This is a genomic window from Seleniivibrio woodruffii (genome assembly GCF_004339245.1).
GTDB lineage: Bacteria > Chrysiogenota > Deferribacteres > Deferribacterales > Geovibrionaceae > Seleniivibrio > Seleniivibrio woodruffii.
This window is the reverse complement of record NZ_SMGG01000004.1, coordinates 1-230686: the sequence shown is the minus strand read 5'-3', so window position 1 is coordinate 230686 and position 230686 is coordinate 1. Positions and strand designations below refer to the sequence as shown.

Here is a 230686-nt window from a genome sequence, read left to right as displayed (position 1 = left end):
GGGGTAAATATACGAGGATGTCTGTCCGGTCTTTTTCAATGGGAATGTGGCAGAAGGTGGGCTGGAAACCATATCACCATCGCCACCGTCACAACCGAACAGTATCGGTAATGCTATTGTAAATATAACAAAAATCATCTTTCGCATATTATCTCCATAATCATCAAATAATAACTTTAAGATACACTTTCGACATATAGAAATTTCCTCCACAAAACTATAACACATATATGTTTTTATGCAATTTTCTTTGTGGCGTCCTCCCGTTAAATCAGGCATAAGACAGGTATTCCAAAAGTAATTTTTAGAACTGGGGATGGATTATAACATATTTAAGCCTCATAAAATTTTAGAATGACTCACGTCTCAAAATATGTGTTAAGATACGAGGACATCAAATAATACCAAGATATACTATGAAATCGTGTTGAAGACGGGGGAGAGATGGGCGTAAGTTTTGCCGACAAAAAGTTAGGGTTGTCACTTTCGGGCGGAGGCGTCAGGGCGATGGCATTTCACGCCGGAGTGCTTAAGTTTCTCGCAAAAAACGAAGTGCTAAAGAACGTCACAAACATTTCCTCCGTGTCCGGCGGGAGCCTTTTCACCGGACTTGTGTTCCACAACGCAGGCTACAAATGGCCGGACGGCAAGGCATATCTCATCCACGTTCTGCCGAAAATAAGGCGGATGCTTACCACAACATCCATCCAGACAGAGGGCATAAGGTCGCTTTTCACCCCTGAGAACTGGAAAAACTTTCTGCACAGAGGCGAAATTGTTGCCGACACAATTGAGGAGCTTTGGGGAATCCACACAACCCTGAAAGACCTGCCCACAAAGCCCGCATGGGCCATCAACGGAACAAACGGCGAAAACGGCAGGCGGTTCCGTTTTAAAAACGCAACAATGGGCGACTACAAAACAGGGTACACCGATGCGTCCGATTTTAAACTGGCAAAAGCAATGGCAGTTTCGGCGGCATTCCCAATCGGCATCGGCCCCATAGAGATAACCACCGGAAATTATGTCTGGGAGCGTGAAACAGCGTGGGGTTCCGGCGTAAAGGAAACAGTACCGCCAGTGTATGAATCTATACACATTTACGACGGCGGATTATACGACAATCTGGGTTCCGAAGCCTTCTACGAGGTCGGCGAACAGAAGATAAAGCCCCATGTGAAAGATCTGGATTTCCTGATAATCTCCGATGCTGGTCTGCCGTTCAGAGACACAGCCCTTATAAAACCCTTTTCTCTGGACAGGGCGGCGAAGCTTGTCAGCATTCTTATGGATCAGGACAGGTCACTGCGTGTCCGGTCATTCATGAACTATCTGAAAAACAATGAGAATGCCGGAATGTATCTGTCGCTGAGCGATCAGGTTCTGGAATCGGCAAAATCGACCATCCCTCCTGCGGATATAGCCACAGCCAGATATTATCCAACAACACTGGATCAGATGACCGAAAGGGATTTCGACACCCTTGTGGAGTGCGGATATCAGGTGGCGGCCTTCAACAGCAAATAGCCTCCCAGTAACCCTTTGCAAACAATCGGGAAAAAATTTACTTATTGAAAATATCTCCACACTTGACTAATATTTAGTAAATGCATTGGGGGTATTTGATGATATATTTCAAAAACAAAAACTACCTTTTCAATGAAATCAGGCCGCCTTTCACAAAGGAGGTCAAAAAGCGTCTGAGCGGTGTTCCCGATGAGCATATCTGCCATTGCCTGAGTTTTAACTCCATCCAGAAAATCGTCTGCCACAGCCTGAACGGCCGTCTGACCCACGAACTTCACAGGCTCTGGTCTGCCCTATCCAACAATGTAAACAGTGACAAGGTGTACGCCATAGTCGAAAAGATCGGCGAGGGATATTTCGCCGGAAAACCTCCCGGATATCTGATAGAGGCGGCGAACAGTCTTCTTGAACAGCTGAATTCGGCGGTGAACAACCTTCGGAAGGGGAATCCGGAGTGGAAGCAGAGGATAAGTGACTATTATGATCCGCAAAACTGGTATTACTACAACGGTGAGGCTATCACCGCCTCTTCACAGGGTTTCGGCAGAAACACCTGCATCTATTATCCGCCTGTGCCCGGCAGGCACGGATTCTATATTGAAGACAGCGACAAAAGCGGCACACAGCTATATAGGCTTAGAAACGAGCTGTCGTTCTACAGCGTCAGCGGGTTCGGCAGGCTGACAATAATTCAGGGGTCTTTCATGGTTAAAGATTCAGCCCTCAGCATCCTTTTCAGCTCGGACAATAATTTTCCGGTTCCGCAGGATATACGCTATACCAGCGAACCGATTTATTACCGATGCGACAGGGGTTGGGTTCAGTTGGACGAACCCTCGCCTTTATATCTGTCATAAGTTATTTTTTATAGACTATAAGCTCAAGACGGACGTCAATTTTGAATTTTACGCTTCTGTCCTCCTGAACGAACCGCTGAAGCTCCCGCTCAATATCGCCCCTCAGAGCGAAAACCTCGTTGGTCTCAAGCTCTTCAAAGCAGTAGCTTACGGCCTCTTCAAAACTCATATGCTTATATCGTTCCTCGTCATATATTTCCGAGTAATATCTGAAACCCTTTCCGTCCAGCCACTTCTTCATATTAAGTGAGTTATTGAACAGTACGGGCTTAATCTGACTCTTTTGTGCAATATATTTAACAGGTTCAACATCCCGCTTTCCGCCCCAGCCCAGATAGACCACCGCTTCGGACGCACTCTCATAAACCTTTTCATAATCCTCGAATGTCTGAACGGCGGGGGTCATGGTCGATACCGTGATGTCCCATCTCCTGCCATCCAGCGGGAACGTATCCCAGGGGCTGATGATGGTCTCAATGTTTTCGCAGCCGTTATCTGCGGCGTCCTCTTGCAGAATATCAAGCATCTCTTTTGAAATGTCGATTCCGGTGACCTTTGCCGCATCTTTCGCAATGCGGATGGTATACACTCCGGTTCCGCATCCGACATCCAGAACAGACCTGCCTCTGAAATCCACTCCGGCACTGTTTATGGAGCGGTATATCTGAGCCTCTATAACATCTTCGCTATTCTTATATCGGGGATATCCCGCCGCTTTTTTCTTCCATCTCTCCAGCATAAATTCATGGTCTCTGCCTGTGCCTTTTGCCATGGAAGCCCTCCTCAGACTAATCCTGTTTCCGTGTGTAGACCGCAAAAAACACTATTCCGCAGCAGAGAATTATTCCCGCCAGAACATACATTGCCTGAAAACCGATGAACCCGCTGATAACACCCAGAACAATCGCTCCGGTGGTTATCCCCACATCCATAAAAGAGGAGAAGAACGCAAGGGCACCAGCCCTTTCACGGGGTTCAGTTTTATCCACAACATAGGCTGTGAGCGCAGGCATGAATGCGCCGAAACCGAGTCCGAACAGACCGCCGATGAACCCCAGCATATACACATCAGAGAGCAGAGGCAGACATAAGGTCGCCACAGCGAGGATAACAAGGAAGGGTATCACCACTTTGCGGCGGCCGTATTTGTCAGACAGCTTGCCCGCCGTTATCCGGCTGACAAGGGTAAAAATTGCATAAACGGTAAAGAACATCCCGATATCCGTTATGCCCCTCTGGGGTGCATAAACGGGCAGAAAGGTCACCACTGTTCCGTATACTGTTGCGGCACTGAAAAATGTGATGGACGCCGCCAAAACGGGAGGCTTGAAACCCGCCTCAAAAATTCCGGCTTTTTTGCCGCCGTGAAGATCCGGCTTCTGCTCATCTATGAGCACCAGCGCAAGAAACGCCAGAAGAGCTGTCACGGCCGACAGGGTGAACAGGCGGTTAAAATCGTGTGTGGTCGAGATTATATGGCTGCCCCATGCGGGAAAGAGTGCCATGGCGAAGACGTTCGCAACACCGTAAACACCCATGACCTCACCTCTGCGGTCGGCAGGGGCAAGATCGGCAACGTAGGCCATTGCCGCCGCCAGATAGCATCCGTGGGCGACACCATGGAGAAGTCTGAGGCCGTAAAGCGGCATAACGCTCTGGGCTTGGCTATAAAAAACGAAAAGGAGCGAGAAAAGTCCCGCACCGAGCATTGCGAGCTTTTTCCGTCCGTAGTCATCCGCAAGTCGGCCGAAATACGGGCGAAGTATAACCGATGTCAGTGTAAAAAAACCGATAACTATGCCGATCTGTCCGGCGTTTCCGCCTATCTGGACAACATACTGGGGAATTGTGGGCAGAAGAAAATAGAAACTGCCGAAATACATAAATCCTGAGATGCATATAAGAACAAAGTTTTTTGATGTGAGTTTAAATTCATTCATGACAATAGAATATCCGAATTCATGCAAGTGTCAACGGTATAAGATAAAATCCTTTTAATGTTGATAATTGCCGGATCGGTGTTATGCTATTATAAATTCAGAGGAAACGATGCTGACAGATTTATTAGACGGTTTTATCCGGGAGATGGAGGCCTTCCTGAGCGGCTGGACACGCCACATGGAGGCCGCAGGCTACCTTGAACACACAACAGCGAAAAGAGACGACTGCATACGCAGTCTGCACGGCGTTATCGACCCCATGAAGAAGCATCTGGCGGAAGGAAAACCCGTGGACTTCTCATATATCATGAAAAACAGCAGGGACATGGCAGACAGCCTCATAATGATGGCCGAGCGCCACAAGGCCAGAGGCATCACCGCCGAAATGTTCTTCGGCTGTTTCAAGACACTGATACACTCTCTGGATGACATAATCCTCACATCCCCTCTTCCCTCTGATGAAAAACTGAAACTCTACATAGATTTCCGCAGGCTCCTCGACAGCATCGAATCCATAACCATTGCAAAATGGGACAGCCAGTCCAGAGATGAAAAAGTGAAGATGCTGGAAAAGACCGACCGTATCCTGACGCTGGCGAAAAACAAATATGAAAACATCTTTCAGGCCACCTCCGACATGGTTCTGGTTACCGATTCCGAAGGGCAGATTCTGGAGATGAACCAGTCCGCAGAGGAACGATTCGGAAAAAATGCCATAAATTCCGCCGTCTGGCCGACTCTTGGGATTCAGCCCATGCCGATGGAGGAGCTTTTAGAAAGGTATCCCGCCCACAGCCAGAACGAACTGCGCCTGCCGAACCTCTCTTCAATAGTGACCATCGGCATTGTGCCGCTGAAAAAAGTCTCTCTGGCATCAGCCGGATATGTGATAATCATGAACGACATAACCTGCATTGTCGAACAGCGGGCAAAGCTGGAACAGCTGGTCGGTGAACGCACAGCGGCACTGGCAAAGTCCGAGAACCTTTTCCGCTCACTTTTCAGCAGTGCGGGCGAAGGCATAATCCTTGCCGACCGCAACCTCTCCGTGACCCAGTCCAACGAGCGGGCGGACGAGATGTTCGGATTCGGATCCATAGGCCTTTCCGGCATAAACTGTTCGAAGGTATTTCACCCTGAAGGACTGAGAGCCATCAAGCACAGTTTCGCAGACCACGAGACGGGAACAATTGAGACCTTCTGCATGACCACCCAGAACAGCACATTCCCCGCCAGCATAACCATCAGCAGGCTGACTTTGGGCGATGAGCCGTATCTGCATCTTATAGTGAGGGACATAACCCATCAGAAGCAGATGGAGGAGAACATTCTCAAGGAAAAGGCTCTGGCGGAGGAAATGAACGTTACCCTGCGCAATGTGATGAAGACAATCGGCAAGGAGAAAGAGGAGATGGAAAGGAGCATCGCACAGCGTGTCACCACCCAGATAATGCCCTCACTCCAGAAGATAACCGCCGAAGACAACATAGAGATACGCAAGATGTACGCAAATATGCTGAAGGAACAGCTCTCGTCCCTGACGGGGATAGACGCTGCAAACAGTGCAAGCCTCATGAAACTCAGCAAATCCGAAATTCAGGTATGCCAGCTTATCCAGTCCGGCCACAGCAGCAAGGAGATAGGCGACATGATGAACATATCTTTCGAAACAGTCCAGACCCACCGCAAGAACATACGCAAAAAACTGGGGCTGAGCGGCAAAGATCTGAATCTTTTCTCTTTCCTCACCAACACCTGACCCCTGCCGTCACTCTGAGTATCAGCCAAAGGCTGAACGAAGAGTCTCATTCTTAGGAGATTCTTCGCCCTACAGGCTCAGAATGACTCTCTTATCGGGTATAAAAAAGTACCCGAAAATTACCCGTTACCTCACATTCACTACCCTATCCATACCTGCCTATAATAACGCACAAACATGACAAGAGGCTTCAATGTATAACGCAGAGAATACCCCGAAAGTGCTTGAGTACCTGCGTGACTTCTTTTATTTCGGAACGCAGGACAGAATGCAGAGGGCATATGAACAATTATGCTCGCTGAACGGCGACACAACGGCCGAAACAGACTGGGCAGAGGAGCAGTATTGCTTCAACAGGCTGTTCGTAGGCCCCGCATCGCCCCTTGCCCCCATTGTCGCATCCTTCTATCTGGAGGAGGACGGCGCCTATAACGGTCAGACCACAAAATGCGTCAGGGATATCTATCAGCTGATAGGGCTGGAACTGCCGGAGGATACATCCATCCCCGAAGACAGCCTCCCAATGGAGCTTGACGCATGCCGCTATCTCATCCTTATTTCCCGTGTAACGGACGAAGCCGTATCGGTTTACGGCTATTTTGTCCGCAACCACCTGAACGAATGGATTCACCTGTTCTTAGAAAAAACTGACAGACAGGAGAAGACACCGGCGGTGGAGTATATGCTTTTTATTTTAAAGCGGTGGGTAAAATCCGCCGTGAATGAGCTGATTGCTCAGGAGGTATAATTTTTATGGAAGGCAAACGCAAAAAGAACATTGCGGAAATATGCCCCGTTTCCAGACGAAACATACTGAAAGGTCTGGCTGCGGCGGGCGCACTGGCATCCATTCCCGCAGGGCTTTTCAAAGCCGAGGCATGGGAACGCACAAAGTTTCAGAGCGGGCTTAAAACATTCCGCAACGCCTGCCCCAGAAACTGCTATGACACATGCAGTATCAAAACCTACGTTAAAGACGGCGCAATAGAGTTTGTTGAAGGTGCGAAGGAATCAACCTTCACCGACGGCGCACTCTGCGTTAAAGGTTTTTCTTATCCCAGAAGGGTCTACAGCCCCGACCGGATAAAATATCCCATGATTCAGGATAAGCGGGGAAGCGGCAACTGGCGCAGAATAAGCTGGGACGAAGCACTGAACATAATTTCAGACAAGATACTTGAGATACAGAAAAAAGACGGTTCCCTTCTGGGAATGGCTCTGGATAAATATTCCGGCAACTTCGGCATAACCCACTACGGAGTTGAGGGTATGTTCTCCTCACTGGGCTACACCACCCGTTTCGTGGGCACGCCCTGCTGGCCTGCGGGAATCGACGCTCAGAACTTTGACATGGGCAACATGTGGTGCAACGACCCCGAAGACATGGTGAAGGCGAAATATATCATCGTGTGGGGCGCAAACCCCGCATGGAACTCCGTCCACTCCATGAAGTTTATCTACAAAGCTCAGGAGAACGGCGCAAAGCTCATCGTAATCGACCCTGTCCTCACCCAGACAGCGGCGAAAGCCGACACATACATCCGTGTTAAAACCGGACAGGACGGCGCACTGGCTCTGGGCATGGCGAAGCATATAGTTGAAAAAGGTCTGGTGGATAAAAAATTCCTCGCAGACAACACAAAAGGATATGAGGAGTTCAAGGCTTATCTGGACAAAAACGTCACGGTTAAGTGGGCGGCAAAAGTTTCCGGAGTCAGCGAAAAGGTCATCCGCACAGTTGCCGAGCAATACGCAAAGGCAGACCCCGCAACGATCTGGATTGGCTACGGAATGCAGAGGCACACAAACGGCGGAGCATCCGTCCGTGCCATCGACGCACTTGCGGCTCTCACAGGAAACATCGGCAAAGAGGGCGGCGGAGCAAGATACGGCCATCTTGCCACATGGGGTTTCAACTACAACGCCATGGTTCAGAAACAGCCCGCAGGCTCAAAAGGCTACACCGGCAAGGACAAGATAAAGAGTGAGTTTGCCAATGCGGAAGGCGAAGCGACTTCATACTCCGACAGAACAATAAACATCAACAAGATAGCGGAATCCATCCTCACGACTAACGAGCCTCCCATCCGTCTGCTGTGGGTTGCCTGCAAAAACCCCTTTGCGCAGGATTTCGACCGCAACAAGATGAAAAAAGCGTTCGACAAGCTTGAAATGGTGGTAACTGTCGACCAGTTCTTCAACGAAACAGTACAGAACTCCGACATAGTGCTCCCCTGCACAACCCTTTTTGAGGAATACACCGTCAACGTATCCTACTGGCACTACTGGCTCAGCATAAACGAAAAGGCCATCCCGAACCAGTATGAGGCAAAGTCCGACCTCGAAATTGCCGCCTTGCTCTCAGCGAAAATGAACTCGAAGGTTCAGGGCTCCTGCACCTTCCCCCAGATAACCGATACAAAGGTCTGGATGGAGAAGGAGTTCAACGACGGAATATACAAATTCTTCGGCATATCAAGCTGGGAAGAGCTGAAAAACGGCCCTAAAAAAGCCATTCTGTCCTCTTCCGCATCATGGAGCGACAAAAAATTCGCAACACCCTCCGGTAAATACGAATTTAAGTCCGATCTTGCCAAAGAATACGGACACACGGCTCTACCCGAATATAAAGAGGGAAGAAAGCCATATAACAAGTTCCGCATCCTTACGCCCCACACCCAGTTTGCCCTGCACTCGCAGTTCAATAACCTTGACTACATGCAGGAGTTCAACAAGGAACCGCTTGTCTACATCAACCCCGCCTCTGCCAAGGCAAAGGGCATAAAGGACGGCGACATGGTCAGAGTGTTCAACAAAACGGGCGAGGTTAAGGTCAAGGCCAGAACAACGGACAACATAGCCGCAGACGTGCTTCTTATGTATGAGGCATGGTACAAAGACAGCAGCTTCAACGTTCAGGAACTGGTGGACGACACATCCAGCGACATGGGAACATTCAAAACAGGTGCCCCCGGCGTGGCTATCCACGACCAGTTCGGCGACATAATGAAGATATAACAGGGGGACAAAATGAAAAAACAGCTCGCCTTTATGGTAAATTCCAAAAAATGTATAGGCTGCTACTCATGCGCCATGTCCTGCAAAAACCAGTATCATCAGGAGGTCGGCGTTGCATGGAGAAACCTTCAGCCGCTGGAGGCAAAGGACTATCCCCACAGGGATCGTGCCTTCTATTCACTCGCCTGCAACCACTGCGAAAAACCCGTCTGCGCTCAGGTATGCCCTGTTCAGGCACACGTTAAGCGTGAGAAGGACGGCATAGTGGTTCACTCATCCGATAAATGTATCTACTGCCGCCAGTGCATAGAAAACTGCCCCTACCATGCGGCAAAGGACAACGTTGTCCTTCAGCGTGCTGAAAAATGCAGCATGTGCGTCGAGCGAATCGATTCAGGGGAAAAACCCGCCTGCGTTCAGGGCTGTCCCGCCCATGCGCTGACCATTGTTGAGCTTTCCGAGGTGAAAAACGCCGTGCAGTATCCCAAAGGGTTCGGCAAATTCACAAAACTTAACCCGTCAACAAGGTTCGTCGAGGCGAAAGCCCCCGAACTGGTGCTGACTGACAAAGATATCTGATAGAACTGTGGGGCACGGCGGTTTTCCGTAAAACTGACTGCCGTGCCCTGTTTATAAAAGGTTTTCATGAGATTATTAATGATTTTTCTGTTTCTGACGGCATCCTTCATGGGCTCCTATGCGGAAGAGGCTTTTTCCGTACGCCTGAACGAGCCGTTCCGCATACATGCGGATGCCCCTGAACCAAAAACGGGGGGAGGAGATTTTTATATCGTCAGGATATCCCCTGCCGACGGAATGACAGCGAAGGAATCGATTCCGGATTCCACAGTCATATTTTCCAAAACCGGCATTTACCGCATAACCGCAACTGTCATGCACATGATGAAAAGCAGCTGCGGCGGAATGGAAACTGAAGTATTTTCGGAAAAAGTTTTCAGCATAACCGTCTCAGAATAGACTTTTAATAATCTTTCGTTAATTTCATTAGTAATTTCCAACACCAACAAATCTAGCTTTTCTTCAGATTCCGTGTTACAATCTCCTAACTAAAAGACAGGATAACATAAATGAAGCTCCTTTTCGGCAGTCTGAGATACAGAATTCTGGCGTTCACAGCCCTCCTTATGTCAGTCGCCGTTTTCATATTGATATTCAGCACCTACTCAAAACTTAAAAAAGACATCATAACCAAAAATCAGGAAGCGTTTGCCACTTTCGGACGCATATTTGACTCCCAGCAGGAGACAATGATCAAACAATATTCGCTGGGTCTGGATTCTCTGCTGGACAACCGGACCCTTGTTCAGACCTTTGCGGCCAGAGACAGAGCCGAGCTGGCAAAACTTGTGGACAACCTTTACGACACACGCCTGAAACATCTTTACGGAGTTGAACAGTTCCACTTTCATATCCCCCCCTGCGGTCAGCTTTTACAGAGCGCACAGCAAGGAAAATTACGGCGATAATCTGGAAAAACTCCGCAAAACGGTTGTAAAGGCAATGACGCTCAAGTCTATGGTGGCAGGAATTGAGGCCGGAAGGGGCGGGCTGGGTCTGCGGGTGGTCAAACCCGTATGGTATAACTTCGATATGGTCGGCACCGTTGAGTTCGGCGGGCGCATCGAAAACATTCTCAGAGCAACAAAGGCCAGCACAGACATCGAATATGCCACTGCCGTTTATAACCCCATTGTTGAAAAGGCGCGCGGACTGGTGGATGTTACAGAATGGATGCCCTACGGCAGCCTCACCGTTTACGACTTTTCATCAGAGGCCACCAGAAAGAACATCTCCTCCGGACTTATGGAAAAATCCGGAATAATCCATCTGGGCGATAAATATTACATGACATCAAAAATGCCTCTTTATGACTTCTCCTCCGAACAGATAGGGTATCTGTTCCTTATAAAGGACACCACCAGAGAGGTCAGCCAGATGCACTCCGAGGTTACGAAACAGGCGGGCATAATCATTGCCTACGGACTGTTTGCCCTTGCCCTTGTCTCCGGATACATGATCAAGGTTCTGTTCAGACCCATTGAAAAAATAGCAAAACACGTTTCCGAAAAAGAGATAACCCTCGAAACACCTCCCGTTCCGCTTAAATATTACGGAAAAAGCGAAATAAGCGTTCTTTCAGATGCCTACAACAATCTGAGCCAGAAACTTTTCAGCAACCTTCAGGAACTCAGCAAACAGATACATGCGGTTGAGGATGTTAACAAAAACCTCGAAACCGCCATCGGAACCCGCACCAGACAGCTTGAAGAGGCGAACGCACAGCTGGAATCCGCTCTGGACAACTACAGATACATAAACGATGTTAAAACCGAATTTCTCACAAACGTCAGCCACGAGATACGCACCCCTATGAACGCAATAATAGGCCTCAGCTATCTTGCGCTCCAGACCGGGCTTAACTCGAAACAATACGAATACATAAGCAAAATAAACTCCTCAGCAACGGTTCTGATGGAGATAATCAACGATATTCTGGACTACTCCAAGATTGAGGCAGGAAAACTGGAGCTGGAGAGCATCAGCTTCAACCTCTATGAGCTTCTGAAAAACGTTAAGGATATCCTTGAGGTTCAGGCCGAAAGGAAAAAAATATACTTTTCACTGGGCGTTGCGCCCGACGTTCCCGTATATGTCAAAGGCGACCCGATGAGACTGACTCAGGTTCTTTCGAATCTCGGTTCAAACGCAGTAAAATTCACCGATGAAGGCTATGTCAGCATTTTCGTTGAAAACATCGAGGCCGACATGGCATACAGCACCCTTAAATTCACCGTCAGAGACACGGGCATAGGTATTCCGCCGGAGAAAATTGGCAAGATATTCTCGTCCTACGAGCAGATATCCCAGAAGAACGCAAGAAAATACGGCGGTTCCGGACTGGGACTTTCAATATGTAAAAAAATTCTGGACAAAATGAGCGGAAGCATAAAGGTTGAAAGCGTTCTGGGACAGGGAAGCACCTTCACAGTAACAATCAGGGTCAAAAACACCGATGTCACCAGTGCGGAGGATCTTGGCGAGCGCACAGGAGTTCTGAAAGGCAAAAGAGTTCTGGTGGCAGAAAAATCCCCCAGAGAACAGGGAAGCATCTCATCGATATACAGGGAGCTGATGGCGGACGTTGTTCCTGCAGACAGCCATATCGCATTGATGCAGGTGCTTGGCAACAACATCAAAGAGGACGGAACCTGCGGGTTCGACCTGATAGTGTTAGAAAACTGGGTTCACGACATCCCTTCGCTCTCAGCATTTGATAACCTGAATACAGACCTTTCGGCAATGCCGCCTGTGATATACATCAGTAACGAAACGCCGCCGGAAACGGGGCTGAACGTCACCACTCTGGCAAAACCCGCCTCCCCCACCCTGCTTCTGAACACGGCTGTGACCATCATAACCGGAAATGAAGCCTATTCCGAACCGGAAGAGACAATCAGCGGCAGTGTTGCCGGACAGCAGATAAAGGCTCTGGTGGCGGATGACAACGGGCTGAACCGTGAGGTTGCAAAAGAGTTTCTTCTTCTGCTGGGTGTTGAAACGAAATTTGCCGAAAACGGCTCTGAAGCCCTCACAATTGCCAGAAAAGAACCGTTCGACATCATCTTTATGGACATAATGATGCCTGAACTTGACGGATACGCCGCATCCAGACTCATCAGAGAGGACGGAGCAAACGCAGACACACCCATCTATGCGATGACAGCCAGCGTTATGGACGAGGACAGGCTGAGGATAAAAACATCCCTGCTGAACGGCTTCATATCGAAACCGCTCAAAATAAACGAACTTTCAAAAGCCGTCACCGAGGCTCTGAGGATACGAGCCAGCAGAGGAACGGGATTCTATATGCACGATTCTTCCGGACATGTGGACTTCATTACCGGTCTTTCGCTTTTCGGCGGTAACGAGGAGCTTTACAAGCGGGCACTGAGAGAGTTCCTGCCTGCTGCGGCGACACTCAGAAACTCTCTGGAGTCTTCACAAGCACCGGATGAACTGAAACGCATCGCACTGTCCGCTGACTCCTATGCTGAAAATCTTGCCCTGAATCAGGTGTCGGAAGCGGTAAAAAATACCCTTAAAGCACTGGAAGACGACGACACAGCTTCTGTCAGAGCCGCCGTTAATGAACTTTCAGAACAGCTTATGAAAGCGGAAGAGGTCATAGCCAACAACCTGAAAACCGCCTGACCAAATGGCACACAGCTTGCTCCTGATCATATCAGTCCGATCAGGAGGAAAAAATGGACACAAAGCTTCTGACAGCCGCAACAGATGATGAACGAATCAAACAGCTCTCCGGCATTGCAAACCTCCACATCTCCATCGCAAGGGATCTCCTCGCCAGCGAACGGCCGCTGGACAGGGAAGAGATGGAAAGTCTTCTCAATCTGCTTATAACAGCAAACGAAGCAAAACGTCTCGCCCAGACACTGAGGAACGGTGCCGATGTCAGACAGAGCGCATAACTGAAAGCCCCGTCAGGTTTTTATATTTTCCGGCGGGGCTTAGTTTTTGTCATAACAATATTTTTTGCGTCTTTTATTAATCACATAAGACAGTGCTTGCTCTTTCCCGAATTATAATGTAGAGTTTTCCGCATCGCCAAAAATATATACGGAACTTTTGTGAAAGAAGACACACTGATTAAGCGTATTTTGCGGGAAAACAACGTGGTCACAGTCTTTCAGCCTGTGGTCAGTCTGAAAGAAATGCGCATTGTGGGCTTTGAAGCACTTTCCAGAGGTATCTGCTCGGAAACGGGCAACATTATCCAGCCTACTGCAATGTTTCAAATGGCCAGAGAAGAAAACTGCGATCTGGAACTGGACAGGCTCTGCCGCCGCACTGCAATGAAGGCCTACAAAACCATCCCCAACTATAATAAATATCTGCTGTTTCTGAACATCGACACCTGCGTAATAGACAAGAACGATACTGAATCAGCCAATTATACAAAAGCACTCACTGATGAGTTCGGCATCAACTATTCCTCCATCTCCCTTGAGATAGTGGAATCGAAGATTGAAAATAACCAGAACCTTGTCCACTTCGTGGATAACTATAAAAAACTCGGCTACTATGTCTCACTGGACGATTTCGGCGCAATGCACTCCAACATGAACCGCATAATCCTCTCCAAACCGAACATAATCAAAATCGACATGGGTCTCATCCGCAACATTCACGACAACTACTACCAGCAGTCGATAATCACATCCATCATAGACATAGCCAAAAAAACAGGCGCACTCACCCTTGCGGAAGGGCTTGAGAACATGGAAGACATAATGAAAAGCTACGAACTGGGCATAGACCTGTATCAGGGCTTTTTCTTCCACAGACCCTGCATCGACGTGGGCAGTGCGGCGGGATTCATTCAGGACAAAATAAACTACACCGTGGGCTATGTTAAAAACAAACTGGCCGAAAACGTCACCATCCGCAAGAACAGACACACCAACTTCGAAAACATAACCTCACTGCTGAAACACGAGGCAAAGGGAAGAAGTCTGGAAGCTTTCTATAAGGCTCTGGAGGCAAATGTCGGTTTTTTCCCTGAGATTGAAAGGATCTTTATTCTGGACAACACAGGCATACAAACGCTTCCCTCGGTGATAAATCCTTCGCATAAACTTAAAAAGACAAAATCTTTCAGCATGTTCCATGAAAACCACTCGGACCACTCGCTTAAAGACTACTATTATTACTTGAAAAAACTGGATGCCGGACGATATTTCACAGATACGTTCATTTCAAGCACATCGGGTAACATTCTGAGAACTATGTCCTGCACGGTTTCCGTTCGGGATGAAAATTTTATCCTTTGCATTGATTTTATAGACAGCGTTAAGTCATGAAAGCTACGGAGCAGCCATTGGAACAGGTTCAATTCGATATTGCGGAGATTGTGGAAAAGGAGCTCATACGCATTGAGTTTCAACCCATTCTCAGCCTAAAGCTCAAAAAGGCCGTCGGCGTTGAGGCTCTTTGCAGAGGGATCAACCCCGCCGACCGCACGGTGATATCACCGATCGCACTCTTTACCGAAGCAAAGAAACACAAAATGGTTCTCGCTCTGGACAGGCTCTGCCGCAAAAAAGCCATGATAGAGTTCTCAAAAATCCCCGACCACGACAACCTCGTCCTATTCCTTAACTTCGATGCCTCCGTTCTGGACAACGTTATCGACGAGGACAAATCATGGACAAAGATATACGCAGACGAAGCCGGACTGAAATATCAGAATATCGCCGTTGAGATCCTCGAATCGAAAATAGAGAACAACAGCAAGCTGGAAGCCATCACCGAGAAATTCTCATCGCTGGGAATGTTCGTGGTGCTGGACGACTTCGGAGCGCTCCACTCAAACCTGAACAGACTCGTAATATCCAAACCGGATATCATCAAAATAGACAGAAGCCTCATCCACAACGTAAGCCAGAGCTACTATCAGCAATCGATCATCAAATCAATCATCGATCTGGGCAAAAAAATAGGCTCGCTGACACTGGCAGAGGGAGTGGAATCAAAAGAAGACGTCATGAAATGCCACGAACTGGGCGCAGACCTGTTTCAGGGGTTTTTCTTCGCACGTCCCAAAAGCATATCCGATTTTCAGGAGTTCAGCTGCAAAACGCTGATGGACAACATTTCATTCGAAATAAAAGATTATATGGCGTTAAGCCTCGAACAGAAAAGGTTCCAGCACGCCAGCTTCGAAAGCATCCTCAACAGAATGCTTGACGAAGTGGTCAACTCCCAACCTTCGGAATTTCAGCAGATATCATGGGATTTCATCAAGACCCACAAAGATATAGAATGCGTATACTTCCTTAACGACGACGGTGTTCAGTTTGGCGATACCATCTGCGGATTTGATATCCCCGACAACGAACACAGCCTTTTCCATCCTTCAAAAACAGGAACCGACCACTCGCTTAAAGAATATTTCTATTTCATAAACAGCCTTAATCTTCTCTCTTACTACACAGACCCGTATATCTCTCTGGCAACGGGTATGCTCTGCCGAACCATGGCGAAAAGATTCGACTGCGGCGACAAAAACTTCATCCTCTGCATAGATTTCATCGACAGCAGAGCCTGCAATCTACTGTAGGTTTTTTATAGATTTGAGTCACTGCGAACCTGATTTGGCTGGTCATTCTATTCGACGATTACAGCCTTCGGCTGGTGACGAATAACGTTTCAGTCATTCTGAGCGTAGCGAAGAATCTCTTACGTCATTGCGAACCTGCATAGCAGGTGCGGCAATCTCAAACATACAAACATTCGTAGAACTTAGCTTAAATGCACACGCCACGTTATGAGACTGCCACGGGCTAAAGCCCTCGCAGAGACTGTTGTTTTGCATCCTATTCGACAATTAATTATGAGTGGTCATGCAGTGACGAATAACGTTTCAGTCATTCTGAGCGTAGCGAAGAATCTCTTACGTCATTGCGAACCTGCATAGCAGGTGCGGCAATCTCAAACATACAAACATTCGTAGAACTTAGCTTAAATGCACACGCCACGTTATGAGACTACCACGGGCTAAAGCCCTCGCAGAGACTGTTATTTTGCATCCTATTTGACAATTAATTATGAGTGGTCATGCAGTGACGAATAACGTTTCAGTCATTCTGAGCGTAGCGAAGAATCTCAGCCTTTTATAGAACAGGGCTCAGAGTCCGGCAGCCGCCTTCGAAAACCCTTATAAAGAAAGGACGCTTCCTGACCTTTTCCAGCGACACCCGCTCGGACAGTGACAGGTAGTTCTTTGTCAGCTCCACAACCTCCAGCGCAAAATCATCCGAATACGCCATCAGATTCAGCTCGAAATTCAGCCTGAAACTTCTGGTATCCATATTCGCCGACCCCACAGTGGCCCATTTGCCGTCGACGTTGATTATCTTCGCATGAACCATTTTGTCGGTGGCTTCGTAAATCTGCACCCCCGCCTCGATAAGCTCCTCATAATACGAGCGTCCGGCGGCGGCTATTATGGGATGGTTGTTTCTGCCCGGCACGATGATGCGGACATAGATGCCCTGCTTCGCCATATTTTTAAGAAGCTCCATCATGGGCTGATTGGGCACGAGATAAGGCGTTATTATGTCAACATACTGCTTCGCCTGCGTTATGGCGGCAAACAGCGAATCATAAATCATCGGCGTGCTCTGGTGCGGTCCTGAAGGGATCACATGCACGGTTCTGTCGCCGCAGTCAGTGCTGTATTCCAGCATGACGGCATCGGAGATATCCTCTCCGGTAGCGAACAGCCAGTCCTCGGCGAAAAAACCCGCAACGGAGTTCACCGCATTGCCTTCAAATCGCAAATGCGCATCCGCCCACTCCTTATACTCCTGACCGATGTTCATTCCGCCCGTATAGGCTATTTTACCGTCAATGACGACTATCTTCCTGTGGTTTCTGAAATTCAGTCTTGCAGCGGTTCGGAATCTGAAAGGGGAGTGGAACACAGCGGTCTTTATCCCCGCCGCCTGCATCTTTTTAAGCATCGGCGAGAACAGAAGCCCCATTGAACCCCAGCCGTCCACCATGAAATATATGCGCACACCCTCTTTTGCCTTTTTTTCAAGCAATGCCGCAAAGCGTCTGCCCACAACGTCGTCCCTGAAAAGATAGTATTCCATAAGGATGAAATCCTGAGCGTTCTGTATGTCCCTCTCAAGAAGAGCGTATTTTCTTATGGCTTCGCTTATCAGGTGCAGGTTGCGGCAGCGTACCGGCAGCATACCAGTTACACGGGTTATAAGTCTGCCGAGATCCCCGACATCCGTTTCACAGTTTTTGTCTCTGCATATGCTTCTGTCGATGAACGGATAGCGTTTCATCCTCTTTTCAACAATGTTGCGGAGTCTGGGGTTGCCGAAAATGATATAGGCCAGCGCACCGAAAAGCGGGAACAGGATAACCGCCAGAACCCACGAAAGGTTCCCTCTGGCCTCCCGCCTGCCCGAAAGGATAATGATGATGAGTACGAACGAGATAAGCTCTAAAATGTAGGTGACGATATTGTCATACTGAATGTACAATTCTGCACCCCTGCCAGATGCCCTTCTCTTCCATGTATGCCGTCAGCTTGCGGGTGAATCCGGATTTGTCCTCCGGCCACATGGGCGCTATCAGTGTTCCCTGTGCGGCATCCCCCACCAGTCTGGACACAACCATGTCAGGCTTCATGCGGCCAATGGCCTCGGCCAGAATCTCGATGTATGCCTGCTCACTGAGCAGATCGACCCTGCCGGCGTAATACATTTCCGCAAGGGGCGTATTGCGAACCACATGCAGATGGTGAAACTTTATGGAATCCACACCCAGCCCGACACAAAGATCCACAGAGCGCATCATGTCCTCACGGGTGTCCCCGGGAAGTCCGAAGATTATATGGGCGCAGGTTTTTATTCTGAAAGATTTCGTAAGCCTCACCGCCTCTGCAAAATCGGCGGCGGAGTGGCCTCTGTTTATCACCCTGAGAGTGTTGTCGTTGGCGGACTGAAGTCCGTATTCCAGCATGACCTCGTATTTTTTGTTCAGCTCTGCAAAATAGGCGAGTTTTTCGGCATCGATAACGTCCGGACGTGTGCCGATGTATATTGAGACTATACCTTCATCCACAAGGGCAAGCTCAACCCGCCGCCTGATGGTTTCGATATCTGCATAAGTGTTTGAGTATGATTGAAAATATACGATAAATCTTTCTATGCCCTGAGTGCGGAGTTTTGCCGTCCTCTCCCTCACCTGACAGGATATGTCGGACTCGGAAGCCATTACGAACGAATCTACATTGCAGTATATACAGCCGTCGGTGCCTTTAAGCCCGTCCCTGTTAGGGCAGGTGAACCCTGCGTCAACAGTGACCTTGCGCACTTTTTGGCCGAATCTCTCCTTCAGATAGTCGCTAAGAGAGTAAAAAAGTCTTTTTTTGTCCGTTTCCGTCATATTTAACTCTTTACTTTGTCGATAAAAATATAATATATCATAACAATAAGCTAAGTTACCACTTATTTAATTTTACTGGCAAACGCCCGGCCCGGAGACATAATGACTGAATTGCTATCCTTAAGCGCAGTACTGGTGTTTCTTGTCTTATCGCAACTTATCTCTGCGCTCCTTTTCACCCTCTATTTTATCAAACAAAAAAGAAAGATGGCCGAGGCCAACCGCAAGCTGAAGGCTGCGAACGCAAGGATACAGCAGTATTTAAGCGGGGTCGATGCATCAAACCTTATGTGTGTGATGGACACCACAGGTGTCATGAAATATATAAACCGTGCCTATCTGAACGCCGTGGGCTTCGAGTTCGACGAAATAGTAGGCAACCGATACGACATACTAACCCACCCTGACACCCCTCAGGAAACCTATGAAATAATGTTTCAGACTCTGCAGGAGGGTCAGATATGGTCGGGTATGCTGATGAACAAGGCCAAAGACGGACACACTGTCTATCTGGAATCCTCCGTTGTTCCCATAAAAGACGACAACAACCGCATAACCGAATATCTCTCAATCCGCAAAGACCTGACAGAGCTCTTCAAACAGCAGGAACAGATACGCAAGCAGTACACCGATCCGCTGACAGGCTTCCCCAACAGAACAAAGATGCGTCTGGATATCGAAAAGATAAAAGAACCTGCTCTGGCCATAATAAACATTGATGCTTTCAGCACCATAAACACTTTCTACGGGCTTGAGGCGGGGGACGAGATCCTCAAGGATTTTGCAAAACTGCTTAAAAGCCGTATGGATTTCTCCATGACCGCCTACAGGCTCAGCGGCGACGAGTTTGCTGTTCTGGCGGACAACATTGAAAATGTTGAAGAGTTCAATCACATAATCCGTCAGATAATGCACTATATAACCGAGTACCGCTTCACCCATAAAGGAAACGAGATCACCCTCAGCCTGACATGCGGAACCGCTCTGGGACACGACAACCCGCTGGTCAAAGCGGGAATGGCTCTGAAACAGGCCAGAAAGAACAAACGAAGCCTGACCACCTATTCCGAGGTGCATCAGGTGGCCGAGCAGATGCGTGAGACAATACAATACACGACCGCACTGCGTGACGCTGTTAAGCTGGACAGGGTCGTACCCCACTTTCAGCCCATAGCCGAGACAAGCACAGGCAGGATATTCAAACATGAAGCACTCATCCGCATTCAGGATGAAAACGGCAAGTTCATCCCGCCGCTGTGCTTTCTGGAGCTTTCAAAACAGCTTAAAATGTACAACGACCTCTCTTCCATAATGCTGACAAAGACACTGGAAAAGATTAAGGATAACGACAAGCGCATCTCGTTCAACTTCGACAAAGAGGATGTGCTGAACACGAAAATTCACCAGAAACTGTTCTCCGCCATCAGGCAATACAGTCTTCAGGGGCGGATAACCATTGAGATAACCGAATCCGAGGGTATGGACAACCTCAGCGAACTTGCGGCGTTCGTCAGTCAGGCGAAGCAGGAGGGCTGCCTCATCGCCATCGATGATTTCGGCACGGGCTATTCCAACTTCATGTACATCCTGTCGCTCCAGCCGGATTTCCTTAAAATAGACGGTTCCATCACACGCCAGATCCTTGAGTCAAAGCGTGCCCGCCTGCTTACGGAGACCATAGTCAGCATGTGCAACAGAGCGGGAATTAAGACCATCGGCGAATTTGTTTCATCCGAGGAGATATACACCCTGATGAAAAATATGGGCGTGGACTACGTTCAGGGGTATTATTTCGGTAAGCCGGAAGTGGAACTGCTGTAACAAATAGTCACTCTATTCGACAATTAATCAGAAATGGACTCATACAGCCTTCGGCTAGTGAGCAATAGCGAAGAGTCTCACGATTGAGATTCTTCGGCTAAAGCCTCAGAATGACGCTTATACGTCCCACATCCTATACAGCCGTCTCATTCTTCAATAATTGCTATTCCTTTCCTTGTATTTATCGGCGATATGTTTTAAATTGTTTTTACGAACATAAATTTTCAGGTGACGCTATGATAAAGAAAGAGCTTCTTGATGTTTTGGCATGTCCGAAATGCAAGCAGAAAGTCAGAGAATCGAAAGACGGGAAATACATAGTCTGCGACACATGCAAACTGCTGTACGACATCCGTGAGGATATCCCCGTTATGCTCATTGACGAAGCAAAACAGGTGGAAGACACAGGCGGATACTGATATGGAGATACTAAGCTCCGCACAGATGGCCGAGGCCGACAGCTTTACCATTAACACCATAGGGATACCCTCTGCGGTGCTGATGGAGAATGCGGCGGGGGCTTTCGTCCGCATACTGCTTGAGAAACAGCCGGAAATGACATCGGCGGCGGTGGTCTGCGGATGCGGAAATAACGGCGGCGACGGACTGGCGGCGGCGAGACATCTCACCAACGCAGGAATACATACCGACGTATATCTTGCCTGCGACCCCGAAAAACTTAAAGGGGACGCACTCACCAACCTGAACATACTGAAAAACTATCCTATAAACGTTTTCACGGTCACAGAAGACGAAATACCCTCATTCGAGGGATATGACGTCACGGTGGACGCACTGTTCGGCACAGGGCTGAAACGCCCTCTGGAAGGCTTCTATGAGGAGCTGGTCTACAGCATGAACCTTTCCGCCGAATATATCGCATCCGTTGACATCCCCAGCGGACTTTCAGGCGACTCATGGCTTGTCGAAGGCACGGCCGCTGATGCCGACCTTACGGTAACATTCGCCCGTCCGAAATATCCCCATGTGATGTATCCCGCCCGAAAGCTCTGCGGCGAGGTTATCATTGCGGATATATCCATCCCCGATTTCGCAATTTCGGGCTGCGACACATTCCTTTTAACACCGGACAACCTGCCCGCCATCACCCCCAGGGAACCGGACAGCCACAAAGGGCATTTCGGTCATGCGGTGGTCATAGGCGGAAGTGCCGGCAAATCCGGCGCAGTGCTCATGGCATCCCGTGCATGTGCAGTCTGCGGTGCGGGGCTGACAACCTCGGCAGTTCCGGCAGGCATACTTGCCGCCGCCGAGAACGCCAACCCTGAAATAATGACTTTCCCTGTGGGGATTTCCGGCATCTTCACCGCCAACGGTGCGGACAGACTGGCGGAGTTTCTGAAAGGCAAAACAGTTGCCTCAATAGGCATGGGAATCGGTACGAACCCTGAAACGGCAGAGTTCCTTGACCATATAATCGAGAATACAGACCTTCCGCTGTTAATAGATGCAGACGGAATAAACCTGCTTCAGCAGAAGCATTATAAAAAACTCTCAGGCAGATGCGCCATAACTCCCCACATAGGCGAGTTTGCAAGGCTCCTGAAGCTTACGACCGATGAAGTGAACAGAGACAGGCTTAATCTGGCAAGAAAATTCGCCTCCGAAACGGGAATAATCCTTGTGCAGAAATCCGCCGACACCCTAATTGCCCTGCCCAACGGACTTGTTTTTGTCGACATCTCCGGCTCACCCGCTCTCAGCAAGGGCGGCAGCGGCGACTGTCTGACAGGGCTTATAACAGGCTTTGCGGCGCAGGGATTCGATCTGGATTTCGCATGCATGCTGGGCAGTTTCACCCTCGGCCGTGCGGCGGAACTGGTGCTTGAGACCATGAACGAAAAGACCGTGCTCACCACGGACATAATAAACACTGTCGGGAAAGTGCTGGATGAACTGGAACAGAATTCTTGAGAGCGAAGAGGACACAAAAAAGTTTGCCGAAGAGGCGGCGGAGTTTCTGAAAGGAAAGGTCGTTCTGCTGAACGGAACTCTTGGCGCAGGCAAAACCTTTTTTGTAAAGTGCATTGCGGAGCATTTCAACTGCACGCCCGCATCCAGTCCGACCTTCACCCTGCACCAGCAGTATGACGGCGACATAACCATCCGCCATTTCGACCTTTACAGGCTGAACAGCTTCCACGAGCTTGAGAACATCGACTTCTTCGGCATACTGGAATCCGGTGACACATGCTTTGTTGAATGGGCGGAAAAATTTAATCTGCACGATGAGCTTGAAAAATATATTGAAATAAATATAACTGTACTGGACACAAACAAAAGAGAAATTACGGCGGTGCTGAATTGTTGATGAAACCTGAAATCTGCCCCTTCTGCGGCGAAAAAAGACTCGAAGAACTCGAACCCACCGAAATAATGGTGGATAACTCCCTCTGGGTGATACACCACTATGAGTGCCAGTTCTGCACGGAGGTCTTCGACAAGATAATCCCCGAAGGCGAGCTGGAATACGATATAGATGAAGAGGCCGACATTTACGGTGACACTGATGAAAAAAGATTCCGCAACTGACCTGTTGGGCAGTCTTTCGGAGGACGAGCTTCAGCGCATCGTCATGCTGAAAAGCGGACTTGAGGATCTGAACCTCATACTTCAGGAGATTGAGGATACCTACAACAGGCTTGCCGAAATAGGAATTAGCGAATACGAGAAGAAAAACCAGAAGCTGAGACTGCTTACACTGGAAAAATATCTTCTCGACCTGAACGAAAAGGTCAATTCCGCCATGGGCAAACCGGACGAAAAATCTAAACTTTCATAATAAACGGAGACACTTCCCAATGCAGAAAGAATACCCTACACGAATTAATCCTTCTGAATTTGAAGCTGAACTATACGGCGAGTGGAGCGAAAAAGGCTATTTTCATGCTGACGAACACAGCAAAAAACCGCCCTATTCCATAGTCATTCCGCCCCCCAACGTAACAGGTTCTCTGCACATGGGACACGCCCTGAACAACACCCTGCAGGACATAATGATCCGCTTCCACAAGCTGAACGGCTATGAAACCATGTGGATGCCCGGAACAGACCACGCAGGAATCGCCACACAGAACGTTGTCGAGCGTCTTCTGGCCTCCGAGGGCACAAGCCGTCATGAACTGGGACGTGAAAAGTTCATAGAAAGGGTCTGGGAATGGAAAGCCCAGTCCGGCGGAACCATCATCAATCAGCTGAAACGCCTCGGCTGTGCATGCGACTGGGAGAGAGAACGCTTCACAATGGACGAAGGCCTCAGCCGTGCAGTCCGCAAGGTGTTCGTATCGCTCTACAAAGAGGGGCTTATCTACCGATCCGACTATATTGTCAACTGGTGCCCCAGATGCCACACAGCCCTCTCCGACCTCGAAGTTGAACACGAGGAGATCGACGGCGCATTTTACCACATCTACTACCCCGTTAAGGGAACAGATATAAAACTTGAGGTTGCGACAACCCGTCCCGAAACAATGCTGGGCGACACGGCCGTTGCCGTTCACCCTGAGGACGAAAGATATAAGCACCTCATCGGCAAGACAGTTGTTCTGCCCATCCTCAACCGTGAGATACCCATCATCGGTGATGAATACGTCGACATGGATTTCGGAACAGGCTGTCTGAAAGTGACACCCGCCCACGACCCCAACGACTTCCTGCTGGGCATGAAGCACAACCTTGAGAACGTCAGCGTCATGGACGAGAACGCCGTAATCAACGAGAACGGCGGCGAGTTCTGCGGTCTGGACAGGTTCGAAGCACGCAAACAGGTGGTCGTAAGACTTGCCGAGCTTGGCCTCTTCGTTGCAAAAAAGACCCACCAGCACAAGGTCGGACACTGCTACAGATGCAAAACCGTCATCGAACCCAGAATAAGCCTCCAGTGGTTTCTGAACATAAAAGAGATGTCCAATGCCGCAGTGAACGCCGTTCAGTCCGGTCAGATAGTTATCAAGCCCGAAACATGGCACAAGACGTTCTACAACTGGATGAACGACATCCGTGACTGGTGCATCTCCAGACAGATATGGTGGGGACACCGTATTCCCGCATGGTACTGCAAATGCGGAGAGATAATGGTCGAGGAGGAGACTCCCGAAAAATGCTCACGCTGCGGCAGCACAAACCTTGAGCAGGAGACGGACGTTCTGGACACATGGTTCTCGTCCGGTCTGTGGCCGTTCTCCACACAGGGCTGGCCGGAGAACACCGACACACTGCAAAAGTTCTACCCCACATCCACCCTCATCACAGGATTTGACATTCTGTTCTTCTGGGTGGCAAGAATGATGATGTTCGGCCTCAAATTCATGGACAAGGAACCTTTTAAAGAGGTCTACCTCCACGCTCTCATCCGTGACAAAGACGGCCAGAAAATGAGTAAATCCAAGGGGAACGTTATCGACCCCCTCACAATGATAGACAAATACGGAGCGGACGCATTCCGCTTCACCCTTGCGGCCTTTGCGGCACAGGGCAGAGATATCAAACTGGACGAAGCCAGAATCGACGGCTACCGCAGTTTTGTGAACAAGATATGGAACGCATCCCGTTTCATCCTAACAGGCTACAACGGTCAGAAATTCACAGCCGACACCAGGCTCTCACTTGAGGACAAGTGGATCCTGCAGAACCTGAAAGAGACCGAAGAAAAGGTTTCGAAAGCCGTTAAGAACTACGACTTCAACGAGGCGGCACTGGCTGTTTACCATTTCTTCTGGCATAAGTTCTGCGACTGGTACATCGAGCTTATCAAGCCCAGAATATACGACGAGACCAAGCGTGACGATGCATACGCAGTTGCGGCATACGTTATAGAAAAATCTCTGGTGCTTATGCACCCCTTCATGCCGTTTGTGACAGAGTACATCTACAAGCTAGTAACTGACAAAGAATCCATCATGCTCGCTGACTGGGAAAAATTCGACTTCGCCTATTCCGAAGAAATGACGGAGATGGAGGAGATAATCGAGCTTATCGGGCTTATCAGAAACATCAGGGGCGAATACAACGTATCCATGTCCAAACAGCTGAAAGCCTATGTCAAGACCGACAGAGAGCTGACCAAGACGGCATTCGCAAAATACAGGGATATGGTCATGAACCTTGCAAGGCTTGAGGTTCTGGAAATGACCGATTCCGCAGTGCCCAACGCATCGCAGAACATTGCGCCCTCTTTCGAGGTATACGTTTCCCTTGAGGGGCTTGTGGATGTTGAAGCAGAGATCCAGAAACTTGAAAAAGAGCTGGTGAAGCTGGAAAAAGACCACAGCATCTACGGCGGCAAACTGAAAAACGAAAACTATCTGAAAAACGCCCGTCCAGAGGTCGTTGAGAAGGATAAAGAGAAATTTGCCGAGATTGATGATAAACTTAATAAAGTTAAAGAGACAATAGAGAGGCTGAAAGGACAATGCTGAGAGAAAAACTCGTAAGGCTCGCTCTGGAAGAGGACATCGGCACAGGCGACCTGACAGCGAAGGCTTTCCGTGACTACGAAAAACTGAGCGCCTTTGCATATCTGGCAAAAGAGGACTTCATACTCTGCGGAACCAAGACCGCCCGCATTGTGTTCAATGAGCTGAACGCAGGCATCAACACCATCTTTTACAAAAAAGACGGCGACCTTGTGCAGAAAGGCGAAATATTCGGCGAGGTCAACGGTCCCGTATACTCGATCCTCTCCGGCGAAAGGACATCTCTGAACTTCCTCCAGAGGCTTTCGGGCATAGCCACCAACACGGCGGCATATGTTAAGGAGCTTGAGGGAACAAACATAAAGATTCTGGACACCAGAAAGACCACACCCGGCTGGCGGGTTATGGAGAAATACGCTGTTCTCATCGGCGGCGGAAACAACCACCGAATGGGGCTTTTCGACGGCGTAATGCTTAAGGACAACCATGTGGATGCGGCGGGAGGGATCACTCCTGCGGTGAACCTTGTCCGCAGAAACATCCCCAGCACGGTAAAGATCGAGGTCGAGGTGCGCAACCTCGCCGAAGCCAAGGAAGCGGCCGAGGCCGGAGCGGACATAATCATGCTCGATAACTTCAAGCTGGAGGATATGCCTGCGGCAATAGAGGTTATCGCTAAACGTGCAAAAATAGAGATTTCAGGCGGCATCACAAAGGAAAAACTGAAAAACTTCCGCCATCTGGACATAGACTATATTTCCGTAGGCGCACTGACACATCAGGCAGTCAGCGTCGACATGAGTCTTAAAATCAGAAAATGAAATGCTGTCAGAAGATAAGGAAGCTGTTTAACAAAAAGAGCGGGATGGTTTTTGTGGCTGTGGCTGTCAGCTTTTTCATGCTGTACTACTACCGCTCAAACCCTAACGCACTGAAAGTCGGCACACAGGCGCCGGATGTCGCTTTCGAAACCATGGACGGACAAAAGTTTTCTTTAAGCGAATATAAAATGCCTGTGATGCTGGTGTTTTTTAACACGCAAACATTTTTGTCCAGCGGCATATACACTGAGCTGTATCTCAGAAACGTTCCATATCTGAAAGGCATCGACAAAGCCAACCGTGCGAAACTGATCATTGTTACGGACGGAGAGCAGAAAAAAGATATTATACGAGAAAAATTATCCGACTCTCGCTATAAAGTTCTTGAAAATTATATATACTTAAGTAATATTAAACAGGCGGTAAAAGATTACGGGCTGAGTATCTGGCCGCACTTCTTTCTCATTGATACAAATAAACAAATTCTCTATGAGGCCAAGGTTCCTTCACCTGGTATAGTGGACGATATTTTAGACAGGAGTCAGTAATGCAGAACTTTTTCAACGTACAGGACATTCAGGACGAATACGATCTGGTGATATTGGGTGCAGGCCCTGCGGGACTGACAGCCGGAATGTATGCATCCAGAGACAAGCTGAAAGTTCTGATACTGGAAAAACAATTCCCCGGCGGCTACGTTGCCATAACAGAATGGGTTGAAAACTACCCCGGTTTCCACGACGGCATAATGGGCGCTGATCTGTCTGAAAAATTCTTTAACCACGCTGTAAAGTTCGGAGTTCTCGTGCGCAACGGAAACTGCACAAAGGTTGAACTGGACGGCGACTATAAACTCATCCACGTTGAAAACCGTGCAACCCCCGTTAAGACCAAAGCACTCATAATAGGCTTCGGCTGCGAACCCAAAAGGCTTGACGTTCCCGGCGAAAGCAGATTCTACGGCAGAGGAGTCTCCTTCTGCGCAACCTGCGACGGCTCATTCTATAAAGACAGGGTTGTTGCAAGCGTCGGCGGCGGCGAATCCGCCATCGAAGAGGGTGAATACCTCACACGCTTCGCCTCAAAAGTATACATCATCCACAGACGTGACGAGTTCCGTGCATCGAAACTTGCAATGGAGCGTGCCAGAGCTAACCCCAAAATGGAGTTTATTACCAACTCAGTTGTGGACACCGTAAACGGCGAAACGAAAGTCACCGGAGTCACCCTTAAAAACGTTTTAACAGGCGAAAAGAGCGAACTTACCATCGACGGTCTGTTTGTATTCATAGGCCACACAGCCAAAACCGAACTGGTGAAAGATCTGGTTAAGACAGATGAATGGGGCTTCATCGTTGCAGATGAATCCACCAGAACATCCGTTCCCGGCATTTTTGTTGCCGGAGACGTTCGCACAAAAGAATACAAGCAGATAACCACCGCAGTTGCCGACGGCACTGTTGCGGCCAAGAACGCTGAAAAATACATCAACGAAACATTTTCGAAGGCTTAAGTGAGTAAACTGCCCCCCGTAACCTTTGTTCCGACACCCATAGGCAATCTGGGAGACATCACCCTGCGCAGTCTGGAGGCTCTGAAGGAGTGCGACGTTATCTTTGCTGAGGATACCCGCACGGCAAAATCCCTTCTGAGCGCACTTGACATAAAAAAGCCTGTGGAATCCTACCACAAGGATAACGAAGCGCAGGCATCATCCAGAATCCTGCACACTGTGGAGAGCGGAAAAACCGTCTGCGTCATATCCGAAGCGGGCACTCCCTGCATCAGCGATCCGGGCAATACGCTCACATCGGTTCTTGTGCGTGAGAACGTAAAATTTCAGGCACTGCCCGGAGCCACGGCATTTGTCCCTGCGCTGATGATGTCGGGCTTTGACATATCCGACTTCCATTTCCACGGCTTCCTGCCTCACAAGCCCACTGAACGCCTCAGAGAGGCCGAATCCCTCACTGTATACAACACGGTAATCGCTTTTTATGAATCACCCCACCGAATAGAGGACACGCTGAAAACACTGCTCAAGGTTTTCCCCGCTCCCGTCTTCTGTGCAAGGGAGATAACCAAGATGTTCGAATCTTCATATTTCATTCATACAGAAGCGGATATCGAACAGATAGTTAAAAAGGGCGAGTTTGTTGTTGCCGTGAATAACAGAAAAGCTAAAGCCGAAGAAACACCGTCTGACTGCGGCGACACAGCTAAAAAGCTTATCAAGGCGGGATATGGCTCAAAGGACGTGGTCAACATCCTGAAAGCACTGGGATATAAAAGAAACGACGCTTACTCAGCGGTACAGGAGATTATAGAGTCCTGACCCGATAAAGAACAAAGAACCCGCCGCCATCAGAGCCACCAGAAACATCTTCTTATTCCTGACCGTCTTAGGGGTGATCTTGTCCAGCGAAGGCTTAACGCTTTCGGGCACACTGTCTTTAAGCATGTTCAGAAAATCTTCAAAGTTACCGTAAAGCGATGATATGAAAACAAACTTGTTGGGATCGGAAAGGATAAGTATCACCCTCCAGCGGAGGTTGACTATGCCTATCTCCTCCAGATCTGAAAGGCGGATGCTCTTGTCGCCCATAAGGTTTTTAAGGCGCAGTTCGCCATCTTCAACACTGAATCTGCTCACAAGCATGCTGACCAGATTATACAGCAGAAAAACCGTCACCACGGCGCAGATAGCTGATGCTCCGCCGGACGTATCCTTAACAAGGAATGAATATGAAAAGAACAGAGACGAAACAAAAAGAAATATCATTCCGTACACAAGTTTTCTGCTTATCTTATAAACCGTCAATGCTTATCTCCAGCGGAAGGTCATAGAGGAAATCCCTCTTCTGCTTCTCTATATCATTGATTATGTTCAGTGTCATTTCAAAATTTTCGCTCCGCAGGGCGTAAATAAGTTTATATTCCTTTCCTGTCAGCTCGTTGGGGTAACTTTTAATATAGTTGTTCACCGTATCCAGAAGCCTGCGGCCGTTATAGTTCAGCACAAAATACATCATCTTGTACATGTCGGTGTATCTGTCCGATGCTTTCAGGTTAGCCAGCGAGGTGTAAGACGCTTCGGCGTTCACAAAATCCTCTATCCAGAGGAAATAGTAGAGTGACGCCTTGTAAAGCTCTTTATATCGGATATCTATGGAACTCATCTGCTGGAGATATCTGAGAGCGGAAGCTCTGTCCTTTGCCAGAATGCTGTAATAAACCATTTCCTTAAGGGCGGCGTTGTCGTCCTTATATTCGTTGAAGTTCAGCTGAACGGGCTTTTTGCCCCTCTTAAGCAGCGCATAGGACTTCATGAACTTATAGGCTCTGTCGTTAAGCAATCCGGTATCAACGCTGAAGTTCTTGCCCTCTTCCGTTGCGGTGAGATCCCAGATTACCCTGCCTCTGTATATGCTCTTTCTGTTCTTAAGAGGATCAAGAGCGGCATGCCCCTTTCCGGAAAGGAAATCTGCAATGGCGTATACGTTGTTAAAGTATGAGTTCTGCCCTTTGTGCGGCGCAAGATCCTCTTTCACCTTGCTGTAAAGCCCCAGTCCGGTCTCGGCCAGCAGAGCCGAATAGAGTATCGGTTCCGGCAGATTCCGTTTATCCTCAACAGCCTGAACAGCCCTGTCTCTGACTATGTTGTAATAGTCGGAAGGCTTTGTTGTTTTGGTCAGGGTTCTCATTGTTACAGCCAGACCGAGATATGCAGGGAAATGATAGTTGTTCTGTAAAACCGCCATATCGAAATATTTCGATGCCGACTCCATATCCCCCAGGTTGAGCTTTGCAAGTCCCATGTTGTAAAGCGTATACGGGTTATTGTTCAGCATTTCGTTTGCCTTTTCGAACTTGTCGTAGGCCTCGTTAAACCTGTATGCGAACATATCCGCAACGCCTGTGTTGTTCATCCTTATCCCCTCGGAAAACTCCACCGAACGCTCAAGCTCACGCAGTGCGCTGAGTTTTTCGTTCTCCTGAAGCAGCTTGTAGCCCATTGCAACAAAGCTCATCATCTCCGAAGGTTCTATGAAAAGAGGATAGAGCATCAGCGAAAGCATCTGCTCGTATGTGCCGTCAAATCTGTATGAAAAATCTATTTCTTCGATTCTGGGTGTCAGGTGAAAGCGCACGTTCGTATTTCTTGTGAATGAGGTTTCACGCTGAGCCTGTTCCGCCACTGTCTCTTTCAGTCCGGCGACGTTGTTCGTGCTGAAATATACGGCTGTTCTGTACCAGAAATATTCAGGACGGGATTTATTAATCTTTTTAGCATAGACAAGCACGTTGTCATACTTTTTGTATTTCATGTTTATATACGACTGGTAGACGTAATAGTCGTTGTCGGTTTCAGGCGGAACCTTATCAATGAACTGTCTGGCGGGAACCATCTTGTCCTTGAAAATATAATAGGCCACCCTTGCAAGATCCAGAAACGGGGAGGAGCGGTCGGAAAGAAGATCCGCCTCAAGCTCGCCCAGAGGCTCGTAGTATATTATCTTGTGCTTTATGACCATATACAGCATATCGTCTGTCTGAAAACGCTGATAGGCGGCCATTGCCATCCTGCCGGCATCGGCTATCTCGCCCATGCCGAGCTGTATTTCATACTTTAGTCTGTAGTATTCCGATTTATCGGGAAAATCGTTTATCAGCGAGGTTATCTCAGTGTTGGCATCCCTGAAATCGCTGTTCAGGTAATAGGCCCGGGCAAGCCTGTATCTGTAGTCTTCGGCCGGATCCTTACGGATAAGCTCTTTCAGAAGCGCTATTGCGCTTTTGTAGTCGGTAAGTGCCGCATAGTTGAGAGCGGCAAGATTAATTGCTTCCTCCGTGCGGTACATCTCCATGGCTTTCAGGGCGTTCGCAAGTCCCTGAGCGTACATACCTTCGTTATAGTACGCACTGCCGAGGTTATAATAGTCGGTGTAGTCCTTGTCGGCCAGATTTTCAAGAATGGCTATGCCGTTCTTATATTCGCCCACCGTCATCAGGAAATAGGCATAGTTTGACCGGACGTATTTTGAGTTCTCGCCCTTTTTAATTGCCTCCTGAAAATAGGTGGCGGCGAGAGCTGTCTGCCCCCGCTTAAGGTAGATGTTCCCCATGTTCACAAGCATCTTTGCTGTGCTGCTGTTGTTGTCCTTCAGCAGGGTTTTGACGATCTTTTCCGCTTCGGCCAGCTTGTCGGTTTGAATGAGCACCACGGCAAGGTTCATATATGCTTCTTTAAAGGCCGGATTCTCTTTAACAGCCTGTCTGAACGATTCCTCACTCTTCTCAATGTCACCCAGAAGATAATAGCTGACACCCATATTATAGAAAGCAATGGAACGGTTCTGAGCCAGCGCTTCGCTGTAAAAGTCTATTGCATTTGAAAATTCTCCCTTAAGGAAGAATTCGTTACCTTTGGTTATATTTTCATTGGAGTTGATTATGGGGGAGACGATCGGTTTTGCATCCGTCAGCTTCTCTTCCAACTGGGGCTGAGGCTTATCCTGCTTCGAACAGGAGAACATCAGCACAGACAGGAACACCACAGTAAGGATGAGCATCCTGTATGGCAGACGCAGACGTGTCAGTTTAAATTTTTCTCTGCTCATATCCGGCGGCATAATCCTTTATCCCTCCGGCACGGGTTTTTATATATGGACAAATTCCGACTCCATTCGGAAAAAAACTTCCTTTGGACATTAATCGGCAGTTCTGCCCAAAAGTTGATATATTTAAGCCCGCTTAGTGCGGGCTTAAACGATATATTTTATAACTTATTTCTGTGCTTCGTCAATGGCTTCGTTTGCGAGCCTGTCCGCTGTTTTGTTCAGCTCACGCCGGACGTGGGTGAAAGTGACCTTTTTTCCTGCAAGAATGGAATCCAGCTGCTGTTTAAGCATTATCATATCGGGGTGCTTGACCCTGTATATGCCTGTCATCTGCTTAACGATCAGTTCGGAATCCATAAAGAAGTTTATCTCATGGGCATCCGCAACCATAGGGCATTTAGCCGCCTCTATGACCGCTGTGTACTCTGCAAAGTTATTGGTGGCTGTGCCCAGATATTTTTTTCCGGTAAAAATTTCGACACCGTCCGCATAAACTGCGAAACCGCAGGCGGCAGGCCCGGGATTTCCCCGGGATGCGCCGTCTGTGTATATATCAATTTTCGGCATTATTATCTTCGGGCAGGGCGTAAAGGAAGCGCTGGCAGTTGGGGCACTGGAGAAGCTCTTTATCCTTTTTTACCTCAACATAAAGCTGGGGCGGAATTTTTATGCAGCATCCGGTGCATGTTTCGTTTTCAACACGAACCACTGCGAGGTTGTTTCTCGCATCCCTGATCCTCTCATATTTTGAGAGCATGGGCTTTTTGACGACTTTAACAGCCACTTCTCTGGCCGCTTTGTCCGCTGAGAGTCCGCTGATAAGCTCTGAGTTTTCCTCGTCCTTCTGGGTTCTGGTTGACTCAAGCTCCTGTTTCATCTTCTCAAGCTGATCGATCACCGACTGGTTTTCGGCTTTGTATTTGTCAACAGCCTCAGTCAGTTCGATGAGTTTGAGCTCTGACTCATACACGTTCTTTTTAAGAGTGTCCATCTCTTTCAGCACAGCTTCATATTCCTTGTTGTTCTTCACTTCGGGAAGTTTTTTCTGTGCTTTGTCAAGCAGAGCCTTACCCTCTTCGTAAGCTGCTTCCACCTGAATTTTGGCGGCGAGATCTTTCTCATACTTCCTGTTGAACTCGTCGAAAGCCGCCTGTGCCTTATCAAGCTCGTTCTGCGCCTTCTTAACATATTCGGGCTGACCTGCCAGCTTTGCCTCCGCATCGGCTATCAGGTTGTCCAGACGCTGAATCTCGATAAGCTGCGAAATTATCTCCAACATTTACCTTACCTCCAGTTTATGATAGGCGGTTGTTCGTCTATCAGCACTGTATTTATATTAAATTCGTTACCTATTTTTTCTGCCAGATATTTCATGAAGATGCGCTCTGTATGGAAGTGACCCGCATCGACAATAACGATGCCCGCCTCCTGAGCGTCCAGAGCCTCGTGGTGTTTCATATCCCCTGTAACCAGCACATCTGCCCTTCCAACGCATTTTTTCCACATGGAGGCTCCGCTGCCTGTCACGACAGCAAAACGCTTCACACGGGCGGAAAGATCAGCTGTGTTGATGCGCAGGGTGTCCGAACCCAGTGCAAAACGCACTTTGTCAAGAAAACCAGAAAGGGGCATGGGGGTTTCGAAGGAGGCGATGCGCCCCAGACCGTATTCTGCGCCGCCCTCAAGTGGGTAGACGTCGTATGCGACCTCTTCGTAGGGGTGTGCCTCAACGACTTTGTTTATGAGATTTTTTACTTTTGATTTTTCAATGATGGTTTCGATGCGGTGCTCGGCGACCTCTTCAATCTCGCCCAGGCTGCCCATGAACGGCTTTGCCCCTTCGCAGGGCTTGAATCTTCCCGTGCCCTCAGCCGAGAAAGACACGTCGGAGTAGTTGCCAATGTTGCCCGCACCCGCCTCAGCCATGGCCTTTCTGACCTGCTGCGAATGCGTCACCGGCACAAAGACGATGAACTTGACCATTTCCTTGTGCCCCTCTGTAACAAAAATCTCCTCAACTTTTCCGTTGAGCAGAGAACAGAGGTGGTCGTTAAGGCTGTAATCAGCAAGGTCTAGACTGGTGTGATGAGAGAGTATGGAAAGCCCGTTCTGTATGGCTTTAATGACTTTTCTGTCGAAAGGTCTGTCGAAGCAGAGGCTTTTCAGAGAGCCAAAAAAAAGGGGGTGATGAGTTATCAGAACCTCACACCCCTCTTCTATTGCTTTGTTTATAACTTTGTCGGTCGGGTCAAGTGCGAATGCGGCTTTAGTGATTTCCCTGTCGTCAGGTACTATCTGGTTCCCGCTGTTGTCCCAATCGTATTGGCGACTCTTGTCAGCGATAGCCTTCTCCAAGTAATTTCGTAAATCTCTTACTTTTGTCACTTACCTTTCCCGTTTTATTTAAAAGAATGGGCCAAGCTGGACTCGAACCAGCGACCTACCGGTTATGAGCCGGTGGCTCTAGCCAACTGAGCTATTGGCCCTTGCAGAGTTGATGTTTTTACTCGTAAATTACGAGTTTGTCAACACTTTTATTCGGTAAAAGTTTTTAAAATTCTGCTTCTTGTGGGGTGGCGGAGTTTCCTCAATGCTTTTGCTTCGATCTGTCTGATACGTTCGCGTGTGACATTGAACTTCTTACCTACCTCTTCAAGTGTATGGTCGGAGTCGCAGTTTATTCCGAAGCGCAGTTTAAGCACTTCCGATTCTCTGTGGCTCAGGGTTTCCAGAATCTGCTGAGTGTGCTCCTTCAGTTTCAGGTATGTAACCTCTTCTGAGGGGTTCTTAGCGGATTTATCCTCGATAAAGTCGCCAAGGCTCGAATCCTCGTCCTCACCTATGGGTGTTTCAAGGGATACGGGTTCTTTAGCGATCTTCATGACCTTTTTAATTTTCTCCACAGGAATATCCATTTTAAGGGATATCTCCTCGGGTGTGGGTTCACGACCCATATCCTGCTGGAGCTGACGGGTAATCTTCATCATCTTGTTGATGGTTTCGATCATGTGCACGGGAATCCTGATGGTTCTGGCCTGATCGGCAATGGCTCTTGTTATGGCCTGACGGATCCACCATGTTGCATAAGTGGAGAATTTATAGCCCCTCTTATACTCGAACTTCTCAACTGCTTTCATAAGGCCGATGTTCCCTTCCTGAATAAGGTCGAGGAACTGAAGACCTCTGTTGGTATATTTTTTGGCGATGGACACAACCAGACGCAGGTTGGCCTCGATAAGTTTAGACTTGGCGGACTCTGTCTCAGACTCGCCCATAATCAGGCTGTCATGAATAACGTCCAGCTCGGCCTTGTCAAACCCGAGGTTGCTCATTGATGCGTCAAAATTCTTCTTCGCCGCTTTAAACTTTTTAAGGATGGTCGCAATGTCGTTTGCGCCCATACCTCTTGCCTCGCAGGCTCCCTTTATCCTGTCTTCGCAGACCTGCGAAAGATCCTGATAGTCGGTGAGCTTAACAACACGGCAGAGCTTCTCAAGCTCCCTTGTGCTGTCGATGATGGCTGAGTAGGCTGATTTTATATCTCCTGCAATATTGCAGATCTTGGAATAATTTACTTTAATTTCAAGGAGTTTTCCGGTGATCTCGTCCACCGTTTCGTGCATGGTCTGCTTAAGGGTGAGAACCTCGTCCAGACCCAGCTTGTTCTCTTTAATTCTGTCATTGATTATGATGTTCTGCTTAAGCTTTGCGGCTATATCTTCAAGGATGGTGATATACTGCTCTTTGATCTGGAGCTCTTTTTCGTCCGCAGCTGAAACCGAGTTGATGTCTTCGGCCTCGGGAGTTTCCTCTTCGGTCTCCTCCTCTTCCTCAGGCTCGATAAAATCTTCTTCTCCTTCCTCTTCTTCCTCTCTCTCTTCGACCGTGTCCAGATCATCATCGATGTTTCTTATGATGTCCGCATCCGGCTCATCCATATCGACATGCTCGGGTTCCAGCTCGTCCTCTATATCTATAATGTCTTTAAGCCTCATGCTGTCGTTTTTGATGCCTTCGGCTATTTCCATTATTTTAGCTGCTGTTTTCGGGTAGAGAAGTACGGCACGCAGAACCTTTCTCTGCCCGTCTTCTATCTCTTTGGCGACTTCTATCTCCTCGTCACGGTTAAGCAGGGGGATGTTTCCCATCTCCTTAAGGTAGAGTCTGACAGGGTCATCGGTGCTGATTGTCTCTTCGCCAACGTCTTTAAGCAGCCCGAAAGACTCTTCATCGTCATCGTCAACATCATCATCGGCGGTGAAAAGACCGGGCTTGTCCACTTTGCTGTCGATAACATCGATCTTAAGCTGCGCCAGCAGCATCATGATCTCGTCGATAAGCTCAGTGGTAAGTATATCATCCGGCAGGTTTTCATTGATCTCATCAAAGGTCAGGAAGCCTTTTTCCTTTCCCAGTGCGATAATGTTTTTGACTTCAGGGCTTTTTATCTTTCTCGACATCAGGCTCAATCCTCCGAATTCCTTTTGTGCATCATACGGCGTGCCTGTTCGAACCTTTTAATGGCCAGTTCACGCGCATCCGCCCCGCCATCCGACTGTTGAATAGCTTTAGACAGGGTGTCCATAACTGAATTGGAAATCAGCTTTTCTCTGGCAGCTGCCGCCAGTCTGTAGATATCGGTTTCCGGCATTTTGATAACGGCTTCCGATAGTTCGCTGCCCACATCAGGTGAGCACAAAAGGACACTGATATTATCACCATCACGCAAAACATCAAGAACTTTCTTATAAATCTCAGCCAGTTTTTTATCGTTAAAAAACTCGGGCAGAATATTTTCCGTCTGCATAAGAGCTACGTCTTCCGGAAGTTTGAAAAGTGTGGCGATAAACTCGCGTTCATAAATGTATGTTGTGCCTCGGTCCGTGTTTCGCACAGGCCGCTTGCTAACTATTTTTAAACTATTATTTGCCGCAGAAAGGTCAATATCCTTTTTTAATATTTCTTTTCCCACGTTAAATATTTCCGCCAGTTTATCGGCGTAATGCTCTTTTCTGTAAGGGCTTTTCACCTTAACCAGAAGCTGTTTCATCCTTTCCAGCGCCCTGAGGCTTGAGTTCATATCCCCTGCCGCCTCAGCCAGAGTTTCCGCTGTAAAAACAAAAAGATCCTTTCGTGTCTCCAGAAGCTTCCCGAAGCCTTCGGCTCCTTCCCTGTCGAGGAAGGTGTCGGGGTCGTCATCCTTGGGCAGGAATATCACCGACGGAAAACTGTCCGCAGCAACAAAGACATCAAGGCTTTTCAGAGCCGAGTTGTATCCGGCATCGTCGCCGTCATACAACATATATATATCATCGGTAAAACGCTTGAGCAGTGCCACATGGTCGGATGTCAATGCGGTGCCCATGGTGGCGACACTGTTTCCGAACCCTTTGTCGTGCAGGCGCATAACATCGAAATAACCTTCGACTATAAGCACATGCCCTTTTTTGCGGATATGTTCCTTCGCATGATCGAGGTTGAAAAGCACCTTTCTTTTCTTAAATATCTCCGTTTCGGGAGAGTTTATATATTTGGGCATCTGCCCCGAAATAGTTCTGCCGGAAAAAGCGATTGTCCGCCCGCTGACTCCCCTGACAGGGATCATGACCCTGTCGAAGAACATCAGGCGCATGCCGAACTGCCCCTCTTTGAACAGTCCTGAGTTGATCAGAACGCTTTTGTCATACTTGCGGACGTATTTCTCCGTGTCGAACTTCTGGGGGAACCATCCCACCATGAACTTTTCAAGGAGCGAGTCGGAAAAGTTTCTGCTTTTAAGATACGTCAGAGCCTCTTTTCCTATGCCGGAATAGAGATTCCTGCGGGAATCGAGCACCAGTTCCTCATGGAGTGCGGCGATGTCCTTTGCCGTCTGGCTGACCTCCGCCCCCTCATACTCCATCTCAACGCCGTATCTGTCTGCCAGAAAACGGACGGCTTCAGGAAATGGAAGGCTGTAGTAGTTCATCACAAAAGATATTATGTTTCCGCCGGTTCCGCAGCCAAAACAATGGTAAAAACCTTTGTCGGGATGCACGTTGAACGACGGTGTCTTCTCCGAATGGAAAGGACACAGCCCCTTGAAGCTGTTTCCAAGCTTTTTCAGGGGCACAACATCATTTATGATCTCGTAAATATCGCTGGCTTCTAAAATTTCATCTATTTTTGACGATGGTATTTTCATAGGTTAAAAAGAATAAGCTCCGTATACATACTTATATTTTATAGACAAAGAACCAAATATCAAATATATTTTGCCCATGCTGTCAATTAATAATTTATCGGTGGAACTGAAAACAAAGGACAATCCTTTCATCATTCTGCGGGATATCAGCTTTTCCCTGAAAAAAGGGGAAATACTGGGAATCGCCGGAGAATCGGGAAGCGGGAAGACCATTCTGGCCAAAACCATCCTGAATCTCATCAGAAAACCTGTGGTTAAAACCGCAGGAACCATCTCGCTTGACGGCAGAGAACTCGTCACCGAAAAAGATTTTGCATCTGTGCGTGGAAACAGGATATCAATGATATTCCAGAACCCCACAGGCTCACTGAACCCCGTGTTCACCATCGGTCAGCAGATCACAGAGGCGATCCTCACCCACAATCCAAAAATGTCAAAGGCCGAAGCCAGACAGAAGGCCATTGAACTGCTCACAGAGGTTGAGATACCCCACCCTGCCGAGCGCATGAACTCATATCCGCACCAGCTTTCGGGCGGAATGAACCAGAGGGCGATGATTGCTATTGCCCTGTCGTGCGACCCCGAAGTGCTCATTGCGGACGAACCCACAACCGCACTTGATGTCACCATTCAGCAGCAGATACTTAACCTTATAAAAAAGCTGAACCGTGAGAAAAATCTCTCTGTGATATTCATAACCCACGATCTGGGACTGCTCACCAGAATTGCAGACGAGAGCTTCATCATGTACGCCGGGGAGATTATGGAGCGGCTCACGGGAACAGACCTGCAGGCCGGAAACATACGCCATCCGTACACGAAGGCACTGAGGGAATGCGTGCCCGCCATAGGCGAGACAAGAGAATACCTGAATACCATCAAAGGCACAATAACTTTCAACAGCGCGGAGTTCGACTCAAAGTGCATTTTTGCCGAAAGATGCGGAAGAAGAACCGACAGATGCCTGACGGAAAAGCCCGTTTTCGGGAACGGCTTTTCATGCCATAACCCTTACTAGACCTTTATACTCTTCCATTTTCCGCTTCTGAAACGCACCAGAAGTATACCCGCCCGCACAACGGATTCTATCATGGCCACCAGATATACCCATACCGAGTTTGTGACATAGAATGTCAGTATCCATGCAGGAAGAATGCGAAGTCCCCAGAGGGAGACGGTGTTAATATAAAAGGTCACGTTAGTATCGCCCGCACCACGCAGACTGCCCGAAACAACAAAACACACGGCCAGAGGAACCTGCGAGATACCCATTATCCGCAGATACCACACTGCGTTCTCTATGGTGGCCTCATTATCGGTGAACATTCTCGCCAGACCATGAGGAAACACAGCCATAAGAAGCCCAAGCACACCCATTATAACCGATGCGGAAATGACGGCGGCCGTCGCATCCTTCTCAGCCTCATCCGGCTTTCCTGCTCCGATGCCCTGCCCCACCAGAGCCATACTGGCAAAGATGAACCCTACTCCGGGCATGAACGCAAGCCCTTCGATACGCAGTCCCACCTGATAGCCCGCCAGAGCGTCAACTCCGAACTTAGCCACCAGTGCCGACAGAACAATATACGAAGGATGCGCCACAATACGTTCCAGCCACGCCGGAACAGCAACCTTTATCCCTCTGATAAGCAGGGTAAGATCCCACTTTGAAACAATTCTGATTTCGCTGAATGTCAGGTAATACCAGATATACACGGCAAGCTGACAATAGATGGTTATGGCGGTGGCAAGCGCCGCACCCTGAACACCCATTTCAGGAAAACCGAATTTTCCGAAGATGAGCACCCAGTCCAGAACAACATTTATCAGGTTGCCGAATATGCTGATATAAAAAGGAACTTTCGTCTGACCTATGGCGTTCAGGCCGCTGAAAAGCACGCCCTGAATGAAAAGTGCAGGCATTGCGTATGAATAGGTTGAAAGATAGATTGCACCGTCACGCACAACCTCGGCATCCGTACCCAGAATTTCGAAAAGAAACGGCGAATGGAAAACGCAGAAATACATCAGCGGCAGAGAGATAACGAACGAGAACAGAAACATCATATAAACTGTCTGCCCGGCTCTGTCCATCTCCTTTGAGCCGTAAAAACGGGACACAAGAACGTTGGTTCCCACATACACTATCGACATGAACGCATACAGCATTGTCGTGTACTGCATGCTGACACCAACCGAAGCAAGGCTCACCGAGGAAATACGCCCCACGAAAAGCATATCCACCATAGACTGAACAATGTTCATAAAGTTGTGAAACACCGCGGGCATGGAGATTGCGAGCACCCTGCGGTACCTGTCATTAAGACGAATCATAAATTGTTAATACTCCGGTATTTTTGCATTCATGCGATAAAATATACTCTAATACCTGTGAAAGTTTATTGCAATAAATCAGTTTTGGTTTTACAATAAGTGCAAATAAAATGGTATTTCACTGAATAGGTTTTCTAAAATGATTAGCAAACTCTTTAATAAAAAACCTGCTGGGGAAAAAGCAAAAGACCCCATATCTATCTATGTTAATAAGCTGTGCGATAATTTCGCTAAAAATATAACACTGGATGAAAGGATTGAAGATACTGTTTTCTCCGTGGTAGACACGGAGACCACAGGACTCGACCTTGCAACGGCAAAAATAATCAACGTTGCCGCAGTAAAAGTTCAGAACTTCAAAATCATCGATTTCTATAACTCATTCATAAATCCCGAAATTGACATCCCAGCAGAATCAATCAAATGGCACAACATAACAAACGAAATGGTAGAGGATAAACCTACAGCGGGAGAGGTTCTGCCGGATTTCATAAATTTTGTGGGCAGTTCGGTTATAGTCGGCCACCATATCAACTTCGACATAAAGATGATCAATAAAGAGCTTAACGAGTGCTACGGCTGTTCCATGAACAACCAGTGGCTGGACACAATGTTCATATACTCCAGAGCCATACGCAAAAAAGAGGAGCACGTCAGTCTCGATTTTCTCCTTTCTAAATATCAGGTTGTCTGCAACGGCCGCCACACGGCACTGGGCGACGCACTGGCAACTGCCGAGGTTTTTGCCAAGATGATGAGCCAGTCGAAATCCGAGTTCCCGTCTTTGCGAAAACTCATAGACAGCCAACGACTTATAACGGGGTAAAATAAATTTACAGTTAACCTTGCCATTGACTGTCAGGTTTATATCCTGTATGTTTCAGCTATGGGTGATTTCAGACTTAACGTTCTAAAAGAAATTCTGAACAGTTACGAAAAATTCTTTATCCATCTTATGCCGCATCCTCAGCTGATAATCGGCTCCAGAGGGCTTGTGGGCGAAGAGAAAAAGAACGGCATCGTGCTGGTTTTCAGCTCATATTCATACGACAAACTGAGCATGGAAGACGATTCTGTAACCGTTAATATGAAATTTTCAGGAAGCTGGGAGAGCCTTTATATTCCGGTGGACGCCATAAGCGCAATATTCAACGACCCCGTCAAACCGGAGTTCATGTTCAGCTTTAAACCGCAGAACAGAAAATCCGCCCCGCAGCCTGTGGAAAAAGAGACTTCTGACGATGAATCGGAAGACACGGAAACCTCATCAGGCGGTAGCAACGTTATCCAGTTCAAAAGAAAGAACTGATCAATAAAGAAACCCGCCAACAGTTCACGTCACTGCGAGGGCGACAGCCCGTGGCAGTCTTCAAATCAGCTTTACGACTACACTTAGATTTCTATCCGGTCTTCATATGGAAGATTGCTTTAGCTCGCAGCAAGCTGCTTCGTACAGCCTTCGGCTAGTGTCATGATATTCCTCGCAAAGACGAATTTACGTCACTGCGAGGGCTTTAGCCCGTGGCAGTCTCATCACTCTGAAATATCAAACACACCTATATCCCGGTCTCCTCTATTTCAGGACTGACGTTCTTATACTGCGGCATTACCATACCAACGGTCGCATTGATGTAGGTCGGGTCGGCCACGGTGTATTTTTTGCCTTTGTATGTGAGAACCGCTCCTGTGGACTTATCGCCGAGGTCAACAGCAGTTGCGACGTGGTCGGGAAAGTTCAGCATGACCACATCCCTTTTAAGCAGTTTCTCCACCAGATAGGCAAACAGAACGCTTCTGTCCTCGCAGTCACTGTAGGGATAATAGATAACTTCCTGTGCAAAGAAGAATTTCTCTTTTCCGAACTGCTGATCGTCGGTTTTATAGTTAAACGCAGTCTGGACGAAGCGAAGAAGAATGTTAACCGCTTCATCGGTGCTCTTTCCGTCCACTATCTTTTCCAGTGACGGAAGAACAGTTTTATCCACCCACATCGGCACACCTGCTGAGGTATAAACCGCCAGATCGGTCTGCGGGAAAGCAGTGTAATAGGATATGTCATATTTGTTTGCCACGGCTTTGACCGTGTATTTTTCTTTGTTATATTCGAAGCTCAGGTCCCTGTCGAAGCGTGCAAAAGAGAGCTTGGGCTGTTTCATCCTCATAAAACTGACGGATTTCACAGCGTCGGGATAGTTTCCTTTGTAGGTATAGACAGGTTCTGACGAGGTGTTTTTCTTTTCCAGTGTGTCCACAACGTAGTATCGCTGGTTGTCGAAAGTGTAGAACGAAACTCCGTAGAGTCTTGTGTCCATTGGCATCATTATTCTGGTCTCACCGGATTTGGTGTAGCCCAGTTTGGTGCTGTATCCGCTCTTATTCAGGAAGAACCACGCTAGCATCTTCTGCTCGGTGGAATCGAACCTGAGTTTTGAGGTGAATCTGTCCACCATCATAACGTAGCCCCAGTCGCCCAGATCGTTCTTTTTTGCGGCTGACTGCATATAGGCCACTGATTTTTTATAGTCTGCGGCGGCAACGGTCTCCCACCATTTTGCGATATTATCCGATGAAAGTGGTTTCTGGACGTTGGCTTTCAGTCTTTTGTCATAGGGAATCTTAAGGGCAAGGCCGTAGAACGCCAGATCGACAACCTCTCCTTCATCCGCAGGGACAAAGAAGGGCTTCGGCTCAGGTATCTCTCCGGTGAAAGAGGGCTGAGGCTCTTTGGGTGCTATCGGTTCCTCTTTGGGTTTGGTGACGGGTTTCGGCTGTTCTTTCACAGGCTCTGGCTTCGGCTGCTCCTTAACAGGTTCAGGCTTTGGCTGTTCCTTAACGGGTTCGGGTTTCGGAACAGGCACAACAACGGGAGCGGGTGCAGGCTTAGGCACAATCTTTACAGGTTCAGGCTTTGTTTCCGGTTTCGCCACCGGCTGTTTCACAGGTTTCGGGTCTTCATAGGGCTTCTGAGGCTTCTGCCCTTTATATTCCTGCCACTGCTGTTTCAGAAAGTCCGAGAACTGCCTGTCGATTTCATCGACATAGGCCTTATACTGTCCCATGACAGACTTTTTATAGTCTTCAAAACTGTCTGCGCTGTAAGCTGAAAAAGTGAAAATAAGTGAAATGGTTAAAGCTGTAAACCCCTTCATATCCGTCTCCCTTGGTTTATATATTCAATAATACAACTTAGAGAGACGGGATACGAGGGAAAAGTAACATTTATCCGTTAATTAAAATGAACTTCGATGATTTCGTATTCGATATCGCCGCCGGGAGCCTGAACTATAACGTCATCTCCGGCCTTTTTGTTCACCAGCGCACGGGCGAGGGGCGACATGATCGATACGGTTCCTTTTGAGATATTCGCCTCGTCTGGACCGACGATCTTATATTTTTTCTTTTCGGATGTTTCAACATTTTCAATTACGACAGTTGCTCCGAAAACGATCTTCTCGCCTGAAAGTGAAGACGTATCTATGACCTGAAATCTGCCCATCTTGCTTTCCAGTTCGGCAATGCGGGCTTCTATCATACCCTGACGCTCTTTGGCGGCATCGTATTCGGCATTTTCACTGAGGTCGCCATGGCTTCTGGCCTCTTCGATTGCCAGCACGATCTCTTTCCTGTCCACAGACTTAAGCCGCTCCAACTCTTTTTTAAGCGTTGCATACCCTTCAGTAGTGATCGGGATCCTATCCATCCTTTTCCTCCGAGACTTTCCTACCGGTTACGAAGCTGTTAATATACCCGTCCTTGAGTCTTATTTCAAGCTCATCTTGAAGAGTGACGTCAAAAACGCTTTTAACTGCTCTTTTGTTCAGACTCACACGGGCATAGCCCTTTTCCAGCAGATTGTCCGGATTAAGAGCCGCCAGCTTTGCCATAAGCGGTTCAAGTCTTGCTTTGTTTTCCGCCGTTCTCTTTTCGGCCGATGTGACCAAACGGTCGTTAAGCCTTTCAACGGCGTTCATGTATCTTTCTGCCCTGCGCATAGGCGAGAGCACGGAAATCCTCGCATTCAGCCTGTCGGCTCTGGCCGACGACTGTGAGACATTCTTAAGTGTCTGCTCCCGCATAACAGACAAAAGACCGTCCAGTTTCCTGCGGTCTTTCTCGGTCCTTGCGGATGGCGACAATGACTGTAGTATACCAGTCATTTCTGATAAATGTGTACCTTTTTGTCTTATAATCTCTCTGAAGTCAGAAAAAAGCGATTTTTCCAGAAACGCCAGTCTCTGCCTGTCTCTGTTTATTCTGTGCGAAGGCGATGAAGCAATGACCGAAGCCTGAAGCATATCAAGCCTTTGCACCTGCTGATAGAATCTGTTGAGCACCAGTTCGCTGATGCGTTTTTTATGGTTCTCAATATCCCTGACAGAGCTGACATAACCCGCAGAAAGCTGAGCTGCCGCCGCCGTGGGTGTTGCCACACGGAGATCCGCCGCAAAGTCGCATATGGAAAAATCCCTTTCGTGGCCGATTGCGCTGACAGTGGGAACGGCACAGGCCGAAAGTGCTCTGGCCACAGCCTCTTCGTTGAAAACCGCCAGATCCTCCAGCGAACCTCCGCCACGCATAAGCACCAGAACGTCATACCTTCCGGTCATTGCGCCTGCGGTGTTCAGAGCCTTTACAATGGGTGCGATTGCGTCCTTGCCCTGCACAGGCACAGACCACACATCCACAGCGAAAACCCCGCCCATATTCTTCATCGTCACCAGAAAATCCTTTATGGCCGCCCCTGTGGCAGATGTAACCACAGCCGCCCTCTTCGGCAGCATGGGGATCGGCCTTTTGCGCTCCTCGTCAAAAAGCCCTTCGGCCTCCAGCTTGCGCTTAACCTCTTCAAACAGCTTCCAGAAAAGCCCCACCGAGTCATAGTCCATCCGCTTCACCAGAAGCTGATAGTTTCCGCCCGCCTCATACACAGTCAGTTCGCCGATGGCCTCGACACTGTCGCCGTTCTTGGGATTGTAGTCCCGCATTGTTGCGGCGGAACCCTTGAACATGACGCATTTTATCTGGGACTTTTCGTCCTTCAGAACAAAATACAGGTGTCCGGCGGGAGAAACGGAAAAACTGGATATCTCGCCTTTAACGGCTATGTTGTCTTTGAAAGTACCCTCAAGGAGCTGTTTGACAGTCCTTGTAAGTTCCGTGACGGTGAACTTGTTCATTTGGGTTTGTCAGACTTCTTTTTGGCACTGTCTTCTATTATGTATAGGTCTTCGTCCGTTTTTTTCATATTAAGGTCTTTTTTGATGAGCATTTCGAGGTATTCCTTGTCTTTGCGCACCAGATTCAGCTCATCATTGAGCTGTTTAACCTTTTTTTCGGTCTCCGCAATCCGTGTTTCATAAGACGCACGGATAGCCGCCAGCTCCCTGTATTTCAGGATGCCGTTGTGTCCGAAGACCATGTAAAATATAAGAACGCCGATAATTATTATAAAAACTATATTAGTCTTCATTGAAACGCCTGTCAGGCTGAACCTTTTCCTGAATTATACCACAGGTTGAAGGCATGCCCACACGTTCTTCCAGAATTTTTCTGGCTTTTTCGAAAAAGCCCAGAACCGAATCAAACTGGTAATCCTGAAACGTCCACTCAAGGGGTATGTATTTCCCTTTTCTGCGGTAAAGCTGCAGATCGCCGTATATGTTGTCACGCAGGTAGATCCTGTGGGTAAAGTTCTTTGTGCTGGCGGCAACGACCTTTTCCATGGCAACATAGCCTGGGTCGATGTTTATCACCCGCTTTCCGTTAACAGCCGCCCTGTCCTCAATATTCACGGCATGAATCTTGTAGTCCGGCAGATTGTCCGGATGCTCCACAAGCTCATACAGCGCAAAATATTTGGCAAGGTTTGCGCCCATCTCTGGCTCATAGTATGACGTATGAGAAAAGTCGAATTCAGCCGACTTGACAATAGGTTCACCGAAAATTGGCAGCGCAGTCTCATCAGGATTCTTCACATAGTCCTTGTTGTAAAGAATCGCATTGAAGTATATGACCTTTCCGGTCTGTCTGAAGCCGCCGCCTGTGACCATCAGTTCATTTCAAGTTCGAGGATTTCCTCAGAGGGTTCTATCGTGGAGATAGCGTGTTTGTAGATCATTTTCTGAGATTCGTCTTTCATAATAATCACAAAGTTGTCGAACCCCTTGATAACGCCTTCGATTTTGACACCGTTGACGAGGTATACGGTCATAGGTATACGCTTTTTTCTGAGGTGGTTCAGAAACACATCTTGAATATTGATTTTTTTGCTCATTAAGAGCCCCCTAACAACACAATAATAAGAAATTCGTACAGACAATATACAGCAGTTTAGCCAAACTGCATTTCTATTTCAAGTGAAAATACTTTCAGTCAGTATTTTTATGATATCCGGATCACCCATATCGATGTGAACGGTCTCGTCCATATGGCGAAACCACGTCTGTTGACGTTTTGCGAAGTTTCGTGTGGCGGTCTGAATCCGCTCGATGCAGGAGTTCACATCCCTCCCCTCTCTGATGCATGCGGCAATCTCCCTGTAGCCTATCGCCTTGAAGGAGTCCATGGATTCGTCATAGCCCATATCCAGAAGTTTTTTGACTTCGGCGGGCCAGCCTGTTCTGAACATCTCAAGCACACGCAGATTTATCCTGTCGTAAATCTTCTGCCTGTCACCGCCTATCACAAATATATTGTATTTATATGCAGGATTGCGGTGATATTTCTTCTGGGCTTCCTTAACGTTCATTCCAAGCTGACGGTTCAGTTCCAGTCCGCGGATTATGCGTGTTCTGTCCGCAGGCTTGACGTTGGCGGCAAACTCCGGATCAATGTCGGTGAGTTCCCCATGCAGAGCCTCGTATCCTTTGACTTCGGCGTCCGCTTCCAACTCGGCTCTTAAGCCCTTGTCCCTGTCGGGAGCGTCAAAAATGCCTTTCTGAAGGGATTCTATATACATTCCCGTTCCGCCCGCTATCACGGGTATCTTGCCCCTTGAGAGCACGTCGGCGATTATCCGCTCCGCCTGTTCAAAGAAGATACCTGCCGAGTAGGTCTCGTCAGGGTTCATGACGTCTATGAGGTGGTGGGGTACGGACTCAAGCTCCTCACGGGAGGCCTTGGCAGTGCCTATGTCCATGTGTCTGTAGACCTGATATGCATCGGCACTGATGATCTCTATGGGGTGGTCTTTGGCAAGCCCCAGAACGGCGGCTGTTTTGCCGGATGCCGTGGGACCTGTTACGACGGGTATTCTCATCTGTCAAATTTCCTGAACAGCCATGCCCTGTCCATTTTGAACACTATGGGACGTCCGTGGGGGCATGTGTAGGGATTTGATGTGCGGAAAAGGTCGTCCACTATCTTGCGCATCTCGTGCATCTCCAGCTTCTGCCCCGCCTTGACGGCATTCTTGCAGCTCATGACTATAACACGGTAGTCCACACTGCTGTCCTTGCGGTGCTCAATCATATCCGCCAGAATCTCCCGAACCTCTTTTCCGATGTCACGGTTCAGAACGTCCGAAGGCACACGGCTTATCTTAAGGCTTGTTCCGCCGAAAGGCTCAATGTCGTATCCGAAGGCGGAGAGGACTTCCGCTCCTGTCTCAATTATGTCCGCCTCATCCTCTGTAACGTCTATCAGGATAGGTTCGTACAGAACAATGGAAGGCACGGAGACTGTCTTTTCCTCAAGGTATTTTTCATAAAGCACCCGCTCGTGGGCAACGTGCTGATCTATGAAAAACGCCTCTTCGCCCTTTTCGCACACTATCACAGTGTCGAAAAGCTGACCTGCGACACGCACCCTTGCCTCTTCGGGCACATCAGGGATTCTGACGGCATCCTCGGCACGGGGCGTATAATGCACGGTCTCAAGCTCTTTTGCCATGTCGAAACTGCGCACTGCATCTTTGGTGTATGTTTTTTCGTTATATTTTGATTCGTAAACGGTTACGGGCTTATAAACCGGTTCGGGGGCACGCATCTGCTCGCCTGTCTCTCTGCCCGCATCTTCCAGAATCATTTTGACGGAGTTGTGGACAAAGCTGAAAATCTCTCTGGAATCAAGCAGTTTCACAACGGATTTCGTGGGATGCACGTTCACATCCACCTTTTCCGGATCGATTTGCAGTGAGATCGCAGCGGCGGGGAATTTTCCTTCGGGAATCAGCCTGTGATAGGCTGTGACCACCGCCTGAGTGAGTGAAGCATCCTTCACCACACGGCCGTTTATGCCGATTATTATCATATCCTTGCGAAATTTATGCACCGAAGGCAGCGTTACGGCGGCCTTTACGCTCATGTCTTCAAATTCGTTCTCTCCGGTGACAACGTCCGTCTCCTGAAAGACCTTCTTCGCACGTTTGCACATGTCTTCGGTCTTGTCGGCGGAGTAGACACGCTTGCCGTTGATATCAAGCTCCACAGCAATGTGGGGGTTGATAACGGAGAACTGCCGCACAAAACGGGCTATCTCCTTTTCTTCGGTCTGATAGTTTTTGAAAAATTTCAGACGGGCAGGAACGTTGGCAAAAAGGGCTTTCGCCTCAACCCTCGTCCCCTCCTGCATTGGCGCAGGGAGAATGTCGGACTTTTCGCCGTATCTGATGCGCAGTTCTGCGCCTATGTAGCCTTTGCGGAATGAGCGGATGGTGAAGTCGGATACGGAGGATATTGCCGCCAGTGCCTCGCCACGGAATCCGAAGGTCGACACACGGTAGACATCGTCCGCCGTTGATATTTTGCTGGTGGCAAAGCGTTCCACAGCCAGCGGGAGGTCATCGGGAATGATGCCTTTTCCGTTGTCTGTAACGCTAACAAGACCGACCCCGCCGTTCTCCACAACCACGGACAGCCTGTCCGCACCTGCATCGGCAGAGTTCTCCATCAGCTCTTTTATGACGTTGTATGGACGCTCAACGACTTCGCCGGCGGCAACCTTGTTGGCCACATCCTCGCAAAGTCTTCTGATTTCGTTCATAACTACTCGGCGAAAACGCCCATGTTGCGGAACTTCTGATATCTGTCCTCGAACAGCTGTTCGGGGGTCATTTTTTTCAGTTCCTCAAGGTTTCTGACTATGAAATCCTTAACCTTGACCGCTGTTGCGGGATGGTTTCTGTGGGCACCGCCCATGGGTTCTTCGATTATCTCATCGATGATGTTCAGCTCTTTCAGGTCTTTGGAGGTGAGCTTGAGAGCTTCCGCCGCACGGCCTGCATAGGATGCGTCCTTCCAGAGGATGGATGCGCAGCCTTCGGGGCTGATAACAGCGTAAACAGAGTGCTCAAGCATGCCCACACGGTTGCCCATTGCAATTGCAAGCGCACCGCCGGAACCGCCTTCGCCTGCGATAACGGTTATCATGGGTACTTTTATTTCAGCCATGACCATAAGGCTTTTGGCGATAGCCTCGGCCTGTCCCCTCTCCTCTGCACCGATTCCGGGATATGCTCCGGGGGTGTCTACAAAGGTGATCACTGGGCGCTTGAACCTGTCGGCCATCTCAAAAAGTCTCTGAGACTTTCTGTAGCCTTCGGGGTTAACCATGCCGAAGTTTCTGTGAATGTTCTCTTTTGTGTTGCGTCCTTTCTGGTGTCCGATAACCATCACGGGTTCGCCGTTCAGCTTCGCCATTCCGCAAATGAGAGCGGGATCGTCACGAAACTGTCTGTCGCCGTGAAGCTCTGTGAAATCGGTAAAGATGTTCTGAATGTAATCCAGTGTGTAGGGTCTGTCGGGGTGGCGAGCCACCATGACCTTCTGCTGTGGAGTAAGACGCTTATATATGTTTGCTCTGACTTTTGCCAGTTTGTCCTCAAGACTTGCGATCTCTTTGTTCATCTGATCGCCGTTCAGTCCGGGGAGGTTGCGAAGCTCGTCGAGCTGTGCTTCTATCTCGACTATGGGAGCTTCAAAATCAAGAACGGTTGCCATTGTTCACCTCATGACTTTCATTGGTTGTGCATCATAACTTTTAAGCGGGGCAATATCAAGAAATAAAATATAAGATATTAGTGGAGAGGGGGAAAACTATTCTTTCCTGTCATCGCGAACCATTTACGGGTGAAGCGATCTTCCAACTCCGGATTGTCGATAAACCTGAGTTCGTTGAGAGCTAAACATGGAAGACTGCCACGGGCTTTCAGCCCTCGCAGTGACGTGAAGTAGAAAATTGGTGTTTAGAACCGAGCAGTTCAAGGCGGAAGGCAAAAAATATGCGCAGTGTACGAAAACGAAGGTACATGAGCAATATTTTTTGGATTCCAACGAAAAAATGCGAAGTGTTATAAACGCCAACAGTAAAAACAAAAGAGCCCGCCAAAAGGCGGGCTCGAAGTTACTATTTCATGTCCTTGATGGCCATTCCATACATATCAGGATTAAACCCGCCAACACCCTTTCCGTTGAAGAAAATGTGAGGAGTTCCGGTTATTCCGAGAGATGCGGCATATTTAGCCTGCGCATCGATCTTGGCGGCAACTTCCTTAGAGTTGGCCACGGATTTGAATTTCGCAGGGTTGCCGGATTTTGCGGCGAACATGTCGATTATCTGAGCATCTGTTTTGGAATCAGTCGCCTGATCCGTTGCATAAAGATCATCGGAGAAATCTTTGCCTACAGCGAGTCCGGCCTCAAAAACTTTTGCATAAACAACAGCTTTGGGGTGGATCGCCAGAGGCAGGGAGATCATGTATACGGCGGCGTCAGTTTTTGACTGAGCGAGCATGCCTTTCAGGATCTCGTGAGCCTTGCGGCAGTAGGGACACTGGAAGTCGCTGACGACAACGATGGTGTTCTTGGCACCCTTTTTGCCATCGAACAGTGTGGCCTTGGAGAGGTCTATATTGGTTTTGGGAGTTGCCTCGTAAACCAGAGAATCTTTTATGCTTACGTTGTTGGCGGAAGATACTATCTCGGGGATTATGTATTTGCCGTCAGTAAACATATACTGTTCCTGACTCCTTTTGTTCTTGGTGTCCGTGATTGAAATTTTGATGAAATACAGGCCGGCGGGTTCGTTCAGTTTTTTGACAACTGTAACCGTGGGCACAAGGTTTGTGAGCTTCTGGCTTCTGAAGAAATTCTTCATATTGCTTTCAAGGTCGTTCTTGATATCGGCGGCGAAAGCGTTCAGAGACAGAGCCAGTAAAAGGACTGTCAATACAGCCGTGATTCTTTTCATTTTTTCCTCCGAAATGGAATGCAGGGAATATACACCCGCAGAATAAGACAGAGCAACACATTTTTTAGTTCATTTGTTCCATCTATGCTTGATTAATAATATATTTGGTGTTAAAAATTGCCTTCAATTCTTTCTTTCGAATCTCAAGGAGTTTTTTGATGGATTACAAAGATACCCTGAATCTCCCCCAGACCGATTTTCCCATGAAAGCCAGCCTCACAGTTAAAGAACCTGAAAGGCTGAAAAAATGGGCGGATGAGAAGGCATATGAGAAAATGCTGGCTTCAAGGGACAGAAACAACCCCTACATACTCCACGACGGCCCCCCCTATGCAAACGGTGAGATCCACATCGGCCACGCTCTGAACAAGATTCTGAAAGATATTATCGTTAAAATGAAATCCTTCGAAGGATACTATACTCCCTACGTTCCCGGCTGGGACTGCCACGGCCTGCCCATCGAACTTCAGGTGGACAAGAAGCTGGGCAGCAAAAAGCACGAGATGTCCAAATCCGAGATACGCAAGGAGTGCCGCAAATACGCCGACAGGTTCATCGACCTCCAGAGACAGGGCTTCATCCGTCTGGGCGGTTTCGGCGACTGGTACAATCCTTATATTACTATGGACTATAAATACGAGGCAAAAACCCTTCAGGAGCTTTACCGTTTCTTCGACAACGGCGGAGTCTTCAAAGGTCTTAAGCCCGTTTACTGGTGTACGTCCTGCGTAACGGCTCTTGCCGAGGCGGAGGTTGAGTACGACAACCACACGTCAACGTCAGTTTTCGTAAAATTCCCCATGCAGAACCAGTCCAAAGGCAAGTTCGGTCTTGCTGACGGCGACAAAGTATCAGCGGTTATCTGGACAACTACTCCCTGGACGCTCCCTGCGAACCTCGGAATCTGCGCCAACGCCGATATCGAATACTCCATAATCAAGGTCACAGACACCTGCAACAAGAACCTCTCTGCGGGTGAATATCTTATAGTTGCTACCGACCTTGTGAACTCTCTGAACGAGACATTCCACATCCACGGATTTGAAACATATAAAGTGTTCAAAGGTGCAGAGCTTGAATACGTTGAGTTCAAGCACGCATTCTATGACAGACTGTCCCTTGGAACTCTTGGCGACCACGTCACCCTTGATGCCGGTACGGGACTGGTACACACAGCCCCCGGCCACGGTCAGGAGGACTACGAGGTCGGTCTGCGCTACGGACTTGAAATTCTGAACCCCGTGGACGACAGAGGATGCTACAAGCGCAACGTTGAGATATTCGCAGAGCAGAGCATATACAAAGCGGGCAAATTAATCGTTGAAATGATGGACGAGCAGGGAAGCCTCCTTCAGAGCGGTGAGATAAACCACTCATATCCCCACTGCTGGAGATGCAAACACCCCGTTATCTTCCGTGCAACACCCCAGTGGTTCATCGGCATGGAAAACAACGACCTCCGCAAAAAGACCCTTTCCGAGATAAAAAAGGTGCGCTGGACACCCGCATGGGGTGAAAACCGCATCACAGCAATGATAGAAAATCGTCCTGACTGGTGTATCTCACGCCAGAGAACATGGGGCGTGCCCATTGCCGTTTTCCTCTGTGAGGACTGCGACAGCGTGGTTATAAACAAACAGATTCAGGAGCGTGTACTTGATGCATTCCGTGAGGAGGGAGCTGACGCATGGTTCGACCATGACAACTCGGCATTCATACCCGAGGGAACAAAATGTCCCGGCTGCGGCGGCACACACTTCAAAAAAGAGACGGACATCCTTGACGTATGGTTCGATTCAGGCACATCACACTCGGCAGTTCTCGAAGAGAGGGGCGAGCTTTCATGGCCTGCGGATATGTATCTTGAGGGTTCCGACCAGCACAGAGGCTGGTTCCACAGCTCGATCCTTGAGAGTGTCGGCACAAGGGGCATCGCACCCTATAAAGAGGTGCTGACCCACGGATTCGTTGTTGACGGCAAAGGACGCAAAATGTCCAAGTCTGTGGGCAACGTTGTATCCCCCAGCGAAATAATCAACAAATACGGCGCAGAAGTTCTGAGACTCTGGGTTTCCGCAGAGGACTACTCCGAAGACATCAGAATCTCTGACGACATCATAAACCGTCTGGTTGAATCCTACAGAAAAATACGCAACACAGCACGCTATCTGCTGGGCAACCTGTACGACTTCAACCCCGACACCGACATGGTGGAATTTAAAGAGATGCTCGACCTCGACCGCTTCGCCCTTGCCAGATGGCAGTCGGTGAAGAAACGTATATTCGAAGCATACGACAGATATCAGCTCCACGTCTTCTACCACTCGTTCCTGAACTTCTGCATAAACGACCTGTCCTCCTTCTATCTTGATATCCTGAAGGACAGACTCTATGCCTACAAACCCGCATCCCGTGAAAGACGCTCCGCTCAGACCGCAATGTACATCATCCTTAAAGAGATGTCCGTGGTGATGGCTCCGGTGCTGTCGTTCACAGCTGACGAGATATACGAATACATGCCCGCATCATCCTCCAAAAAGGAGAACATCTTCATGGAGCTGTTCGCTCCGGCGGAAGACTATGACGATGCGGAAAATATCGCCAAGTGGACCAAAATTCTTGAAGTGCGCAAAGAGGCTACCAAAGCACTTGAAGTGGCGAGAGCCGCCAAGATAATCGGTCATCCGCTGGACGCAGATATTGTGATAGGCGTGGACGATGACACTAAGAAATTCCTCGTTGCAGACGAAGGCATCGAAAGAATATTCATAGTGTCCGAGGTCAGCTTTGCAGACCCCGCCGCAATGACCGACTGCCATGTTTCCGAGGACGGAAAGGTGAAAGTGAAGGTTATTCCTTCCGAAAACGGCAAATGCGAAAGATGCTGGACAAAATCGTCCACCATCGGACACGACGCAAGCCACCCCACCCTTTGCAAAAGATGTGCAGAGGCACTGGCATAATGAAAAAATTAATGCTGGCAATGGCCGCAGCCATAGTTGTTCTGGATCAGGTGACCAAAGCGTACATCGTTAAAAACTTTATGCTCCATGAAGGCCGCCCCGTCATAGACGGCTTTTTCGACATAACCTATGTGCTGAACCCCGGTGCGGCGTTCGGCTTTCTGGGAACCCTGAACGAGGCCTACAGAAAGCTGTTCTTCATAGCCGTGACTATTCTGGCAATAGCATGCGTCACTTACCTGCTGGTCAAAGAAAAAGAGATGAAACTGAGACTTTTTTCATATACTCTTGTGTTGGCGGGCGCAGTGGGCAACTTCATCGACAGGCTCTTTGTGGGCAAAGTTGTGGACTTTCTGCTGTTTTATTACAAACACTGGCAGTGGCCGGCGTTCAATGTCGCGGATATTGCAATATCCACCGGTATCGGACTTCTGCTGCTGGACTATATATTCATAAAGAGGAGCACCAATGAGAATAATGCCTAAAACCGCTCTCATCAGCGTTTCCGACAAGAGCGGCATCGTAGACTTTGCAAAGGGTCTCAAAAAACACGGCGTAAAGATCATTTCCACGGGAGGAACCGCAAAACTGCTCGCAGACAGCGGTGTGGAAATTATCGAGATTTCAGAATTTACCGGATTTCCCGAAATGCTGGACGGCAGAGTGAAAACACTGCACCCCAGAGTTCACGGCGGTATCCTGAACATCCGTGACAACGCAAACCATCAGGCGACAATGAAAGAGTACGATCTGGAAGACATCGACATGGTGGTTGTGAACCTCTATCCTTTCGAAGCCACAGTGGCAAAAGGCGCAGAACACGATGAAGTTGTGGAAAACATCGACATCGGCGGCCCCTCAATGATCCGCTCCGCAGCGAAAAACCACAAGTTTGTTGCAGTTGTTGTGGACAACAACGACTTCGGCAGAATCCTTTCCGAAATGGACAACGGCGGCACGGAGCTTGACACCCGTGTTGACCTTGCCAGAAAAGCATACTCGCACACAGGCGTTTATGACTCCATAATCGCTTCATACTTCAATAAAAAACTCGGTGTTAAATTCCCCGAAGAGATAGCTATCCCCGCACGCAAGAAACAGCCAATGCGCTACGGCGAAAACCCCCATCAGGATTCCGCCTTCTACGTTAAGCCCCTTGTGAACGAAGTCAGCGTTGCCACAGGCAAACAGCTTCAGGGTAAAGAGCTCTCCTTCAACAACATAGTGGACATCCACGCCACGCTTGAACTTGTGAAAGAGTTCAAAGAACCCGCCGTAGCCATCATCAAGCACACAAACCCCTGCGGCTGTGCAACAGGCGACAACATCTATGACGCATACCTGAAAGCCCTTGAGTGCGACCCTGTGTCCGCTTTCGGCGGCATCGTGGGCGTCAACCGTGAGGTGGACAAACAGCTTGCGGAGAAACTGGGCGAACTCTTCCTCGAAGTTGTTCTGGCTCCCTCTTTCTCAGACGAGGCAAAGGCTGTTTTCGAAGCCAAAAAGAACCTCAGACTCATCGAACTGGGCGATATCTACGGTCAGCGTGACCTTGAGCTTGATATCAAAAACGTTACAGGCGGCATCCTGCTTCAGGATCGTGACCTTCACGAGATCGAAGACATCAGAAGCCTTCCCGTGCCCACCAAAAGAAAGCCCACAGACTTCGAATACAAGGCGATGGACTTCGCCTGGAAAGTGGCGAAACACGTTAAATCCAACGCCATCGTTTACACTACCGACGACCGCACCATCGGCGTGGGCGCAGGCCAGATGAGCCGTGTGGATTCCTCCAAAATAGCCGCAAGCAAGGCCAGAGCAGAGCTGAAAGGCACTGTTATGTCCTCCGATGCGTTCTTCCCCTTCAGAGACAGTATCGACGAAGCGGCAGGAAGAGGCATCACTGCGATAATCTCTCCCGGAGGATCGATCAGGGATGAGGAAGTTATCAAAGCCGCAGACGAACACGGCATCGCCATGGTGTTCACCGGCGTGAGACACTTCAAGCACTAAGAATTTGATAATGAGACTGCCACAGCCCTCAAGGGCTTCGCAGTGACGTAACTTTTGGCGTCATTGCGAGGAGCGCAGCGACGCGGCAATCTCATCAAAATTTAATGGAAATCCCCATTAGTCCCCCTTTGTAAAAGGGGGAGATAAAAACCTCCCTCCTTTGCCAAAGGAGTGTCGGGGTGGATTTTCTTATAGAATTAATGAATTTTTCAAAAAAATCCTCGCATACGAACCTAATAGCGGGGATTTTTTGTATAGCATAAGGAGATGACGATGAAAGTCCTTGTAATCGGCTCAGGCGGCAGAGAACACGCCCTTTGCTGGAAGATAGCACAAAGCCCCCTCGTGGCAAAAATTTATGCCGCACCGGGCAACGGCGGAACTCACCTTGAGAACAAGACAGTGAACATCGCCATAGAAGCGACCGACATTAAAAAACTGCTGGATTTCGCACTCACCGAAAAGATAGACCTTACAATCGTCGGCCCCGAAGATCCGCTGGCGGCAGGAATAGTTGACGTTTTTCAGGATAACGGCCTGAGAGTTTTCGGCCCCTGCAAAGCTGCGGCACAGCTTGAGGCCAGCAAAGCCTTCGCAAAGGATATCATGATCAAAGCGGGAATCCCCACTGCGGCCTATGGAGAATTTACCGACTATGAATCTGCAAAGGCCTACGTCCATCAGCACGGCGCACCCATAGTTGTCAAGGCCGACGGACTTGCGGCAGGGAAAGGCGTAACCGTTGCCATGACATTCGAAGAGGCTCTGAAAGCCCTTGAAGAGATATTCATAGACAGCGTGTTCGGCGAAGCCGGAAACAAGGTGGTCATCGAAGAATTTCTTCAGGGCGAAGAGGCTTCATACCTCGCATTCACCGATGGAAAAACAGTTCTGCCCATGGTCACAAGTCAGGATCATAAAGCTGTTTACGACAACGACAAAGGCCCCAACACAGGCGGAATGGGCGCATACTCCCCTGCCCCTGTGGTCAGCCCGGAGCTGTTCGACAGGGTGACAAAGGAGATAGCCTATCCCCTCATAAAGACGATGGCAAAAGACGGCATAGTCTTCAAAGGCATCATCTATGCAGGGCTTATGATACATAACAACCAGCCCAAGGTGCTTGAGTTCAACGCCCGTTTCGGCGACCCCGAAACACAGCCTGTGCTCTCACGCCTTAAATCCGACATCATCCCCGTGTTTCTGGCATGTACCGATCAGACACTGGACAAGGTCGAGATCGAATGGAGCGACAACCCCACAGTGTGCGTGGTTATGGCATCCGGCGGCTACCCCAGAGACTACAAAAAGGGGTATGAGATTTCCGGAATAGCTGAAGCCGACAAAGTCATAGGCGTAAAGGTTTTCCATGCCGGAACAGCCGACAAAGACGGAAAAACTGTCAACACTGGCGGCAGGGTTCTGGGTGTGACAGCCATAGGCGACACTCTGGAAGAAACCATCAAAACGGCTTACAAGGCTGTTGAGAAAATAAACTGGACTGACGTACACTACAGAAAAGATATCGGAGCTAAGGCTCTCAGGAGGCTTAAAGGTGAGTAAAGTCGGAATCATAATGGGAAGCAAGAACGATTTTGAGATAGCCAGAGAGGCGGTCGAAATACTCAAAGAATTCGGCATCGAGTTCGAAGTCATCGTTTCCAGTGCCCACAGAACCCCCGAACGCACACTTGAGTGGGCAAAAACAGCCGAAGACAGAGGTCTGGACGCAATAATAGCCCTCGCAGGCGCAGCGGCACACCTTGCGGGTGTGGTTGCCAGCGAAACAAACCTTCCCATCATCGCAGTGCCCGTTTCAGCGACTTCGCTGAACGGTCTGGATGCTCTGCTCTCAATGGTTCAGATGCCCGGCGGAATCCCCGTTGCAACAATGGCCATAGGCAAGGCAGGCGCAAAGAACGCAGGTATCTTCGCAGGCCAGATAATCGCCCGCTCCAACAAGGAAGTGGCAAAAAAAGTCGCCAAATATAAAGAAGATATGAAAGAAAAAGTCTATAAGGACAACGAAGCGGTTCAGGAAATGCTGTGATGCTCATAGCTCCGCTGCGCAACCTTTCAGAAATATTCAGGCAGGCTCTCCGTCAGGGGGAGCCTGTTATCTTCCCCACAGACACCATCTACGGGATAGGTGCTCCCCTCTCCGACAAAAAAGCCAACGAAAAGATATTCGAGATAAAAGGACGCGACAGGACAAAACCTTTTCCTGTGCTCATATCATCTTTCAGTCAGGCGGAAGAGCTTGCTCATTTCGACGAACATCAAAAAAAAATTATGGATTTTTTGTGGAGCAAGGGTTCTTTTACCATAATTCTTAAGGCCGGAAAAGGGGTCGAAGGGCTATATACCCTTGATGGAAACATAGCTCTCAGGGTTCCTTTTATGCCTGTTTTAAGACAGATTATTGACAAAACAGGCGCCATCAGTGCCACTAGTGCCAACCTTTCAGGTGTGGAATACTGCGGTGACTTCAAAACAATTCTCAATACTTTCAAAGACTTGGTTCATTACTACTCTTTTCAGGACATAACAGGACAAAACTCATCCGTTATAATCGATCTGACACATCCCAAGCCGATCCTCATAAGGGGAGTTTTCGACATAGAGACTTTATCCCGTATCTGAAAATGTTGTAAATACACAACATCCGATATTGACACTTTTCTTTGAGCAGATTAGTATTATCCAACTTTTTTAGAGAGGAGACATCATGAAAAAAGTAATCATTGCGATGATGGTTGTATTCACATTCGCACTTGTTGCCTACGCAGCAGGTCCTGCAACTATCGATCTGGCAAAAGAGTGGAGCACGCCTACAACTAAGAAGGCTGTTATGTTCCCTCACGACAAGCACCAGGCTAAGCTGAAGTGCGTTGACTGCCACATGACAGAGAAAGGGGGCACTCTGAAAAACCAGAAAACAGGCGCAGCATTTGAGCCTGCTAAACTTGGCATTAAAGGCATGAAAAACCCTGCACACGACGAGTTCTGCTGGGAATGCCACACTGCTAAAAGCGTACCCCAAGGTAAATCCTGCACAAAATGCCACAAGTAATCTGATTACTTGAGCATAAGGGCAAAAATTAACCCCGCCATAGTGCGGGGTTTTTTTTGATTTTATAATACTTTTTGTCACTGCGAAGCCCTCACAGGGCTGTGGCAGTCTCATAACATCAGCTTACGACAGGCTGAGTTCTATTCTTAACCGTAAATGATACGAAGACCTATAATGCTTTCTCTATCTCGGCTATCTGCTCGCTGATGGCAGGTTCGTCTGCCCAGTGGAGTGCTTTTTCCAGAAGCTCCTTCGCTTTTGAAAGGTGGTTCTGTCTGTCCTCTCCTGCGGTTTCGTTTGCTTTTTCAATGCTCGTTCTGGCTGCTGAAAACAGCGACCAGAGCATAAAGCGAACCTGACGCACCTTGTCCATCTTAACCGATATACGGAACAGAAAGAACGCCGCAACGAGGTACGGTGCCCAGATATACCATTTAAAGGGCTGATACAGCAGATATACTGTAATAATAGTCACCAGCGACATCGCCAGCGCAATGTAAAGCCCGGGAACGCCAATATAAAAAACCGGCTCCTTTCCGTCCTTAAATTTTACCGAACGAAACAGCCTCTGGTTTGAATATCTTTTTTTGTAAATCTCATGTATCTGCTCGAAACTGTCTGCAATAACTACCTTTTCCATCTCATTTCCTTAAATATTTTATGTATCAGTTTTTACAGGAAAATGCATTTTAACACAATATTTTTAAAACAAATGTAATAAATATGCTATAATATATCGTTATAGTTATTTATATGTTTTATTGGATATAGAAAAACTACGGAGTATCAATGGGTATCAAGATCAAGCTAATTATGTCCTATCTTCTTGTTTCGGCTTTCATTGTTGTCCTGTCCCTCTCTTTCATATTTTCAAGCAGCAAGGTGAACGGGTTCATAAACACAAATCTCAGTTCGATCCTGACTGACAAAGAGGCATCGGGAATAATCAACAATGAATTCAAGAACGTGGTTATCGCTCTTAAAAGTGCGGTCAATTCAAACTCAATAAAAGAGATAGAACAGTATGAAAGGCAGACGGCGGAGAGTTTTGAAAAAATAAACACCGCCGTGGACAAGGTTGAGGACTCAAGAGACATTTCGAACATGAGCCGTGACCTCAAGTCAAAGACCGAAAAATTCCTCAAAACAAAAAAGGAATACATAAAAGTTCATGAAGAGATGATGATCCTGTTCGACGACATGGACTCATTTTTCCGCAGGCAGAAAGGATTCATCACCGTCAGTCAGGCAGAACTCAAAAAATCCGGAGGATCCGGACTGCCCTATCTGGAAAGGATGATGGAGGAACCCCTCGGAATCAAAATATACATATCCGAGCTGATGTATTCCGAGGATGATGTCGCCGTTGAAGAGGGTATCTACTCACTGATGAACTACAACAAGGCGCTGGTTCAGAAGACAAACACAATGATGTCCCTTACGAATAACGCTTTTGTTAAGGAAAGGATGCAGCTTCTGCTGAAGGCCTGCAAAGAGCTTGACGAAGCGGCACTTCAGATGAAGGAGATCCGTGTGAATGCGCTTAACCTCGAAGGCAGTCTTTTCACTCAGATAAAGGACATGGAAAAGACAGTGGCCGAAACCGAGGCTCTGCTGACAAAACTGGAGGCATCCGCATCAAAACAGATGGACACCGGTATTAAAGAGGTGAACAGCATCTCCAGCAAAGTCACAAGCACGACGTTTGTAATGGTGGGCGTTATACTCATTCTGGCGGTCATTGTGGGCATCTTCTCTGCAACCAAGATAACAACCCCTCTGGTGAGCATTATGAAGGTCTCAGAGTGCATTAAGCAGGGTGATCTGACCTGCGCTGACATCCCGAAAACGTCACAGGACGAGTTCGGCGAACTGACAGATTCAATTAACAGCATGAAGGGCAACCTTTATGAACTGGTTCAGAACATAAAGAACGGAACTGACTACCTGAACACAACCAGCGACCAGACCGTCACCATGATGAAGCAGATGCACGAGAACCTGAACAGCACGTCCATTGAGATGGCATCGGTGGCATCGGCGGCAGAGGAGCTTTCAGCCTCCACATCAAACATCATCGACAGTGTCGAAAACGGCATAAGCGAGGTAAACAGCGCAAAGAAGATGGTTGTTGAAGGCAACTCAAGACTCCAGCAGTCCATAGGACAGGTGAACAGCGTGGCGGCGAATCTGGCGGGTGTTTCGGCAAACCTGACCGACCTCAAAAACGCCAGCCAGCAGATAACCAACATCGTCAGTATCATTGTCGACATCGCCGAACAGACCAACCTTCTGGCTCTGAACGCCGCCATAGAGGCCGCAAGAGCCGGCGAAGCGGGCAGAGGATTTGCCGTTGTGGCGGACGAGGTGCGCAAACTGGCGGAAAAGACCAGCACATCCACTCAGGAGATATCCGGAATGGTGGGCACAATACAGAGCAACGTCACAGACGTTGTCAACCGCATAAACAGCGGCATTGACGAAGTTAAGCAGAGCTCGGACTCCATAAACTATGTGGGCGAAGGATTTGCAGAGGCAGTGAGCCAGATGCAGAGGGCGGCGGCCAGCGTCGAACCCATCCTCACCATCATAGAGCAGCAGTCCGAAGCCATAACAAACATAACCTCCACCGTGACCAATGTTAGTATTGCATCTGCGGATAATAAAGTTATAGTAGATGAGGTGAGCGAGTTCTCCAACCGTATCGGTGACCTTGCGCACCAACTCAAGGACAATACTGCCAGATTCAAGGTGTAGGTTTGAAAGAAAGCATCATACAGCTTAACAATTTAACAAAACATTACAGGGCCTTTGAGGGTATCTTCAAAGGCTCTTCTACTATCATCAAGGCCGTGGACAACATCAGCCTGACAATCGAAAAAGGACGCTCACTGGGAATAGTGGGCGAATCGGGAAGCGGAAAGACCACTCTGGCCAAGATAATCACAGGAATTATCCATCAGGATTCAGGCGAAGCTCTTTACAAGGGCAGAGATATCCGCACACTTGGAAAAGACTATCAGGACTACCGTAAAAACGTTCAGATGGTGTTTCAGGATCCATACCTGAGCCTGAACCCCAAACTCACCGTATTTTCGTCCATGAAGGACGCAATAATCAAATACTCAGGCAAAAAGGACGTCAGAAGCTACTGCGAAGAATGCCTGAAAATGGTAGGACTTGAAAGCGAGCATCTGGACAGATATCCCCACGAGTTTTCAGGCGGCCAGAGGCAAAGGCTCTCAATCGCCCGTGCGCTGTCGCTGAACCCTGAGATAATCGTTGCGGACGAACCCGTCAGTTCACTGGACGTTTCCGTTCAGTCACAGATTCTCAACCTGATGAAAAAATTAAAACTTGAAAACAACCTGACCTTTATTCTAATATCACATGACCTTGCCGTGGTCTCCTTCCTGTGCGACGACATTCTTGTAATGAACATGGGAGAGGCTGTGGAATACGGAACTGCCGCAGAGGTTCTGGGCAATCCGAAACAGGAATATACTAAGCGGCTCATTGCCGCCAGCAAGGGTGAATGATGCTGAACGTTTATAATACGCTCACCGGACAGAAAGAAGTCTTCAAACCTATCAGCGGGAACAGGGTAAAAATATACGTCTGCGGCGTGACCGTATACGACTATTGCCATATCGGCCATGCCAGAAGCGCAACCGTTTTCGATGTTATCCGCCGCTACCTTATGCACAAAGGTTTTGAGGTCACTTTCGTCAAAAACTTCACCGACATCGACGACAAGATAATCAAACGGAGCAACGAACAGGGAATCCTCTGGACGGAGCTTACGGACAAATTCATAAAAGAGCACGATGCAGATATGGATGCACTGAACATCCTGCGCCCCGACCACACTCCCAAGGCCACTGACTATATCGGCGGCATGATAAAAATGTGCGAAACCCTCATTGAAAAAGGGTTTGCATACGAGTCAAACGGCGACATCTACTACCGTGTGCAGAAGTTTGAGGAATACGGCAAACTCTCCCACCGCAAACTGGACGACATGATGGCCGGAGCACGCATCGAGGTGAACGACAACAAGGAGAATCCTTTCGACTTCGTTCTCTGGAAAGCGTCCAAGCCCGGTGAACCCAGCTGGGAAAGCCCATGGGGAGCCGGACGCCCCGGATGGCACATCGAATGCAGCGTCATGAGCGAGGATACCCTCGGTCTGCCTTTCGACATCCACGGAGGCGGACGTGACCTTGTGTTCCCCCACCACGAAAACGAAATAGCCCAGTCCGAAGCGGCCTGCGGATGCGAGTTTTCAAAATACTGGATACACAACGGCTTTGTTAACGTCAATCAGGAGAAGATGTCAAAATCCCTCGGCAACTTCTTCACCATAAGAACCGTTCTGGACGAGTTCAACCCCGAGATAGTGCGCTTCTTCCTTATGACAACGCACTACAGAAGCTCGCTGGATTTCTCACAGGATCACCTTCTGGAGGCCGAAAGGTCGCTGGACAGAATATACACCATGCTCGATGAACTGAACCGCTTCAACGCCGGAAAAAAGGGAACTGACGTTTCCGCAGAGGCTATGAAGGTTTCGGATATCTTCATGGAAAAATTCGAAGCGGCGATGGACGACGATTTCAATACACCGGAGGTTCTGGCGGCACTCTTTGAGGCCGTTCGTGAGTTCAACAGACTTATGGCCGCTAAACCTGAAAAAGAGAGTTTTGCTGTGCTGAAAGAAGCCTGCGAAAAGGTTTTCGCTGTGACAGCCTCAGTGCTGGGCATAATCAGATATACCCCCACAGAGTGGTTCAGGCTGAACCTCTCCATCAGCGAAGACGAGCTGAATGCATACATCGCCCAGAGGACGGAAGCAAAAAAAGAGAAGGATTTCGCCAGAGCTGACGAGATCCGCAATACCCTGAAAGAAAAGGGCATCGAGCTTCTGGACACCATCGAAGGCACAATTTACAGAGCCAAGAAGATACGGAATATATAACTGTCATTGTGAACCGGAGCGTGGAAGACTGCTCCGGTTCGCAGTAACGACATCAGTCATTCTGAGTGCAACGAAGAATCTCTGTTTGCTGAAATGAGACCCTTCGGCTTCGCCTCAGGGTGACGCTTTATCTTTTTTTATGCAAAATGAGGTATGAGACTGCCACACCTGCTCCGCAGGTTCGCAGTGACGACTTGTGCTATGTTAAGAATCTGGTGTTTATAACCAAGCAGTTCGAGGCGGAAGGAAAAAAATCACCTGAGTGTACATAGAAGTACATGATGGGGATTTTTTGACTAACAACGAAGAAATGCGAAGTTTTATAAACGCCATAAATTAAAAAAGGCGAACTTTTCAGTTCGCCTTTTCTATATTTAAGAACCTACAGGGGATATACAAAGAGTTTTCACTCGAAGAGAGTCGTATTTAACGGTACAAAAGATCCCAATCGAACCTTTGTTACCTTCGTCTTATATTTGAAAGATAGTTGGAATAAAAAATAGTTCAATAAGATTGTTGAAATTATTTCAATTCATTCAACTTTTCGATGAAGATGTATACTTCCTGAGGGATATCAATACCTTGAGGATTAACAGGCCCCAGTATCCGGCGTTTGTTTATGCCCGCCTTGGACATATCGCACAGATAAACTGGTTTCTGCCTGCCTGTTTTGTCGCAAAAAATCATAACGATTGGTTCAGTGGGTCTGGAATGGTTTATTTTTGTGACCACGCCTAGCTCGTTGTTGTCCATCAGAACCAGCGAGCCGACCGGATATATTCCGACGTTCATCACAAAGAAGTCGAATATCTTGCGGTTTATGTGGCTGTCTGTCCATTTCAGCATCAGCCTGAGGGCGGATGAAGGTTCCATCCCCTTGTGATAGCATCTGTCGCTGGTGATGGCATCATAAATGTCCACCACAGCCCCTATTTTACCCTCTATTGAGAGCTGTTCGTCTTTAAGTCCGTTAGGATACCCCGAACCGTCAAAGCGCTCGTGGTGCTCTATGGTCATTCTGAGCATGGATTCGTCCACACCCTGCCCTTTCAAAAAGTCATATCCCCGTATAACGTGGGATTTCATCAGGGAAAATTCCTGTTCTGTGAGTCTGCCCGGCTTGTTCAGAACATCATCAGGAACCAGCATCTTGCCCACGTCGTGCATAAGCCCCGCCTGAGCGATGCGCTCAATCTCTTTTTTGTTCATACCCAGATGGGACGCAAGGCAGGATGCAAAAATACTTACGTTCATCGAGTGCAGGAATGTATAGTCGTCATGGTGTTTGAGTTTTGCAATGCTTGAAAGAACGCCCTTGTTGCGGACAGTGACCTCGGCAATATTTGATGCAACGTTCTTTGCGGCGGAGTGGCTGAACATCTTTCCGGCCTTAACGTCGTCCAGAAGGGTTTTGAGAACCTTCACCGACTCGGAATAGATCACCTTGCCGTTTTTGACCTCGTCCAGATTGATATAGTTTGGTGCTCTTGACAAGTGCTCGGCAATGACCAGTTCGGCCTTGTCCGTGAAAAGATCCTGAATAGCCTCTTCCTCGGCGGTCATTTCTATGAAAACATGGCCGATTCCGTGCTTTTTCAGTTTATCTATAATGGAGTTATCTTTGATGACAAACTTATGGACCAACAGATCCGTTTCGAGCCAGTTTCTGTCCAGTTTGACAACCTTATCGCCAACCTTAAGGTCGCCGACGGAAACCTTTCTCATAAAACCTCGGAAAGTACTTGTGTCTATTATTTCTGAGAGGAGTTGAACTGTTCCTTAATGAACTGCCATCCGTTATAGACGTGCTTTTCAACAACTTTCTCAACCTTTTCCGGGTCACGCATTTCGAAAGCTTTCAGCAGGTCGTTGTGTTCATCGCTGACCTCCTGCGTTCTCCCCTCGATGGAGAAAGAGAATACGGTGGCACGTTTAAACTGTTGCTGAAGCCCTTCGAGCATCTTAATAAGCCTGTCATTTCCGCATTTATAAATGAATATTCTGTGGAAGTCGTAGTTCCAGTGGATCATCTGGGAAACGGCACGGGAAGTGCCGGAGTCCATTTTTTTAACCAGCTCACGCATCTTGTCCAGATCGTGACTGTCCAGATTGTTCACAGCCAGCTTGGAAGCCAGCGGCTCAAGCTTCATTTTAATAACGAAGATATCGTCGATATCCTTGGCCGTCAATGTTGTGACAACCGCACCCCTGCGGGGGATAATCTCTATGAAGCCTTCCATTTCAAGGAGTCTGAGAGCCTCTCTGATGGGGGTTCTGGAGATTCCGAGCATTTCTGAAAGTTTCGGTTCAACAAGTCTTTCGCCGGGTTTAAGCTGCCCTTTGATTATGTTGTTTCTTATTGTGGAAGCTATCTTTTCGCTGAGCGGGGTATTGTCGATGTTTATGTCTTTAACAGCCACTTTTTCCTCTTTGTGTTATCAGCGGTTGTTTATCCGCTGTTTCAGATATTCCCATCCGCTGTTGATATGCTCACGGACGGTTTTTTCCGCCAGATCCGGGTCTCTGGAGATGAAGGCGTCGATTATCTTTTTATGTTCCTTAACGGCATTTGCCGCCCTGCCCGCATCGGACATCAGCATGCTTTTAAGCCGCTGGAAGTTTTTGGACATGCCGTCAAGGATATCCACCAGTTTTTCGTTGCCGGATGCGGCAATGAAAACGTTGTGGAAGTCAATATTGTCTTTATGGTGTTCGTCAGGCACCCCGGGGTTCTTTTCGGAATAGTCTCTGAATTTTTTGTTAATGCTGATGAGTATTTCAATCTGATCATCGGTAAGGTTAACTGTGGCCTGTCTTGCGGCGAGGCCTTCAAGGTTTGCCTTTATTGCGTAGAGGTCGTCTATGTCTTTGATGGTAAGCTCTTTAACAACAGCTCCTCTTCTGGGTACGATCTCTATGAAACCTTCACCCTCAAGCTGTCTGAGAGCTTCTCTTATGGGAGTTCTGGATATGCCGAGAGTCTTTGCGAGCTTCGGCTCGACCAATCTTTCACCGTTGCGGTAAACGCCTCTGATAATATCCGTTCTAATTATATCGGCAATCTTTTCCCGCAGCGGCTTGCTTTCAATAAAGACATCCTGATTCAAGCAGCCAACCCCTTAGCAGTATACTATGTTTTTAAAAAAGTACACAGTATACAGTATACAATTACCCGAATATAACTGTTTTTTTTGAGCCAGTCAACGGCTAATAGATGTGATGCGAAATTAAAACAGGAACGAATGTTCATGACAAAAAAAGGAAAGAAGACCCGTAAGCCGGATTCTGTTCTAACGGTCATTTATCCAGCCCCGCAATTGCTCACGGGGTCAAGCTGCCCACCCGCAGACAAAGAACGGGCCGTTCTTAACTGTCTGCCTATTTGGCATTGCACCGGATGGGGTTTGCCCTGCCGCCTGCGTTGCCGCAGGCGCGGTGGTCTCTTACACCGCCGTTTCACCCTTACCGCACTTTCGTGCGGCGGTCTGTTCTCTGTGGCACTGTCCCTGTTTCGCAACAGGCCGACGTTATCGGCCATCCCGCCCTTCGGTGTCCGGACTTTCCTCCCGCACAATGTGCCGGCGACCGTCCGGTCTTCTTTCATTTGATATAGATACAGACTTAATCCGTATTTTTCAATAGTTTTAATGGCTCAGCTGATTGAGCTTAGAAAGCCAGAAGGCATAGTCCGATGCCGCAACCCTGCTCTCCCAGAAACCTGCCGCCATTGCGGCAATTATCAGCACCACGGCAACAGCAAAAACTGCCATTGAAAGATGCTTCGCCTTGATATCCTTTTTGCAGGTCTGCAGACATTTTTCGTTATGGCGAACCGCAAGGCAGTCGTGACAGCCTATGCAGTCGGGGTTCATCATGATGTTCACCTTGTGCACCTGAATGTCCATGGGGCATGCCTTGGTACATTTCATACAGTTCACGCATGCATCCTTGTCCCTTTTGATTATAAGGGGCGAAACCGCAGAGAAGATTGAAAGGAAAACTCCGTAAGGGCAAAGGTATTTACACCAGAACCCCTTGAACACCAGAGTAAGTCCGATGGCGGCGATAACGAAGATTATCGTTCCCTGACCGGGACTTACAAAGAAATCCAGCATTTTTGCATCGGCAACGAAGTTATAGGGCGCGTTAAGGAAGGCGGTTATTGCCTCCACAGGCATTTTTATCACTATAAAATAGAGGAAGAATCCCGCTCCGGCGTATTTTATAACTGATACCGCATAGCCCGCATAACGGTTCATCCCCTTGTTGCGCCCGATTAGAGAAACAACCTCGGAAAAGAACCCCACAGGGCAGATATAGCCGCAGAAGGAGCGGCGGAAAAGAAAACTGACCAGAATGAATATCAGCAGAAGGCTTAAGCCCGCAGGGTGTATCCAGTCCCAGTTTCCGGTGAATATGAATCTTTTGAGAGCCATGATTGCGCTGATTGGCAGAAAAGCCTCGACCCCGCCCGGCTTGACAACGCTGAAATCCCCGGCCTGAACCGCTTTAAGGAACTTTACGAACGCAAAACCCAGATAAACCGAGCATATAAGGAAAAAAGCCTGAATGAAACGTCTGTTTCTCATGTGTTCCCCCTGAACCACTGTAAAAGAATAAAAATGATGAGTAATTGAGCTGAATCAAAAAAGAGCTTCGATTATCCTGTCGGGTCTGTTTGTGGTCAGACTGTCCACGCCCATGTCACGGAAAGAGACCGCATCCTCCTCGCTGTCCACTGTCCAGACGTTAAGATGGAGGTCTTTGAGCCTTTTTCTCATGGATGAAACATGAAGCAGTTCCGCCCGTGTGGAAAAACCGTCCAGATTCGCATCAGTCACCATTTTTGCAGTGCGGTTATACATCTCAGGGTGAAGTTCGATGTTGTAGCCGAACTCGCCTATCCAGAGCACTCTGCATCCGGAAAGGGCTTTTCTGGCCTCAACACAGACATCGTAGCTGAAACTGAACACCACCGCACTCTCTACATGACCGGGGTACTCCTGTAAAAGTTCTGAAAGGTAAGGAATTATTTCTCTGCCGCATTTAACCTCTATAAAAATGTCTTTGCTGGCGGGCATCATCTGAAAAACCTCTTCCAGAACGGGAACGTGTTCGCCTTTGAATTTTGAAGACTTCCAGCTTCCGGCATCGCATGCCCTTATCTGGTCGTAAAAGGACATATCAGCACGCATAAGCATGTCCGAGGTTCTGGCAGTGGTGACATCGTGCAGAGCGATGATGCGCTTGTCAGCAGTAAGCCGCACATCCAGTTCAACGCCGTCTGCGCCCTCGTCCAGAGCCAGTCTGAAAGCCGCAAGTGTGTTCTCCGGGGCGGCAAAGGATGCGCCCCTGTGCGCTATTATCTTCATAATCCTGATTATATCCTATTTTTTACCGGAATACCATAGTTCAGCCCTTGAAATAACTGGATTTATCGCCAATTTTGGGATAGAACAATCGCTGCAAATACAATTGAGGGAAACAAAATGCGTTTTCTGTTAACAATTTTTATACTTACAATATCTTTCATATCCTACGCCGCACCAACACCCCCCAAAAGGGAATTTACAAAACCCGCAGGCTATGAGCGCACAGCGGAGATGTACAGATCATACGGAATGAACGATTTCGGACGCATCCTGATGCTCGGAGACTCCATCACCCATGGAGCCTACTGGAATGAGCTGATGAAGCGCAGCGATGTAATCAACAGAGGAATACCCGGCGACACGACCTTCTGGATGCTTGAGCGTCTGGACTATGTCACCACCGGAAAAATGGAAAAGGCATTTATTCTGGCGGGCATAAACGATATCTCCAAATATCAGCTCCCCGCCTCGATATTCGGCAGATACACGAAAATAATCGACTATCTCACAGCAAGAGGCATCAAGCCCCACGTTCAGTCCGTTATCTATCTGGGCAAGCTGAACCCGAAATATGAGGTTTACAACGTCAGGATAAAAGAACTGAACGGAATGCTGAAAGAATATGCTGACAAGAACGGCTATGCGTTCATCGACCTGAATCCAGTTCTTTCCCCCGACGGCTTTCTGAAAGACGAATACACCTACGACGGCACACACCTTACAGCCACCGGCTACGGTCTCTGGAGAGATATCCTCGCTCCCTACATGACCGATGCTGCCGCTGTGCCTGCTCCTGCGGAAACAGTACCCGCTGAGACCCAGCCCGCAGTTCCGGCAGTGCCTGAGCAGACCGCTCCCGCAGTTGTTCCCGCACCTGCGGCACCTGCCCCCGACAAAGTTATCCTTCCCGCACAGTAAATTCCACAGGGCGGCCTCGGCCGCCATTTTTATATGGTATCATCCTTTATGCTCAACAGACGCAGATTCTTAAAACTATCAGCCACAGCTCTCGCCGCCGCATCAGCGGGATGCCTCTCCGGCAAACTGCCTGCTGAAAAAAAACTGCCGGAATCGAAACTCCCGTCAGAGAATGCGTGGCGGTTCGGCATAATCGCCGACACCCAGTGGGAGGCGGACGACAACGGCTTCAACCCCGCATCCTGCGCAGTTGAGATACTGAATGCCGTCTATGCGGAGTTCATAAAGCATAATGTCGAGTTCGCATTTCACATGGGCGATATGACCGACGACGGCAAAGATCCTTTCGCAGTATACAACAGAGCCACGGAAAAATATGACGTTTACGGTCCCGCAGACGCCATGGGCATTGTCGCCCGATATACCCAGCAGCTGTACAACAGAGGAATAGGTTTTTTCCCGCTCAGAGGAAACCACGAGAACTCTGAGATATGCGCCCTTGAGTTCAGAAATTTCTTTCCGCAGACACAGAACGGCATACACAACAGCACAGAGGCGCAAAGAGCCGCATATGCCGTTTTTAATCCGGATGCCAAGCGTCTGCCGGACATAAAACGCACGAGCAAACCCTTCTCTATGGGAACAAATTTTTCATCCCCTTCGGACGACCTGAAAGGGTTTTCATACAGCTTTGACCACAAAAACGTTCGGTTCGTAATTCCGGATATCTTCACCCTGCCCGACGGCACAAAAAGAACCATCCGCAGTCAGCAGGACTGGATAACCGACAGGCTCAAGACCAGAGAGACTGAACACGCAATAGTCCTCACCCATAAAGGACTTCTGACCCAGCGCAACAGGGACTGCATTTTCGGGGCGGAAACCTCAAAAACAACTCCCGGACAGGACGAGTTCATAACCTCGCTGTCACAGAACGGAGTAAGATATCTCATCTGCGGACACGACCACATGTATGACAGAAGCCATGTTTATACCCACGACGGAGGATCCGCAAAGGTCACTCAGATAATTGCAGGTTCTGACAGCTCAAAGTTCTACATTCCCAGAGTGCCCTCCAACGACGAAACCTACAGCGAAGGCAGACGCCAGAAGCTGATAAGTCAGGAACTGTTCGCCATCAGCTATATAATCGTCACGGTGGACGGGGAACACGTTACTTTCGACTACTACTCATCCCCCTGCTACACAGGGGACACCATAGTCAACACCCCGTACCTGAATTTCAGCAGACAGGACACTTTCGGATACAGCCTGAACGGCAGAAATTTTTTAGTGCCATACGGAGCGGAGTATTCCGTAACAGAGCTTACGAGCGCAGGCGGAACTACGGCAAAAATACTCGGCGGCATAAACGGCAACGAAGGCAAAGACCTTTCTGGCCGCAGATTCAACGTTGAGGTCTGCACAGGATTTTATCCGAAGGACGGTGCAACGGCCGGAGACATCCTGACCCTGACGGGGATGGACTACACCCTCGGCAGCGGCTTCACCGATATATTCACCCTATCAATGACCTATGATTCCGGCAGCCCTGTTCTGGCCGGACTGAACGAAAAAGGTCAATGGCAGAACGCTGTGGATTTCAGCTCCGGCGGGGTAGGCCAGTTTATCAGAGGTGCATGGAAACCCGAATATCCTCTGGGCACATATGGAATAGACACATCCTCAAAGACCGTCTGGGCGGTCATCAACACCAACGGCTTTTTCGCTCCCGTCAATTTCTGATTTTTCATTCTTGACACGCAGGACCCTTTTAACTAACGTATGAATATATATTCATTCGTTTGAGGGTAATATGGAAGACAGAGAGTTTATCTGCGAAAAAAACTGCGGCCACGACGAGACCGCAGTGTGTCTGGCAAAGTCCGCAATGCTTCCTGAAAACGACATCCAGCGGCTGGCGGAGATGTTCAAGATACTTGGTGACCCCACCCGCATAAAGATCCTCCATGCGCTCACAGGGCGGGAGCTTTGCGTGTGCGACATAGCGGAGACGCTGGGCATGGGGCAGTCGGCGATATCTCATCAGCTCCGGATGCTGAAAGGCTACAGGCTGGTGAAATACCGCAAAGAGGGAAAAGAGGTAATCTATTCTCTGGACGATGCACACATTCTGGGACTTCTATGCATGGGTCTGGATCACATAAATCATTCATAGGGGAGAGAGATGAGCGAAAAACAGGCATGCGGATGCTGCTGTTGTCCGCAGAAGGAAGAGATTCAGGAGACCGTTCCGGCCGGAGGCGAACAGGCTGTGTTCCGTGTTCAGGGACTTGACTGTGCCGACTGCGCCGCAAAGGTCGAGAACATCATAAAACAGATGGAGGGTGTGCTCTATGCACGTCTGAGCTTTGCCTCGGCAACACTCACCGTCCGCCACAACACCGACCCCGCAAAGATAATCCGTGCCGTTAAGCAGGCGGGCTATTCCGCAGTTCCCGCCGATGTTCAGACAGAAGAGAAGCAATCGTGGCTGAAAGACAGAAAAACTGTCGGAACCATAACATCGGGAATTTTTCTCGCAGCGGGTTTTCTGCTGGGTATGGCAGGAAACGAAGCAACATCCAATGCACTCTATGCGGCGGCCATGATAACCGGCGGCTGGAATGTTGCTCTCAGCGGACTTTACAGCCTGAAAAAGAGAACGATGGACACCAATTTTCTGATGCTCATTGCGGCCATAGGCGCAGGAGCCATCGGCGAGTGGAGCGAAGGTGCCGCCGTTGTTTTCCTTTTTTCGCTGGGCAACGCACTTCAGGCATACACAATGGACAAGACCAGAAGATCCATCCGCTCGCTCATGGAAAAAGCACCTAATGAGGCTCTGGTCATGCGGGATGGAACTGAAAAGATACTCAATGTAAATGAAATATCCATCGGAGATACCATCCTCGTTAAACCCGGGGAGAAGATAGCCATGGACGGCGAAGTGGTGAACGGGTTTTCCGCTGTAAATCAGGCCTCCATAACAGGAGAGTCCGTACCCACCGAAAAACAGACGGGGGACACGGTTTACGCCGGAACGCTCAACACCACAGGCGCACTGACCATAAGAGTCAGCAGACCCGCATCGGACTCCACAATCAGCCGTATCATGAGTATGGTTGAGGAGGCACAGGCACAGAAAGCACCCATGCAGTCGCTGGTGGACAGATTCGCCGCATGGTATACCCCTGCGGTGGTGGTCTCCGCTGTACTTCTGACCGCAGTTCCCGTTCTGGTATTCGGTCAGAGTTTCGATGAATGGTTTTACAAGGCACTGGTGCTTCTGGTGATCTCGTGCCCCTGTGCACTGGTGATATCCACCCCTGTGTCGATTGTTTCTGCCATAGGCAACGCATCCAGAAGGGGTGTGCTTATCAAGGGCGGAGTGTTCCTTGAGCAGATGAGCAGAATCAGAGCCATAGCTTTCGATAAAACCGGAACGCTGACATCTGGCAGACCCGTCATTACCGACGTTCACGCAGACAGGGTTTCAGAAAAGGAACTTCTGACACTGGCGGCATCGGTCGAGAGATTCTCCGAGCATCCTCTGGCTCATTCCATAGCAAACTCTGTGGAAAGATCAGAACTTCTGCCAACTGAAAATTTTGAAGCGATACCTGGCAAAGGAGCGAAAGCCTTAGTTGAAGGCAGAACAGTCTATGTGGGTAACAAAAGGCTGTTCGGTGAATCGGCATTTGCCATGGATGAGCTTGAAAAGCAGGGCAAGACAGTTGTTTATGTGGGTACTGACGAAGGTATTCTGGGACACATCGCCCTTGCGGACGTTCTGCGGGACGGAAGCCATGAGGCTGTGAAAGCTCTGAAAGAGAGCGGGATTGAATGTGTTGCCATGCTCACCGGAGACAACAGGCGTGCGGCGGATATGATAGCCTCCAAACTGGAGCTGGATGAGTGTTTCAGCGAGCTTCTGCCGGAAGACAAAACAGCGGCACTGAAACCTCTTGCCGATAAATACGGACGTGTGGCCATGGTTGGTGACGGGGTGAACGATGCCCCTGCCCTCGCACTGGCGGATATAGGCATTGCCATGGGTGCGGCAGGAACTGATGCCGCTCTGGAAACAGCGGACATAGCCCTTATGTCGGACGACATAGGCAAACTGCCCTATCTTATGAAACTGAGCCGCAAGACCGTGGCGGTCATAAAGCAGAACATAACATTCTCGGTTGCCGTTAAGGCTCTGTTCATCGCAGGCACATTCGCAGGGATAACCAACCTCTGGCTGGCAGTGTTTGCAGACACCGGAGCTTCAATTCTCGTTACGCTGAACGGGATGAGGCTGATAAAAGAGATTAAATAAACATCTTAATTATATAACTTTTTAGAACCGAACAGTTTAAGGCGGAAGGCGGAAAATATGCGCAGTGTACATAGAAGTACATGAGCAGGATTTTCTGCCTTCCAACGCAAAAATGTGATGTGTTATAAAAAGTTAAAGCAGTGTGCCGCCGGATGCTTCGATCCGCATACCGTTGATCCACCGAGCCTCCGGTGACAGCAACGCCGCAGCCGCTCCGCCGATATCATCCGGCAGACCGACCCTGCCCAGTGCGGTCATTGAGGCTATGAGTTTGTTCACCTGTTCGTTGTCTCGAACCACCCCGCCGCCGAAATCCGTCTCTATTGCTCCGGGAGCCAGAGCAACAACGCTGATGCCCCTTGCGCCCAGTTCTTTCGCCATATATCTGGTCAGGGTATCCACAGCGGCTTTAAGGCTTCCGTATACGCTGTAGCCGGGCATACAGAATCTTGCCAGACCTGACGAAAGGTTCATTATCCTGCCTCCGTCCTTTATCAGCGGCAGAAGTTTCTGCGTAAGAAAAACAGGTGCCTTCAGGTGGATGTTCACCAGCAGGTCGAACTGCTCCTCCGTGGTCTCCGTGAACGGTGCATTAATGCCTATTCCGGCGTTGTTCACCAGATTGTCGAAGGTTTCACTGTCAAACCCCTTAAGCGCATCTTTAACATCATCCGCAAACGCCTGAAACGTTGCGCTCTTTGAAACGTCCAGCTGCAAAGCCGCCGCCTTTCTTCCTTTATTCAGGATCTCAGCGACAACCGCTTCCGCCTCGTCCTTTCTGCTGTTATAAGTCAGAATTATGTCGTGACCTCTGTCCGCCAGAGTCAGCGCCATGTTTTTTCCAAGCCCTCTGCTTCCGCCTGTTATGAGTGTTATCATCTGATTCCTCCTTGGTTCATTCCGTCCGTTGTAACAATAATACCTGCACGCATTTGAGGAAATACACAGACCTGCCGCATTATTGCCCAAAACTGCGGCGCATGCATTTTTATGTTTTATTATTTGCGTTTAAGAATATACTGTAATCAAACACAGGAGAGCATATGAAAACTGATGCCCTGAAACAGATATCACATATAATTGACAAATACTCCGATAAAGAGGGAGTCGCAAACACAGCGATAGACTGCCTGCATTTTTATAAGGTTACCACAGCCGGAGTGCGGACGGCTTCGGTCTATACCCCATGTGTGTGCTTCATTGTGCAGGGGAGCAAGGAGATGACCCTTGAAAATGAGGTTTATAAATACTCCGAGCTGAACTATCTGGCCGTTTCCGTCGAACTCCCCGCAACAGGGTGCGTTGTTACGGCGAAACCGGAAAAACCTTATATGTGCGTTCAGGTGGACATAGACCCCATCCAGATAAGCGACATAATCAGCAAAAGCGGAATAGAGATTGTGCCGGAAACGGCAACCGACAGGGGCGTTTTTGTGGGGGAGATGGACGAAGGGATAACCGACAGCGTTCTGCGGCTGGTGAAACTTCTGGACAGCCCTCAGGATGCGCAGTTTCTGGCTCCTCTGGTCACTGCTGAGCTTTTCTACAGGCTTCTGACAAGTCCCAACGGACGCAGGATAGCCAAGCTGGCTGTTGCAGGCGGGAACATGCAGAAGATAGCCGAGGTCATCAAAAACCTAAAAACCAATCTGAGCAAATCATTTTCCGTTGAAGAGCTGGCGCAGATGGCAAACATGAGCCAATCCACATTTCATCATCACTTCAAAGAGGTCACCGCCATGAGTCCTTTACAGTTTCAGAAGAAGCTGAGGCTCACAGAGGCCAGACGGATAATGATAGCAGAGACTGCTGATGCCGCCAGCACGGCATACAGAGTGGGCTATGAAAGCCCTTCGCAGTTCAGCAGGGAATATTCAAGAATGTTCGGCGCACCGCCTGCGGCAGATGCGGCAAGGATGCGTGCGGGACTGACGGCATAAAAAAAGCCTCCCTTTCGGGAGGCTTTGCATTTTCTGTTATCTCAGCTGAGCGTTAAACTCTTTCGTGAGATTATCTATCATCTTCTGAAGCTGACCGTTGGTCTCCTCGTCCGTCAGGGTTCTGTCGGAGGCGGTGAAATACACACGATAGGTGCGGCTCTCCCTGCCCTCTTCAATTCCCTTGCCCGAGTAGACATCGAACAGGAACGCATCTTCCGCCAGTTTGCTTGTGCCTTTGATGCAGTTTATCATATCAACTGATGCTGTGGAGCAGTCCACGACAACGGATATATCCTTGTAAACAGAGGGGAACTTGCTGAACTCCGCAAACTTGTACTGGAAAGTGGCGTTTGCAATCAGCTCTGGCATATCGACCTCGAACAGCACCACGTTCTCACGAACGTCCGCCTCGTCGGCCACTGCGGGGTGAAGCTCACCTATGAAGCCGATGGACTTGCCGTCCACCATAACCTCAGCCGCTTTGCCGGGATGCAGGAAGTGTCTGTCGCTTCTGACATATTCCGCCTTAATCTTATATCCGTTCAGCACGTTTTCAAGCACTCCTTTAAGAGCGAAGAAAGGCTCGACGGGTGCGGGAGCTGCCCAGCTCATAGGCCAGAACTGTCCGGCAACGGCCGCCGCAAACTTCATGCGCTGTTCGGGAAGTTTTTCATCGGTTTTGATAAACGATGATGCAAACTCAAAGAACTTCGCCTGTTTGAAACCGTTGTTAAGGTTAAATTTTATTGTGGCAAGCAGTCCGGGGAACACTTGGGTTCTCATGGTGTTCATGTCCTCTGAAATAGGGTTCAGAAGTTTGACAAACTTGGCTTCATCATCAAACAGCTTTAAAAAATCGTCCTTCATGAAGGAGTAGTTAACTGCCTCATTGAATCCCAGAGTCTTCATCTGGTTTGCGATGTCACGTCTTGCCGTGAGCAGTCTGCTCATGGGTTTTGAGTCGGCATCTATGCGGGGCAGTGTCGTGGGGATGTTGTCGTAGCCGTACATCCTCGCAACTTCTTCCGCTATATCCTGATTTGTAGAAATATCCACTCTGTACGAAGGTGCGGTGACAGTTATTGCGGTGCCGTTCACTTCGGGGTTAAGGTGCAGGTCGGACAGGATTTTCACTATCTGCTCATGGGACACAGAGGTACCCAGATAGCTGTTTATCCACTCGGTTGTGACTGTGACCTTAGCAGGCACAGGCTCTGTGTATTCGCCCAGTTTGCCCTTGCAGACCTTACCTCCGGCAACCTCCTGAAGAAGGTATGCGCCGTAGTCAACCATTTTAACGGGGTTGGCGGGATCTGCTCCCCTTTCATATCTGTATGCCGCATCGGAATTCATTCCGAGTTTTCTGGCAGTTTTTCTTGTCTGTTTCGGCTCGAAATATGCACACTCAAGGAAAACGTCCTTAGTGTCGTCATGGATTCCCGAATGCTCGCCGCCCATTACTCCGCCGAGAGCCAGAATCTTTTTCTCGTCAGTTATCAGGAGCATCTCATCGGTGAAGGTACGCTCTTTTTCATCCAGCATAAGGAGCTTTTCGCCCGCTTTTGCGTTGCGGACGATTATCTTGCCCTCGATCTCACGCAGGTCGAAAGTGTGCTGAGGCTGGCCGTATTCGAACATCACATAGTTAGTGACGTCAACCACGTTGTTTATGGGGCGGATGCCCACCGCACGCAGACGGTTCTGCATCCACACGGGCGAGGGAGCGATGGTAACATCCCTGATGACCCTTGCCATGTATGTGGGGCATGCCTCTTTATTTTCCAGAACAACGCCGCCGTAGTTTTCAGCTTTGTCGTCGGTCTCTTTCAGTTCAAAGGTTCTCTCTTTCAGCTTAAGGCCGTAGATTGCCGCTATCTCTCTTGCATAGCCTACCATGCTGAGGCAGTCAGCCCTGTTGGGGGTGATGCCTATTTCCATTACGGTGTCGGGCAGTCCGAGATAGTCGTTCACATCCGAACCCGCCTCAAGGCTGTCGGGGAGTATCATGATTCCGTCGTGGTTGTCGGAAATACCTATCTCGTCCTCAGCGCAGATCATTCCGCAGGACTCGGTGCCTCTTATCTTTGCCTTCTTGATTTTTATGCCGTTGGGAAGCTCTGCGCCCACCATAGCAAAGACAACTGTCTGTCCTGCTCTGACGTTAGGTGCGCCGCAAACCACCTGATGCTCCTCTGCGCCTGTGGAAACAACACAAAGGGACAGTTTGTCCGCATCGGGATGCTTTTCGCATTTAAGAACTTTTCCGACTACGACGTTGTTAAGGCGAGCCTTCGTTTCGACGGATTCAACCTCAAGACCTGCCATGGTAAGTTTTGCGGCAAGCTCCTGCATGTCGATTCCGGTGGTATCTACAAATTCATTTATCCAATTGATGCTTATCTTCATTTTGTACCTCCGCCTTAAAACTGCCTTAAGAATTTCAGGTTGTTTTCAAAGAATGAGCGAAGGTCGCCGATGCCGTATTTCAGCATGGTGATACGCTCGATGCCCATTCCGAAGGCGAAGCCTCTGTATATGTCGGTGTCGTAACCTGCGTGTTTGAACACTTCGTTGTTCACCATTCCGCAGCCAAGGATCTCAAGCCAGCCTGTGCCTTTACACACTCGGCATCCCTTGCATCCGCAGATAACGCAACCCATGTCAACCTCTGCGCTGGGCTCGGTGAACGGGAAGAAGCTGGGACGGAAACGAACGGGAATATCTTTTCCGAACATGCGCTGGATGAACTCTGTCAGCGTTCCTTTAAGGTCGCCGAAGGTCACATCTTTATCAACCAGAAGCCCCTCAACCTGATGGAACATCGGAGTGTGTGTCAGGTCATAGTCGCATCTGTAAACTTTGCCGGGAGCGATGATTTTAATAGGCGGCTGCTGGGACTGCATAGTTCTTGCCTGAACAGGTGAAGTATGTGTGCGCAGCAGAATATCCTCTGATATATAGAAGGTATCCTGCATGTCCCTTGCGGGGTGTTCTTTGGGGATGTTCAGCATTTCGAAGTTAAACAGGTCAAGCTCCGCTTCGGGGCCCACTGCCACTTCGAAACCCATTGAAGTAAATATATTAACTATTTCATAGTAAACGGACATGATGGGGTGAATGCTTCCGCTGTTCATGGGCAGACCGGACATGGTTATGTCCAGTGATTCGCCTGTAAGCTTTGCGGAAAGCTCCGCCTGAGCCAGTTTTTTCTCCTGAACTTCATACTGCGACTCAAAAGAGCTGCGAAGTTCGCCGATCATCATTCCGAACTCTTTTTTCTGATCGTTGGGAACGTCTTTAAGCTGTTTGCTCAGTTCGCTGATGATTCCTTTTTTGCCGAGGTATTTGACCTTTACCTCATAAAGCTGCTGGGTGGAGGAAGCCTGCGCTATCTCCTGTTCGAATTGCCTGATGGTCTGTAAATCGACTTGCATGTATATTCTCCGATTGCACTCCATATACATCGCACTACTGCGTCAGAATTTCAAAAATATTTATCATGTACACATCACCGTACACTCAAAACATTTTTTAAATTCTTCCTTGTCCTGCTCGTATCTGAAGCGCAAGTTGAATAAGATTACTTTTTTATACAGCCCCAAGCCCTCTTGAGGCTGTATAAAAAAGGGGAGCTTTTGGCTCCCCCTGTTTAGCTTAATCAGGCTTTAACCTGCTTGCAAAGCTGCTCGAATTCGGCGGGGCTTTTAACCGCCATGTCGGCAAGGACTTTTCTGTCCAGCTCGATACCGAGTTTTTTCAGGCCGCCCATAAACACACTGTAGCTGAGTCCGTGTTGGCGAACTGCGGCATTGATACGGATGATCCACAGTTTTCTGAAATCACGTTTCTTAAGCTTTCTGCCTGCGAAGGCAAAGTTGAGCGCACGCTCTACTGCCTCACGGCTCTTTTTGTAGACATTGTTAATCTGTCCTCTGAAACCTTTGGAGCGTTTCAGCCACTCTTTTCTTCTTCTGCGGGTTTTATACCCGCCTTTCGCTCTTGGCACTGTTAACCTCCTTTACTCTTACAGATAGGGCAGCAAAACTTTTACGTTCTGCGCATCCTTTCCTTGAAGGACGGTTGTCTGGCGCAGTGAGCGTTTGCGTTTTGTGGTCTTTTTAGTGAGAATGTGTCTCAGACCACTCTTCTTTGCTGTTACTTTGCCGCTTCCGGTAACTTTAAACCTTTTTGCGGCGCCCTTGTGGGTCTTCATTTTCGGCATTTCGAAAACTCCTTTAAATTAGTTTCCAGCCGGAGATGCAGTAGGTGAAATCATCATGATTTGCTGTTTACCCATCATCTCTGGTTTCTGGTCAACGACACCAACGTCTGCGACGTCTGCCTTGACTTTATTAAGTAATTCCATTCCCGCTTCCTGAAACATCATCTCGCGTCCTCTGTATCGAAGGACAACTTTGACCTTGTCTCCGGCTTCAAGGAACTTTCTAACGGCCTTCAGCTTGACGTTATAGTCGTGTTCCTCGATTTTCGGGCGGAATTTTACTTCCTTAGTATCCACCTGATTCTGGCGTTGCTTCTTTCTGGCTTCCCTGTCCTTTTTCTCTTTTTCAAACTTGAACTTGCCGTAGTCCATGACACGGCAGACAGGGGGTTTTGCCGTGGGGGCAACTTCAACGAGATCCATTCCGGCTTTTTCAGCCTGCTTGAGAGCCTCGTCAATTGTGCACACACCAAACTGTGTGCCATCATCCAAAACAAGCCTTACCTCTTTATGGGGAATAGCTTCGTTAATCCGTTCTTTGTCCGCTACGGGACCGAATTTGCCACCGACCTTTATATATCACCTCCAGAGGTTTAATGTCTTATTTTGGTCAAGCTCTTTTAATACACTAATGTAGTCAGAAAAAGCAAGCTCATTTTTAGTTTCGCCACTGCGAAGTCGTACTGAAACCAGATTCTCATCAACCTCTTTCTGACCGATGATTATCATGTGAGGTATCTTTTCGAGCTGCGCCTCACGGATCTTGAAGCCGACCTTCTCGTTGCGGAAGTCGGAATCGACCCTGAAGCCTTCAGCCTTCAATTTTGCCACAAGTGACTTGCAGTAGTCAAGATGTGCATCGGTAATATTTATCACTCTCACCTGAACGGGTGATATCCAGAAGGGGAAATTACCCGCAAAGTGTTCTGTCAGAACGCCTATGAATCTGTCCACAGAACCCAGAATAACCCTGTGGAGCATAACGGGTCTGTGCTTATGGCCGTCTTCGCCTATGTAGTTCAGGTCGAAACGCTCGGGCAGGTTGAAATCCACCTGAATTGTCGCGCACTGCCAGAAACGGCCGATGGCATCTTTCAGCTTGATATCAATCTTCGGCCCGTAGAAGGCGCCGTCGCCCTCGTTTATCTCATAGGGAAGTTCTTTAACTTTCAGAGCATTGAAGAGAGCCTCAGTGGCTTTCTCCCAGTTGTCCTCGGAGCCGATGAATTTTTCCGGACGGGTTGAAACCTCGATCTGGAACTCGAAACCGAAGATGGTCATTACATCGTTGACAAAGTCGATGATGGCGATGATCTCGTCGTTCAGCTGCTCAGGGGTGCAGAGGATGTGGGCGTCGTCCTGTGTGAACGCACGCACACGCATCAGACCGTGAAGAACGCCGGATTTCTCATGGCGGTGTACGGTTCCCAGCTCAAAATATCTCTGAGGAAGATCACGGTAGCTTCTCATCTCAGATTTGAAAACCATCATGTGCGACAGGCAGTTCATGGGCTTAACGCCGAACGCCACATCGTCGATGGATGTAAAATACATGTTCTCACGGTAGTTATCGTAGTGGCCGGAGAGTTTCCAGAGATCCTGCTTCAGAATCTGGGGGCCGTATACGATCTCGTATCCGCGTTTAAGGTGCTCTTTGCGCTCAAACTCCTCAAGGGTGGCACGCAGTGCGCCGCCACGGGGAAGATAGATGGGGAAACCTGCGCCGACCTCGTCCTCAATGGTGAAGAGTTTCAGCTGTTTGCCCAGCTTGCGGTGGTCACGCTTCTTGGCCTCTTCCAGCATGTTCAGATAAGCGTCAAGCTCCTCTTTTTTGAACCAGCAAGTACCGTAGATACGCTGAAGCATCTTGTTGTTCTCGTCGCCTCTCCAGTACGCACCTGCAACAGAAAGCAGCTTATAGTGCTTTATGCGCTTGGTGTTGTCCAGATGGGGGCCACGGCAGAGATCGGTGAAATCACCCTGAGTGTAAAGCGATACGCTGTCTTCGCCGATGATGTCGAGCAGTTCGAGCTTGTAGCTCTCGTTTGCAAACTCTTTTCTGGCTTCCGCTGTTGTCACCTCACGGCGGCGGCAGGGAAGAGCCTCGGCGGATATTTTCGCCATCTCTTTTTCGATGGCCTCAAGGTCTTCGGGGGTGAATTTTTTGTCGCCCATATCGAAGTCATAGTAAAAGCCGTCTTTGATAACGGGGCCAATGGTCACTTTGGCTTCTTTGAAAAGCCTTTGAACCGCCTGCGCCATAAGATGCGCTGTTGAGTGACGGAGAATCTCCAGAGCTTCCGTGTCCTTTTCCGTTATGATCCTGACTTTATCATTATCGCCGACGGGGGCGTATATATCTGCAAGTTTGCCGTTAACTTCTGCGGCGAGAGCGTTTTTCGCCAGTCCTTTGCTGATGGTGTTCGCCACATCGAAAGCGGTTGCACCGGCTTCGAGTTCGAGCTTTGCGCCATCGGGAAGAAATATATTCATAATGGTCTCCCTATGGGTATTTGAGCGATAAAGTATAATTATTATCGCTTTTTTTGTCAACATATTAGCGAAGAATATAATAAAGTATAAAAATAAAAAAAGTGAAAAAAGTTTCTTGACATTTATTTGGCGTTCATGTAATTTCTGTTTCTCGCAAGGCCGAGGTGGTGGAACTGGTAGACACGCAGGACTAAGGATCCTGTGGGCGTCAAAGCCTGTGGGGGTTCGAGTCCCCCTCTCGGCATGAAATATCAAGGCTTTAGGTCAAAAACCTAAAGCCTTTTTTCGTGCACTAATTAATATTAAAAATGACTACATTTTTTAATCACGTGGTCACTTTGCTCAACAGAATTGCTTTATTCCCAAAAAAGCATAGTATGTGTGTAAATTCATAAAATACACGGAGTTGATATGAGTTTACAAACAGCTTTGCAATATATTCTCAAACAGTATCCTAAGTCACGTCATACATCTTTCAGCAACAACAACTTTGGCAATTATGTAAGACATAATATTCCAGCAATTATTATGGACATCGTAAATGACGACAGATACATAATACAAGGTAGCGTTGGCAAAGGAAACTGGTCAAAATCACCTTGGATTGCAGTTTTTGATAAGTTAATAACGAATACTGTTCAATGTGGCTATTATCCAGTCTATCTTTTTTCAGAGGATTTTTCAGGTTTCTATTTATCTTTAAATCAAGGTGTTACAGTTTTTAAGGAAGAATATAGAGCAAAAACTAAAGACGCGTTAAAAGCAAAAGCAATTGATTATTTAGCGCAATTAGGTTCATTAGCAAATGACTATAAAAAAGGACCGATCGACCTTAAACACAGCAAAGAAAATAGTAATAATGATTTATATGGAACAGCCTCAATAATATCTGTTTATTACTCAGCCTATAATATCCCTGATGAACAAATCTTAATTGATGATCTCAGAAAGATGCTTAAGATTTATAACTATCTATCTGCAAGTGACGTCATGTTACTTGCATCTGTAACACAAGATGAAGTGAGTGGTGTTAATAGCAAATTCTTTGAAGATCCAACCAAAATAAGGCTACATAGAAGAATCGAACGCAACACAGCATTATCTAACGCTGCAAAAAAGAGTCATGGCTATAAATGCCAAGCTTGCGATGTGGACATGGGTGAAATATATGGACCAATAGGCGCTAATTATATCGAAGCTCATCATCTTAGACCTATATCATCTATAGAATCAAAAATACTAATGGACCCTAAAAAAGACTTCAGTGTTTTATGCCCCAATTGTCACGCTATGATACATCGAAGCGAATACGTTAGTGATGTCGAGGCATTCAAAAATATTGTGCTATACAAAAATACCAAATGACTACATTAAATAACTGATAAATATAGAGCTGTGACTACACTATTTTTTGCAACTCATTAATACCTAAAGAATTACTCTTAACTAAGGATCCTGTGGGCGTCAAAGCCTGTGGGGGTTCGAGTCCCCCTCTCGGCATTACGGAAAAAAAGCTCAGCTCAGGCTGGGCTTTTTTGCGTTTAAGTCATCTATTAGTCACTCTATGCTTTCCTTTCCAGCACTGGAAAAAGACAATAAAAAAGGAGGTTTGCAGTAAAAACAATATTTATTTTATTACTCAACAGTATCTGATAGATACTTCCAGCTCACTGCCGCATTGGCAGCTTAAAAGTCACATCAGAGCCAAAAAGGCAAACACCACTGAATAAAATCATGTAATACTTGTATGTTGAAAGTATTTCTGCTATTTCAAAAATAACTGACACAAACGGAAGGGAGAACAGCGGCATGTTAAAAACGGTAGCTCTCATCATCTGTCTTTTTATATCTCTGACCGTTAACGCCGAACAGCTCAGATTCGGCATCGCATCCATAGTCTCGCCGGAGGAATCACTCAACCTTTACAGAGAGCTGAACGACTATCTGGCGGGCAAACTGAATAAAACAATAACCCCTGTCATAAAGAGAGATTACGATGAAATGAACCGCATGATAGCAGAAAATGAGGTGGATTTTGCTTCAGTCTGCACAGGCGCACTGCCCTATCTCAACAATGCAAAAATAAGAGTTCTGGCCGTTCCCGAGATGAATGGAAAACACTCATATCAGTCATTCATAATTGCCAATACGGCATACGGAATCAATGAAGTTAAAGACCTCAAGGGGAAAACATTCGCATTCACCGACAGACTTTCAAACAGCGGAACCCTATATCCCGCATTCCTGACAATACGCACTTTCAAGCAGGCTCCTGAAAAGGTCTACAAGAAAATATACTACACAAAGAGCCATGATAAATCCATCTATCTGGTAAACAAAGGTGTGGTTCAGGCGGCGGCTGTTGACAGCCTTATCTTTGAGATAATAAGAAAGAAAGATCCGCAGGCGGTAAAAAATATCAGAGTGATCCATAAGTCTCCGGAAATGATATCTCCTCCTTTTGTTGCGGCCTCCGGCATGAACACTTTGACATATGAAAACATCAAGAATCTGATGCTGAATATGCACAAAGACCCTAAAGGTGCCGAAATTCTGAAAAAACTGCACGTTGACAGATTTGTGAATGCCAGCGTAAGCGACTATAAAGTAATATCGGATATGAAGGCTGAAATTGACCGCTTCTACTCAGGCATTATGCAATGAAAGGACTTATTTTTCTGACAGCTCTGCTCCTTCTGACACCTCTCTGCCAGGCCGCAGACTACAAAACAATTCTGCTGGTGTCCGTTGACGCACTGCACCCTGACGCAGTTTCAAAGGAAAACTCTCCTAATATAATGTATCTGGCAGAAAACGGAGCTTACAGCCCTTTTGCAACAAGCTCAAACCCTCCGAAAACGCTTATATCCCACACTGTGATGCTGACAGGCCTGCAGCCTCTGGAGAACGGAAAAACAGACAACGCCTGGCAGGTCGGGGAGCCCAGGGTCAGTAAGCCAACCCTGCTTTCCGCAGCAAAAGGCAGGGGATACGAAACCTGTCTTATATACAGCAAGCAGAAGCTGGGCTACCTTAAAAACTCATCCACTGATACGGAAATATTTGCAAAGGATGACGCTGTTGAAAAGACTGCGGAAGTCCTTGATACATCAAAAAAGCAGTTCATATTTCTTCATATAAGCGGATTGGATACCGAAGGCCCCGTTTCCGGCTGGATGTCAGAGGAATACGTTGACGAGTTCCGGTTCATTGACGAACAGCTCGGAGCACTCTTTAAAAAAGCTCTTAAAAGTCCTTCAGTCCTGATAATAGTAACATCAGACCATGCCGGACATGACAAAATACACGGATCGGACCATCCCGAAGATTTCAAACGCCCTCTTGCTGTATTTTCTTCTCTGAAAAAAATAACACATATACCGGATTCTGCTCTTAAAATTGACGGCCTGAAAAAATACATTGAGGAAGAGTTTTGAAAAAACTTATCTTCAAACTCATTCCCAACAGCCTGAGCAGACGAACGGCATTGCTGATCAGCTCGCTTGCTTTCGCCACAGTTATCATCAACATGGTGATTATTTTCTATTTTGAGTACTCTTCGTCATTTTCAACAGCGGAAAAATACATTGACTCACAATATAAGATAATGTCATCCGATCTTGCGGAATCCATCATAACAGACGACATTTACTCACTTTTTACGATGATAGAGACCGTTTCGCAGGCAATCCCCCACATTGACAACATAGCGGTATTCGGGAATGAAGGCGAATATGTAACCGACGCAAAGGTTCGGCCGGAAAGCCTGACGGCAACAATAAGCCCCATCCTTCTGACCAAGGAGATATCTGCCGGGAATAACAGGCTGGGAACGATCACTTTTTACATAAACAGGGAATCCATCATACGGCAGATCACACGAAAGGTCATCGGGCTGTTTTTTATAAATATAGCGGTGGTAATTATGGGCGCACTTGTGGGGGTGGCAATCGCCGCACGCATGACAAAGCCGATCAACGACCTCTCACGCCAGATAGCAAATCTGGATGTTCTGGAACTGCCTTATAAATTCAACATATCCGAATATGCATCAGGAGAGACACGGAACCTGCAGAACGTTATTGAAAAACTCTCTTTCAGGCTAAAAGACTCGATAGACCGCATAAGCGAACAGCAGAAGGAACTGCACCGCAGTGAACGTCTGGCATATCTGGGAACCATGTCCGCCGGACTCGCGCATGAACTGAAAAACCCCATAATGGCCATCAGTCTGATCATTGATAACGTCGCTTCGGAAATAGGAGATAATTCACAATGGCAGGAGGATTTTACAGTCATACGCAGGGAAGCGGACAGACTTGTCTTCCGCCTGAACGAGTTTCTGGACTACTCCAAACCAGTGAACCTGCGTTATGACGAGATCAGTCTCTCTGCCCTCATAGAGTTCATAAAGGGTCAGACATACCGCAAGGTGTTCAGCTGCATGGAAATAGTTTTCACTGCCGAAAGCGACCCTCTTCTTGTAACAGATAAAGATAAAGTTTCTCAAATATTTACAATCCTGCTGAACAACTCCGCCGAGGCCGGTGCATCAAAAATACTCTGCTCTTTTGATGAGTCAGAGGAAACCATCAAAATTGAATATGAAGATGACGGATGCGGATTTAAAGAGGAGGACAAAGCCAAGGTTATGCTGCCCTTCTACACCACCAAACCAACAGGCTCAGGGCTGGGACTTGCCATCTGTGCGACCATAGCCGATGCAATGGGAGCGTCGGTTAACATAGCCGAAAAGCAGAGCAGAGGAGCCAGGTTTGTAATAAGGCTTCCTAAAAGACCCCAAGTGTAAAGTTTCCTTACAGTCGTCGTACAGTCAGCTTACAAATAACAGCGTAAAAATATCGAACAATCTAAAAATAACCTTATTTATCAGCAAAGTCAGCTTTGGCATGTCTATTGATATTATAACGTATCAATTCTATCGGAGGCATGTTAATGGAAAGAGATATTTTATTGACTATGCAGGATGACCTCGCAAGGGCTCTTGCAAAACCGTCCAAAGACGTAAAATGGGCCATGCTCATAGATGCCAGAAAGTGCGTCGGCTGCCACGCCTGCACAGTTGGCTGTATTTCGGAAAACGTTCTGCCGCCTGATGTCGTCTATCGTCCCGTATTTGAGATGACAAGCGGAAAATTCCCTAAAGTTAAAATGTCGTTCATACCCCGCCCCTGCCAGCAGTGTGACGCACCTCCCTGCGTACCCGTATGCCCCACAAAGGGTCTGGCAACATTCAAAAGCAAAGAGAACGGACTGGTCATGCTCAACGCAAAAGAGTGCATCAGCTGCGGGCTTTGCGTCGAGGCCTGCCCCTATAAAGCCAGAACAATGGACGGCAGCAACTATTACACTGAGAACATTGCCGTTCAGCCCTATGAGACCCGCAAATTCAGCGAATATGACGGTCAGTGGCAAAGAGTTAAAGGCGAATCGCCCATGGGCAACGTCCGCAAGTGTTCCTTCTGTCTGCACAGGGTTAAGGACGGAATGCTCCCCATGTGTACAACGACCTGCATAGGCCGTGCGACATACTTCGGCGATATAAACGATCCCGAGAGCCTCATCTCCAAGGTTATGAAAGCTAACAAAACGGAGACCATCAAATCCGTTCCGGATTCAAAACCTAAGACAGGCAAAGCGGTGTTCGGCGCTTCCAAAACAAAACCCCGTGTATTCTACGTACTTTAATCAGGACGAGGTGGAACAATGGATAACAAAGAATTTATTGAAATAGAAAACGAAGAGACAGGAACCACCAGAAGACAGTTCATTCAGGGCTGTTCGGCCATTCTCGGCAGTGCGATGCTGACATCCGGAATGGACATGGCGTTCAAAACAAACACTGCCCATGCGGCGGAATCAGGCGGAAAATACGACTTCAGCAAGCCTGAGAACATGGTCTATTCCGTATGCCTTCAGTGCAACACCGGTTGCGGAATAAAAGTTAAGATCGAGGACGGCTACGGGGTGAAGATTGACGGAAACCCCTACAACCCTTTCAATATGGTTCCGAACATTGCTCAGAGCACATCCCTCAAAGATGCGGCCAGAGTCGATGCGGCAGTCTGCCCTAAAGGACAGGCAGGCGTTCAGGTGGCCTATGACCCCTATCGTATTAAAAAAGTTCTGAAACGTGCAGGCAAAAGGGGCGAAGGCAAATGGGTGGCAGTGCCCTTTGATCAGGCCGTAAACGAAATCGTTAACGGAGGCAAGCTGTTCTCAAACGTCGCAGGCGAGGAGAACAGAACCGTTGAAGGACTCAAAGACCTTTGGGCAATAAAAGATTCCGACACAGCAAAGCGTCTTGATGCCGCCATTGCGAAGATATACAAAGAGAAAGACAAAAAGAAAGCTGTTGCTGATTTTAAAGCGGAAAACCCTGACCTTCTGCAATATCTTATAGATCCCGATCACCCCGATCTCGGAGCCAGAAACAATCAGGTCGTTTATATGTGGGGGCGTAAGAAAGGCGGACGTGCAGAATTCTTCAAACGCTTCTTCAACGACTATTACGGCACAACAAACACACACGGACACACCACTGTGTGTCAGGGTTCGCTCTATTTCGCCTGCAAGGCACTTAGCGAGCAGTATGTTTTCAACAAATTCTCCGACGGTCAGAAATTCTATTTTCAGGCTGACCTCGCCAATTCGAAGTTTGTTCTGTTCATCGGCGCAAACCTTTTCGAAGCGAACTACGGTCCCACAAACAGAACTGTCAGAATCACAGAAAGACTTAAAAACGGAGAGCTGGCAACAGCAGTGGCTGACCCCAGATTCACAAAACTGGCATCAAAATCAAAGTACTATCTGCCGGTAACACCCGGAACGGATGCCGCTCTCTGTTTTGCAATCATGAACTGGATGTTCTCCAACGACAAAATTGACAGAAAATACCTTTCTTGCGCCAACAAAAAGGCGGCAGAGGCTGCCGGCGAATCAACATGGAGCAACGCACCCATTCTGGTCAAGATCGATGAAAAAGGCAACGCAGGCAAATTCCTCAGAGCTTCTGAAATAGGTCTTGCCGAAAACGCAAAAGTTATCGGAAAAGACGGCAAAGAGAACGTTCTGGAATACCTTGTTGCGATGGTAAACGGTGTGCCCACCGTTGTTGACTACAACAACGATGTCATGCCCGCTGCCGTCACAGGCGACCTTTTTGTCGATACTGTCATTGATGACGGAAAAGGCGGCAAAATAAAGGTCAAGTCTTCACTTCAGCTTCTGAAGGAAGAGGCAATGTCAAAATCCCTTGAAGACTGGGCAAAGATCTGCGGTTCGCCTGCCGCATCCATAAAGCAGGTTGCCAAAGAACTGACAAGCTACGGCAAGATGGCGGCTGTTGACGTTCACAGAGGTCCCGCACAGCATACAAACGGATTTTACAACATCACTGCAGCCATGAACATCAACATGCTGCTTGGAAACTATGACTGGAAAGGCGGTATGATAGTCGCCTCAACCTATAACTTCTCAGGCGGAAAAGAGGGACAGCCCTTTGATTTCGGCAAGTCCGCAAAAGGAAAACTGACCCCCACAGGTATCAGCAACATCCGCCACAACATTAAATATGAAGATTCCACCCTCTTTGCCGGATATCCTGCAAAGCGCAACTGGTGGCCCCTTGCCAGCGACGTTTATGAAGAGATAATCCCCTCCATCGGACACCAGTACCCTTATCCTGTAAAAATACTTTTCAGCTATATGGGTGCATCCGCATATTCTCTTCCCGCAGGACACACCAACATCGACGTTCTGGCAGACGTGAATAAGCTCCCGCTGTATATCTGCTCGGATATTCTTGTGGGTTCAAACTCACTTTACGCCGACTATATCTTCCCCGATCTCACATACCTTGAGCGCTGGGAAATGCAGGGCAGCCACCCCAACATGGCTTCAAAAGTTCAGCCCGTGCGCCAGCCTGCAATAGCCCCCATCACCGACACTGTTACAGTATACGGTGTTGAGCAGCCCATCAGCTTCGAATCTACTCTGCTGGCACTTGCTGAAAAGCTGAACATGAAAGGCTTCGGAGCAAACGGTCTGGGCGAGGGTGTGGATTTCAGATGTATGGACGACCTTTATGTCCGCTTCGTTGCCAACGTCGCAACGGACGGCAAGCCTGTGCCCGATGCAACTGACGAAGAGCTGGCAGTGTTTCTCGCCTCCAGAAAACACCTGCCCAAAACTGTTTTCGACCCCGAAAGATGGGCTAAGATCGCAGGTGCAAACTGGCGCAAGGTCGTCTATGTTCTGAACCGCGGCGGAAGATTCCAGGAATACGCTGATATCTACAAAGGCGACAAGGCTGTGAACCAGTACAAAAAATCGCTGAACCTTTATCAGGAAAAAACAGCGGGAACCAAAAACGCATTCACCGGAAAACAGAACCCCGGTTATGCAAAATATCTTCCCGTTGTGACAACCACAGGCCAGACTCCCAAAGAAGCCGGGCTTGAAACAGCGGAATACAGCCTCAGCATGATCACACACAGGGATATCACTCAGACAAAATCCAGAACAGTGACTAACTACTGGCTTCTGACGGTTTATCCCGAAAACTCAATAATACTGAACCCTGCCGACGCAGCAAAAATGAAACTTAAGGCCGGGGATAAGGTCAAGGTCACATCCGTCACTAACAAAGCAGGCGAATATGATCTGAAGAACGGATGGAAGAAGCCTATGGTGGGCAAAGTGACCATCAGCGAAACCATGATGCCCGGAGTTATGTCGTTCACTCTCGGTCATGGACACTGGGCAACCGGTTCACACGACATTACGGTTGACGGAAGGATTATAAAAGGCGACCCGAGAAGAGCGGCCGGAGTACATGCCAATGCCGCAATGTGGGTCGATCCTCACTTGGGTAATACCTGTATGCTTGACACAGTGGGGGGTAGCGTGTCGTTCTATGACACAAAAGTAAAGCTGGTCAGGATATAAGCTCCAAAACAGGTGAAAGCCCCGCTTAAACAGCGGGGCTTTTTTTATTTTCCGTGCTTCCAGATTTTAACACTTGAAATAAGCAGTATCAGACACATCAGAGGTATCAGAAATCCCGTGGACACAATTCCAAGAAGTTTGCCGCCTGCAAAAACTCCGGCAACGGAACCAGCCGCCATCACCAGCAGAAATCTTTTCTGCTGACTTATAACTGTGAAACTTTTATCTCTGCTGTATCTGGCAAACCCCATAAGCATTGTGGGGATGCTGACCGCCAGAGAAAGACTGCCTGCAGTTTTGATATCGGTCCCGAAAAGCAGTACTATTGCAGGGATCAGAAGCTCTCCGCCTGCAACACCCATCACAGCGGCAAAAATTCCAATCAGAAACCCGCAGACAGCTCCAGTTAAAACCAGATAGATGCCTGACAGAAAATTCAGACCGCTGAAACTATACTGATGACTGAAGAAAAGGACAAAGGCCACCATCACCAGAAGAACCGAAAGCACCCTGAACAACGTTTCAGACCTCAGTCTGGTTGCCCACCCTGCGCCGAACCATGCCCCGAAGAGGCTGCCGGAAAGCAGGGTTGCAATAACATGCCAATGAGAAAGAATTGTTTCGAAAGATACGGTTCCAAGTCTGGCCGGGAGGGAAAAAGTCACAACAACAAGACTTACAGCCTTGTTTATGATAACGGCGGGCAGAGCATCAAAAGCAAAAAGCCCGACAAGGATAGGCAGCCGGAACTCGGCTCCGCCCAGACCTATCAGTCCCCCCAGAATACCGACCAGAAAACCGCTTACCGCAGCTTTAAGATCATTTAACATAATTTATATTCCTTAAAAAAAATCAGAGTCCGTACTTTTTTATTTTATCGTAAAGAGTCACACGGCTTATTCCAAGCATTTTTGCGGCGGCAGTATAGTTTTCTCCGCAACTGGCAACAGCCCGCCTGATAATATCCTCTTCCACCTCTTCCAGAGCTTTTGAAAGCAGGTTCTCCTCATATTTTGCTCTGAAAATATCAAAAAAACTCTCAGCAGGCTTTGTATCTGCTCGTCCGAGAGCGTTGAGGATTGTGTCCGCCCTGAGTGCGGCTGTGTTGCTTAGGGCAACCGCCTTGGACATGATATTCTTCAGTTCCCTTATATTACCCTGCCACGGGTAGTTCTCAAGGATATCTCTGGCGGATTTATCCACACAGCAGATATCCTTACCCGTATCCACTGAGAACAGCCGGATAAAATGAAGACAGCAGTTCCATATATCCTTTTTCCGGTTTCTGAGAGGAGGGATATCAACATTGAAAGCGTTTATCCTGTAGTAAAGATCCTCACGGAACTGACCTGTGCGGACAAGCTCTTTGAGATTTTTATTTGTGGCGGAAATTATGCGGATATCGACCTGTCTGAATGTATTGTCGCCCACACGCTGAATACGCCCGTCCTGAAGCACCTGAAGCAGTTTACCCTGAAGAGGCATGGGCATGTCGCCTATTTCGTCCAGAAAAATAGTACCTTTGTCCGCCATCTGAAATTTTCCCGGGTTGCCGGTATAAGCACCGGTGAAAGCCCCTTTAACATAGCCGAAAAGCTCACTCTCCAGCAGATTATCCGGAATAGCGGCACAGTTTATCTGAACGAATGGATTATCCTTTCTGCGGCTGTAGTTATGAATCAGCATAGCGGTGACATCTTTTCCAGTACCTGACTCTCCGGTTATGAGCACGGGAGAATTTGTTCCGGAGATGATGGCAACGGATTTAAGAACATCCTTCATCCCTTCCGAAACCGCTATCACAGCTGATCTGTCATATTTGATGGAGGAAATATCCTCATATTTGTCCGAGCAGTAACCGTCCTTTCCCTCTGCAGCATACTTGTCTATAGCCGCAACAAGCTGAGCAGTGTCCACAGGCTTTGTGAGAAAATCCACCGCCCCCTGACGGATGGCTTCAATTATAAGCTCCGTGGTTCCGTGGGCTGTCAGCATCACCACAGGGGTCGATGTATGTGCACGGAGCAGGGAGAGCACTTCCAGACCGTTCTCCTCGCCAAGCTTATAGTCCAGAAAAATAAGGTCGAAGTTCTGCTCACGAACAGATTTAACGGCAGAAAAAGAATCCTGCGCAGTATCAACATCGAACTGTTTAGAAAGCGACCGCTTCATTCCGTAAAGCAGTGACTCGTCATCATCTATTATCAGTATTTTCCGCATACTGTATTGTTACAGAAAACAGTCTCGTATGCAATATTAACCGTTTGCGGGAAAAGGTTTTATACCGTATGCCATAAAAATTGTGACCTCGGATCTGCCCTTTCCGCAGCATGACTCGGCACTGCATATTTCATCCATATCCGTTATCTCAACATTTTCAAGTCCCGCAGACCGGAACCAGTCACTGATGTCAGACCGTTTGAAGCCCGCCCATCTGTCGTGGTGTTCATTCAGCAGGAACTCGCTGCTGTGTTCATCCAGATCGGTTATCACCAGCCTGCCTCCCGCTTTAAGGGATTCGGCCATCTCAGATATGGCAGCCGACGGGTTTTCAACGTGATGAAGGCACATGTTTGCCAGCACGGCATCAAAAGACTCAGCCTCCAACGGTAGATTTTCAGCATCACCGACTCTGCACTCAAACCCTTTGATATTTGCAAATTTCGCCTTTAACTGACCAAGCATATTCTCCGAAGAATCAACGGCGGTAACACATACGCCTCTTTTCAGAAGCTCCTCAGTCAGAAACCCTGTCCCGGCACCTATATCCGCCGCACTGTCACCCTGCCCGACTTTCGCCCTGTCGCAGGCCTTTATTCTCACATTTTCCGAGAAGAACTCCGTACGCATGCTGTCCCACTGCCCGGCAACATCATCAAAATATTCCTCGCACCCGCTCACGGCTTCACCGCCTTTATGAAAGCTCCGGCAAATGCTCCGCCAGCCTCATCCAGATATTTTCTGTCAATTGTGTCAGAGAGATATCTGTCTTTGAGAAAGTATTCCTCAAGTATCTCTCCTGTATAAACATGCTCAGTCCGAACCTCTATGTTTTCAAAGCCCGCCGACCTCAGTATATCCGAATACTCCGCCGCCGAAATGGTGCCTCCCAGACAACCGCACCATGCCGCCGCCGCCTCACGCATCTTAGCTGACACCTCTTTCAAAGAGATGATATCCGCAATGGCGAGTCTGCCTCCGCTTTTTAGCACCCTGTATGCCTCCGAAGCCACTCTTTCCTTGCTATCGGAAAGATTTATCACACAGTTGGAGATTATTACATCCACCGTCTTATCCTCAAGAGGAATATCCTCTATAAATCCTTTGATAAAACGGACGTTTCCGGCACCCATGGTCTTCCTGTTTCTTTCAGCTAACTCAAGCATCTCGTCCGTCATATCCAGCCCATACACCATCCCCGATTCTCCGACATGCTTTGCGGCCATGAAAACGTTTATTCCGCCGCCGCTTCCGAGATCCAGAACCGTCTCGCCCTCTTTCAGCTCCGCAAAGCGTATCGGGTCGGCACAACCCAGAGATGCCTCTACGGCATTTTCCGGCAGCTCACCCAGCTTGCTCTTATCATATATCTGTGTAAGTTTTCTCTCACCGCCGCAGCAGGCGAGAGAGCCGAAACTCTCTTTTTTCTGCACCTGAACGGCAATTTTCCCGTAATAGTCTCTGACTTTGTTCCTCATTCCGAACTTGACTGTTTCTCTTTTCATTTGCAGCACCTCTCCGAACCGATAGCCTCCAGAAGCACCACAAGGCTTTCCATGACCTGCTCCTGCTTCTCTTCGGGTATCCTGTTCATAATTCTGTCAAAAAACTCGTCCATTCCATTCTCTATGCTTTTATAAACTTGCTGTCCCTCTTCCGTAAGAGTTATTGCGACGTATCTTCTGTCGGTGCTGTCCTCTGTGCGCTCAGCCAGAGAACCGTTCACCAGATTGTTCACAGTTCTGCTCACCGTGCTGTTCTCCAGATTCAGCGACTGCGCCAGTGAACCCAGCGAAATGTTATTTCTCCTGCCAAGCTCCACCACCGCATGACACTGAGCCATGGAAAGCCCGCAGCAGTCTGTTATCCTGTCTTCCAGAACACCCAGCCTGCGCTCAAGCTCTATAATAAGATCCCTCAAAACCCGTGACTTTGTATTTTTACTCATATTCAGCTCCATGATTAACTATTGTATATTACAACTATTGCAACACGCAAGCGAAATGATAAAAATATATTGATATTTTTCGATGTGACATATAGATCAAAACCATCAAAAAACAACCCTATTTCTGGCCATAATTTTAAACCTATTTATTTTCTCTTTATTCACAGACACTTTCATAAGGCCAATAAAAAAGGGTTTTTATTGTGAAAAACAATATTTATTTTATTACTCAACAGTGTCTGATAGAATATTTCTAGTTCACTGCCGCACAGGCAGCTTAGAAATCTGCTATTCATATGCGGAAGCGGTAGCAAAAGTTCACTGCCGCACAGGCAGCTTAGAAATCGCATTTTCATCAGCACCGATGGGCGCAAGGGAGTTCACTGCCGCACAGGCAGCTTAGAAATGAAGGATCCGGATCCGGGCAGTACGCACAATGTTCACTGCCGCACAGGCAGCTTAGAAATTCGGGGTTTAACTAAGGGAGGGTTGGTCGGGGTTCACTGCCGCACAGGCAGCTTAGAAAATGTACAGTTAAGGCATCGCCAAATATGTGCAGTTCACTGCCGCACAGGCAGCTTAGAAATGAACAGATTGATACGCTTATCAGCATAGCCGGTTCACTGCCGCACAGGCAGCTTAGAAATGAAGGCTGGTTCCCGAACCATGCGGACGAGTGTTCACTGCCGCACAGGCAGCTTAGAAATCCGTTTATCTGGTCAGCTTCTCAAAGCTGATGTTCACTGCCGCACAGGCAGTTTAGAAATGTGTCGGTGCGAAACTGCGCCCGAAGGCGTAGTTCACTGCCGCATAGTCAGCGTTTAAACTCATAGATATGTTCTACGATAAAAATCCCCCCGTACACAGCCGAAGCCATGCAGAGGGGACTATATTCATTATTTACTCTTCAATATGTCTCTTATCTCGGTAAGGAGCACTTCCTCCTTGGTAGGAGCGGGAGGTGCGGCAGGAGCTTCCTCCTCTTTCTTCTTCATGCTGTTGATACCCTTAATGAGCATAAACACTGCAAAGGCCACGATTGAAAAATCCACAACGGACTGGATGAAGCTTCCATAGTTAAGGGTGACCGCCGCTTTATCCCCTGAGGCCTCTTTAAGAGTGATTGCAAGGTCTGCAAAATTGACGTTGCCTAGGATAAGTCCGATAGGCGGCATAATTACGTCCGCAACAAGACTGGAAACTATTTTGCCGAAAGCACCGCCGATGATTATACCCACGGCCAGATCGACCACGTTACCACGCATTGCAAATTTTTTGAATTCCTGAATTATAGACATGCAGCAACTCCTGTTTGATAGATATTTACATACTATACCATATATGAAACCATCTTATCAAACCATACGCCCAAATACCTTTTTTCAGTCACACCCGCAGGATGGGCTAAGGGAGCCGTCACAGCATAGAGCACGCCCGTTTGAACAACCACACACACCGCCGTGATGCGAACAGCAGCCACGTCTGAAATCTTCATCCTTAGTATTCAGCAGGCTGACTTTTTCCTTTGAGAAATTGTAAACAAACAACGGCTTCTCACAATCTGCCTTTTTGCCCTGAGCGAAGGCAGAAAAAGCAAATAGAACAAAGATAACAATAAAAGCAGTTCGCATAAAACACCCCGGTTCATTATCTATTAATTTTATCACACCTGAAAAATTTTCAAACATACATACATCAGATTGATATACATTCAAAATAGAGCATAATATTGCCACGAAATCTGTTTTCTGCTAGAGTCATCAAATGTCTGTTGAAAAACTATTCTGGAAAGATCCATATCTGACAGCCTGCACAGCAAGGGTAACTTCCGTTAACGGAGACAGAATAACCCTGAGCCACACCGTTGCGTATGCCTTCGAGGGCGGTCAGCAGTCGGACATCGGAACAATAGGCGGATTTGAAATATTGACGGCTGAACGGGACGGATTTGAAATATTCTACACCCTGCCCTCAGACCACAACCTCTGTAAAGGGGACGAGGCTGATGTGCACATTGACTGGTCAAAAAGATACCGGATCATGCGTCTGCACTTTGCGGCGGAGCTTGTTCTCGAACTGGTTTACCAGAACTACGGTCACCCCGAAAAAATAGGCGCAAACATAACCCACGACAAGGCGAGAGTTGATTTTGCATGGGAGGGAAACATAGCTTCCACTTTCGATTTCCTGAATAACGAGCTTAAAAGACTCATTGAAGCGGATCATCCCATCATATGTGATTTTGACGATATCGAAAAAGAGCACCGTTTCTGGCGTATAGAAGGCTTTGCACAGGTCCCATGCGGCGGGACACACGTCCGCTCCACAAGTGAAGTAGGCTGGCTGACACTGAAACGTGTCAACCCGGGAAAAGGCAAAGAAAGAATAGAGATATACCTTAACGATTAATTCGCCTTTGGAGCGTCCTTATCCTTCATCAGCTTACCCACGTTCTCCATCATGGTTCCGATAAGCTGTCTGTAATCCTTCATCATGCCCACAAGAGCGTCATAGCTCTCGCCGAGCTGTCTGGACTGCTTCTGGCTTCGCTCAAGAGCCGATTTCGTATCGCTCAGCTCTTTTTCCAGCTTTGCGATGCGCTCGGAATCGCTCTTCTGCTGAATCTCAAGAGCCTGAAGCCTCGCCTCATCCACAGGAGCAACCGAAGCCGCCTGCATATTGCCGCAGCCCGCAGCAAATGCTAAAATCATCAGAGCCGCAATGTATTTTTTCATATCAATATCTCCGAATATATTATAATGTAATTTATCATTGAGGAAAATGCATGGCAAGCGCAACTTTATGCTTGTTTATGTATTGACAAGGGGCAACCTTTCTGATACTTTTATCAGCTCATAAGAATATATAGAGGTGAATGACGTGGCTCATACAATTTCTGCACTGAAAAGAATCCGTCAGAGCGAAAAAAGAAATCTTAGAAACAAGTCATACAAGTCTAAAATGAGAACTATGGTTAAAAAGTTTACAGCAGCCGCTACAACAGGCGATGCTCAGACAGCTGAAGCAGCGTTCAAAACTGCTACAAGCACTATAGCTTCTATCGGATCTAAAGGCGTTATCCACAAAAATCAGGTGGCTCGCCGTCAGTCCAGACTTGCTAAGAAGCTCAACGCTCTTAAAACTGCTTAATTAACTGTATTAAATCAGTTTGCGAAGCCGGAGTGTCTTTACGGAACTCCGGCTTTTTTGCTTTAACCACAAATGCTAAAGATTGCGGCAGTTAAAACCGGAGCCATAGGCGACCTTATCCAGACCACACCTGCCCTCTCCGCTCTGAAACATCAACACCCACGAAGCGAAATAACCCTTATCTGCGGCGCAGAATACGCCCACGTTCTGAAAGACCATCCGTCGATATCAGGCGTCCGCACATTCAGCTCAGAAAGACTTTACAGCGGCCTGATGCCTTTTGAGACGCTCCGCATTCTTCTGATGCTGAGGGGATTTGACAAAATCTATATCTTTCATACCGACCCAAAATGGCACTTTCTGGGAAAACTGGCAGGTGCGAAATGCTCCGTTAAAGAGAAAGGCATTCGCAGACATCTCTGGCATCTCAAAACCGTTTATGCTGATAATGCCTTCGGCTATTCTTTCCGGCCGGAAACAATGGTCTGCGAACTGCCGGACAAGCCATACATAGCCATTGCGGCCGGAGGCGGCAGAAATGCACGCAGACATACGCCTCAGAGGATATGGGACAAACAGGCGGAACTGGCATTAAAGATAGCTCAGGAGACCGGATATTCCGTTGTTCTGTTGGGAACAGACGAAGACAGACTGAACGTCAGCCATCCGAAGATATTTGACTACACAGGCAAAACAACCCTATCGGACTGTTTCCACATCATAGACAATGCAGAGCATTACATAGGCTGCGACAGCGGACTGACCCACCTTGCCGCCTGTACCGCAACGCCGATTACCGTTATCTGCGGACCGACAGACCCGAACGAAGCCTTGCCGCCCGATATCACCAACGTTATCACATCGCCCCTGCCCTGTGCTCCATGCGACAGAGACGGCGTTCCCGCCTGCGGGGAAAATAGTTGCATGGCGAAAATAGATATCACGGAAGTTCTGAGGATAATACAAAAAAAAAGCTCTGCACATAAGGATATGCAGAGCTTATGAATAATTTCCCTGTGAGGTTATTTAGCGTTTACGTCGTGGCATTTTCCGCATGAACCTGTGTAGGGAGTAGGCATGGATTTACCCGCCTCAACCCCGAACACACCTGCATGTCCTTTTCTCGGAGGCTTTGAGAAAAGGTGCGTGGTTATGTCGTTCTGCCAGTAGTTTTTGCCGTCAGCAGTCTGCTGACCTCTTCCGAAACCTGCGCCTGTCTGTGCAGTTTTAACAGAGTGACAGCTTGTGCAGGTTATTTCAGTATCTTTACCGTGAGCCATTCCCACTGTTTTTTCTGTGTGCTTTTCGATATCCTTCACATCTTTGTGGCATGACTGGCAGAGTGTCGCCTTAGGCGTTACAGCGTCTGATTTCAGCTGATGTGCGAATTTAGTGCCGCCATGAGGGGCATGACAGCTTGTACAGGTCACCAGAATATCTCCGTTACGGTATTTGGCTGATTTTATGAAATCAGTGTACTGCTGATGGTGTGATTTCGAATGGAGCCCGTCTGCCCAGAAATCGTTCTTCGCAGCGTCCTCTCTGGTTGTGTTGTTCAGCAGATAGTTGTTTCTGCTTGTGCCGGGGAGCATCATTCTGTTGTTTTTGTCAACAGGCTGGTCGTTGTTCAGGTTGCCCTGAGGTCTGGAGTGGCACTGTCCGCAGATAACGGTTGCACGCTCGGCAGAAAGCTTTGCGGGGCTGACTATTGAGGATGCTTTTTTGGCTTTGGGTGCTTTAACATGTGCGGAACCTGGGCCGTGGCATGTTTCGCAGCCGAGGTTAAGTTCGTTGTGTATTCCGTCGCCGTCAATGTCCGCTTCGCCTTTGGGATCGTTCGCAGCTTCTGCAATATATTCGCCGCTTTCGAGCTTTTTAAGCCCGTATCCGTTGTAATGGCATGATGCGCACTCTTTTTCGAATGATTTTGCAAGGGGTGCGTCTTTCAGCTTAAGGTTCGCTTCGTCATAGAACCAGTCGCCGTGGTAGTCTCTGAACTGCATCCTTGTTCTGTCACCGTATGCATCATCGCCGTTGGGGTTAAACTGAAGGAACGGGAACATGTTTTTGCCTATACGCAGAAGGTATCTCTGCTTGTAGAGTCCGCCGCCGTATGTCATTTCGACAGTGTATTCACGTGCGGGGTCGGCGGTGTTTTTCATGTTTTCCATCTTAACTTTTACAGTGCCGTCCTGAGCTGTGTAAAAATACGCAGTGAAGCTGACAGAGGCGGGATCTTTAGGCTCTTTTACAGATGCAAGATATTTGTCCCAGTTTCTGTCTTTGTTGTATGCGTAGAAATAAACTTTCTGCCCTTTTTTCAGGAAATTAAGACCTTTGTCGTATTCGGGGAAATCGGACATATCCTGCAGCCCGCTAACCTGTCCGGCTTTCTTTATGCCGAGTTTGTGGAGTGTCTTTTTAACGGACATATATTCCTTGTGGCAGGTGAGGCATTTTGATGAGCCGGTATACTGAGCACCTTCGGGTGTGTTGCCTGAAAGCAGAATATTCAGAGGTTTACCTTTAAGAGATGCGGGGGTTAAGGATTTGTTCGCTTTGTCGCCGCCGGGGAGATATGCGGAATCGGCAGGCACAACATAAACGAAATATTTTTCATCGGCCGCATTTTTAATTACAAATGCGCCTTTGGCATCCGTTACGGCAGACTTGTATTTATCCTTATTTGCCGCCAGATTATCCTCAAGGGGTTCGTCGTTGGGCGAATCCTTCTTAATAATTGTGGGGGTCTGCGCCATTGCTTCAACATCGGATGCAGGGATAAGATAGACGGATGCTTTTTCTATCACCTGTCCAGATACGTCCTTAACTGTTCCTTTGATAACAGCGGCATGGAGAGCAGGAGCGAGCAGAAGCACAGCAAATGCCGCCAAAACCCCCATAGCCGGTTTCAATAAAACTGAACGGTTCATAAATTCCTCCTTGACTGCTTAATCCGGAAAAAAGTCTCCGGATGTTCATATTTTCTTCGCAATCAGGGAGATAAACAAGATAATAGAATTTGACATACTCGGGGGTGATGTGAATTAAAATTCACATGTTCATGATGATACTTTTGATGACATTACCTGAAGGCAGTCTATAACATTAAGCCCGCCGGCGCTTAAAAGATATTCCTTATCCTCATTCTGCTCGATAAGTCCGTTCTGTTTCAGCGCCTTCAGATGAAAATTGACCTTTGTGTGGTCTTCAATCCCCAGCGCCCTTGTTATATCCATAAAACGCATTTTTCCGTCCCTGAACAGCATCATAAGTATCTGCCTTCTGGTATTATTTGATATACAGGACAGGGTATCATCCATATTCAGCCTGATTATGCATCTGGCAAAACGAACCTCTTCAAGATTTTTTCTGACTGACAGTATCAGAGCATCCTTTTTAAAAGGTTTTGAAATATAGTCGTCCGCACCTTTTTTCATAGCCTCAACAGCACTCTCAATTGCGGCGAAAGCAGTTATCATTATTATTTTCACAGACGGGTGGCTCTTTTTAACAGAGGAGATAAGCTCCATTCCGTTTATTTCCGGCATCATATAATCAACGATTATAAGATCCGGACAGTCAGCCTGAATCATCTTCATGGCTTCTGACGCACCGGATGCCTGCCGCGTCTGAAATCCTGCGACAACCAGTATTTCATCAATGTTAGATCTCAGTTCGTCATCATCGTCAACTATCAGAATCTTTTCATCCATCTGCTCTCTCCGCCGGAATAGACACAACGGCACGCACACCGCCGCTCATCCTGTTCTCTATGGAAATATCACCACCGTGCATCTTAACTATATTATAACATATGGAAAGCCCCATTCCGGTTCCTTCTCCCACATCTTTGGTTGTAAAAAAAGGATCAAATATCCTCGAAAGATATTCCGGAGGTATCCCTGTTCCCCTGTCTTCAACAGTTATATAAGAAAATCCATTACTGAATGAAGAGCTTATGAGAATTTCACCGTCACCTTCGGTGGCTTCGCAGCTGTTCATTATCAGATTGATAAGTACCTCTTCGAGCTTCCAGATTATTCCGGAAATTTTTGCATCTTCAATATCCCCGTAAACAACAAGACGCCCCGCAGGACTGTGTGAAATAAGTGTTTTAATGCTGTCTAAAAGTTCTGAAACGTTAAAGCTTACAAACTCGGCCTCTTTCTCCCTTGCATAAAGCAGAAGCTCTCCGGCAATCTTCGATGCTCTGTCTATACTTTTTTCCACAGATTCCAGCTTTGCCATTACCATATCATCGCTTATCCGATCTTTGATTATCTCTATGCCAAGGGATGCATTCGCAAGGGGATTATTTATCTCATGGGCAATGCCGGCAGCCAGCTTGCCTATAGACGAAAGCTTTTCAGACTGAGCAAGCCTCTGAAGTCTTGTCTCAAGCATATTCATATATTCAATGTCAAAAACGGTCAGAGCCTTCATCATGAAATGCAGAATAACGATGGCGCAGACTCCCCGGACAGCAACAATTTTAATATTGAGTGCCGGAATAAGCGTTTCGGAAGGAAAAAGACCGGTAAAAAAGGCATAGGCTATCATCGCCGCACCGGATGCAGCAAAGCTTCCGGCTCCCTCAGCCGACATATGTCTGACCGCTCTGGAATATCCTATCATCCCGATTCCGGAAAGAAGCGCCGAAGGAAACCCGAGAAAACAGCGCACAAACATGGCAGCACTGTTCTCCGTATCCCAGTTAAAATAGAAAACCGCTGACGTAACAAGCAGAGTAGCCACCGATCCGGCAGCGATGTATTTTAATGCATGTGAAGTCTTATTCAGTTTTGAGGAAACAATGAGGTTGAGCCTTATTCCGTAAACAAGGAGCACCAGAAAGGATGCACTCATTACAGCAAGCCTGAAAGCAGGATTGAATATTATGTCATCGCCTTCATGGAACCCGAAAAGCCTGTAGAGATCCATCCACTCGTGCACACCATGGATCAGCCCGAACAGGCCCAAAAGCCAGAGTATACCCGCTATCTTAAGTTTGCTGAACCGTTTGTCTTTGGCAAAAACGGCAACTCCGAGAATTATGAAAGCCAGACCATAAAAAAGATATATAAGGTATTCGATAAACATGATTGGATATTACAGTAAATCTAAATTAAAAACTACTGCATAAGAATATCCGTCTGATTGAACCGCAATGGAGACATCTGCGGTGGGCAAAACAACCTTTGCAGTTTTCTAATTAAGTTGGAAACTAATCTCACTTTTTTACGATCCAAAAGTGTCTATAAATCCAAGGGCAATTCATTATCTATAACCACTCCGGAAGCAATCAGACAAATAGAGCCGGCATTTGAAAAACTTCCCCATGTTCAGCATAAATTGTAGATTGGTATACTACCTTATTTAATCAGAACATTTCTTAGAACACGGTAAATCTCTGCCATCAGGATAATCGAAAGGCCAGCCAGGGAAATAAAAAACCAGTCGTTCATTGATAATGGTCTGGTATAAAATACATCCTGAGCAGGCTGCCAGTATATGATTACCAGCTGTGCGGCAAATGTAGCCAGCCAAGCAATATTCAGTGATTTATTATCCAGATAGCTCTTTCTGAACACTGAGACATCAGCCTCTCTGAAGTTAAACATATGAATCATTTCGAATATAATAAGTCCGATAAATGCTGCGCTCCTCGCCTCAGCCTCCGGCAGTCCTGCTTTAAGCATAAAGTAAAAGATACCTGCAGTGAGCCCTCCTATCCAGAGCCCCATAAAAAGCAGAAAACCGACTGTCTCTCTGTTCAGTATATCGGTATTATGAGGTCTGGGGGGGCTCTTCATGCTGTCCGGAGCGGATCTGTCTGTGCCCAGTGCAAGAGCCAAAGCGCTGTCTGTAGCCAGATTTATCCATAATATCTGTACAGCAAAAAGGATAACAGGCATATGCATAAGCATAGCCAGCAGGATAGTGATTATCTCTCCAAAGTTGGCTGAAATAATGAAATTGGTAAATCTGCGTATATTTTCGTATTGTCTTCGCCCCTCCTCAACTCCGTCAACAATACTGGCAAAGTTGTCATCAGTGAGGATCATATCTGAAGCATCTTTTGCCACATCAGTCCCTTTGATTCCCATGGCAATACCAACATCTGACTGCTTGAGCGCAGGTGAATCATTAACGCCGTCTCCTGTCATAGCGGTAACATGCCCCTGCATCTGGAGCTGCTTGACTATTCTGAATTTATGCTCAGGGGTTACTCTGGCAAAAACTCTGCATTCCTTGAGAATTTCACCAAGTTCGTCATCGTTCATTCGGTCTATCTCGACACCGCAGACAGCATTATCTGTGCTTATGCCTATCTCACGCCCAATAGAACGTGCAGTAACAGGCGAGTCACCGGTTATCATGATAACCTCTATACCTGCGTCACGACATTTTTCAACAGCCTCTCTCACTTCCGGTCTCGGAGGGTCTGATATACCTGTAAATCCAAGGAAAATCAGAGCATCTTCCAGTTCATTATCCGAAAGATTCGGGTCTTCTATCATTCTATAACCCAAGGCTATAATCCTCAGCCCTTCTCCAGCCATCCTGTAATAAACATCTTCAAGTTCAACCTTAACAGCTGGTGTCAATTCTTTTAGCCCGTCAGATGAAGCATATAAGGCTGAACATGCCAGTATCTGTTCCGGCGCCCCTTTGCAATACAGACAGTAAGAACCGTTCTCCAGATAAATAGATGTCATCCTCTTCCGGGAAGATGTAAATTCAATCTCTTTGGCAAAAGAGCGATTACGGGTTCGTTCATTACTTGAAATACCGTATTTCATCCCTAGAGTTACCAGCGCACCTTCTGTCGGTGTCCCTGCGGCGGTATACTTGCCATCTTGCAAAAAAACATCTGTATTGTTACAAAGCATCCCTGTCAGTATCAGACGATTCAGTATTGCATCATCAGCTGGTGCCTCTTCTGAAAGTATCTTACCTTCAGGCTGATACCCCTCTCCTGTAACTGTGTAAAACCTAGCTCCACAATATATGCTTCGTACGGTCATTTCATTTTTTGTGAGAGTTCCGGTTTTATCTGTACAGATGACAGATATTTCCCCAAGCGTCTCTGTTGCTGAAAGATTTCTTATCAGACAGTTTCGATTTATCATGTTACGCACGCCAAGTGCCAGAGTAATTGTAACAACAGCAGGCAATCCCTCCGGAATCACTGCAACAGCAAGGGAAACTCCCACTAAAAACATACTTAAAAGCTCTCTGTCCTGAAAAAGCCCAAGAACGAATATTGCAAAGGCTATCAAAACCGATGCAATACCAAGCTTGCGCCCCAGAATATCCAGTTTCAGCTGAAGCCTTGTAGTTCCGGTATCGATGCTTTTGGCTAGTCCGGCTATGCGACCAAACTCCGTCTGCATCCCTGTTGCGGTCACAATCCCCGTCGCACGCCCCATGGTGATTATAGTACCCATAAAAACCATATTGGTTCTTTCGGTCACAGGCGTCTCGGCGTTCTGTACGCCAGACTGCTTGCCAACAGCCACTGATTCCCCCGTAAGCGATGACTGGTCGACATGTAGATTAACAGAATTAAATATGTATATATCAGCCGGAACAGTACTGCCGCTCTCAAGCAGCACTATATCTCCCGGGACAAGAAGCTCAGCGTCAATTATCTCCGACATATTATTACGCAGAACATTTGCCTTATGGCTAAGCATTCCCTTTAAAGAACGAATAGATTTTTCCGCTTTTAGGGTCAGGTATAAACTCAGCAGAGAATTGAGCACAACAATCGCAAAAATAACCGCTGAATCAACAATTTCTCCCACAGCCGCAGATATTACAGCCGCAATAAGCAGAATTATCACTAACGCACTTTTAAATTGATCAAGAAAGATAAGAAATGGATTTCTGGCAGGTTTTTCAGACAGCCTGTTGCGTCCATATATGCTCAGACGTTCACAGGCAGAGGCAGAAGACAACCCTCCCTTGTCTGAATCCAGTAAACTGAAAACTTCATCCGGTTTATTGTCATAGTACATAAGCGTATAACCATATGTCTGATTATAACACTCATATAAGTAGATAATGCCTGACCGAAAGAGTCAAATTTATTAATTTCATATTAGGAAGAATTTAGCTGCTTCATAACAGAGTCCATCACTGCAAAAGGAAGGCGCAATATCATTTACAAACTTAATAACATTCTGGCAAAACAACTAGAAAATTGGTGAACTTTAATAGAAAATGACATGTAGCTTTCTAATTAAGTTGGGAACTAATCTAATGCTACTCAGTTATCTTTTACAAGAAAAGCATCTGTTATGCAATTTGCATTACGCATTTTGCATAATTTCTCTTGTTTTTACAAATTCAAGGCGTTATTGTTAATCAGAGAGGTTGGGCATGAAAAATCCATTTGTGTATAACGCTATAGTTACCGGAGATCATTTCTGCGGCAGAAGCAAGTATATCCAGGATATTGTCGGCAAGATAAATAACAGTGTAAATATCCTTCTCTTTTCCAAAAGAAGATATGGTAAAACATCTCTGTTGAAAGAAATCTTTGAATCTCACCTGCCAAAAAACTTTATGAAGATATACATCGACCTTTTCAGCATTACAGATGAAACAGATTTTGCAAAACAGGTTTCAATCGGAATAGCCAACTCTGACTATAAAAAAGATATCACCACACGACTAAAAGACCTTGGAAATATTCTGAAAAATGTACGTCTATCAGTATCGCCTGATCCGTCAGGAGGGATTTCCTTAACGCCTACTCTGGATTCCGGTGGCTTTGATTTTCTCGTGTGGTTTGAAAATACTTTTGAGAACCTAAACAGCTTTCTCAAAAAGAATAATATGAAAGGCTGCATAATCTTCGATGAATTTCAGCAGATTAGCTCGATTAAAGATCATGACCTTGAAGCATTACTCAGGGGCAAAGTACAGCAACATAATCAGCTCTCATATGTTTTTACAGGCTCAAAACAGCACATACTCGCCAACATGTTCATTAATACAAGTCGACCTTTTTACACCCTGGCAGACATCATAGAGCTTATGCCAATTGATAAACATGAATTTTATGATTTTGTTTCGGCGAAGTTTAGAATTAATAATAAACATATCTCTGAAACCGATTTTGAATTGATTTACGATTTATCTTTTGGAGAAACAAGGTTTATCCAGAAGCTCTGCCACTATCTTTTCGAGAATGAATCAGAAGAAATCAACAAAGAACTGATTTTGTGTGTGCTAAAGGACATTACTCTTAGCAACGATAACTTCTTTAGAAACTACTTTCCAAACAGTTTCACTGCGGCTCAGCGCAAGGCACTTTTGATACTCTCTCAACGCAGCGAGAATCTCTTCTCCCGCGAGATAATCAGCAAATACGATATATCTACCGCAACACTGCAAAGAGCTCTTAAAACACTGGAAGAAAAACTGGCAATCTACAAAGACGGCGACCAATATAAAATATACGATGTTGAATTCTACCATTGGTTAAAATCAATAAAGGTTTAAAATGGATTATAATATTCTAACCTTCACATAAAATTAGCCAATTTATGAAATTTTGTCGCCTTCGAATTGAGTGTCCGACTAAATAGAAAAATGTTAGACTAATTAGAAAAGTGTCGAACTTAATTAGAAAACTACAACAACCTTAAATAAGGACGGGGGTGCATCATCACACCCCCAGGACAGTATTTCGTGAACAAGTCACGCTTTCGACGCCGTGTTTGAAAGACTCAAGGCGAGGTCAAACGACAGTGAATCTCCAGAGGAGCTGTCTGATACGCTCGCAAAACTGCCTGTCATGACCTTGGGCGGCCATATGGTTCAGGCGGTTCAGTCTGTATCTGATATAATCTTTGAAGCTGCATTTGCTCTCGATGAGAAATCGCTGTTTCTGATCAGAGAACATGCTTGCCGAGGCCATCATCGGCAGTGTGATAACCTGAAAATAGATGAAATCCATCTCCCTGTTGCTCACAGTTTCATCGCTGGCCATTTCCACCAGCATATCCATAGCCTTTGCGGGAAGCGCTTCCGGAAAGTCGTATACTCTGTCGAGGATACGCTCGCTCGGTGAAGCGACATGAATTTCGGGTTCATGTCCTGTCCTCAGGCTGTTGTTATATTCTGCCGATGCAAGCTGTGCCATCACTAGCCTCCATATCGTTACGCAGAGTATATAACAAACGGCATGCCAAAATTTTCAGGTCAAAATGTGCAGAAAAGAGGAAGAAATTTTCATATTTTACGAATCGGGGGAATTTTTTTACAGGAAAAAAATACCTGTCAGAGTTTTTTGGAGAGTGAGTGTTCCAGTTCGGCCATATGGTAGCCCTTCTGTTCCAGATGCGCCATGTATATCATATTAATGAAGAGATAACCGCTCTTGTCAACCATGTCCTTGAAAAAACCGTTCATCCGTCTGTTTTCGAAACAGTCGAACATATCAAGCTGGCTGTGGCTGCATCCGCAGATGCTGTTCAAAGCCTTTACAAGGGCTGTTTTATATTTTGCATTGGGACGGATATATGTATTGAAAGCATCCGCAAGGTGCTCGAAACAGGCTCTCTGTGCTTCCGTAAGCTCGCCCTCTGCCGCCCGTCCGCTGCGCAGAACGGAGATGGAATCTGCTAGCAGAAGGCATTTCTGCTTGATGCGTCTGTTCTCCAGAAGAACGCCCGCAACAAACCACACGGCAAAAAGAAACAGCGTGGCTCCGACTCCCGCAAGGGTATAGGCAAAACTGAAATTCATCAGTTCTTTCCGCCGAATGAAAGGGATCTTTTCATAACCTCTTCCATCCCCTTGACGACAGCCTTAAGCCTGCCAACCTGTTCGTCTGCCTGTGCGCCGTGGCGTTCACAGCTTTTTATGATAAGCCGGAGCTCTCTGATACGCTCCTGAAAATCCGTATAATTGCCTGAAGATTCTTTCGCCGCCATTTGACCGCTCCGAATATTGATAAATTATAATTCGGAATCTGCGGCGGATTCTTAACCCTTTATTTCAGTTTATTAATCACGGATTCCACTTTGCTGTTCATACCAATGGGTTTATTTTTTCTGTAGTCTATCTTGGCGGAAATGGACACTCTGCCGCATGCATCCTGCGCCTGAATCGCCCTGTCCAGAACGGCAAAAATCTCCGCCGGAGTCTCCGCCTCGATAATGGTTCCCATGGGGGTCAGCTGCCAGCTGAGTCCGCTGTCTTTGATAACCTGAACGGATGCCGACACATATTTTGAAACGCTCTCGCCCTCGCCGATGGGGGTTATTGAAACATACGCCATAGCACTCATAATTTCGCTCCTGATATTGACTGTTCTGTCAGTTAGTATAAGATGACTCCATTCTAACTCAAGGAAATTGAAATGGCAGAAAGAAAAAATGTTACGGTAAATTTTTACAGACTGGAATCCGCAGTGGATACCTTCTATCAGGATATGGAATTTAAGCTGGATGCGCTGTCGTCCGGCGGCATGGACTACGGCTTTTTCGACGGCAAAAGCAGCGAGCTGATGTTTAAGATTTTCGACCCCATTGTGCTTGCCGACCGCAAGCTGTTCATCGTCAGCCTTATTAAGGAGAAGATATTTCTTCCCGTATGGTTCAACAGAGAGGGCATAGTTCAGGAGGCTCCCACAGAGGGGGGCAGTCTGGGCGATGTGAGCTATGCACTGATAGACCCTGAGAAGCAGGCTCTGCTGACGCTTTCCGGCGGTTTCGGTCCTTCGGTCTCGGCGTTTTCCGACTTCGCCCGCTGGCTCACAGGTGACTCTGCCGCAGGCTCAAGCCCAATCTTTGTCAACAGCGCATATGATCAGGTGACCAACTGGGAGATATTCCGCAAGCTGAATCTGTCCATCGAGGCTCCTGCCGCAGATTTTGTAGGCAACGTTCTGGACAGCGAGATAGGCGAGAACTTCAAAATGCTTGAGACTCTTTCGGGACTTAAAATAGATATCTCAGTATCGATGGGTCACGGCAAGGGAAGCCTTCACAAGGATGCAGTTAAAAACTTCATCCGCACTGTTATGGAGGAGAATTTTGCAGGCAAGCTGAAAATAATGGGCAAGAGTTTCGAGGAACAGCAGACAGCCGAGCTGGATCTTTACAACGCCCGACTGAAACATAAAACAGAAATAGTCATAGCCGGAAGCCATATTTCCCCTGACGAGGCGAAGGCTACGTTATATGAGGCATATCAGATTCATCTGGACGACATAGATGCCGCATACAGAGGTCTTTCGGACGAAGAATAGTTTTCAAGAAAATCCATGAACGCCTGCGAAACCCTGCGGGCGTTCTCTTCTGTCATGGCCTGCGGGGCAACCTCGGCCGACTCCACACGTCCTTCATATGAATTATCGGCAATATCCGCCAGAAACTCAGCCAGTGCATGTCTGTCAGCTCTTGCATTCACGGCCTCTTTAAGCACACTGCCGATATCCTCCGCTGAACGGCACCGGAACACAGTCGGCAATGAGCCGAAGAAAACGTCGGAAAACACCACCGAACCGACTCCAGCGAAAGCCGCCTCATAACACGCCGAACCAGACACAGATATTACCGCTTTGGCGGTTCTGATCAGCTCTGCGTTATCGCTGTAAGGCGACACGTTCACCACATTATATATTGATGCCGTCGGCCTGAAAAACCTGAAATCCCGCCTGCCTATTCCCGCCGGATGCTCACGCACAGCCAGTTTTATCCCATGGGGAAGTGAACGGGCGACGCAGCGGACAAGTTCAAGCTGATTGTTCCACATGCCGCCCAGCACATCCAGTGACGACTCGGGGCATATATGCAGAGGCATAAGAACATAATCGCCGTCAGGTTTTGCGGGCATTCTATCAAACCCGGCCATCCGACCGTTGAAGGCTCTCATCATGCGTTCAGCCATAAGCTGAAACACCGTCTGTTCTGTCTCATCCTTTGCAGAACCACTGATGAACCTGCCCATGTGTTTAAAAAAACTGAAAAAATGACGCTTAGACACAAAAGACGGCGGCATATAACCCGTCTCAGCCTGAAAGCGGGAAGGCATGGGGAGAACCCGTCCGTCCGAACCACTCCGGATAAGCTCATCCTGAAAGATGCCACTGAAAAACCCGAATCTGCCGGAGGGTATACGCACGGCATGGGGCACGATGAAATCAGCACCCGATGCAGAGCAGGCCGCACAGACGCTCATCTCATAAGCCCATGTGGCCTCTGAGAAAACAATATCTATACCGTTGTCGGTTATAAACTTTGAAACGCTCCTGAAAACACCGCCCAGATATCCCAGAGCCTTTTCTCCGTCCGCTTCCGAAAGCAGCCTGTCGTTGATTATCATCTGTGAGGCGGTGAGGCGGCTGTGAGCCTCCATCCGCTCAATGGATTGAGGACAATAGCTTTTATCGATATTGGCAAGATCAAGGATGCGATCAGGTGAAAAGCCCTGTTTAACGATATGATCGATACGATGCTTCGCTCCGGGCATTATCCAGAAAATCTCCACACCCATATCGGCCAGACGGCGTGCGATATGCGCAAATGTTACAGAGCGGGAGTGGGTTCCTGTGAAAGCGATCCGGAAAGAAGTCATTAAGCATGGTTAGTGAGAAAAGAGAACGTCAGATACCCAGATTAGATTTTACAATGTCCACAACAGTTTCGGCAGTTTCCAGCATATCCGCATCCTCTTTGTCGGGCACGGCGCAAATGTAAATGCTGAATCCCAGAGCAGTATTAAGATACATCTTTATTTCAGCCAGCGAAGGCTGAACCTGCGTATCATCACCGTAAACAGGCAGAATGAGCACATCGCAGGCCTTATATTTATCCAGTTGGGAAACTTCTCTGACCGATTTCTGCGCCACACCGGAAACGAATGTCAGTTTTCCGTTGTCTGTGAACATCACACGGGTTCTCTTGGTCTGCCCCAGTTTATTCTTTATAATCGCCATCACCTTCAATGCTGTCGCTGAAGACGATACAGACATAACTACGGCAAGCTTCTTCATCACTGTCTCCTCTATTTTCGGGAGACTTTACCCCCGAAACCCGTGTTAATATATCCACTATTCGCATACATCACGGATGCCCCTTGAAATAACGAAGCCCGATGTTCAACAGCTTCTGGGTATGCCCCAGAGCTTTCTTCAGTCTCTCCCTGTTATAAAGGGAGAGTTCGTCGGGATTTATATATTTATTGACAGGAACGCCCGTTGCAGCTTTCTCAACCTGACTTTTCAGAGTGATGTCAACTATGGTCTCATAGGCTTCGAGCGTATGCAGGTACAGCTCTTCGCTGATGACATTCATTCTGCGCAGGGTCTTCATCCGTTCCACTGTGTTCAGATCGTTCAGACCATGCTTCAGCGTGAAAGCTCTAATAACATCAACTATAAACGCAGATGCGGATGATTTCAAGTTTATTTCGCCCTTGTGCTTCCCATCTTTTTCACCTATGAACTTTCCGAACATTGAGATGGGTATTCTGAGCCCGCTGTCACGCTCCAGCATCTGTATCAGAAACACAGGACTCTGGCTGATAGTTGAGCAGATATGGTTGCGCAGTTCCCAGACCAGCTTCTCGTCTCCGGCAAACCCGTCAAAGTCGAATATGATGGACGACCACATTATCCCCAGACTTCCGGGGTTGCTCACCCATTTGGATATCTTGTGCTTCCAGTCGGATATCCTGAGCGACATCTCCGGATTGGTCACCATCACGTTGCCTTTGCATTTTTCATAGCCCACGTAGGCCAGAGCATCGGAATATTTCGCTCCGAACCTGATGAACATGGTTATCTGCTCATCGGTCACGTTGTCGTCAAATATGAACCCGTTGTCCTGATCAGGATCCAGAGCCATCTCACGGCGACCGCCGGATCCCATTATCATAAGGGTGTGCCTTACCATGGTCAGGTCGAACCCTGTCTCCCTGTGAAACTCCTCGCCGCACATGCGGTATATTTTCCTCTGGATATTCAGATGAACAGAAGAGAGAACCGGAAGGATATCGTAACTCACCCTTGAGTTTTCCATCAGAGATGAGGCTACTGAATACATATCCTCGTAGGCTTTTTTCAGCTCTTCAAGGGTATCCAGCTTCTCAACGTAGGTGACGAACACATTAATATTATGAAAGAGCATTCTTGATATATCGTTGTTAGAAAGGATGCCCACCGGAAAATTTCCCCGAACCACAACAACGTAGTCCGCTCTGGTGTGCTGCATCTGCGCCAGAGCCTCTACAAGGGGAAACTCCGCCGGAAGAGCCACGGGGTTGCGCTCCATATATTTTCCCGAGCTTATGTCCGCAGGGTTGTTCTGCATGTCGGGAATGAATCTCTGAACCACATGTTTTGACGTAAGAAGCCCCCGCAGTTCGCCGCCGTCGTCGCAGACAACAATAGCGCCGACGTTGCATTCGGCCATGAGCTTTGAAGCTTCAAGAACCGAATCGGAAATGTTAACCGAGATGATGGGAGAGGACATATAACTGCCCAGAGGCTTATAGGTTGTGGAGGCCACCGACCAGCTCGATCTGCCCTCAAGTTCGGCATTCCGCTCCGCAACAAGGATATGAAAAGCGCTGCGGAATTCCGGAACGTCCTCCATTAGTTTATATACAAGTATCTCAGGCATGAACAGCATTGAGCAGGCTCGCTCCGCATAAGCCGTTACCCTGTAAGTTGATTTACCTATAAATGTCGAAATGCCTATTACGCCGCCGTCGTCAATAATAACCTCTCTGTTGCCGCCGTCGGTCATCCGCACCCTTCCCTGCAAAAGGATATACAGCCCCTTATGATAGGACTCCCCTTTTTTAAAAAGAGCCTCGGAAGCATCCGCCGTAACAGACTCGCATTTCATTATGGCTTTTTTTAGGCGTTCTCTGGGCACAGATGCAAAGAAAGACAATTTGACTGCCGCATCAACGATTTCCTCTACAGAAGATATTTCGGAATATCTCATGTCTCCCCCTGAACCTGTTCTGTTAAACATATGAATATCTGCATGAGCCAATTATACCCTATTTCAACGGAAAATTAAATAAATATTGTACTCATATTATCAAACGATGTGCTATTAATTTTCTACTTATTGATAAATATAAGCCCTCATTAACTCCTTGCTGAAAATAAAGGTTTCAAACCCCTTCTGAATACTGTATACAATTGCTAATTAACCATTGCCGACAGCCAAATAAATTTCACTCAGAAATCGAAATATAACACATACATCATATCAATAATCCACTATTAACATTATTTATCATCGCTTTATATTGAGATTGCTCAAAACGGGAACCCAGCGGCATTTTTGAACGCATACACTATTAAAAAAATATTTTAAATTTTTTATATTTTTATTGTTGATTATAATTAAAAAGTGTTTTATATTTCGTATGTGGTTAACAGGGTAAAAAAATCGTTAACCATGTTTTCCATTACTTAACACCTTTGCAGATTTTATCAGGAGGAGCAAATGACTGCTAGAGACTTTACGAACTCTGAAAAGTTCAAAGACTTAGTTAGAACACGCTGGACATTCAGTTTCTTTATGCTGATTATCCTGTTCGTGATCTACTACGGCTACATCTACATTGTAGCAGAGCACAAAGAAATTGCAGCCATCATGGTAGGCACAAACGTAACACTGGGTATTGTCCTCAGCGCTGCTGTCATCATAGGTTCTTGGCTGCTCACACTCGTTTATGTTGTGTGGGCAAACAACGTCTATGACAAAAAAGTTGAAGCTCTTAAGCAAGATCTTCAGTAACAGGCAAGGAGGAGAATAATATGGAATCAACACTCGGTAAACCTAATGCCACGGCAATTCTTTTCTTTTGTCTGGTAGTTATCGGTACTCTTATCATCACTTATTTCGCAGCTAAAAAAACTAAGACCACAAGCGAATTCTATGCTGCAGGCCGCAGCGTTACAGGTTTTCAGAACGGTCTTGCTCTTGCGGGCGACTACATGTCCGCAGCATCTTTCCTCGGTATTTCCGGTATGGTCGCTCTCAGCGGTTATGACGGCGCAATCTATGCGGTAGGCTGGCTGGTCGGTTGGCCCGCTCTTATGTTCCTTATCGCAGAGCCTCTTCGTAACCTCGGTAAATTCACCTTCGCAGACGTTGTTGCATCAAGACTTAAATCAGGCCCCATCCGTATAGCTTCTGCTGTCGGCGGTCTGCTCGTTGTTCTTTGCTACACTATCGCTCAGATGGTTGGTTCAGGCAAACTTATCCAGATGATGTTCGGAATGCCCTATGAAATGGCAGAGATCATCGTTGGTGTGGTTATGCTTATGTACGTTCTTTTCGGCGGCATGCTTGCAACAACATGGGTTCAGATCATCAAAGCTGTTCTTCTTGTGTTCGGTGTTACAGTTCTTGCTGTTCTTGCAATGGCTAAGTTCAACTTCAGCTTCAGCACTCTTTACACAGAAGTGGTTACAATGTATCCCGCAGACAACATGCTTAACCCCGGCGGTCTTATCACAAGCCCGATAGACGCATTCTCTCTGGGTCTTGCGCTGATGTTCGGTCTGCTCGGTCTGCCCCACATCCTTATGAGATTCTTCACAGTGCCGGATGCTAAAGAAGCAAGAAAGTCCGTTGTTTATGCAACAACTTTCATCGGCTACTTCTACCTTATAATCCCCATCGTGGGCTTCGCAGCTGCTGTTCTTATCGGCAAAGCAAACATCAAAGCTATCGATGCCGGCGGTAACATGGCTGCTCCCGCTCTTGCTGAAATGCTCGGCGGAACACCCTTCCTCGGCTTCATCGCAGCGGTTGCATTCGCTACGATCCTCGCAGTTGTTGCCGGTCTGACACTGGCCGCTTCTTCCGCAATGAGCCACGACATCTACGTAAGCGTGTTCAAAAAAGGCCACGCAAGCGAAGAGGAGCAAGTTAAAGTTGCAAGAATCTCCGTTGTGATCTTCGGTGTTGCAGCAGTTGCTCTCGGAATCCTTTTCAAAGGTCAGAACGTTGCGTTCCTTGTCGGTCTGGCATTCGCCATCGCCGCCAGTGCGAACTTCCCCGCTCTGTTCCTTTCAATCCTGTGGAAAAAGATGACTACTCAGGGTGCAGTATGGTCTATCCTTGTGGGTAGCGCAACAGCAGCAATCCTGATCATCCTCAGCCCCACAATCTGGGTTAACATCCTCGGCAACGAGAAAGCGATCTTCCCCATGAAGAACCCCGCTATCTTCTCTATGACAGCATCTTTCGTAGTTGCCATCGTTGTCTCTCTGCTCACTCCCGAGCCTGAAGCTCAGGAGAAGTTCGAAGACGACAAGATCAGAACTTATCTCGGAATCGGCGCAGAGTAATCTGCTGCTAAAACCTTCGTGAAAGGGGAGCTTCGGCTCCCCTTTTTTTTGCGCCGCAGCGGAGTGACTAAAATAACGTCACTCTATTCGACAATCAGTTAAAGTGGACTCATACAGCCTTCGGCTAGTGAACGGAGTGAAGCAGTCTTCCAAGTCAGGTACATGATGCCTACGCTGCATCTGTGCGTGGAAGTTCGCTTCGTCACATTAAGTGCTCCTCGCGAAGACATGCAGAGTTAGCCGTAAACAGTTGCCCTATAAACTTACTTTTTTCCGGTGATATAAAGAATACGGTAGGTGACGGGGATCTTTCCGTCTTCGCCGAACAGCTCAGGATAGAGCTCAAGAAATTTTTTGTATGACGCTTTAGATGTGATTTTGTCTTTGCCGCTGAAGGTTGCACCTGTGCCCTTCTGCTTTTTCAGAAACTCGGAAACGCTTTCAAAATGCAGAACGTATTCGTTCACACTTCTGTTAACAGACACCCCGCAGGATTCGAAGATCGCCGAGAACTCGTCCTCTTTCGGCAGTGAATAGACCGAGCCGAAGCCTGTCATCTGGTTAAGAATGGACATTTCGATGAAAGTTCCCTCAACAAAAACCGAGAAAGCGAACTCGCCGCCCTTTTTCAGGTGTTTCAGCATGGCGGGAATGCTCTCTTTCGGGTTCTGAAACCATTGCAGAGCCGATGAGCCTGTGACAAGTGAGTACTCCCCTTGAACGGGCAGGCACTCGCCGTCGCCGCAGATATAGAGGTTTTCAGGACAGCTCAATGCCGCCTTAGCAAGAAGATTTTCTGCGATGTCCACACATACAGCAGGCACGCAGAACTTCTTATTCAGCAGTCTGGTATAAATGCCTGTGCCCGTTCCTATCTCCAGAATGCTTTCGTGCCCCTCACCCGTCAGACCCGCCAGATGTTCCGCAACTATGCGCTGAATATCGCAGGATGAGTCATAGGATCCGGACGAACTGCAGAATGCATGCTTGATGTGTATCTTCATACCAGATATTCCGATATCTTCTCAGGTGAAACGAAATGCCCGGCAGCTTCCACGGGAACGAACCTTGCGCCGAAACGCACCGCTATCTCCCTGCCCGCAGAAATATTTACTATGGAGTCCTCTGTGCCGTGGAGGATGGTCATTGCAGGCATTGAATCCTGGATCCCATCGCCGCTGTTCAGAAGATATTCCAGACCTTCGCCAGCCCCTCCATACTCCGACAACACCGCAGGCAGAGAACATCCGCAGGCTGTTATGAAATCGTTTATGACCGCATGGGGAGCCGTGCGGAATTTTTTTATCATCAGTTTCAGCACCCTTTCGGGGGTATAGTCCGTAAAACGAATGAACGGAGCGATCAGAACAATATTTTCAAATTCGAGTCTATTGGCTTTCAGAGCAAGGTTGGCTCCCGTTGACCAGCATACAAGATTCTTACCTTGCGATGTTTCAAGTAATTTTACGACATCCTGCTCATCATACCCGCAGAAAGGAACCACAAAATCGAACCTGTCGGCAAAATTGCCGAACAGCTCAGGAAACCCGCACCAGCCCGAAACGAAAACGTCCCTCATATCCCTGCCGCCTTAAGAGTCCTGAACGCATCCAGAATCCTCTCCGTCTCGTCCAGCACGTCAAGCCGCACGGTCATGCGCAGTCTGGCTGTGTTCACAGGAACGGTGGGAGGACGTATCGCACCCACATAGATACCCTTTTCCATAAGAAACTCTTTGGCCATCAGCACCCTTTCGTTTGTGCCGAGGATAACGGGGATTATCTGGGTAACGCTGTCCCCCGTGTCAAACCCCATTACCTGCAATTGCCTGCGGATGTCATCGGCAGCGTCCAGAAGTCTGTAGCCTATGTCGTGGTGATTTTTAACGTATTTCAAAGCCGCCAGATTCGCCGCAACAACAGCGGGGGGGAGCGAGGTCGAATATATGAATGAGCGGCCTTTGTTCCGCAGGTAGTCGATTATGTCCCTGTCTGCCGCAACGTATGCGCCGAAAGAACCGAACGCCTTGCTGAACGTGCCCATGTGGATATCCACACGCTTTTCAAGCCCCGCCTCGTGGGCATAGCCCCTGCCCCGTCCGAAAATTCCTGATGCATGGGCTTCGTCGACTATCGTCATTGCGCCGTAGGCCTCTGCCAGTTCCACTATAGCCCGCAGACGGCACACGTCGCCGTCCATGCTGAAAATCGTGTCGGTGGCTATTATCTTATCTTTCTCGTCTTTATGCTTTTCAAGCAGTGCCGCCAGATCGTCAATATCGTTGTGGCGGTAGCGGATGTGCTTTGCGCCGCTGAGGAGAATCCCGTCTATGATGCTTGCGTGGTTCAGCTTGTCCGAAAACACGGCTGTGTTTCTGTCCGCCAGAGCGGAAAAAACCGCCACGTTGGCCGCATAGCCACTGTTGAACACCAGAGATGCCTCGGTCTGCTTAAACTCAGCTGTGACCCTCTCAAGCTCGTCATACAGGTTATAGTTCCCTGTGACGATTCTGGATGCCCCGCTTGTTGTTCCAAGCTCCAGAACAGCATCGGCGGACGCTCTTTTTATCTCCTGAATCTCCGAAAGCCCCAGATAGTTGTTGGAGGCCATGTTGATATATTTTCTGACCTCGGTTTTGCCGAAGCCCTTGTTTATCTCAACGGAAATATACTTGCCCGCACCTTCGCTTATCTCAGGCATAACCCTGAAAAGGCTGTTCTCACGCAATTCATTCAGTTTTTTCTTGATTTTATCCCTCATGGGGAAATAATATCAGAGGCACAGACCCTGTCAATGGTATAAGGACGAATAATGAAAGTTAACACGCCGATATGGCATCCCTGCACCCAGATGAAAGACCACGAGACCTACCCCATCATCAGAATCGAACGGGGAGAGGGTATTTATATCTACGATGCTGACGGCAAAGGATATATCGATGCTGTTTCATCCTGGTGGGTGAACCTCTTCGGGCATAACAACCCCAGACTCAAAAGGGCCATAACCGATCAGATGGACAAAATCGAGCATGTTATCTTCGCAGGGATAACCCATTCTCCGGCGCAGACACTGGCCGAAGAGCTTGTTGCGCTGACACCGGATGAACTGACGAAGGTATTTTTTGCCGATATCGGCTCTGCGGCGGTGGAATCTGCAATGAAGCTGAGCTACGGCTACAGATACAACACGCAGAACGCAAAAAAGAACCGCTACATCTATCTGGACAGCGGCTACCACGGCGAAACCCTCGGTGCCCTCTCTGTCTGCGGCGAACAGCTCTACACAGAGCTTTTCGGACAGATAATGATAGAAAACATCCGTGTTCAGGGACCCGACTGCTATCGCTGTCCCTTCGGCAAAGAGAGAAACTCCTGCGATGCCGAATGCTTCTGCCACTTGGAAAAGGCAATGGCTGAGAACCACGAGCATATTACTGCTGTGCTCATAGAACCTCTTCTGCAGTGCGCAGGCGGTTTTAAAATGTTCCCGCCCGTCTACCTGAAAAAACTGGTTCAGGCGGCGAAACATTACGACATACACACCATATTCGATGAGATAGCCTGCGGGTTCGGCAGAACGGGAACAATGTTCGCTCTGGAACAGGCGGGCGTGTGCCCCGATTTCCTCTGCCTCTCAAAGGGTATCACATCCGGCTATCTGCCCCTCAGCGTGGTGATGACCCACGACGGCATATACGATGCCTTCTACGACGACTACACTACCCTGAAAGCCTTCCTCCACAGCCACAGCTACACAGGAAACCCTCTGGCATGTGCGGCGGGGGTTGAAACGATGAAAATATTCCGTGAAGACAGTGTGGTGGAAGCAAACGCCAAAAAATTCCCCGTTATGCACGAATACATTAATAAAAAATTCGGCGGCAGACCCCACGTTGGCGAGATCCGCCATCTGGGGTGCGTCTCCGCAATAGAACTGGTGAAGGATGCAGCCACGAAGGAAAAATTTGACTGGAAGAGCCGTACCGGCTTTCAGATATTCCGCAAAGCCATAGAAAAGGGTGCATATCTGCGAAATCTGGGGGATGTTATCTATTTTATGACGCCTTATGTCATAACCGAGGATGAAATGATCAAACTTGTTGATATAGCTTACGAATCTGTTTACGAGGTGCTTTGATGAGAAAACTGTTCATAACCGGAACCGACACAGGAATAGGCAAAACACACTACTGCGGCCTGCTCTGCAAATATCTGCTGGAAAAGGGTGAATCTGTTTTCTATGTCAAATCCGTCCAGACAGGCTTCCCCGAAGATGACGACAGGCAGACTGTGATAAATATGTCCGGTCTGAAACCCGAAAACGCAGTAACCCTTGCCACTGCAAAACTGCCCGCTGCGCCCTATCTGGCGTTTGAGGATTTCCCGTATGAGGAGACAGTGGAAAAAATCAATGCTGTCAGCGGGTTCGACTGGCTGATAGTTGAGAGTGCTGGCGGTCTTATGGTTCCGCTGAACGATGAATACATGAATTTTGATATAGCGAAGGATTGCGGACTTGAGACTGTGGTTGTCGTACCCAACAGACTGGGATGCATCAACCATGCGATGCTGAGCTATTATTTTCTGGATAAAGAGGATATGCCTTTTGCCGGATTTGCAGTGAATAACCATTTCATGACAGCGAAGTCCGACAATTTCAACATCTCGATATTAAACGACCTGACGGACGATGCCGTCAGGTCTGTATTTAATGATGTTATTGAGTTTTTTGAATTATAGTCTTATCTATAAGCACACGGTATGAGATCGCCACGTCGCTAACGCTCCTCGCGATGACAAATAATTTGCGTCACTGCGAGCGCAGCGTGGCAGTCTCATCAAAGTTGCCTGCCACTAAGCAAATACTTAAAGCAGAGACTGAACGCCGTATCTGGATGCGGTGGCAATGAAGCCGCCTGACATCTGCTGGTTGGCCTCTTTAACCTTCTCATAAACCTCTTTCAGCTCGCTGTTGCTGAAAGACTGGAGTGCGCCGGAGAGGTCTTCCATGGGAGTTTTGTCATATGTTCCGAGATATTTCTCACGGGCTGTGCCTTTGATATAGCTGAGCAGCGAATCGCTCTCTGTTGTGCCGGATGATTTAACATAGTCCTCAAGCACGGCAAGAGCCTTTGCTGAAAGATCAACAGTGTCTGCAAAGCCTGTGGGTTTGGAGTCTTCGCTCTCGCCGAAGAAAGTTTTCAGCGCAGAAAGGCTGTCAACATTCGAAGTTGAGGAAGTCTTTGTATTGGTGTTTGTAAGATCCTGTGTCGGGTAATATTTTCCTGAGATTATCATGTTAGCCCCCTGTAAACTTTGTTCTGAGGACTAACAAGCATATCCCGTGCCAATATCAGGAGGAAAAAACTTTCCCCATCTCGTCCAGCACATCCCTTGCGGATTTGGTATATCTGAAGTCAGGGTCGATGCTGACCCCTTTTCCCTGAATGAACACCTGAAAGTTAGTTCCAAAGCCGCCCTCAGGCATTATCAGAGCCTTTACAGACTGTTTCTGAAGGTCGGTTTTGCATGCGGATATCTCTTCCAGAATGCCCGACTGAACCAGATAAAGCCACTGCGGCATGAAAGCCAGAGGCTCAAGCCCTTTCTGCGAACCGTACAGCGACAGGGAAGTAAAGTCCACAAAGGCCGTTATGTCCTGATAGCCTATTCTCTCGAAGAAATCGTTGTTCTGTGTGTGGCGGTAGTAACAGGTGACTGTTCCGTCACGTCTGTATGACTGGTAAAGCATGGGAGCTTCGAAGCCGTAGTCGATGGTGACCACAACAGCCTTGTCCAGCTTGTCGGCCAGAGCCTGAACCCAGCCCACCAGATCGAGGTTTATATCCACTATCTGGGTCTCAACGACACGCAGATTGATGTTGTCCAGATACTCCTGTAACTTGGGAGTCGAAAAATCATCCGGCCAGAAACGGAGTTTTCCGTCCGTCTCCTTAACATAAAGCTCTCTCAGCTCGTCGTTCATCCGGATGACCCTGTGAACGGGGAAAGCGTCCACCAGTTCGTTACTGTAAAAAACTCCCGAAAAGCCTTTCAGCTCTTCAAATGTTTTCCAGACGACCTTTCCGGCGTGCTCTTTTTCGATAAGCTCTTTCTGTCTGTTTATAAGGTATCCGCTCTTCTCTATTATGGTATAAGAGAGTGCGGAATATATTTCCTTTTCCTCTGCTTTCAGATAGTTGAGGATATCGTTAGCCAGCATACCGCTTCCGGCGCCCATCTCGCAGAAGGCATTTTCAAGTCCGAGGGTCTTTATCATGTAAACGAATGATTTTGCCAGTGTGCGGCCGAAGGATTCGGATGCGTTGACGGACGTGTAGAAACTGCCCTGCTGTCCGAAGGGGTTCTCTTTCTGATAATATCCCATCCCCTCTTTGTAAAGGGCGATGTCCATAAACTCGGCAAAGGTTATCTTGCCCTTCTGTCTGACCAGTTCCTCAACGTATGTTTGCAGGCTTGTTTCCACTATCTCACTCTGAAATATAAAGTTATTTCTGCAGATTCCGAATCTGCGTTCAGTACGGCATTAAACTTCAATTTCCTGACAAAGTCAATGGCTAGCCTTTCGATGTTGGAATCAGTTCTGTTTAAAAGGAGGATGGAATAGGTGTTGCCCTCTCTGTCCACCTTAAAGCTGACACGTACGTTAGTATTTGAAGACAAAGAGAAAACGGGCTTTTCGGGGATATATGTCAGTTTCCTGTTTCCGCCCAGATTCTTTATTCTGAAAAAGTCGTTAGCATCCTCACTGCCCAGTGTTTTGCCGGAGGAATCGGAACCTGCGGCCTTTTTTTCCGAGCGGTGATATTTGTCCGCCTCAGATTCAAGCTCACTGCGCAGGGTGGTATCAGCGGTTGAATTGCCCGATGATACTGCAGTTTCAAGATCCAGCTTCGGCATGGCTATTTTTGCCAGATCCGTCCCTGTCATCTTGGGTATCTTTATGTCAGGAATCGCAATTGAGGGCGCAGGTATAACGTTGCCCGCCTGCATGTCGCCCATCTCCGCCGCCCCCTTGTCGTTAGCGGTTTCAGGAATTTCCGGCAGGATCTCCTCTTCCGGTTTCGGCTGGGGTGGCACTATCTCGACTTCAATTATGTTGCTTTTCGGCTTCTCTGTTCTGTCAAATGTCAGCCCACGGACATTCATAAGAATAAGAATGTGCAGACAAAGGGACAGAACGAGGAAAAATGTCAGCCTCAAATGCTACTCCTCTTCAACAGCGATTGCAAACTTCTCATATCCCGCTTTGCGGCTGGCATCCATAACGGTCACAACCTGACCGTGGGCAACCTCTTTGTCCGCCTCAATGATAACAGTTGCGGCGGGAGCGGTCTTTTTGAACTCTCCGAGAATGCCCTCAACTTCGGCAATCTGGACGGTCTGATCGTTAACAGTTATAAGCCCTTCCTTCGTCATAACTATGCGGATATTCTCCACAAGCGGTTTTTCGTCCCCTTTTGCGGCGGGGAGATTTACGTCTATGGAGTTTGTGAAGTTAAAGGAAGTGGACACCATCAAAAATATCAGCAGTATGAATACGATATCTATGAGCGGCGTAACATTTATTTCCGGATTTTTCTTTTCTTCACGGGAAAATTTCATTTAGTCCTCTTTAACGACAGCGTTCATCACCCTGCTGGCGGCTTTTTCAAGCTCAACTGTGATGCGCTCGCTTCTGAAACGGATGAAATAGTAAAACGCCATGGTGGGGATAGCCACGCAAAGACCTGCGGCTGTTGTTATAAGCGCTTCGGCGATACCGGCGGCAAGGGGCTGTGCGTTGCCCGCACCGTATTGAGCCAGCGCAAGGAATGTTTTTATCATACCGAAAACCGTACCGAGGAAACCCAGCATGGGGGCTATGGTGGAGATGGCCTGAAGTGTGGGCTGGAAACGCTCAAGACGTTTCGCCTGATATCTTCCGGACTCCTCCGCAGTCTCCATCAGCCTTGAATAGGGCAGGTTCAGGTTTTTCAGAATGTCGGAAGCAACAACTGAGATTGACGACCTGTTCTCGGCGCACATTGTTTTTGCTGCCTCGATGTCCTTGTTGTTCAGCTTCTCCATCAGCCTTTCCATGAAATCTCTGGGGACAAAGTTCGACTCCCTGAGGCTGAAAAGCCTCTCAAAAAAGACAGCAAGAGCTATCACTGAAAGCAGGATAATGGGATACATCAGCACCCCGCCCTTTTCCAGAAGCTCCACATTAAGTTCGAACATATGATCCTCCTAAACTTATAATCAGTTTTTAATTTTTTTACGCATAATGTCCGCCTCTTCCGTCCTTCCCAGACTGTCGTAGGCGGCGGCCGCTTTTTCCATGCTCATTGAGGCATACTTTGAATTCGGATAGAGATAGAATCCCTTGAGCAGAGTCTTTGCGGACTCCTCATAATCTTTCGCTCCGGACTGCGCAAGGCCGCTGAAATAATAGGCCATGGGCAGAGCGGCAGGGTTGCCCTCTTTTATAAGACCGTCCAGAAGAGGCTTCTCGGCACCAAGCTGAGCGGGTGAAAGCACTGAAAGATATTTTTCAAGCCCGTTCAGATATATGGCAGTGTCCTTATCCTTGAAATAGGTCACTGCGGTCTTAAGCTCTTTTGGAGATTTCTGTATATCGATCAGCTTCGCATAGCTTAAGTCACGGTATCTGTCGGACGTTTTCGCAAGGTCGTCGAATATCGCTATTGCATCGGCGGGTTTGGAGTTCTGAAGGCATTCGCCTTTCAGGAAAAGCCCCTCGTCGTTCCTTCCGTCCTTCTGCATCATCTGCGCATCCTCAAGGCACTGATCCACACGTCCCGTATCACGGAAGAGCTGGCCACGCAGAAGATATGCGTCACGCTTGTATGCTGATATGTCATAGTTATCAAAGAAATGGTTCAGAAGCAGTGTTGCCAGTCTGGTATCCTTCGAATCCAGCGCCATTTTTGCCGCTTGCAGGATCAGAAAATCCTTTCTGTCAAAGCTCTGGCGCACCTGAGTGATATCTCTGGCCGTCCTGTCAAAGTTTGTCTTGTCGTTCATTGCGGCGTAGGAGGTAAGCAGCCCGTACCACGCATCAAAGCTGTTCTGTCCGCCTTTGATAAGGCTCTGGAAGCCGTCGACCGCCTCTTTGTAGCGGCCGAGGGAAAAGAGCGCTTTTGAACGTGCGAGTCTGTATTTCTCTTTGCCGTTCTCAGTGAGCGTCAGCACCTGCTGATACTGCCCGGCGAGCATAAGGTGCTCGATATATGCGTCCATGAATCTGGGGTCTTTTGAGTTACGGCTGAAAACCTCGCCTGCGGACTTGGTGTCGTTCAGCTTGAGGTGGGTCAGCATCAGAAGCAGATCGCTCTGGGCGTCACTGTTTGTTATCAGCTTAAGTTGTGTTAGAGCGTCCTTGTAGTTCTTGCGGTTGTAAAGGATGGATGAGCGTACCAGAGCCGCCTCATCGCCACGAACCTTATCGACGCTGTTCCATGCGGAATCGAGATTGCCCTTCTCCATGAAGATCTTGCCTTTAAGGATACGGCAGTAGTCCGTTTCACAGGGTTCGGTAAGCATCAGCGCATCGTCGTAGCGGCCGTTCAGATAATACATCTGCCCCACCATGTAGCGGGAGACCATCAGTTTCTGCTCATCGTGGCTTATCTCCATGAAGCGCAGGAAATGACGCTGTGCTCTGTCGGGATCAATTCCCGAATATGCCAGACCTCTGTAGTAGTAGGCTATGTTTATAAGCTCCCTGTTGAAGATGATTCCGTCGATCTGCTTGATGGCGTTCATCTCGTCACGCTGGGAGAGGTAGTAGATACCTTTATAGAATTTGTTGTAGTCGTTGTTTATTTTGCTTTCGAACACGAACTTGTCCAGAAACTCCAAATCGAGCTTCGGAAAGTTCTTTCCTATGTAGAAGAAGAAGATGTTCAGCCTGTCCTCATCGGAGCCGAGATGACTCAAAACCCTTTCCGCTTCCTTATAGTTTCCTTCAGCAACGGCTATTTTGCCGAATATCACGTTCTTCATATTGTTGTCGGGGATGCTGTTGTATCTGTCGATGGCACACTTAACGTCACCACGCACAAGACATGAATCGGCAAGGAGCGCAACTGTGTTTCCTGCGGCCTTGTCACCGTATTTAATGACATCGTCAAACCCGCCCTGGCTGTATCTGGCGGTGATGAGGAAGTCATAGAAACGCTGGTCTTTGGAGGTTATCTCGCTGTGGCTGTCGAAGGTGGAAATCACCCTGTCGTAGCGCTGGAGCTGGAGAAGGCTGTAGAGCCAGCCGTAAAGTGTATAGGGAGTGACCCTTTTCAGGCCGGAAGCGAAGATATCCGCCTCTTCATAGAGTTTTGCATCCAGATAATACTGCATCACCCTGTCGGAAGCTATACCGGCGAACACACCTTCGCCCAGTGATACGTTTTTCATTATATCAAGGGCTTTGGTGATTGATCCGGTCTCCAGAAGGGCAAAGGAGTAAACAAGGCTTACTTCCTGTGCGTACTGGGATTTTTCGATTCTGGAATAATACTTTTCATAGGACTGTATAACGGCCAGATATTGCTTGTCCAGATATCCTTTCACAATGTTGTTCCGGTAGGCCTTCTCCCCCACAAAAACGGAGGAGAGGGACGTTCCGAAACTGCCGGAGTACATTCCTCCGGGATCGGCAGACTGATATTGCTTGCTGTCGATCTGCTTGAGTTCGAAGTTCTCCTGCATCAGATAGCTGTCGAATCCCGACTGCACGCTGAACGAAACCGAAACCTGCTTAAAAGACGGCCGGATGGAAAATCCGGTTATCTCCTGCCCGGTAAAAGCGAAGTCAGGCAGGCTTACAGCCGCCTCGGCCGAAAATGTTAGTGCGCAAAAAGCTATTAATACAGTAAGTTTCTTCATTTAACCTTGTTTAGCTGCCTTGCTGCGGCTGGTCGGGTGATGTGGGGTTTGCATCGGAGCAACCGCCCTCGCAACCCACAATTCCGCTGAATGCGGAGACCAGAAGCACCGCAAGGATGAATTTTTTAATTAAATTCACCTTCGTCTCCCTTATCTTTCAAATGTTTATACATCTTATGGTCCGTCATGTCAAACATCAGAGGAGTAACGCTGACAAAACCGTTCGAAACAAGGTAATCGTCGGAGTCCGCATCGTTGAGATCCTCCTTCTTTTCACCTGTCAGCCAGTAATAGCTGTAGCCTCTGGGGTCCTGTCTCTTTTCGAAGGTGTCAAGGAAGCGGGCTTTGCCCTGAACGGCAAACCGCCATCCTTTTATATTCTTCATAGACAGGGCAGGAACATTTATGTTCAGTACCGTGCTTTCCGGCATGTCGGAATTATGCAGATATTTTGCAAAATATGCTCCGACCTGCGCCGCATGGCTGAAATCGAACTTTTCTTTAGTGGCAAGGCTGACCGCAACCGAGCGGATACCCAGCATTGCACCCTCTGTAGCGGCGGAAACCGTTCCGGAGTAGATTACGTTTGAAGCAACGTTCGCTCCGTGGTTTATGCCCGACACCACAAGGTCGGGGGCTTTTTTCAGAATGTTGCTCATTGCTATCTTAACGCAGTCCGCCGGAGTACCTTTAATGCCGTATCCGAAGAACTCGCCCATCTTATAAAAATCGGTCACACGCAACGGGTCTGCAATGGTTATTGCATGCCCCACAGCCGACTGCTCGGAGATGGGAGCAACGACAGTCACCTCCGCAAACTCCTTTAAAGCCTTATACATGGCATAAATGCCGTCAGAATAGATACCGTCATCGTTTGCAAGCAGGATATGCATGAAGCCTCCAGACTATTATTCAATTTTACCATATATCAATTGGAATTGTTTATCAAGCAGATAAACAACTGTTTAGTTAAAATTACCCGTTTTTTGTCTGAGTTCAACTCAGAAGAAATTCAACTGCAAGAAAGAGATATAATTTACTTGCAAATTAATAGCCATGTATTTAACCGCTACAGCACAAAAATTCAACAACACCACAATCATTTGTATAATATACGAATTATAAAAGTTCACAGATAAATCTTTTGTGAAAATTTCCACATGGTTATATTGACAGCATGATATATTGATGTTTTAATAATTTCTTAACTGTGATTATTTTCTATTATTCAGTGGAGGATTTAACGTAATGAGACTGATTCATACTGTTATGATTGCATCCTTGTTCATGCTGTACGGATGTTTTTTAGACATCGACGGCGGCTCATCTTCAAAAGATAAGCCCGGTTCCGAAGTTATATACAGCGACGTCGGTGTTTCTGCGTCAACAGACAACACAGGCAAAGCTGTAGTAACAAGCGTCCCTCTGGGCATAGTTTATGAAATAGCGGCTCTGAATGAGTCGGGCATGCCCGTTGCCGGAGTTCAACTGACCTATGAGGAGAACGGCGGCAAGTCCGTAGTTCATGTATCAGACAGCAACGGTTTATATTCCGATGTGATACTGATAGGCACTCCCGCAGAACTGGCGGCACAGTTTCCCCGAAGCAAAAAAACAAAATACCGCTCAGAAAGAGCCACTGCATACAATCTTGCAGTTCCCATGAAACAGAGCGGCGGACTGCCCACAGGTTTTTCATCTGATGCGGCAAATCTACATTTCAGCTTTATGGGTACGGCCGAAAGAACAGGCACAGGCTGGTCCACCGAATGCGCCACACCTGAAGACATATCTGCCAAACTCTCATCTGTCAAAGGCGCAAAGGTTTTCCTTTTTGCCGGACTGACAGTTGACACCAAAACATACACCAAAATAGGAAGTTCATGGGGCGGCGAACTGCTCACAGCGGCTATGACACAGAAGATGGCCGAAATCTATGGTCTTACATATGCGAACGCTTCTCTTGCAAGCTATCAGCTGACATGCTTCGCACCCGGTGCCGGAATAGGCTCTGTGGGTGCGGTATGCGAAATTGTTAAAAGCAACGACGTCTGCCAGTCAACTCCCGGCGGCGGCGAAGAGGAACCTCCCGCCAACACTGCGCCCACAATAGCAGGCACACCTGCCTACACCATCGGTAACGGTGACAGCTACAGCTTCTCACCCACAGCAAGCGATGCCGACAATGACACTCTGACATTCAGCATCACAAATAAACCCGAATGGGCGACTTTCAGCACCACAACAGGCGCACTGACAGGCACGGCTGTCACAGGTACCTACACAGGTATTACCATAAGCGTTACTGACGGCAAAGCAACCACAAGCCTTGCCCCCTTCACCATCACGGTAACACCCTCTGCTCCTGTCAACAACGCACCCACAATAACAGGAACCCCCGCAACCGCTGTTTACAGAAACGCATCATACAGCTTCACCCCCACAGGTGCGGATGCGGACAGCGGCGACACTCTTACCTACAGCATCGCCAACAAACCCGACTGGGCAACGTTCAACCAGACCACAGGCACACTGACGGGAACAGCGGCGGCCGGAATTTTCAGTAACATAGTTATCACTGTTTCAGACGGAAAAGCCACAGCCGACCTTGCGGCCTTCACAATAACAGTGACCAACCGTGCACCGTCCATCAGCGGCACTCCGACAACCTCTGCCGAGACGGGAGCCTCCTACAGCTTCACTCCCGCAGGTGCGGATGCAGACAGCGACACGCTGACATACAGCATTCAGAACATGCCGAGCTGGGCAGCGTTCGATACAACAACAGGTGCACTGACAGGAACGACAACAGCGGGAACGTTCACCAATATAATCATAAGCGTAAGTGACGGCATATCTACAACCGCCCTCACTTCCTTCACAATAACAGTGGAAAACCCCAATATTGCTCCGACCATAAGCGGCACTCCCGCAACATCGCTTTATATCAAGACAGCATACAGCTTCACGCCCACAGCAAGCGATGCCAACAACGACACACTGACATTCAGCATTGCGAACAAGCCCGACTGGGCAACGTTCAGCACAGCAACAGGTGCGCTGACCGGAACACCCGCAGAACCCGGAACATGGGCGGGGATAGTTATTACGGTGACCGACAGCAAAAGTGCCGGCGTGTCTCTCGCAGCTTTCGACATAGTGGTTCAGAACCACGCACCGACCATAAGCGGTACACCCCCGTCAATTATTCAGAACGGAGATGCTTTCAGCTTCACCCCCACAGCCGCCGATGCCGACAATGACACTCTGACATTCAGCATATCCGGCAACCCTGCATGGATGTCCATAAACACATCCACAGGCGAAGTTTCAGGCACAGCCGCAACCGGAACCTCTACAGTAACAATAACCGTTTCCGACGGCAGAACAGGCGGCGTAAGCACACTTGTTGTTACAATAGACGTATTTACACCATCATATATACTCACAAAAACAGGGCAAGCAGCGTCATACACATCCTACGATGATGGAGAATACAAAAAGGGAACATCCTCCGACTTCATGAGAAATCCCACAACAGACTTGGTTATAGATAATCTGCATGGTTTGATGTGGCAGGATAACGTAGATGCTGCTATTTCACAGTCGACGCAGGACGGTGCCGCACTTTATTGCGACAACCTTTCCTTCTCCGGCTACACAGACTGGAGACTGCCGACCATTGATGAGCTTGAGCTGCTCATTAACTACGGATCTTTAGCCCCGTCAATACATTCAGTGTTTCAGAATACTGCTTCGCAAATTTACTGGACATCAACGACATATGTCGGCGATGCCGATTTTGCCGGATCTGTCGATTTCTATTACGGAATGGCAGGTTTAACCAACAAAAACAACATTGGTTTCATCAGATGCGTCCGCGGTGGTACATCCTCCCCCGCAAACTTTGTAAGAGACGCTTCAAAACAGGTTGTTGTAGACAAACGTACGGGGCTCACTTGGCAGGATGATACATCACCGATGAAAACATGGGCACAAGCGTTAGATTATTGCGAAACAATTGAACTTGGCGGATACACCGACTGGAGGCTTCCGAACATAAGAGAGATTTTCTCAATATCCGACAAAAGCCTGAGTGTTCCTGCTATAAATCCGGTATTTACCATAAGGCCTGGAATTGCTTACTGGTCATCAACAAGCAATAATTATTCCAACACCAGTGCATACTATGTCCACTTCCATGATGGTTACGTAGGCTATACAACTAAAACCTTTAGCTTTTATACCAGATGTGTCAGAGGCGGATAGTAACTAAAAACGTTTAATAAACAAAAAAAGCCCGGTGAAAACCGGGCTTTTTTATTATAGATAATTACCTGATTCAGCAGCCTGCGGAAATATTGTTCAGCATCCCCGTCAGAGTCTGCATTGTCTTCTTTATCGCCTCGCCAACCTCGGCGATATCCGCCGCAAGCATATAGGCAGGGTTTGTTATTATGCTCAGGTGGCTGTCCACCAGAACCTCTTTAACGGGCGTTTCTATGTGCTCCGCACCCATGATGTTGATGCCCACAGCAGTTCCGTTGTCGTTTCCTATTGTCAGCTTGGCTTTCAGTCCCGAATCCTCAAGAGCCTTGGCCACAACAACAGGGGCGATGCAAACCGCCGCCAGAGGTTTTTTAGCCTCGACGGTCTCCTTTATGAGGCGTTTAACATCCGGCAGGATCTTGCAGTCGGCACCATCAAATGCGAACGTAACAAGGTTTTTTGCCGCCCCGAAGCCTCCGGGGAAAACCAGCGCATCAAAATCATCCGCTGTAACGTTTGCGATATCTTTTATATCTCCTCTGGCGATCCTTGCGGATTCCACCAGAACATTTCGTTTCTGACCCTGCTCAACCTCTCCCGTGAGATGGTTTACAACATGAGCCTGATCCACATTCGGAGCCATAACGAGGAGTTCGTTTCCGTATTTTTTCAGATAATACATTGAGAGTACGGCCTCATGAATCTCCGCACCGTCATAAACTCCGCATCCGCTCAGTACAATACCTATTCTGGGCATGGTGTCCTCCTATGGTGTATAGATGTAATATGATACTATAACAGAGTTTTATCAAGTTGAAAAGTTCACTTGGTGAAACAGATATTATTTATATCCGACAGTGAATTTACAGGGACAAGCACACGGCTGATGAAGGGATAGTCTGCGGTCATTCTGCACAACGAACCGAGCTGAACGTCGTCAACAGTTCTGTTCTTGCTGAATGATGAAAGCTGAAGTTTAAGCACCACACGGCTCTCATCGCTGGTGACTGCCACAAGGTTTTCCGCCATCTCATAGAGCACGTCCACAGACTCGTCGTGGGATTTCAGCATCTCTTCGCCTATCTGGTCGTGGTATCCCATTACAGCCAGATAGTCAAACCCGCCGTCCAGCATGGAGCGGATGCTCTGGGCATACCATGAAAGCCCTTTGACCCTGTCCAGAGGGGTTTCATAATAGACGTTTCCTGCGAACTTTATATCCGGTTTGACAGCCTCTGCGGCGGCACGCAGGTCGGAGAACATGCCCATCAGCTTTTTGTTCTTCCAGCTCACCCAGGGCAGAAAGGCTTCGGGACATGCCCCTGTGACCTTTGTCAGGGCAAAATTTCCGGAACAGGACAGAAGCGCTTCATATGACGCCGTCTCCCCCGTCTCAGCCAGATACTGCCGAACAGCCTCCGGCGATGCGCCCTCAGCATTTTTCAGGATAAAATCATCCTGAAACAGGATTCCGTCTATGTCATATTTCGCCAGATCCCAGAAAAGACCTATCAGCCTGTCACGAACCTCTTTCTTGAATATGGATGCGCCGTAGCCGCTTACAGTGCCCTCTTTTGTGAATGATCTTTCCATCAGTTCGGGGGTTTTCAGAAAGGTGAGCGAACGGGTGGCCATCCACGCATATATCCTCAGGTTATGCTTTCTCGCAGAACTGACCGCCTCGCCTAAAACATCCCTGACCACACACGCTTCATCCGTCTGAAAATATACGCCGCTTCTGCATTCGGGGTTAGCTTCACCGTAGTGGTATCTGTCAGAACCGTTGTGGAAAACTCTCAGAAAGACCGTGTCGTATCCTCCGGCTTTCAGTCCGGCAAAAAAAGTATCGAGGTCTTTGTCGTAGGCTTTGTCCAGAACGAACACCTGAACCCCGTTCAGACGGGGGTATGCTTCGGAGGAAAAAGAAAGCCCTGCCGAAAAAAGCAGGGCTGTTATCATCAGAAATCTTAAAACCATTACTTCTTCATTATGTCAGGCTTGTATCCTGTCTTAGCGGCTATTTCGTCCGCTCTGGCGAGGGCTTTGTCATAAGGAAGGGGTGTGCCGCATCTTAAGCGGTACCATGTGCCCTTATCGCCCAGATCCACCTGAACAAGCTGAAGATCGTTAACCTTCGGGCTCATTCTGTGGAACTCTTCTTTTGCCAGATCAAGGCTTTTGAAGGATGCCAGCTGAACGTAGAACTCACCGGGTTTGTTTACCACTGCTGTTGCCTTGGGAGCCACAGGCTTGGCAACGGGTTTTGCCTCGGCTTTGGGTGCTTCCGCCTTAACGGCAGGTTTCACAGGCTCAGCCTTAACAACGGGCTTAGCAGGTTCGGCCTTGGGTGTGGGAGCGGGAGCCGCAGCTTTGGGAGCGACTGGTTTCGCAGGCTCTGCCTTGGGGGCGGGCTTTGCGGGTTCTGCCGCTTTAGGAGCTTCTGCCTTGGGAGCTTCCGCTTTAGGTGCCACAGCGGCAGGAGCGGGAGCCGCAGGCTTTACAGGCTCAGGTTTTGCCGCAGGTTCTGCGGGTTTATGTTCTTCGGGTTTGGCGGCGACAACGGGAGGCGATGTCAGAACAGGTTCAGGTTTCGCCGCAGGCTCTGCGGGCATGGCTGTTTCGGCGGGTTTTTCGCCTTCCTGTTTAACAACGTTATCCTTTCCGTCCACTGTAAACGAGCGGGTCTCCGCACTGTCGGGGTTGGTCATATCCTCGGGCTTGACCTCTTCCGTGGTCTTGGCATCCTTGCCGGAGCGTTTAAGCTTGTCGGCAAAGAACGCAACGCCTGTAACCAGCGCTGTGAAGATGATGAAAAATACGATGAACAGGACAATAGTGTTACCGAAGCTCTTTTTGCCCTTTTCGGGAGTCTGTTCTGTGGGTTTTTCTTTCTCGCTCACTGTCACATCCTGTCAGGAGCACTGACACCCAAAAGCTCCAATCCGCTGCGGATAGCTTTGCCAACCGCCACACAGAGAGAAAGCCTGACCGATGTCAGCTCACTGTCTTCTGAATTAATTATGGTATTGTTAAAGTAGTATGCATGGAACAGTGCCGCAAGCTCCTGAAGGTAGTAAGCCATTCTGTGGGGCTGTCTTCCTCTGGCCGCCTGTTCGAGCACACTGTTATAATCGTAAATCTTCCTGATTAACTCAAGCTCTTCTTTAGAAGAAATTTTGTCGAGGTGTGTGCAAAGCTCAAATTTGACCCCTTCCTCCTTCGCTTTGTTCAGCAGACTCTGCACTCTTGCATGGGCATACTGAACGTAGTAGACGGGGTTGTCGGAGCTTTTCTTTTTCGCAAGGTCGATGTCGAAATCGAACTGCGCCTCGTAGTCTCTCATAGCGTAAAAGAATCTGGCCGCGTCTGCGCCGACCTCTTCCACCAGCCAGTCAAGAGTGATGAAGGTACCCGCACGGGTGGACATTGACACCCTTTCGCCGCCTGAGAGAAGGCTTACCATCTGGATGAGGCTGACGTTAAAATCCCTGTCCTCATATCCCATGGCCTCGATGGCGGAGCTGAGACGCTTGACATATCCGTGGTGGTCCGCACCCCAGACGTCGATAACGCTCATGAAACCTCTGTCATATTTATTCTTGTGGTAAGCGATATCCGATGTGAAATAGGTATATTCGCCGTTGCTTCTCTTAACGACCCTGTCCTTGTCATCGCCGAAATCTGTTGAGCGGAACCAGAGTGCGCCTTCGCTCTCGTAGATGAACCCTTTGTCCTTCATGAACTGAAGGCTTTTTTCAACCTCGCCGGAAGTATAGAGCGATTTTTCGCTGAACCATATCTCCATTGAAACGTTGAAATTCTTAAGGGTCAGTGCTATTTCGTCGGTGATTGCCTGAAGCCCTTTCTTAAAGCACACGCCCACGCCCTCTTCTTCGGGCATCTCAGCAATAGCCTTTCCGTGCTCCTTCTCAAGGTCTTTGGCGATATCGATTATGTAGTCGCCCTTGTAGCCGTCTTCGGGGAAAGGAAATTCTTTGCCCTGAAGCTCCATGTATCTGGCATAGATGCTCTTGCCCAGATTGTTCATCTGGTTTCCGGCATCGTTTATGTAATATTCGGTCTTAACATCGAATCCCGCTGCTTTCAGGATCCGTGCAAGGCTGTCTCCGTATGCGGCGTTGCGTCCGTGACCGACATGCAGTGGGCCTGTAGGGTTTGCGCTGACAAACTCCACCATTGTCTTTCTGCCCTTGCCGTAGTTGCTGGTGAAAAAGGTGTCGTCCGATGCCGCACGCTTTACCACGTCCTGAAAGAACTCAGGGCTGATGCGGAAGTTTATGAATCCCGGCATAACAGCCTCTGCCGAGCTGACCAGAGGATGGTTCACAGCCTTTGTCAGTCTCTCGGCAATATCCATGGGCTTCACTCTGAAAACCTTTGCGGACTTCATTGCTATGTTGGATGCAAAGTCGCCGTGGTCGGGATTGTTCGGAGTCTCCACCGTATAGTCGGGCAGATCTGCCTCTATTGAATCCTCTTTCATGAGGTTTAAAAGTGCTTCATCAAGGATGCTGCGAAGAATCTGTTTCAAGGTATGTGCCTCCTGCTGGTCTAAACGGCTATAGTATCAGCTTATGTTTTTTTATTCAATACAGCTTTTTTACAAAAATAAGATGCAAAAGCAAGCATAAACCGCTATACTTTGCGAGGAAAAAACATGTCAGATTATAATTTTAATGGCAACATATCGAATCTGCTGAAGGAAAAGCATCCGCTGGTCTATTCTCTCGCAGAGACTGTTCACGAGATGATATTCATCCTCGACAGTATGAGAAGGATAGTTTTCTTCAATAAACGGTTTGCAGAATTTGCCGAAAACTATCATCTGGATACCACAGCAGGCCTGCGCCCCGGACACATATTCCGATGTACGCAGGTGCACGACGGCGAAACTGTCTGCGGAACCACACCCTTCTGCTGCTACTGCGGCGCATATAAGGCCATAACCTCCGCCGCAACAGGCGAGGAAAGGGTTGAGGAGTGCCGTATCAAATCCCAGAACGGAGCGGCGTTCGACCTGAAGGTCAGCACATCAAAAATTGATATCGAAGGCAGTCCCCACATGCTCTTCTGCGTTGTGGACATCAGCTCCGAAAAACGCAAACAGGCGCTGGAAAAGATATTCTTCCACGACATAAACAATCTGGCGGGCGGACTGACACTCATTTCCGATCTTCTGGAAGGCTATGTATATATTGAGGACTGGAACTCCATAAGCGAAACCGTCCCTCTTCTCTCCTCCGCAATGAGCAACCTGAACAATGAAATAAAATCCAGCTATATGCTGGCTCTGGCAGAAAAGGACGAACTGGATGTATGTGTTGCGTCTGTGGATGTTACGGGGATGCTCACCTCGGTTGCGAAATTCCTGAAAGAGACCACCCTGGACAAGGAGATAGATTTTAAGGTTCAGCCGGAGTGTGAGAACCTTATTATATATACCGATCAGAACATACTGAACCGTGTTGTCACCAATATGACAAAGAACGCCGCCGAGGCATCGAAAGATTTCAGCACCGTAACCCTTTCATACAGAACCGAAGGGGAAAAGGCATATATCTATGTTCAAAACGAAACAGTTATGGAAGAAGAGGTAAAAGCGTCTATTTTTCAGAGGTCTTTTTCAACGAAGGGAGCAGGCAGGGGACTTGGAACCTACAGCATGAGGCTTCTTACGGAGAGATATCTTAAAGGGAGCATAAACTTCACATCAACCGAATGCTGCGGAACGGTATTTTATATTGAGATACCGCTCAGCCTTTCAGATCGATAAGGGTTCCCAGCATTTCATCCTGAGCTTTCAGTGCGGCAACGTTAAACTGGAAGGCACGCTTTTCAACGGTCATATCCGTCATCTCCTTAGAGGCATCAACACCCGACCACTTAATATCGACCTTGTCCATAACCTCGTCGGCGGCTGCCGTTTCGGGGGTTTTATATCCGGGGGTGGTGATATTTGCAACGTTGTTTGCCGTCTTCTCCAGCGCATCAACCTGTGTTTTCATGCCGTTCAGGCTGTTATACAGTCCTTGTATCATAAGTCACCTTCTGCTATAATACATCCTATCCGGAGGATTTCAATGACCAATCTTACAGACGATCAGCTTAAAGAACTTTTGCTCAATGCAAAAACAGTGGCAATTGTGGGTGCGTCCAACAAACCCGAACGTGCCAGCAACGGCATAATGAAATTTCTGATGAAAAACGGATACACCTGCGTTCCAGTTAACCCCATTGAAAAAGAGGTTCTGGGAGTGCCCACGGTGGACTCTCTGGACGAGCTTGACTTCGAGCCGGATATTGTCGATGTTTTCCGTCAGAGCGCATTTGCCGCAGAGGTTGTGCGTGAGGCCGCAGGCAAAAACGCAAAGTTCATCTGGCTTCAGGAGGGCGTTGAGTCCGAAGAAGCTAAAAAAATAGCCGCATACGCAAACATTCCTTACGTTGAAGATAAATGTATTTTCAAAGAATTTCTGCGTCTGGGCATCGCAAGATAATAACTGCGGCGGTGTTATGCATCGCCGCAATCTTTTTTTCAGTCTCAGCGGAAGCCGAGATCCTTAAAATAGGCGTTATCAAAAACGACCACTTTTTCAGGGATTCCGACATTCAGCCCTTTGCGCAATATATCGCCGACAAAAGCGGGCATTTCGAAAGACCCGTTATCGAACAGCTGGATACGCCGAAGGATGTTGCCGAAGCACTTGAAAACGGAAAGATCCATATGGCCTTCGTGTCCGCATATCCCGCCATGCTGATGCATTCGGCCGAAGGAACAAAGCCCGACATGCTGGCATCGCTGAACAAAAGCCTGTATATAAAATCATACATTTTCGTTCCCAAGGAATCCCGAATAAAGCACATCACGGAGCTTAAAAATAAAAAAATAGCCTTCACCTCGCCCTACTCCACAGCAGGCTTCTATCTGCCCGCCGGAATGCTGGGCAAAACCATAGGTAAAAAGTCATATGAAGAGTCGTTTTACGGCAGTTCCGAAGAGGTCTATACTGCGGTCTATCTGAAAAAAGCCGATGCGGGTGTCACCCTCTGCTATAACTTCCAGAAACGCCTTCAGCCGCTGTATAAAGATACCTTTCGCATAATCGCAGAGACAGAGAGCATCCCCGGCCTGTTCGTCTATTTCGGAAAAAGTGAATCCGCAAAACGGCTTCCTGCCGCAGCCCTAAAATTCTCCCTGCCCTCCGGCAGCCAGATAACTTCATTTTCCCCGGTGGAATTTGACTGGCAGGCACTGTTCAGAAGCATCAAAAAGGACTGAACAAACCCGTTTCTTAACAATCTTAAAAATGTATGGACAAAAAAAGCCATGCTGTTATAATGCATATTCATTAACAAAACAAAGGTTCTTATGAAAAAATATATATATTCCACAGTACTTTCCGCATTTCTAGCCGTAAATTCAGCATCAGCAGAAGAGTCTTTAAAACCCAACATCAGAGGCATTCTTGCCAAATCGGGCATAGAACTGGCCGACACAACAATGCCCGCACAGCAGGAGACAGAAACCTCCTCAGACCCCATTAAATGGAAGGACGATTCACGCCTTTCCAAACAGCCTAAAGCAGTCGAAAAAGCCTCCGGCGAAAAGAAATGCTACTATGTCACCTCTCAGGTAACAAACATCAGAAACAATCCCTCTTTCCTCTCCGAAAGAACAGGAATATACAAAAAAGGCAGCTATATCTGCGAAGAAAACCGCATCGGCGAATGGATAGACACAGGCAAAGGCTGGGTGAACACAAAGTTCCTCTCCGACAAAATGCCTGAGGACGTGGCAAAGGCAGAAGCAAAAGCTGTTCCCGCCGACACCGAAACAAAGACCCGCATGACTGAATACAACTACGACAGCCCTGTAGTTGCACAGAAATCCGAACCGAAATCACCCAAAGCAGTTAAAGCGGCCAAATTATCACCTAAATTCATCACCGGCGCAAAGGTCAACATACGCTCTCTGGCATCAACAGAAGCAGACGTTGTTGGTCAGTATCAGAGGGGTGAAAGGATCGATATTCTGGAAACCGAGAACGGCTGGGGACGCACTGACATCGGCTGGGTAAATCTGGACTACGTTTCCGACAGATCGGCCGACGCAAAAGCTGTTCCTGTAGTTGAAAAACCGAAACTCATCAAATACATGTATGTTTCATACAAAAAAGCAAACATCAGAAGAGAGCCCACAAAAAAATCCAAACTCATCGGAAACTATGACGCAGGCGACAAGGTCGGCATCTACGAATTCAACGACGACTGGGCAAAGACCGAAAAAGGCTGGGTGAACACCGCCAACCTGAAAGACGTTAAATGCTTCACTGTGGCATCCAAAACCCTGAAAGCCCGCAAGAAGCCTGACGCCGGTTCAAAAGTTCTGAAAACCTATAACCGTGGCGACACCGTATGCGAGTTCGACCGCAAATACGGCTGGGTCGACACCGGCAAAGGCTGGGTAGCCGCCGAATACCTCGAACGTTGATAAGCCAACTGATCAATAGAACAAACCGCCCCTCTTGAAAAAGTCGGGCGGTTTTTTTGTGCCCGTTCTCAAATCATTATTGACAATAAGTCTCAACAGGAGTAAACACATACCCCATACCCCTATAGGGTATATCCAGTTAGCGGAGGAATAGTTATGAGACAGTGCATCGACATTCCCAAGGTTCAGACAAGACTGAAGAAGATCGAAGGCCAGCTCAGGGGGATTTCTGAGATGGTCGAAAAGGACGTGCCCTGCGAGGATATCCTCATCCAGATAAACGCCGCCAAAAGTGCCCTGCACAAGGTCGGCAAAATGGTTCTGGAAGGACACCTCCACCACTGCGTCTATGACGGAATCAAACACGGCGATGCGGAAAAGACCATAGACGAGTTCGCAAAGGCCGTGGAACATTTTTCAAGAATGGGATAGGTGAAATATGCAGAAAATCAAAGAGTTTTTTGAGGACGACGAAAAGCGCACGATACTTTTCCTGTCGCTTTCCGCCCTCTCCCTTGTTCTCAGTTTTTTCGAGGTGGCGGACATCCGCCCCGACATCGCATGGGTGGCAATAATCCTGTGCGGTCTGCCCATAATCAAAGGAGCCATCATCGGGCTGGTGACTGAATTTGATATCAAGGCGGATGTTCTTGTGTCCCTCGCACTGATCGCATCGGTAATAATAGGCGAAATATTCGCCGCCGGAGAGATAGCCTTCATCATGGCTCTGGGCGCAATGCTTGAGGAGCGCACGGTGGCAAAGGCCAGAGCGGGCATTGAAAAGCTTGTGCACCTGACACCCCGTACAGCCAGAGTGCTGAGAAACGGCGAAGAGATGGTCGTTCCCGCACAGGAAGTTCAGGTCGGCGAAAGCCTTCGGGTTCTGGCGGGCGAGACCATAGCTGTTGACGGAGTCATAACTTCCGGGCAGACCTCGGTCGATCAGTCCATTATGACCGGAGAAGCTCTTCCTGTGGATAAATCCGCAGGGGATGAGGTTTTCAGCGGCACCGTTAACCAGTTCGGAGCGTTCGACATGCAGGCTGTGAAGGTCGGCGAGGACAGCTCAATTCAGAGAATGATAAGACTGGTGGAATCTGCAGACGCAGGCAAGGCAAAGATCGTTGGTATGGCAGACAGATGGGCGACATGGATTGTGGTCATAGCCCTGGTCTCTGCCGCAGGCACATGGCTTGTCACAGACGAAATCATCCGTGCGGTCACCATTCTTGTTGTTTTCTGCCCCTGTGCGCTGGTTCTTGCCACCCCCACAGCCATAATGGCAGGTATAGGCAACGCAACCAAATACGGCATCCTTGTCCGTGAGGGCGACGCTCTGGAACGACTTGCCAAGGTATCAAAAATATCTTTCGACAAGACAGGGACCCTTACATACGGCAAACCCGATGTCAGACTGGTTAAAAGCTGGCGAAAGGATATTGACAGCAAAAAACTGCTCACTCTGGCCGCAGCCGCAGAGCAAAGATCTGAACACCCTCTGGGCAAGGCAGTTGTGGCGTTCTATAAAAAGGAATCAGCAGACGCACTGCCCGAACCTCAGGATTTTGTTCTGAAACCAGGCAGAGGGGTCAGCGCAGTTGTCGGCAGTCATGCAATTCTGGCGGGCAACGCAGAGATGATGGAGGAGAACAGAATAGAACTCCCCCTTGAGCTTCGCTCGGATGCCGCAGAGTGCAGAGGCGAAGGGTGCACGGTGATCTATGTTGCGGCTGACGGACTGGCGGCAGGATTCATCGCACTTGCTGACAGCATCAGGCCGGACAGCAGAGACGTCGTACGCAGACTTCGCAAGATAAACATCGAGAGCATTCTTCTCACAGGAGACCACCTTCAGGCGGCTAACCACATCGCCAGAGAGGCGGGAATAAATACAGTAAAATTCGAATGCCTGCCCGAAGACAAAATGGCGGCAATCGATAAATACCAGAAAGAGAACGAACTTGTGTGCATGGTCGGGGACGGTATCAACGATGCACCCGCCCTTAAAAAAGCCCATGTGGGCATAGCCATGGGCGGCATCGGAAGCGACATTGCTGTGGATGCGGCTGACATCGCTCTGGTGGGTGACGAGATAAAGAACATACCCCATCTGGTGCGTCTGGCAAAAAAGACAATGAACACCATAAACCTGAATATCACTCTGTCGCTGCTTCTGAACTTTGTAGCCATCATTCTGGCTATGAAGGGCAGCCTCAGCCCCATAATGGGTGCTCTGGTGCACAACGTCGGGTCTGTTGCGGTCATCATAAATTCCGCTCTTCTTCTTAAGTTCAGGTCGTGAGAGGCGGCGGACAGCATTGGAAAATATAGATAATATTTTTTGAAATAAGTTGCTTGACAAGAGCTTAATAAAACTGTATAAACCCCCTTACCGCTGGTTACAGTGGTGAGAGCCGAGGTGGTGGAATTGGTAGACACGCAGGTTTCAGGTACCTGTGGGAGTTAATCCTGTGGGGGTTCGAGTCCCCCCCTCGGCATACAAAAAGACCCATGTCTTATGACATGGGTCTTTTTGTATTTCGGGGACTCGAACGGCTTTTGCCGCCGACGAGCAGGAGGAAAAGCGCACAGGGATGTGTGCGTCAGGCGAAGGACTGGCCTTTTTGGCTGACTGCACGATGCGGGCAGACAAAAAGCGAGTCCCCCCGAAAGCATCTTTTGAACCCTATTTTTCCTATCTGATTTTTATCCATATTTCAGAGATACTTACAGAAGAGCAAAATAAAAGGGTTTTTACAGCTCAAAAAAGTTTTCTTCCATTGTCAGCGTGACTTCTGTTAAAATTAATCTGGTTCACTGCCGCATAGGCAGCTTAGAAATTGAGCGTTGACGGCAGGAACGTGCTGGCCATGTTCACTGCCGCATAGGCAGCTTAGAAAATTTTGCAGGAGCGCATAAACGATAAGTTCAAGTTCACTGCCGCATAGGCAGCTTAGAAATACGAGACGCGCAAAAAAATGCACCTCGAAAGGTTCACTGCCGCATAGGCAGCTTAGAAACTAAGTGCGGCACTGAGTTTGAAGACCATAACGTTCACTGCCGCATAGGCAGCTTAGAAATGTGCTGGAATATATCGGCGATGGTCTGGATAGTTCACTGCCGCATAGGCAGCTTAGAAATCAGTTTCTACCTCAAATGCAAGTTCATTATAGTTCACTGCCGCATAGGCAGCTTAGAAATCAGTTTCTACCTCAAATGCAAGTTCATTATAGTTCACTGCCGCATAGGCAGCTTAGAAAAGAAACGGCAGTTGAGACTGCTGTTTCTTCAGGTTCACTGCCGCATAGGCAGCTTAGAAAGAATACTGAAGCCCCGTACTGTATAGCCGAGAGTTCACTGCCGCATAGGCAGCTTAGAAATATCAGCATCAGCACCGTAAAAATAGTTTTAAGTTCACTGCCGCATAGGCAGCTTAGAAATTGATTTATGTGGTGGAAGCGAGGGGGCTTGAGTTCACTGCCGCATAGGCAGCTTAGAAATCATTGAGAAATCCATGAGCAAAACCTTTATCGTTCACTGCCGCATAGGCAGCTTAGAAATGACTGTTGTCTGATACCATTCGTCAAACTCTGTTCACTGCCGCATAGGCAGCTTAGAAAGCAACCTCCCTGCCATTCATCAGTCGCTTAACGTTCACTGCCGCATAGGCAGCTTAGAAAGCTTTGGATTCCCTCGGATATGGCATGACGATGTTCACTGCCGCATAGGCAGCTTAGAAATCACCCAGATATCGCCCATGCCTACTGAGTTTGTTCACTGCCGCATAGGCAGCTTAGAAATCATAGCCGCCGCCCACTTCATCAAGCAACCGGTTCACTGCCGCATAGGCAGCTTAGAAACCAAGTGCGAATATCTCTACTGCGGGCTTTGTGTTCACTGCCGCATAGGCAGCTTAGAAATTCGCAGGGGCTGTTATTCCCTTGGCCATAGTGTTCACTGCCGCATAGGCAGCTTAGAAATGCCTGTTTGCGGTTAATGAGAGGGATGCCTGGTTCACTGCCGCATAGGCAGCTTAGAAAGATTTCGCCGTTTTCGTTTAGTCTTTTAATAAGTTCACTGCCGCATAGGCAGCTTAGAAAGCCATGTCTTTTCGCCTTTGTATTCCCAGCCGGTTCACTGCCGCATAGGCAACGCAAACCGTCACTCTGAAAACTAGCTGAAGGCTGTATGAGTCCACCTTAAGCTAATTGCCAAATAGAGCACAGAGTCTCATCAAAATCACTTTCCATATCTGCTCCCCATTTTTAAATCATCTTTCACCTAAAAAAATATTTCACAGACGACAGCAACTGACGCTTATGCACGATATAAAGATCAGTAATCCATATGAAAACATGGTAAGGTTTCTGAGGAGGAGATATGGACTACTTCAAGCCGTCAGAGATGAAAACCATAATGCACTCAAAGCGTGCAAACATGTATTATCTGGAATACTGCCGGATTCTGGTCAACGGCGGCAGAGTGGAATTTGCGGCGGAAGCCGGAAGAAAAATCAACTACTACAACATACCGATTGCGAACACAACCGTAATCCTCCTCGGCAACGGAACATCAATAACTCAGGCCGCAGTGCGTGACCTTGCGAAAGCCGGAGTGCTAATCGGTTTTTGCGGCGGCGGCGGAGTCCCGCTTTTCAGCGCAATGGAGCAGGACACTGACATCGTCTGGTTCTGTCCCCAGTCCGAATATCGCCCTACCCAATACCTTCAACAGTGGGCAGGCTTCTGGTATGACCCCGCAAGAAGGCTTAAGGCGGCCAATATTTTTCAGACCGCACGCACGGCGATGATAAGAAAACACTGGAGCAAGCTGGCAAAAGACCCTGAAAACTGTTTTGACCACAACGACAGACAGCTGGAGCAGGTGTTAGATATATTTGAAAAGAACATAGACGTTTGCGCTGACACAGAGAATCTTTTACTGGAAGAGGCTCGGCTCACAAAAAACCTGTATAGGCTGACCGCAAAAGCTGTTGAATACGGCAGTTTTGAACGAGCGAAACGGGGCGAAGGCGGCGACAGTGCCAACAGATTTCTGGATCACGGCAACTATCTTGCCTATGGACTTGCCGCCACAGCCGCATGGGTTCTGGGACTGCCCCACGGATTTTCAGTTCTCCACGGCAAAACCAGACGGGGCGGACTGGTTTTCGATATTGCCGACATCGTTAAAGATGCCCTGATAATGCCGAACGCATTCATCTCCGCCATGCGGGGCGACACGGAACAGCAGTTCCGCCAGAGCTGTATAGACGCTCTTGTTCAGGCGGAGGCTCTGGACACAATGATAGACACGGTTAAACTGGCCTCAATTGAAGCGTCAAGGGCGGAAGCATGAATATTCTGCTGATATCCCAATGCTCAAAGAATGCCATGACCGAAACCCGCCGCATAATCGACCAGTTTGCCGAGCGCACCGGAGAGCGGACATGGAGCACCCCGATCACAAAAGACGGGCTGGATATGCTTCGCAAACTGCTGAAAAAGACCGCACGAAGAAACACGGCGGTGGCCTGCCACTGGATACGGGGCAAAAACCGCTCGGAACTTCTATGGATAGTTGGAGACAGCAGCAGGTTCAGCGAAAACGGCTCTGTACCCACAAACACAACCCTGCGGGATATTCTGAAATCATCCGATGAAAACAACTGGAACTCACTGGAAACTATCAGCGTCCTCTCCTGCCTTGCCGCTCTTTTCCATGATTTCGGCAAGAGCTGCGCAGACTTTCAGACAAAACTCATAAGCAGAAAAGCTGAAAGAAATATAATCCGCCACGAATGGATATCGGTCGTTATGTTCATGGCGTTCATAGGCGGTGATGACGACCGGACATGGTTAACAAAACTGGCTGAGGGTGACTTTGACGAAAGCTGGCAAAAACTTATCAATCCGAACGAAAAGCCGTTCGAAAAACTTCCGCCTCTGGCTTTGGCAGTATGCTGGCTGATAGTTTCGCACCACAGGATGCCTATTCCGGAAGAAGCAAGTCCGGAGGTGCTGAAAAACATCGTGGCGAAATGGTGCAGAAGCCACACAGAGATGGAAGGTAAAACGGACGGATACTGGAAGTTTGATAAATGCATCACATCATCCGCTCAATGGCGGAAAGCGGCGGCAAAGATAGCCCAAAGGGCTTTGAAACTCCCCTCCCATGATATTTTCGACCCTTTCATACTCTTTAATGCCAGAATGGTGCTTATGCTGTCAGACCACATCTACTCATCCATGCCTGCGGCAAAGACCGGAAGTAAGGATGAGCTGTATGCCAACACAGACAGCAATAACGACCTGAAACAGACGCTGGAGGAACACCTGCTGGGAGTTGAAAAACAATGCCGCCAGATACTCTTCACCCTGCCCAGAGCGGACAGTATGCTTCCCTACATAAGCCGGAACGATATACTGACCCGCAGGAACAGAATCCGGAAATACAGCTGGCAGGACAAAGCATTCGATACTGCATACGCAGTGAGACACACGGCGGAACTGGGCGGCTTTTTCGGCATAAACATGGCCTCCACCGGATGCGGCAAGACCATCGCAAACGCACGGATAATGTACGCACTTTCGGACAGGAAAAAAGGATGCAGGTTCACAGCCGCTCTTGGGTTGCGCTCGCTGACACTGCAAACCGGAGAGGAATACCGCAGACTGCTCGGCCTCTCATCGGACGAGATGGCTGTTCTGGCAGGCGGAGCGGCAACAAAGGAGCTTTTCGCACTGCGCAATGAAAATGCGCCTTCGGCTTCCGAAGACGAGCTTCTGCCGTCCTGTTCATTCGTAAATTATGACGGCGGGCTGAACGAAACCCCTATAGGAGAATGGCTCCGGAAAACACGGGGTGCGGACAAACTGGTATCGGCACCTGTTACAGTCTGCACGGTGGATCACATAATCCCCGCATCAGAAGGTACGGCAGGCGGCAGACAGCTTGCGCCCATGCTCAGGCTTATGACCGGAGACCTTATCCTTGATGAGCCTGACGATTATGATATCTCCGACCTCTATGCATTCTCCAGACTGGTCTGGTTTGCCGGACTGCTTGGCTGTCGGGTGCTTCTCTCCTCAGCCACTGTGACCCCGTCCATTGCCGAGGGGCTTTTCCATGCATACAGGGCGGGCAGACAGCTCTACAACAAAAACAGAAACGTTCAGCACAGCCACGGAATCGTATGCGGGTGGTTTGATGAATACGGTTCCACTGCCGAAACGGACATAAATCAGCTTAACTTCGCAGAAAAGCACAGAGAATTTGCCGAAAAACGGGCGGAAAGACTGCAAAAAGCCGAAATAAGGCGCAACTGCCGACTACTGAACCTCGACAGCTTCTCACATAAAGCCCTTGCGGAAACAATTTCAGAAAAAGCCTTAGAACTGCACAAAGACAACCACACAACAGACGCAAACGGCAACCGCATCAGCATCGGGCTGGTGCGCATTGCAAATATTAAGCATCTTGTGGCACTGGTAAAAGAGTTCAGCGCACTCGGAGGCGATTTTAAAATCTGCTGCTACCACTCAAGATTTCCCATGCTGATGCGCTCGGAGATCGAAAAACATCTGGATGCTGTTCTGAAAAGGAACGGCAGCAAAGAAATATATGACCACGACTGCATCCGCATAGCCATTGCGGGCAGACCGGACATAAAAGATCATATTTTCATTGTGTTCGCCTCACCCGTTGCGGAGGTCGGCAGAGACCACGACTACGACTGGGCGATAGCCGAGCCATCATCCATGAAATCCCTGATACAGCTTGCGGGACGTATCCGCAGGCACAGGGACGGAGCATGGGATAAAGTGAATATGCTCATTCTGAACAAGAACATAAGGGCATATGAAAAAAACAGCATCGCATATACCATGCCGGGGTTTGAGGCAGACAAATTTGAGCTGAAAGAGCATGAGCTGAGTAAAATTCTGGACGCTGTTCAATATGAAACAATAAACTCCATCCCCAGAATAATCGAGCCTTCACCCATGCACATGGGAGAAAACCTGTGCCATCTGGAACATGCACGCCTTAAAGCGGTGATGGCTCTGGAAGATCAGAGAAAGGTTATCGGCATAAATCAGTTTTGGAAGACCGAATATTATCTGAGCGGGTATCTGCAAAAAGAATTTCCTTTCCGCAAGAGTTCCCATGAGCAGGAGTTTGTGTATCTCTGGGATGAAAACGATGAATGGGCAGATTTCCACACCATTGACGCAAAGACGGGAAAGGTTGCCGAATCTATGAACATTGAGCAGGATAAATTTGAAACAGGCAAAAGCTTTTTCATTCCGCTGAACTACAAGGATCTTCTGGAAGAGCTTTCAGAACAGTTTGAAATGGGTATGGCGGAAAGCTCTCTCAGGTTCGGTCGATTCACCGCCGGAGATACAGACATGTTGTTCAGCCCGCATCTGGGGATATACAGCAAACTGAAATAAGCGGCTGCCTGTGCGGCAGTTTATCCATATCATATAATATGCTCTTCTAAACTGTCTGTTCGACAGAATAAAATATATCTTATAATATACTGGATGAAAATTATATTTACAATAAGAATATAATATGTAAAAATCAGTAATAGTCCATAATGGAGGTACAACGCATGCCCCAAAAAGAAGATGAAGTTATACGAACACTTCGGGAGTTCATCGAATGGTTCATCGGTGAACGACTGAAACCCAAGCTGGAAGAGATAGAAAAACAGATGAAAAAGGAAAGCACTCCAGAAGCCCTGCAAAAACTGGAGGAAAAGGCCGAGAAACTCAAGGATGAATACAGCAGGGAAAAATGGCTGGCTTCTGCGGCAAAGCGTGCCTCGCAGATAAAAGTTGCCACCCACATCCCGAAATTCACACATTCATCAGCGAAAGCATCTCCGGTCTATTATTCCGATAAACCGGATACAGCCTACATCGGCACACACACTCTGCGGGATATTCAGCCGGACGTATCAGGCAATGCCGCCGCCCTGGATGTCTTCTCCTTCCTCCGGCAGGAATACGAAGGCAAAACCATTCTGCTGCACATGGAAGAGCGAACGCCTGAAATTATCGCCGCACTGTCAGACAATAAAGAAGAGGCAAACGAGTGGATCGACGGTTTTCTGACCGTTAAAGAGATAAGTTCCCCATCATCTCACACGCTTATGAAACAGGTGTTCTTCCCACTTGAGGACGGCACATATCACCTGTTAAGCCCTGTTTTCCCCTCTTCTATGTTTCACTATGTTCATGAGCAGGTAAGAACAGCCCGCTATTCTGAGGAAACGAAAGCCGCAAAAGAGGCCAGAAAAAAAGGACTGCCTCACGAAAGCGGTTATATAGAATTTCCGCACACATCCGTTGTGGCATATGGCGGAACCAAACCGCAGAACGTCAGCCAGTTGAACAGTGTCCGTGGCGGTTCGAACGTTCTGCTGCCATCCCTGCCTCCAAAATGGGACAGCAAAAAGGCTGCGCCGATTCACAACGCATCCGCATTCACCTATCAGTTCAGGCAAAGAACCTACGTGAAAGAGTCACTTTCACAGCTGAACCGATTGCTTTGGCATGAAAATAACAACATCGACATCAGACTTGAAAGAGAGGAGCTTATCCGCAATATCGCAGACGAGCTGATCACTATATTTTATGAAATGGCATCCCTGTTTGAGTCCGGCTGGAGCAAAGACCCTAAATGTCGTCTGAACTCCGCAGAAAAACTGTGGCTGGATCCCCCGTCGGAAGAGGACACGGAAAGATTTCAGCTATACAAGGACGGATACTGGTGCAGGGAAGTCGCAAAGAGTTTTGCAAAGTGGCTGAACAAAGAAATATACAAAATACACAAAGGAAAAAAGGAAGTCGGAGAAAACGAGTTCAGGGAGTGGAAAAATATAGCGGAAGAAGTTCTGAAAGAGCTTATCGAGGAGCACAGCTATGCATAAAATACCTGACCATCTCCTCGTTCTGCCCCGTATGCGGGTAATAAACGTTAACTGTGTTTCGGGCCCCCTCACATGGGGATTTCCATCCGTAACAGCATTCTGCGGGTTCGTTCACGCACTCAGCAGAAAGCTGGGCGATCAGACCGTTCTGGACGGAGTGGGTATAATAAGCCACTCGTTCGAACCGCAGGCCTACCAGTCGGGCTATGAAAAAAAGTTCAGCCAGACCAGAAACCCTCTGGAGAGTGACGGAAGCACCGCAGGAATCATTGAAGAAGGAAGAGCACACGTCACCGTCAGCCTTATAATAGGCGTTTACGGCGGGAAACCTGACGCAGACGAAACAGCGACTCTGGCCGAAACTCTTCGTCTTGCCGGAGGATCAATCCTGCCTGTTTCCGGAGCAAAAGTCATATCTCTGGACAAATTCGCCGAACAGGACGGAAAAACCTATAAAAAACTGGCAAGAAAGCTTCTGCCCGGCTTCACCCTGACCGACAGAAGCGACCTGCTGATGGAACACCACAAGAACATGCCGGAAGAAAAAACTCTTCTGGATGCCCTCTTCGACCTGTCCGCCATGAAACATGGCTACATCGAAACCGAAGGCAGCAAGGGCGAATGGCAGACATACCGTGAGGGTTCCGGATGGCTTGTGCCCATCCCTGTGGGCTATGCAGGAATCTCACCGCTCTATCAGCCCGGCGAGGTTGCAAACACAAGGGACAAAGAGACTCCGTTCCGGTTTGCCGAGGCGATTTACACCCTGGGCCAATGGAAAAGCCCATCCAAACTGAAAGGACTGGACGAACTGCTCTGGTTTTACACCTCAGATGCCAAAAACGGCATATACGCTTGCAAACATAAAAAAATCTACGAATAAGGAGAAATACAATGGCTTTATCTAAAAACGCATCAGTGCTCGCTTTCGAACGCAAAATCGATGTATCGGACGCCCTTTTTTACGGCGGAAAATGGGACGACAAAGCAAATTACGGCACATGGCCTCAGATCGAGCTGAAACAAAAGTCAGTCAGAGGAACAATCTCAAACAGAATGAAAGCTAAAGAGGATGATCCTGCAAAATTCAATGCAAAAATTGAGTCGGCAAACCTCCAGACAGTTGATGTGGCCGCCCTCCCCTCGGATGCGGACACACTTTGCGTAAGATTTTCTCTGAAAGTCCTCAGCGGCATAGGCACGCCCTCCGCCTGTAACCTTGCGGAATATCAGGAGAAACTGAAAGCCACTGTTGAAGCATATAAGGCAGAGTTCGGATTCAAAATCCTTGCTGACAGATATGCATACAACATCGCAAACGGCCGCTTCCTCTGGAGAAACAGGGTCGGAGCAGAACAGGTCGAAGTTGTTGTAAACAGGGTATCAGCAGGGAAAACTGAAAAAAGCTGGACATTTGACGGGTTCGAGTATCCTTTGAGCGATTTCAGCAAAACCGACAAAAAAGTATCAGAACTGGGAGATGCAATCGCTGATGGTCTGGCAGGCAGTTCATTCGTAATCTTCGATGTGACAGCCTTCGCAAGGCTCGGCAAAGGTCAGGAGGTATTCCCCTCTCAGGAACTCATTCTGGACGGAGGCAGCGGGAAAGGTAAAAAAAGCAGAACGCTTTATGAAGTCAGCGGTGCAGCAGGGCTGCATTCCCAAAAAGTCGGAAACGCCATCCGCACTATAGATACATGGTACGACGATCTGGCGGAAATGCCCATCGCCGTTGAGCCCTATGGCTCTGTGACATCACTGGGGTGCGCATATCGCCAGCCGAAAGACAAAACAGATTTTTATAACCTTCTGGACAACTGGATGCTGAAAGATAAAAAACCTTCAGCGGAAAACCAGCACTTTGTAATGGCTATCTTTGTCCGTGGCGGTGTATTCGGCGAAGCCGAAAAGGATTAAGCCATGCAGTATTATACTGATATAAAAATTCAGCCGAATCCGGAGATTGCGCCGCAAGTGGTTCTGAATATGCTGTATGAAAAGCTACATCTGGTTCTGGCCGAACAAAAAAGAAACGATGTCGGGATAAGTTTTCCCGAAGCCGACAAAAACCTCGGCACAGTACTCAGGCTCCACGGGGAACTTGACCCACTTCAGGATGTTCTTGAACACAGATTTGTTAAAGTGATGCAGGATTACGCCTTGGTGGGCAGAATTAAAAAAATCCCTGAAAAAACAGGATATCTGCTTGTCAGCAGAGTTCAGGCAAAAAGCAGCCCGGAAAGGCTGCGCAGAAGAAGCATGAAATGTCTTGGGCTGACAGAAGAACAGGCAAAAGAAAAAATACCGGACAGCAAGGCTAAATTTCTGGATCTTCCGTTTATCATACTGAACAGCAGAAGCACGGGACAGAAATTCAGGCTATTCATAAGGCAATCCGAGCAGACAGCAGGCACAGCCGGAGAGTTCAGCACATACGGACTCAGCACAAAGGCCACAGTACCCAAATTCTGACCTTTTTTAGTCCTCAAAAAATAACCCTTTTGTATCAGTAGTTTTTAAAACGGCTGTACAAAAGGGTTTTTATATGTAATGTCGTAGCTTTTTCTTCGTTGAGAATATGTTATAATAAAATGGTTCCAGTTCACTGCCGTATAGGCAGCTTAGAAAAAACTTCATGAAATCACCAGACCGCTTTCAAAGTTCACTGCCGCTCAGGCAGAGTAAGCCAAAACCATTCACCATGCCGGAGTGATAGCAAAATACAATCCTCCCCCGTTATTCCCGCTTGCCATAAAGACTGCATGATAATACACTTAGCCCAATCGGGAGGAGATGACATGCACGACTACAACGAACGCTACAGACGCCAGATGATGATGAAGGATTTCACGCCGGAGAAGCAGGAGAAGCTGAAAAACGCCTCAGTTTTCGTGGGCGGAATCGGCGGGCTTGGCGGCGCAACGGCGGCGTATCTCGCCTCTGCTGGCATAGGCCGGCTGGTAATCTCACACTACGGAAACCTCACCGAAACCAACATGAACCGTCAGCTGCTCATGGACATAAACCGTGTGGGCGAGCCAAGGGTCGACATCGCCTATGAAAACCTGATGAAGATAAACCCCGATCTGAAACTGGAGATGCACAACGTCCGCCTGAACGACGAAAACACTCCTGAGCTGATAAAGCACTGCGACATAGCAATGTCCGCCCGCCCCAACTTCCCCGAACGTCTCTCGCTGAACAAAGCCTGTGTTGACAAAGGTATACCCATGATTGAGGCGGCAATGGACGACATGAACGGATACCTTTTCACTGTCATGCCCCATGAGACCCCATGCCTCGCCTGCAACATGCCCGCCGACGACAAGGACTGGAAAGAGCTGGGCTTCGGAGTGCTCGGCGCAGTTTCCGGAACCATAGGATGTCTGGCGGCGGTTGAGATAATCAAAATAATAACAGGCCACGGCGAACCGTTGAACGGCCGTATGATGTTCATCGATTTCATGAAAATGCGTACGGTGATGCCGAAGCTGAACCGTAATCCGCAGTGTCCCGTATGTTCGCATAAATAAGATTGTAAATTCCGCCGCTTCCGTTATGCTATTAGTATAATGATTGGAGGAACGTATTGTGAGACGAACCAAAATTGTGGCAACCATAGGTCCCTCTTCCTGTGACAGGGAGACCCTTTCAAAACTCATAGATGCGGGAATGAACGTCGCCCGCCTGAATTTTTCACACGGAACCCACGAATCCCACGGAGAGATGATAAACACCATCAGAGAGCTTTCCGCCAAAAAAGGTGCGGCAGTAACCATCCTTCAGGATCTCTGCGGCCCCAAGATACGCCTCGGAATACTTCCAGAGGAGGGAGTGCTTCTTAAGGCGGACGAAACCTGTGTGCTCGCTTCCGAAGAGTTTGCACAGGACGGCGCACTGCCCGTTCAGTATCCCAATCTGGCCGAAGACCTGAACATCGGCGACAGGGTTCTTCTGGCTGACGGAACAATGGAGCTTAAGGTGGAGGGCATCGACGGGCACAAAGTCATCTGCCGAATAATCGTCGGAGGCAGAGCATTCACCAAAAAGGGCGTTAACATGCCCTCAACGAACCTCAGCATAGTGGCCTTCACCGAGAAAGACCGTGCCGACCTCATCTTCGGCATAGAGAAGGGAGTGGATGCAGTGGCTCTGTCGTTTGTGCGAAGTGCCGCCGACCTCGTTAAAATACGTTCGCTGATATCAAAACACGACCATCAGCCCCTGCTGATTGCAAAAATAGAAAAACCTCAGGCTGTCCACAACCTTGACGAGATACTCCCCATGGTTGACGGCATAATGGTTGCCAGAGGCGACCTCGGCGTGGAAATGCCCCTTTATGAAGTTCCGGTAATCCAGAAACAGATAATCAGAAAAGCCCGCAAAGAGGGCAAAATAACCATAACCGCCACCCAGATGCTCAAGAGCATGGTGAGCAGCTTCCAGCCCACCCGTGCGGAATGTACGGACGTGGCAAACGCCATGTTCGACGGCACATGCGGCATAATGCTCTCCGAAGAGACCGCATCGGGAGAATATCCCGTTGAGGCGGTGAACGTTATGAACAGGCTGGCCAATGCCACCGAAAGCCACATAAACAACGACTTCGATATATCAAGCTCAGAAACGCACACCAAGTCAGTTTCCTGGGCTGTGGGACGTTCCGCAAGCTGGCTTGCGAAAGACCTTGATGCCAAGGCCATCGTAGCCTATACCGAATCCGGCTTCACGGTTGCGTCCGTGTCCCGTTTCCGCCCTGTCTGCCCCATCCTCGGCCTGACTCCCAACGACAGCACATACAGCAAGCTGAACATGTTCTGGGGAGTTACACCCGGTCATTGCGGAAAATTTGCAGACCTTGACGAACTTTTCGCCAATGCGGCAGAATTTGCCGTTTCAAAAGGGCTGGCAAAGTCCGGCGACAGAATAATAATCACCGCCGGAACACCCCTTGGTGTCAGAGGTTCAACAAACATAGTGAAGGTGTTCGAAATATAAGGTGACATATGAAAGAGCTGCATGAACTGACAGGTTCCTTCGCCGTTACTATAATAGTTGCGCTGGTAGTTCTGGGAATGGCGGCATTCCAGTTTGCCGCAATAAAGGATATTGTAAAGGTCAGGCGCCCTCTTCTGATCCAGCTCCATTTCTATCTCACGCCCGTGCTTCTGGCCGTTCTGATGGCTCACCTTTTCACAACGGACAAACGCCCCCTGCTGCTGCTGGGCGGACTTATCCTCGTAGCTTTCACTGCAATAGCGGGGCTGGCGCTCAGAATTAAAAAACTGAGGGCTAATAACTTTAAAAATCTGGTATATCTGAAGATATTCCTTCTGTGTGTTGCAATGCTTATGACAGCCGTCGGCCACAACGCATTGGATGAACACAAAACCGAAACCTCCCATATTCAGGGGGACGCAGATTAGGCTCTCTATACTTCTGTTACTGCTTTCCGTCTCTCTTCTGCCAGCCTTCGCATCCGAAAGCTGGACTCTGGCTTTCTATCTGGCGGACGGCGAACACTTTTACAAAGAACAGCAGGCCAACGTCAAAGAGATATGCGCAGACCCTGACCTTAAAAACGTCAATATAGTTTTCCTCCACGACAGACAGAAAACAACTGCCGACAAATCAAACCTTAAAGACATGACATACGTTTCCGACTGCAAGGGATTCATAGATATCCCTGACCTCGGAACGGAAACCTACAGTACGGAAACCATTAAAAAATTCTTTTCATATGTTAAGGCAAACTACAGATCAGACAGGTATTTCTACTCAATAACAGCTCACGGGATGCCTCCCTACATGAGCAGATCCGGCTCTCTGAACGCTCTTCATATTCAGCAGGCACTGAAAGGCATTGAGCCTGATGTGCTGGGGCTTGATATGTGCTATCTTGGCAGTCTGGAATCATTGCTCGTTCTAAACGGAACCGCCGACTACATAGTATCCGCATCCACCACTCTTCCAGCTGCGGGAAACGATTTTACTGTGTTCATAAACTATTTTCAAAAACATCATAAAGTTTCGCCAAAATATGCCGCAAGGGCTTATCTGAAAGGCTACAGAGTCTCCTATAAGGACACTACACAACCCCTCACCGTTTTCATTACCAAGACCGGCGAGGAGCTTAACAGAACAGCAGGTCTATTTTATGACAGTTTAAGAAAACTCACTGTCAGAATGCATAACAGACTGCCCGAAAACCCCGTTACCCTGTTCGGAATAAACGGTGATCTCACAGCAGTTCTCAGGCAGATAAATGTTAACTATCAGGACACATTCATTGAGTATTTCTCAAAAGGGTCATCCCTCGAAGGCACTGCGGTATACTTCCCGGCCAGATATGGCATACTGAACAAAACTGCTTACGGCTACAGGCTTTTTCTCAGACAGCAAGGACTCTCTCAGGCATGGCTCAACCACCTGACAAAGTAACTCTGTAAGCTCAAAATAAGGCTCAGTTAAAAGAAAATGGGGCAATTTATCTAACCTGACAAATTTATATTCAAAATCAGTCACTTAGAAATACGATCATCCTCCATGAGCGGCTCATAAACAGGTAAAAAACTGCTAAAAAATCAGATATGGTAATTCTTAAACATAAAGCATTCGTCGTGAGGATATTTCCGCAGACAAACAAACTGAAAAACACACCTGAAAACCAATTTCGGAAATATCTTCATCAGAGGCACTTCAATCCTGACAGCCGCTCCCAGAGGGACTTTCAGCATTCAACATTACTTTGTTACGCAGAAAAAACAGACAGCATTATAAAAACAGGCGGCGGCATGGAAGACCTAATAATTTAATCTGAAAATCAGAGTATACTGTATACCGTATACGATAATTATGCACCATAAGCATATTATGAGGCTTATTTACACAGGAAAGGTCAATCCCAACTGCATATTTGCATATAAAATTGTTCTATTTTAATTCAACACAAGATTTTTCAATATTTTTTTTAACATGTAATTTTGAACACATGCAAATCATACTATATAAAATTTAGTAATACCATAACCGGACTCAAAGGATTTTCTAATCACAACGCAATAATAAATAATAACTTTTACTGATTACATATTTAAAAGCTATGAATTGCAGTCAAATGTTGAAGATTCAAAAAGAACACTTTTGCAATTTTTGAAAACTGTTTGAATAGGTGTTTTAAAAACAAATGACCAAGAATAGCCTATTGCATTAATTTATTTTGTATGTATTAAGTTATCAACGGCGCAACATACATTTAAAGCCGTGCTTCCCTTTATTTGCATAGTTTTTTGGTTTCCTTATTATTGCTTACGTTTCAGATTTTCCTAATTTTAACTTTTTGAGGTTTAAAATGTCTGATAACACTCTGTTCAGCACAGGGCTCCACAGACGTGATTTCCTGCGTCTTACCGCAGGTCTGACCGCTCTGATGGGTCTTCCTTACGCTATGCACACAAAGGTTGCAGAGGCAGCCACAGCGGACAACAGACCGCCCGTAATCTGGCTTCACTTCCAGGAATGTACAGGCTGCACCGAATCTCTCATCCGCTCCGGCCATCCGGACCCCGCTGCTCTGATCCTTGATCTCATCTCACTTGACTATCAGGAAACACTTATGGTCGGTTCCGGCCATCAGGCTGAGAAATCACTTGAAGACAGCATGAAAGCCAACTGGGGCAAATACATCCTCGTGGTTGAAGGTGCGGTTCCTCTGGCAAAAGACGGTATCTACTGCAAAGTTGCAGGCAAAACAGCCGTTGACTCACTCAGAGATGTTTCAGAAGGCGCTGCAGCGGTTATCTGCATCGGAACCTGCGCTGCTTTCGGCGGTGTTCAGGCAGCCGACCCCAACCCCACACAGGCTGTTTCGGCCGCAAGCCTTATCAAAGACAAGCCCGTGATCAACATTCCCGGATGTCCTCCCAGCCCCTACAACCTGCTGGCGACCATCCTTTACTACCTGACTTTCAAAAAACTGCCTAAACTTGACAAACTCAACAGACCCGAGTTCGCATACGGCAGAAGAATACACGAACACTGCGAGCGCAGACCTCACTTCGATGCAGGCCGTTTTGCAGAACAGTTCGGCGACAAAGGCCACTCAGAAGGCTACTGTCTCTACAAACTGGGCTGTAAAGGTCCCGTTACTTTTGCAAACTGCTCAGTTCAGAGATTCAACGACGTAGGCGTATGGCCTGTTTCAATGGGTCACCCCTGCATCGGCTGTACAGAGCCCGACGTTATGTTCCACACGTCAATATATGACAAACCCCAAATCCACGAAGTTACTCCGCCCGATACATACCCCAACGCTAACCCCGCTCCCCGCGGCAAAGGTGCTGATCCGGTCACTACCGGTGTAATCGGCATGGTAGCAGGCGCTGCTATCGCTGCAAGTGCGATAATGGCGAACAAGCTGCCTAAAGGAGGGGATGATGAAGAAGACAAGGCGTGATTTCCTGAAAACTGCCGCCGCAGGCGGAGCACTTATGCTTGCTCCCCTGAGTGTTCAGGCGCAGCAAGAAATCAAAGCCGATGACGAAGCCGTAGGCATGTTCTATGACTCGACACTTTGCGTCGGCTGTAAGGCGTGCGTATCAAAGTGCAAGGCAGTCAACGACATGGCAGCCGCTCCCATGCCCGGAGACAGCGACAGGCTGTGGGATGCTCCCGAAGATCTTGACTACCGCACCAGAAACATCATCAAACTCTACAAAAACGAGGAAGATGTTAACGACCACGCTTATGTTAAACACCAGTGCATGCATTGCATCAAACCGGCCTGCGTTTCCGCTTGCCCCGTTAGTGCAATGGTTAAAGAAGAAGGCACCGGTATCGTATTTTATGACAAAAACATTTGCATCGGCTGCAGATACTGTCAGGTTGCCTGTCCGTTCAACATTCCCAAGTTCGAATGGCCGGAGACTTTCCCCAAGATAGTAAAATGCGACCTTTGCAAGTTTACCAACCTGAAGCTGAAGAACATTCCCGCATGCTGCGAGGTCTGCCCCACGAATGCTGTTATCTACGGCAAACGCAAAGACCTTCTTGCAGAAGCGAAACGCCGTCAGGCTGCGAACCCCGGAAAATATCAGAAAGCTATTTACGGTGAGTTCGAAGTGGGCGGAACAAACGTTATCTACCTTGCAGGTACATCGTTTGAAAACCTCGGCTTCCCCAAACTGGACCACGAATCTGCAGCTCTTATGTCCGAACACGTTCAGCACACGGTCTACAAAGGCTTCATAGCCCCCGTTGCGCTTTACGGCTTCCTCGCTTTCATAGCCCTGAAAAACAGAAAATCTGCTGATCAGGTTGCTCATGAGCACGAGGTTGAGCACGAGCTGGAAGTTGAAATTCAGCACGAGCTGGAAAAAGAGAAAGAAGAGAAGAAGGAGGGCAAACACTAATGGCCGGAAATCACAACGACTATCAGGTACATAAGGCGAAGATACTTACTCCCGCCTTCTATGTGCTCCTTTTCTTCACGCTTCTCGGCTTTATGCTCATTGCATACAGATTTGTAATGGGTATCGGCGCTGTTTCCAACCTGTCCGACGGCTACCCCTGGGGTATCTGGATCGCTTATGACGTTGCAACATCAACGGCATTCGCATGCGGCGGTTATGCGATGGCACTTGTCATCTACATCATGAACAGAATGAAATACCACCCCCTTATCCGTTCCGCACTGGTCACCAGTATGTTCGGTTATATGCTGGCGGGTATGTCTGTTATGGTCGACGTGGGCCGTTACTGGAACGCATACAGCTTCTTCATGCCTTCACGCTGGCAGCCCAACTCGGTAATGTTTGAAGTTGCCGTTTGTATCATGGCGTACAACGTGGTTCTTATCATCGAAGTTATGCCTGCGATACTTGAGCGCTTCATCCACATGAAGGAGAACAAGTTCCCCAAGCTGAAACACTACGCTATGATCATCTATCCTAAACTTGACAAGGTTCTGATTTTCATAGTTATTCTGGGTATCACCCTGCCCTCTATGCACCAGTCTTCACTCGGCTCAATGCTTATCATTGCCAAGTCGAAGCTGAACCCCATATGGCACACACAGATACTCCCCCTGCTGTTCATAATCAATGCACTTTACATCGGTTATGCTACTGTAATCTTTGAATCCTTCGCTTCATCGATGGCATTCAAAAGACCTTTCGAGAAAGAGGTTCAGCAGCTTTCCAGAATCATTCCCTACGTAACCGGAATCTGGCTGTCTGTCCGCTTCATCGACCTCTACATCAGAGGCCAGCTGAGCGCAGCTTTCGCCGGAGACTACTACTCATGGATGTTCCTTGCAGAGCTTCTTCTGATTCTGACAGGTACATACATACTTATGTGGAAACAGTACAGACAGTCACCCAGAATGGTGTTCATCGCTGCGATGCTCCTCATGATAGGCGGCGGCTGGTATCGTTTCAACGTGTATATCATCGGCTTTAAGCCCCACGGCAACTGGAGCTATTTCCCTTCACTGCCGGAATTCTTTATCACAGTCGGTCTCGTAGCTTTCGAGATCTTGGGATACATGGTGCTTATCAAACTGTTCCCGATCATGCCCAAAGTTCACGGCGAGCATGGTTCGGACGCAGCAAAAGCGCATTAATATTTTAGGAGAAAACGAAGATGTCCAATAGAATCACAATCGACCCGATCACCCGTATTGAAGGACACCTCCGCATCGATTTCGAAGTTGCAGGCGGCAAGGTTTCTAAGGCATGGTCCTCTGCACAGATGTGGAGAGGTATCGAAAAAATCCTTCTGGGCCGCGACCCCAGAGATGCGTGGGTTTTCGCACAGAGATTCTGCGGCGTTTGTACTACAGTACACGCTATCAGCTCAATCCGCTCTGTTGAAAACGCATTCAACGTTGAAGTACCCCTGAACGCTCAGCTTGTGCGTAACATCATTATCGCACAGCACTCGCTTCAGGACCACATAGTTCACTTCTACCATCTGTCAGCACTTGACTGGGTAGACATTGTTTCTGCTCTTTCCGCAGATCCCAAAAAGACTGCACAGCTTGCTCAGTCTATCTCTGACTGGCCCGGAAACAGCGAAACAGAATTCAAAGCCGTTAAAGAAAAACTGGCTGCCTTCGTTCAGACAGGCAGACTGGGCATCTTCGGCTCAGGATACTGGGGTCACCCCGCAATGAAACTTCCGCCCGAAGTTAACCTGCTTGCCACAGCACACTACCTGAAAGCACTTGACTATCAGAAAAAAGCTGCGGCTGCCGTTGCTATCCTCGGCGGAAAGAACCCCCACATCCAGAACCTCTGCATGGGCGGCGTTGCAACTGCGATCAACTTCGACAACGAAGCTACACTGAACATGGAGCGTGTTGCTCTGCTCAGAAGCCTCATGACCGAAACAAGAGACTTCGTTAAAAAAGTCCTCTTCAACGACGTTGTTGCCATCGGTTCCATGTACAAAGACTGGTTCACTTACGGACGCGGCGTAGACAACTACCTCGCTGTTCCTGAGTTCCCCCTTGATTCTAAAATGACTAAGTTCGACATGTCCGGCGGTATCATCCACGGCGGCGACCTTAAAAACTTCCGTAAGCTGACAAACCACTCAGACGAAGCACTCATCAACGGCATCACTGAGTCAACAGCTCACGCATGGTACAAAAAAGACACTCCCAAACATCCCTATGAAGGCGTTACTGAGCCCGAATACACTGACTTCGAACCCGAAGGCAGATACACATGGTGCAAGGCTCCCCGTCTGGACGGCAGACCTGTTCAGGTAGGCCCGATAGCTCAGATCCTCGCTTCCTATGCAGCAGGCGACAAAGAAGTGGTAGCTATCGTTGACTCGGTTTGCAGCAAACTTGGCATCAGCGTAAACGCTCTTCAGTCTACTATGGGACGCCACGTAACACGTGCTATCCGCTCTGTTATCATGGCTGACAAATCCCTTAAATACCTTGATATGCTTATTGACAACTATTCAAAAGGCGATACAGTATACGCTAACCATGTTGAAATGCCTAAAGGCGAATATCAGGGCGTTGGTTTCCACGAAGCACCCAGAGGTACACTGTCACACTGGATGGTTGTGGAAGACAGAAAACTTAAAAACTATCAGGCTGTTGTTCCCTCAACATGGAACGCCGGCCCCAGAGACGAAAACGGCGCAGCAGGACCCTATGAAGCAAGTATTCAGGGCAACCCCGTTGCAGACGCTCACAAGCCTCTGGAAGTTATCAGAACAGTGCACTCTTTTGACCCCTGTATAGCTTGTGCTGTACACTCAATCGACCCCGAGGGCAAAGAGCTTGTAAACGTGAAGGTGAGATAATATGCAGGTGGTGGTCTTCGGAGCAGGAAATCTGCTCTTAAGTGACGAGGGACTCGGAGTTCATCTCGTCAGACGGATGAATGAGAAATATCTTCCCTCAGATGACGTCGAGTTTTACGACGGCGGCACTATGGGAATCCTTGCTACCCACAAACTTGAGGAGACCGCTCACGTGATTATCGTGGACAGCCTTGATGCGACCGGAGAAGCAGGCGAACTGAGAGTTTATAAGAAAGAGGATATCATGCTGGAGCGTATTCCTGCTAAGATGTCCCCCCATCAGATCGGTCTGCAGGAAGTGCTGACCCTCAGCGAAATGAGAGGAAACGCACCCGAAACGATAACATTTTACGGTGTTATCCCCGGAAGCCTCGAAAGCTCGGTGGAACTCAGCCCCGAGGTTGAGAAAAGGCTGGACGAGATCGAAGCCCTCATTATCGAAGAACTTAAAAGTATGGACATATATTTGTCGCCCGTTATAGCGGCATAATTTCCCATACCTCTTCTCTAAGCGGCAGGATAACCCCCCCTGCCGCTTTTTTAATTCCTTCCGTTTATATTCTTCGTTCTGCTGCGTCAGCTTTCGTTCGCTCGCATCACATACTCACTATGTATGCTCAGCTCGCTTCACTCAACCTTCCTTGCATAACTCGCATCTAAACAGAAAATGGAATCCTTTTTTCCCGTCACTGCGAAGCCCGCAGGGCTGTGGCAGTCTCATCACCTCAGCAAAACTGAGCCCTTAAGCATTACTTAACATGGAAGATCGCTTCGCCCATAAAGGGTTCGCGATGACGAATATTTACCGTCTCTGCGAACGGAAGTGAAACGGAAGTGAAGCAGTCTTCCACGAATAGTCATATTCTTCGCTTCGCTCAGAATGACAACTATGTGTCACGCAGTCTCGTCCCCTCATTTTCTTTGTCTTTTCCGCTCATTTACTGTATATTCCCACATCAAAGGAGATCACATGCCGCCAATAGCCCCCGCAGTATCAGTTCAGGTGACACCCGCCGCAGAAAAGAGTATTAAGAAAGGACACCCATGGGTGTATGCCGAAGCGGTGGTAAAAACCAGCCGTGAAGCCGATGCAGGCGACATAGCGGCCATATTCAGCTCCAAGAGGGAGTTTGTGGCTCTGGGGCTCTTCGACCCGACATCCCCTATCAGGATACGCATTCTCTCCACAAAGCCTAAAACCACCATCGACAGCGAGTGGCTGACATCCGCCATAACCTCTGCACTGGAAAAACGGCAGAAACTTTTCGATGATCCCGATACTGACGGTTTCCGCCTGCTCCACGGCGAAAACGATAATATCCCCGGCCTTGTGGCGGACATCTACCGCAACGTTCTGGTCATAAAGATCGATACCGCAGGGTGGATGCCCCACATCGAGCTGATATGCGACATTTTCTCAGCACTTGTTAAGCCGGAAACCATCGTCCTCAGGCTCTCCCGCACAATTGAACCCACCGGAAAATATTCTGACGGAGCCATCCTCAGAGGCAGACCTGTTAAAGGTGCGGTTGTGTTCTCGGAGAACGGGTTACTTTTCGAGGCTGATCCGGTCAACGGTCAGAAGACCGGATTTTTTCTGGATCAGAGGGAGAACAGAGCAAAGGCAGGAAAACTCGCAAAAGGACGTGACGTTTTAAATATATTCGCATACAACGGCGGGTTCTCATTATATGCGGCTCAGGGCGGCGCAAGGTCAGTGATCAGTCTGGACATAGCCCCGCAGGCTCTGGAGGCCGCAAAGCGCAACTTTGCCCTCAATCCTCAGCTTGCAGCAAAGCACGAGACCATCTGTGCCGACGCATTCGAAGCCATGAAGCATATGGCTGACAGGGGCAGGAAATTCGGGATGGTGATCGTCGATCCCCCCTCGTTCGCACGCAAGCAGGCGGACATACCCAACGCCCTCGCGGCTTACGAAAAGCTCACCAGACTTGGTGTAAACCTCACGGATAAAGACGGAATACTCATATCCGCTTCCTGCTCGGCAAGGGTAAGTGCGGAGGATTTTTTCGACGCAGTATTGAAAACTGTAAGAAAATCAGGCAGGAAATTCACCGAAATTGACCGCACCCTCAACGCTCCGGATCATCCTGTGGGCTTTGCGGAGGGCGCATACCTTAAATGCATTTATATAAGGCTCAGTTGACCATTAACTCAATATCTTCAAGGGTCTGAGATCCGTATTCCTCGTCCAGAACCTCGCCCTTACTGTTGTACACTCTGGTGAACGGTACGGCATCTATCTTCATCATATCTTTGTGCAGAGCCTGAGACCCGGTGTAGAACCTGAAAGGGAATCTTTCTTCTTTGATAGCGGATTCTGCGTTCTTCTCATCGTTCTGTTTGGTTATGCCTATTACCTGAATATTGTTCTTTCTGATAAAATCCGGACTGTTCCTGAGCATTCTCAGCTCACGCATGCAGTGGGGACACCAGGGCGCCCAGAACACGACAACGGTCTTTCCTTTGAACGATTTAGCCGCTTTAATGATATCCGCCGTTTCCGCTGTTTTCAGCTGTCCGGCAAAAAGACCGAACGGAAGCAGAAGCACGGCTGTTATGATGATAAACTTTCTCATGATCTCCCCCGCTGAAAGAATAATCCCTTCATCTCAGGAAATCAATATGAATCATTTTCTATATATTGAAAAACCGACATAACCCAGTATGATCACCCAGATTATAAGTATGGGCACAAGAATTTTCATATAGAAAGGCCAGTCGGAGAAGCCGAGCATAGGCTGTTCCTCATAAAGGCCTTTTTTGAGGTCTTTCATAATATCATAAACGCTGATGTAGCTCACAGGGAGTATCCATCCGGCATATCCGCTTTCTTTAAGCACCTGAGCATCCTGCGGGATGTTTGTCAGTATGTTCTGAACCTCGTTCACAGTCTCTTCGCTGACATCTTTTCCGGCGGAAAATGCCCATTCAGGATAAAGCTTTGTGCTGTGCAGAAGCGGGAGGCCGTCTGTTACGCTGTTTATGACTTTTATATTCTTTAAATCTATATGGCCGTTTTTCGCCATCTTTTCCAAAATACCCGAACGTACAGTTCCGGCATCTGCCCTTCCCTCCAAAACACTCTCAACAACCTTGTCCTGAGTGCCTGTGAAAACCATATTAAAATCCTTTCCCTCTTTCAGTCCGGCATCCCTGAGTTCTTTCAGGATCATCCAGTAGGCTCCGAACCCTTCAGGATCTATAGCGGCCAGAGTTTTCCCTTTCATGTCGTCGAAATCTTTAATATCGTCCCTCTCCGCTCTGGTGAACATGGCTGACGAAAAATATGACACGGTTCTGCCGCTGTATTCCCGAAGAAGTGTCAGAATGATCCTTGAACCGTATTTTTCATGCAGAATGACGGCCTCTGCGGGCTGGGTTATCACAAAATCTATCTGTCCGGTCTCCAGCAGTTTGCGCATCTGCTCAAACCCGAAAACAGGCATAAGATAAAAGGAATATTTGTTCTGGTTCTGTTCCAGATAAAGAAGTGTCGGCGACCACGATCTGTAGGATTCCTGCACTCCGTTAAAAGCCCTGACCCCGACGGTAAAAACCCTTTCCCTGTCTGCAAGCGCAGTCATGGCCAGTGATAGAATAAGAAAAATAAAAATCAGCTTGCGCATAAAATTCCCTCGTTCAGGAAGTGAACTTCGGCAGAACAACAGTGAATACCGCTCCGTTATTTGTGTTTGAAGCTGAAATTCTGCCCTTCATATGCCCTTCTATAATTGTTTTTGTCATATACAGACCGATGCCGGTTCCGCTTTCGTTCTGTTTTGTTGTGAAATAAGGATCGAAAATCCGGTCGATGACATCCGGATCTATTCCGCCGCCGTTATCGGATATTGTGAAAGTCACGTCAGACTCCCCAACCTCAAGAACAATGTCTATTATACCCTCTCTGACAGCCCCGCCGCTCAGTTTTTTTGAAACGGCATCCCTTGAGTTCTGGACAATATTCATTACCGCCTGTTTAAACTCACCCGGAAAACCGCTGACTATGGCGGTTTCAGCCATCTTTCCGGGGTTCTCCTGCATGCCCTCTTCAAAAACAAAAATTTCGGAACCGCTTCTGCATGTATAGTTAAGGGTTACTCCGTTGTATTTCAGCTGGGCGTTTATGAGCCTTATAACCTCAACCATACCCGTTATTACAGAAAACTGCTTCTCTGTCTTGTCGGATCGGAAGAAATTGCGGAAATCGTCTATGGTGGCGGACATATGCTGAAGCATTGCCATGACCTTCTCTTCAAAGTCGTCGGCCTCGGCCATGTCTATCCGCTTCTCCCTGTAGTTTATAACAAAGCTCTGAACCGCAAGGCCGATGATATTCAGCGGCTGACGCCACTGGTGGGCGATGGCGTTAACCATACGTCCCATATCCACAAACTTCTGCTGTTCGAAAAGGAGCTGTTCGTTCTTCTGCCTGAGTCCTGTCTCCAGCTCAACCATCCCCTTGAGCCTTCCGTTCATATCCTGCAGTTCGGCCTCACGCTCTTTTATCCTCTTTATAAGTTCGTTATAGGCGGAAACAAGATCACCTATCTCGTCGCTGCGCTTAATGGGGAGAAACTGGTCATAATCGAGAGACTCGGCTTTTCTCACAGCCGCCTGAAGCTCTCTCAGAGGCTTTGTTACAGCCAGATTAAGCAGGAAAAGGCTCACAGGAACCACCAGAACAACGACGAAGCACCAGATCATTATGAAGCCCACCAGAATATTCCTGCGGATGTCCCTGAGTGCGTAGTCTTGTGCGGCGAAACCGAAATCCACCGAGGTGTCGCCGTCTATCACCCATTTCTGAAAATAGACGTTCATCCCTTCATATTTAACGATTTTCTCCGCAGTCTCGGCACCTGACGGAAAGGGCGTTGTCAAGGGGGCTTCCGGTTTAAAGTTTCCGCTGAAAGCTGTTTTTCCGTTTATATAATAGGTGAAATCCATTCCTGTGGAAGAGGATATTTTTCTGACGAAAGTGCTGTCCAGAAAATCGGAAGCTGTTATTGAAAAGTTTTTTCCGTCTTTAACTGTCTTGCCCGTGTATTGGGCAGCCAGAACACCGGAAAGATCGCTGAAATTATACCCCGGCCTGAGATTTTTCGACTTGCCGAGAAACGTCCGGATGAACCGTGTCTCATCTCCGGATTCAACAGCCGCACCGTCTTTAATAACCGAAAGCCTTCCGTTCAGCATATATCCGCTGAAATAGTCGCCGTTCTTCCGGAATGCAAACACAATAGGGTTTCCGACCTCATCAAAAACAGCCAGTGCGCCGATATTGCCCAGATTGGCAAGCTCTGCCATCCGTCCGGCTCCCTCTCTGAGTCCTGCCTCAGTGCCAAACTCCATATCACGCAGATAGACCGACTGAGAGAGAATATCGGTATATTTAAGCAGATCAACCTGAAGACTCTTGATATTTTCGTTGAGCAGAGCGAAAGATGTACGGAAAGCAGCGGCGGCACGCTCTTTTATGTTCGACAGGGTCATCGTATACAGAGTGACGGCAAAGACGGCACACATCAGAAGGATGGTGAGCATGACAAAGATAAACAGTTTTGTCCGAACACTTTTGACTTCAGGAATAATCATTCTGCTTACTCCGGGCTGTCTGTCCGCTTTAACAGCGGGGTTAAATGTTAAAAGCCGTGTCTGAATAGGAATTGGTTTATGGTTTAATTTTATACTATTTCCGGTTTCTTCACAATAGATTTAAGAACAAATACCCGAACATGATAAATCAACGGAAGAGTAATTAACGGACGCTTCATTAAATACACCCTGAATTACACAGAAAAATTAATAGCAACAATGATATATTCTGTTTCAGGAATGCTTGATGGTGAAAATTGGCCACTTTTCACACCCCATTCAGCCCATTGGCGGATTTTAGCCACATATAAAAATATCAAACCAACAGAAATTATCGTTTGATTTTTTTATAAAGCATTTATTCGCAGACACTTACATACTTTACAAATGATTTGTCAGATTTTGGCACGGGCATTGCTCTATATTACTACGAAACGTACGCAATAGGTATCAGATTTAAACATGGGTTCGGCGAAAGCCGAGGGGGAGTGTCTTGTATTCGGCGGGCGTTATGCCCGCTGACAGGACAAAAAGTTTTAAGTAAGCAAATAGCCACAAATCAATAGATGCATAGGCGGTATCAACCGCTTTTCGCCCTGCTGAGGTCTCCAATACCGGCAGGGCTTTTTTATGTCCTGATGTCGCTTATATACTTTGCCCCTGCGGGGTTCGTGAAGACATCCAGCAGTGTCTGGAAGGTATATACCAAAGCGGCGGGCTGTATGAGTGTGGAAGGCTGCTTCACTACGTTCGCAGAGACGAAATAACATCACACACCCAACCGTCACCCTGAGACGTCAGCCGAAGGGTCTCATTTTTTGCCAAATCCTACACCAGACCGTATTTTTCCAGCTTATACCTGAGTGTCCCTCTGGGAATATTGAGAAGTTTTGAAGTGCGCAGAACGTTTGCGCCTGTCATGACAAGGGCTTCCGAAAGAAGCTGTTTTTCGATGTTCTCTATCATAGTCTCAAAATCGACACCGTCAGCCGGAATATGCATGTTTATATGCCCGCCCGGCCTCGGTTTCTCACCCGCTATCTCTCTGGGAAGCATATCAGGCGTTATTATCTCTTTTTCATACATAATACAGATACGTTCGACAATGTTCTTCATCTCCCGTATGTTGCCCGGCCATGAATATGCCTTGAAAAGCTCCAGAGCCTCTTTCGAGACCTCTCTGATGTCCTTTTTAAACTCTCCGCTGTACCTTTTTATAAAGTGATCAAGCAGAGGGGCGATATCCTCCGTGCGCTCCCTCAAAGGGGGCAGAGCCATTGGGAAAACGTTCAGCCTGTAAAACAGATCCTCACGGAATTCCTTCTTGTTGATGGCCTCCATAAGGTCCTTGTTTGTTGCGGCAATGATCCGCACATCAATATCGATGTTTCTGGTACTTCCCAGCCTGCGTATCTTACGTTCTTCAAGCACCCTCAGAAACTTGACCTGAAGGTTCATATCCATCTCGCCTATCTCGTCCAGAAAAACCGTTCCGCCCGCCGCCTCTTCCAGAAGACCTATCTTTCTGGTTTTGGCATCGGTGAACGCTCCTTTCTCATGGCCAAAAAGCTCTGATTCGAGAAGGTTATAAGGCAGTGAGCCGCAGTTTATGTCCACAAAGGGCTTGTCTTTTCTGGGGGACAGGTTGTGGATGGCTCTGGAGACAACCTCTTTTCCGGTTCCGCTCTCCCCTGTGATAAGCACAGTGGCGGTCTCGTGCTTGGCCACTTCTCTGATCTTTCTGAAAACGTCGGTCATGGCGGGGCTGACCCCAACCACCTCCGGCAATACAGAGCCGTCCCTTTTAAAGGATTTAAGCTCACGCTTAAGGCTTCTGGTTTCAAGGGCGAGCCTGACTATCAGGTGCAGGGCATCCGCCTTGAAAGGCTTCTTTATGTAGTCGTATGCCCCCATCTTAAGGGCTTCCACGGCACTTTCCACTGTTCCGTAACCTGTTATTATTATGACGAGAATCTCAGGATCGACCTCTTTCATCTCCCGCAGAATATCGATACCGCTGTCCCTGCCCAGATTAAGATCCAGCAGTACAAGGTCGATATCCCCTTCGGTAAGCATGTGGATTGATTCGTGACGGTTCTGAGCGACGGCTACGTCGTAGCCTTTGAGGGTGAGAGTGCGTTCGAGGTTTTCCCGGATGAATATTTCATCATCAACAACAAGTATTTTTTCCATATAGTGTCCATGCGAATAAAGAAGATTGTCTTATTATAGTTATTTGTCCGGGAAATTCAATAATAAAGTGGCGATTTTCCGCCATAAGCTAAATATTTAAGGTGATACAAAAGTCTGTGCCCTTTCCAATCTCGCTTCTGACGCTGATTTCGCCGCCGTGCATCCTGATTATCTCACGCACAACCGACAGCCCTATTCCGCTTCCTTCACTTTTATCGGTGAAAAAAGGCTCGAATATCATGTGCAGCTTCTCTTCCGCTATTCCGTATCCGGTGTCTTTTATATGGATATTTATTTTACCGTCAGACACATAGGCACTGAGTGTCAGATTTCCGCCACCCGGCATCGCCTCAACTGCATTTATTATCAGGTTATGAAATGCCTGCCTCAGCTTTCCGCCATCGGCAAGAATTTCCGGGATGTCAGGGGAGATATCTCCGTGAACCTCAATTCTGTTGACAGTGCAGAGCTTGTGGTTAAGCATGAGCACTTCCGAAAGGATATCGCCGATATTTTCATCGAACATCACGGAGCTTCCGCCGCCGGAATATACAAGCGCATCGTTAAGCATCCGCTCCAGCCTCTCTATTTCGGCAATGGACATACGGATAAGGCGTCTTTCGTCCTCTTTTCCTGTGAGTCTGTCGTGGATATCGTCAAGAAGAACACTGATTCCTGTGAGGGGGTTGCGCATTTCGTGGGCTATCGAAGGCATTATGCTGCCTATTGAGGCCAGACGAATGAGCTCCGAACGTCCGCACACGTCTTCAAAGATAATGACCCTGATGCCGTTTTCCTGAATATGCCTGCAAGTTACCGAATATGGAACTTCTGCGCACCCGCTCGAAAGCAGGACGGATGAAAAGCCCTCGGCAACAGCTGAAAGACGCTCAGCAACATCTGTCTCACTTATCAGAGTGCGGGCCTGTTCGTCTGCATGGATAAGCTCTCCGCTATCATTTATAATAAATACAGCCTTGTCAGCCTTTGATAATTGCCTCATTAAAATATGATGCACCTAAATTTTTAAAAACGGAAGCCTAAACTTTAAAGCGTTCCACCACGTTATTAAGATGCACAGCCTGCTGAGCAAGCTGATCTATGGTGCTGTTCACCTCGCCCATAGTGTTGACGTTGCTCTCAAGTCCCTGTGACATCTGCACAGCGTTCTCGTTTACGTTCTGAATCCCTTCGCTCTGCTCGCCTATGGCCAGCCTGACCGCACCGTTGCTGAGATTCACCTCGTTTATGGCATCGACGATCTTTCTGAATGAAGCGTCCGTCTGCTCAATGAGCCTGTTGCCCAGCTCTATGTTCTTTTCCGCATCGCCCATCTCGCCCGATGCGGATCTGGTGTCTGCGATGAAAGTTCTGATGATGGTGTCTATCTCGGATGTGGCAGACTGGGTTCTCTCCGCAAGCTTGCGAACCTCGTCCGCAACCACAGCAAAGCCCCTGCCCGCTTCACCTGCTCTTGCGGCCTCAATTGCGGCGTTAAGGGCGAGGAGGTTGGTCTGGTCGGCGATATCGCTGATAACGTTCAGAATCTCGCCGATCTGCCCTGATGATGTCGTCAGGTTTTCGATTGTCTCTGCAAGTCTGGAAGTGGACTTTGTTATGCTGTCCATGCCTTTTTTGACCTGCTCCAGCTTTTCTGCGCCGTCCTTTGTGCTCTCAACGGCTTCATTAAGAGGAACTGCGGCCTGCTGTATGTTGTCCACCATAACGTCGCTGGTGGCGCTTATTTCGCTGATGGCGGAGGCTATTGACTCCACCTGACGGGAATTTTCCATAAAGGTCTCGGTCATATGCTTCATTGTGGAGTTAAGCTCCTCCGCACTGGCACTGACCCCTTCGGAATTGCTCTTAACCTCGGAAACTATCTCCTGAATGTTGCCCACGAAGGTGTTGAAATGGCCTGCCATTTCCCCTATTTCATCCTTGGAGTGAATGTTGATTCGCTTTGTGAGGTCGCCCTTGCCTCCGGTGAACTCTTTGAGGATATTGATAAAATCATAGAGTTTTCTGACCACCTGAAGGTTTACGAGAACGTATATCACAGCCGAAAGAACGGCTATTACTGTTGAAGTGAAGAAGACCCAGAAAGCAGCAGAGTTGACCGCCGTTCTGTTCGCATCGGAAGCTATTTCATATTCGTTGGTAATAAGCGAAGTGAGGTATTCTATCGCCTGATCGTTCTCCGATGCCAGAGTGTCAATCCTGTCGTCAAGGGATGCAAAAACGGTTTCGTCAGCACCGTTTCTGACAGCATCGAAAAGTTCTCCGGTGACCAGTGTCTTCTGATTTTCAAAATTCGTGAGTATCTTTTCAATATCAGCCTTTTCCTCATCTGTAGCAGCATACCCGCGGATCTGTTCCTTCATTTCATCGATATCTTTGTAAAATGTACCGACCTCATCAACAAGTTCAGGGGCTATGGTTCCTGAAGCTTTGTCCACAATCATGTCCATTGCCGCAAGGGCTATCCCGCTGTTGTATGTTTTAAGGGTGTTGACAGTGAGTATCTGTCTCGTGCGTTCGTCCTGAACTGCGGAGGCGCTCTTTGCCGCCGAAAGTTTTATCCCGAGACAAACAGCCGTGAAAACTGAAACTGCGAATAATATACCGAAAAAGATGTTAAGTTTTGCTTTGATCCTCATGCCCCACCTCAGCGAATAAGTAATATACTGAACTAATTATACCTCTCTCATCCTATTTAACAAGCAAGATTATTTTAAATCCCGCCTTTTTTTCTCAGCCATTTAAACAGCACCGGCCAGACAAGAAGAACGGTCAGGGTTATAGACGTTATCAGAATTCCGTAGAACCTGAGCGGGTCTTTGTGGGGCATTGTGACCAGCCACATGCAGACAGCTCCGGTCATGAACTGATAAAACACCATAAAGGATGAGGCGGAACCTATATCCGTTTTGACCTGCTCCAGAACAAGACTGGAGCTTACGGGTCTGTTGAATCCGGTGAAAAAAGCGAAAGTGAACATTCCTGCGGCGAAGAACTGATATCCCATATGACCCAGAAGCAGAACCCCAAGCCCTCCGGCAAAGGCTCCTGTGAAACCTACAGTCATCATTTTCGCCTGAGAGGCCTTGATGGAAATTTTTGCACTGACAAAAGAACCCGCCATGGCGCAGACTGCGTTCATACCGAAAAGAATGCTGAAATATGCCTCGGAAAGCCCGAAGACCTTGATATATATTACGGGTGAAACGGCGATGAAGCCGTAGAAAGGTGCGATCGAAAGCCCCATAATGGTTGTTGCGGCGGCATATTCCCTGTTGTGGATAAGTGACTTATAGCGTGAGAACAGAAAAGGTATGCTGCCGTTTATGCGCTCTTTTGCTGTCTCCTCATATCCAAGGGCAATGATGGTAGTTATGGCCACCATTCCGGCCTGAGTGAAGAAAATAAGCCTCCATGAGCCCAGATGCAGAAGCATGGTGCCTATTGACGGAGCAACCATGGGAGCAACGGCGAGTATCACGCCTATATATGCCAGCGCCCTCTGTCTTTCACGACCGTCATATTTATCCCTGCATATGGCCATTACCATCGAAGAGGGAGCGGCGGCGCCTATGCCCTGAATTATCCTGAAAATGATAAGCGAAACGGGATCCACAGACAGCCCGCAGAGAAAACTGGAAACAACGAAAAGCCCAAGACCGAAAAGAAGGACAGGCCTTCGCCCGAACCTGTCGGAAAGCGGGCCGAAAATAAGAAGCGAAAGGCTGAACGCCGCAAACCACAAAACCAGCGACAGATTGACCTCTGCAACATGAACGTTCCATTCCGCCGCAATTCTGGGAATGGCCGCCAGATACATATCTGTTGCAAGGGGTGGTGTTGCGCCTATCAGCGAAAGAAAAACTATGTAAAGTGAGGGGTTTTTGATCTTCAGAGAACTAATCATACAGCCGGAACTCCAATTTGCGTAGAATACATTATACTAATCAGGTATACTCTTTTTGAGGTTTTATACAATGGATAAATCATATATCACATATAGTTTCATTCTTTCGGAAACAAACGGCTGGATAGATACCGACCGCACACACCACTCGCCTAACCTGACCAGAAAAATGTCGTGGCTCCACATGGAGGCCGACAGCGACCGCACAAGACAGTGGCTGGAGCAGGAAGGGATAAACCCGCTGGCCATTGAAAGCCTTCTGGCGGAGGACACCCGCCCCAGAGCGGTGTTCTATGAGGAAGGATACATGCTGAACCTGCGTGCGGTGAATCTGAACACCGAGCAGGATCCTCACGATATGATCTCAGTCAGGATGCTGGTTCTGAAAGACAGGATAATATCCACCTCAAAAAGACAGTGCCACGCAGTGGAAGACCTTGCCATAGCTCTGAAACAGCATGACGCACCGGAAACAACGGGCGCAGTGGTAACACTTCTGCTGGAGATTCTCACAGAGCGGGCGGAAAGCTACATAACAGACCTGAAAGACGATACCTACGAACTTGAATACCGCATAATTGACGAATCCGACATCAATCAGCGCAGGCAGATATCTGAGATACGCCGTGCAGTCATAACCTTTTCCAGATATTTTTCGCCGCAGAAGGACGCCGCATCAAAACTGGCCGCAACAAAGGGCAGCCTGTTCAATGCCGAAGAGGAACAGCGCATTCAGGAATGCATAAACAAAATAAGCAAATTCATTGAAGATCTGGACGCTCTGGACAACAGATGCTATGTGCTTCAGGACGAAGTGACAGCTATTACCAACGAAAAAATAAACAAGAACATGTATTTCATCTCGATGATGGCGGCTGTGTTTCTGCCGCTGACATTTCTGACAGGACTTCTGGGGGTGAATCTTGGCGGCATACCCGGCGGGCGCAGCGAATGGGGATTTTTCTATTTCATAGTAATACTTGTGATCATTCTTGTGGTGCAGATGCTGGCCATCAGAAAGTCAAAAAGATTTAACAGCAAGTCCTGACGGAGCGCAGTCTGAACTCTTTGCCCAGACTCAGTCCGGCTTTTTTAAGAGCTTCCAAAGCACGCTTTTTCACCTTTTCGGGCTTAGGGTCTTCGCTTGCCACCAGAAACTCTTTTTCCATGCTTAAAAATCTCACTGACATAACGCCCTTCTGTTTCTCTATCTCTTTCAGAAAAGCGAATACACACGGAACGCAAACGGTTCCGTTCTCAAAACCCATACCCTCTATCTGCAAATAATAACAGTTCATATATTGTGTCTCTCCATTGTGTCTTATGCTATAATATGAAACCGGATAATTTTTAACAAGATTTATTTTGTGTCGTTTTTAAATATTATCGGTAAATACATTTTCCAATAGCTAACCAATGATTTATAACATCTGCTTGTATTTTTTAGAGGACAGAAGTATTGTTTATGTGCTAATATGCCAGCCAACTTAAACAGAGGGTTCGTATGAATTTGGGCATCAGACAAAAACTCTTTATCCCCACAATTATTGTATTTCTCATCATAATCGTTTCCTTTGCGTTAAACTGGATCGTGATCTCCTCTCAGAAATCAGATGCTCTGCTGGTCAACCTTGGCGGCAGACAGCGTATGCTTTCACAAAAAATGACAAAAGAGGTTCTGGTTTTCAGGATCAGTTCCGGAGCCGAGAAAGAGGCCGCCAGAAAAAACCTGACGGGTTCCGTCAAAAACTTCGACATGACACTGCAAGGCTTTCTGAACTCCGGCGAGGTTCCCGTTTCTGCCGATCCTGAAGGCGAGAAGGTCTTTATCGAGGCCGTGGAAGGCCCCGCACTGGAGCAGATAAAGAAGGTTGCGGACATATGGAATGTTTTCTCCGGCAATATCACTAAATATGTTGAAAACGGCGATGAAGACGCATTCAGCTATCTGATGCAGAACAACATGACCCTGCTGACAGAGATGAACAAGGCTGTTACAATGCTTCAGGAAGAGTCCGAAGCAAACGTCGGCAACACCCTTAAGCTCCAGCTGTTCTTTGCCGCAGTTACTATCATTTCCCTGTCGCTTCTTATGATAGCCTCAAAAATACTCATAGGTTTCCTGCTCTCTTTCAGAGACAGGATGCACGACATATCCGAAGGCGACGGAGACCTGCGCCTGAGACTGAACGTCGACAGCCACGACGAGCTGGGCGACACGGCAAAGCACGTCGACAACTTCATAGACAAGATACACAGCGTTGTATCCTCCACGATGAAAAACGCCGATGAAACTCAGGAATCCAGCATCAGACTGGCATCCACGGCGGACGCACTGTCGGAGAACATACACCAGCAGATGGATCTGGTTTCAAAAAGCGGTGAGCTGACCCGTGAGGTCGGACAGGAACTGGATGTTACCGAGGAGATGTCCGTCACCACCACAGAGGTCATCGAAAAAGGGAACAGACAGCTCGATGAGTTCACCCTTCAGCTGAAGCAGTTCTCGGCGGCCATAGTTCAGGACAGCAGACGCCAGTCGGAGCTTTCCGACAGGATACGCTCGCTGAATGAGCAGATGGCGCAGATTTCCTCAGTTCTGGGCATGATATCCGACATAGCCGACCAGACCAACCTTCTGGCGCTTAACGCATCAATTGAGGCCGCAAGAGCAGGAGAACACGGCAGAGGATTCGCCGTTGTTGCGGACGAGGTTCGCAAACTGGCGGAACGCACCCAGTCGTCACTGGGAACCATAAACGCCACCACAAGCGAACTGGTGGAGAGCGTGGAGTCAATCAGCAGGGAGACCGACACCCTTTCCAAAAAGATTCTGGGGGTTGCGGAAAGCTCCAACGAACTTATAACCCTTGCAGGAGACACCAAGAGCGATCTGGAGATTTCACTCAAAACCTCGGCAACGCTGGTCAACAAAACAACGCTGATAGCCACCCGTACAAAAGAACTTATCCAGATAATGCGCTCCCTCTATAAACTCTCCGAGCAGAACACACTGGCCGGAGACGACGTAAGCTCCATCGCCGCTTCGCTGAATGCGAAGGCAACTGAGCTTTCATCAATGCTCAGGCATTTCAAGGTTTAAAACAACTGCATTGCTCCCTCCTTTGTCAAAACATTTGCACTATTTTATGCAACTGTTTCTGCACCGGGCTAGCCGGAAAGGAGGGCTGGGGTGGATTTTCATTGGTATTAAATGTAAATCCACCTTGATCCCCCTTTATTAAAGGGGGAGATAAAACAAAAAAATCGACTTTGTCATTGGTCTGAGCCCGGTCTCAGAACCGGGCTTTTTTTATGTAGCTTTCTATATCAAATTTCGACTTACAGCCGTTATAATTCATATACCTTATCTTTCCGAACACTGGTCTTTCGAACCACGCCCTGTCGTGCACACCCGCAATGCTCCATGCAACGCCCACGTATCCGTTGGGGTCTCTGCCGTCCAGTGCATAGGTGTCGTTAAGCAACAGCGCATATCCGAAAGCAGTTTCCGGATCGGGAGTCCATTCCAGAATCTTTTTCGCCCAGTACATCCGCATGTAGCCGTGTATCCTTCCCGTGTGCCTAAGCTGTTTCTGGGCGGCGTTCCATAGAGGGTCATGGGTCTTTGCGGCCTCAAACTCCTCATAGATATAAACATACTCACGCATATCAATCCTGTGCTCATCCAGTGTTTTCAACGCCCAGCCGTCCGCTCCCTCAATGCTGTCGTATCGGGGATTATACAGGCAGTAGTTGTCCGAAAGCTCACGCCGGACGATAAGTTCCTCGATATAGGCATCCTTATCAGCCTGCGGAGCGTCCGAGTTCAGAACGTCCAGAGCCGCCCGCTGTGGAGCAACCTGTCCGAAATGAAAGTACGGTGACATTTTTGACTGTGCATCCTCGTTGGGGTCGTTTCTGCCTTCGTCATAGCGGTGAATGCCTTCTGAAACAAAGTCTGCGAGGGTCTCAAGCCCCGCTTTCGTACCTGTTGGCAGAGGAAAACTCCCGCCGCAGGGATAAAAGCCTTCAGCCCTTTTCCAGTCGGCAGATGGGACGGACTGTGAGAAAACAGCCTCCTGACGCTCTATCCGTGGCAGTTCCGTGAGAAATTCGCCCAGATATCTGTGAATCTTCGGTCTGATGGTTCGTGCAGCGTATTCCTGCTTGTTGGAAACGAAGCGGCAGGGAACAACGTTGTGTGCGTCCACCTCATACACGGGGATATCAAGGGAAGCCGCGACCTCCGCCCGCCATGCCATAGGCACTTTCAGCGGCATAAAGTCGCAGACCAGAGCCTTAACCTTATAATGTTTCACAAATTCCGGAATTTCGTCCTGAGGTCTGCCTGTCAGCAGAAAGAAGGGAATATTAAGTGACTCAAGCTCCTGCTGAACCTCTTTAAGACCGTCCAGCATGAACCTGTAATGGAACGCATTCGCATTGGGAAAACCGGGAGCGACACAGAACACCACTGCAAACCCGAAGCCCGTTTGCTTCGCCCGTTCAGCGGCAAATATCATAGCCCTGTTGTCCTGCACCCTCTGGTCTCTGGACATCCAGTAGACCACCCTGCCCGCCGTGGCGGGTTTATCATTCAGCTTATAGATGAATCTTTTATCCATCTGCCATTATAGCACAAATTATATTATAAGAGAAGTGGCCACGCCCCACATCGTACAGCAGACCACGCCGTCCAGTATGCGCCAGACGATAGGTCTTGCGAACACTCTGGCCAGAGCCGAACCGAAGAGAACAAGGGCAAAGAACCAGAGGACGGAGGCTGTTGAGGCTCCAAGACCGAAAACATAGCGGCCATTGCCCATGAACCCTGCGCTGATGCTGCCCACAAGGAGCACTGTGTCCAGATATACATGGGGGTTAAGAACCGTTACGGCGATGGTTGCCAGCAGAGTTTTTTTAACGCTGGAATCCGTTTCGTCGCTCAGCTCCATTTTGCGGTGGGAGAAAGCGGACTTGAGGGAGAGAAAACCGTACCAGTAGAGAAACAGTGCACCGCCCCATGTTGTCCATGCCATAAGCGTGGGGTTGGAAGCCACATAGGAACCAACTCCTGCGACGCCTGTCATGATGAAAAGTACATCGAAGAATGCACAGATGAGAGCCACCTTAAAGTGGTGATTCCGTTTCACGCTCTGGGTCAGCACGAATGCGTTCTGCGCTCCTATGGCTATTATGAGTCCGGCTCCTGTTGAAAATCCGCTAACAAATGCAGTCATTTAGTCTCTCCTTTCGAAAGAACATATGACAGACCGGCCTGAAAGTAAAATTAATTGTTTTCATAATACATAAGCTTTGCTAATATCACCCCATGTACGATTATAAACTTCTGGAGGCCTTCTGCGCCGTTGTTGAGTGCGGCGGTTTTGAAAAGGCCGCTGAAAAACTGTTCATAACACAGTCTGCGGTGTCACAGCGGGTGCGCCTGCTGGAGGATGCGGCAAAATCCGTGCTTCTGGTGCGCTCAAACCCGCCTGTGCCAACGGACACCGGCAGAGCATTCATAGCCCATTTCAATAAGGTGCGGATGCTGGAATCGGAGCTTGAAAAAACCCTCAGCCACGACGAGGACTGCGGCTACACCTCCATTTCGGTGGGGCTGAACGCCGACACTCTGGCAACATGGTTCTTCGATGCCATAGAGGAGACGGTGAAGCGGGAGAATATTCTGCTGAAACTGCGGGTGGACGATCAGGAAGTGACCCACGGAATGCTGAAAAACGGAGACGTTTCAGGATGCATCAGCACAAGAAGCACACCGATGCAGGGATGCAGTGTTCATTATCTGGGCAAGACCACTTACCGCATGTACGTTTCACCCCATAAAAAGGACGAATGGTTCCCCGAAGGCTTCACCATTGAAGCCCTGAAAAGCGTACCCGTAATAATCTATAACGAGCGGGACACCCTGCACACCCAGATGTTCCGCAATGCTCTGGGAACGGAGGAGGTTCAGTACCCGTCGCTCTTCATTCCGTCTGTGGAAAAATATCTGGATGCCGTCATCAGAGGCCTTGGAATAGGCATGATGCCCGATCCGCAATGCTGGCCGTTTCTGCAAAAGGGCATAATAGCAGATGCCGCCGCACCCTTCACAGTTGAGGCACACCTCTACTGGCACAGATGGAACATCCACTCAAAACCGCTGGACGCTCTTACAAAAGCCCTCATCCGCTATTGTAAAGATATGTAAACTGCTATATTCTGCCCATTATTTGTTTCAGTCGGAGATCAGAATGAACATTCACGATATCATCAAAAAAGTTAATAACAGAGAGGCATTTACTCAGCAGGAGGTAGTCTCCATGCTGGAAATAAACCCCAGATCCCGTGAGGCGGCAGTGCTTATGGGCGAAAGCTCACGCATATCCAGAGAGCTGACAGGCAACACCGCCGAGGTGCACGGCCAGTTTGCGCTGAACCTCGCCCCCTGCCCGGTAAACTGCCGTTTCTGCGCATTCGCCGCAAAATACGGCATCTTCAAAGAGCCGAAAGAGCTTACCGTTCAGGAATGCACGGAGTACGCTCTGGGATTTGACAATTCCGAAGAGAACGCCGCAGTGTTCCTTATGACAACTGCCAACTATGATTTCGGAAAATTCATCGAGATATCCTCGGAGGTCAGAAAAGTTCTGCGCCCCGAAACCCTTATGATAGCCAACGTGGGCGATATGACCCCTGAACAGGCAAAACGCATGAAGGATGCTGGATTCAACGGAACCTACCATGCCATCCGCATGGGCGAAGGGGACAAGACCAACGCACCTGTGAAGAACCGCCTGAAAACCATCAGAGCGTTTCAGGATGCGGGGCTTATAGTCGGAACCTGCGTTGAACCAATAGGTCCCGAACACACTAACGAGGAGATAGCTGAGAAAATTCTCCTTGCCGCATCATTCGACCCTGCGTTCAGCGGAGCCATGCGCAGAATAACAATACCCGGCTCTGACCTCGAACAGTACGGAATGATATCCGAGCTGAGGCTTGCGCAGATAGTGGCTGTGACCCGTATCGCCACACCAATGACCGTTCTGGGCAACTGCACCCACGAACCTAACGTTATGGGAGCGATGGCCGGAGCGAACCTTTTCTGGGCTGAGGTGGGCGGAAATCCCAGAGACACAAAAGAGAAAACAGAAGAGAACAGAGGCGTGTCCGTTGCCGACTGTGCAAAACTCCTTTCCGAGGCTGAATGGCAGGTTGCCAAACACCCCTCGGCATATTACAATAAAACCCACGGTAAACTGGCAGAAATATAGGTGACATATGCTTGACAGCACACAGATTATCCTTTTCGCAACAACATCTTTGCTTCTGGCGGCAAGCCCCGGCCCCGACGTTATCTATGTCATAACCAGAGGGCTGACACAGGGGCACAGAAGCGCAATGGCCGCCGCCGCAGGTTTTTCTCTGGGCAACATAGCCCATACTGCGTTCGCAATCTTAGGTCTGTCGGCAATAATCCGTTCCAGTGCAATAGCTTTCACCGCAATAAAGATTGCGGGTGCGCTCTATCTCATCTACATAGGCTACAAAACCTTCACCAGCAAATCTGAGGTCAGCGCCGAAAAGGACGATAAAGTGCTCAGCGCAAAAGCTGTTTTCATACAGAGCATCACCGCAAACATCCTCAACCCGAAAGTTGCGATTTTCTTCATCGCATTCTTTCCCCAGTTCGTAAAACCGGAAAACGGTCACCCTTCCCTGCAAATGGCGGGTCTGGGTCTGGTGTTCATCATCTGCACATTCATAGTCTTTTCCGCCTGTGCACTTTTCAGCGGACAGATAGGAAACAGACTGAAACAGAGCAAAACCGGAGCGGGATATCTGAACAAAGCGGCGGGAGCGGTTCTGATGGGACTCGGTGTAGCCCTTGCATTCTCCCGACGCACATAAAAAATGTCATTGGCATTAAATTTTTACTGTATTTTTTATACGGCTCGGATATAATCGGAATCTATGAATACTAACTATCAGGCATTCAAACTCGGCATGAAAGACGGCCTGCCCATCGCCCTCGGCGTTGCGGCATACGGCGTTGTTTACGGCATGCTCACTCAGGGTGTTCTCACAGGCTGGGAGACAATTATGTCCTGCATGGTGGTATTCGCCGGAGTTTCACAGATAATGGCTCTGGAAATGTGGCACCAGCCGCTTCCTGTGTTCGCCATCATCCTTTCAACCTTCATAGTCAACATCCGCCACATCCTTATGGGCGCATCGATATATCCCTATGCGGAAAAAGAGAAAAAATGGGTCAGCTACGTTTCGCTGTTCTTCATGGTGGACGAAGGCTGGGCTCTGACCATGGGCAAAATGCACAGAACAGCCGAACGCATAGGCTATCTGGCCGGCACAGGTTTCATCCTCTATTTTCTCTGGCTCGCCTCTGCTCTGATAGGCCGTCAGGCGGGAGCCTTCATCCCGTCGCCGGAAAAACTGGGGATAGACTTCGCTCTGTCCGCAGTGTTCATAACCATGGCTGTTTCCGGTTTCAGAGGACGCAGGGATATTCCTGTGATTGTAGTTGCAGTCATCGTTTCGTGCCTTTTTGAGCATTATGTGGGCGGAAAATGGTACATACTCGCCGGAGGGATAGCAGGCGGGCTTACAGCGTGGATAACATATGGACAGGATTAGTTTTCTTACAATACTCGGAATGGGTGCGGCAACCTATCTCACCCGTATTCTGGGTTTCTACATAGCGGGTAAACTCACCCTTACGCCCAGATTCAGGTATGCCCTTCAAAGCATCCCCATTGCCATTCTGATATCTATAGCCGCTCCCTCGATAATCAAAGGGACTGTGGCGGAGATTCTTTCGGCCATGGTGGTCATAGGAGCCGCCGCAACGGGCAGAGGGCTGCTTTTCTGTCTGGCTGTTGGTATTCTGGCGGTCAATTTTTTCAGGTTTATTTTTTAAAGGATAGCAATCTTTGCGTTTGAGACTCTTCGCTACGCTCAGAGTGACGGTTATCTCCCCCTTTAATAAAGGGGGACTAAGGGGGATTTACATTCCTGTAAACTTTGCGGATGAGATTGCCGCACCTGCTTACGCAGGTTCGCAATGACGTAAATTTGCAGTCATTCTGAGGCGAAGCCGAAGAATCTCAGAAAGGTAAAGTCTCCAGCAGTTTTCCGAGCTTCTCCACCGATTTCTTAACCTTCATGTCGGCCATAAGGTCACGTTTGTCCTGCAAAACCTCTTTCAGCTCTTTGCCCAGAGTGTTTCTAAGGCTTTTTCCAGCCTCGGCAACGGATTCAGGAACTGCTCTCTTGGCCGAAAGCAGTCGCATAGTATCCGCAACGTCCTTCATACGTGGAATCAGCTTTCTGACAGCCTCAACGAACAGATCGTTCGCCTTTACGAACTTCTTTGTGGTGTCCGCCTTTTCAACTGCCGCTTTGTAGCGTTTCGCCAGAGAATCGAACTCCGTGAACACCGCCTCAAGCTCCGAAATCTTGCTGTCGTCGGCCTCGGAAACCTCTGCGTTAAGCTTCTCCGCCATGGAGTTCACCGAATGGGCGAAGGATTTCGCCACCTCGTCAAAAGTCCCGTCCTGTTCCATTGCACCGCCGAAAAGCGGGTTGCCCGACAGAACGATATCCAGTTCGGTGTGAGCTTTTCTGAAATCTTCATCGGAAAGGAACATCGCCATCTTAGGATAAACAGCGGCAATCCGGCTTCCGAAGCATTTTCCTGTATGCTCGACCATCTCTTTCAGCTCTTCTGAAGCCGTTCCGAGGGTCATAAGCTCTGTGTATTCACTGCTGATGCTCTCAAGGTCGGCATACTGAGCCTTAACTTCTTTTGCGCAGGCGTTCATGGCGGCGATACAGGCTGACTTGTCCTCTGCATTCTCCATCGCAAGGGCATACCGCTCTGCGATCTCATGGTGACGTGTCATGACCTTTTCAACATTTGCGCTCATTTCGCACCTCCGCTTCAAAGATATGATGATAGCGTTTTAATCTATACACTGCAAGGATTAAAGAACGATCATACTGTCCACGGCCAAAAGAAGAAAGAACATCATTGCGGACAGGTTGAGTGTGTGGAACCTGATTCGGGGATTGTCGGAATAGAAAAGAACTATGAACGCCGCAGGCAGGGCAACGGCAATATGGGCGAACATGGTATATTTATACACATAGATGTCCGCCAGAGGCAGAAACATGAGAGCGGCAAAATATGCGGCAGACCAGACGCTGATGAACAGCCTGCTCTTGTCCTCGCCGTAGGAGTGGCGCAAAGTCTTAAAACCCGCCTGAATGTAGTCATCGGCATGCATGTCCGCCAGAATGGCAAAATGCGGCGTCTGCCAGAGATAGAGAGTGGCTGATACCAGAAGTATCTTAACGTCAAAAGGCGAGCCTCCGGCCATTGTGTAGCCCAGCAGGGGCGGAACGGCACCGGAGAAGGAACCGAGCATCACCGAAAACGGAGAAATCCGTTTGAACGGCGTATAAAGGAAGTTGTAGCCCACGATTACGAATATGCCTATAAGTATTGCCGAAAGGCTCTCAGAAAGAACAATAAAGCCCATTCCCATAAGAATAAGGCTCACTGAAAGCACAAGAACCTCTTTGGGCATAAGATTGCCTGAGGGCAGAGGACGCTTTTTCGTGCGCTGCATCATTCCGTCAAGATCCCGCTCCTGAAACTGGTTCAGCGCAGAACATCCGAACGACAGGAACGTCGCCGCCAGCATTGCATAAAGGTGATGAAAACCTATGTGGTGATAAGAAAGGCAGGCCCCCGCAAAAGCGGAAAGGCCTACCATTAAAGATAATTTGAATCTTATAAGTTTCAGGATACAGTTCACTGTTATTTCAGCGTGCTTATATATTCCACCAGAGCCTTGACATCGTCATCGCTCAGGCTCTCATAAGCGGGCATCGAAGGATCGAAACCTTCCGTGATATACGCTTCAGGTGTCTTTATTGAACCGATGATATACTCGATGTTGGCTGTCACCTCCATCTTTTTACCGTCTTTGGAGACAACCTTTGCTTTGCGATCCATCAGCCCTTTGAAGCTGGGGCCGACTATAACGCTGCCGTCTGTGGAGTGGCATCCCAGACAGCCCTCACGCTCGGCCACTTCCGCACCCTTTGCACCGACATTTGCCTGAGGTTTCTCTCCCTTGAGGTGCGTGAGAATCTTCTTCATCTCCTCATCGAATATCGTGCCCTTGAACGGAGGCATCATATCCTCAAAACCTTTGACAAGCTCTGCCGCAGGTTCCTCGATGGCTCTTCTCAGATACTCATCGTCAGCCTTGAGGGTTCTCTCCTTGCCGTTCTCAATGACAATCGTCTCACGGTTGTAGATATCCTTGAAGCTGGGACCCACAAGCACACTGCCGTCTGTGGAGTGGCAATCGAAACAGCCGTATTTCTTAAGCAGTTCCTCGCCCTCGTCCTTCTGCACGGCGGCGGTCTCGTTCAGCCATTCGTTGAACTCCTTCTCAGGAAGAACGACTATCTTGGAGAGCATGTATGCATGGCGCACGCCGCAGTATTCGGCGCACTGAATATCATATTTTCCGGGTTCGCCGCTGTTGAACCATACGTAGGTATGCATTCCCGGCACTGTGTCCATCTTGATCCTGAATGCGGGTGCATAGAAGCTGTGGATAACGTCGACAGAGGTCAGGTCAACCTTTATGGGCTTGTTGGCAGGCACATAAAGCTTGTCGCTGGTCTTGCCGTTGGGATATGTGAACTTCCATGACCACATCCTCGCTTCGCACTGAACCTCATAGCTGTCCGCAGGGGCACTGCGCAGAGCCTTATAGCCTGTCCAGCCGAACCAGAACATTGCCGCCACTATCAAAGTCGGCACAACAGTCCAGATTATCTCGGCGACAAGGTTGCCGTCGATGTCCGCAGGTTCAGGGTTTCTTTTTCTGCTGTACCTGTAGAGGAAGTACAGCGTAACCACTGTTATCAGAATCAGGATGACAATGGATATGCCGAATATAAATTTAAATGCCGTGTCGACCTTGCTGACGGCATCGACTAATGATGCATCCATATCCGCCCCCTTACCTGTAAGCCACGTCAAAGAATGTGAAGCCTATGAAAATGGCCAGAATCAGGAAACACATGAAGACTATAGCCTGCATGAACCTGCTCTCGTATTTCATATGCATGAAAAACAAAATAACCAGCAGCGCCTTTGTTGTCGCAAGGGTCATAGCCACCGCCACGTTCAGAAATCCCAGATTGATTCGGGAAACTCCGACCGTAATGGCAGTCAGCAGGAGCAGAAGCCCCAGAATTATGCCGGCTGTTTTAATGCTTAATATATGGTGTTCGTGTTTATGTTCGCTCATAGCCGCCCTCACAACACAAGATAGAACAGGGGAAACAGGAATATCCAGATAAGGTCCACTATGTGCCAGTAGAGCCCTGCATTTTCAAGTTTCACAAAATCCTGCTGATTTATAACATCCTTCTTAAGGAAGTAGACCATGACCGACAGAACCACCATGCCTATAATAACGTGGAGCGCATGGAGACCTGTCATAAGGAAATAAAGCCCGAAGAAGATGTTCTCGCCGTGGGAAAGCTCCCTCAGATGGGGCGAATCCGGCCAGATGCCGTGGTGAAACTTCGCACGCCACTCTATTGTCTTGTTAACAAGGAAAATGAACGCCGCACCGATGGTCAGATAGGTGTATATCAGCGCAAGCTTTTTCTTTCCCTGCTGAATGTATGTGATGGCCGCCGCAATGCTGAAACTGGAGAGCAGCAGAACCACCGTGTTCAGTGTGCCTATCACCACATCGAGCTGTTTTCCGCCTATGTGGAACTCGCGGGGATACTCGTGAAAATACGCAGAGTAGAGCACAAACATTCCGCCGAAAAGCAGTACCTCTGTGAAGAGGAACAGCCACATGCCGAGTTTCGCTCCTGCGTAGTCTTTATGCACATGGTTACTCATCAGGCGTTACCCCCTTAAAGTCGTAGGGTTTGCGTGAGGTGTCGGGTTCCCTGTCAAAGTTGAGCAGAGGGGGAGGCGTGGGAGTTGTCCACTCCAGAGTGGCCGCACCCCAGGGGTTGCGTCCGTTGACCTTTTCGCCCTTCAGGCATCCTTTGATAAGGTTGTAGAACATTATGGCCAGACCAAGCGCCAGAACCCATGAACCCACAGTGGAGATTATGTGTCCGTCCTGATACTGGGGCAGATAGTCGTAGTAGCGTCGGGGCATGCCCTGAAGCCCGATGATGAACAGCGGGAAATAGAGCAGGTTGAAACCCACAAAAAGTATGTAGAACGCTACCTTTGAAAGGGTCTTGTCATACATGCGGCCGTAGTATTTCGGCAGCCAGAAGTGCATGGCCGCAAACAGACCGAAGCCTGTTCCGCCGAAGATGACATAGTGGAAGTGGCTCACGACAAAGTATGTGTCGTGAACGTGTATGTCAGTTCCCGCCGAACCGAGGATAAGTCCCGTAAGACCGCCCACGGAGAACAGGAAGATGAAACCCAGCGCATACAGCAGGGGAGGCTCAACGGATATGGAACCCTTATAAAGTGTTGCAGTCCAGTTGAACACCTTTATGGCCGATGGTATCGCCACGATGAAAGTCAGCAGCGAGAAGATCAGCACCGCAGTGTCGCTCATGCCCGATGTGAACATGTGGTGCGCCCACACCAGAGAGCCTGCGAAGGCTATCATAAGGCTTGAAAAGGCGATGGTCTTATACCCGAAGATGGGCTTGCGGGCGAAGACTGGGATAATGTCGGAAACGACACCCATGGCCGGAAGGATCATGATGTACACGGCGGGGTGTGAGTATATCCAGAAAAGGTGCTGATAAAGGATGGGGTCGCCGCCCTTGTTGGGATCGAAAAGCCCCACTCCCAGAACCCTTTCGGCAAATATAAGCAGAACCGTTATACCCAGAACCGGAGTGGCCAGAACCTGAATCCAGCCTGTGGCATAGAGCGACCATGTGAACAGGGGGATCTTTGTCCATGTCATGTCGGGTGCTCTGAGTCTGTGTATTGTTGTGATGAAGTTAAGACCTGTGAGGATGGAGGAGAAGCCGAGGATGAAAACGGCTATCACCGCCACGGAAACGTTGGTCGTGGTGAACTCCGAGAAGGGAACGTAGAACGTCCATCCCGTGTCGGGAGTTCCGCCGCCTGTGAACAGCGAAACCAGAGCCAGAAGCGTTCCGCCCACATAAAGATACCAAGAAAACAGGTTAAGCCTAGGAAACGCAACGTCCTCCGCACCCAGCTGGATGGGGAGCACAAGGTTGCCTATGGCCGCCGGAATGCTGGGGATCACCACGATGAATATCATGATCACCCCGTGCAGAGTGAAGACCGTGTTGTATGTCTGGGCATCCATTATCGTTCTGCCGGGAGCTATCAGCTCCAGACGGATGGCAAGTCCCAGAAACACGCCCACAATGAACATTGCGAGCAGGATATACAGATACATAAGACCGATCCGTTTGTGGTCGGTTGAGGTCAGCCAGCCCATTATTCCTGTGCGGCCGTTCCCCGTCTCCTCCCAGAATGAAAGAGTACTGTTACTCATCGGAACCTCTCTTTTTTCTCTTTTTTCCGCCGAAGAAAAGATATCCGGCGAAAACGGCCATAACCAGCAGAACAACCACGCCGGATACCTTCATTATGTCAAAGACATATCTCTTACCCTGAGGATCGTAGTTGAAACAGTAGGCCACGAGTTTTTTAACGGAAAGCCCCGGGGTCTCCTTCTCCGCCTCAACAACGGCCATTGTCATTTCAAAAGGCAGAATGTCTGTACCATAGAGGTAGCGGACTATCTTGCCTGAATGAGAAACCGACATAACGGCCACAGGGTGGGCGAAGTCTGCACCGCTTCTTTTAAAGCGGAATCCCAGAGCGTTCATAAGTTTATCAATATTTTCCTTGGAACCGGTCAGGAATATCCAGCCGTTTTCGGGAACCGTTCCGCCTGCGGCCTTCATATAGTTGACCTTTTTCTCGGCGGCGTCCTTAACGGTGTCGTTCTCGTCGAAGCTGACGGAAATGACCTGATACTGCTGTCCGGGCTTCATTTTTATCTGGGGAATAACATCCGCCAGACGTGACTGGAGAAAATTGCATACGTTCGGACATGTGTAGTACACGGGAGCGAACAGAGTGGGTTTATCAACAAGCTCTCTGAGTGTGACCTTTTTCCCTTCGGAAGTGGTGAACTCCAGATCCAGAGGGATTATGCTTCCCAGATGCTCGGTGACACCGACATCGGACTCCTTCTGAGCCTTCTCATCGTGAACGTGCTCTTTATTTTCTCCTTTCTGCATATTTTCATGGGCAGAATGCTCCACATCGGCGGCAAAAGACTGCCGTACGGAGAACAGACCTGTAAGACATACAACTGCAAAAAGGAGAACTGCAAATTTTAAGAATCTCATCGGCTTATTTCAGCTTAGAGATATATTCCGAAAGTGCTTTGATCTCTTCGGGTGTCAGTTTGGCAACCTGAGCAAGCATGATGGCTTTTTTGGCTCCGCCCTTGCCTTCCTGATATCCTTTCAGATCGGCTTCGATTGTTGCCGCAGGAAGTCCTTTAATAGCTTTGCTGACGCCCAGAGCGGGTTTTGAGCCGTCTGCTCCGTGGCATCCCTTGCACTTTTCATAAAGTGCCGCTCCGTTTGCAGCGGCGAAAGCAGCTGAAAACGCAAAAGCAGAAATCATAACAATAAAGCAGGCTGTCTTTTTCATAGTTTTACCTCTCAATGTGAAAAAAGATAGAACACTTACTACATTTTATATCCCAATATGCAATGCGTCAAATGAACATTGCAGAAAAGAGACAAAATAAGTCCTTGTTAAATATTTATAGTGAGCCTTTTAAGAAGGGCTTCGGATATCTCATAGCTTCTGCTGTCGCCTCCGCTCTGTTTCAGAGCGTCCGCCAGCGCAAGAAACACAGTGTCATATATGCTTTTATGCTTTAGGTTCATGGGAATGTAGGCATATTCTTCATAGATGGACATGTTCATGGCGTTGTAGCAGGCCGAATCGTCCGCACTGACAACAGAACGGCACACAAGGGGGCGCACAGGATGGATTATGCATTCGCCCTCCTCCCCCAGAAATCCGCAGGGAATGTTTGAGACAATGCGTTCCTGATCATCGTATCCGGCAATATTTACCTTTATGTATCTGAGCTTTGCTCTCAGCCTTTCCAGTTCATCGGCGTTCAGGATGGTTTTAAGATATTCAGCAATGACATCCGCTTCGGGAGCAAGAACGGGAACGTTCACCCGGCAGCAGTGGAAACAGCCTCTCCGGCACTTCATCACCGCTTTTTCTGTCTGCGGAACCTGTTCCGCCACTCTTTCATCGGTAAGTGAATGCAGGCTGATTATGATACCCGCAGGAGATTCGCCCGAGCTAAGGGATTTGAGGACAAACGAATAAACCGTTTCGTGGAGATCGTACAGTTTAATACCGGCCATGAAACAAGTATATCACGGTGCTGTTTTAATGTACAGTATTGATGGAAAAGAATAATAAAATACAAATGCTTATAAATCAGATCTAAACATATTAACAGATAATAAACTAGTGCTCATCATCCGCCACAAGGTTCTTAGGTATCAGAACCCTGAAAAGTGAGCCTTTATTCTGCTCCGACTCAATTTCAAGCGCACCGTTGTGCCCCTCGACTATTCTGGAGATGATGGAAAGCCCCAGCCCTGTGCCCGAAAACTCACGCTTGACGTTTGACGCACGGAAGAACCTCTTGGTCACCAGTTCCAACTCATCCGCAGGAATACCGACCCCGGAATCCTCAACCTCAATTATGTTATATTCATCATTGCTTTTAAGGCGGACTTTGATGAAACCGTCGTTGCGGCTGAATTTCACTGCGTTGGATATAAGGTTCATCAGGACATGGCGGAACGATTCCGCATCAGCGGTTATCATTGATCCGTCCCTGATATCCATGCTGAATTCTATATTTTTGTCAGACATCTCTTTTTCATGATCGGAAGCGATCTCGGCGGTCAGCTTGCCTATGTTAAGCGGCATAAAGTGATAAGGGTACTGATTGCTGTCCAGACGGGACAGAGTGATTATCTCGCTGAAAAGGGTGTTAAGCAGTCTTGCGCTTTTTGCTATCGTTGCGAGGGACTTCTCCTTAACATCCGGCGCACAGTCCAGCCCCTGAGCCACAAGCAGTTCGGAATAGGAGATTATCTTCGTAAGCGGCGTTCTCAGCTCATGGGAAAGGGAGTCCAGAATGTCGGACTTGAAGCTGTTAATGCTCTTTAGTTCGTCGTTGGTTGTCTGAAGCTCCTGCATAACCGACTGATACTGCCCTGTGACTCTTGCCAGCTGTTCTTTCAGCCTGTCCTCGTTCTCCAGAATGCTGTGGCGCATCATCTCGAACGCTTCGGAAAGCTCCTGAATCTCGTCTCCTGTCTTTATTGCAAGTTTTTTGGAAAAATCCCCCGTTTTGTATGAAACGGCGGCATTCGTAAGGGTATCCAGATTTTTGAGTACCATCATGCGCAGAAGCAGAGTAAGGGTGAGCACGATACCCGCAAAAGCGGTGAAACCGATTATCTGATAGTTGCGGTTGTTCACCTGCATGGCTTTTTCCAGAGATTTCATGGGTATGGTAACAGATATTCCGCCCCGCAGATCGCCTATCTTATATCCCTGATAGTCGTGGCACTCCATGCAGGCCTTGTTGACATACAGCGGAGCCATATATCTGTAGTACCTGTCCCCCTTAAGGGTGATTATCTCCTGATGTTCCTTTGCCCCTTTTTCAAACAGTTTGAGGGCATTGACCTCATAATCGTCCGGAGCATTTTCAGGATTTATCAGCTGAAGACTTGTTATGTGAAAACGGAAATCCGTCATTTTCTCGGCATAGGTTGAAAGCTGCTTGGTGGCAACGGCAGGCACAGGCTGAATCTGATCCCTGTTCTCCGCCACCCACTGACGGGTGACAACGATCATGTCGAACATGGTCTTTGCCTGAGTGTGCGCCTGCTGAAGCAGTATCTTTTTCTGACTCTCCATGAAAACGTTCGTCATGGCCAGAATGATAACAATGGTTACCAGAGTGATGCTTATCAGCAGCTTAAAGGTGAGCTTCATTTCTTGATCTTATATCCGACGCCGGAAACGGTTTTTATTATGTCAGGATTTTTAGGGTTTATCTCAACCTTCTGGCGCAGGTTCTTGATGTGGACATCAAGGCTTCTGGACCATGAATAGATGGAGTTCTTTCCCCAGATATCGCTGACTATGGTGTCACGGGAGAGCACCTGTCCGGCTTTTTCTATGAAATACAGAAGGATGTCGTATTCCTTCGGCGTAAGACTTATTTTATCATTTTTTATGAAGACCTGTCTGTTTGCCCTGTCTATGGTCAGGTGATGAAACACGGAGGCTTGGCCGTCGCTGTCCTCCTGAACCGCCGCAGGTTTTTCAACACGGCGCAGAATAGCCTTTACACGGGCTATCAGCTCGATGTTCTCAAAGGGCTTGGTCAGGTAGTCGTCCGCTCCGTATTCGAGGCAGACAACCTTGTCGGAAACGTTGTCACGGGCGGAAAGGATGAGGATGGGCACGTCCTGCTCCCCTCTGATTATCTTGCATATCTGCTGCCCGTCAATATCGGGCAGATTGAGGTCGAGGATTATGAGGTCAGGATTGTACTCCCGGGGCAAGAGACAGTCCGGTGATGCCGTTAGACGCAGTGATAACATTGTATTTTTCAAGATTCAGCAGGAGCTTAAGAATATCTATTATCTCCTGATCATCATCGACAACTAAAATGGTCGTACTCATAAATACACCCACAATATTTTGTATATATAAATCAGTTTAACTTTAACATTATTTAACATCAATGTAAAAAAGAAAACCGTATGTGCCTTCATTGTCAGACACATACGGTTCTTTATCAGGCTCTAGTCTTGAACTTGCTTACCATAATATGCAGATCGTCCGCCTGCTTCTGCAGGTCGGCAACTGTCGCCGTCACCTGAGCAAGTGCGTTTGAGCTTTCATCGATTCCCGATGAAATTACCTGCGCATTTTCGTTGATGTTTCCGATGGCTGATACCTGCTCCTGAATGGCGCCGTTTATTGTGTGGTTTGTTCTGTTGATGCTTTCAACGGAAACGACTATCTGCGAGAACACAGCCTCTGTTCCCTGAATAGCCTTCGCACCGGAAACAACCTTTCCTGTTGCCTCGTCCATGTCCACTGTGGCTATTCTGGTTTCGCTCTGGAGGCTTGCGATGATGTTCTCTATCTCTTTTGTTGCACTCTGTGTGCGCTCTGCCAGCTTTCTTACCTCGTCGGCAACAACGGCAAAACCTCTGCCGTGTTCCCCTGCCCTTGCAGCCTCAATGGCCGCATTGAGCGCCAGAAGGTTTGTCTGGTCGGCGATATCGTTGATAACGCTGACGATGTTTCCTATTTCAGAAGATGAACTGGCCAGATTATTAATGGTTTTGCCCAGCTTTTCCACTTTTTCTTTAATTCCCATAACTTCGGACACAGAGCTTAAAAGCTGCTGTTTGCCCTCACGGGTGAGCTTTTCTGTTTTGGCTGCCTGATCGTTGGCTTCGCCTATGGACTGCATGACATGCTGTGATGTAACGCTTATCTCCTCTGTTGCACTGGCAACGGAAGTAACCTGACCGGCCTGATCAAGAAACGTTACGGTAAGTTCCTCTGTTGTGCTCGCAAGCTCGGTGCTGGCCGAAGCCACGTTTTCTGAACCCTCTTTAACAATGGAGATTATCTCGTTCAGTTTTCCTATGAATTTATTGAAGTGTCTGGCCATCTCGCCCATTTCGTCGTTGGAGAGGATAGGCAGGTCACGGGTGAGGTCGCCCTCGCCGTCGGAAACTTCCTTAAGAAACTGGTTGATGCTCTTTATGCTTCTGGTGAGAATGCTTGAAAGGAAGAAGGAAACGATTATGATACCGCCGGTGATGAGAGCCGACATGGTGAGTATCACCATTATTGTCTTTGTGACTGTTGACTGAAGCTCATCCTCTTTGGCTTTCACTGCGTCCTGAATATCGTCAACATAGAAACCTGTTCCAAGCACCCAGTTCCATTTTTTAAGCTCCACGGCATAGCTGAGTTTTTCAACCTCCGTGTTCTTGGATGCCTTAAACCACTGATAGCTTACATATCCGCCGCCTTTCTTGGCCGCATCTATCAGTTCCTTGAATATGTATACGCCGTTCTTGTCCTTCATTCCGATGAGGTTCTGTCCTACCAGTTCGGGTTTGGCCTTGTTTGCCAGAACAACACCCTCGTCGTCATTCAGGAAGATATAGCCGTCGCTTCCGTATGAAAGCTCCTGAAGGATAGCCGCAACCTGAGCCTTGGCTTCAGGATCATCGGCACTTGAGTTGTCATATACTTTTTTAATGGATGAAAGTGCAAGATCTATATATTGCTTCAGCTCCTGTTCCTTCGCCTGACGCATGCTCTGGCGGAAACTTTCGATCTCGGTCTCTCCGATCTTTTTTAGCTGAAAATAGGTGAAAAACGTAAGGAATAATGCAGTAAGCAGCACCGGAACAACTGCCATTAAAGCTATTTTGTACCGTATGGACAGATTCATGTCGCCTCCGAAAAAAAATAATTAAGAATGTAAATTTTGTTTAATTGTTGCCGCATATTCTCTAAATTTCAAGTCAATATTACCGGAAATATCCATAAATTAAACTTCTGTTAATTCAGAGAAGTTTCGTATAATATCCGAATCCCCCGACAACAGGGAAACACAGATACAACATACAGGATTGTAAAGAATCTTACAACGTTAAAAAGTTTCGGTCAGCCGCTCTTATTCAGTTGAAATATTCGTGAGATTGTGTTGAATAGCAGATATGAAAACAGTAATACTCAAAAAACAGAAAGACAAACTGGCAAGAAACAGAAACCCGTGGGTGTTTTCCGGCTCGGTTCACTCTGCCGAAAGCGGAATAAGAAACGGCGAAGCCGTCCGTGTTGTTGATGCGGATAAGAAATTCGTGGCATACGGGTTTTACAGCGAACACAGCGCAATAACCCTGCGCCTTTTCTCATGGAACGAGGACGAGCAGGCACGCCAGAGCCTTTTCACAGCAAGGCTTCAGGCGGCACTGAGTGCCAGAAAACGACTCATAAACAGCGAACAGACCGACAGCTTCCGCCTGCTCTACGGTGAAGCAGACGGACTGCCCGGCTACGTTGCGGATTACTACAACGGCCACATCGGCCTTCAGGTGAACACGGCCTCAGCAGTGCTCTATCTCCCGTTCATGACAGAAGCACTGAAAGCCGTTGTCAATCCCGTATCAATATATGCCCGCCCGGCAGACGAACTGAACAAAAAGGAAAAGGTCTTTTTTCAGGAAGCCTGCATATACGGCGATGCGCCGGAAAGAATACTTATCAAAGAGAACGGGCTAAAAATTTCAGCCAACCCTGTCAGCGGACAGAAAACCGGATATTATTTCGACCAGAGGGATAACAGAAAAGCTGTTGCGCAGTATGCCGCAGGTTCCGACGTTTTAGACTGTTTCTGCTACACAGGCGGCTTTTCGCTGAACTGTGCGGCGGCGGGAGCAAAAAGCATAACTTCCGTGGATTCATCTGCGGATGCGCTTAAAAACCTCGAAGAAAATTTTGACCTGAACGGTTTGCAGAAACCCGAAACGGTTAAAGCGGACGTTTTTGAATATCTTCGCCAAAGAAATACGGATTCCCGCAAACATGATCTTGTAATCCTCGATCCTCCCAAACTGGCAAAGTCGCAGTCTGCCATGGAACAGGCCTTGAGAGCATATAAGGACATAAACATGCTGGGACTGAAAAAGACTGAGAAGAACGGAATTTTCGTCACTTTTTCCTGTTCCGGCCGTGTTTCCAGAGAAGATTTCATAAAATCTGTTGCATGGGCGGCAAAAGATGCCGGAAGAACCCTCAGAATAACAGGTTTTATGTCGCAGGCGGGCGATCACCCCATAAGTCCTTTTTTCCCTGAATCAGAATACCTTAAAGGAATCATCGGCGTGGTTGAATAAGCGGCCTGTCATGATTTTGTGATTTTCCGGTTTTCAGTCAGTTTTTTATGGACTGTTTAGTCTTATTTGTATATAAGTACCTGATTATTTTTATCGGTGAAAAATGAATAGCGCAAGCGACATTGTCAGACTGGAGAACATCTCCAAATCATTCGGCGGTCACGGGGTGGTGCACAACCTCGACCTGATTATCAAAGACGGCGAATTCGTCACACTTCTGGGTCCCTCCGGCTGCGGAAAAACCACTCTGCTGCGTATCATCGCAGGGCTGGAAACGCAGGACAGCGGAAAAGTGTTCATCGGCGGCAAGGATGTCAGCACGATTCCTCCCAACAAAAGGGAGGTAAATACCGTTTTCCAGAGCTACGCACTCTTCCCCCACATGAGCGTATACGACAACGTTGCGTTCGGGCTGAAAATGGAAAAAACTCCGAAAAATGAAATAAACGAGCGGGTCATGGCCGCACTTGAAACGGTCATGCTCACAGGCTTCGCAAGCCGCATGCCCCAGAACCTCTCCGGCGGACAGCAGCAGAGGGTTGCAATAGCAAGGGCGATCGTGAAACGTCCGAAGGTGCTCCTTCTGGACGAACCCCTCTCGGCTCTGGACTATAAACTCCGCAAACAGATGCAGACCGAGCTGAAACACATTCAGCGGAAACTGGGCATAACTTTCATATTCGTCACCCACGATCAGGAGGAGGCTCTCTCAATGTCCGACCGTGTGGTGGTGATGAACGAAGGGGTTATCCAGCAGGATGCCACGCCCAAAGAGGTTTATGAGAACCCGAAAAACATGTTCGTGGCGAAGTTTGTGGGCGAGATAAACGTTTTGCAGGCCACAATCGAGAAGACAGAGGCCGGAAAACTCCGTGCGAACGTTGAGGGCAGACAGTGCAGCCTCACCAGAAAGCATTCATTCGTTGAAGGCGACAAGGTTAAGCTCCTTCTGCGCCCCGAAGACATCCGTCTGGAGCACATCAAAGACGCAGACAGCGACTATCCCCTTCAGGGAATCATAGAAGAGACAACATACAAGGGTGCAACGCTGGATTCCATTGTCCGTCTGGACAGCGGAACGCAGATAATGGCCAGCGAGTTCTTTGACGAGGACGACCCCGAATTTGAATACAAATCAGGAGAAAAGGTTGCCGTTAAGTGGGTTGACGGCTGGGAGGTACTGCTTCCCGATGACTGAGAAAAACCGCTTTAAAACCTTTTCCATAACCCTTATAACCGTCTGGCTCGTGATATTCGTTCTGCTCCCCACGCTGATGGGGTTCGCAGTGAGCCTGATGACCAGCAACACCCCCGGAGAGATTTCTCCGGTGTTCACCCTGAACAACTACAAAGCCCTGAAAGACCCTGTTTTCATTCAGGTTATGGCGGATTCATTCGAAATGGCCTTCATAACCACTATCCTGTGCCTTCTCGTGGGCTATCCTTTTGCGTATAATCTTTCGAAATATAAGGGGAAATTCAAAACACTGCTGCTTGTTTTCATAATAATCCCCTTCTGGACAAGCTCCCTTATCCGCACCTACGCCATCATTGTGATAATCAAGACAAACGGAGTGCTGAACAACATACTGATGTTTCTGGGCATAATCGATGAACCGTTAAGGCTTATGTACACCGAATCCGCCGTTCTGGTGGGGATGGTATACTCCCTTCTGCCGTTCATGATACTGCCTCTTTATGCGGTGCTTGAGAAGCTGGACTATAAACTCATAGAGGCGGCAAAAGACCTCGGCGCAGGACGCATGCGCACTTTCTTTCATGTTGTGCTGCCCCTCTCAATGCCCGGCGTCATTGCGGGCAGTATGCTGGTTTTCCTGCCCACTCTCTGCCTGTTCTATATTTCCGATGTTCTGGGCGGCGCAAAATCACTGCTTATCGGAAACTTCATCCGCAACCAGTTCCTGCTCACCCGCAACTGGCCTCTGGGCGCAGCGGCAAGCATGATACTCACTGTCATAATGTTCGTGATAATATACGTTTACTACAGAAGCACCAAGCAGACAGGCAGGGACGCCATATGATGCGGTTTGTAAAGATCAGCTATAACACGCTGATATACGCTTTCCTGTATCTGCCCATTCTGGTGCTTATCGCATATTCGTTCAATGCATCCAAGTTCGGAACAACATGGCAGGGGTTCACCCTTGAGTGGTACGAGAGTCTGCTCTACAACTCATCGCTTATGACGGCGGCGGGCAACTCGCTGATAGTCGCCACACTGTCCGCCACCATAGCCACCATAATGGGTTCGCTGGCGGCGGTGATGTTCTACCGTTACTCCTTTAAGGGCAAAAAGATGCTGATGTCGCTGGTTTATATTCTTATAATGGTTCCCGACATCGTAATGGGCATCAGCCTGCTTATCCTTTTTGTTGCGGTTCAGCTGGAGCCGGGGTTTCTCACCCTGCTCCTCTCACATATAACATTTAATCTGCCCTTTGTGGCTGTGACAGTTATGTCCAGAATGAAAGGGTTCGACAAAAACCTTTTCGATGCCGCAGGCGATCTGGGCGCAACCGAGTTTCAGACAGTGCGCCACGTTCTGCTGCCTATGATGCTTCCCGCTGTTGTTGCGGGATGGCTGCTCGCCTTTACTCTTTCAATGGATGATGTTATCATCAGTTTCTTTGTGACGGGTCCCGACTTCGAGATTCTGCCTCTGCGGATATACTCAATGGTCAGGCTGGGAGTTAAGCCGGAGGTGAACGCCCTCTGTACGGTGATGTTCACTCTTTCGCTTGTGATAGTTATGATATCTCAATTACTTAACAGGGAGAAGAAATGAAAAGACTGTTCTTGGTTATGCTTCTTTGCCTTTTGGCATCTTCAGTTTTCGCCAAAGAGGTGGTCTATGTTTACAACTGGTCGGAATATATTCCCGAGCAGGTTCTCAGAGGCTTTGAAAAAGAGACCGGAATCAAAGTTATCTACACCACCTACGACAGCAACGAGGTTATGTACTCAAAAGTGAAAGTGCTTGGCGGCAAAGGATATGACGTTATCTTCCCGTCCACCTACTATGTTAACAGGATGCAGAAAGAGGGACTGCTGGCTCCCATCAACCCCAAACTCCTGCCCAACCTGAAAAACATGGATCCTGCTCTGATGAACAAAGAGTATGACCCCGGCAACAAATTCAGCCTGCCCTATCTCTGGGGCTCGACATCGCTGGCAATCAACTCCGACTTTGTGAACCAGAAAGAGGCGAACACCTACCGCATCCTCTGGGATTCGAAATATAAGGGCAAGGTTGTTCTCACCGACGACCTGCGTGAGGTTTTCCATATAGCCCTGCGCATTCTCGGCTATTCAGGCAACGAAACCGACCCCAACAAGATAAAACAGGCATACGAGCTTCTGCGCAAACTCCGCCCCAACGTGCGTGTTTACAACTCAGACTCGCCCAAGATCCCCTTCATCAACGGAGAGGTCACTCTGGGTCTGACATTCAACGGAGAGATGTTCGCAGCCGCACAGGAGAACCCCTCCATTAAATACATCTACCCCAAAGAGGGCGCAATATTCTGGATAGACAGCATGTGCATCCCCAAGGCATCCAAAAACATCGCCAACGCACACAAGTTTATCAACTATATAATGAAGCCCGAAGTGGCGAAGATGATAAGCGAGGAAGTGGGATACGCCATCCCCAACAAAGCGGGAGTGGCGCTTCTGGATAAATCCGTGCGCTCAAACCCCACAATCTACCCGCCCTTAAGCGTTATCAAGCAGGGCGAGTTTCAGCTGGATGTCGGCAACGCCATCACGGTTTACGAAAAATACTGGAACCTGCTTAAATCAGGTAAATAGGAAAAGGCGGAGTAGATACTCCGCCTTTTTTATTCTCTAAAATCTTATTGTCGTTCGTCATCCTGAGGCATCCGCCGAAGGATCTCTGATGCGAGATTCTTCGCTCTGCTCAGAATGCCCTTATTAATTGCTTTGTGCTTTTGCCCAGCTGTCTTTCAAACCTACAGTTTTGTTAAACACTGGTTTTCCAGACACGGAATCCTTGTCGCTGGTGAAATAGCCCACACGCAGGAACTGATATTTCTGCATGGGTTCAACTTCCGCCAGAGAAGGCTCGGCATATGCCGTAACGACCTTCAGCGAATCGGGATTTATATTCGCTGTAAAGTCCATACCCTCCGGAGCCTTGTCGGGGTTGGGAGTGCTGAAAAGATGCTCATACAGACGAACCTCGGCCTCTATGCAGTGGCGTGCGCTCACCCAGTGGGCAGTGCCCTTCACCTTGCGGCCATCCTCTGTCCAGCCGCCCCTGCTTGCAGGGTCATATGAGCAGTGAAGCTCGGTTATGTTGCCCTCAGCATCCTTGATGACCTCTTCGCACTTGATATAGTAAGCATGCTTAAGACGCATCTCCTGTCCGGGCGACAGGCGGAAATATTTCTTGGGCGGATCTTCCATGAAGTCGTCCCGCTCGATGTATACCTCACGGCAGAAGGGCACTTTGCGTGTGCCGTCCGCCTCGTTTTCGGGGTTGTTCTCCGCATCGAACCATTCAACCTGATCCTCAGGATAGTTGGTTATGACCACTTTCAGCGGATCAGTAACAACCATAACCCTCTGGGCTATTTTATTCAGATCCTCACGCAGACAGAACTCAAGCTGCCCGTAGTCCACGATGCTGTTGCTTTTTGCAACGCCTATCATCTCGGCGAAATTTCTGATGGATTCGGGGGTGAATCCTCTGCGGCGAAGCCCGGCTATGGTGGGCATGCGGGGGTCGTCCCAGCCGCTTACCAGTTTTTTCTCAACAAGGGTCAGGAGCTTTCTTTTGCTCATGACCGTGTATGTCAGGTTCAGCCTTGCGAACTCTATCTGCTGGGGATGGAAAACTCCAAGCTCCTGAAGGAACCAGTCGTAAAGGGGTCTGTGGTCTTCAAACTCCAGTGTGCAGATGGAGTGGGTTATTTTTTCAACTGAATCCTCAAGCCCGTGTGCAAAGTCGTACATGGGATAGATGCACCACTTGTCGCCTGTGCGGTGGTGGTGGGCATGGGCTATCCTGTAGATAACGGGGTCACGCATGTTCATGTTGGGCGAGGACATATCTATCTTTGCCCTGAGAACACGCTCTCCGTCGGCAAATTCGCCGTTTCTCATACGCTGAAACAGGTCGAGGTTCTCTTCGACGCTTCTGTTTCTGTAGGGGCTTTCGGCACCGGCCTCTTTCAGATTGCCTCTGGTTTTGCGAATCTCGTCCGCATTAAGGTCGCAGACGTAGGCCTTGCCCTTTTTGATGAGGTTTACAGCGCACTCGTAGAAATATTCAAAATAGTCGGAGGCATAGAACTCTCTGTCCTCCCAGTCGAATCCGAGCCAGCGCACATCCTCACGGATGGAATCGACGTATTCCACATCCTCTTTAACGGGGTTTGTGTCGTCATAGCGCAGGTTGCATTTTCCGCCGAACTCTTTTGCCAGTCCGAAGTTGATGCAGATGGACTTGGCGTGTCCTATGTGCAGATATCCGTTAGGTTCCGGCGGAAAGCGGGTGTGTACTCTGCTTTCGTTCTTGCCCTCTTCCAGATCCCTGCGGATGATGGTCTTTATAAAGTTAGACGGTTTCGATACTTCTTCTTCCATGTATCCCAATCCTTATACGTTTTTTTCTATCCATTCGGAGGCTTTTTTAACACGGCGGACAACGGTGTCCCTGCCCATCAGCTCCAGCATATCCATCAGGTCGGGGCCGCCGCCCACGCCTGTAACAGCCAGACGGACAGCGGGGTTTATCTTGCCTGCGGACATCTCAAGCTCATCGGCTATGCCGTGGAAAAGTGCTTCAAGGCCGCCTCTGTTCCACTCGGCAACAGCGCCAGCCTTCTCTGTTATCATATCAAGAGCGGGTTTAACAGCCGCATTGAACTGCTTTGCCGCCTGTTTTGCGTCAAAATCTTCGGGGTCTGCAAAAAAATATGCGCCGTTCTCGCCGAACTCCGTAACTTTTTTACAGCGGGTTCTGAACAGAGAGACCACACGCTCCTTATATTCGGTGCTGAACTCTCCAACGGGAAGTCCCTTCTCAGCCCACATGGGTTCTATGTCGGCCAGAAGTTTTGCGGGGTCGTAGCTCTCCATATACTGGCTGTTCACCCATGTCAGCTTGTCCTCATCGAAAACCGAGGGTTTCGCAGATATTCTGCCCATGTCGAAAGCGTCGATTATCTCCTGAATGCCCATTATCTCCCTGTCGTCGCCGGGGTTCCAGCCCAGAAGGGAGAGGAAGTTCACCAGTGCTTCGGGAAGATATCCGCCCCTTTTATAATCCATTACGGAGGCCGCACCCTTACGCTTTGAGAGTTTTCCGCCGTCCGGTGAAAGGATTACGGGCAGGTGGGCTATTATGGGGGGCTGCCAGCCGAACGCTTTGTAAAGCAGGATATGACGGGGAGTGCTGGCTATCCACTCATCCCCTCGCAGAACGTGGGAAATTTCCATCAGGTGGTCGTCAACAACGCTTGCCAGATGGTATGTGGGATAGCCGTCGGTCTTCATAAGCACCGTGTCGTCAACCATGGTCACAGGGGTTTCTATCTCGCCCCTGATGCCGTCGACGAAGGATATCGTGCCCTCAAGGGGAGCTTTCAGCCTGAGAACGTAGGGAGTGCCCGCATCGATAAGCGCCTGCGACTCCTCTTTGGACATATCACGGCATTTTCTGTCATATCCGCCGTGCATCTCCTTTCTCAGTTCCTTCTCTTTGCGCACCTTCTCAAGCCTTTCGGGTGTGCAGAAGCAGGGGTAGGCCTGTCCTGAGTTCCAGAGGGTCTGCGCATATTTTTTATAGATATCAAGTCTTTCCGACTGGATATACGGGCCGTATTCTCCGCCCCTCTCAGGGCCTTCGGTCCATTCTATCCCAAGCCATTTCAGGCTCTCGAAAATCTCCTTGAGTGAATCCTCCTGAAAGCGTGTTCTGTCGGTATCCTCTATGCGCAGAAGAAAGGTTCCCCCTGTTTTTTTCGCAAAGAGATAATTAAAAAGGGCTGTTCTTGCGCCGCCGACGTGCAGATAGCCTGTGGGTGACGGTGCGAAGCGTACCCTGATAGGTTTGTCGCTCATTTTGACTCCTGAAAAAAATCTATATTCACAATGCCGATTAAACTGCTATACTAGCGTATTCCTATGTGTTTTTCAACCATGGAAGACACCTTATTTATTTCTGCGGAGCAGACTTATTTGCACGGGAGACAAGATGGATCTGAAACTGGATGCGGACAGCTTCGACCTGTACGTCACATCATCATTCGATGTTGCATATGCGCTGTCCAGAGCCCTGGACCTTGTTAATCCTCTGATAAATAATCATCATCAGCGGGTTGCCTTCATAGCGGGGAGCATTGCGGCCGAAGCCGGAATGTCCCGCAGCGAGATAGAGGACATTATTCTCGCATCGCTCATCCACGACATAGGGGTTGTCATGGAGAGCGAGTTTCTTGAGCTGGCCGATGTCAGCGACAAAAAAGGGGATTCGGAATACTGCCATGCGATTGTAGGTTCACACCTGCTCTCAAGCCTCGATCTCTTCCCAAACCTTCCCGCACTGGTCAAATATCACCATTCGCCCTACGGCGGCGAAATAAACCATCTGGCCGAAACATGCGACGAGGTCATTCCCGAAGGGGCAATGATAATTCACCTCTCCGACAGGATAGACGTTCTTCTGCACAGGGGAGAACCCGCTCTGGATCAGCGCATCAGGATATCTGAGAACGTTAACAGGTTTAAGGGAACAAAATTCAGCCCCGAACACCTCGCTGCGTTCAACAGGCTGGCAGAGAGAGAGTCTTTCTGGTTCGATATCGAAGAGCAGGAAAAATATAAACTGCTGAAACATACGTTCCGTTTTTCCCACATAAACATGGACATAGACAAAATTCTGGAAACGGCGAAACTCTTAAGCCGTATCATAGACTTCCGCTGTGTATTCACCGCCAACCACTCCGCAGGGGTTGCCGCCGCCGCAAAGCTGATAACCGAAAAGCTCGGCTTTCCGGAAAAAGACTGCAAGTCTATGATGATAGCAGGGTATCTCCACGACATAGGCAAGCTGGGCATCCCGTCGGCAATACTCTACAAGCAGGGAGCACTGGACGAGGATGAAAAGCTGATACTTCGTAAGCATCCTTACTATACTTTCTCAATACTCAACACGTTCCAGATCTTCGACAAGATAAAGAACTGGGCAGCCTTCCACCACGAATATCTCGACGGAAGCGGCTATCCCTTTCATCTCAACGAAGAAAGGCTCGATCTGGGATGCAGGATAATGGCCATAGCGGATATAGTTACCGCCCTAACCGAAGAGAGACCCTACAGGGAATCAATGCCCAAGGAGCAGGTTGCGGGAATAGTCCGTGAGATGGTGGAGAGCGGAAAGCTGGACAGCCATGTGGCCTCTGCGGTGCTTGACAATTTTGAAGAGATAAACGATGTGCGGCAGGCGTCTCAGGCGGAAGAGATGAAGACATTTGAAAGATTTAAAGATACGATAATGAGAAACAGTATCTGCAAAAAGAATATGAGGTTCATCACGGCTTTGCAGTGATGAACCGTGACATTCTTATTCCTCAGGCAGTCTTGTTTTCGAAAAAGTGAAGCATTGTTTTCGCTTTTTCTTCAACCTGCTTGGGGATCACTTTTTTCTTGGATTCCTTTTTGATCTCGAAATAGCATTTGTAAATAGCGCCACAGGTTTCGCAGCGTACTGCTCCGGCCTGCTTCACAGTTATCTTTGTGTCGCAGTCTTTACATTTGAACGATTTCTTAGCCATGATATAAACTCCGCATTTTGCGCAATCATCTTGTTTTTGACATTCTCATGTCACTTGATAATGCACAATATCACAGCTTTTCTGAAATTAATGTCAAATTATTGCAATATTTGTTAAGTGTTTTTAATAAAGAAGAAATGGGGACATATACCAAGCATATGTCCCCTTTGATTGACTGTCAGTTTGTACCCGTAGATGAGTTAAGATACATAAGACTTATATTCTGCGCACCGGTCGCCTGAATTGATGTTTCGGAGGAGGAGCCCTCTTCCGTGGGGGTGAATGCGTTCACTTCATAGTCCGATATGGCAAACGTCACGCCGCCCGATGCGTTCAGATAGAGCACAGGAGTGATATCCTCCGGTTCAAAGAACTCCATGGAACCGTCCGCCGAAACGTTAAACACCTTGTTTGCGCCGTATATCAGCACCGAATCAAGGGGTGCCGGCATGATTTCATTGGGGGTGACCAGAACAGGCAGGGATTTCACCCAGACCAGATTCTGCGTCAGGCTCATTTTCACCAGCAGAATTGCCGCATCTCCGGTCTGAGGCATTTCATATCCCCTGCCCAGAAGATATACATAGTTGTCGGTCACGGCTAATTTAGTGCCGTAGCTTGTGTACTGCATCTGCGAGTCAACGGGCATAACGGTTCTCTTGTTTGAAACTGTAAGGCCGTACTGCATTGTGTCTTCGGTGAGGTCGCCGTCGACCTTTGCCACCTGCATATGTTTGACACCGCTGATTTCCAGAGCATATGACATCCAGACCGAACCGGAGGATGACACCGCCATGTCAAAGCTGTCCGCTGTGACGTTCTCAAGAACCGTTCTCGAATCTATGTGGGCAAGACTGTCGCTGAACACCGACAGACAGTAATCTGCAGTTGCGGAAGCGGGAGCCGCCTTTCTTTCAGTGAGCACCACTATTCTGTTCTTCGGCTTATAAACACCTATCTTAAGGGGGCGGATGCTGTCGCCGTCACTGCTGGAAAGCCTTACGGCATTCTGCACAAGACCGTTTGCGGCGGATATCCTTATAAGGTCAGCACGCTCAAAGCCAGCATCTATTCCCGTCAGCAGAAGCACTATCTCGCTTCCCTCGTTAACTAACGCCATGTCTGTGAAACTGCCCGATATATGATAGGTATCAAACGCATTCACATAGTTTTTCACCCATCTGATCGTCTGCAGATCGGGTGATATCCTCATGACGGTGGCTCTTCCCGTGCCGTATAATCCGGCAAACATGAAGATGTCGCCATCGGAATCCACCAGAGTTTTTGCATTGAACAGCCCGTTCTGATAGTAGGCGTATACAATGAGTCTGGAGATAACTGAAGGAGTACCTTCGCTGAATGTGGTGTTCATAATGATGGGGTTATATGCGTTGCTGCCTGCAGAGCTTAAGTCTGACGAGGAGACAAAGGCCACGCTTGAAAAACCGGATGCCGCACCTGCGCCTTTAATATCAGGATAATATGTCTGGCCGCTGTAATCCTGAGTGTAGAGAGCGGAAAAACCGTTTCCAAGGATTCCTGCGCCGCCGCCGGGTTCTGTGCCGATTGTATCCAGAATATAGTCATAGGGCATATATATGCTGTATGCCCTGTCTTTGCTGTCGTATGCTGTGAAAATAAAGATGCTTGTGTCGCTGCCCTCTTCGATATCATTGAAAAAATCGTCAAAGAGGAACGAGGGTGAGTAAATGGATATTCTTGACTTTCTTATCACATGTTCATAATTGACTATCCCCTCGAAATAGAACTCAAGTCTTCTGACCCAGCTGGGGAGCTGGAGATTGAACCTTACGGTACTGCCCTCACGAACAGGTGTCACCACGGGAAACTCGGCCGATTCTATCTCTCCGAAGGTATATCCGCCCAGAACACGGAAACTCTCAGTCTCTGTGTGCGGCGGGTCTGCATATTCCCTGACGGCAAAGCTAACCGCCGTGTCCTGCGCAAGACTGCCCGTAAAGGGGATTATGTTGCTGTTGACCAGAGAGACCCACTCGGACGTCGGAGAAAGATAGGTACTGTTTGAGTAGAGCAGCCCGTCGCTGTTTTCAAAAGTTTCCGACAGAACAACGGGTGACGTCTGGCCTGTTTCCTGAACCTGCGGAACGGAAACGGTCACTGTTTCAATATCTGAAAAATACTGATTCTGATTGTAATGTAATGAAAGACCTGCGATCTTCTGAGGCTGTTCCCCTGCGGACTGCGGATAGAACTCCGCCATCTGCGGACGGGCTTTCAGACCGTATTTAAGGCCGTTGCCCGCTATCTTCCAGCCTTCTGCCTCACGGACAAAACGGATGTCGTTAAAGTCGTATGAACCGTCGGTATAGATGAACTTAACCAGATATCCGGCGTTCTCCTCAACTTCTTCAGCTGTCTGTGTTCTCGCTGTTTTGCCGCTTGCGCTTCTGTCTCTGCGGATCAGGGATATGCCGGACAGGGTGTCGTTGCTGTATCCGAACTCGGCAGTCATTGAGCCAAGGAGTCTGTATACAAATTCGGAGCGGTCCATTCCGTTGTGCATGGTGAAGTTATACGCAACGGCATCCTCCGCCTCGGTGGTGCTCAGAGTGCCTTCCGCCGCCTTGGAGAATATCTCGAAGGCCATGTTTTCCACTGCGTATTTCTCGCCGAAGGTGCACTCCAGAACAACGTCCTCAGTGGCGTTGGGCATTATCTGGGCTGTGGCTCCGCCGAAGCAGACCATCGTGTCGGCATAGTCGTAGGCTGAAACGCTGAAATTATATGTTTTTCCGGCCTCAAGCCCCTCTATGAGTATCTCTTCATTGTTCTCTATCTTGTCCATGACCTCAATGGTCTCGTCCGGTGCTTCAAGGCCGTAGCCAATCACAACCGAGCCGATGAGGGTGTTACCCACCAGAAGACGGCTCATGGATTTATTACGCTGTTTCTGGATCTGTTCGATATCAACATTGATCTTAACGGCATATTTCGACTTTGAGGCTGTGGTTCCGCCTCCGCAAGCAACGATCATAACGCATAAAAATGCATAAATAAGCAACCTGAACACGGTAATCCTCCGCATGCAAATAAGTCTATGGCATGATAAGTATAGCGAAAGGAATCCGCCTGTTCAATTAAACTTGTGTTTGATTCATGTGTAATTTCACACAATTAAAATATATCTGACAAATTATCCAGACACGGAAGGATTTTTCTGGTCTCTTTGACCTTTGCAGTGTCGATTTCTGCAAAAATAACCGTCTCATCCTCGCCCGCCTCAGCCTCGATGAGGCCGAAAGGGGAACAGACGGCGGAATGCCCCGCGAAACTGCCCTGACAGATGTCGGCACAGGCGGCATAGGCTGTGTTCTCCAGCGCACGGGCGGCAAGGAGCGTTCTGAGGTGCTCTGTCTTGTGTGCGCCCGAATACCATGCGGCGGGTATAAGGAACAGCTCCGCACCTCTGAAAACAGCACTGCGGAACACTTCCGGAAAGCGCAGGTCATAGCATACCGCCAGCGAACATTTTACGCCGTCAACATCAAACACAGGAGGAAGCTCGCTTCCGGCTTTCATATCATCGGACTCTCTCACAGAGAGAGCATCGAAAAGATGGAGTTTGCGGTAGACCGCCTTTGTGGTTCCGTCAGGAGCTATCACCAGAGCGGTGTTGAACACTCTGTCGGTTCCGCTATCCTCCCAGACGTTTATGCAGACGTGAACCGAAACCGCCGCACAGGCTTTGCGCACAGCGGAAACAAACTCACCCGATCCGATATCCTCGGCAAGCTCTCTCAGGCTCCCGCCCGCAGCTTTCAGCCCCATGCAGGTTTCCGGAAACAGCATCAGCCCGCATTCTCTGCCGTATTTTTCTATGGCTGATAATATATTGTCAAGGTTCTCCCTTTTTGTCTGTCTGTGTTTAATCTGAACAAGAGCGAGTTTCATATGTCACCGTTTCACAAGTCTTTGTTTGCATTATCGGTCAAAAGCTGATAAAAACCCTTGAAGTCGTTTCATGAACATCTATTGTTATGGAACGGCTTTAGCGTAAAGAATAACATGAAGTTATTATAAATCAACTATGAGGTGATATTATGGGCTGCTGCGGCGGAAACAACCATAAGGAAGACAAATGCGGATGCGAGAGCGACAGCTGCGCACCCGAAGAGACGATGAGCTTTGCTTTCAACCTTGAGAAATCAATGTTCGACGAGCTGAACGAAGCTGCGAAAACAAACGAAATGAGCTTTGAAGAGTTCATCTACAACTGTCTGGAAGTCGGTCTTGCCATCACAAGCGGCGAGCTGGCGCTCATCGATGCTAGTCAGCTTGAGTGCTGCGAAGACGATGAGGAAGGAGAGGAAGGCGGCTGCGGCTGCGACTGCAAGTAATACCAGGGCTGGATCTCACGATATATCGCAACCGTTCTGGTGCGGATATCCGTGACAAGTCTTAAGGGCTTTTTGGAGAATCTGAAGTATCCGATAACTTTTTCGAGACCTTCAGGTTCTTCAACTGCCTTGCGGAGCATGTTCACCGCTTTCGGAATGGTTTCATCCATCATAAAATTGGTCTTATCTTCAAGCACACAGATATAGGTTATCTTCGATTCAACAACCTCGTGGAAAAAGTGCGTTCCGTATGACATCTCAGGCACAAGCCCACGCTCTATCCTGCCTATCTCCAGAATGGCCTTCATTCCGTCGATATCCGAAAAAGCAACGGGAACACCCAGCGAGGTGACGCTGGAACCCCATCTGCCGTATCCCATAAGAAGGCTGTTGTACCCCTTCTCCTTTATACGGTTGTTCAGGATGCCGATTATCTTTGCGCACTCCTTCTTCTGCTCCGGCGGAAGCGCAACGTATTCCTCCCAGTTAACATATACAACGGTATCGATGAGAATGGAGTTGTTGCCGCCGAGGAAAGTTCCCTTGGCTTTGAACACGGTATACTCGCCCCTGCCCGCCTTGTTGTCCTCGTCGCTTATCCTCTGCACCTGCACAGGTCTGCACTGGAGCAGGTTTATGAGGAACCGCTGATCGTCCTGAAAGTTTATGGTGAACTCTATCTCCACGGGACTGCTGTATTCCCCTTCAAGGGTTTTGAGAACTTCTGAAAGTATTTTTACGACGGCGGTCCTGTTTATCACATGATCCAGATCCACCATCCACGAATAGATATTCTCGCCAGTGGCCTTGTATACCTTCTTTTCGGTCTCCATGTCTCTGGCGGCGATAACGTTCAGCGAGGGTTTGAACTGACAATCGTGGAGGTCTGAGGGCTTCAGTTCCCTGACCCTGTTGGTGACCGTGTCCACCACGTCTATCAGCCTCTGGCTGTACAGCCTTTTGTTCTCCGCACCGGGCATGGGATTGTCGTTGGGACGGTTAACGGCTATCATTCTGGCATAGTCCGTTCCGGAGCGGCTGACGGCTCTGGTTCCCAGACCGGCAACCATCCTCAGAAGTCCAGATTCGGGATCTATCTTTTTGTCCCATACGAATGAGTTGTATGAATGGCCGACTCCTGCGACGTGCGGAAGGAAATAATCCCCCTGATAAACGCCTGAAACCCTCTGGATTATCACCGACATGATGTCGGCACGGCCTATCAGTCGGGACATTTTGCGGTAGCTGTCCACCTCACGGTTGAAGGTGCTGGCAAAAACGGCCTTAACAACGTCCGCAAGCTGACTGAGCATCTGGGAGTCGTCGCCCGTCAGAATGCAGAACCGGCTCTCATATTTTCCGGCATATGAGCTTTCGAAGCTGTCCTCCTGATGGGAGCTTGAGCGCACTATTATCGGAAAATGACCGTAATAATCCACCAGATCCTCAAGACGCTCCAGAATCTCCGCAGGCATCTTTCCGTTCAGCACCAGCCTGTGGAGTCTGCGGCTCTTGTTGCCGTCCGGCTCATCGGAATATGACTTATATTCGTCCCATAAACCGTTATATATCAGATATGTATAGAATGCATCGGAACCGAGGAAGAAGCTGTCGTCGGCCTCGGCGAAATATTGAAGAAGATGGGGCAGTTTCTGACGGATTATCTTTCTGGCGATGAGCATACCCGCCGCCTTGCCGCCTATGAAGCCCGAACCGATGGTGCGCTTGCGGATTATCTTCATCTCTTCCAGAGTGAAGTTCTTTGCCGCCAGCTCCTGAATCCGCTCGTCCATGCCCATCAGAACACGGCAGAGTTTTTTAACCGCATCCTCTCCGTCTGCGTTCTCGTCGCCGAGGAAGAGGTTGTCCAGACAGGTGAAATACTGCATATCGCTCCGTCTGTCCGGCGGATTCTGTATTTCAAGAGCCTCAAGGGTGTCGTGTATGGGTCGCACGCCCTTTTTGGTCTCCATTATGTAGGGTTTATACATGGCCGCAGACTGCCTGTCCTTCGCCTTTCTGGGCACCAGACAGTGTCTGCCGATGTTGTCGCGCATAACACGCACCGTCACTGTGGACACCTCGGTTATCTTTCTGGAGGTGAACTGCCGGTGGCATTTTCTCTGAACAGCCGTGAATGTGGTGAGTCTGCGCATCTTCGCAAAATCCATGATCAGCTGATACGCATATCCGATGAGCCAGTCGGAACCCCAGAAGCCCATAAGCTCTGTGAGGCAGTCCATCATGATGATGTCGCCGTCCTCAACGTTCATAATGTAGCGGGAGCATTCATCGACAAAGTGTTCGAAACCCTCAGCGGGGTCGACGTGGAAACGGACAAGTTTGTTCGATTTTGAATCTATCTTGAAGCTCTGACAGAAGCCTATGAAGTGAAACCTGCCGCCGAAGTCCTGCAGGTCAGAGAGCAGAACCTCAACTATCTGGCTGTAGCTTTGGGGATTTTCCATCTGAAAAACAACACTGTCGCCCTTGCGCAGTCCTCCTGCCAGGGTGACGATGCCGCTGCCCGTCAAGCGTCTGTTCAACTTAACCTCTGTGTTTTATTATAGAAGCCATCTCAGAAATACATTATATACGCCCGAGATGACTTCCGCAAGACTCACTGAGTGTTTCGGGTACTAATGTTCGGCGCAGTTCTTCGGATTGATGTACTTCAGTTTCTGAGCATCCTCTGCAACGGTCTCATCGGACTTCATTCCGCTCACCGTCACATTGACGATATCTGCTATGAACGTGTTTTTCTTGTTGAGACTGTAGATTATCCATCTGCCGTCCTTTTTCGACGTAACAAGTCCTGCGTTGCGCAGAACCTTCAGATGCGACGAAATTGTGGACATGGAAATATTCAGAACCGCATTGATCTCGCACACGCAGAGATCTCTGACCCCCAGCATGCAGACTATCCTGAGCCTGTTGCCGTCTCCTAGTGCTTTGAAAACTTCGACCTTCGAATTCATGGGATCCCACCTTAGAAAAAAATAATTTCGACGAATGTTAACGAGTTAACTATCTAATAAGCGAAACAAAATAATCATAACCCCAAAATAGTCAAAAATCAAACTATATAGGCAAAAAAAAACCACAATAGGGAAACGATAGGCTAAAGCGTTAATCGTAGAGGTTTGATATTGCCTGGAGGAGAAGTTTTTTGTTCACGGGTTTAAATACAACCGCATTAACATCTTCAAGACATTCGGTTTCGTTTCGGTAGGCTGTTGTGACGATTATAGGGACGTTCTGATTGAGCTTGCGTATGTGGGATATCATTTCAAACCCGCTCATTTCCGGCATTGAGAGGTCTGTAATGACGATATCGGGGGCTTCGGAGCTGAATTTTTCCAGCCCTTCCCTTCCGTCTGCGGCAATAACAATATTTTTAAAATATTTGGAAATCATTCTGGATGCCATTTCTCTGGTAATGTCATCATCTTCAACATAAAGAACTTTGAACTCTTTCAGTTTTTCCAATGAATCCATCTGCAACCTTCTGTTATCTCCGATATGTCATGAACGGTATTATACATAATTTAAACTAAGAATAAAGGGCTAATGTCCCCGCAGGGCTTTGAGCCTTTAAAGGGTATTTTACCATATTTTTAAATCAGATTATTGAAAATTTGCTTAAGAACTGATAGACTCCGGTATTATTTTTTTGCGGGAGCCGACAATTTACAGTTCTATAAGTATAATGACTCTTTTCGAGGATGCTCAGCACCCCGTTCTTCTGCTGGATGACGACAGCTTCATCTGTCTTAACGAAGCCGCAAAGACCCGCTTCGGCAGAGGCGGAATGAACGGACACCTCACTCAGGAGATAGCTGACTTCCGGATGTCTGAAAACACAAAATCATCATTCAGCAAGAACTGGCTTTTACCCGAAGGCGAAATTTCATTTGAAGTGAGGCTTAAAGCGGTGACAGAGGACAAGCGGAAAATAATTCTGGAATTTGCCGATACCAACGATGCGGAAGAGCTAAAAAACTCGCTCTTTTTCATGCAGTCGATGCTCGACTCCATGCCGAACCCCGTATTTTATAAGTCTCCCGACGGCAAATATATGGGTTGCAACAAGATGTTCGAAAGATACATCGGGCTGTCAAAAGAAGAACTCACCGGAAAGACCGTTAAAGAGATAACCCCGCACGACTGGAAATATCAGTGCGCCAGAACCGACATGCAGATTCTGGGCACAGGACAGCTGAAACCCTATGAAAGCGTCATGACGATGCCCGACGGCACTGTCAGAAACGTTATCTTCTCAAAATCCCTTCTGAAAAATGAGGACGGGGCAACCGACGCCATAATCGGAACCATTCAGGACATAACCGAGAGGAAAAAGGCCGAAGAGAAGATAGAACGCCTCGCATATTACGACACCCTTACCGGACTTCCCAACCGCCAGCTGCTCCTTGACCGCATAAAGATAATGGTGGAACACTCCAGACGGAACGAAGAGAACTTCGCCGTGCTCTTTCTGGACGTTGACCGCTTCAAAAACATAAACGACACGCTGGGACACTCCACAGGCGACCAGCTGCTGATAAACATCGCAAACATCCTTAAAACCAACGTCCGCTCCTGCGACACTGTCGCAAGGCTCGGCGGAGACGAGTTCGTCATAGTCCTTACGAACGTTGACGAAGCAACGGTAAGCCACATTGCAGGCAAGCTGATGAACATGCTGGGAAGACCCCAGTTCGTCAGCAGCCATGAAATATTCTCCAGCCTCAGCATCGGCATCAGCATGTTCCCCGCAGACGGTGCGGACGGCGAAACCCTGCTGAAAAACGCAGACATGGCTATGTATCAGGCTAAGGAACAGGGACGCAACAACTTCCAGTTCTTCTCAGGCGAGATGAACAGCAGAATGGTGAACAGACTCACAATGGAGAACGACCTGCGCCACGCAATGGACAGGGACGAGTTCTTCCTTGAATATCAGCCCCAGTTCAGCATGGAGACGGGCAGAATGTTCGGCGTTGAGGCGCTTCTGCGCTGGTTGCAGCCGGAAAAAGGTCTCATGCCCCCCTCATCCTTCATATCCCTTGCCGAAGACACAGGACTTATTCTTCAGATAGGCGAATGGGTGCTTCTGCGTGCATGCTTCCAGAACAAAGAATGGGAGACAATGAGCGGAGAGAAGATAATCACCTCGGTGAACATTTCCGCCGTTCAGTTTAAACAGAAAAACTTCCTGAGCAGTGTGCGCAACATACTGAAAGTAACGGGATGCGACCCCGCATCCATTGAGCTGGAACTGACCGAAAGCGTTCTGATGACAGACGTTGAAAGAACCACTGAAACCCTGAAAGGACTGAAAGAGATGGGGCTTAAGCTCTCCATTGATGATTTCGGTACAGGCTATTCGTCGCTGAACTATCTGCGACATTTCCCCATAGACAGGCTGAAAATAGACAGATCATTCATAACCAACATAATGAACGATCAGGACAACGCCGCCATCACCCGTGCCATAATCGCAATGGCAGAGAGCCTGCGCCTTAAGGTCACGGCGGAAGGAGTGGAGCTTGAGGACGAGCTGGAAACCCTTCGCAGCTTCAATTGCCACGATATACAGGGCTTCCTGCTCGCAAGACCCTCATCTCCTGAAACCATCAAACAGCTGATCAATGTGAACCGCTGATAACCTTTATCTCACGCCACTTCCCGCTGCGGTAGCGCAGAAGAAGAAGCACAGGAATCGAAAGGAACATAAGCACCAGAGCCAGCCATGCAACCTCAAGCGACGTGTTTATAACGTGCAGGCAGACATAAAGGATACCCGCAAGCACCCAGGTTACCCCTACAGTTATCCACATTGCCATGTAGGTGTCCCCAGCCCCCCGCAGAGAGCCTGCCAGAACAACTATCAGAGCTTCAACAATAACATATATCGATGCCGTGCGAAGCATGAACACAGCCAGTGCCCTTGAGTTCTCAAATGCCGGATCGTAATGTTCGGGACGGAAAACGTCCGTCAGCATCAGCGGGAAGAACACGAAAAAGAAGGTGATGACCACCGAATATATGGTTCCGGTCTTAAGCCCCGAGATCATCGATTTGTGGGCTATGTCCGGTCTGCCCGCTCCCATGTAGCGTCCGAATATACTGGTGACCCCTATCTCAAGCCCCATCAGGGGAACGTATGCGACGTGATCCCAGTTGAAAGTTATTGTGACCGCCGCCGCAGTTTCCGCACCTCTGGCGTGGAACATGAATATCATGGCGGTGAACGCCGTCAGCCCCATGAAGAACTCCACTCCCGCCGGAAATCCGAATTTCAGCAGTTTCTTAAGTATCACTCCGTCGTAGCGGAACGAAACCTTAAGATTCATGTCGTGGCATTTCGCATATCTGATGTATGAATATATCAGCACCAGAAGTGCGCAGAAGCCCCCCGCCAGTGTTCCGTATGCCGCACCGGCAACCCCCATAGGCTCAAAGCCCAGTTTGCCGAATATAAGCACATAGCTGAACGCAACGTTCAGTATCATGGCTGTGAAAGAGGCGAACATCACCACACGTGAGCTGCCCACACCGATGAAAAATCCCGCAAGAGCCGAGCGCACAAGCATCAGCACCGAGCCGTACATCAGAATGTCGTAATACTCGTACTGATATTTAAGCTGCCCCTCCGAAAGTCCTGAGATGCCGAATATATAATGCCCCAGCGGCAATGACACCGCCAAAAGCACAGGATATGCACACAACGCAGTCAGAAGTGCCTGAAACGTCACCGTAGGGCATTTCTCCTTCTGCCCCGAGCCAAGATACTGCGCCGTTATTGCAGTTGAATATCCCAGAAGTCCGAAAAAGAAGGATATGGCTGTGAACATAAAGAGGCCGCCGCCCATTGATGCACTCATCTGCTCCGCACCCAGACGGGACAGGAACACTCTGTCGGTAAAGACCATTATGGTCTCGCACCCGTTAGATATCACCATAGGCAAAGCTATGGATATCATCTCACGCACACCGCCGCTTCTGGCGTGTACGATAGAATCATTACTGGTTTCCAAAATAACACCTTAAAAATAGTATACGGTTGTTAAAAACTAAGATCGCCTTGAAAAGTGACTTAAAATCAGAAAAGATCAGATGAGAGGGTTTGAACTATTCCGGTTTCTAATCACGAAGATAAGAGCACGAAAATACAATCATTTTGCCCACCTCCGGTAAGATCTGGAAAATATACTCCTTCAAATTTTAATTATCAAGTCAAAAATTTATCATGAAAACAGTGCGGGAATAAGCGAAATGAACAGAAAAACGGCAACGACGACTATTCCGGAGCGGAAATATCCGTATCCCCGTATCCTGCTGTAGGCATAGGTCACAAGGCTGAGATACCATGCGAAATAGAGCGGATGGAAGTATTTGACGTATTCAGAAGGCACAAGAAAAGTGAGCGGCAGGAAAACAGCCATAATCTCAAAAGCCATCATGACACGCAGAAATCCCAGAAAAACCGGGACTGTTTTCGGCATATAGAGGAAGAGCCCGCCGTAGAAGAACATGGTGAGAACCAGCCCCTCAAGGATATTTCCGGCGTTTTCGGGGGATATCTTTCCGTCCATGCCTATGTATGGAATGAAAAGACTGACTATGAACATGCACACCAGATTGAACATGTGCGCATTATTCAGAAAGACGGCATAAAGCGCCTTCTCGCTGAAGAAGATAAGCCGGAAAGACAGTGCCGCCGTGTGCAGCGGCGACGGGTGCCTTCTACCAGTTCTTGTTGCCTCTGCGCCAGTTTTCCCCACTGTTGTACCACCATTCATAATACATGCTGTCCAGAGCCGACTGCATAAGCTCTTTGCCTATTTCGGTCTTAAGCCTCTGAGATGCGGTTCGAATCCAGTTGTCCGCCTGCTGGTTGCCCTTGTCCTTCTGTTCTTTCAGAAAGAAGATAAGCTCCAGAGTGTCCGCATCCTTCGCCAGAATGGCTTCCTGCGACTGCTGGGCAGCGTATTCGTCTATTGTTTCGTTGACCTCCGGCTCGATGGCAAGCCCCTTAACCACATGGCTGAGAGCCTTTTCATCGTCCGAGGTCACATAGTTCTGCTGTAAATAATTCAAATCACCCGTGCGGGATTCCTCAAGGTCGTGAAACATGCACATTTTCAGCACCTTGTCCGCATCGCATCCGGTCATCTTCGCCATTGTATATCCTATCATGGCTGTACGGAACACATGGTCGGCTATGGACTGTGTGCCCGAACCAAGATAGTCCTGACCGGAACGCTTCATTGTCTGCAAAATGCCCAGCTCGTAAAAAAAGCCGGCAGCTCTGTCAGATGTTTCTTTCATCAACCACTCTTTTGGCTTTGCCTTCGAACCTTTCAAGGGTCTGTCCCATTACAAGGTTAACCTTCGGCTTGAACTGGAGAATCTTGGCGAGCTGATATGTCAGGTCTTCCAGAAGTTTCTTCTGCTTCTTCATTTCGTCGAAAAAGATGGCCTCGGTGGCCTCAACCTTGATCTCCATCTCGTCCAGAGCGCCCCGCTTGCGAACGAAGATCATGTAATGGGGCGATACGCCCTCAACCTTCGAAAGCGCTTCCTCAACCTGAGACGGGAACACGTTCACGCCGTTAACAATGAGCATGTCGTCGGTTCTGCCCTTCGCCTTTTCCATCTTTATGAGGGTTCGGCCGCAGGCGCATTCGTCTCTGTAGAGTCTTGTTATGTCACGGGTTCTGTATCTTATGAGGGGCATTCCCTCACGTTTAAGCGTTGTCAGCACCAGTTCCCCTTTCTCGCCCAGAGGCAGAGGCTGAAGAGTGGCGGGGTCGATTATCTCAGGGTAAAAGAAATCCTCGTTGATGTGCAGACCGTTCTTGCATTCGCACTCGCCGGAGATTCCGGGCCCCATCAGCTCGGAGAGACCGTAGTTGTCGAACGCCTGAACGCCCAGTCTGTTCTCTATTTCGTCACGAACCTTGTCACCCCACGGCTCACTGCCCAGAAGAGCTATTTTCAGGTTCAGTTTATCCTTTGTGATGCCCATTTTGTCCATTGTCTCCGCAATGTGCAGGGCATAGGAGGGCGTAGCCACCAGAACGGTGCTTCTGTAGTCCTCCATTATGGCAAGCTGTCTGGCCGTGTTGCCGCTGGAAACGGGGATAACGGATGCTCCGATGGTCTCCGCTCCGTAGTGAAGGCCGAATCCGCCTGTGAAAAGGCCGTAGGTGAAGGAGACGTGTACGATATCCTCTTTGGACACACCGCCCGCAACCATTATCCTTGCCACAAGGTCGTTCCACTGTTTCAGGTCGCTTGCGGTATAGCCCACTACCGTGGGTTTGCCCGTTGTGCCGCTTGAGGAGTGGATGCGCACTATGTCACGCAGAGGCACGGCGAACATGCCGTAGGGATAGTTGTCCCTGAGATCCTGCTTTGTGGTGAAGGGCAGTTTCGATATATCGGACAGGTCGCCGATTATATCGGGCTTTATGTTAAGCTCGTCAAATTTCTTACGGTAAAAGTCCACTTTGCGGTATGCTCTGTTGACGGTGGTCTGGAGTCTCTCCAGCTGAAAAACCTCCCTCTCCGCAACGGGCATGGTCTCTTCGTCTTTCTGCCAGAATTTCATCTCTCCCATTTTTCATTGTACTCCTTTCCGAGATATGCTCTTTTCACTTCATTGTCTCCGAGCAGCTCGGATGCCTTGCCCTGAAGAATGATGCGTCCGTTCTCCAGAACATAGCCCCGCTGGGCGTATTTCAGAGCCATAGTTGCGTTCTGCTCCACCAGCAGGATGGTAAGCCCGCCGGATGCCAGAACTTTCAGTTTCTCATAGACCTCTTTTATAACAAGGGGAGCAAGCCCCATAGAAGGTTCATCCATCAGTAGCAGTTTCGGCGATGTCATGAGCGCACGGCCGATGGCGAGCATCTGCTGTTCGCCGCCGGAGAGCATCCCCGCCGTCTGTGTCTGCCGCTCCTCAAGAACGGGGAACATCTCGAACATCTTTTGCAGGTTGGCCTTAACCTCGCCCGCCGGACGGGTGAAACCGCCCATCTCCAGATTCTCCCGCACGGTCATGTTGGCAAACACACGTCTGCCTTCCGGAACGATCGCCATTCCACGGCTGACTATCTTAGGCGTATTCGCCTTGGAAACGTCTTTGCCGTCAAATTTCACCGTCCCTTTGGAACGGCCTATTATATTCATTATACTGTTTAAAAGCGTGGTTTTCCCCGCTCCGTTGCTTCCGATAAGCGAAACGAACTCGCCCGGGGCAACGTGCACCGATACGTTCATCAGAGCTGCAACCGCTCCGTATGACACCGAAAGGGATTTTACCTCAAGCATCCTCATCCCCCAGATAGGCTTTCAGAACCTCTTTGTTCTCCCGTATCTCACCATAGGTTCCCGTGGCAATGACCTGACCGAAGTTAAGACAGACCACGAACTCCGCCAGAGACGAAATAAACTGCATATCGTGTTCCACCATGAGTATGCAAACCCCTGTGGACTGAATTTTCCGCACCATCGACGCCAGATTCTCCTTTTCGGCAAGGTTAAGCCCCGCCGCAGGTTCGTCCAGCAGAAGAAGTTTCGGGTTGGACATGACCGCCCTTCCCAGCTCAAAGTTTTTCAGAACGCCGTAAGGCACGCTGCCCGGCGTCATGTCGGCGTATTCCGTCACGTTGACGAACTCCATGCACTCTTCGATACGCCTTGTGGTCTCTTTCCAGTAGCCCCTGTTAAGCCTCAGCATGGTCTTAAGGGCAGAGGGTTTTTCTTTGCCTATGAAACCGAGATACATGTTCTCCCGAAGTGTAAGCTCAGGGATGATGTTCAGGTTCTGGAAGGTTCTGGATATCCCCTCCATAAAGACCTGCTCGGATCTGTAGCCTGTTATCTCTTTTCCGGCAAACTTTACAGTGCCCTCTTTCGGAGCCACAAATCCGGTGATAACGTTGAAAAGCGTTGTCTTGCCCGCTCCGTTGGGTCCTATGAGAGCGGATATACCCGTATCGGGCATGGTGAAAGTGACCCTGCTCAGCGCATGAACGCCGCCGAAGCTGACTCCTACGTTATTTATATCAAGCATTTCTCTTCACCAGCCTTTTCAGAGTTCCGGCTATGCCGCCGGGAAAGAACATTATCACAACGGCCAAGAGACCGCCGTAGATTATCATTTCGTACTCCTCGAAAGCGGAGAACACCTCAGGCACAAGGCCAAGGATGATAGCACCCGTAACACCGCCTGAGATATAGCCCAGACCGCCCACTGTCGCCATCGCCAGAAGCTCTACCGAGTATTTGAAGCTGAACGACACGGGGCTTATGAAATGGGTGTAAAAGGTGAATATGCCGCCGTTGAAAGCCGTTATTGCCGCCATGGCCGCAAAGACCGTTACCTTGGTTTTGGCGGGGTCTATGCCGTAGCTGCGGCATGCGCTCTCGGAGTTCTTTATGAATTTAAGTTTGTTGTGGAGGAACGACTTGTCGAACAGCTCGCACACAACCAGAAAGATCATGAAAAATATACTCATGAACACAAAGAACGACTTCTCGTCCATCAGGTCGTATTTACCGATGATGATGTCGCCGATGCCTACGAAGCCCGAAGGCCCGCCTGTTATGAAGTCCAGCTCGTTCATGAAGATATAGAGTATCATCCCCATTCCCAGTGTCGCCATGGCCAGATAGTGACCGTGGAGCTTGAGGATGGGGTAGCCCACCGCATATGCCAGAACAAAGGCTATTACAGCCGCTATGGGGAGGGTTATCAGCGGGTCTATACCATAGGTTGTGGAGAGCACCGCCGAAACGTATGCACCCAGACCGAAGAAGGCCGCCTGACCTATGGAGATGATTCCGGTGTAGCCCAGAAGTATGTTCATGGCCGTTGCGTTCACTGCATGGATAAGCAGAAGTGTGGCAACGCCGATGTAGTATTCGTTCTGCACCTGAGTGCCGATGTAGCCCAGAAGGCACGCCATAAGGATGATGTAGAAGAAATTAAGCTTTTTCATACTCTTTGCGCCTTCTTTTTGCCGAACAGGCCGTCAGGTTTCAGGAAAAGGATGAGCAGGATAACGAAGAACGCCATGGCATCCTTGTATCCGGAGGGGATAACACTGGCGGAAAAGCTCTCGAAGATTCCCAGAAGAAGTCCGCCCGCCACAGCCGCCCAGAAGTTGCCCAGTCCGCCCAGAATTGCCGCCGCAAACCCTTTCAGACCGATCATTATGCCGTCGTCATAGGTTACGAACGTGATGGGCGATATGATTATACCCGCAATGGCCGCCATTACCGACGACACCGCAAAGGACATTATCCGGACGTTGCGGACGCTTATTCCGCAGGTCTCGGCCGCCCTCTGGTCATCGAAACAGGCTCTCATTGCCTTGCCGTATTTTGATTTTTTCAGAAACAGGTTAAGCCCCCACGCAACCAGCATGGAGACGGCGATGATAAGTATGCTCTGGCTGGAGATAACCCCGCCGGGCATCTGAACGTTGACCACGGGGATGTAGTCGTCAACCCGAAGGCTGTCACGCCCCCATACGTGCATCGCAACGTCACGCATTATGATAGATGCGGCGATGGTCACCGTGATGAGGTTCACCTCTGTCTTATATCTGGACATGTGGATGAACACCCTTTCATACAGTGCGCCGATTATGAAGCACCCGATGAGGGTCAGAGGCAGAGCCGTGTAAAACGGAACCTCGAACATGCAGAACAGGGTATAGATAAGCATCCCGCCCAGCATGACAAACTCTCCCTGCGCAAAGTTTATCAGTCCCGTGGTGTTGTAGATGATGTTAAATCCCAGAGCCACCAGACCGTAGATACTGCCGCTGGTAAGCCCCGAATAAAGAAATTGCATTAATAACCGCCCGTAAATTTTTTAAAGTGTCATTGCGAACCTGCGCAGCAGGTGTGGCTTTTTGAGCTTGCGAAAAATGGCAAACTTGTTTTGCCTTCATCTCAACCATTAACGGATGAGACTGCCGCGCCGATGAATCGGCTCGCAGTGACGGAATAACTATATCCCGTAAATCTTAGCACCGGGAATAAGAGTGAATCCTGCTTCAAGAAGCTTTTCAACCGCTTTTTCGGTTTCGTCAAAGCGGAATATCATAATTGCCCTTTTGCCTTCCGGCTCAACAAAGGCATACATATATTCAACGTTTATCTCGTTTTTGCTGAGCGCACCGAGGATCTCCGCCAGCCCGCCCGGCTCGTCCTTGATCTCCACAGCCACAACTTCTGTGCGGCCTACGGTGAACTCGTTGTCTTTCAGAATCTTATAAGCCTCTTCGGGGTTGTTAACTATGAGCCTTAAGATGCCGAAGTCGGAAGTGTCAGCCAGAGAGAGCGCTCTGATGTTTATTCCGCTTTTTCCCAGAAGGTTTGTAACGTCGTAAAGTCTTCCCGACTGATTCTCGATGAAAACCGAAATCTGCTGAAGTTTCATAATACACCTCTCATAGCTTTCTTCTGTCCAGAACACGCTGAGCCTTGCCCTCGCTTCTGGCTATGGTCTTGTGCTCCACAATGCGAACCTTGCATGTGACGCCTATCATATCCTTTATCTCTTTTTCAACAGATCTGGAAAGTTCCTGAAGTCTGCTGATCCTGTCCATAAAAATGCCTTCCGCAAGCTCTATCTGAATCTCAAGGGTGTCAAGGTTGTCCACCCTGTCAATAATAAGCAGATAGTGGGGCGAAAGCTCCGCTTTGGTGACGATTATAGCCTCAACCTGAGACGGGAACACGTTCACGCCTCTGATGATGAGCATGTCGTCGCTTCTGCCTGTTACCTTGTTCATACGCACGAAAGAGCGTCCACAGCGGCAGGGATCGGTTATAAGTCTGGTGATGTCCCTTGTGCGGTAGCGTATAAGCGGGATGGCCTCTTTGGTGATTGTGGTGAAGACAAGCTCGCCCTCCTCTCCGGCGGGCAGAACCTCGCCTGTGTCGGGATTTATTGTCTCCACGATGAAGTGGTCTTCGCTGATGTGCATTCCACGCTTCTCTTCGATGCACTCATAGCCCACACCGGGGCCTATTATTTCGCTGAGACCGTATATGTCCACAGCGTCTATCTGCCACTTGGCCTCTATCTCCTGACGCATGGCCTCTGTCCATGGCTCTGCGCCGAATATTCCTACTTTAAGTTTAAGATCCTCACGCTTAACACCCTCCTCCACAGCCGTTTCATAGAGGCTGAGGGCATAGCTGGGGGTGCAGGATATGGCTGTTGAGCCGAAATCCTTAAGGAGCATGAGCTGTTTCTTTGAGTTTCCGCCGGAAATGGGGATAACCGATGCGCCGACCTTCTCCGCACCGTAGTGTGCGCCGAGGCCGCCTGTGAAAAGTCCGTAGCCGTAGGCATTCTGAAGTATATCGCCTCTGCCGACACCCGCCGCAGAAACAGTTCTGGCCATAAGCTCGGCCCATGTGTCGATATCTCTGGCGGTGTAGCCCACAACAGTGGGTTTTCCGGTGGTTCCGCTTGATGCGTGGATACGCACAACCTGCTCCTGAGGCACTGCGAACATGCCGAAGGGATAGTTGTCCCTCATATCCTGCTTATATGTGAAAGGGAGACGCTTAAGGTCGTCCAGCGATTTTATATCCTCAGGTTTAACGCCTGCTTTGTCAAACGCATCTCTGTAAAACGGAACACGATGATACACGTTCTCCACAAGCTGCTTGAGTCTTAAAAGCTGAAGTTTCCGCAGTTCATCCCGCGGCATGGTCTCATATTGCTGATTCCAGATCATGGCATGCTCCAATCTTTTTGTGGCGGTAGAAAAACTTAACAAGACGAGAGCGAAATGTCAAACCTATTTCAGTTTAATCAGGGTATATATCTGTAAAGTTCGCCGGAACGTATCTCGTTTCCGGGTCTTGTTCCCTTCCTGCAGAAATATGCCACTTTTTTGTCGCCTCTGTCCGATATCAGCTCACATTTGTCGCCTGTCAGCCCGATGTATCTGTCATAGTTCTTTTTATAGGTGAAGATGATGTATTCTTCCCGCTGATCCAGATAGCGCACCAGCTCCTGATTGTTGCGGAAATATATGTCTTTGAACTCCTCTTCGGTCTGAAACTGGGTCTCTCTTCTCTTGCCGAAGGATATGGGAACAACCCTGTCGGTGTAGAAACTCAGCGAAGGAGTGAATGCACTGTAGATAACAATGTCGTACTTGCCCTGAGGATCAAACTTTTTAATATCGTCTCCGGAGAGCCTGTAGCCTTTTATATAGGGACCGGAGAAGCACAGACCGCCGTATACAAGCAGTGTCACCAGAATCAATGAAACAGAGACCGTGAAGTGGTATCTCTGCTGAAACCAGTGTTTCTCTATGAAATACATGGTCAGTGTGCAGTAAGCCGCCGCACTGCCGCTTATGAACATCCAGTAGTCACGCAGATACTCAACGAAAATCGGGGTCGCACCGACAGCAATACCCACAACAAGGAAGATATAGCCGATCATGTTGGGAATAAGGGGTCTCTCAGCTCTGCCGGAGGCCAGAACGGCCATTATGGGGTAAAAGGGCAGGATATATGTTGCCAGCTTGCTTGCAGAAAGCTGGAAAACTATAAAAGGTATAAGCACATACATATATATCCATGCGCCGCCCTTAACAAATCGGGCGTTGCGGATGTTCGCAAAGAAATAGAAAAGCCACGGCAGGAAAGTTCCCAGAATCACCGCAGGAAAGAAATAGAAAGGCTGCGACCTGCTGAATCTCTCGGCATCGGCCACACGTTCAACCGTCTGGTCATAAAGGAAATAATGCAGAAGACCCTCGTTTGCGTTTATTACCGCCAGATACCAAGGGAGAGCGACACACACAAACACCAGAAGCATCGCCAGCCAGTCCCATATGCCGAACGCCCTTCTGTGTTCCCTGCTCACAAAGCACATGAAAACAAAGGGAAGCAGTGTAAAAAGGAAGATTATCGGCCCCTTGGTGAGGAATCCGAAACCGAAAAATATTCCGCAGAGTATGGCGTTTCTGATGCTTTTTGAGCCGTAGATCTGCTCAAACATATGTGCCAGAGCGGCAACCGTGAAAAACGTAAGGTATATATCAGTGGAAATGACACGGCTGACTATCAGAAACAGGAGCGACGACGAAAGAATAAGCACCGAAAGATCGGCCTTGTCCCTGTCGCCTGTCAGTGTGAAGGTCATTGCACGGGTATAAATGAGCGACATGACCGAAAAGACCGCAAGAAAGAATCTTGCGCCCAGTCCGTTCACTCCGAATATATCAAGCCCGAAGGCCGTCATCCAGTATGTAAATGGAGGTTTATGGAAATGCTTGATACCATTGTAAAAAGGCGTAATATAGTCTCTGTTGCGCAGCATCTCCCTGCCGATCTCAGCATAGCGGGCATCCGTTGTTTCCATGATGTCCAGCCAGAAGGCGGGCAGAAGAAGCACAACAAAATAAAGAACGAGGAACAGATAAAATCTGCTTCCCTCAAGCAGTCGGAGACTGTTTTTCAAGTTTGATGAAGTAAAGGTTTCTGACATAAATTAAAATTCCGACACTCTGACCGGCGATGAACACCGCATCATGTACCATAACTGAATATATTAGCAGAAGCACGCTTCCCGCCAGACTGAACCACCAGAACATGACAGGGAAAACACTCTTCTTGGCCTTTTCCGAAACAAGCCACTGAACAAGGAACCGGAGAAAGAACATTCCCTGCGCAACCATGCCCACCGCAAAGATGAAGCCTGTGTAGTGCACTTTGTCCTTTCTGGCCGTTTCAGGGAAGAAATACGCCGCAGCGGCAACCATTCCGAAGTATATCAGCAGAATGATCACCATCCAGAACCCGAACGAACGGGGTCTGGTTCCTCTCTCCTTCATAAGCAGAGAGATGTTTCTCATGTATATAATTGCGCCCGTTGACTGACCCAGAATAAAGACCGGATCTTTGACCAGAATCGCATATGTGAGCAGCATAAAGCCGCCCGCAAGGCTGAAATACCAGAAAGACATGGGCACTGCACTCTTTTTGTACTTTTCGGCGTAGAGCCATTGCAGGATGAAACGCATAAAGAACAGAACCTGTCCTGCAAAGCCGAAAACGATGAGTGCGGTGTTAAGAACCGACATTATTCTCCCTTATGGATATCTTGAGGTGACGTTTCTGCATCCAGCGGACGCATATGAGGTCGTAAAGAGCCTCATAGCCCCTTTTCAGGTTGGTATATTTTGAAACACCGGCATGGCGTGCCCTGTGGTTCACCTTCATCTCCACAACCTTTGCCCCCTCCATTCGCATCATGGCGGGCAGGAACCTGTGCAGTCCCTTATACATCTTCACACGCTTAAGCATGGAGGCACGCATAACTTTCAGCGAACATCCTGTGTCGTGGATATCCTCTTTAATAACGGCGTTGCGTATCCTGTTGCCGAATTTGCTTGCAAGTTTTTTGGAAAGGGTGTCCTGACGGTTCCATCTCCATCCGGTGACCATATCGTAATCACCGTAGAGCTTGAGCATTTCGGGGATATCCGCCGGATCGTTCTGCAGGTCGGCATCCATGGTGATTATAACATCACCCGTTGCATGCTGAAATCCCGCATAAAGAGCGGCAGACTGACCGCAGTTTTTCGCAAAGGCTATATATTTGACATGGCTGTCTTTTTCAGCCATTTTTCTGATTATTTCAAGGCTTTTGTCACGGCTGAAGTCATCAACAAAGATGATCTCATAATCTGTGCCTATTTTTTCGCAAACCGAATTTATCTGCTCATAGAGCGGGGCAAGATTATCTTCTTCATCATAAACCGGTATCACATATGAAATTTTTTCCATCAGCCATCCTGATTTCGTATAATTATTCATAGTATATGAACAAAAATTAGTATCACATTTACCGCATCTAGACAACTCCAAATAATATTTAGTTCATCCCGGAAAGTGTGGTTATTTTATGAGCACATCTGATGATTATATAATCAGCATTTATGCAAATGCTATTTCAAATCCCTATTCTTCGTATTAATGCTTTTGGCATGCGGTTTGCAATAACTTCACTGAATTAAATTACGGGGTGACATATGATAAAATCACTGCTAACAACGTTTCTCCTTATGGCTGCTACATTTTCGGCATTTGCCGATGAGGCGCCCGCACCCGACACAGGCGACACAGCATGGCTTCTTGTGTCAGCGGCTTTCGTTCTTCTGATGCTTCCCGG

General features: G+C 48.4%; 208 protein-coding genes, 3 tRNA genes, 1 other RNA gene and 2 CRISPR repeat arrays (1 of these 214 cut by a window edge). Of the genes, 96 read left to right on the top strand and 116 right to left on the bottom strand.

Annotation, left to right across the window (positions count from 1 at the left end; all coding sequences use genetic code 11):
- A protein-coding gene (locus C8D98_RS07130) for an Lcl C-terminal domain-containing protein (protein ID WP_165871231.1) crosses the window boundary here: on the bottom strand, positions 1 to 147 show its 5' portion. It extends 783 nt beyond the left edge of the window; 147 of the gene's 930 nt are visible here — the first part of the coding sequence; the start codon lies at positions 145 to 147; its stop codon lies beyond the left edge, outside the window.
- Between the two features lie 297 nt (positions 148 to 444).
- Here C8D98_RS07130 and C8D98_RS07125 point away from each other — a divergent pair, with 297 nt between their 5' ends.
- Both C8D98_RS07125 and C8D98_RS07120 read left to right on the top strand, forming a co-directional pair.
- Positions 445 to 1527, top strand: coding sequence for a patatin-like phospholipase family protein (locus tag C8D98_RS07125; protein WP_132873365.1), 1083 nt, complete (start codon positions 445 to 447; stop codon positions 1525 to 1527).
- A 98-nt stretch (positions 1528 to 1625) separates the two neighbouring features.
- Positions 1626 to 2384: a hypothetical protein gene (locus tag C8D98_RS07120; RefSeq protein ID WP_132873364.1), complete on the top strand. Its 759-nt coding sequence runs from the start codon at positions 1626 to 1628 to the stop codon at positions 2382 to 2384.
- Between the two features lies 1 nt (position 2385).
- Here C8D98_RS07120 and C8D98_RS07115 read toward each other — a convergent pair whose 3' ends face one another.
- Complete coding sequence (locus tag C8D98_RS07115) at positions 2386 to 3156, bottom strand: class I SAM-dependent methyltransferase (RefSeq protein WP_132873363.1); 771 nt, start codon at positions 3154 to 3156, stop codon at positions 2386 to 2388.
- Positions 3157 to 3172: 16 nt separating this feature from the next.
- Positions 3173 to 4324: an MFS transporter gene (locus tag C8D98_RS07110; RefSeq protein WP_132873362.1), complete on the bottom strand. Its 1152-nt coding sequence runs from the start codon at positions 4322 to 4324 to the stop codon at positions 3173 to 3175.
- 109 nt (positions 4325 to 4433) lie between these two features.
- Here C8D98_RS07110 and C8D98_RS07105 point away from each other — a divergent pair, with 109 nt between their 5' ends.
- The 10 genes from C8D98_RS07105 to C8D98_RS07060 all read left to right on the top strand — a co-directional run bounded on the left by C8D98_RS07105 (position 4434) and on the right by C8D98_RS07060 (position 16263).
- Positions 4434 to 6083, top strand: a complete 1650-nt coding sequence (locus tag C8D98_RS07105) for a PAS domain S-box protein (RefSeq protein ID WP_132873361.1) — start codon at positions 4434 to 4436, stop codon at positions 6081 to 6083.
- A 193-nt stretch (positions 6084 to 6276) separates the two neighbouring features.
- Positions 6277 to 6831, top strand: a complete 555-nt coding sequence (locus tag C8D98_RS07100) for a TorD/DmsD family molecular chaperone (protein WP_132873360.1) — start codon at positions 6277 to 6279, stop codon at positions 6829 to 6831.
- Positions 6832 to 6836: 5 nt separating this feature from the next.
- A complete protein-coding gene (locus C8D98_RS07095; RefSeq protein ID WP_132873359.1) occupies positions 6837 to 9101 on the top strand; it encodes a molybdopterin-dependent oxidoreductase in 2265 nt (754 codons plus the stop codon).
- A gap of 12 nt (positions 9102 to 9113) precedes the next feature.
- Positions 9114 to 9680 (top strand): 4Fe-4S dicluster domain-containing protein, encoded by a 567-nt coding sequence (locus C8D98_RS07090; protein WP_132873357.1) that lies wholly within the window; start codon positions 9114 to 9116, stop codon positions 9678 to 9680.
- 78 nt (positions 9681 to 9758) lie between these two features.
- Entirely contained in the window at positions 9759 to 10079 is a 321-nt protein-coding gene (locus C8D98_RS07085; protein ID WP_132873356.1) for a hypothetical protein, read from the top strand.
- A gap of 110 nt (positions 10080 to 10189) precedes the next feature.
- Positions 10190 to 10588 (top strand): hypothetical protein, encoded by a 399-nt coding sequence (locus C8D98_RS07080; protein WP_132873355.1) that lies wholly within the window; start codon positions 10190 to 10192, stop codon positions 10586 to 10588.
- Positions 10512 to 13334, top strand: a complete 2823-nt coding sequence (locus C8D98_RS07075) for an ATP-binding protein (protein ID WP_165871230.1) — start codon at positions 10512 to 10514, stop codon at positions 13332 to 13334. The genes C8D98_RS07080 and C8D98_RS07075 overlap by 77 nt, the downstream gene beginning before the upstream one ends.
- A 53-nt stretch (positions 13335 to 13387) precedes the next feature.
- The gene (locus tag C8D98_RS07070) at positions 13388 to 13612 is read left to right on the top strand and encodes a hypothetical protein (protein ID WP_132873352.1); all 225 of its coding nucleotides are present in this window, start codon (positions 13388 to 13390) and stop codon (positions 13610 to 13612) included.
- Positions 13613 to 13771: 159 nt separating this feature from the next.
- Positions 13772 to 15004: an EAL domain-containing protein gene (locus C8D98_RS07065; protein WP_165871229.1), complete on the top strand. Its 1233-nt coding sequence runs from the start codon at positions 13772 to 13774 to the stop codon at positions 15002 to 15004.
- A 17-nt stretch (positions 15005 to 15021) separates the two neighbouring features.
- A complete protein-coding gene (locus C8D98_RS07060) occupies positions 15022 to 16263 on the top strand; it encodes an EAL domain-containing protein (RefSeq protein WP_165871228.1) in 1242 nt (413 codons plus the stop codon).
- Positions 16264 to 16816: 553 nt separating this feature from the next.
- On the opposite strand, the gene cls is transcribed toward C8D98_RS07060, so the two are convergent.
- Positions 16817 to 18205: a cardiolipin synthase gene (cls, locus tag C8D98_RS07055; RefSeq protein WP_243640936.1), complete on the bottom strand. Its 1389-nt coding sequence runs from the start codon at positions 18203 to 18205 to the stop codon at positions 16817 to 16819.
- On the bottom strand, positions 18189 to 19112 hold the full coding sequence (gene mnmL, locus C8D98_RS07050; RefSeq protein ID WP_132873349.1) for a tRNA modification radical SAM protein MnmL/YtqA: 924 nt from the start codon (positions 19110 to 19112) through the stop codon (positions 18189 to 18191). Before mnmL ends, cls begins: the two co-directional genes overlap by 17 nt.
- 102 nt (positions 19113 to 19214) lie before the next feature.
- On the opposite strand from mnmL, the gene C8D98_RS07045 reads away from it, so the two are divergent.
- The 11 genes from C8D98_RS07045 to rsmI all read left to right on the top strand — a co-directional run bounded on the left by C8D98_RS07045 (position 19215) and on the right by rsmI (position 29524).
- Positions 19215 to 20933, top strand: a complete 1719-nt coding sequence (locus C8D98_RS07045) for a GGDEF and EAL domain-containing protein (RefSeq protein ID WP_132873347.1) — start codon at positions 19215 to 19217, stop codon at positions 20931 to 20933.
- A 236-nt stretch (positions 20934 to 21169) separates the two neighbouring features.
- Positions 21170 to 21352, top strand: coding sequence for a Trm112 family protein (locus tag C8D98_RS07040; RefSeq protein ID WP_132873346.1), 183 nt, complete (start codon positions 21170 to 21172; stop codon positions 21350 to 21352).
- 1 nt (position 21353) lies between these two features.
- Entirely contained in the window at positions 21354 to 22868 is a 1515-nt protein-coding gene (locus C8D98_RS07035) for an NAD(P)H-hydrate dehydratase (RefSeq protein WP_132873345.1), read from the top strand.
- The gene (gene tsaE, locus C8D98_RS07030) at positions 22846 to 23265 is read left to right on the top strand and encodes a tRNA (adenosine(37)-N6)-threonylcarbamoyltransferase complex ATPase subunit type 1 TsaE (RefSeq protein ID WP_132873343.1); all 420 of its coding nucleotides are present in this window, start codon (positions 22846 to 22848) and stop codon (positions 23263 to 23265) included. Before C8D98_RS07035 ends, tsaE begins: the two co-directional genes overlap by 23 nt.
- Complete coding sequence (locus C8D98_RS07025; RefSeq protein ID WP_132873928.1) at positions 23265 to 23486, top strand: hypothetical protein; 222 nt, start codon at positions 23265 to 23267, stop codon at positions 23484 to 23486. The genes tsaE and C8D98_RS07025 overlap by 1 nt, the downstream gene beginning before the upstream one ends.
- A complete protein-coding gene (locus C8D98_RS07020; RefSeq protein ID WP_132873342.1) occupies positions 23464 to 23736 on the top strand; it encodes an ERF4 family protein in 273 nt (90 codons plus the stop codon). The genes C8D98_RS07025 and C8D98_RS07020 overlap by 23 nt, the downstream gene beginning before the upstream one ends.
- Before the next feature lie 19 nt (positions 23737 to 23755).
- Complete coding sequence (locus C8D98_RS07015) at positions 23756 to 26371, top strand: valine--tRNA ligase (RefSeq protein WP_132873341.1); 2616 nt, start codon at positions 23756 to 23758, stop codon at positions 26369 to 26371.
- Positions 26365 to 27189: a carboxylating nicotinate-nucleotide diphosphorylase gene (gene nadC / locus C8D98_RS07010; protein ID WP_132873339.1), complete on the top strand. Its 825-nt coding sequence runs from the start codon at positions 26365 to 26367 to the stop codon at positions 27187 to 27189. Before C8D98_RS07015 ends, nadC begins: the two co-directional genes overlap by 7 nt.
- A gap of 53 nt (positions 27190 to 27242) precedes the next feature.
- The gene (locus tag C8D98_RS07005) at positions 27243 to 27737 is read left to right on the top strand and encodes a peroxiredoxin family protein (protein WP_165871227.1); all 495 of its coding nucleotides are present in this window, start codon (positions 27243 to 27245) and stop codon (positions 27735 to 27737) included.
- Positions 27737 to 28702 carry a thioredoxin-disulfide reductase gene (gene trxB / locus C8D98_RS07000; RefSeq protein ID WP_132873336.1) on the top strand — a complete coding sequence of 322 codons (966 nt, stop codon included), beginning with the start codon at positions 27737 to 27739 and terminating at the stop codon, positions 28700 to 28702. The genes C8D98_RS07005 and trxB overlap by 1 nt, the downstream gene beginning before the upstream one ends.
- The gene (gene rsmI / locus C8D98_RS06995; RefSeq protein ID WP_243640935.1) at positions 28703 to 29524 is read left to right on the top strand and encodes a 16S rRNA (cytidine(1402)-2'-O)-methyltransferase; all 822 of its coding nucleotides are present in this window, start codon (positions 28703 to 28705) and stop codon (positions 29522 to 29524) included.
- Here rsmI and C8D98_RS06990 read toward each other — a convergent pair.
- The 8 genes from C8D98_RS06990 to dnaG form a co-directional block, all read right to left on the bottom strand.
- A complete protein-coding gene (locus C8D98_RS06990) occupies positions 29495 to 30010 on the bottom strand; it encodes a hypothetical protein (protein WP_132873334.1) in 516 nt (171 codons plus the stop codon). The genes rsmI and C8D98_RS06990 overlap by 30 nt on opposite strands.
- Positions 29997 to 32810 carry a tetratricopeptide repeat protein gene (locus tag C8D98_RS06985; protein WP_165871226.1) on the bottom strand — a complete coding sequence of 938 codons (2814 nt, stop codon included), beginning with the start codon at positions 32808 to 32810 and terminating at the stop codon, positions 29997 to 29999. Before C8D98_RS06985 ends, C8D98_RS06990 begins: the two co-directional genes overlap by 14 nt.
- 165 nt (positions 32811 to 32975) lie before the next feature.
- A complete protein-coding gene (locus C8D98_RS06980; RefSeq protein ID WP_132873330.1) occupies positions 32976 to 33377 on the bottom strand; it encodes a ribonuclease HI family protein in 402 nt (133 codons plus the stop codon).
- A complete protein-coding gene (locus C8D98_RS06975; protein WP_132873328.1) occupies positions 33364 to 34089 on the bottom strand; it encodes a zinc ribbon domain-containing protein in 726 nt (241 codons plus the stop codon). The genes C8D98_RS06980 and C8D98_RS06975 overlap by 14 nt, the downstream gene beginning before the upstream one ends.
- 5 nt (positions 34090 to 34094) lie before the next feature.
- On the bottom strand, positions 34095 to 35195 hold the full coding sequence (locus tag C8D98_RS06970; protein ID WP_132873326.1) for a Nif3-like dinuclear metal center hexameric protein: 1101 nt from the start codon (positions 35193 to 35195) through the stop codon (positions 34095 to 34097).
- Between the two features lie 27 nt (positions 35196 to 35222).
- Positions 35223 to 35296 (bottom strand) — tRNA-Ile (locus C8D98_RS06965).
- A gap of 48 nt (positions 35297 to 35344) precedes the next feature.
- Positions 35345 to 37270 (bottom strand): RNA polymerase sigma factor RpoD, encoded by a 1926-nt coding sequence (gene rpoD / locus C8D98_RS06960; protein ID WP_132873324.1) that lies wholly within the window; start codon positions 37268 to 37270, stop codon positions 35345 to 35347.
- 5 nt (positions 37271 to 37275) lie between these two features.
- Positions 37276 to 38994 (bottom strand): DNA primase, encoded by a 1719-nt coding sequence (gene dnaG, locus C8D98_RS06955; RefSeq protein ID WP_132873322.1) that lies wholly within the window; start codon positions 38992 to 38994, stop codon positions 37276 to 37278.
- Between the two features lie 100 nt (positions 38995 to 39094).
- Between dnaG and C8D98_RS06950 the strand changes: the two genes are divergently transcribed.
- A complete protein-coding gene (locus C8D98_RS06950) occupies positions 39095 to 40012 on the top strand; it encodes an ABC transporter ATP-binding protein (RefSeq protein ID WP_243640933.1) in 918 nt (305 codons plus the stop codon).
- On the opposite strand, the gene C8D98_RS06945 is transcribed toward C8D98_RS06950, so the two are convergent.
- Positions 40009 to 41328 (bottom strand): MATE family efflux transporter, encoded by a 1320-nt coding sequence (locus C8D98_RS06945; RefSeq protein WP_132873318.1) that lies wholly within the window; start codon positions 41326 to 41328, stop codon positions 40009 to 40011. The two genes, C8D98_RS06950 and C8D98_RS06945, sit on opposite strands and share 4 nt — an antisense overlap.
- 139 nt (positions 41329 to 41467) lie before the next feature.
- Here C8D98_RS06945 and C8D98_RS06940 point away from each other — a divergent pair, with 139 nt between their 5' ends.
- Positions 41468 to 42154: a 3'-5' exonuclease gene (locus tag C8D98_RS06940; protein ID WP_132873316.1), complete on the top strand. Its 687-nt coding sequence runs from the start codon at positions 41468 to 41470 to the stop codon at positions 42152 to 42154.
- 60 nt (positions 42155 to 42214) lie between these two features.
- A complete protein-coding gene (locus C8D98_RS06935) occupies positions 42215 to 42637 on the top strand; it encodes a ClpXP protease specificity-enhancing factor SspB (protein WP_132873314.1) in 423 nt (140 codons plus the stop codon).
- A 247-nt stretch (positions 42638 to 42884) separates the two neighbouring features.
- Here the strand turns inward: C8D98_RS06935 and C8D98_RS06930 are convergent, their stop codons facing one another.
- The 10 genes from C8D98_RS06930 to C8D98_RS06880 all read right to left on the bottom strand — a co-directional run bounded on the left by C8D98_RS06930 (position 42885) and on the right by C8D98_RS06880 (position 52515).
- The gene (locus C8D98_RS06930) at positions 42885 to 44477 is read right to left on the bottom strand and encodes a hypothetical protein (RefSeq protein ID WP_165871225.1); all 1593 of its coding nucleotides are present in this window, start codon (positions 44475 to 44477) and stop codon (positions 42885 to 42887) included.
- A gap of 77 nt (positions 44478 to 44554) precedes the next feature.
- Entirely contained in the window at positions 44555 to 45028 is a 474-nt protein-coding gene (gene greA, locus C8D98_RS06920; protein WP_132873308.1) for a transcription elongation factor GreA, read from the bottom strand.
- A complete protein-coding gene (gene xseA, locus C8D98_RS06915) occupies positions 45021 to 46505 on the bottom strand; it encodes an exodeoxyribonuclease VII large subunit (RefSeq protein WP_132873306.1) in 1485 nt (494 codons plus the stop codon). Before xseA ends, greA begins: the two co-directional genes overlap by 8 nt.
- On the bottom strand, positions 46502 to 46798 hold the full coding sequence (locus tag C8D98_RS06910) for an FtsB family cell division protein (protein WP_132873304.1): 297 nt from the start codon (positions 46796 to 46798) through the stop codon (positions 46502 to 46504). The genes xseA and C8D98_RS06910 overlap by 4 nt, the downstream gene beginning before the upstream one ends.
- Positions 46788 to 47378: a DUF4416 family protein gene (locus tag C8D98_RS06905; protein WP_132873302.1), complete on the bottom strand. Its 591-nt coding sequence runs from the start codon at positions 47376 to 47378 to the stop codon at positions 46788 to 46790. The genes C8D98_RS06910 and C8D98_RS06905 overlap by 11 nt, the downstream gene beginning before the upstream one ends.
- Positions 47378 to 47602 (bottom strand): RNA chaperone Hfq, encoded by a 225-nt coding sequence (gene hfq, locus C8D98_RS06900; RefSeq protein WP_132873300.1) that lies wholly within the window; start codon positions 47600 to 47602, stop codon positions 47378 to 47380. Before hfq ends, C8D98_RS06905 begins: the two co-directional genes overlap by 1 nt.
- A 78-nt stretch (positions 47603 to 47680) precedes the next feature.
- Entirely contained in the window at positions 47681 to 48586 is a 906-nt protein-coding gene (gene miaA / locus C8D98_RS06895; RefSeq protein ID WP_132873298.1) for a tRNA (adenosine(37)-N6)-dimethylallyltransferase MiaA, read from the bottom strand.
- The gene (gene mutL / locus C8D98_RS06890) at positions 48583 to 50310 is read right to left on the bottom strand and encodes a DNA mismatch repair endonuclease MutL (RefSeq protein WP_132873296.1); all 1728 of its coding nucleotides are present in this window, start codon (positions 50308 to 50310) and stop codon (positions 48583 to 48585) included. Before mutL ends, miaA begins: the two co-directional genes overlap by 4 nt.
- A 2-nt stretch (positions 50311 to 50312) precedes the next feature.
- Entirely contained in the window at positions 50313 to 51266 is a 954-nt protein-coding gene (locus tag C8D98_RS06885; RefSeq protein WP_132873294.1) for an acetyl-CoA carboxylase carboxyltransferase subunit alpha, read from the bottom strand.
- Positions 51267 to 51672: 406 nt separating this feature from the next.
- Positions 51673 to 52515, bottom strand: a complete 843-nt coding sequence (locus C8D98_RS06880) for a DsbA family protein (RefSeq protein WP_132873292.1) — start codon at positions 52513 to 52515, stop codon at positions 51673 to 51675.
- A 158-nt stretch (positions 52516 to 52673) separates the two neighbouring features.
- On the opposite strand from C8D98_RS06880, the gene ileS reads away from it, so the two are divergent.
- From ileS to C8D98_RS06850, 7 genes are all read left to right on the top strand, one after another.
- A complete protein-coding gene (gene ileS / locus C8D98_RS06875) occupies positions 52674 to 55478 on the top strand; it encodes an isoleucine--tRNA ligase (RefSeq protein WP_132873290.1) in 2805 nt (934 codons plus the stop codon).
- Positions 55478 to 55963, top strand: a complete 486-nt coding sequence (gene lspA, locus C8D98_RS06870) for a signal peptidase II (protein ID WP_132873288.1) — start codon at positions 55478 to 55480, stop codon at positions 55961 to 55963. The genes ileS and lspA overlap by 1 nt, the downstream gene beginning before the upstream one ends.
- Positions 55956 to 57491 carry a bifunctional phosphoribosylaminoimidazolecarboxamide formyltransferase/IMP cyclohydrolase gene (gene purH, locus C8D98_RS06865; RefSeq protein WP_132873926.1) on the top strand — a complete coding sequence of 512 codons (1536 nt, stop codon included), beginning with the start codon at positions 55956 to 55958 and terminating at the stop codon, positions 57489 to 57491. Before lspA ends, purH begins: the two co-directional genes overlap by 8 nt.
- 273 nt (positions 57492 to 57764) lie before the next feature.
- Positions 57765 to 59054, top strand: coding sequence for a phosphoribosylamine--glycine ligase (gene purD / locus C8D98_RS06860; RefSeq protein ID WP_165871224.1), 1290 nt, complete (start codon positions 57765 to 57767; stop codon positions 59052 to 59054).
- Positions 59047 to 59541: a 5-(carboxyamino)imidazole ribonucleotide mutase gene (gene purE, locus C8D98_RS13735; protein ID WP_165871223.1), complete on the top strand. Its 495-nt coding sequence runs from the start codon at positions 59047 to 59049 to the stop codon at positions 59539 to 59541. The genes purD and purE overlap by 8 nt, the downstream gene beginning before the upstream one ends.
- Positions 59541 to 60134, top strand: coding sequence for an L-threonylcarbamoyladenylate synthase (locus C8D98_RS06855; protein WP_132873286.1), 594 nt, complete (start codon positions 59541 to 59543; stop codon positions 60132 to 60134). Before purE ends, C8D98_RS06855 begins: the two co-directional genes overlap by 1 nt.
- Before the next feature lie 85 nt (positions 60135 to 60219).
- Positions 60220 to 60564 (top strand): cytochrome c3 family protein, encoded by a 345-nt coding sequence (locus C8D98_RS06850; RefSeq protein WP_132873283.1) that lies wholly within the window; start codon positions 60220 to 60222, stop codon positions 60562 to 60564.
- A gap of 169 nt (positions 60565 to 60733) precedes the next feature.
- On the opposite strand, the gene C8D98_RS06845 is transcribed toward C8D98_RS06850, so the two are convergent.
- Positions 60734 to 61204, bottom strand: a complete 471-nt coding sequence (locus C8D98_RS06845; protein WP_132873281.1) for a hypothetical protein — start codon at positions 61202 to 61204, stop codon at positions 60734 to 60736.
- A 149-nt stretch (positions 61205 to 61353) separates the two neighbouring features.
- On the opposite strand from C8D98_RS06845, the gene C8D98_RS06840 reads away from it, so the two are divergent.
- Genes C8D98_RS06840 through cysS form a run of 3 tightly spaced genes read left to right on the top strand, consistent with a single transcriptional unit; the run spans position 61354 to position 65542 of the window.
- Entirely contained in the window at positions 61354 to 63321 is a 1968-nt protein-coding gene (locus tag C8D98_RS06840) for a methyl-accepting chemotaxis protein (RefSeq protein ID WP_132873279.1), read from the top strand.
- A 2-nt stretch (positions 63322 to 63323) separates the two neighbouring features.
- Positions 63324 to 64103: an ABC transporter ATP-binding protein gene (locus C8D98_RS06835; protein WP_132873277.1), complete on the top strand. Its 780-nt coding sequence runs from the start codon at positions 63324 to 63326 to the stop codon at positions 64101 to 64103.
- Positions 64100 to 65542, top strand: coding sequence for a cysteine--tRNA ligase (gene cysS / locus C8D98_RS06830; RefSeq protein WP_132873275.1), 1443 nt, complete (start codon positions 64100 to 64102; stop codon positions 65540 to 65542). The genes C8D98_RS06835 and cysS overlap by 4 nt, the downstream gene beginning before the upstream one ends.
- Before the next feature lie 522 nt (positions 65543 to 66064).
- Here the strand turns inward: cysS and C8D98_RS06825 are convergent.
- From C8D98_RS06825 to C8D98_RS06800, 6 genes are all read right to left on the bottom strand, one after another.
- Positions 66065 to 67267 carry an HD-GYP domain-containing protein gene (locus tag C8D98_RS06825; RefSeq protein ID WP_132873273.1) on the bottom strand — a complete coding sequence of 401 codons (1203 nt, stop codon included), beginning with the start codon at positions 67265 to 67267 and terminating at the stop codon, positions 66065 to 66067.
- 26 nt (positions 67268 to 67293) lie between these two features.
- Positions 67294 to 67962, bottom strand: coding sequence for a GntR family transcriptional regulator (locus C8D98_RS06820; protein WP_132873271.1), 669 nt, complete (start codon positions 67960 to 67962; stop codon positions 67294 to 67296).
- A gap of 18 nt (positions 67963 to 67980) precedes the next feature.
- A complete protein-coding gene (locus C8D98_RS06815; protein WP_132873269.1) occupies positions 67981 to 68649 on the bottom strand; it encodes a GntR family transcriptional regulator in 669 nt (222 codons plus the stop codon).
- A gap of 151 nt (positions 68650 to 68800) precedes the next feature.
- Positions 68801 to 69143: RNase P RNA component class A (gene rnpB, locus C8D98_RS06810), an RNA gene on the bottom strand.
- Between the two features lie 43 nt (positions 69144 to 69186).
- Positions 69187 to 70131 (bottom strand): 4Fe-4S binding protein, encoded by a 945-nt coding sequence (locus tag C8D98_RS06805; RefSeq protein WP_132873267.1) that lies wholly within the window; start codon positions 70129 to 70131, stop codon positions 69187 to 69189.
- A 54-nt stretch (positions 70132 to 70185) separates the two neighbouring features.
- Entirely contained in the window at positions 70186 to 70914 is a 729-nt protein-coding gene (locus C8D98_RS06800; RefSeq protein WP_132873265.1) for a glycerophosphodiester phosphodiesterase family protein, read from the bottom strand.
- Positions 70915 to 71031: 117 nt separating this feature from the next.
- Here C8D98_RS06800 and C8D98_RS06795 point away from each other — a divergent pair, with 117 nt between their 5' ends.
- The 4 genes from C8D98_RS06795 (at position 71032) to C8D98_RS06780 (ending at position 76159) form a co-directional block, all read left to right on the top strand.
- On the top strand, positions 71032 to 71832 hold the full coding sequence (locus tag C8D98_RS06795; RefSeq protein ID WP_132873263.1) for a GDSL-type esterase/lipase family protein: 801 nt from the start codon (positions 71032 to 71034) through the stop codon (positions 71830 to 71832).
- A gap of 48 nt (positions 71833 to 71880) precedes the next feature.
- Positions 71881 to 73578: a metallophosphoesterase family protein gene (locus tag C8D98_RS06790; RefSeq protein ID WP_165871222.1), complete on the top strand. Its 1698-nt coding sequence runs from the start codon at positions 71881 to 71883 to the stop codon at positions 73576 to 73578.
- Positions 73579 to 73648: 70 nt separating this feature from the next.
- Complete coding sequence (locus tag C8D98_RS06785) at positions 73649 to 74011, top strand: ArsR/SmtB family transcription factor (RefSeq protein WP_132873259.1); 363 nt, start codon at positions 73649 to 73651, stop codon at positions 74009 to 74011.
- A gap of 9 nt (positions 74012 to 74020) precedes the next feature.
- Positions 74021 to 76159, top strand: a complete 2139-nt coding sequence (locus C8D98_RS06780; protein WP_132873257.1) for a heavy metal translocating P-type ATPase — start codon at positions 74021 to 74023, stop codon at positions 76157 to 76159.
- Positions 76160 to 76291: 132 nt separating this feature from the next.
- Here C8D98_RS06780 and C8D98_RS06775 read toward each other — a convergent pair whose 3' ends face one another.
- Complete coding sequence (locus tag C8D98_RS06775) at positions 76292 to 77038, bottom strand: SDR family NAD(P)-dependent oxidoreductase (RefSeq protein WP_132873255.1); 747 nt, start codon at positions 77036 to 77038, stop codon at positions 76292 to 76294.
- 164 nt (positions 77039 to 77202) lie between these two features.
- Between C8D98_RS06775 and C8D98_RS06770 the strand changes: the two genes are divergently transcribed.
- Positions 77203 to 78099 (top strand): AraC family transcriptional regulator, encoded by an 897-nt coding sequence (locus C8D98_RS06770; RefSeq protein WP_132873253.1) that lies wholly within the window; start codon positions 77203 to 77205, stop codon positions 78097 to 78099.
- A 36-nt stretch (positions 78100 to 78135) separates the two neighbouring features.
- Here C8D98_RS06770 and pheT read toward each other — a convergent pair whose 3' ends face one another.
- The 6 genes from pheT to thrS all read right to left on the bottom strand — a co-directional run bounded on the left by pheT (position 78136) and on the right by thrS (position 84814).
- Positions 78136 to 80505: a phenylalanine--tRNA ligase subunit beta gene (gene pheT / locus C8D98_RS06765; RefSeq protein WP_132873251.1), complete on the bottom strand. Its 2370-nt coding sequence runs from the start codon at positions 80503 to 80505 to the stop codon at positions 78136 to 78138.
- A gap of 14 nt (positions 80506 to 80519) precedes the next feature.
- On the bottom strand, positions 80520 to 81533 hold the full coding sequence (gene pheS, locus C8D98_RS06760) for a phenylalanine--tRNA ligase subunit alpha (protein ID WP_132873249.1): 1014 nt from the start codon (positions 81531 to 81533) through the stop codon (positions 80520 to 80522).
- A 224-nt stretch (positions 81534 to 81757) separates the two neighbouring features.
- Positions 81758 to 82105 carry a 50S ribosomal protein L20 gene (gene rplT / locus C8D98_RS06755; protein ID WP_132873247.1) on the bottom strand — a complete coding sequence of 116 codons (348 nt, stop codon included), beginning with the start codon at positions 82103 to 82105 and terminating at the stop codon, positions 81758 to 81760.
- 18 nt (positions 82106 to 82123) lie between these two features.
- Positions 82124 to 82321 (bottom strand): 50S ribosomal protein L35, encoded by a 198-nt coding sequence (gene rpmI, locus C8D98_RS06750; RefSeq protein WP_132873245.1) that lies wholly within the window; start codon positions 82319 to 82321, stop codon positions 82124 to 82126.
- Positions 82322 to 82339: 18 nt separating this feature from the next.
- A complete protein-coding gene (infC, locus tag C8D98_RS06745) occupies positions 82340 to 82897 on the bottom strand; it encodes a translation initiation factor IF-3 (RefSeq protein WP_132873243.1) in 558 nt (185 codons plus the stop codon).
- A gap of 3 nt (positions 82898 to 82900) precedes the next feature.
- A complete protein-coding gene (gene thrS, locus C8D98_RS06740; RefSeq protein ID WP_132873241.1) occupies positions 82901 to 84814 on the bottom strand; it encodes a threonine--tRNA ligase in 1914 nt (637 codons plus the stop codon).
- Between the two features lie 158 nt (positions 84815 to 84972).
- On the opposite strand from thrS, the gene C8D98_RS06735 reads away from it, so the two are divergent.
- The 7 genes from C8D98_RS06735 (at position 84973) to C8D98_RS06705 (ending at position 93784) form a co-directional block, all read left to right on the top strand.
- Positions 84973 to 85058 (top strand) — tRNA-Leu (locus tag C8D98_RS06735).
- 167 nt (positions 85059 to 85225) lie between these two features.
- Positions 85226 to 86179: an MrcB family domain-containing protein gene (locus tag C8D98_RS06730; RefSeq protein ID WP_132873239.1), complete on the top strand. Its 954-nt coding sequence runs from the start codon at positions 85226 to 85228 to the stop codon at positions 86177 to 86179.
- A gap of 444 nt (positions 86180 to 86623) precedes the next feature.
- Positions 86624 to 87478 (top strand): substrate-binding domain-containing protein, encoded by an 855-nt coding sequence (locus C8D98_RS06725; RefSeq protein WP_132873237.1) that lies wholly within the window; start codon positions 86624 to 86626, stop codon positions 87476 to 87478.
- Positions 87475 to 88251 carry an alkaline phosphatase family protein gene (locus C8D98_RS06720; RefSeq protein WP_132873235.1) on the top strand — a complete coding sequence of 259 codons (777 nt, stop codon included), beginning with the start codon at positions 87475 to 87477 and terminating at the stop codon, positions 88249 to 88251. Before C8D98_RS06725 ends, C8D98_RS06720 begins: the two co-directional genes overlap by 4 nt.
- Positions 88248 to 89624 carry a sensor histidine kinase gene (locus C8D98_RS06715; protein WP_132873233.1) on the top strand — a complete coding sequence of 459 codons (1377 nt, stop codon included), beginning with the start codon at positions 88248 to 88250 and terminating at the stop codon, positions 89622 to 89624. The genes C8D98_RS06720 and C8D98_RS06715 overlap by 4 nt, the downstream gene beginning before the upstream one ends.
- 146 nt (positions 89625 to 89770) lie before the next feature.
- Positions 89771 to 90523, top strand: coding sequence for a 4Fe-4S dicluster domain-containing protein (locus tag C8D98_RS06710; protein WP_207891248.1), 753 nt, complete (start codon positions 89771 to 89773; stop codon positions 90521 to 90523).
- Positions 90524 to 90541: 18 nt separating this feature from the next.
- Positions 90542 to 93784, top strand: coding sequence for a molybdopterin-dependent oxidoreductase (locus C8D98_RS06705; RefSeq protein WP_132873229.1), 3243 nt, complete (start codon positions 90542 to 90544; stop codon positions 93782 to 93784).
- Between the two features lie 44 nt (positions 93785 to 93828).
- On the opposite strand, the gene C8D98_RS06700 is transcribed toward C8D98_RS06705, so the two are convergent.
- The 6 genes from C8D98_RS06700 to mscL form a co-directional block, all read right to left on the bottom strand.
- On the bottom strand, positions 93829 to 94614 hold the full coding sequence (locus tag C8D98_RS06700) for a sulfite exporter TauE/SafE family protein (RefSeq protein WP_132873227.1): 786 nt from the start codon (positions 94612 to 94614) through the stop codon (positions 93829 to 93831).
- A 22-nt stretch (positions 94615 to 94636) separates the two neighbouring features.
- Positions 94637 to 96004, bottom strand: a complete 1368-nt coding sequence (locus C8D98_RS06695) for a sigma-54-dependent transcriptional regulator (protein ID WP_132873225.1) — start codon at positions 96002 to 96004, stop codon at positions 94637 to 94639.
- A gap of 36 nt (positions 96005 to 96040) precedes the next feature.
- Positions 96041 to 96685: a class I SAM-dependent methyltransferase gene (locus C8D98_RS06690; protein WP_132873223.1), complete on the bottom strand. Its 645-nt coding sequence runs from the start codon at positions 96683 to 96685 to the stop codon at positions 96041 to 96043.
- Positions 96682 to 97509 (bottom strand): arsenite methyltransferase, encoded by an 828-nt coding sequence (gene arsM / locus C8D98_RS06685; protein WP_132873221.1) that lies wholly within the window; start codon positions 97507 to 97509, stop codon positions 96682 to 96684. The genes C8D98_RS06690 and arsM overlap by 4 nt, the downstream gene beginning before the upstream one ends.
- Complete coding sequence (locus tag C8D98_RS06680; RefSeq protein WP_132873219.1) at positions 97506 to 97952, bottom strand: MarR family winged helix-turn-helix transcriptional regulator; 447 nt, start codon at positions 97950 to 97952, stop codon at positions 97506 to 97508. Before C8D98_RS06680 ends, arsM begins: the two co-directional genes overlap by 4 nt.
- A gap of 256 nt (positions 97953 to 98208) precedes the next feature.
- Positions 98209 to 98719: direct repeats of the CRISPR family, unit length 29 nt; unit sequence GTTCACTGCCGCACAGGCAGCTTAGAAAT.
- 129 nt (positions 98720 to 98848) lie between these two features.
- A complete protein-coding gene (gene mscL / locus C8D98_RS06675; RefSeq protein ID WP_132873217.1) occupies positions 98849 to 99250 on the bottom strand; it encodes a large-conductance mechanosensitive channel protein MscL in 402 nt (133 codons plus the stop codon).
- A gap of 466 nt (positions 99251 to 99716) precedes the next feature.
- On the opposite strand from mscL, the gene C8D98_RS06665 reads away from it, so the two are divergent.
- On the top strand, positions 99717 to 100361 hold the full coding sequence (locus tag C8D98_RS06665; RefSeq protein WP_132873213.1) for an alanyl-tRNA editing protein: 645 nt from the start codon (positions 99717 to 99719) through the stop codon (positions 100359 to 100361).
- Here C8D98_RS06665 and C8D98_RS06660 read toward each other — a convergent pair.
- Complete coding sequence (locus C8D98_RS06660) at positions 100358 to 100687, bottom strand: hypothetical protein (RefSeq protein ID WP_132873211.1); 330 nt, start codon at positions 100685 to 100687, stop codon at positions 100358 to 100360. The two genes, C8D98_RS06665 and C8D98_RS06660, sit on opposite strands and share 4 nt — an antisense overlap.
- Before the next feature lie 136 nt (positions 100688 to 100823).
- Here C8D98_RS06660 and rpsT point away from each other — a divergent pair, with 136 nt between their 5' ends.
- Positions 100824 to 101102: a 30S ribosomal protein S20 gene (rpsT, locus tag C8D98_RS06655; protein ID WP_347339204.1), complete on the top strand. Its 279-nt coding sequence runs from the start codon at positions 100824 to 100826 to the stop codon at positions 101100 to 101102.
- Between the two features lie 72 nt (positions 101103 to 101174).
- The gene (locus C8D98_RS06650; protein WP_132873207.1) at positions 101175 to 102107 is read left to right on the top strand and encodes a glycosyltransferase family 9 protein; all 933 of its coding nucleotides are present in this window, start codon (positions 101175 to 101177) and stop codon (positions 102105 to 102107) included.
- A gap of 17 nt (positions 102108 to 102124) precedes the next feature.
- Here C8D98_RS06650 and C8D98_RS06645 read toward each other — a convergent pair whose 3' ends face one another.
- From C8D98_RS06645 to C8D98_RS06630, 4 genes are all read right to left on the bottom strand, one after another.
- On the bottom strand, positions 102125 to 104035 hold the full coding sequence (locus tag C8D98_RS06645; RefSeq protein ID WP_132873205.1) for a cytochrome c3 family protein: 1911 nt from the start codon (positions 104033 to 104035) through the stop codon (positions 102125 to 102127).
- A gap of 129 nt (positions 104036 to 104164) precedes the next feature.
- On the bottom strand, positions 104165 to 104818 hold the full coding sequence (locus tag C8D98_RS06640; protein WP_132873203.1) for a response regulator: 654 nt from the start codon (positions 104816 to 104818) through the stop codon (positions 104165 to 104167).
- Positions 104811 to 106205 (bottom strand): sensor histidine kinase, encoded by a 1395-nt coding sequence (locus tag C8D98_RS06635; protein ID WP_132873201.1) that lies wholly within the window; start codon positions 106203 to 106205, stop codon positions 104811 to 104813. Before C8D98_RS06635 ends, C8D98_RS06640 begins: the two co-directional genes overlap by 8 nt.
- 272 nt (positions 106206 to 106477) lie before the next feature.
- Positions 106478 to 109129 carry a cation-translocating P-type ATPase gene (locus C8D98_RS06630; protein WP_132873199.1) on the bottom strand — a complete coding sequence of 884 codons (2652 nt, stop codon included), beginning with the start codon at positions 109127 to 109129 and terminating at the stop codon, positions 106478 to 106480.
- Between the two features lie 364 nt (positions 109130 to 109493).
- On the opposite strand from C8D98_RS06630, the gene C8D98_RS06625 reads away from it, so the two are divergent.
- Positions 109494 to 110621 carry an AAA family ATPase gene (locus C8D98_RS06625; protein ID WP_132873198.1) on the top strand — a complete coding sequence of 376 codons (1128 nt, stop codon included), beginning with the start codon at positions 109494 to 109496 and terminating at the stop codon, positions 110619 to 110621.
- Between the two features lie 238 nt (positions 110622 to 110859).
- On the opposite strand, the gene C8D98_RS06620 is transcribed toward C8D98_RS06625, so the two are convergent.
- From C8D98_RS06620 to C8D98_RS06605, 4 genes are all read right to left on the bottom strand, one after another.
- Positions 110860 to 111264: a hypothetical protein gene (locus tag C8D98_RS06620; RefSeq protein ID WP_132873196.1), complete on the bottom strand. Its 405-nt coding sequence runs from the start codon at positions 111262 to 111264 to the stop codon at positions 110860 to 110862.
- A 137-nt stretch (positions 111265 to 111401) separates the two neighbouring features.
- Positions 111402 to 111869: a hypothetical protein gene (locus C8D98_RS06615; protein WP_132873194.1), complete on the bottom strand. Its 468-nt coding sequence runs from the start codon at positions 111867 to 111869 to the stop codon at positions 111402 to 111404.
- Entirely contained in the window at positions 111869 to 112057 is a 189-nt protein-coding gene (locus tag C8D98_RS06610) for a hypothetical protein (RefSeq protein ID WP_132873192.1), read from the bottom strand. The genes C8D98_RS06615 and C8D98_RS06610 overlap by 1 nt, the downstream gene beginning before the upstream one ends.
- Before the next feature lie 59 nt (positions 112058 to 112116).
- On the bottom strand, positions 112117 to 112413 hold the full coding sequence (locus tag C8D98_RS06605) for an MTH1187 family thiamine-binding protein (protein ID WP_132873190.1): 297 nt from the start codon (positions 112411 to 112413) through the stop codon (positions 112117 to 112119).
- A gap of 72 nt (positions 112414 to 112485) precedes the next feature.
- Between C8D98_RS06605 and C8D98_RS06600 the strand changes: the two genes are divergently transcribed.
- Entirely contained in the window at positions 112486 to 113376 is an 891-nt protein-coding gene (locus C8D98_RS06600) for a DUF6731 family protein (protein ID WP_132873188.1), read from the top strand.
- Here the strand turns inward: C8D98_RS06600 and C8D98_RS06595 are convergent.
- The 3 genes from C8D98_RS06595 to C8D98_RS06585 form a co-directional block, all read right to left on the bottom strand.
- Positions 113325 to 114704, bottom strand: a complete 1380-nt coding sequence (locus C8D98_RS06595; RefSeq protein ID WP_132873186.1) for a hypothetical protein — start codon at positions 114702 to 114704, stop codon at positions 113325 to 113327. The genes C8D98_RS06600 and C8D98_RS06595 overlap by 52 nt on opposite strands.
- A gap of 28 nt (positions 114705 to 114732) precedes the next feature.
- Positions 114733 to 115122, bottom strand: a complete 390-nt coding sequence (locus C8D98_RS06590) for a hypothetical protein (protein ID WP_132873184.1) — start codon at positions 115120 to 115122, stop codon at positions 114733 to 114735.
- 70 nt (positions 115123 to 115192) lie between these two features.
- Positions 115193 to 117082, bottom strand: a complete 1890-nt coding sequence (locus C8D98_RS06585) for a putative nucleotidyltransferase substrate binding domain-containing protein (protein WP_165871221.1) — start codon at positions 117080 to 117082, stop codon at positions 115193 to 115195.
- Between the two features lie 513 nt (positions 117083 to 117595).
- On the opposite strand from C8D98_RS06585, the gene C8D98_RS06580 reads away from it, so the two are divergent.
- Together C8D98_RS06580 and C8D98_RS06575 are read left to right on the top strand one after the other, a co-directional pair.
- A complete protein-coding gene (locus C8D98_RS06580) occupies positions 117596 to 117889 on the top strand; it encodes a DUF485 domain-containing protein (protein WP_132873180.1) in 294 nt (97 codons plus the stop codon).
- 20 nt (positions 117890 to 117909) lie between these two features.
- Positions 117910 to 119451 (top strand): sodium:solute symporter family transporter, encoded by a 1542-nt coding sequence (locus tag C8D98_RS06575; protein WP_132873178.1) that lies wholly within the window; start codon positions 117910 to 117912, stop codon positions 119449 to 119451.
- 263 nt (positions 119452 to 119714) lie between these two features.
- Here C8D98_RS06575 and C8D98_RS06570 read toward each other — a convergent pair whose 3' ends face one another.
- Genes C8D98_RS06570 through C8D98_RS06560 form a run of 3 tightly spaced genes read right to left on the bottom strand, consistent with a single transcriptional unit; the run spans position 119715 to position 122211 of the window.
- The gene (locus C8D98_RS06570) at positions 119715 to 120455 is read right to left on the bottom strand and encodes a methyltransferase domain-containing protein (protein ID WP_132873176.1); all 741 of its coding nucleotides are present in this window, start codon (positions 120453 to 120455) and stop codon (positions 119715 to 119717) included.
- On the bottom strand, positions 120452 to 121030 hold the full coding sequence (locus C8D98_RS06565; RefSeq protein WP_132873174.1) for an alpha/beta fold hydrolase: 579 nt from the start codon (positions 121028 to 121030) through the stop codon (positions 120452 to 120454). The genes C8D98_RS06570 and C8D98_RS06565 overlap by 4 nt, the downstream gene beginning before the upstream one ends.
- On the bottom strand, positions 121027 to 122211 hold the full coding sequence (locus tag C8D98_RS06560; RefSeq protein ID WP_132873173.1) for an aminotransferase class I/II-fold pyridoxal phosphate-dependent enzyme: 1185 nt from the start codon (positions 122209 to 122211) through the stop codon (positions 121027 to 121029). The genes C8D98_RS06565 and C8D98_RS06560 overlap by 4 nt, the downstream gene beginning before the upstream one ends.
- 51 nt (positions 122212 to 122262) lie before the next feature.
- Between C8D98_RS06560 and bioA the strand changes: the two genes are divergently transcribed.
- Together bioA and bioD are read left to right on the top strand one after the other, a co-directional pair.
- Positions 122263 to 123588 carry an adenosylmethionine--8-amino-7-oxononanoate transaminase gene (bioA, locus tag C8D98_RS06555; protein ID WP_132873171.1) on the top strand — a complete coding sequence of 442 codons (1326 nt, stop codon included), beginning with the start codon at positions 122263 to 122265 and terminating at the stop codon, positions 123586 to 123588.
- The gene (gene bioD / locus C8D98_RS06550; RefSeq protein ID WP_132873169.1) at positions 123588 to 124190 is read left to right on the top strand and encodes a dethiobiotin synthase; all 603 of its coding nucleotides are present in this window, start codon (positions 123588 to 123590) and stop codon (positions 124188 to 124190) included. The genes bioA and bioD overlap by 1 nt, the downstream gene beginning before the upstream one ends.
- 126 nt (positions 124191 to 124316) lie before the next feature.
- Here bioD and C8D98_RS06545 read toward each other — a convergent pair whose 3' ends face one another.
- Genes C8D98_RS06545 through surE form a run of 8 tightly spaced genes read right to left on the bottom strand, consistent with a single transcriptional unit; the run spans position 124317 to position 131254 of the window.
- Entirely contained in the window at positions 124317 to 124748 is a 432-nt protein-coding gene (locus tag C8D98_RS06545; RefSeq protein WP_132873167.1) for a hypothetical protein, read from the bottom strand.
- Positions 124749 to 124803: 55 nt separating this feature from the next.
- Positions 124804 to 125937 (bottom strand): class I SAM-dependent methyltransferase, encoded by a 1134-nt coding sequence (locus C8D98_RS06540; RefSeq protein ID WP_243640931.1) that lies wholly within the window; start codon positions 125935 to 125937, stop codon positions 124804 to 124806.
- Entirely contained in the window at positions 125937 to 126674 is a 738-nt protein-coding gene (locus C8D98_RS06535) for a hypothetical protein (RefSeq protein WP_132873165.1), read from the bottom strand. The genes C8D98_RS06540 and C8D98_RS06535 overlap by 1 nt, the downstream gene beginning before the upstream one ends.
- A 3-nt stretch (positions 126675 to 126677) precedes the next feature.
- The gene (locus tag C8D98_RS06530) at positions 126678 to 127076 is read right to left on the bottom strand and encodes an ExbD/TolR family protein (protein ID WP_132873163.1); all 399 of its coding nucleotides are present in this window, start codon (positions 127074 to 127076) and stop codon (positions 126678 to 126680) included.
- On the bottom strand, positions 127077 to 127694 hold the full coding sequence (locus tag C8D98_RS06525) for a MotA/TolQ/ExbB proton channel family protein (protein ID WP_132873161.1): 618 nt from the start codon (positions 127692 to 127694) through the stop codon (positions 127077 to 127079). It abuts the gene before it with no gap.
- A 21-nt stretch (positions 127695 to 127715) separates the two neighbouring features.
- The gene (locus tag C8D98_RS06520; RefSeq protein ID WP_132873159.1) at positions 127716 to 130361 is read right to left on the bottom strand and encodes a tetratricopeptide repeat protein; all 2646 of its coding nucleotides are present in this window, start codon (positions 130359 to 130361) and stop codon (positions 127716 to 127718) included.
- A gap of 10 nt (positions 130362 to 130371) precedes the next feature.
- Positions 130372 to 130500 (bottom strand): hypothetical protein, encoded by a 129-nt coding sequence (locus tag C8D98_RS13985; RefSeq protein ID WP_277656710.1) that lies wholly within the window; start codon positions 130498 to 130500, stop codon positions 130372 to 130374.
- A complete protein-coding gene (gene surE, locus C8D98_RS06515; protein ID WP_132873157.1) occupies positions 130487 to 131254 on the bottom strand; it encodes a 5'/3'-nucleotidase SurE in 768 nt (255 codons plus the stop codon). The genes C8D98_RS13985 and surE overlap by 14 nt, the downstream gene beginning before the upstream one ends.
- Before the next feature lie 355 nt (positions 131255 to 131609).
- Between surE and C8D98_RS06510 the strand changes: the two genes are divergently transcribed.
- Positions 131610 to 134630, top strand: a complete 3021-nt coding sequence (locus C8D98_RS06510; protein WP_132873155.1) for an Lcl C-terminal domain-containing protein — start codon at positions 131610 to 131612, stop codon at positions 134628 to 134630.
- 73 nt (positions 134631 to 134703) lie between these two features.
- Here C8D98_RS06510 and elbB read toward each other — a convergent pair whose 3' ends face one another.
- The 4 genes from elbB to argS form a co-directional block, all read right to left on the bottom strand.
- Positions 134704 to 135387, bottom strand: coding sequence for an isoprenoid biosynthesis glyoxalase ElbB (gene elbB / locus C8D98_RS06505; RefSeq protein ID WP_132873153.1), 684 nt, complete (start codon positions 135385 to 135387; stop codon positions 134704 to 134706).
- Positions 135388 to 135452: 65 nt separating this feature from the next.
- On the bottom strand, positions 135453 to 136607 hold the full coding sequence (locus tag C8D98_RS06500; RefSeq protein ID WP_132873151.1) for a poly-beta-1,6-N-acetyl-D-glucosamine N-deacetylase PgaB: 1155 nt from the start codon (positions 136605 to 136607) through the stop codon (positions 135453 to 135455).
- A complete protein-coding gene (locus C8D98_RS06495) occupies positions 136607 to 137530 on the bottom strand; it encodes an SPOR domain-containing protein (protein WP_132873149.1) in 924 nt (307 codons plus the stop codon). Before C8D98_RS06495 ends, C8D98_RS06500 begins: the two co-directional genes overlap by 1 nt.
- A gap of 2 nt (positions 137531 to 137532) precedes the next feature.
- On the bottom strand, positions 137533 to 139182 hold the full coding sequence (argS, locus tag C8D98_RS06490; RefSeq protein ID WP_132873147.1) for an arginine--tRNA ligase: 1650 nt from the start codon (positions 139180 to 139182) through the stop codon (positions 137533 to 137535).
- Between the two features lie 126 nt (positions 139183 to 139308).
- On the opposite strand from argS, the gene C8D98_RS06485 reads away from it, so the two are divergent.
- Positions 139309 to 140424, top strand: a complete 1116-nt coding sequence (locus C8D98_RS06485; RefSeq protein ID WP_132873145.1) for a PAS domain-containing sensor histidine kinase — start codon at positions 139309 to 139311, stop codon at positions 140422 to 140424.
- Here C8D98_RS06485 and C8D98_RS06480 read toward each other — a convergent pair.
- The gene (locus C8D98_RS06480) at positions 140405 to 140689 is read right to left on the bottom strand and encodes a flagellar basal body rod C-terminal domain-containing protein (protein ID WP_132873143.1); all 285 of its coding nucleotides are present in this window, start codon (positions 140687 to 140689) and stop codon (positions 140405 to 140407) included. The genes C8D98_RS06485 and C8D98_RS06480 overlap by 20 nt on opposite strands.
- A 42-nt stretch (positions 140690 to 140731) precedes the next feature.
- On the opposite strand from C8D98_RS06480, the gene C8D98_RS06475 reads away from it, so the two are divergent.
- From C8D98_RS06475 to C8D98_RS06365, 22 genes are all read left to right on the top strand, one after another.
- Positions 140732 to 141148 carry a CoA-binding protein gene (locus C8D98_RS06475; RefSeq protein ID WP_132873141.1) on the top strand — a complete coding sequence of 139 codons (417 nt, stop codon included), beginning with the start codon at positions 140732 to 140734 and terminating at the stop codon, positions 141146 to 141148.
- Positions 141106 to 141930 carry a phosphate/phosphite/phosphonate ABC transporter substrate-binding protein gene (locus C8D98_RS06470; RefSeq protein ID WP_132873140.1) on the top strand — a complete coding sequence of 275 codons (825 nt, stop codon included), beginning with the start codon at positions 141106 to 141108 and terminating at the stop codon, positions 141928 to 141930. The genes C8D98_RS06475 and C8D98_RS06470 overlap by 43 nt, the downstream gene beginning before the upstream one ends.
- A 90-nt stretch (positions 141931 to 142020) precedes the next feature.
- Entirely contained in the window at positions 142021 to 143142 is a 1122-nt protein-coding gene (locus C8D98_RS06465) for an SH3 domain-containing protein (RefSeq protein ID WP_132873139.1), read from the top strand.
- Between the two features lie 156 nt (positions 143143 to 143298).
- Complete coding sequence (locus C8D98_RS06460; protein ID WP_132873137.1) at positions 143299 to 143574, top strand: metal-sensing transcriptional repressor; 276 nt, start codon at positions 143299 to 143301, stop codon at positions 143572 to 143574.
- Positions 143575 to 143581: 7 nt separating this feature from the next.
- A complete protein-coding gene (locus C8D98_RS06455) occupies positions 143582 to 145444 on the top strand; it encodes a heavy metal translocating P-type ATPase (RefSeq protein WP_132873136.1) in 1863 nt (620 codons plus the stop codon).
- A gap of 111 nt (positions 145445 to 145555) precedes the next feature.
- Positions 145556 to 145640, top strand: a tRNA-Leu gene (locus C8D98_RS06450).
- Between the two features lie 314 nt (positions 145641 to 145954).
- A CRISPR array of direct repeats spans positions 145955 to 147242; the repeat unit is 28 nt; unit sequence GTTCACTGCCGCATAGGCAGCTTAGAAA.
- A 280-nt stretch (positions 147243 to 147522) separates the two neighbouring features.
- Positions 147523 to 148500 (top strand): type I-F CRISPR-associated endonuclease Cas1f, encoded by a 978-nt coding sequence (gene cas1f / locus C8D98_RS06445; RefSeq protein WP_132873135.1) that lies wholly within the window; start codon positions 147523 to 147525, stop codon positions 148498 to 148500.
- A complete protein-coding gene (gene cas3f / locus C8D98_RS06440; RefSeq protein ID WP_132873133.1) occupies positions 148497 to 151598 on the top strand; it encodes a type I-F CRISPR-associated helicase Cas3f in 3102 nt (1033 codons plus the stop codon). The genes cas1f and cas3f overlap by 4 nt, the downstream gene beginning before the upstream one ends.
- Before the next feature lie 164 nt (positions 151599 to 151762).
- The gene (gene csy1, locus C8D98_RS06435) at positions 151763 to 153085 is read left to right on the top strand and encodes a type I-F CRISPR-associated protein Csy1 (RefSeq protein ID WP_165871220.1); all 1323 of its coding nucleotides are present in this window, start codon (positions 151763 to 151765) and stop codon (positions 153083 to 153085) included.
- The gene (gene csy2, locus C8D98_RS06430) at positions 153078 to 153968 is read left to right on the top strand and encodes a type I-F CRISPR-associated protein Csy2 (protein WP_132873130.1); all 891 of its coding nucleotides are present in this window, start codon (positions 153078 to 153080) and stop codon (positions 153966 to 153968) included. Before csy1 ends, csy2 begins: the two co-directional genes overlap by 8 nt.
- A gap of 11 nt (positions 153969 to 153979) precedes the next feature.
- On the top strand, positions 153980 to 155002 hold the full coding sequence (gene csy3, locus C8D98_RS06425) for a type I-F CRISPR-associated protein Csy3 (protein WP_132873129.1): 1023 nt from the start codon (positions 153980 to 153982) through the stop codon (positions 155000 to 155002).
- A 3-nt stretch (positions 155003 to 155005) separates the two neighbouring features.
- Positions 155006 to 155557 (top strand): type I-F CRISPR-associated endoribonuclease Cas6/Csy4, encoded by a 552-nt coding sequence (gene cas6f / locus C8D98_RS06420; protein WP_132873128.1) that lies wholly within the window; start codon positions 155006 to 155008, stop codon positions 155555 to 155557.
- Between the two features lie 326 nt (positions 155558 to 155883).
- On the top strand, positions 155884 to 156618 hold the full coding sequence (locus C8D98_RS06415; protein ID WP_165871219.1) for a HesA/MoeB/ThiF family protein: 735 nt from the start codon (positions 155884 to 155886) through the stop codon (positions 156616 to 156618).
- Between the two features lie 58 nt (positions 156619 to 156676).
- A complete protein-coding gene (gene pyk / locus C8D98_RS06410; RefSeq protein WP_132873125.1) occupies positions 156677 to 158083 on the top strand; it encodes a pyruvate kinase in 1407 nt (468 codons plus the stop codon).
- Positions 158084 to 158091: 8 nt separating this feature from the next.
- Positions 158092 to 158511 (top strand): hypothetical protein, encoded by a 420-nt coding sequence (locus C8D98_RS06405; RefSeq protein WP_132873124.1) that lies wholly within the window; start codon positions 158092 to 158094, stop codon positions 158509 to 158511.
- On the top strand, positions 158465 to 159526 hold the full coding sequence (locus C8D98_RS06400; protein ID WP_132873122.1) for a clostripain-related cysteine peptidase: 1062 nt from the start codon (positions 158465 to 158467) through the stop codon (positions 159524 to 159526). The genes C8D98_RS06405 and C8D98_RS06400 overlap by 47 nt, the downstream gene beginning before the upstream one ends.
- Before the next feature lie 910 nt (positions 159527 to 160436).
- Entirely contained in the window at positions 160437 to 161540 is a 1104-nt protein-coding gene (locus C8D98_RS06390) for a hydrogenase small subunit (RefSeq protein WP_132873119.1), read from the top strand.
- A complete protein-coding gene (hybA, locus tag C8D98_RS06385) occupies positions 161518 to 162495 on the top strand; it encodes a hydrogenase 2 operon protein HybA (RefSeq protein WP_165871218.1) in 978 nt (325 codons plus the stop codon). Before C8D98_RS06390 ends, hybA begins: the two co-directional genes overlap by 23 nt.
- Positions 162495 to 163706: a Ni/Fe-hydrogenase cytochrome b subunit gene (hybB, locus tag C8D98_RS06380; protein ID WP_132873117.1), complete on the top strand. Its 1212-nt coding sequence runs from the start codon at positions 162495 to 162497 to the stop codon at positions 163704 to 163706. The genes hybA and hybB overlap by 1 nt, the downstream gene beginning before the upstream one ends.
- A gap of 20 nt (positions 163707 to 163726) precedes the next feature.
- Positions 163727 to 165409, top strand: a complete 1683-nt coding sequence (locus C8D98_RS06375; RefSeq protein WP_132873115.1) for a nickel-dependent hydrogenase large subunit — start codon at positions 163727 to 163729, stop codon at positions 165407 to 165409.
- A gap of 1 nt (position 165410) precedes the next feature.
- Positions 165411 to 165899: a HyaD/HybD family hydrogenase maturation endopeptidase gene (locus C8D98_RS06370; protein WP_132873114.1), complete on the top strand. Its 489-nt coding sequence runs from the start codon at positions 165411 to 165413 to the stop codon at positions 165897 to 165899.
- 480 nt (positions 165900 to 166379) lie between these two features.
- Positions 166380 to 167576: a class I SAM-dependent methyltransferase gene (locus tag C8D98_RS06365; RefSeq protein ID WP_165871217.1), complete on the top strand. Its 1197-nt coding sequence runs from the start codon at positions 166380 to 166382 to the stop codon at positions 167574 to 167576.
- Here C8D98_RS06365 and C8D98_RS06360 read toward each other — a convergent pair.
- From C8D98_RS06360 to C8D98_RS06330, 7 genes are all read right to left on the bottom strand, one after another.
- On the bottom strand, positions 167569 to 168009 hold the full coding sequence (locus tag C8D98_RS06360; RefSeq protein ID WP_132873112.1) for a TlpA family protein disulfide reductase: 441 nt from the start codon (positions 168007 to 168009) through the stop codon (positions 167569 to 167571). The genes C8D98_RS06365 and C8D98_RS06360 overlap by 8 nt on opposite strands.
- A gap of 51 nt (positions 168010 to 168060) precedes the next feature.
- Positions 168061 to 169059: a phosphate/phosphite/phosphonate ABC transporter substrate-binding protein gene (locus tag C8D98_RS06355; RefSeq protein ID WP_132873110.1), complete on the bottom strand. Its 999-nt coding sequence runs from the start codon at positions 169057 to 169059 to the stop codon at positions 168061 to 168063.
- Between the two features lie 13 nt (positions 169060 to 169072).
- Entirely contained in the window at positions 169073 to 171028 is a 1956-nt protein-coding gene (locus tag C8D98_RS06350) for a sensor histidine kinase (RefSeq protein ID WP_132873109.1), read from the bottom strand.
- Between the two features lie 828 nt (positions 171029 to 171856).
- On the bottom strand, positions 171857 to 173221 hold the full coding sequence (locus C8D98_RS06345) for a sigma-54-dependent transcriptional regulator (RefSeq protein WP_132873108.1): 1365 nt from the start codon (positions 173219 to 173221) through the stop codon (positions 171857 to 171859).
- Between the two features lie 88 nt (positions 173222 to 173309).
- A complete protein-coding gene (locus C8D98_RS06340) occupies positions 173310 to 174224 on the bottom strand; it encodes a sensor histidine kinase (RefSeq protein WP_132873106.1) in 915 nt (304 codons plus the stop codon).
- 37 nt (positions 174225 to 174261) lie between these two features.
- Positions 174262 to 175881 carry a methyl-accepting chemotaxis protein gene (locus C8D98_RS06335; protein ID WP_132873105.1) on the bottom strand — a complete coding sequence of 540 codons (1620 nt, stop codon included), beginning with the start codon at positions 175879 to 175881 and terminating at the stop codon, positions 174262 to 174264.
- Between the two features lie 74 nt (positions 175882 to 175955).
- Positions 175956 to 177149: a multidrug effflux MFS transporter gene (locus C8D98_RS06330; RefSeq protein ID WP_243640930.1), complete on the bottom strand. Its 1194-nt coding sequence runs from the start codon at positions 177147 to 177149 to the stop codon at positions 175956 to 175958.
- Positions 177150 to 177219: 70 nt separating this feature from the next.
- Between C8D98_RS06330 and C8D98_RS06325 the strand changes: the two genes are divergently transcribed.
- Entirely contained in the window at positions 177220 to 178197 is a 978-nt protein-coding gene (locus tag C8D98_RS06325; RefSeq protein WP_132873104.1) for a zinc transporter ZntB, read from the top strand.
- Here the strand turns inward: C8D98_RS06325 and C8D98_RS06320 are convergent.
- Positions 178181 to 178447, bottom strand: a complete 267-nt coding sequence (locus C8D98_RS06320; protein WP_132873102.1) for a hypothetical protein — start codon at positions 178445 to 178447, stop codon at positions 178181 to 178183. The two genes, C8D98_RS06325 and C8D98_RS06320, sit on opposite strands and share 17 nt — an antisense overlap.
- Before the next feature lie 206 nt (positions 178448 to 178653).
- On the opposite strand from C8D98_RS06320, the gene C8D98_RS06315 reads away from it, so the two are divergent.
- Positions 178654 to 180252, top strand: coding sequence for a methyl-accepting chemotaxis protein (locus C8D98_RS06315; RefSeq protein ID WP_132873101.1), 1599 nt, complete (start codon positions 178654 to 178656; stop codon positions 180250 to 180252).
- Between the two features lie 193 nt (positions 180253 to 180445).
- Here C8D98_RS06315 and phrB read toward each other — a convergent pair whose 3' ends face one another.
- Positions 180446 to 181777, bottom strand: a complete 1332-nt coding sequence (phrB, locus tag C8D98_RS06310; RefSeq protein WP_132873099.1) for a deoxyribodipyrimidine photo-lyase — start codon at positions 181775 to 181777, stop codon at positions 180446 to 180448.
- A gap of 18 nt (positions 181778 to 181795) precedes the next feature.
- A complete protein-coding gene (locus tag C8D98_RS06305) occupies positions 181796 to 182392 on the bottom strand; it encodes a LysE/ArgO family amino acid transporter (protein ID WP_132873098.1) in 597 nt (198 codons plus the stop codon).
- Between the two features lie 92 nt (positions 182393 to 182484).
- Here C8D98_RS06305 and C8D98_RS06300 point away from each other — a divergent pair, with 92 nt between their 5' ends.
- The 5 genes from C8D98_RS06300 (at position 182485) to C8D98_RS06280 (ending at position 186096) form a co-directional block, all read left to right on the top strand.
- Positions 182485 to 183366, top strand: a complete 882-nt coding sequence (locus tag C8D98_RS06300; RefSeq protein ID WP_132873097.1) for a LysR family transcriptional regulator ArgP — start codon at positions 182485 to 182487, stop codon at positions 183364 to 183366.
- A gap of 43 nt (positions 183367 to 183409) precedes the next feature.
- On the top strand, positions 183410 to 184432 hold the full coding sequence (locus C8D98_RS06295; RefSeq protein WP_132873095.1) for a radical SAM protein: 1023 nt from the start codon (positions 183410 to 183412) through the stop codon (positions 184430 to 184432).
- Between the two features lie 7 nt (positions 184433 to 184439).
- Positions 184440 to 185069, top strand: a complete 630-nt coding sequence (locus C8D98_RS06290; RefSeq protein ID WP_132873094.1) for a LysE family translocator — start codon at positions 184440 to 184442, stop codon at positions 185067 to 185069.
- Between the two features lie 63 nt (positions 185070 to 185132).
- Entirely contained in the window at positions 185133 to 185813 is a 681-nt protein-coding gene (locus tag C8D98_RS06285; protein WP_132873093.1) for an AzlC family ABC transporter permease, read from the top strand.
- Positions 185800 to 186096: an AzlD family protein gene (locus tag C8D98_RS06280; RefSeq protein WP_132873092.1), complete on the top strand. Its 297-nt coding sequence runs from the start codon at positions 185800 to 185802 to the stop codon at positions 186094 to 186096. The genes C8D98_RS06285 and C8D98_RS06280 overlap by 14 nt, the downstream gene beginning before the upstream one ends.
- 187 nt (positions 186097 to 186283) lie before the next feature.
- Here C8D98_RS06280 and C8D98_RS06275 read toward each other — a convergent pair whose 3' ends face one another.
- From C8D98_RS06275 to C8D98_RS06220, 13 genes are all read right to left on the bottom strand, one after another.
- Positions 186284 to 187105 (bottom strand): hypothetical protein, encoded by an 822-nt coding sequence (locus C8D98_RS06275; protein ID WP_132873090.1) that lies wholly within the window; start codon positions 187103 to 187105, stop codon positions 186284 to 186286.
- A 57-nt stretch (positions 187106 to 187162) separates the two neighbouring features.
- On the bottom strand, positions 187163 to 187957 hold the full coding sequence (locus C8D98_RS06270; protein WP_132873089.1) for a protoheme IX farnesyltransferase: 795 nt from the start codon (positions 187955 to 187957) through the stop codon (positions 187163 to 187165).
- Positions 187958 to 188001: 44 nt separating this feature from the next.
- Entirely contained in the window at positions 188002 to 189213 is a 1212-nt protein-coding gene (gene coxB / locus C8D98_RS06265) for a cytochrome c oxidase subunit II (protein ID WP_132873087.1), read from the bottom strand.
- A gap of 10 nt (positions 189214 to 189223) precedes the next feature.
- Positions 189224 to 189514 carry a cytochrome C oxidase subunit IV family protein gene (locus tag C8D98_RS06260; RefSeq protein WP_132873085.1) on the bottom strand — a complete coding sequence of 97 codons (291 nt, stop codon included), beginning with the start codon at positions 189512 to 189514 and terminating at the stop codon, positions 189224 to 189226.
- Between the two features lie 8 nt (positions 189515 to 189522).
- Positions 189523 to 190125 carry a cytochrome c oxidase subunit 3 family protein gene (locus tag C8D98_RS06255; protein WP_132873084.1) on the bottom strand — a complete coding sequence of 201 codons (603 nt, stop codon included), beginning with the start codon at positions 190123 to 190125 and terminating at the stop codon, positions 189523 to 189525.
- Positions 190118 to 191737 (bottom strand): cytochrome c oxidase subunit I, encoded by a 1620-nt coding sequence (ctaD, locus tag C8D98_RS06250; RefSeq protein WP_132873082.1) that lies wholly within the window; start codon positions 191735 to 191737, stop codon positions 190118 to 190120. Before ctaD ends, C8D98_RS06255 begins: the two co-directional genes overlap by 8 nt.
- Positions 191730 to 192602 (bottom strand): SCO family protein, encoded by an 873-nt coding sequence (locus tag C8D98_RS06245; RefSeq protein ID WP_132873081.1) that lies wholly within the window; start codon positions 192600 to 192602, stop codon positions 191730 to 191732. Before C8D98_RS06245 ends, ctaD begins: the two co-directional genes overlap by 8 nt.
- A 4-nt stretch (positions 192603 to 192606) precedes the next feature.
- Positions 192607 to 192912, bottom strand: coding sequence for a c-type cytochrome (locus C8D98_RS06240; RefSeq protein ID WP_132873079.1), 306 nt, complete (start codon positions 192910 to 192912; stop codon positions 192607 to 192609).
- Positions 192913 to 193019: 107 nt separating this feature from the next.
- A complete protein-coding gene (locus C8D98_RS06235; protein ID WP_132873077.1) occupies positions 193020 to 193652 on the bottom strand; it encodes a YkgJ family cysteine cluster protein in 633 nt (210 codons plus the stop codon).
- 106 nt (positions 193653 to 193758) lie between these two features.
- Complete coding sequence (locus tag C8D98_RS06230) at positions 193759 to 195309, bottom strand: sensor histidine kinase (protein ID WP_132873076.1); 1551 nt, start codon at positions 195307 to 195309, stop codon at positions 193759 to 193761.
- Positions 195306 to 195884, bottom strand: coding sequence for a response regulator transcription factor (locus C8D98_RS06225; RefSeq protein ID WP_243640929.1), 579 nt, complete (start codon positions 195882 to 195884; stop codon positions 195306 to 195308). The genes C8D98_RS06230 and C8D98_RS06225 overlap by 4 nt, the downstream gene beginning before the upstream one ends.
- The gene (locus C8D98_RS13900; RefSeq protein WP_243640928.1) at positions 195862 to 196005 is read right to left on the bottom strand and encodes a hypothetical protein; all 144 of its coding nucleotides are present in this window, start codon (positions 196003 to 196005) and stop codon (positions 195862 to 195864) included. The genes C8D98_RS06225 and C8D98_RS13900 overlap by 23 nt, the downstream gene beginning before the upstream one ends.
- Before the next feature lie 115 nt (positions 196006 to 196120).
- Positions 196121 to 197806, bottom strand: coding sequence for a methyl-accepting chemotaxis protein (locus C8D98_RS06220; protein WP_132873074.1), 1686 nt, complete (start codon positions 197804 to 197806; stop codon positions 196121 to 196123).
- A 268-nt stretch (positions 197807 to 198074) separates the two neighbouring features.
- Between C8D98_RS06220 and C8D98_RS06215 the strand changes: the two genes are divergently transcribed.
- From C8D98_RS06215 to C8D98_RS06195, 5 genes are all read left to right on the top strand, one after another.
- Positions 198075 to 199253, top strand: coding sequence for a class I SAM-dependent rRNA methyltransferase (locus C8D98_RS06215; RefSeq protein WP_132873072.1), 1179 nt, complete (start codon positions 198075 to 198077; stop codon positions 199251 to 199253).
- A 103-nt stretch (positions 199254 to 199356) separates the two neighbouring features.
- Positions 199357 to 200451 carry a spermidine/putrescine ABC transporter ATP-binding protein PotA gene (potA, locus tag C8D98_RS06210; protein WP_132873071.1) on the top strand — a complete coding sequence of 365 codons (1095 nt, stop codon included), beginning with the start codon at positions 199357 to 199359 and terminating at the stop codon, positions 200449 to 200451.
- Positions 200444 to 201295 carry a spermidine/putrescine ABC transporter permease PotB gene (gene potB, locus C8D98_RS06205; protein WP_132873069.1) on the top strand — a complete coding sequence of 284 codons (852 nt, stop codon included), beginning with the start codon at positions 200444 to 200446 and terminating at the stop codon, positions 201293 to 201295. The genes potA and potB overlap by 8 nt, the downstream gene beginning before the upstream one ends.
- Positions 201292 to 202059 carry a spermidine/putrescine ABC transporter permease PotC gene (gene potC / locus C8D98_RS06200; RefSeq protein WP_132873068.1) on the top strand — a complete coding sequence of 256 codons (768 nt, stop codon included), beginning with the start codon at positions 201292 to 201294 and terminating at the stop codon, positions 202057 to 202059. The genes potB and potC overlap by 4 nt, the downstream gene beginning before the upstream one ends.
- Positions 202056 to 203084 (top strand): ABC transporter substrate-binding protein, encoded by a 1029-nt coding sequence (locus C8D98_RS06195; RefSeq protein ID WP_132873066.1) that lies wholly within the window; start codon positions 202056 to 202058, stop codon positions 203082 to 203084. The genes potC and C8D98_RS06195 overlap by 4 nt, the downstream gene beginning before the upstream one ends.
- Positions 203085 to 203207: 123 nt before the next feature.
- Here C8D98_RS06195 and C8D98_RS06190 read toward each other — a convergent pair whose 3' ends face one another.
- Together C8D98_RS06190 and gltX are read right to left on the bottom strand one after the other, a co-directional pair.
- A complete protein-coding gene (locus C8D98_RS06190; RefSeq protein WP_132873064.1) occupies positions 203208 to 204884 on the bottom strand; it encodes a glutamine--tRNA ligase/YqeY domain fusion protein in 1677 nt (558 codons plus the stop codon).
- 12 nt (positions 204885 to 204896) lie between these two features.
- Positions 204897 to 206363 (bottom strand): glutamate--tRNA ligase, encoded by a 1467-nt coding sequence (gene gltX, locus C8D98_RS06185; RefSeq protein WP_132873062.1) that lies wholly within the window; start codon positions 206361 to 206363, stop codon positions 204897 to 204899.
- Between the two features lie 133 nt (positions 206364 to 206496).
- Here gltX and C8D98_RS06180 point away from each other — a divergent pair, with 133 nt between their 5' ends.
- Complete coding sequence (locus C8D98_RS06180; protein ID WP_132873060.1) at positions 206497 to 207849, top strand: HD-GYP domain-containing protein; 1353 nt, start codon at positions 206497 to 206499, stop codon at positions 207847 to 207849.
- Positions 207850 to 207871: 22 nt separating this feature from the next.
- Here the strand turns inward: C8D98_RS06180 and C8D98_RS06175 are convergent, their stop codons facing one another.
- From C8D98_RS06175 to C8D98_RS06165, 3 genes are all read right to left on the bottom strand, one after another.
- Positions 207872 to 208075, bottom strand: coding sequence for a hypothetical protein (locus C8D98_RS06175; protein ID WP_132873058.1), 204 nt, complete (start codon positions 208073 to 208075; stop codon positions 207872 to 207874).
- Positions 208076 to 208253: 178 nt separating this feature from the next.
- The gene (locus C8D98_RS06170; RefSeq protein WP_132873056.1) at positions 208254 to 211127 is read right to left on the bottom strand and encodes a hypothetical protein; all 2874 of its coding nucleotides are present in this window, start codon (positions 211125 to 211127) and stop codon (positions 208254 to 208256) included.
- Between the two features lie 104 nt (positions 211128 to 211231).
- Entirely contained in the window at positions 211232 to 212008 is a 777-nt protein-coding gene (locus C8D98_RS06165) for a carbon-nitrogen hydrolase family protein (protein WP_132873054.1), read from the bottom strand.
- 149 nt (positions 212009 to 212157) lie between these two features.
- Here C8D98_RS06165 and C8D98_RS06160 point away from each other — a divergent pair, with 149 nt between their 5' ends.
- Entirely contained in the window at positions 212158 to 212454 is a 297-nt protein-coding gene (locus C8D98_RS06160; RefSeq protein ID WP_132873052.1) for a hypothetical protein, read from the top strand.
- On the opposite strand, the gene C8D98_RS06155 is transcribed toward C8D98_RS06160, so the two are convergent.
- From C8D98_RS06155 to C8D98_RS06145, 3 genes are all read right to left on the bottom strand, one after another.
- A complete protein-coding gene (locus C8D98_RS06155) occupies positions 212388 to 215000 on the bottom strand; it encodes a PEP/pyruvate-binding domain-containing protein (protein WP_132873050.1) in 2613 nt (870 codons plus the stop codon). The two genes, C8D98_RS06160 and C8D98_RS06155, sit on opposite strands and share 67 nt — an antisense overlap.
- A 93-nt stretch (positions 215001 to 215093) precedes the next feature.
- Positions 215094 to 215432 carry an ArsR/SmtB family transcription factor gene (locus tag C8D98_RS06150; RefSeq protein ID WP_132873048.1) on the bottom strand — a complete coding sequence of 113 codons (339 nt, stop codon included), beginning with the start codon at positions 215430 to 215432 and terminating at the stop codon, positions 215094 to 215096.
- Between the two features lie 151 nt (positions 215433 to 215583).
- Positions 215584 to 215952 carry a response regulator gene (locus C8D98_RS06145; protein ID WP_132873046.1) on the bottom strand — a complete coding sequence of 123 codons (369 nt, stop codon included), beginning with the start codon at positions 215950 to 215952 and terminating at the stop codon, positions 215584 to 215586.
- 211 nt (positions 215953 to 216163) lie between these two features.
- Here C8D98_RS06145 and C8D98_RS06140 point away from each other — a divergent pair, with 211 nt between their 5' ends.
- A complete protein-coding gene (locus tag C8D98_RS06140; RefSeq protein ID WP_132873044.1) occupies positions 216164 to 218119 on the top strand; it encodes a putative bifunctional diguanylate cyclase/phosphodiesterase in 1956 nt (651 codons plus the stop codon).
- On the opposite strand, the gene C8D98_RS06135 is transcribed toward C8D98_RS06140, so the two are convergent.
- The 13 genes from C8D98_RS06135 to C8D98_RS06075 all read right to left on the bottom strand — a co-directional run bounded on the left by C8D98_RS06135 (position 218103) and on the right by C8D98_RS06075 (position 230301).
- Complete coding sequence (locus tag C8D98_RS06135; protein ID WP_132873042.1) at positions 218103 to 219494, bottom strand: MATE family efflux transporter; 1392 nt, start codon at positions 219492 to 219494, stop codon at positions 218103 to 218105. The two genes, C8D98_RS06140 and C8D98_RS06135, sit on opposite strands and share 17 nt — an antisense overlap.
- Positions 219495 to 219704: 210 nt before the next feature.
- Positions 219705 to 220241: a hypothetical protein gene (locus tag C8D98_RS06130; RefSeq protein WP_132873040.1), complete on the bottom strand. Its 537-nt coding sequence runs from the start codon at positions 220239 to 220241 to the stop codon at positions 219705 to 219707.
- Entirely contained in the window at positions 220204 to 220788 is a 585-nt protein-coding gene (locus C8D98_RS06125; RefSeq protein WP_132873038.1) for an HD domain-containing protein, read from the bottom strand. The genes C8D98_RS06130 and C8D98_RS06125 overlap by 38 nt, the downstream gene beginning before the upstream one ends.
- Positions 220772 to 222073 (bottom strand): phenylacetate--CoA ligase family protein, encoded by a 1302-nt coding sequence (locus tag C8D98_RS06120; protein ID WP_132873923.1) that lies wholly within the window; start codon positions 222071 to 222073, stop codon positions 220772 to 220774. Before C8D98_RS06120 ends, C8D98_RS06125 begins: the two co-directional genes overlap by 17 nt.
- The gene (locus C8D98_RS06115) at positions 222070 to 222795 is read right to left on the bottom strand and encodes an ABC transporter ATP-binding protein (protein WP_132873036.1); all 726 of its coding nucleotides are present in this window, start codon (positions 222793 to 222795) and stop codon (positions 222070 to 222072) included. The genes C8D98_RS06120 and C8D98_RS06115 overlap by 4 nt, the downstream gene beginning before the upstream one ends.
- Positions 222788 to 223540 (bottom strand): ABC transporter ATP-binding protein, encoded by a 753-nt coding sequence (locus tag C8D98_RS06110; RefSeq protein WP_132873034.1) that lies wholly within the window; start codon positions 223538 to 223540, stop codon positions 222788 to 222790. The genes C8D98_RS06115 and C8D98_RS06110 overlap by 8 nt, the downstream gene beginning before the upstream one ends.
- Entirely contained in the window at positions 223533 to 224468 is a 936-nt protein-coding gene (locus C8D98_RS06105) for a branched-chain amino acid ABC transporter permease (RefSeq protein ID WP_132873032.1), read from the bottom strand. The genes C8D98_RS06110 and C8D98_RS06105 overlap by 8 nt, the downstream gene beginning before the upstream one ends.
- Positions 224465 to 225328 carry a branched-chain amino acid ABC transporter permease gene (locus tag C8D98_RS06100; protein WP_132873030.1) on the bottom strand — a complete coding sequence of 288 codons (864 nt, stop codon included), beginning with the start codon at positions 225326 to 225328 and terminating at the stop codon, positions 224465 to 224467. The genes C8D98_RS06105 and C8D98_RS06100 overlap by 4 nt, the downstream gene beginning before the upstream one ends.
- Before the next feature lie 159 nt (positions 225329 to 225487).
- On the bottom strand, positions 225488 to 225919 hold the full coding sequence (locus tag C8D98_RS06095) for an ACT domain-containing protein (protein ID WP_132873028.1): 432 nt from the start codon (positions 225917 to 225919) through the stop codon (positions 225488 to 225490).
- Positions 225920 to 225929: 10 nt separating this feature from the next.
- The gene (locus C8D98_RS06090; RefSeq protein WP_132873026.1) at positions 225930 to 227231 is read right to left on the bottom strand and encodes a phenylacetate--CoA ligase family protein; all 1302 of its coding nucleotides are present in this window, start codon (positions 227229 to 227231) and stop codon (positions 225930 to 225932) included.
- 77 nt (positions 227232 to 227308) lie between these two features.
- Positions 227309 to 229000 carry an ArnT family glycosyltransferase gene (locus C8D98_RS06085; protein WP_132873024.1) on the bottom strand — a complete coding sequence of 564 codons (1692 nt, stop codon included), beginning with the start codon at positions 228998 to 229000 and terminating at the stop codon, positions 227309 to 227311.
- Positions 228948 to 229595: a lipid-A-disaccharide synthase N-terminal domain-containing protein gene (locus tag C8D98_RS13895; RefSeq protein WP_132873022.1), complete on the bottom strand. Its 648-nt coding sequence runs from the start codon at positions 229593 to 229595 to the stop codon at positions 228948 to 228950. Before C8D98_RS13895 ends, C8D98_RS06085 begins: the two co-directional genes overlap by 53 nt.
- Positions 229582 to 230301 (bottom strand): glycosyltransferase family 2 protein, encoded by a 720-nt coding sequence (locus C8D98_RS06075; protein ID WP_132873020.1) that lies wholly within the window; start codon positions 230299 to 230301, stop codon positions 229582 to 229584. Before C8D98_RS06075 ends, C8D98_RS13895 begins: the two co-directional genes overlap by 14 nt.
- Between the last annotated feature and the right edge of the window lie 385 nt (positions 230302 to 230686).

What these genes read in the sequence shown, in the direction of transcription:
- C8D98_RS07125 (WP_132873365.1), top strand. Translation starts at nt 445, where the DNA reads ATGGGCGTAAGTTTTGCCGACAAAAAGTTAGGGTTGTCACTTTCGGGC.
- C8D98_RS07120 (WP_132873364.1), top strand. Translation starts at nt 1,626, where the DNA reads ATGATATATTTCAAAAACAAAAACTACCTTTTCAATGAAATCAGGCCG.
- C8D98_RS07115 (WP_132873363.1), bottom strand. Translation starts at nt 3,156, where the DNA reads ATGGCAAAAGGCACAGGCAGAGACCATGAATTTATGCTGGAGAGATGG.
- C8D98_RS07110 (WP_132873362.1), bottom strand. Translation starts at nt 4,324, where the DNA reads ATGAATGAATTTAAACTCACATCAAAAAACTTTGTTCTTATATGCATC.
- C8D98_RS07105 (WP_132873361.1), top strand. Translation starts at nt 4,434, where the DNA reads ATGCTGACAGATTTATTAGACGGTTTTATCCGGGAGATGGAGGCCTTC.
- C8D98_RS07100 (WP_132873360.1), top strand. Translation starts at nt 6,277, where the DNA reads ATGTATAACGCAGAGAATACCCCGAAAGTGCTTGAGTACCTGCGTGAC.
- C8D98_RS07095 (WP_132873359.1), top strand. Translation starts at nt 6,837, where the DNA reads ATGGAAGGCAAACGCAAAAAGAACATTGCGGAAATATGCCCCGTTTCC.
- C8D98_RS07090 (WP_132873357.1), top strand. Translation starts at nt 9,114, where the DNA reads ATGAAAAAACAGCTCGCCTTTATGGTAAATTCCAAAAAATGTATAGGC.
- C8D98_RS07085 (WP_132873356.1), top strand. Translation starts at nt 9,759, where the DNA reads ATGATTTTTCTGTTTCTGACGGCATCCTTCATGGGCTCCTATGCGGAA.
- C8D98_RS07080 (WP_132873355.1), top strand. Translation starts at nt 10,190, where the DNA reads ATGAAGCTCCTTTTCGGCAGTCTGAGATACAGAATTCTGGCGTTCACA.
- C8D98_RS07070 (WP_132873352.1), top strand. Translation starts at nt 13,388, where the DNA reads ATGGACACAAAGCTTCTGACAGCCGCAACAGATGATGAACGAATCAAA.
- mnmL (WP_132873349.1), bottom strand. Translation starts at nt 19,112, where the DNA reads ATGACGGAAACGGACAAAAAAAGACTTTTTTACTCTCTTAGCGACTAT.
- C8D98_RS07045 (WP_132873347.1), top strand. Translation starts at nt 19,215, where the DNA reads ATGACTGAATTGCTATCCTTAAGCGCAGTACTGGTGTTTCTTGTCTTA.
- C8D98_RS07040 (WP_132873346.1), top strand. Translation starts at nt 21,170, where the DNA reads ATGATAAAGAAAGAGCTTCTTGATGTTTTGGCATGTCCGAAATGCAAG.
- C8D98_RS07035 (WP_132873345.1), top strand. Translation starts at nt 21,354, where the DNA reads ATGGAGATACTAAGCTCCGCACAGATGGCCGAGGCCGACAGCTTTACC.
- tsaE (WP_132873343.1), top strand. Translation starts at nt 22,846, where the DNA reads ATGAACTGGAACAGAATTCTTGAGAGCGAAGAGGACACAAAAAAGTTT.
- C8D98_RS07025 (WP_132873928.1), top strand. Translation starts at nt 23,265, where the DNA reads ATGAAACCTGAAATCTGCCCCTTCTGCGGCGAAAAAAGACTCGAAGAA.
- C8D98_RS07020 (WP_132873342.1), top strand. Translation starts at nt 23,464, where the DNA reads ATGAAAAAAGATTCCGCAACTGACCTGTTGGGCAGTCTTTCGGAGGAC.
- C8D98_RS07015 (WP_132873341.1), top strand. Translation starts at nt 23,756, where the DNA reads ATGCAGAAAGAATACCCTACACGAATTAATCCTTCTGAATTTGAAGCT.
- nadC (WP_132873339.1), top strand. Translation starts at nt 26,365, where the DNA reads ATGCTGAGAGAAAAACTCGTAAGGCTCGCTCTGGAAGAGGACATCGGC.
- trxB (WP_132873336.1), top strand. Translation starts at nt 27,737, where the DNA reads ATGCAGAACTTTTTCAACGTACAGGACATTCAGGACGAATACGATCTG.
- C8D98_RS06985 (WP_165871226.1), bottom strand. Translation starts at nt 32,810, where the DNA reads ATGAGCAGAGAAAAATTTAAACTGACACGTCTGCGTCTGCCATACAGG.
- C8D98_RS06980 (WP_132873330.1), bottom strand. Translation starts at nt 33,377, where the DNA reads ATGCCGAAAATTGATATATACACAGACGGCGCATCCCGGGGAAATCCC.
- C8D98_RS06975 (WP_132873328.1), bottom strand. Translation starts at nt 34,089, where the DNA reads ATGTTGGAGATAATTTCGCAGCTTATCGAGATTCAGCGTCTGGACAAC.
- rpoD (WP_132873324.1), bottom strand. Translation starts at nt 37,270, where the DNA reads ATGTCGAGAAAGATAAAAAGCCCTGAAGTCAAAAACATTATCGCACTG.
- dnaG (WP_132873322.1), bottom strand. Translation starts at nt 38,994, where the DNA reads ATGAAAATACCATCGTCAAAAATAGATGAAATTTTAGAAGCCAGCGAT.
- C8D98_RS06945 (WP_132873318.1), bottom strand. Translation starts at nt 41,328, where the DNA reads ATGATTCGTCTTAATGACAGGTACCGCAGGGTGCTCGCAATCTCCATG.
- C8D98_RS06940 (WP_132873316.1), top strand. Translation starts at nt 41,468, where the DNA reads ATGATTAGCAAACTCTTTAATAAAAAACCTGCTGGGGAAAAAGCAAAA.
- C8D98_RS06935 (WP_132873314.1), top strand. Translation starts at nt 42,215, where the DNA reads ATGGGTGATTTCAGACTTAACGTTCTAAAAGAAATTCTGAACAGTTAC.
- C8D98_RS06930 (WP_165871225.1), bottom strand. Translation starts at nt 44,477, where the DNA reads ATGAAGGGGTTTACAGCTTTAACCATTTCACTTATTTTCACTTTTTCA.
- greA (WP_132873308.1), bottom strand. Translation starts at nt 45,028, where the DNA reads ATGGATAGGATCCCGATCACTACTGAAGGGTATGCAACGCTTAAAAAA.
- xseA (WP_132873306.1), bottom strand. Translation starts at nt 46,505, where the DNA reads ATGAACAAGTTCACCGTCACGGAACTTACAAGGACTGTCAAACAGCTC.
- C8D98_RS06910 (WP_132873304.1), bottom strand. Translation starts at nt 46,798, where the DNA reads ATGAAGACTAATATAGTTTTTATAATAATTATCGGCGTTCTTATATTT.
- C8D98_RS06905 (WP_132873302.1), bottom strand. Translation starts at nt 47,378, where the DNA reads ATGGTCACAGGCGGCGGCTTCAGACAGACCGGAAAGGTCATATACTTC.
- hfq (WP_132873300.1), bottom strand. Translation starts at nt 47,602, where the DNA reads ATGAGCAAAAAAATCAATATTCAAGATGTGTTTCTGAACCACCTCAGA.
- miaA (WP_132873298.1), bottom strand. Translation starts at nt 48,586, where the DNA reads ATGAGAATACCCGTCGTAACAGGTCCCACGGCATCCGGCAAAACAGCC.
- mutL (WP_132873296.1), bottom strand. Translation starts at nt 50,310, where the DNA reads ATGAACGAAATCAGAAGACTTTGCGAGGATGTGGCCAACAAGGTTGCC.
- C8D98_RS06885 (WP_132873294.1), bottom strand. Translation starts at nt 51,266, where the DNA reads ATGGCAACCGTTCTTGATTTTGAAGCTCCCATAGTCGAGATAGAAGCA.
- C8D98_RS06880 (WP_132873292.1), bottom strand. Translation starts at nt 52,515, where the DNA reads ATGAAAAGAATCACGGCTGTATTGACAGTCCTTTTACTGGCTCTGTCT.
- ileS (WP_132873290.1), top strand. Translation starts at nt 52,674, where the DNA reads ATGGATTACAAAGATACCCTGAATCTCCCCCAGACCGATTTTCCCATG.
- lspA (WP_132873288.1), top strand. Translation starts at nt 55,478, where the DNA reads ATGAAAAAATTAATGCTGGCAATGGCCGCAGCCATAGTTGTTCTGGAT.
- purH (WP_132873926.1), top strand. Translation starts at nt 55,956, where the DNA reads ATGCCTAAAACCGCTCTCATCAGCGTTTCCGACAAGAGCGGCATCGTA.
- purD (WP_165871224.1), top strand. Translation starts at nt 57,765, where the DNA reads ATGAAAGTCCTTGTAATCGGCTCAGGCGGCAGAGAACACGCCCTTTGC.
- C8D98_RS06855 (WP_132873286.1), top strand. Translation starts at nt 59,541, where the DNA reads ATGCTCATAGCTCCGCTGCGCAACCTTTCAGAAATATTCAGGCAGGCT.
- C8D98_RS06850 (WP_132873283.1), top strand. Translation starts at nt 60,220, where the DNA reads ATGAAAAAAGTAATCATTGCGATGATGGTTGTATTCACATTCGCACTT.
- C8D98_RS06845 (WP_132873281.1), bottom strand. Translation starts at nt 61,204, where the DNA reads ATGGAAAAGGTAGTTATTGCAGACAGTTTCGAGCAGATACATGAGATT.
- C8D98_RS06840 (WP_132873279.1), top strand. Translation starts at nt 61,354, where the DNA reads ATGGGTATCAAGATCAAGCTAATTATGTCCTATCTTCTTGTTTCGGCT.
- cysS (WP_132873275.1), top strand. Translation starts at nt 64,100, where the DNA reads ATGATGCTGAACGTTTATAATACGCTCACCGGACAGAAAGAAGTCTTC.
- C8D98_RS06825 (WP_132873273.1), bottom strand. Translation starts at nt 67,267, where the DNA reads ATGAGAAAGGTTTCCGTCGGCGACCTTAAGGTTGGCGATAAGGTTGTC.
- C8D98_RS06805 (WP_132873267.1), bottom strand. Translation starts at nt 70,131, where the DNA reads ATGAGAAACAGACGTTTCATTCAGGCTTTTTTCCTTATATGCTCGGTT.
- C8D98_RS06800 (WP_132873265.1), bottom strand. Translation starts at nt 70,914, where the DNA reads ATGAAGATAATAGCGCACAGGGGCGCATCCTTTGCCGCCCCGGAGAAC.
- C8D98_RS06795 (WP_132873263.1), top strand. Translation starts at nt 71,032, where the DNA reads ATGCGTTTTCTGTTAACAATTTTTATACTTACAATATCTTTCATATCC.
- C8D98_RS06790 (WP_165871222.1), top strand. Translation starts at nt 71,881, where the DNA reads ATGCTCAACAGACGCAGATTCTTAAAACTATCAGCCACAGCTCTCGCC.
- C8D98_RS06785 (WP_132873259.1), top strand. Translation starts at nt 73,649, where the DNA reads ATGGAAGACAGAGAGTTTATCTGCGAAAAAAACTGCGGCCACGACGAG.
- C8D98_RS06780 (WP_132873257.1), top strand. Translation starts at nt 74,021, where the DNA reads ATGAGCGAAAAACAGGCATGCGGATGCTGCTGTTGTCCGCAGAAGGAA.
- C8D98_RS06775 (WP_132873255.1), bottom strand. Translation starts at nt 77,038, where the DNA reads ATGATAACACTCATAACAGGCGGAAGCAGAGGGCTTGGAAAAAACATG.
- C8D98_RS06770 (WP_132873253.1), top strand. Translation starts at nt 77,203, where the DNA reads ATGAAAACTGATGCCCTGAAACAGATATCACATATAATTGACAAATAC.
- pheT (WP_132873251.1), bottom strand. Translation starts at nt 80,505, where the DNA reads ATGAAGATAAGCATCAATTGGATAAATGAATTTGTAGATACCACCGGA.
- pheS (WP_132873249.1), bottom strand. Translation starts at nt 81,533, where the DNA reads ATGCAAGTCGATTTACAGACCATCAGGCAATTCGAACAGGAGATAGCG.
- rpmI (WP_132873245.1), bottom strand. Translation starts at nt 82,321, where the DNA reads ATGCCGAAAATGAAGACCCACAAGGGCGCCGCAAAAAGGTTTAAAGTT.
- thrS (WP_132873241.1), bottom strand. Translation starts at nt 84,814, where the DNA reads ATGAATATATTTCTTCCCGATGGCGCAAAGCTCGAACTCGAAGCCGGT.
- C8D98_RS06730 (WP_132873239.1), top strand. Translation starts at nt 85,226, where the DNA reads ATGAGTTTACAAACAGCTTTGCAATATATTCTCAAACAGTATCCTAAG.
- C8D98_RS06725 (WP_132873237.1), top strand. Translation starts at nt 86,624, where the DNA reads ATGTTAAAAACGGTAGCTCTCATCATCTGTCTTTTTATATCTCTGACC.
- C8D98_RS06720 (WP_132873235.1), top strand. Translation starts at nt 87,475, where the DNA reads ATGAAAGGACTTATTTTTCTGACAGCTCTGCTCCTTCTGACACCTCTC.
- C8D98_RS06710 (WP_207891248.1), top strand. Translation starts at nt 89,771, where the DNA reads ATGGAAAGAGATATTTTATTGACTATGCAGGATGACCTCGCAAGGGCT.
- C8D98_RS06705 (WP_132873229.1), top strand. Translation starts at nt 90,542, where the DNA reads ATGGATAACAAAGAATTTATTGAAATAGAAAACGAAGAGACAGGAACC.
- C8D98_RS06700 (WP_132873227.1), bottom strand. Translation starts at nt 94,614, where the DNA reads ATGTTAAATGATCTTAAAGCTGCGGTAAGCGGTTTTCTGGTCGGTATT.
- C8D98_RS06695 (WP_132873225.1), bottom strand. Translation starts at nt 96,004, where the DNA reads ATGCGGAAAATACTGATAATAGATGATGACGAGTCACTGCTTTACGGA.
- arsM (WP_132873221.1), bottom strand. Translation starts at nt 97,509, where the DNA reads ATGAAAAGAGAAACAGTCAAGTTCGGAATGAGGAACAAAGTCAGAGAC.
- C8D98_RS06680 (WP_132873219.1), bottom strand. Translation starts at nt 97,952, where the DNA reads ATGAGTAAAAATACAAAGTCACGGGTTTTGAGGGATCTTATTATAGAG.
- mscL (WP_132873217.1), bottom strand. Translation starts at nt 99,250, where the DNA reads ATGTCTATAATTCAGGAATTCAAAAAATTTGCAATGCGTGGTAACGTG.
- C8D98_RS06665 (WP_132873213.1), top strand. Translation starts at nt 99,717, where the DNA reads ATGTCTGTTGAAAAACTATTCTGGAAAGATCCATATCTGACAGCCTGC.
- C8D98_RS06660 (WP_132873211.1), bottom strand. Translation starts at nt 100,687, where the DNA reads ATGAAAAAATACATTGCGGCTCTGATGATTTTAGCATTTGCTGCGGGC.
- C8D98_RS06650 (WP_132873207.1), top strand. Translation starts at nt 101,175, where the DNA reads ATGCTAAAGATTGCGGCAGTTAAAACCGGAGCCATAGGCGACCTTATC.
- C8D98_RS06645 (WP_132873205.1), bottom strand. Translation starts at nt 104,035, where the DNA reads ATGAACCGTTCAGTTTTATTGAAACCGGCTATGGGGGTTTTGGCGGCA.
- C8D98_RS06640 (WP_132873203.1), bottom strand. Translation starts at nt 104,818, where the DNA reads ATGGATGAAAAGATTCTGATAGTTGACGATGATGACGAACTGAGATCT.
- C8D98_RS06635 (WP_132873201.1), bottom strand. Translation starts at nt 106,205, where the DNA reads ATGTTTATCGAATACCTTATATATCTTTTTTATGGTCTGGCTTTCATA.
- C8D98_RS06630 (WP_132873199.1), bottom strand. Translation starts at nt 109,129, where the DNA reads ATGTACTATGACAATAAACCGGATGAAGTTTTCAGTTTACTGGATTCA.
- C8D98_RS06625 (WP_132873198.1), top strand. Translation starts at nt 109,494, where the DNA reads ATGAAAAATCCATTTGTGTATAACGCTATAGTTACCGGAGATCATTTC.
- C8D98_RS06620 (WP_132873196.1), bottom strand. Translation starts at nt 111,264, where the DNA reads ATGGCACAGCTTGCATCGGCAGAATATAACAACAGCCTGAGGACAGGA.
- C8D98_RS06615 (WP_132873194.1), bottom strand. Translation starts at nt 111,869, where the DNA reads ATGAATTTCAGTTTTGCCTATACCCTTGCGGGAGTCGGAGCCACGCTG.
- C8D98_RS06610 (WP_132873192.1), bottom strand. Translation starts at nt 112,057, where the DNA reads ATGGCGGCGAAAGAATCTTCAGGCAATTATACGGATTTTCAGGAGCGT.
- C8D98_RS06605 (WP_132873190.1), bottom strand. Translation starts at nt 112,413, where the DNA reads ATGAGTGCTATGGCGTATGTTTCAATAACCCCCATCGGCGAGGGCGAG.
- C8D98_RS06600 (WP_132873188.1), top strand. Translation starts at nt 112,486, where the DNA reads ATGGCAGAAAGAAAAAATGTTACGGTAAATTTTTACAGACTGGAATCC.
- C8D98_RS06595 (WP_132873186.1), bottom strand. Translation starts at nt 114,704, where the DNA reads ATGACTTCTTTCCGGATCGCTTTCACAGGAACCCACTCCCGCTCTGTA.
- C8D98_RS06590 (WP_132873184.1), bottom strand. Translation starts at nt 115,122, where the DNA reads ATGAAGAAGCTTGCCGTAGTTATGTCTGTATCGTCTTCAGCGACAGCA.
- C8D98_RS06585 (WP_165871221.1), bottom strand. Translation starts at nt 117,082, where the DNA reads ATGAGATATTCCGAAATATCTTCTGTAGAGGAAATCGTTGATGCGGCA.
- C8D98_RS06580 (WP_132873180.1), top strand. Translation starts at nt 117,596, where the DNA reads ATGACTGCTAGAGACTTTACGAACTCTGAAAAGTTCAAAGACTTAGTT.
- C8D98_RS06575 (WP_132873178.1), top strand. Translation starts at nt 117,910, where the DNA reads ATGGAATCAACACTCGGTAAACCTAATGCCACGGCAATTCTTTTCTTT.
- C8D98_RS06570 (WP_132873176.1), bottom strand. Translation starts at nt 120,455, where the DNA reads ATGAAGATACACATCAAGCATGCATTCTGCAGTTCGTCCGGATCCTAT.
- C8D98_RS06565 (WP_132873174.1), bottom strand. Translation starts at nt 121,030, where the DNA reads ATGAGGGACGTTTTCGTTTCGGGCTGGTGCGGGTTTCCTGAGCTGTTC.
- C8D98_RS06560 (WP_132873173.1), bottom strand. Translation starts at nt 122,211, where the DNA reads ATGAGGGATAAAATCAAGAAAAAACTGAATGAATTGCGTGAGAACAGC.
- bioA (WP_132873171.1), top strand. Translation starts at nt 122,263, where the DNA reads ATGAAAGTTAACACGCCGATATGGCATCCCTGCACCCAGATGAAAGAC.
- bioD (WP_132873169.1), top strand. Translation starts at nt 123,588, where the DNA reads ATGAGAAAACTGTTCATAACCGGAACCGACACAGGAATAGGCAAAACA.
- C8D98_RS06545 (WP_132873167.1), bottom strand. Translation starts at nt 124,748, where the DNA reads ATGATAATCTCAGGAAAATATTACCCGACACAGGATCTTACAAACACC.
- C8D98_RS06530 (WP_132873163.1), bottom strand. Translation starts at nt 127,076, where the DNA reads ATGAAATTTTCCCGTGAAGAAAAGAAAAATCCGGAAATAAATGTTACG.
- C8D98_RS06525 (WP_132873161.1), bottom strand. Translation starts at nt 127,694, where the DNA reads ATGTTCGAACTTAATGTGGAGCTTCTGGAAAAGGGCGGGGTGCTGATG.
- C8D98_RS06520 (WP_132873159.1), bottom strand. Translation starts at nt 130,361, where the DNA reads ATGAAGAAACTTACTGTATTAATAGCTTTTTGCGCACTAACATTTTCG.
- surE (WP_132873157.1), bottom strand. Translation starts at nt 131,254, where the DNA reads ATGCATATCCTGCTTGCAAACGATGACGGTATCTATTCTGACGGCATT.
- C8D98_RS06510 (WP_132873155.1), top strand. Translation starts at nt 131,610, where the DNA reads ATGAGACTGATTCATACTGTTATGATTGCATCCTTGTTCATGCTGTAC.
- elbB (WP_132873153.1), bottom strand. Translation starts at nt 135,387, where the DNA reads ATGCCCAGAATAGGTATTGTACTGAGCGGATGCGGAGTTTATGACGGT.
- C8D98_RS06500 (WP_132873151.1), bottom strand. Translation starts at nt 136,607, where the DNA reads ATGGTTTTAAGATTTCTGATGATAACAGCCCTGCTTTTTTCGGCAGGG.
- C8D98_RS06485 (WP_132873145.1), top strand. Translation starts at nt 139,309, where the DNA reads ATGTCAGATTATAATTTTAATGGCAACATATCGAATCTGCTGAAGGAA.
- C8D98_RS06480 (WP_132873143.1), bottom strand. Translation starts at nt 140,689, where the DNA reads ATGATACAAGGACTGTATAACAGCCTGAACGGCATGAAAACACAGGTT.
- C8D98_RS06475 (WP_132873141.1), top strand. Translation starts at nt 140,732, where the DNA reads ATGACCAATCTTACAGACGATCAGCTTAAAGAACTTTTGCTCAATGCA.
- C8D98_RS06470 (WP_132873140.1), top strand. Translation starts at nt 141,106, where the DNA reads ATGTATTTTCAAAGAATTTCTGCGTCTGGGCATCGCAAGATAATAACT.
- C8D98_RS06465 (WP_132873139.1), top strand. Translation starts at nt 142,021, where the DNA reads ATGAAAAAATATATATATTCCACAGTACTTTCCGCATTTCTAGCCGTA.
- C8D98_RS06460 (WP_132873137.1), top strand. Translation starts at nt 143,299, where the DNA reads ATGAGACAGTGCATCGACATTCCCAAGGTTCAGACAAGACTGAAGAAG.
- C8D98_RS06455 (WP_132873136.1), top strand. Translation starts at nt 143,582, where the DNA reads ATGCAGAAAATCAAAGAGTTTTTTGAGGACGACGAAAAGCGCACGATA.
- cas1f (WP_132873135.1), top strand. Translation starts at nt 147,523, where the DNA reads ATGGACTACTTCAAGCCGTCAGAGATGAAAACCATAATGCACTCAAAG.
- cas3f (WP_132873133.1), top strand. Translation starts at nt 148,497, where the DNA reads ATGAATATTCTGCTGATATCCCAATGCTCAAAGAATGCCATGACCGAA.
- csy1 (WP_165871220.1), top strand. Translation starts at nt 151,763, where the DNA reads ATGCCCCAAAAAGAAGATGAAGTTATACGAACACTTCGGGAGTTCATC.
- csy2 (WP_132873130.1), top strand. Translation starts at nt 153,078, where the DNA reads ATGCATAAAATACCTGACCATCTCCTCGTTCTGCCCCGTATGCGGGTA.
- csy3 (WP_132873129.1), top strand. Translation starts at nt 153,980, where the DNA reads ATGGCTTTATCTAAAAACGCATCAGTGCTCGCTTTCGAACGCAAAATC.
- cas6f (WP_132873128.1), top strand. Translation starts at nt 155,006, where the DNA reads ATGCAGTATTATACTGATATAAAAATTCAGCCGAATCCGGAGATTGCG.
- C8D98_RS06415 (WP_165871219.1), top strand. Translation starts at nt 155,884, where the DNA reads ATGCACGACTACAACGAACGCTACAGACGCCAGATGATGATGAAGGAT.
- C8D98_RS06405 (WP_132873124.1), top strand. Translation starts at nt 158,092, where the DNA reads ATGAAAGAGCTGCATGAACTGACAGGTTCCTTCGCCGTTACTATAATA.
- C8D98_RS06400 (WP_132873122.1), top strand. Translation starts at nt 158,465, where the DNA reads ATGAACACAAAACCGAAACCTCCCATATTCAGGGGGACGCAGATTAGG.
- C8D98_RS06390 (WP_132873119.1), top strand. Translation starts at nt 160,437, where the DNA reads ATGTCTGATAACACTCTGTTCAGCACAGGGCTCCACAGACGTGATTTC.
- hybA (WP_165871218.1), top strand. Translation starts at nt 161,518, where the DNA reads ATGATGAAGAAGACAAGGCGTGATTTCCTGAAAACTGCCGCCGCAGGC.
- hybB (WP_132873117.1), top strand. Translation starts at nt 162,495, where the DNA reads ATGGCCGGAAATCACAACGACTATCAGGTACATAAGGCGAAGATACTT.
- C8D98_RS06375 (WP_132873115.1), top strand. Translation starts at nt 163,727, where the DNA reads ATGTCCAATAGAATCACAATCGACCCGATCACCCGTATTGAAGGACAC.
- C8D98_RS06370 (WP_132873114.1), top strand. Translation starts at nt 165,411, where the DNA reads ATGCAGGTGGTGGTCTTCGGAGCAGGAAATCTGCTCTTAAGTGACGAG.
- C8D98_RS06365 (WP_165871217.1), top strand. Translation starts at nt 166,380, where the DNA reads ATGCCGCCAATAGCCCCCGCAGTATCAGTTCAGGTGACACCCGCCGCA.
- C8D98_RS06360 (WP_132873112.1), bottom strand. Translation starts at nt 168,009, where the DNA reads ATGAGAAAGTTTATCATCATAACAGCCGTGCTTCTGCTTCCGTTCGGT.
- C8D98_RS06355 (WP_132873110.1), bottom strand. Translation starts at nt 169,059, where the DNA reads ATGCGCAAGCTGATTTTTATTTTTCTTATTCTATCACTGGCCATGACT.
- C8D98_RS06350 (WP_132873109.1), bottom strand. Translation starts at nt 171,028, where the DNA reads ATGATTATTCCTGAAGTCAAAAGTGTTCGGACAAAACTGTTTATCTTT.
- C8D98_RS06345 (WP_132873108.1), bottom strand. Translation starts at nt 173,221, where the DNA reads ATGGAAAAAATACTTGTTGTTGATGATGAAATATTCATCCGGGAAAAC.
- C8D98_RS06340 (WP_132873106.1), bottom strand. Translation starts at nt 174,224, where the DNA reads ATGAGGCAATTATCAAAGGCTGACAAGGCTGTATTTATTATAAATGAT.
- C8D98_RS06335 (WP_132873105.1), bottom strand. Translation starts at nt 175,881, where the DNA reads ATGAGGATCAAAGCAAAACTTAACATCTTTTTCGGTATATTATTCGCA.
- C8D98_RS06330 (WP_243640930.1), bottom strand. Translation starts at nt 177,149, where the DNA reads ATGATTAGTTCTCTGAAGATCAAAAACCCCTCACTTTACATAGTTTTT.
- C8D98_RS06325 (WP_132873104.1), top strand. Translation starts at nt 177,220, where the DNA reads ATGGATAAATCATATATCACATATAGTTTCATTCTTTCGGAAACAAAC.
- C8D98_RS06320 (WP_132873102.1), bottom strand. Translation starts at nt 178,447, where the DNA reads ATGAACTGTTATTATTTGCAGATAGAGGGTATGGGTTTTGAGAACGGA.
- C8D98_RS06315 (WP_132873101.1), top strand. Translation starts at nt 178,654, where the DNA reads ATGAATTTGGGCATCAGACAAAAACTCTTTATCCCCACAATTATTGTA.
- phrB (WP_132873099.1), bottom strand. Translation starts at nt 181,777, where the DNA reads ATGGATAAAAGATTCATCTATAAGCTGAATGATAAACCCGCCACGGCG.
- C8D98_RS06305 (WP_132873098.1), bottom strand. Translation starts at nt 182,392, where the DNA reads ATGACTGCATTTGTTAGCGGATTTTCAACAGGAGCCGGACTCATAATA.
- C8D98_RS06300 (WP_132873097.1), top strand. Translation starts at nt 182,485, where the DNA reads ATGTACGATTATAAACTTCTGGAGGCCTTCTGCGCCGTTGTTGAGTGC.
- C8D98_RS06295 (WP_132873095.1), top strand. Translation starts at nt 183,410, where the DNA reads ATGAACATTCACGATATCATCAAAAAAGTTAATAACAGAGAGGCATTT.
- C8D98_RS06290 (WP_132873094.1), top strand. Translation starts at nt 184,440, where the DNA reads ATGCTTGACAGCACACAGATTATCCTTTTCGCAACAACATCTTTGCTT.
- C8D98_RS06285 (WP_132873093.1), top strand. Translation starts at nt 185,133, where the DNA reads ATGAATACTAACTATCAGGCATTCAAACTCGGCATGAAAGACGGCCTG.
- C8D98_RS06280 (WP_132873092.1), top strand. Translation starts at nt 185,800, where the DNA reads ATGGACAGGATTAGTTTTCTTACAATACTCGGAATGGGTGCGGCAACC.
- C8D98_RS06275 (WP_132873090.1), bottom strand. Translation starts at nt 187,105, where the DNA reads ATGAGCGCAAATGTTGAAAAGGTCATGACACGTCACCATGAGATCGCA.
- C8D98_RS06270 (WP_132873089.1), bottom strand. Translation starts at nt 187,957, where the DNA reads ATGGTAGGCCTTTCCGCTTTTGCGGGGGCCTGCCTTTCTTATCACCAC.
- coxB (WP_132873087.1), bottom strand. Translation starts at nt 189,213, where the DNA reads ATGGATGCATCATTAGTCGATGCCGTCAGCAAGGTCGACACGGCATTT.
- C8D98_RS06260 (WP_132873085.1), bottom strand. Translation starts at nt 189,514, where the DNA reads ATGAGCGAACATAAACACGAACACCATATATTAAGCATTAAAACAGCC.
- C8D98_RS06255 (WP_132873084.1), bottom strand. Translation starts at nt 190,125, where the DNA reads ATGAGTAACCATGTGCATAAAGACTACGCAGGAGCGAAACTCGGCATG.
- ctaD (WP_132873082.1), bottom strand. Translation starts at nt 191,737, where the DNA reads ATGAGTAACAGTACTCTTTCATTCTGGGAGGAGACGGGGAACGGCCGC.
- C8D98_RS06245 (WP_132873081.1), bottom strand. Translation starts at nt 192,602, where the DNA reads ATGAGATTCTTAAAATTTGCAGTTCTCCTTTTTGCAGTTGTATGTCTT.
- C8D98_RS06240 (WP_132873079.1), bottom strand. Translation starts at nt 192,912, where the DNA reads ATGAAAAAGACAGCCTGCTTTATTGTTATGATTTCTGCTTTTGCGTTT.
- C8D98_RS06235 (WP_132873077.1), bottom strand. Translation starts at nt 193,652, where the DNA reads ATGGCCGGTATTAAACTGTACGATCTCCACGAAACGGTTTATTCGTTT.
- C8D98_RS06230 (WP_132873076.1), bottom strand. Translation starts at nt 195,309, where the DNA reads ATGAAGCTCACCTTTAAGCTGCTGATAAGCATCACTCTGGTAACCATT.
- C8D98_RS13900 (WP_243640928.1), bottom strand. Translation starts at nt 196,005, where the DNA reads ATGAGTACGACCATTTTAGTTGTCGATGATGATCAGGAGATAATAGAT.
- C8D98_RS06220 (WP_132873074.1), bottom strand. Translation starts at nt 197,806, where the DNA reads ATGAATCTGTCCATACGGTACAAAATAGCTTTAATGGCAGTTGTTCCG.
- C8D98_RS06215 (WP_132873072.1), top strand. Translation starts at nt 198,075, where the DNA reads ATGAAAACAGTAATACTCAAAAAACAGAAAGACAAACTGGCAAGAAAC.
- potA (WP_132873071.1), top strand. Translation starts at nt 199,357, where the DNA reads ATGAATAGCGCAAGCGACATTGTCAGACTGGAGAACATCTCCAAATCA.
- potB (WP_132873069.1), top strand. Translation starts at nt 200,444, where the DNA reads ATGACTGAGAAAAACCGCTTTAAAACCTTTTCCATAACCCTTATAACC.
- potC (WP_132873068.1), top strand. Translation starts at nt 201,292, where the DNA reads ATGATGCGGTTTGTAAAGATCAGCTATAACACGCTGATATACGCTTTC.
- C8D98_RS06195 (WP_132873066.1), top strand. Translation starts at nt 202,056, where the DNA reads ATGAAAAGACTGTTCTTGGTTATGCTTCTTTGCCTTTTGGCATCTTCA.
- C8D98_RS06190 (WP_132873064.1), bottom strand. Translation starts at nt 204,884, where the DNA reads ATGGAAGAAGAAGTATCGAAACCGTCTAACTTTATAAAGACCATCATC.
- gltX (WP_132873062.1), bottom strand. Translation starts at nt 206,363, where the DNA reads ATGAGCGACAAACCTATCAGGGTACGCTTCGCACCGTCACCCACAGGC.
- C8D98_RS06180 (WP_132873060.1), top strand. Translation starts at nt 206,497, where the DNA reads ATGGATCTGAAACTGGATGCGGACAGCTTCGACCTGTACGTCACATCA.
- C8D98_RS06175 (WP_132873058.1), bottom strand. Translation starts at nt 208,075, where the DNA reads ATGGCTAAGAAATCGTTCAAATGTAAAGACTGCGACACAAAGATAACT.
- C8D98_RS06165 (WP_132873054.1), bottom strand. Translation starts at nt 212,008, where the DNA reads ATGAAACTCGCTCTTGTTCAGATTAAACACAGACAGACAAAAAGGGAG.
- C8D98_RS06160 (WP_132873052.1), top strand. Translation starts at nt 212,158, where the DNA reads ATGGGCTGCTGCGGCGGAAACAACCATAAGGAAGACAAATGCGGATGC.
- C8D98_RS06150 (WP_132873048.1), bottom strand. Translation starts at nt 215,432, where the DNA reads ATGAATTCGAAGGTCGAAGTTTTCAAAGCACTAGGAGACGGCAACAGG.
- C8D98_RS06145 (WP_132873046.1), bottom strand. Translation starts at nt 215,952, where the DNA reads ATGGATTCATTGGAAAAACTGAAAGAGTTCAAAGTTCTTTATGTTGAA.
- C8D98_RS06140 (WP_132873044.1), top strand. Translation starts at nt 216,164, where the DNA reads ATGACTCTTTTCGAGGATGCTCAGCACCCCGTTCTTCTGCTGGATGAC.
- C8D98_RS06125 (WP_132873038.1), bottom strand. Translation starts at nt 220,788, where the DNA reads ATGAAAGAAACATCTGACAGAGCTGCCGGCTTTTTTTACGAGCTGGGC.
- C8D98_RS06120 (WP_132873923.1), bottom strand. Translation starts at nt 222,073, where the DNA reads ATGAAATTCTGGCAGAAAGACGAAGAGACCATGCCCGTTGCGGAGAGG.
- C8D98_RS06115 (WP_132873036.1), bottom strand. Translation starts at nt 222,795, where the DNA reads ATGCTTGAGGTAAAATCCCTTTCGGTGTCATACGGAGCGGTTGCAGCT.
- C8D98_RS06110 (WP_132873034.1), bottom strand. Translation starts at nt 223,540, where the DNA reads ATGCTTGATATAAATAACGTAGGAGTCAGCTTCGGCGGCGTTCATGCG.
- C8D98_RS06105 (WP_132873032.1), bottom strand. Translation starts at nt 224,468, where the DNA reads ATGAAAAAGCTTAATTTCTTCTACATCATCCTTATGGCGTGCCTTCTG.
- C8D98_RS06100 (WP_132873030.1), bottom strand. Translation starts at nt 225,328, where the DNA reads ATGCAATTTCTTTATTCGGGGCTTACCAGCGGCAGTATCTACGGTCTG.
- C8D98_RS06095 (WP_132873028.1), bottom strand. Translation starts at nt 225,919, where the DNA reads ATGAAACTTCAGCAGATTTCGGTTTTCATCGAGAATCAGTCGGGAAGA.
- C8D98_RS06090 (WP_132873026.1), bottom strand. Translation starts at nt 227,231, where the DNA reads ATGATCTGGAATCAGCAATATGAGACCATGCCGCGGGATGAACTGCGG.
- C8D98_RS06085 (WP_132873024.1), bottom strand. Translation starts at nt 229,000, where the DNA reads ATGTCAGAAACCTTTACTTCATCAAACTTGAAAAACAGTCTCCGACTG.
- C8D98_RS13895 (WP_132873022.1), bottom strand. Translation starts at nt 229,595, where the DNA reads ATGTCGGTTCTTAACACCGCACTCATCGTTTTCGGCTTTGCAGGACAG.
- C8D98_RS06075 (WP_132873020.1), bottom strand. Translation starts at nt 230,301, where the DNA reads ATGGAAAAAATTTCATATGTGATACCGGTTTATGATGAAGAAGATAAT.